This window comes from Flavobacterium chryseum, from assembly GCF_004362015.1.
GTDB lineage: Bacteria > Bacteroidota > Bacteroidia > Flavobacteriales > Flavobacteriaceae > Flavobacterium.
This window is the reverse complement of the sequence record NZ_SNWW01000001.1, coordinates 483288-713973: the sequence shown is the minus strand read 5'-3', so window position 1 is coordinate 713973 and position 230686 is coordinate 483288. Positions and strand designations below refer to the sequence as shown.

Annotated in this window: 182 protein-coding genes and 1 pseudogene (1 of these 183 running past the window's edge); 82 read left to right on the top strand and 101 right to left on the bottom strand. The window is 34.2% G+C overall.

Annotated elements, in window-relative coordinates; all coding sequences use genetic code 11:
* The 6 genes from ileS to gdhA all read right to left on the bottom strand — a co-directional run.
* On the bottom strand, positions 1–895 hold the start of the coding sequence (ileS, locus tag EV143_RS02920; protein ID WP_133506488.1) for an isoleucine--tRNA ligase. It extends 2507 nt beyond the left edge of the window; the window shows 895 of its 3402 coding nt (coding positions 1–895); it begins with the start codon at positions 893–895; its stop codon lies off the left edge, out of view.
* 201 nt (positions 896–1096) lie between these two features.
* Entirely contained in the window at positions 1097–3016 is a 1920-nt protein-coding gene (locus EV143_RS02915) for a hypothetical protein (RefSeq protein WP_133506487.1), read from the bottom strand.
* Positions 3017–3070: 54 nt separating this feature from the next.
* A complete protein-coding gene (locus EV143_RS02910) occupies positions 3071–4963 on the bottom strand; it encodes an outer membrane protein assembly factor BamB family protein (RefSeq protein ID WP_133506486.1) in 1893 nt (630 codons plus the stop codon).
* An 84-nt stretch (positions 4964–5047) separates the two neighbouring features.
* On the bottom strand, positions 5048–5761 hold the full coding sequence (gene recO / locus EV143_RS02905) for a DNA repair protein RecO (RefSeq protein WP_133506485.1): 714 nt from the start codon (positions 5759–5761) through the stop codon (positions 5048–5050).
* Between the two features lie 105 nt (positions 5762–5866).
* Positions 5867–8149: a type IX secretion system anionic LPS delivery protein PorZ gene (gene porZ, locus EV143_RS02900; protein ID WP_133506484.1), complete on the bottom strand. Its 2283-nt coding sequence runs from the start codon at positions 8147–8149 to the stop codon at positions 5867–5869.
* A 128-nt stretch (positions 8150–8277) separates the two neighbouring features.
* A complete protein-coding gene (gene gdhA / locus EV143_RS02895; protein ID WP_133506483.1) occupies positions 8278–9621 on the bottom strand; it encodes an NADP-specific glutamate dehydrogenase in 1344 nt (447 codons plus the stop codon).
* Positions 9622–9966: 345 nt separating this feature from the next.
* On the opposite strand from gdhA, the gene EV143_RS02890 reads away from it, so the two are divergent.
* The gene (locus tag EV143_RS02890) at positions 9967–10758 is read left to right on the top strand and encodes a THC0290_0291 family protein (RefSeq protein WP_133506482.1); all 792 of its coding nucleotides are present in this window, start codon (positions 9967–9969) and stop codon (positions 10756–10758) included.
* A gap of 77 nt (positions 10759–10835) precedes the next feature.
* Here the strand turns inward: EV143_RS02890 and EV143_RS02885 are convergent, their stop codons facing one another.
* Entirely contained in the window at positions 10836–11978 is a 1143-nt protein-coding gene (locus EV143_RS02885) for a cystathionine gamma-synthase (RefSeq protein ID WP_133506481.1), read from the bottom strand.
* Between the two features lie 104 nt (positions 11979–12082).
* Here EV143_RS02885 and EV143_RS02880 point away from each other — a divergent pair, with 104 nt between their 5' ends.
* The gene (locus EV143_RS02880) at positions 12083–12826 is read left to right on the top strand and encodes a DUF3298 and DUF4163 domain-containing protein (RefSeq protein ID WP_133506480.1); all 744 of its coding nucleotides are present in this window, start codon (positions 12083–12085) and stop codon (positions 12824–12826) included.
* A 109-nt stretch (positions 12827–12935) separates the two neighbouring features.
* Here EV143_RS02880 and EV143_RS02875 read toward each other — a convergent pair whose 3' ends face one another.
* The 3 genes from EV143_RS02875 to EV143_RS02865 all read right to left on the bottom strand — a co-directional run bounded on the left by EV143_RS02875 (position 12936) and on the right by EV143_RS02865 (position 15928).
* On the bottom strand, positions 12936–14072 hold the full coding sequence (locus EV143_RS02875; RefSeq protein ID WP_133506479.1) for an ATP-binding protein: 1137 nt from the start codon (positions 14070–14072) through the stop codon (positions 12936–12938).
* 124 nt (positions 14073–14196) lie between these two features.
* The gene (locus tag EV143_RS02870) at positions 14197–14949 is read right to left on the bottom strand and encodes an SDR family NAD(P)-dependent oxidoreductase (protein ID WP_133506478.1); all 753 of its coding nucleotides are present in this window, start codon (positions 14947–14949) and stop codon (positions 14197–14199) included.
* A gap of 106 nt (positions 14950–15055) precedes the next feature.
* On the bottom strand, positions 15056–15928 hold the full coding sequence (locus EV143_RS02865) for an aldo/keto reductase (protein WP_133506477.1): 873 nt from the start codon (positions 15926–15928) through the stop codon (positions 15056–15058).
* 223 nt (positions 15929–16151) lie between these two features.
* Here EV143_RS02865 and EV143_RS02860 point away from each other — a divergent pair, with 223 nt between their 5' ends.
* The 8 genes from EV143_RS02860 (at position 16152) to EV143_RS02825 (ending at position 25666) form a co-directional block, all read left to right on the top strand.
* Complete coding sequence (locus EV143_RS02860) at positions 16152–17156, top strand: AAA family ATPase (RefSeq protein ID WP_056248441.1); 1005 nt, start codon at positions 16152–16154, stop codon at positions 17154–17156.
* Positions 17157–17261: 105 nt separating this feature from the next.
* Positions 17262–18125, top strand: a complete 864-nt coding sequence (locus EV143_RS02855) for a DUF58 domain-containing protein (protein WP_133506476.1) — start codon at positions 17262–17264, stop codon at positions 18123–18125.
* A gap of 149 nt (positions 18126–18274) precedes the next feature.
* A complete protein-coding gene (locus EV143_RS02850) occupies positions 18275–19909 on the top strand; it encodes a hypothetical protein (protein ID WP_133506475.1) in 1635 nt (544 codons plus the stop codon).
* Positions 19909–20910, top strand: a complete 1002-nt coding sequence (locus EV143_RS02845; RefSeq protein ID WP_133506474.1) for a vWA domain-containing protein — start codon at positions 19909–19911, stop codon at positions 20908–20910. Before EV143_RS02850 ends, EV143_RS02845 begins: the two co-directional genes overlap by 1 nt.
* Before the next feature lie 146 nt (positions 20911–21056).
* The gene (locus tag EV143_RS02840) at positions 21057–22091 is read left to right on the top strand and encodes a vWA domain-containing protein (RefSeq protein ID WP_133506473.1); all 1035 of its coding nucleotides are present in this window, start codon (positions 21057–21059) and stop codon (positions 22089–22091) included.
* 67 nt (positions 22092–22158) lie between these two features.
* The gene (locus EV143_RS02835; protein WP_133506472.1) at positions 22159–22923 is read left to right on the top strand and encodes a tetratricopeptide repeat protein; all 765 of its coding nucleotides are present in this window, start codon (positions 22159–22161) and stop codon (positions 22921–22923) included.
* A gap of 132 nt (positions 22924–23055) precedes the next feature.
* Positions 23056–24810 carry a BatD family protein gene (locus tag EV143_RS02830; protein ID WP_133506471.1) on the top strand — a complete coding sequence of 585 codons (1755 nt, stop codon included), beginning with the start codon at positions 23056–23058 and terminating at the stop codon, positions 24808–24810.
* Between the two features lie 109 nt (positions 24811–24919).
* Positions 24920–25666 carry a tetratricopeptide repeat protein gene (locus EV143_RS02825; protein ID WP_133506470.1) on the top strand — a complete coding sequence of 249 codons (747 nt, stop codon included), beginning with the start codon at positions 24920–24922 and terminating at the stop codon, positions 25664–25666.
* A gap of 112 nt (positions 25667–25778) precedes the next feature.
* On the opposite strand, the gene EV143_RS02820 is transcribed toward EV143_RS02825, so the two are convergent.
* Entirely contained in the window at positions 25779–26348 is a 570-nt protein-coding gene (locus EV143_RS02820) for a 5-formyltetrahydrofolate cyclo-ligase (protein WP_133506469.1), read from the bottom strand.
* Positions 26335–27315 carry a succinylglutamate desuccinylase/aspartoacylase family protein gene (locus EV143_RS02815; RefSeq protein WP_133506468.1) on the bottom strand — a complete coding sequence of 327 codons (981 nt, stop codon included), beginning with the start codon at positions 27313–27315 and terminating at the stop codon, positions 26335–26337. The genes EV143_RS02820 and EV143_RS02815 overlap by 14 nt, the downstream gene beginning before the upstream one ends.
* 136 nt (positions 27316–27451) lie before the next feature.
* Between EV143_RS02815 and uvrC the strand changes: the two genes are divergently transcribed.
* The 13 genes from uvrC (at position 27452) to EV143_RS02755 (ending at position 44304) form a co-directional block, all read left to right on the top strand.
* A complete protein-coding gene (uvrC, locus tag EV143_RS02810) occupies positions 27452–29245 on the top strand; it encodes an excinuclease ABC subunit UvrC (protein ID WP_133506467.1) in 1794 nt (597 codons plus the stop codon).
* Positions 29246–29254: 9 nt separating this feature from the next.
* Positions 29255–31597, top strand: coding sequence for a patatin-like phospholipase family protein (locus EV143_RS02805; RefSeq protein ID WP_133506466.1), 2343 nt, complete (start codon positions 29255–29257; stop codon positions 31595–31597).
* 321 nt (positions 31598–31918) lie between these two features.
* Positions 31919–33076, top strand: a complete 1158-nt coding sequence (locus tag EV143_RS02800; RefSeq protein ID WP_133506465.1) for a homogentisate 1,2-dioxygenase — start codon at positions 31919–31921, stop codon at positions 33074–33076.
* A gap of 141 nt (positions 33077–33217) precedes the next feature.
* Positions 33218–33583 carry a four helix bundle protein gene (locus EV143_RS02795; protein ID WP_133506464.1) on the top strand — a complete coding sequence of 122 codons (366 nt, stop codon included), beginning with the start codon at positions 33218–33220 and terminating at the stop codon, positions 33581–33583.
* Positions 33584–33664: 81 nt separating this feature from the next.
* Positions 33665–34825, top strand: coding sequence for a 4-hydroxyphenylpyruvate dioxygenase (gene hppD, locus EV143_RS02790; RefSeq protein WP_133506463.1), 1161 nt, complete (start codon positions 33665–33667; stop codon positions 34823–34825).
* 297 nt (positions 34826–35122) lie between these two features.
* Positions 35123–35893, top strand: a complete 771-nt coding sequence (locus tag EV143_RS02785; protein ID WP_133506462.1) for a DUF3108 domain-containing protein — start codon at positions 35123–35125, stop codon at positions 35891–35893.
* Positions 35893–36834 (top strand): tryptophan 2,3-dioxygenase family protein, encoded by a 942-nt coding sequence (locus tag EV143_RS02780; protein ID WP_133506461.1) that lies wholly within the window; start codon positions 35893–35895, stop codon positions 36832–36834. The genes EV143_RS02785 and EV143_RS02780 overlap by 1 nt, the downstream gene beginning before the upstream one ends.
* Before the next feature lie 21 nt (positions 36835–36855).
* The gene (locus EV143_RS02775; protein ID WP_133506460.1) at positions 36856–38076 is read left to right on the top strand and encodes a M23 family metallopeptidase; all 1221 of its coding nucleotides are present in this window, start codon (positions 36856–36858) and stop codon (positions 38074–38076) included.
* Between the two features lie 70 nt (positions 38077–38146).
* On the top strand, positions 38147–38311 hold the full coding sequence (locus tag EV143_RS21410) for a hypothetical protein (protein ID WP_208111246.1): 165 nt from the start codon (positions 38147–38149) through the stop codon (positions 38309–38311).
* A 117-nt stretch (positions 38312–38428) separates the two neighbouring features.
* Positions 38429–40072 carry a glucose-6-phosphate isomerase gene (gene pgi, locus EV143_RS02770; RefSeq protein WP_133506459.1) on the top strand — a complete coding sequence of 548 codons (1644 nt, stop codon included), beginning with the start codon at positions 38429–38431 and terminating at the stop codon, positions 40070–40072.
* A gap of 312 nt (positions 40073–40384) precedes the next feature.
* On the top strand, positions 40385–43195 hold the full coding sequence (locus EV143_RS02765; RefSeq protein ID WP_133506458.1) for a TonB-dependent receptor: 2811 nt from the start codon (positions 40385–40387) through the stop codon (positions 43193–43195).
* Positions 43196–43300: 105 nt separating this feature from the next.
* Positions 43301–43723: a hypothetical protein gene (locus tag EV143_RS02760; RefSeq protein WP_133506457.1), complete on the top strand. Its 423-nt coding sequence runs from the start codon at positions 43301–43303 to the stop codon at positions 43721–43723.
* Between the two features lie 86 nt (positions 43724–43809).
* Positions 43810–44304, top strand: a complete 495-nt coding sequence (locus EV143_RS02755) for a septal ring lytic transglycosylase RlpA family protein (RefSeq protein WP_133506456.1) — start codon at positions 43810–43812, stop codon at positions 44302–44304.
* Positions 44305–44338: 34 nt separating this feature from the next.
* On the opposite strand, the gene EV143_RS02750 is transcribed toward EV143_RS02755, so the two are convergent.
* Positions 44339–44794: a DinB family protein gene (locus EV143_RS02750; protein WP_133506455.1), complete on the bottom strand. Its 456-nt coding sequence runs from the start codon at positions 44792–44794 to the stop codon at positions 44339–44341.
* A 77-nt stretch (positions 44795–44871) separates the two neighbouring features.
* On the opposite strand from EV143_RS02750, the gene EV143_RS02745 reads away from it, so the two are divergent.
* The 6 genes from EV143_RS02745 (at position 44872) to EV143_RS02720 (ending at position 48698) form a co-directional block, all read left to right on the top strand.
* Positions 44872–45222 (top strand): arsenate reductase family protein, encoded by a 351-nt coding sequence (locus EV143_RS02745; protein WP_133506454.1) that lies wholly within the window; start codon positions 44872–44874, stop codon positions 45220–45222.
* Between the two features lie 216 nt (positions 45223–45438).
* Entirely contained in the window at positions 45439–46299 is an 861-nt protein-coding gene (locus EV143_RS02740; RefSeq protein WP_133506453.1) for a YicC/YloC family endoribonuclease, read from the top strand.
* An 89-nt stretch (positions 46300–46388) separates the two neighbouring features.
* A complete protein-coding gene (gmk, locus tag EV143_RS02735) occupies positions 46389–46961 on the top strand; it encodes a guanylate kinase (RefSeq protein WP_133506452.1) in 573 nt (190 codons plus the stop codon).
* A gap of 51 nt (positions 46962–47012) precedes the next feature.
* Positions 47013–47378: a four helix bundle protein gene (locus EV143_RS02730; protein ID WP_133506451.1), complete on the top strand. Its 366-nt coding sequence runs from the start codon at positions 47013–47015 to the stop codon at positions 47376–47378.
* 33 nt (positions 47379–47411) lie between these two features.
* The gene (gene nadD, locus EV143_RS02725; RefSeq protein ID WP_133506450.1) at positions 47412–47993 is read left to right on the top strand and encodes a nicotinate (nicotinamide) nucleotide adenylyltransferase; all 582 of its coding nucleotides are present in this window, start codon (positions 47412–47414) and stop codon (positions 47991–47993) included.
* Positions 47994–48698: a hypothetical protein gene (locus EV143_RS02720; protein WP_133506449.1), complete on the top strand. Its 705-nt coding sequence runs from the start codon at positions 47994–47996 to the stop codon at positions 48696–48698.
* Between the two features lie 37 nt (positions 48699–48735).
* Here the strand turns inward: EV143_RS02720 and EV143_RS02715 are convergent, their stop codons facing one another.
* The 12 genes from EV143_RS02715 to EV143_RS02660 all read right to left on the bottom strand — a co-directional run bounded on the left by EV143_RS02715 (position 48736) and on the right by EV143_RS02660 (position 64597).
* Positions 48736–50205, bottom strand: a complete 1470-nt coding sequence (locus EV143_RS02715; RefSeq protein ID WP_133506448.1) for a nicotinate phosphoribosyltransferase — start codon at positions 50203–50205, stop codon at positions 48736–48738.
* Between the two features lie 40 nt (positions 50206–50245).
* On the bottom strand, positions 50246–51226 hold the full coding sequence (locus tag EV143_RS02710) for an RES family NAD+ phosphorylase (RefSeq protein WP_133506447.1): 981 nt from the start codon (positions 51224–51226) through the stop codon (positions 50246–50248).
* 9 nt (positions 51227–51235) lie between these two features.
* A complete protein-coding gene (locus EV143_RS02705; RefSeq protein WP_133506446.1) occupies positions 51236–51763 on the bottom strand; it encodes an NADAR family protein in 528 nt (175 codons plus the stop codon).
* A gap of 8 nt (positions 51764–51771) precedes the next feature.
* Positions 51772–52854: an adenylosuccinate synthetase gene (locus EV143_RS02700; protein WP_133506445.1), complete on the bottom strand. Its 1083-nt coding sequence runs from the start codon at positions 52852–52854 to the stop codon at positions 51772–51774.
* A 158-nt stretch (positions 52855–53012) separates the two neighbouring features.
* On the bottom strand, positions 53013–53873 hold the full coding sequence (locus EV143_RS02695) for a hypothetical protein (RefSeq protein WP_133506444.1): 861 nt from the start codon (positions 53871–53873) through the stop codon (positions 53013–53015).
* Positions 53874–53875: 2 nt separating this feature from the next.
* A complete protein-coding gene (locus EV143_RS02690; protein WP_133506443.1) occupies positions 53876–54211 on the bottom strand; it encodes a hypothetical protein in 336 nt (111 codons plus the stop codon).
* Positions 54212–54278: 67 nt separating this feature from the next.
* Complete coding sequence (locus EV143_RS02685; RefSeq protein WP_133506442.1) at positions 54279–55097, bottom strand: TIGR02452 family protein; 819 nt, start codon at positions 55095–55097, stop codon at positions 54279–54281.
* Entirely contained in the window at positions 55094–55921 is an 828-nt protein-coding gene (gene prs / locus EV143_RS02680; protein WP_133506441.1) for a ribose-phosphate diphosphokinase, read from the bottom strand. Before prs ends, EV143_RS02685 begins: the two co-directional genes overlap by 4 nt.
* 235 nt (positions 55922–56156) lie before the next feature.
* A complete protein-coding gene (locus tag EV143_RS02675) occupies positions 56157–61562 on the bottom strand; it encodes an AAA domain-containing protein (protein ID WP_133506440.1) in 5406 nt (1801 codons plus the stop codon).
* Between the two features lies 1 nt (position 61563).
* Positions 61564–62766: a M48 family metalloprotease gene (locus EV143_RS02670; protein ID WP_133506439.1), complete on the bottom strand. Its 1203-nt coding sequence runs from the start codon at positions 62764–62766 to the stop codon at positions 61564–61566.
* Positions 62767–62776: 10 nt separating this feature from the next.
* Complete coding sequence (locus EV143_RS02665) at positions 62777–63469, bottom strand: NUDIX hydrolase (RefSeq protein ID WP_133506438.1); 693 nt, start codon at positions 63467–63469, stop codon at positions 62777–62779.
* Between the two features lie 222 nt (positions 63470–63691).
* Positions 63692–64597: a LysR family transcriptional regulator gene (locus EV143_RS02660; protein WP_133506437.1), complete on the bottom strand. Its 906-nt coding sequence runs from the start codon at positions 64595–64597 to the stop codon at positions 63692–63694.
* 87 nt (positions 64598–64684) lie between these two features.
* On the opposite strand from EV143_RS02660, the gene EV143_RS02655 reads away from it, so the two are divergent.
* The 3 genes from EV143_RS02655 to EV143_RS02645 all read left to right on the top strand — a co-directional run bounded on the left by EV143_RS02655 (position 64685) and on the right by EV143_RS02645 (position 68163).
* The gene (locus EV143_RS02655) at positions 64685–65443 is read left to right on the top strand and encodes a type 1 glutamine amidotransferase domain-containing protein (RefSeq protein WP_166638102.1); all 759 of its coding nucleotides are present in this window, start codon (positions 64685–64687) and stop codon (positions 65441–65443) included.
* A 172-nt stretch (positions 65444–65615) separates the two neighbouring features.
* Positions 65616–66773, top strand: a complete 1158-nt coding sequence (locus tag EV143_RS02650; RefSeq protein WP_133506436.1) for an iron-containing alcohol dehydrogenase — start codon at positions 65616–65618, stop codon at positions 66771–66773.
* A gap of 394 nt (positions 66774–67167) precedes the next feature.
* The gene (locus tag EV143_RS02645; RefSeq protein ID WP_133506435.1) at positions 67168–68163 is read left to right on the top strand and encodes an NAD(P)H-dependent glycerol-3-phosphate dehydrogenase; all 996 of its coding nucleotides are present in this window, start codon (positions 67168–67170) and stop codon (positions 68161–68163) included.
* A 149-nt stretch (positions 68164–68312) separates the two neighbouring features.
* Here EV143_RS02645 and EV143_RS02640 read toward each other — a convergent pair whose 3' ends face one another.
* From EV143_RS02640 to EV143_RS02625, 4 genes are all read right to left on the bottom strand, one after another.
* Positions 68313–68720, bottom strand: coding sequence for a hypothetical protein (locus tag EV143_RS02640; RefSeq protein WP_133506434.1), 408 nt, complete (start codon positions 68718–68720; stop codon positions 68313–68315).
* 97 nt (positions 68721–68817) lie between these two features.
* Entirely contained in the window at positions 68818–69837 is a 1020-nt protein-coding gene (locus EV143_RS02635) for a phenylalanine--tRNA ligase subunit alpha (RefSeq protein WP_133506433.1), read from the bottom strand.
* 86 nt (positions 69838–69923) lie between these two features.
* Positions 69924–70436, bottom strand: coding sequence for a hypothetical protein (locus EV143_RS02630; RefSeq protein ID WP_243739779.1), 513 nt, complete (start codon positions 70434–70436; stop codon positions 69924–69926).
* A 32-nt stretch (positions 70437–70468) separates the two neighbouring features.
* Positions 70469–70825: a hypothetical protein gene (locus EV143_RS02625; RefSeq protein ID WP_133506431.1), complete on the bottom strand. Its 357-nt coding sequence runs from the start codon at positions 70823–70825 to the stop codon at positions 70469–70471.
* Between the two features lie 305 nt (positions 70826–71130).
* On the opposite strand from EV143_RS02625, the gene EV143_RS02620 reads away from it, so the two are divergent.
* On the top strand, positions 71131–71700 hold the full coding sequence (locus EV143_RS02620; RefSeq protein ID WP_133506430.1) for a CvpA family protein: 570 nt from the start codon (positions 71131–71133) through the stop codon (positions 71698–71700).
* Between the two features lie 143 nt (positions 71701–71843).
* On the opposite strand, the gene EV143_RS02615 is transcribed toward EV143_RS02620, so the two are convergent.
* From EV143_RS02615 to EV143_RS02550, 14 genes are all read right to left on the bottom strand, one after another.
* A complete protein-coding gene (locus EV143_RS02615; protein ID WP_133506429.1) occupies positions 71844–74252 on the bottom strand; it encodes a glycoside hydrolase family 95 protein in 2409 nt (802 codons plus the stop codon).
* 317 nt (positions 74253–74569) lie between these two features.
* A complete protein-coding gene (locus EV143_RS02610) occupies positions 74570–76519 on the bottom strand; it encodes a sialate O-acetylesterase (protein ID WP_133506428.1) in 1950 nt (649 codons plus the stop codon).
* Positions 76520–76622: 103 nt separating this feature from the next.
* Positions 76623–77861 (bottom strand): glycoside hydrolase family 5 protein, encoded by a 1239-nt coding sequence (locus EV143_RS02605; protein ID WP_133506427.1) that lies wholly within the window; start codon positions 77859–77861, stop codon positions 76623–76625.
* Positions 77862–77990: 129 nt separating this feature from the next.
* Complete coding sequence (locus tag EV143_RS02600; protein WP_133506426.1) at positions 77991–80228, bottom strand: glycoside hydrolase family 3 C-terminal domain-containing protein; 2238 nt, start codon at positions 80226–80228, stop codon at positions 77991–77993.
* A 46-nt stretch (positions 80229–80274) separates the two neighbouring features.
* Entirely contained in the window at positions 80275–81852 is a 1578-nt protein-coding gene (locus EV143_RS02595; RefSeq protein WP_133506425.1) for a GH39 family glycosyl hydrolase, read from the bottom strand.
* Positions 81853–81857: 5 nt separating this feature from the next.
* A complete protein-coding gene (locus tag EV143_RS02590; RefSeq protein ID WP_133506424.1) occupies positions 81858–84014 on the bottom strand; it encodes a glycoside hydrolase family 3 C-terminal domain-containing protein in 2157 nt (718 codons plus the stop codon).
* Positions 84015–84124: 110 nt separating this feature from the next.
* Entirely contained in the window at positions 84125–86128 is a 2004-nt protein-coding gene (locus EV143_RS02585) for a glycoside hydrolase family 97 protein (RefSeq protein ID WP_133506423.1), read from the bottom strand.
* A 302-nt stretch (positions 86129–86430) separates the two neighbouring features.
* Positions 86431–88833, bottom strand: a complete 2403-nt coding sequence (locus EV143_RS02580; protein WP_133506422.1) for a glycoside hydrolase family 31 protein — start codon at positions 88831–88833, stop codon at positions 86431–86433.
* A gap of 30 nt (positions 88834–88863) precedes the next feature.
* Positions 88864–91353 (bottom strand): glycoside hydrolase family 2 TIM barrel-domain containing protein, encoded by a 2490-nt coding sequence (locus EV143_RS02575; RefSeq protein WP_133506421.1) that lies wholly within the window; start codon positions 91351–91353, stop codon positions 88864–88866.
* Between the two features lie 87 nt (positions 91354–91440).
* Positions 91441–92298, bottom strand: coding sequence for a hypothetical protein (locus tag EV143_RS02570; protein WP_133506420.1), 858 nt, complete (start codon positions 92296–92298; stop codon positions 91441–91443).
* 17 nt (positions 92299–92315) lie between these two features.
* Positions 92316–93917 (bottom strand): RagB/SusD family nutrient uptake outer membrane protein, encoded by a 1602-nt coding sequence (locus tag EV143_RS02565; RefSeq protein WP_133506419.1) that lies wholly within the window; start codon positions 93915–93917, stop codon positions 92316–92318.
* 12 nt (positions 93918–93929) lie between these two features.
* The gene (locus EV143_RS02560; protein ID WP_133506418.1) at positions 93930–97043 is read right to left on the bottom strand and encodes a SusC/RagA family TonB-linked outer membrane protein; all 3114 of its coding nucleotides are present in this window, start codon (positions 97041–97043) and stop codon (positions 93930–93932) included.
* Between the two features lie 47 nt (positions 97044–97090).
* Entirely contained in the window at positions 97091–98410 is a 1320-nt protein-coding gene (xylA, locus tag EV143_RS02555) for a xylose isomerase (RefSeq protein ID WP_133506417.1), read from the bottom strand.
* 2 nt (positions 98411–98412) lie between these two features.
* Positions 98413–99906: a xylulokinase gene (locus EV143_RS02550; protein ID WP_133506416.1), complete on the bottom strand. Its 1494-nt coding sequence runs from the start codon at positions 99904–99906 to the stop codon at positions 98413–98415.
* 392 nt (positions 99907–100298) lie between these two features.
* Here EV143_RS02550 and EV143_RS02545 point away from each other — a divergent pair, with 392 nt between their 5' ends.
* From EV143_RS02545 to EV143_RS02530, 4 genes are all read left to right on the top strand, one after another.
* Positions 100299–101015, top strand: coding sequence for an NUDIX hydrolase (locus EV143_RS02545; RefSeq protein ID WP_133506415.1), 717 nt, complete (start codon positions 100299–100301; stop codon positions 101013–101015).
* Positions 101015–101749: an NUDIX hydrolase gene (locus EV143_RS02540; RefSeq protein WP_133506414.1), complete on the top strand. Its 735-nt coding sequence runs from the start codon at positions 101015–101017 to the stop codon at positions 101747–101749. The genes EV143_RS02545 and EV143_RS02540 overlap by 1 nt, the downstream gene beginning before the upstream one ends.
* 162 nt (positions 101750–101911) lie before the next feature.
* The gene (gene lepA / locus EV143_RS02535; protein WP_133506413.1) at positions 101912–103708 is read left to right on the top strand and encodes a translation elongation factor 4; all 1797 of its coding nucleotides are present in this window, start codon (positions 101912–101914) and stop codon (positions 103706–103708) included.
* Between the two features lie 265 nt (positions 103709–103973).
* Entirely contained in the window at positions 103974–104930 is a 957-nt protein-coding gene (locus EV143_RS02530) for a helix-turn-helix transcriptional regulator (RefSeq protein WP_133506412.1), read from the top strand.
* Between the two features lie 57 nt (positions 104931–104987).
* On the opposite strand, the gene EV143_RS02525 is transcribed toward EV143_RS02530, so the two are convergent.
* Both EV143_RS02525 and EV143_RS02520 read right to left on the bottom strand, forming a co-directional pair.
* Positions 104988–105467, bottom strand: coding sequence for a DinB family protein (locus EV143_RS02525; protein WP_133506411.1), 480 nt, complete (start codon positions 105465–105467; stop codon positions 104988–104990).
* A gap of 196 nt (positions 105468–105663) precedes the next feature.
* Positions 105664–106596 carry a 1-phosphofructokinase family hexose kinase gene (locus EV143_RS02520; RefSeq protein WP_133506410.1) on the bottom strand — a complete coding sequence of 311 codons (933 nt, stop codon included), beginning with the start codon at positions 106594–106596 and terminating at the stop codon, positions 105664–105666.
* Between the two features lie 151 nt (positions 106597–106747).
* Here EV143_RS02520 and thiL point away from each other — a divergent pair, with 151 nt between their 5' ends.
* Complete coding sequence (gene thiL / locus EV143_RS02515; RefSeq protein WP_133506409.1) at positions 106748–107794, top strand: thiamine-phosphate kinase; 1047 nt, start codon at positions 106748–106750, stop codon at positions 107792–107794.
* An 87-nt stretch (positions 107795–107881) separates the two neighbouring features.
* On the opposite strand, the gene EV143_RS02510 is transcribed toward thiL, so the two are convergent.
* The 5 genes from EV143_RS02510 to EV143_RS02490 all read right to left on the bottom strand — a co-directional run bounded on the left by EV143_RS02510 (position 107882) and on the right by EV143_RS02490 (position 113769).
* On the bottom strand, positions 107882–108580 hold the full coding sequence (locus EV143_RS02510; RefSeq protein WP_133506408.1) for a response regulator: 699 nt from the start codon (positions 108578–108580) through the stop codon (positions 107882–107884).
* Positions 108570–110627 (bottom strand): ATP-binding protein, encoded by a 2058-nt coding sequence (locus tag EV143_RS02505; protein ID WP_133506407.1) that lies wholly within the window; start codon positions 110625–110627, stop codon positions 108570–108572. The genes EV143_RS02510 and EV143_RS02505 overlap by 11 nt, the downstream gene beginning before the upstream one ends.
* A gap of 96 nt (positions 110628–110723) precedes the next feature.
* Positions 110724–110999, bottom strand: coding sequence for a hypothetical protein (locus EV143_RS02500; protein ID WP_133506406.1), 276 nt, complete (start codon positions 110997–110999; stop codon positions 110724–110726).
* 178 nt (positions 111000–111177) lie between these two features.
* A complete protein-coding gene (locus EV143_RS02495) occupies positions 111178–111972 on the bottom strand; it encodes a LytR/AlgR family response regulator transcription factor (protein WP_133506405.1) in 795 nt (264 codons plus the stop codon).
* Positions 111973–112230: 258 nt separating this feature from the next.
* Positions 112231–113769, bottom strand: coding sequence for a glycine--tRNA ligase (locus EV143_RS02490; RefSeq protein ID WP_133506404.1), 1539 nt, complete (start codon positions 113767–113769; stop codon positions 112231–112233).
* 161 nt (positions 113770–113930) lie between these two features.
* On the opposite strand from EV143_RS02490, the gene EV143_RS02485 reads away from it, so the two are divergent.
* Positions 113931–114551 (top strand): ComF family protein, encoded by a 621-nt coding sequence (locus tag EV143_RS02485; RefSeq protein ID WP_133506650.1) that lies wholly within the window; start codon positions 113931–113933, stop codon positions 114549–114551.
* 92 nt (positions 114552–114643) lie between these two features.
* Here EV143_RS02485 and EV143_RS02480 read toward each other — a convergent pair whose 3' ends face one another.
* Positions 114644–117334 carry a zinc-dependent metalloprotease gene (locus EV143_RS02480; RefSeq protein WP_133506403.1) on the bottom strand — a complete coding sequence of 897 codons (2691 nt, stop codon included), beginning with the start codon at positions 117332–117334 and terminating at the stop codon, positions 114644–114646.
* A 195-nt stretch (positions 117335–117529) separates the two neighbouring features.
* Between EV143_RS02480 and EV143_RS02475 the strand changes: the two genes are divergently transcribed.
* The 4 genes from EV143_RS02475 (at position 117530) to EV143_RS02460 (ending at position 121403) form a co-directional block, all read left to right on the top strand.
* A complete protein-coding gene (locus tag EV143_RS02475) occupies positions 117530–118459 on the top strand; it encodes a bifunctional riboflavin kinase/FAD synthetase (protein WP_133506402.1) in 930 nt (309 codons plus the stop codon).
* 297 nt (positions 118460–118756) lie between these two features.
* Positions 118757–119194: a hypothetical protein gene (locus EV143_RS02470; RefSeq protein ID WP_133506401.1), complete on the top strand. Its 438-nt coding sequence runs from the start codon at positions 118757–118759 to the stop codon at positions 119192–119194.
* A 173-nt stretch (positions 119195–119367) separates the two neighbouring features.
* Positions 119368–120456: a biotin synthase BioB gene (gene bioB / locus EV143_RS02465; protein WP_133506400.1), complete on the top strand. Its 1089-nt coding sequence runs from the start codon at positions 119368–119370 to the stop codon at positions 120454–120456.
* An 80-nt stretch (positions 120457–120536) separates the two neighbouring features.
* Positions 120537–121403 (top strand): cupin-like domain-containing protein, encoded by an 867-nt coding sequence (locus EV143_RS02460; RefSeq protein ID WP_133506399.1) that lies wholly within the window; start codon positions 120537–120539, stop codon positions 121401–121403.
* 39 nt (positions 121404–121442) lie between these two features.
* Here the strand turns inward: EV143_RS02460 and EV143_RS02455 are convergent, their stop codons facing one another.
* From EV143_RS02455 to EV143_RS02445, 3 genes are all read right to left on the bottom strand, one after another.
* Positions 121443–125291 (bottom strand): T9SS sorting signal type C domain-containing protein, encoded by a 3849-nt coding sequence (locus tag EV143_RS02455; protein ID WP_133506398.1) that lies wholly within the window; start codon positions 125289–125291, stop codon positions 121443–121445.
* Positions 125292–125475: 184 nt separating this feature from the next.
* Entirely contained in the window at positions 125476–131394 is a 5919-nt protein-coding gene (locus EV143_RS02450) for a T9SS sorting signal type C domain-containing protein (RefSeq protein ID WP_133506397.1), read from the bottom strand.
* A gap of 495 nt (positions 131395–131889) precedes the next feature.
* Positions 131890–135498, bottom strand: a complete 3609-nt coding sequence (locus EV143_RS02445) for a hypothetical protein (protein WP_133506396.1) — start codon at positions 135496–135498, stop codon at positions 131890–131892.
* A 282-nt stretch (positions 135499–135780) separates the two neighbouring features.
* Between EV143_RS02445 and EV143_RS02440 the strand changes: the two genes are divergently transcribed.
* Both EV143_RS02440 and EV143_RS02435 read left to right on the top strand, forming a co-directional pair.
* Positions 135781–136245: a regulatory protein RecX gene (locus tag EV143_RS02440; RefSeq protein WP_133506395.1), complete on the top strand. Its 465-nt coding sequence runs from the start codon at positions 135781–135783 to the stop codon at positions 136243–136245.
* Positions 136246–136814: 569 nt separating this feature from the next.
* Complete coding sequence (locus EV143_RS02435; protein ID WP_166638101.1) at positions 136815–140369, top strand: DUF7507 domain-containing protein; 3555 nt, start codon at positions 136815–136817, stop codon at positions 140367–140369.
* A gap of 80 nt (positions 140370–140449) precedes the next feature.
* On the opposite strand, the gene EV143_RS02430 is transcribed toward EV143_RS02435, so the two are convergent.
* From EV143_RS02430 to EV143_RS02355, 16 genes are all read right to left on the bottom strand, one after another.
* Positions 140450–141619: a beta-ketoacyl synthase N-terminal-like domain-containing protein gene (locus EV143_RS02430; protein ID WP_133506393.1), complete on the bottom strand. Its 1170-nt coding sequence runs from the start codon at positions 141617–141619 to the stop codon at positions 140450–140452.
* A 63-nt stretch (positions 141620–141682) separates the two neighbouring features.
* Positions 141683–142954 carry an adenosylmethionine--8-amino-7-oxononanoate transaminase gene (gene bioA / locus EV143_RS02425; RefSeq protein WP_133506392.1) on the bottom strand — a complete coding sequence of 424 codons (1272 nt, stop codon included), beginning with the start codon at positions 142952–142954 and terminating at the stop codon, positions 141683–141685.
* 27 nt (positions 142955–142981) lie between these two features.
* Positions 142982–143614 carry a dethiobiotin synthase gene (gene bioD, locus EV143_RS02420; RefSeq protein WP_133506391.1) on the bottom strand — a complete coding sequence of 211 codons (633 nt, stop codon included), beginning with the start codon at positions 143612–143614 and terminating at the stop codon, positions 142982–142984.
* Between the two features lie 91 nt (positions 143615–143705).
* A complete protein-coding gene (locus EV143_RS02415) occupies positions 143706–144842 on the bottom strand; it encodes an aminotransferase class I/II-fold pyridoxal phosphate-dependent enzyme (RefSeq protein ID WP_133506390.1) in 1137 nt (378 codons plus the stop codon).
* A 78-nt stretch (positions 144843–144920) separates the two neighbouring features.
* Positions 144921–145559 (bottom strand): NAD(P)-dependent oxidoreductase, encoded by a 639-nt coding sequence (locus EV143_RS02410; protein ID WP_133506389.1) that lies wholly within the window; start codon positions 145557–145559, stop codon positions 144921–144923.
* 207 nt (positions 145560–145766) lie between these two features.
* Positions 145767–146048 (bottom strand): F0F1 ATP synthase subunit epsilon, encoded by a 282-nt coding sequence (locus tag EV143_RS02405; RefSeq protein ID WP_133506388.1) that lies wholly within the window; start codon positions 146046–146048, stop codon positions 145767–145769.
* Between the two features lie 72 nt (positions 146049–146120).
* A complete protein-coding gene (atpD, locus tag EV143_RS02400; protein ID WP_133506387.1) occupies positions 146121–147632 on the bottom strand; it encodes a F0F1 ATP synthase subunit beta in 1512 nt (503 codons plus the stop codon).
* A 232-nt stretch (positions 147633–147864) separates the two neighbouring features.
* Positions 147865–149409 carry an SGNH/GDSL hydrolase family protein gene (locus tag EV143_RS02395; RefSeq protein WP_133506386.1) on the bottom strand — a complete coding sequence of 515 codons (1545 nt, stop codon included), beginning with the start codon at positions 149407–149409 and terminating at the stop codon, positions 147865–147867.
* Positions 149410–149484: 75 nt separating this feature from the next.
* Positions 149485–152295, bottom strand: a complete 2811-nt coding sequence (locus EV143_RS02390; protein WP_133506385.1) for a TonB-dependent receptor — start codon at positions 152293–152295, stop codon at positions 149485–149487.
* Between the two features lie 295 nt (positions 152296–152590).
* Positions 152591–153058 carry a tail fiber protein gene (locus tag EV143_RS02385; protein WP_133506384.1) on the bottom strand — a complete coding sequence of 156 codons (468 nt, stop codon included), beginning with the start codon at positions 153056–153058 and terminating at the stop codon, positions 152591–152593.
* Positions 153009–153461 carry a hypothetical protein gene (locus EV143_RS02380; protein WP_133506383.1) on the bottom strand — a complete coding sequence of 151 codons (453 nt, stop codon included), beginning with the start codon at positions 153459–153461 and terminating at the stop codon, positions 153009–153011. The genes EV143_RS02385 and EV143_RS02380 overlap by 50 nt, the downstream gene beginning before the upstream one ends.
* Positions 153462–153517: 56 nt before the next feature.
* Positions 153518–155980 (bottom strand): FG-GAP-like repeat-containing protein, encoded by a 2463-nt coding sequence (locus tag EV143_RS02375; RefSeq protein WP_133506382.1) that lies wholly within the window; start codon positions 155978–155980, stop codon positions 153518–153520.
* A 5-nt stretch (positions 155981–155985) separates the two neighbouring features.
* On the bottom strand, positions 155986–156432 hold the full coding sequence (locus tag EV143_RS02370) for a T9SS type A sorting domain-containing protein (protein WP_133506381.1): 447 nt from the start codon (positions 156430–156432) through the stop codon (positions 155986–155988).
* Between the two features lie 141 nt (positions 156433–156573).
* Complete coding sequence (glmS, locus tag EV143_RS02365; protein WP_133506380.1) at positions 156574–158424, bottom strand: glutamine--fructose-6-phosphate transaminase (isomerizing); 1851 nt, start codon at positions 158422–158424, stop codon at positions 156574–156576.
* Positions 158425–158433: 9 nt separating this feature from the next.
* Positions 158434–160050 (bottom strand): DUF4270 domain-containing protein, encoded by a 1617-nt coding sequence (locus EV143_RS02360; RefSeq protein ID WP_133506379.1) that lies wholly within the window; start codon positions 160048–160050, stop codon positions 158434–158436.
* 22 nt (positions 160051–160072) lie between these two features.
* A complete protein-coding gene (locus tag EV143_RS02355) occupies positions 160073–160879 on the bottom strand; it encodes a glycogen/starch synthase (RefSeq protein ID WP_133506378.1) in 807 nt (268 codons plus the stop codon).
* 78 nt (positions 160880–160957) lie between these two features.
* On the opposite strand from EV143_RS02355, the gene panC reads away from it, so the two are divergent.
* The 6 genes from panC (at position 160958) to EV143_RS02325 (ending at position 167805) form a co-directional block, all read left to right on the top strand.
* Entirely contained in the window at positions 160958–161836 is an 879-nt protein-coding gene (gene panC / locus EV143_RS02350) for a pantoate--beta-alanine ligase (protein ID WP_133506377.1), read from the top strand.
* 14 nt (positions 161837–161850) lie between these two features.
* On the top strand, positions 161851–162201 hold the full coding sequence (gene panD / locus EV143_RS02345) for an aspartate 1-decarboxylase (RefSeq protein WP_017495920.1): 351 nt from the start codon (positions 161851–161853) through the stop codon (positions 162199–162201).
* Positions 162202–162399: 198 nt separating this feature from the next.
* Complete coding sequence (locus tag EV143_RS02340; RefSeq protein ID WP_133506376.1) at positions 162400–163554, top strand: alpha/beta hydrolase; 1155 nt, start codon at positions 162400–162402, stop codon at positions 163552–163554.
* Positions 163554–164915 carry a DNA repair protein RadA gene (gene radA, locus EV143_RS02335; protein WP_133506375.1) on the top strand — a complete coding sequence of 454 codons (1362 nt, stop codon included), beginning with the start codon at positions 163554–163556 and terminating at the stop codon, positions 164913–164915. Before EV143_RS02340 ends, radA begins: the two co-directional genes overlap by 1 nt.
* 19 nt (positions 164916–164934) lie before the next feature.
* Positions 164935–166899 (top strand): transglycosylase domain-containing protein, encoded by a 1965-nt coding sequence (locus EV143_RS02330; protein WP_133506374.1) that lies wholly within the window; start codon positions 164935–164937, stop codon positions 166897–166899.
* A gap of 36 nt (positions 166900–166935) precedes the next feature.
* Positions 166936–167805, top strand: a complete 870-nt coding sequence (locus EV143_RS02325; protein ID WP_133506373.1) for a hypothetical protein — start codon at positions 166936–166938, stop codon at positions 167803–167805.
* An 85-nt stretch (positions 167806–167890) separates the two neighbouring features.
* Here the strand turns inward: EV143_RS02325 and EV143_RS02320 are convergent, their stop codons facing one another.
* From EV143_RS02320 to EV143_RS02300, 5 genes are all read right to left on the bottom strand, one after another.
* On the bottom strand, positions 167891–168928 hold the full coding sequence (locus tag EV143_RS02320; protein ID WP_133506372.1) for an NADP(H)-dependent aldo-keto reductase: 1038 nt from the start codon (positions 168926–168928) through the stop codon (positions 167891–167893).
* A 180-nt stretch (positions 168929–169108) separates the two neighbouring features.
* Positions 169109–169387 carry a type II toxin-antitoxin system RelE/ParE family toxin gene (locus EV143_RS21990; protein ID WP_410503697.1) on the bottom strand — a complete coding sequence of 93 codons (279 nt, stop codon included), beginning with the start codon at positions 169385–169387 and terminating at the stop codon, positions 169109–169111.
* 12 nt (positions 169388–169399) lie between these two features.
* On the bottom strand, positions 169400–169651 hold the full coding sequence (locus tag EV143_RS02310) for a hypothetical protein (RefSeq protein ID WP_133506371.1): 252 nt from the start codon (positions 169649–169651) through the stop codon (positions 169400–169402).
* Positions 169652–169757: 106 nt separating this feature from the next.
* A complete protein-coding gene (locus EV143_RS02305; protein ID WP_133506370.1) occupies positions 169758–170702 on the bottom strand; it encodes an OmpA family protein in 945 nt (314 codons plus the stop codon).
* Between the two features lie 156 nt (positions 170703–170858).
* Complete coding sequence (locus EV143_RS02300; protein ID WP_133506369.1) at positions 170859–171620, bottom strand: exodeoxyribonuclease III; 762 nt, start codon at positions 171618–171620, stop codon at positions 170859–170861.
* A 118-nt stretch (positions 171621–171738) separates the two neighbouring features.
* On the opposite strand from EV143_RS02300, the gene EV143_RS02295 reads away from it, so the two are divergent.
* On the top strand, positions 171739–173547 hold the full coding sequence (locus EV143_RS02295) for a GNAT family N-acyltransferase (protein ID WP_133506368.1): 1809 nt from the start codon (positions 171739–171741) through the stop codon (positions 173545–173547).
* Between the two features lie 132 nt (positions 173548–173679).
* On the opposite strand, the gene EV143_RS02290 is transcribed toward EV143_RS02295, so the two are convergent.
* The 3 genes from EV143_RS02290 to EV143_RS02280 all read right to left on the bottom strand — a co-directional run bounded on the left by EV143_RS02290 (position 173680) and on the right by EV143_RS02280 (position 175510).
* On the bottom strand, positions 173680–173955 hold the full coding sequence (locus tag EV143_RS02290; protein ID WP_133506367.1) for a TM2 domain-containing protein: 276 nt from the start codon (positions 173953–173955) through the stop codon (positions 173680–173682).
* A gap of 14 nt (positions 173956–173969) precedes the next feature.
* Entirely contained in the window at positions 173970–174395 is a 426-nt protein-coding gene (locus EV143_RS02285; RefSeq protein ID WP_133506366.1) for a DUF805 domain-containing protein, read from the bottom strand.
* Positions 174396–174562: 167 nt separating this feature from the next.
* The gene (locus tag EV143_RS02280) at positions 174563–175510 is read right to left on the bottom strand and encodes a 2-hydroxyacid dehydrogenase (RefSeq protein WP_133506365.1); all 948 of its coding nucleotides are present in this window, start codon (positions 175508–175510) and stop codon (positions 174563–174565) included.
* Between the two features lie 106 nt (positions 175511–175616).
* Between EV143_RS02280 and EV143_RS02275 the strand changes: the two genes are divergently transcribed.
* From EV143_RS02275 to EV143_RS02265, 4 genes are read left to right on the top strand one after another with little or no spacing between them, the layout of a single operon-like run.
* A complete protein-coding gene (locus EV143_RS02275; RefSeq protein ID WP_243739777.1) occupies positions 175617–176153 on the top strand; it encodes an aspartate/glutamate racemase family protein in 537 nt (178 codons plus the stop codon).
* Positions 176154–176170: 17 nt separating this feature from the next.
* Positions 176171–176308: a hypothetical protein gene (locus tag EV143_RS21710; protein ID WP_243739776.1), complete on the top strand. Its 138-nt coding sequence runs from the start codon at positions 176171–176173 to the stop codon at positions 176306–176308.
* Between the two features lie 14 nt (positions 176309–176322).
* Positions 176323–177474 (top strand): Na+/H+ antiporter NhaA, encoded by a 1152-nt coding sequence (gene nhaA, locus EV143_RS02270; protein ID WP_133506364.1) that lies wholly within the window; start codon positions 176323–176325, stop codon positions 177472–177474.
* Positions 177471–178013: a hypothetical protein gene (locus tag EV143_RS02265; RefSeq protein WP_133506363.1), complete on the top strand. Its 543-nt coding sequence runs from the start codon at positions 177471–177473 to the stop codon at positions 178011–178013. Before nhaA ends, EV143_RS02265 begins: the two co-directional genes overlap by 4 nt.
* A gap of 342 nt (positions 178014–178355) precedes the next feature.
* On the opposite strand, the gene proC is transcribed toward EV143_RS02265, so the two are convergent.
* The 8 genes from proC to serS form a co-directional block, all read right to left on the bottom strand.
* Positions 178356–179132 carry a pyrroline-5-carboxylate reductase gene (proC, locus tag EV143_RS02260; protein ID WP_133506362.1) on the bottom strand — a complete coding sequence of 259 codons (777 nt, stop codon included), beginning with the start codon at positions 179130–179132 and terminating at the stop codon, positions 178356–178358.
* Positions 179133–179234: 102 nt separating this feature from the next.
* A complete protein-coding gene (gene mgtE, locus EV143_RS02255; RefSeq protein WP_133506361.1) occupies positions 179235–180584 on the bottom strand; it encodes a magnesium transporter in 1350 nt (449 codons plus the stop codon).
* The gene (gene rsmA / locus EV143_RS02250) at positions 180568–181353 is read right to left on the bottom strand and encodes a 16S rRNA (adenine(1518)-N(6)/adenine(1519)-N(6))-dimethyltransferase RsmA (RefSeq protein WP_133506360.1); all 786 of its coding nucleotides are present in this window, start codon (positions 181351–181353) and stop codon (positions 180568–180570) included. The genes mgtE and rsmA overlap by 17 nt, the downstream gene beginning before the upstream one ends.
* 276 nt (positions 181354–181629) lie before the next feature.
* Positions 181630–181950 (bottom strand): hypothetical protein, encoded by a 321-nt coding sequence (locus tag EV143_RS02245; protein WP_133506359.1) that lies wholly within the window; start codon positions 181948–181950, stop codon positions 181630–181632.
* A 27-nt stretch (positions 181951–181977) separates the two neighbouring features.
* On the bottom strand, positions 181978–182289 hold the full coding sequence (locus EV143_RS02240; RefSeq protein WP_133506358.1) for a DUF4286 family protein: 312 nt from the start codon (positions 182287–182289) through the stop codon (positions 181978–181980).
* Between the two features lie 95 nt (positions 182290–182384).
* Positions 182385–184166, bottom strand: coding sequence for a tetratricopeptide repeat protein (locus EV143_RS02235; protein WP_133506357.1), 1782 nt, complete (start codon positions 184164–184166; stop codon positions 182385–182387).
* An 82-nt stretch (positions 184167–184248) separates the two neighbouring features.
* Positions 184249–185070 carry a prolipoprotein diacylglyceryl transferase gene (gene lgt / locus EV143_RS02230; RefSeq protein WP_133506356.1) on the bottom strand — a complete coding sequence of 274 codons (822 nt, stop codon included), beginning with the start codon at positions 185068–185070 and terminating at the stop codon, positions 184249–184251.
* Positions 185071–185163: 93 nt separating this feature from the next.
* Complete coding sequence (serS, locus tag EV143_RS02225; protein ID WP_133506355.1) at positions 185164–186435, bottom strand: serine--tRNA ligase; 1272 nt, start codon at positions 186433–186435, stop codon at positions 185164–185166.
* A gap of 283 nt (positions 186436–186718) precedes the next feature.
* Here serS and EV143_RS02220 point away from each other — a divergent pair, with 283 nt between their 5' ends.
* A complete protein-coding gene (locus EV143_RS02220; RefSeq protein WP_133506354.1) occupies positions 186719–187273 on the top strand; it encodes a cysteine hydrolase family protein in 555 nt (184 codons plus the stop codon).
* On the opposite strand, the gene EV143_RS02215 is transcribed toward EV143_RS02220, so the two are convergent.
* From EV143_RS02215 to EV143_RS21405, 4 genes are all read right to left on the bottom strand, one after another.
* Complete coding sequence (locus tag EV143_RS02215) at positions 187270–188823, bottom strand: patatin-like phospholipase family protein (protein WP_166638100.1); 1554 nt, start codon at positions 188821–188823, stop codon at positions 187270–187272. The two genes, EV143_RS02220 and EV143_RS02215, sit on opposite strands and share 4 nt — an antisense overlap.
* A gap of 27 nt (positions 188824–188850) precedes the next feature.
* Positions 188851–189417 (bottom strand): hypothetical protein, encoded by a 567-nt coding sequence (locus EV143_RS02210; RefSeq protein WP_133506352.1) that lies wholly within the window; start codon positions 189415–189417, stop codon positions 188851–188853.
* 211 nt (positions 189418–189628) lie between these two features.
* The gene (locus EV143_RS02205; protein WP_133506351.1) at positions 189629–190171 is read right to left on the bottom strand and encodes a DMP19 family protein; all 543 of its coding nucleotides are present in this window, start codon (positions 190169–190171) and stop codon (positions 189629–189631) included.
* A gap of 68 nt (positions 190172–190239) precedes the next feature.
* Entirely contained in the window at positions 190240–190410 is a 171-nt protein-coding gene (locus tag EV143_RS21405; protein WP_166638099.1) for a hypothetical protein, read from the bottom strand.
* Between the two features lie 308 nt (positions 190411–190718).
* Between EV143_RS21405 and EV143_RS02200 the strand changes: the two genes are divergently transcribed.
* Positions 190719–191621 (top strand): PhzF family phenazine biosynthesis protein, encoded by a 903-nt coding sequence (locus EV143_RS02200; protein ID WP_133506350.1) that lies wholly within the window; start codon positions 190719–190721, stop codon positions 191619–191621.
* Between the two features lie 52 nt (positions 191622–191673).
* On the opposite strand, the gene EV143_RS02195 is transcribed toward EV143_RS02200, so the two are convergent.
* The gene (locus tag EV143_RS02195; RefSeq protein ID WP_115844953.1) at positions 191674–191901 is read right to left on the bottom strand and encodes a CDGSH iron-sulfur domain-containing protein; all 228 of its coding nucleotides are present in this window, start codon (positions 191899–191901) and stop codon (positions 191674–191676) included.
* A 404-nt stretch (positions 191902–192305) separates the two neighbouring features.
* Between EV143_RS02195 and metG the strand changes: the two genes are divergently transcribed.
* From metG to EV143_RS02150, 8 genes and pseudogenes are all read left to right on the top strand, one after another.
* Positions 192306–194363 carry a methionine--tRNA ligase gene (metG, locus tag EV143_RS02190; RefSeq protein WP_133506349.1) on the top strand — a complete coding sequence of 686 codons (2058 nt, stop codon included), beginning with the start codon at positions 192306–192308 and terminating at the stop codon, positions 194361–194363.
* 81 nt (positions 194364–194444) lie between these two features.
* Positions 194445–195333, top strand: a pseudogene (locus EV143_RS02185) (DMT family transporter).
* Positions 195334–195538: 205 nt separating this feature from the next.
* On the top strand, positions 195539–196246 hold the full coding sequence (locus EV143_RS02180) for an HAD family hydrolase (protein WP_133506348.1): 708 nt from the start codon (positions 195539–195541) through the stop codon (positions 196244–196246).
* Entirely contained in the window at positions 196246–196875 is a 630-nt protein-coding gene (locus tag EV143_RS02175) for a chloramphenicol acetyltransferase (protein ID WP_133506347.1), read from the top strand. The genes EV143_RS02180 and EV143_RS02175 overlap by 1 nt, the downstream gene beginning before the upstream one ends.
* 106 nt (positions 196876–196981) lie before the next feature.
* Positions 196982–198124 carry an OmpA family protein gene (locus EV143_RS02170; protein ID WP_133506346.1) on the top strand — a complete coding sequence of 381 codons (1143 nt, stop codon included), beginning with the start codon at positions 196982–196984 and terminating at the stop codon, positions 198122–198124.
* Between the two features lie 168 nt (positions 198125–198292).
* Positions 198293–199744 carry a hypothetical protein gene (locus EV143_RS02165; RefSeq protein ID WP_133506345.1) on the top strand — a complete coding sequence of 484 codons (1452 nt, stop codon included), beginning with the start codon at positions 198293–198295 and terminating at the stop codon, positions 199742–199744.
* 92 nt (positions 199745–199836) lie between these two features.
* Complete coding sequence (locus tag EV143_RS02160; RefSeq protein ID WP_133506344.1) at positions 199837–200355, top strand: ferritin; 519 nt, start codon at positions 199837–199839, stop codon at positions 200353–200355.
* A gap of 356 nt (positions 200356–200711) precedes the next feature.
* Positions 200712–201404, top strand: a complete 693-nt coding sequence (locus EV143_RS02150; protein WP_133506342.1) for a DUF2461 domain-containing protein — start codon at positions 200712–200714, stop codon at positions 201402–201404.
* Positions 201405–201483: 79 nt separating this feature from the next.
* On the opposite strand, the gene EV143_RS02145 is transcribed toward EV143_RS02150, so the two are convergent.
* Complete coding sequence (locus EV143_RS02145) at positions 201484–201786, bottom strand: single-stranded DNA-binding protein (RefSeq protein WP_243739783.1); 303 nt, start codon at positions 201784–201786, stop codon at positions 201484–201486.
* A 206-nt stretch (positions 201787–201992) separates the two neighbouring features.
* Between EV143_RS02145 and EV143_RS02140 the strand changes: the two genes are divergently transcribed.
* From EV143_RS02140 to EV143_RS02130, 3 genes are read left to right on the top strand one after another with little or no spacing between them, the layout of a single operon-like run.
* The gene (locus EV143_RS02140; protein ID WP_133506341.1) at positions 201993–203522 is read left to right on the top strand and encodes a carbon-nitrogen hydrolase family protein; all 1530 of its coding nucleotides are present in this window, start codon (positions 201993–201995) and stop codon (positions 203520–203522) included.
* The gene (locus EV143_RS02135; protein ID WP_133506340.1) at positions 203519–203866 is read left to right on the top strand and encodes a hypothetical protein; all 348 of its coding nucleotides are present in this window, start codon (positions 203519–203521) and stop codon (positions 203864–203866) included. Before EV143_RS02140 ends, EV143_RS02135 begins: the two co-directional genes overlap by 4 nt.
* 10 nt (positions 203867–203876) lie before the next feature.
* Positions 203877–206267 carry a M28 family peptidase gene (locus tag EV143_RS02130; protein ID WP_133506339.1) on the top strand — a complete coding sequence of 797 codons (2391 nt, stop codon included), beginning with the start codon at positions 203877–203879 and terminating at the stop codon, positions 206265–206267.
* A gap of 54 nt (positions 206268–206321) precedes the next feature.
* Here EV143_RS02130 and EV143_RS02125 read toward each other — a convergent pair whose 3' ends face one another.
* Positions 206322–206717, bottom strand: a complete 396-nt coding sequence (locus tag EV143_RS02125) for a rhodanese-like domain-containing protein (protein WP_133506338.1) — start codon at positions 206715–206717, stop codon at positions 206322–206324.
* Between the two features lie 146 nt (positions 206718–206863).
* Between EV143_RS02125 and EV143_RS02120 the strand changes: the two genes are divergently transcribed.
* The 10 genes from EV143_RS02120 (at position 206864) to EV143_RS02075 (ending at position 216343) form a co-directional block, all read left to right on the top strand.
* Positions 206864–207766 carry a LysR family transcriptional regulator gene (locus tag EV143_RS02120; protein WP_133506337.1) on the top strand — a complete coding sequence of 301 codons (903 nt, stop codon included), beginning with the start codon at positions 206864–206866 and terminating at the stop codon, positions 207764–207766.
* Positions 207751–208200 (top strand): GNAT family N-acetyltransferase, encoded by a 450-nt coding sequence (locus EV143_RS02115; RefSeq protein ID WP_133506336.1) that lies wholly within the window; start codon positions 207751–207753, stop codon positions 208198–208200. The genes EV143_RS02120 and EV143_RS02115 overlap by 16 nt, the downstream gene beginning before the upstream one ends.
* 181 nt (positions 208201–208381) lie before the next feature.
* Complete coding sequence (locus EV143_RS02110; RefSeq protein WP_133506335.1) at positions 208382–209206, top strand: SDR family oxidoreductase; 825 nt, start codon at positions 208382–208384, stop codon at positions 209204–209206.
* 177 nt (positions 209207–209383) lie between these two features.
* Positions 209384–209860 (top strand): methylated-DNA--[protein]-cysteine S-methyltransferase, encoded by a 477-nt coding sequence (locus EV143_RS02105; protein WP_133506334.1) that lies wholly within the window; start codon positions 209384–209386, stop codon positions 209858–209860.
* Positions 209861–210053: 193 nt separating this feature from the next.
* Positions 210054–210767 carry a 3'-5' exonuclease gene (locus EV143_RS02100; RefSeq protein WP_133506333.1) on the top strand — a complete coding sequence of 238 codons (714 nt, stop codon included), beginning with the start codon at positions 210054–210056 and terminating at the stop codon, positions 210765–210767.
* A gap of 6 nt (positions 210768–210773) precedes the next feature.
* Positions 210774–211223: a hypothetical protein gene (locus EV143_RS02095; protein ID WP_133506332.1), complete on the top strand. Its 450-nt coding sequence runs from the start codon at positions 210774–210776 to the stop codon at positions 211221–211223.
* A 10-nt stretch (positions 211224–211233) separates the two neighbouring features.
* Positions 211234–212307, top strand: coding sequence for a winged helix DNA-binding domain-containing protein (locus EV143_RS02090; protein WP_133506331.1), 1074 nt, complete (start codon positions 211234–211236; stop codon positions 212305–212307).
* Positions 212308–212418: 111 nt separating this feature from the next.
* Complete coding sequence (locus EV143_RS02085) at positions 212419–213858, top strand: nucleoside recognition domain-containing protein (protein WP_133506330.1); 1440 nt, start codon at positions 212419–212421, stop codon at positions 213856–213858.
* Positions 213859–213934: 76 nt separating this feature from the next.
* Entirely contained in the window at positions 213935–214669 is a 735-nt protein-coding gene (locus EV143_RS02080) for a hypothetical protein (RefSeq protein WP_133506329.1), read from the top strand.
* A gap of 69 nt (positions 214670–214738) precedes the next feature.
* Positions 214739–216343 (top strand): fumarate hydratase, encoded by a 1605-nt coding sequence (locus EV143_RS02075; RefSeq protein ID WP_133506328.1) that lies wholly within the window; start codon positions 214739–214741, stop codon positions 216341–216343.
* Between the two features lie 120 nt (positions 216344–216463).
* Here the strand turns inward: EV143_RS02075 and EV143_RS02070 are convergent, their stop codons facing one another.
* Positions 216464–216964 carry a PAS domain-containing protein gene (locus EV143_RS02070; RefSeq protein WP_133506327.1) on the bottom strand — a complete coding sequence of 167 codons (501 nt, stop codon included), beginning with the start codon at positions 216962–216964 and terminating at the stop codon, positions 216464–216466.
* A 93-nt stretch (positions 216965–217057) separates the two neighbouring features.
* Positions 217058–218140 (bottom strand): DNA polymerase IV, encoded by a 1083-nt coding sequence (gene dinB / locus EV143_RS02065; RefSeq protein WP_133506326.1) that lies wholly within the window; start codon positions 218138–218140, stop codon positions 217058–217060.
* 269 nt (positions 218141–218409) lie between these two features.
* On the opposite strand from dinB, the gene EV143_RS02060 reads away from it, so the two are divergent.
* Positions 218410–219144 carry a metallophosphoesterase family protein gene (locus EV143_RS02060; protein ID WP_133506325.1) on the top strand — a complete coding sequence of 245 codons (735 nt, stop codon included), beginning with the start codon at positions 218410–218412 and terminating at the stop codon, positions 219142–219144.
* Between the two features lie 48 nt (positions 219145–219192).
* A complete protein-coding gene (locus EV143_RS02055) occupies positions 219193–219720 on the top strand; it encodes a DUF6646 family protein (protein ID WP_133506324.1) in 528 nt (175 codons plus the stop codon).
* Positions 219721–219997: 277 nt separating this feature from the next.
* On the opposite strand, the gene EV143_RS02050 is transcribed toward EV143_RS02055, so the two are convergent.
* The 6 genes from EV143_RS02050 to EV143_RS02025 all read right to left on the bottom strand — a co-directional run bounded on the left by EV143_RS02050 (position 219998) and on the right by EV143_RS02025 (position 228797).
* The gene (locus tag EV143_RS02050) at positions 219998–222778 is read right to left on the bottom strand and encodes a M4 family metallopeptidase (protein WP_133506323.1); all 2781 of its coding nucleotides are present in this window, start codon (positions 222776–222778) and stop codon (positions 219998–220000) included.
* 350 nt (positions 222779–223128) lie between these two features.
* Positions 223129–223785 (bottom strand): 3-oxoacid CoA-transferase subunit B, encoded by a 657-nt coding sequence (locus EV143_RS02045; RefSeq protein ID WP_133506322.1) that lies wholly within the window; start codon positions 223783–223785, stop codon positions 223129–223131.
* An 11-nt stretch (positions 223786–223796) separates the two neighbouring features.
* Entirely contained in the window at positions 223797–224510 is a 714-nt protein-coding gene (locus EV143_RS02040; RefSeq protein ID WP_133506321.1) for a CoA transferase subunit A, read from the bottom strand.
* Positions 224511–224679: 169 nt separating this feature from the next.
* Positions 224680–226986 (bottom strand): penicillin-binding protein 1A, encoded by a 2307-nt coding sequence (locus EV143_RS02035; protein ID WP_133506320.1) that lies wholly within the window; start codon positions 226984–226986, stop codon positions 224680–224682.
* Between the two features lie 10 nt (positions 226987–226996).
* Positions 226997–227476, bottom strand: coding sequence for a gliding motility lipoprotein GldH (locus EV143_RS02030; RefSeq protein ID WP_133506319.1), 480 nt, complete (start codon positions 227474–227476; stop codon positions 226997–226999).
* The gene (locus tag EV143_RS02025; protein ID WP_133506318.1) at positions 227460–228797 is read right to left on the bottom strand and encodes a PSP1 domain-containing protein; all 1338 of its coding nucleotides are present in this window, start codon (positions 228795–228797) and stop codon (positions 227460–227462) included. Before EV143_RS02025 ends, EV143_RS02030 begins: the two co-directional genes overlap by 17 nt.
* Positions 228798–229423: 626 nt before the next feature.
* On the opposite strand from EV143_RS02025, the gene EV143_RS02020 reads away from it, so the two are divergent.
* Positions 229424–230686: immunoglobulin domain-containing protein (locus EV143_RS02020; RefSeq protein WP_166638098.1), on the top strand; the 1263-nt coding region annotated here is incomplete at its 3' end.

Sequence of the window (230686 nt, the reverse complement as noted above, 5' to 3'; positions counted from 1 at the left end):
TGTCGAAATCAGCATCGTCTTCGCTTGCAAAAAATCCTTTTCCGAATTGTTTTCCAACTAAATTTTTAGCCAAAATAACATTTACGGGCTCAAAAGTATATTGATTGAAGGTCTTTACTAAAACGTAATCGATTTTTGGACCAACTGTTAACGCGGTATTCGACGGTAATGTCCAAGGCGTTGTCGTCCATGCCAAAATGTGAATATCTCCAAAACCTTGTAAAAAGCCTGGCAAAGTTTCCGGTAAAGTTTTGAATTGCGCTACAATCGTAGTATCTGTAACATCTCTGTAAGCTCCGGGCTGATTTACTTCGTGAGAAGACAATCCTGTTCCGGCTTTTGGAGAATAAGGCTGAATTGTATATCCTTTGTACAATAAACCTTTATCATAGATTTGTTTTAAAAGCCACCAAACCGATTCCATATATTTGGGTTTGTAAGTAACATACGGATCTTCCATGTCTACCCAATATCCCATTTTTTCGGTCAAATCATTCCATACGTCGGTATAACGCATTACGGTTTTTTTACACGCTTCGTTATATTCTTCGATAGAAATTGTTTTGCCAATATCTTCTTTTGTAATTCCAAGTTCTTTCTCGGTACCTAATTCTACAGGCAATCCGTGCGTATCCCAACCGGCTTTTCTTTTTACCTGAAAACCTTTTTGAGTTTTATATCTGCAAAAAATATCTTTAATCGCACGTGCCATCACGTGGTGAATTCCAGGCAATCCGTTTGCTGAAGGCGGACCTTCAAAAAACACGTAAGGCTCAGCACCTTCGCGAGTAGTTACACTCTTTTCAAATATATTTTCTTTCTTCCAAAAATCAAGTACTTCTGACGCTACTGTTGGCAAGTCAAGTCCTTTGTATTCAGTAAATTTTGTGCTCATTTTATCCTTTTCTTAATCGAGGTGCGAAAGTAAGGAATTTTGAATTATTGTTCACCACTTTCTCGAAATTTCACAAACTTTTGTTGAGATAATAGATACAAAAACAAAAGAATCGATTAGTTTCAGGAATTATTCTCAAAACTTTGAGCAAATAAACCAAAACTAATCGATTCTAAATATCGTTTAATACAATGATAACGATTATTTAAACCCTCCGAAATAAACTTCTTTCATAAAAATTCTATTTCCGAAAACAGGATTTATTTCAATTTTTTCTCTTTGTTCCTGATAAAGCGTTTCGCCATTGAAATCTTCAATTTCATAATTAACTTTATATGGAATTTTTCCTGAATTTAATGCTGCTACCGGACGATAATCTCCAAAAAGTTTTCTTTCGAAGAAACTTTTATTTCCATTATCAAATTCAGTCTTTTCGGTTGAAACGATGTTGAAATTTTCTTTATCAATAAAAACGTGATAATCTGTTTTAGGAATTGTTCTGTTACCGGTACTTAATGTTTTCTCGAAATAATTTAAGTGATAGCACATTCTTCCTTCGTACATTTCATCTTGTAAAACTTCAAAATTATTCCACAAATCCAGTCTTAAATCTGTTAAGAAATTTATTAGATCGACATTTTTAGACAAGTTAGCAAAGTCATACGCTGGTAATTTTGCCCATTTTGCATTTAAACCGCTTTCGCGATCGTCATGGCTCCATGCTTCGGCTCCATTAACGATTTCATAATAGCTTTCGGGCATTTTTTTTCTAAGAAGATAATTGGAGTTTGTTGCCCATTTTTCTTCTGTTTGAGGTATATTATTTCCTTCAATTTTAAGTTTTGAAAACAAATGCGCTTTTTCGACTTTTTTTAGTGCTTCGCTTCCTCCTAAATTCGCCACTACTTTAGCCAGTAAATTAGCATTTAGCTGATAAGGTATAGAATCCAGCATATTAAATCTTTGCAATTTAGCTTTCTCTACCTGTGCTTCACGGTTCGCCTTTTCGATTTCCCATTCTGCATCCTGCTGTTGGATTTTCTCAAAAAAGGCTAATCTTTTTTCTTCTTTTTCTTCAGCAATCTGAACGCCTAATTTTTTAAGATCAGCAAAACGGGTTGTGTGGCTTCTTATTTTTTTATCGACAAAATAACCATTATTTACTTTTTTAACAATCGAAGATCCTCTGGAATCCTGCTTATCATTCTCAATAAGTAAATTAGCGTACGTTAATGCTTTTTCTTTATTTTCAAGTAAAAAATAAGTTTCAGCTAAATTGTTCGTAACGATAAATCGAATATTTTCGTTGGCAGGCGAAGGCGGATATTTAACCAACAAACTTTCGAGATATTGCAAATGTGGTGTCAGCGCTTTTTCATCTAAACCTTTTTCAAGCGTTACTTTCTCCATCTGAGCTGTAATTTCGTTCTCGAATGCCAACATCTGATTGTATTCTGAATGTCCTTTAGAAGTTACAAATTCAAACTTAATTTTGGATTCATCTACGTAATAAGCTAATTTATAATTTAGAAAATTCTGAATTCTGTCGACAGAATGATAAATCAAGTTTTCCATTCCTAATTCTTCTGCAGTATAATCACCGTCTTTTTCAGCTTGTGCACTTCTTTTATTACTTAATTCAACAGCAATTTTCACTTTGCCTTTTTCATATATACCTCCAACTATGTGTGATTCAATACTATTAAAATCCTGAGTAAATAAAATTTTATCACCACACTTAGCATCCACTTTTATTCTTACATCATAATTAGAATAAACCTGAAATTCCCAGTTATTTCTTTTTTTATCAAACGTACTATCTACTTTCGTTGCATTAAACTTAGGCAATGCAACGGTTAAGTAAATTTTTAGTTTACCATTTGCAGGATCTTTTATAAAACCATCTATATGAAAATATTTTTTCTTTAAAATAATTTCCTCTTGTATTAACTCTTTATCCATTTGATAAAAAGTAGTTTGCGTTAAAGCATTATCAAGAACAGGAAATTCTGAATATTTAATTACGGGTATATAAAATTTCTTCTTTTTTGAGCTTATTTTTTCTTGTGCCTGAATTGAAGTAATTACAAGCAAGACAATAAAGAGTAATGTTTTTTTCATAGGCAAAAAAAAAGCCATCAGAATCAAATCCTGATGGCTTATCTGTATTAATTATTATTTTTTATTGAAGATTTGAATAGATTTATCCGAAACATAAAAAATGTTTTGTGTTGCAGGATCTATTTCATAAAGTGGTTTGTTGTTGTTGAAAATGATTTTATCAACCTCAACTCCGTCAGCTTTATTTACTTTAACTAATATTTTTTCTCCTGTATCTGCTTTTGCAAAAATATAAGAGTACTCTCTGTTTTGTTTCATTGCATTGAAACGAGAGTTGAATTTAGCTGCCACCATACCTAATGCAGCTGAAGCCGCTGCCATATTCTGAGCATCTCTCATTTTTGCTTTATTTTCTTGCTTAAGAACAGTAGATCTCATGTTTCCTTCAGAATCACGATACGTCATTGTTAACTCTGAACCTTGTATAGCACTATTTACAGAACCAACTCCTAAACCTATGCTTCCTGCAATTGCAGCAGTTTTAAGCAAACGTCTTGTACCTTCACCTGGTTGTGAGTATACATGGTGGTATTTTATTGTTCCATCCATATTAACTCCCATTACTTCAACTGGTCCTGAAAGAACAACTCCCCAAGGAAATAATTCGATACTGTTTAATTCTTTTTCTTTTTTGATGTTTACTTTAGCAAACGGCTCTGGTTTATCGTTGATGCTTGGGTCAAATTTGTATAATTTTTCATCATTGTAAACTAAATAAGAATTTGTTGCTTCGTCATACGTTGGTAAAACCGGACGATCTTTATCAAAATTGATGTTACGTTTCCAAAGTTTAACTCCGGATTTATAATCAACCATGTTTCCGTAAGTACCCGTAAGATACATTACTTTTTCACCTACTTTTCCTAAATAATAAATAGGATCTTCTTTATCGTCAGAGATTTCAATGAATTTTTTCCAAAGTTTTTCTCCGTCTTTATTGATTAGCATCATTTCATTTTCAGCCACATACAAGAAATCCTGCTCGATCGGAATTACTCTTTTCAAACCATCTCCACGGGCATCTTTTTTCCATACTTTTTCTCCTGTTTTTAAATCGAAGAAATTAAAACCACTGTTGTGAGCAACCAATAATTTTGTTCCCCAATCTTCTAAATAAACAACTTGTTTCGTTTTGATCGATTCTTTCCAGATACTTTTTCCGTCATCTGTACTCAAAACATTTAAATATTGTTTGTTAGAAAACAAACCTGCAGCGTTAACTACAACAATATTTTTATCGTTTTGCGTTTCATAAAACTTTGTATATTCTTCTGCTGCTTTCCAGTTTAATTTTCCGGACTCTTTATCAAAAGAATATAAATTACCGTATAGTAAGTAATAAACAGTGTTTCCGTTGATTTTTGCTTTATTAGTATTAGCAGATAATTTTAAAGAAAAACTAATCATAGCTTTTGCTTTGTCAACAGTTGTAGTCCATTTAAGTTCTCCTGTTGTCATATCTAATAAGGCGATTGCCATATCACCGTCTTTTTTCAAAGTAAGAAGATATTCATTTGTTTCAGGAATAAAATCTGATTGAAATACAAAGAAAGATTCTTTAGAAGAATTGTAAACTATTTTACCAGTATCAGTATTGATAATTAAATACTTTGAATTGATATAAGCTTCAACATAAGGACTTCCTGAAACGGTAGTTAAATCTCTTTTGTCTTTAAACATATTTCCAAAATCCGGGTCTGTTAATATGTCTTTAGAAGTAATAGCACCAAAATCCTCTTTAGTTAGGGTCCAGACTATTTTTTTTGTTTCAGGATCTAAACCTTTTACGGTTCCACCTTCTTTAAAAACAACAATGCCTGTTATTTCGTTTTGAACAATATCCTGTACAGTGTTCTCTGTAGTTATTATTTCATCATATTTCCTTTGTGCATTCGCCGAAAAGCTAATTAGGAAAAGTAAAATAATCGAAAAAGTAATTTTTTTCATAGTCCGTTTTTATAAATTAATAATTAAACAGGGCCGATTTTGATCCTATTAATCGTGTGCGAATATATATAATTTATAGTTTGATTATGAGAAAACTTCTTTTAAAACTTCTAAAGATTTTGGCTTTTTGAAACCATCCAAGTGAAAACTATAATAATCAATCAATATTTTTAGTAATACTTGTCTTTCAATCACATGAAAAACTTTCTGATCGGTATCAAATTTTAAATCAATGAGCTTTTTAAACAAATTTGTTTCATGCTCTGTCAAAGCGGTTAATCCGTGAAAAAGTGTAAAAACACCATCATTCATTTCAAAATAAGGCAAATCAATTTCAGAAACATCGGGATAAAAACCTAAATATTTTGTTGTTTCTAAAAGTAAAATCAAATGAAAATTGGAAATCTCATCATGATGATCAAACCAAGTCAGCGCAGTTTCTAAAAACTCAAACAGTGATTCGTTTTTTTCTTCTTCCTGAATAGAGTAATGCAACATTTCTGACAAAAACATTACGATTGTGCTTTTGACAATATCTGTATGAATAGTTGTAAACGGAACTGCCGTTTTTATTTCCTTGAAGTTTTCTAAAGTGCCTTTGTTTTTGTGAACGGCTTCAATTTCTAAAATAGAAAAGGGTTGAAAGTAAGCGATTTTCTGACTGGTTTTTTTGCTCGAAAAAGCATCGCGCACGAAATAAGATTTCAGTCCGTTTGAAAGTGTAAAACATTTTACAATCAGGCTTTTTTCCTGAAACTTCAATGCCGAAATAACGATTGCTTTGGTTTTGACTAACACTTTTAGATTATTTGATTAATTGGGACTTCTTAGATTTCTTAGATGTTAGACTTCTTAGATATTTAGACATTAAGATTTTGGACTTTCGACTTTCAGACTTTACGACTAACGTATAATCATTACTTTTTTGACTTTAGTTTCGCCGCCGTCTTGTGCAGAAATAAAAATCATATAAACGCCCGATGAAACTTTGTATCTGCCAAAAGCTGTTGTGTCCCATTCTATTGTACCTCCTGAAGAAATCGTTTCGTAAACTAAATTACCTTCAATATCGGTAATCTTTACGTTAGCTTTATCCAGTAATCCGGCTATTTTAACAGTTCCGGAAAATTCAGGACGTACGGGATTTGGATACACGTACACGCTATTTAAATCTTCATTGGCACCAGTTGCAATTCCTTTAAAAGAAATTAACCCTTTATCTGTAGCAAAGAAAACTTCTCCTGTTGAACTATTGATTTTTATATCGTTTATGACATTACTTGGCAAGGGTGAATTGTTTATTGTAAAATGATATTTTGTTTCCTGACCGTTTGGCGACACCATAAAAACTCCGGAATCTACAGTACCAATCCATTTATTATTGGCACCGTCTACTACTATCGAAGTAATAAACTGTTCGTATAATAATTCCTGAGCTAAATTATCATCGATAATTATAATGGGATTTGCTTTTAATTGACTTTCTGTTTGAAAACCACTTACATTCGACAAAACTCTCAACCCTTTTGTTGTTCCTATCCAAAGCTGATTTTTAGTATCGATTGCCAAAGCTCTGACATCGTACGTAGGAAGATTTCCAAGATCAGCGCCAAAGTTTATTTTTTTGAACGTATTGGAAGTTTCGTTATAAGCAATGACTCCATCTCGATTGCTAGCCATCCATTTAACATTGTTTTTATCGATAACGAGACTTGCAAAATCAGTATTCTGATCATTAGTAAGGCTTGGACTCAGCGAATAACTTCCCCATTGCCCGTTGCTTTTTAAAACTTTTAATCCGTTTTTTACACGACAATTTGTTATCCAGAGGTTTCCTGCTTTATCAAAAGCGCTTGCATTAATACGAATATCTATAATATTGTAGTTGTCTGCCTTTAAAGTTTCTAAACTGCTGTTTGTATTATTATACAAAATAGACGGAACATCATTTTCTAATTTCAATAATCCCGAAAAAAACGAACTGGCATAAACCTGATTTTCATTATTTGGATTGACAAGAATTCGAGTTATCGATTTTGCTTCAAAAACATCTTCGTAGGGAATATCTAACCAACCAGAAGAATTGTATTTACTAACACCATAATTATCTAAAGGATATGGATTATAAGTAATATCATAATCTCCATAAACGGTCCAAAGTGAATTTTGAGTAACATCTATTGAAAAAATATTATTTCTCGCAGGACCTTTTGGCGTACTATTCTCAAAAAATGATCCGCTTGAAAGAGAGCCCGAAAATAATCCTTTATCTTTTGTTCCGATATAAATTAAATCACCAACAACTGTAGCGCAAGTAAAAGTTACATTATTACTGAAAACTTCAGAATTAGTAATTTGTCTATTCAAAACCAGCTTGTTACTATAAACAAAAACTGAATTGGGTGTTGTGATGAATAAGTTATTATTTTTTGCTCTCATATCTATTGAAGGCTGCGGAAGTTGCAAAAAACCAACAAATGTATTCGAATTAAATCGATGAATATAGCCAACAGAATTTATAGCAATAAGTTCTGTATCTAAAGTTTCGACGCTTGACCAATCTCCGGAATTTACAACTGACCACTGACTAAAATCAATTAAATTTGGACTTGTACTATTGGCTCTTCTAATGCCGCTTGAAGTGGCCGCATAAATAAATCCGTTAAAATAAGCGGTTTGTTTTACACTAATTTCGGCTCCGTTATCGCCAATAAAGTAAGTGTCGCCAAATTGAGAAGTCGTTAAATTAAACTGTACAATTCCGAAATCGCAGGAAACATAAACCAATCCGTTATGCTCCATAAAATGATTTACTTTTTTGAGATTTGCCGGTAATTGTTTATTGATGATATCTACTTTTTTAACAATACTTCCATCCGTTTCATTAACGACGATAATCATTCCGTTTTCGTAACCCACTATTGTTTTTTTGAAGCTTTCACTATGATACAAAGCTGATATGGTTTGCCCTGAAAGACCATCGACTGTAGTGGTAGTTTTGAGACTATTTGTCGCTGTATTTTTTGAAAACATAGCATTTTCTGAAGCTGCAAAAACAGTTGTTGAAGCTTCTGCAACATCTTTTATTTCGTTAAACGAAAAATAACCTTGCCAGGACAATTTACTTTGTGCAAAACTTAATTGCACGAAAAGCAAAAGCAAAATATACAGAAACTTTTTCTTCATATTATATGTAATTCAGATAGACAAATATACTACAAACGAAAGTATTTGAATTTTGTTCTTTTGTAAATAAAAAATGCCTTCTATTTATCTTACGACAAATGAAGGCATCTTTAAATTATATTAAAATATTATACTACACCTTGCGCAAGCATAGCATCAGCAACTTTAACAAATCCGGCAATGTTAGCTCCTTTTACGTAGTTTACATAACCATCTTCTCCGGCACCGTATTTTTTACATTGGTTGTGAATTCCAACCATGATATCTTTTAATCTCAAATCTACTTCTTCACTTGTCCAGTTTAGACGAATAGAGTTTTGTGTCATTTCAAGTCCAGATGCAGCAACTCCACCAGCATTTGCAGCTTTTCCTGGTGCAAATAAAACTTTATTATCTAAAAATAATTTAATAGCATCTAATGTCGAAGGCATGTTAGCAGCTTCTGTTACACATAAAACACCATTATCAATTAATTTTTTAGCATCTTCTCCAGTTAATTCATTTTGAGTAGCGCACGGAATAGCAATATCAACTTTTACTTCCCAAGGGCTTTTTCCTTTATGAAAAACAGCATTTGGATATTTATGAGTATAAACTTCGGCTCTGTTATCACCAGTTGCTCTCATTTCTACCATATGCTCGATTTTTTCTCCAGAAATTCCTTCTTCATCATAAATATAACCATCAGGGCCAGAAATAGTAACTACTTTCCCTCCTAATTCATTTATTTTTAAAGCAACGCCCCAAGCCACGTTTCCAAATCCTGAAATTGCTACTCTTTTACCTTTAATCTCATGTCCGATAGTACGTAACATTTGATCTGTAAAATAAACAACTCCGTATCCTGTAGCTTCTGGTCTGATAAGTGAACCTCCGTATGCAAGTCCTTTACCGGTTAAAACACCAGTAAATTCATTTCTGATTCTTTTGTATTGACCGAATAAATACCCAATTTCTCTTGCACCAACACCAATATCTCCGGCAGGTACATCTAAATCAGGACCAATATGACGGCATAATTCAGTCATAAATGATTGACAAAAACGCATGATTTCTCCATCAGATTTTCCTTCAGGATCAAAATCAGAACCTCCTTTTCCACCTCCCATAGGAAGTGTTGTTAAACTATTTTTAAAAACTTGTTCGAATGCAAGAAATTTTAAAACAGATAAATTTACTGTATGGTGAAATCTAATTCCTCCTTTATAAGGACCAATTGCTGAGTTCATCTGAATTCTAAATCCTCTGTTAACAATTATTTCTCCTTTATCATCTACCCATGGAACTCTGAATATTATTGAGCGCTCTGGCTCTGCTATTCTAAGAAGTAGGTTTTTTCCGTCGTATTTTTTTCGCTCTGCGATAAATGGAATTACCGTTTCTGCAAATTCTCTAACGGCTTGAAGAAATTCCGGCTCGTTTGGATTTTTCGACTCTACAAGAGCCATAAACTCATTTATTTTATGTTCCATTTTTAAATAAATTATTCAAGTAAATTATCTTAATTTTTGCTCATTCGTATAAGGAAATACGTTTAAGAAAACGTTTTCGCTTTGAAATATATTCATATATTTTAACACACAAAGATATAACAAAATGCTAATCGAATGTTATTTTTTTTACAATCTGAATGATGAATTATATTTTTTTCAAACAATACTAAATATACCATTTTACACGTTCTACTTTACATCAAAACATCATAATTAAAGTTAACAAATTAAGTATTTTGCTAGTTATTTTCTAATACGTTAATATTATATTTTGAATCGTACATGTTTTTTATATATTTGCCATGATTTTCTAAGCCCCAAACTATGCTTAAACCTATAATACTCACATTATTCGCCACTTTTGGTATTTCTACAATGTCACTGGCTCAAGGCGATTTGGCACACGAAGTAGGAATAATTTTCGGTCCTGTTGCACTTCAATCAGATTATGGCGAAAGACATAATTTGGACACCAATCTTGGAAACACAGGTTTTGGTGTAGGAATTGTTCACTTTTTAAATTTTTCTGCAAATAACAATAGAGAAAGTTTCTTTACAGAGCACTTTAAAGTTAGAACAGAATTATCATTTAGTAAAGTCAATCTTCAAAATTTTGGAGAATGGGTTGAAAAAACACCGCCTACATTGGCTGTTTTGCAACTTAGAGCAATGAAAGGAAGTTCTACTGTAATAAATATTGGATCTCAATTAGAGTTTTCTTTCATGAAAATACATGATTTCGAAAATACTACTGGCGCATTCAGCCCTTATGTAAGTTTAGGACTTGCAGGAAGTTTTTATTCTACAAAGGTTAGTTCATCACTAGGACAATTAGGAGATCCTGCTGTAACTTATCCAAAATATTTAACTCCTTCTGACGGACGTCAGTTTGGGTTTTCTAATGAAAATGGAGTTGCTTTATCTATTCTTACAGGATTAGGAATACATTACAAATTATCTGAGATGAGCGATTTGATGGTCGAAGGACGTTTTCAGGCCTTTACTTCTGATTGGATTGATGGTATAAATGCAAATAAAGATATTTACACAGAAAACAAATCAAACGATTGGCAATTCTGGTTCAACGTTGGATATGTTTATTATTTAGAATTTTAAATAGATCTAAAATAAAAAAAATCCCAAATTCCAATTTTATCATTTTGGAGTTTGGGATTTTTTATTTGGAATTATTTTTATGCCAAAGCCTGTTCTATATCGGCTATTAAATCTTCGGCATCTTCGATACCAACGCTTAATCGAACAAGATCATCGGTAATACCAACTTCTGCTCTTTTGTCTGCAGGAATAGAAGCGTGCGTCATTAAAGCCGGATGATTTGCCAGTGATTCAACACCTCCTAATGATTCTGCCAAAGTAAAAACTTTCAATTTTTCTAAAAACGCAATCGAATCTTCTTTTTTGCCCGAAGCAAAAGTAAAAGAAACCATTCCTCCAAAAGCCTTCATTTGCTTTTTAGCAATTTCATGAAACGGATGACTTGGTAATCCAGGATAATAAACTGTTTTTATTTTTGGATGTTTTGTTAAATACTCTACCACTTTTTCTCCGTTTTCACAATGTCTCTGCACTCTTAACGAAAGCGTTTTGATTCCTCTTAAAACCAAAAAGCTATCCATTGGTCCAAGTGTTGCTCCAGTTGCAAATTGTTGAAAGTGCAATTGTTCTCCTAAAGCTTCGTCTTTTACAATTAAAGCTCCTGCAATAACATCAGAATGTCCTCCTAAATATTTTGTAGCCGAGTGCATCACAATATCAGCTCCTAAATCCAGAGGTTTTTGCAAATAAGGTGTTGCAAAAGTATTATCTACAGCAAGCCAGATTTTCTTCTCTTTCGTTATTTTTGAAATTTCCTCAATATCAGCCAATTTCATTAAAGGATTGGTTGGTGTTTCAACCCAAATCAGTTTTGTGTTTTCGTTGATTAATGCTTTCAATTTTGCAATATCAGTCATATCAACAAAATGAAATTTAATTCCTGAATCTTTATAAACTCTGGAAAACATTCTATAAGTTCCACCATATAAATCATCCATGGCAATAACTTCGTCTCCAGCTTTAAACGATCTTAAAATGCAATCTGTTGCTGCCAATCCAGATGAAAAAGCCAATCCGCGAGTACCATTTTCGATACTGGCCAAAGCATTTTCTAATGCTGTACGTGTTGGGTTTGAAGCTCTGCTGTATTCATAATCTCCCAAAGGTTGTCCCGGACTTGTTTGAATATAAGTTGAAGTTTGATAAACCGGAGGCATTACTGCTCCCGTACTTGGATCATGATGCTGACCACCGTGTATCACTTTAGTATTGAATTTCATATAGTTACGTTTTTAAAACTCTTATTTAGAGTACAAATTTACCGTTTAATTTATTTTAATCCTGAAACAACTTCTTACCTTTGTATATAATTAACACTTTAGATATGAAACATTATCGTTTTTTAGTCCTTTTGTTTGTAATATTTACAAGTTGTAGCAAAGAGCTTTCATTTGAAAATGAAACGTTTAACAAAAAATCAAGCATTCCCTGCAAAAAAGAGTGCCCGCAAATTACGATCGAAATTCCTGTTGCAAAAAATATTCCTGTTGTTTCAGATAGTATCAACAAAAAAATATTTTCTGTCATAGAAGAAATTGTTTATTTTGGAGAAAATCCATTAAAAGTAAAAGATTACGATGCGTTAACAACTTCTTTTATTGCCTCTTATGAAGAAATGCATAAAAAATTTCCAACTGAAACCTATGGTTGGGAAGGCAAAATTAAAGGGAATCTGGAATTTGAATCTGACCAAATCATCAATATAAAAATCGATCATTACACTTTTACCGGCGGAGCTCACGGTTATCAGGGTTTCCGCTCTTTATTATTCAATCCAAAAACCGGAAAAACTATTTTTAATGATCAATTATTTAAAAGCGAAAAAGAATTTAAGGCTTTCGCCGAAAAAGAATTTCGTTCAAAATATAAAATTCCACAAAAATCAAATATTAACGCAACTGGATTAATGTTCGAAAATGATAAATTCCAATTGCCACAAAACATCTTTTTTACCAAAGACGGCTTGCTTTTATATTACAACTCATATGAAGCAGCGTCGTATGCCGATGGTCCAAAAGAATTACTTTTTCCGTATGCCAAAGTCAGTAAGTATTTATTGTATAAATGATTTTATTTGAATTTAGATAAAAGCCTTTGTTCCTTTAAGTTAGACGCACTGCTGTGCGCCTCTACAAAAAACCTTTGTACCTTTGAACCTTAGCACCTTAGTACCTTCCTCAAAAATCGTATTTCATTTTTCGCAAAATTCGTAAAGCTTCCTTAAAAGACATATACACTTGCGGAAAAGGTTTTAAAAGTGCTTTTGAGTCAATAAGTTTTTGTTTGGCTTCATCAAAACCATTGAGGTGACAAATCATAAAAGTCGAAGGAAGATTTTCTAAATCAATTGCTTCCCGATCAGATAAGGCCAATCCTTTTTGCAGTTTTTGAAGCAATGCAATATTCGAATTGTAAATATGATACAGCATTCGCTTATTGAATTCTGGCGGCTGAAAAAGCATTTTACGATCAATTTTGTAATAACCATTATCAAAAAAGTGAATTTTTTGCTCTTCGAGAGGATAATAACTTGTTTTGTCATTTAACCCAAGCGGAACATATTCTGTAATCGTAAAACTATCTTCATCAAAAACAATAGTTACAACATCCTGAGCAGAATAAAAAAGTTTAATTTGTTCGTTGATTAACTCAATATCAACACGAGATAAAAAAGTAGTTTCCCGGGATTTTTTAGGAACTCCTGCCCAGCAAATCACGAATAATTCTTTAAAAACATAATATTTAGGCGACATGTCTTTGTGCCTGAAATTCATAAAATCGATCACGCCGTCAAGCGTATACTGAATACTGTTTCTGGAACTATTTTCGATTCCAATAACAGTTTCAATATTTTGATAATTTTTCTCGATTTCACCTTCAACGGGAACAGAATTACTGCCACGCCTTATAAAAACGCTATTAGCAAGAATGGTGTGAATGCCTTTTTTAAAATAAGAGGTTTTATTTTTGGGTTTAATCGTAACTAATCCAATTACTTTATCTTTTGGAAGATTAGGAAACGGCACATTTTCGTATTGAATTTTAGGCGGATTTTCTAAAAAAGCATTAACGAGATTCTGAATTCTGCTATCATCAAAAAAATCATCTCCCACTATTTCATTATCCTGATCTTCTACCCCAACAACGATATAAGAATTATTGGTTGGATTTGAATTCGATAACGCACAAATATGTTTCAAAAACTTTCCTTTTCCTTCGCGCGTATGCAAATTCAACTGTCTTTTTTTATCATAAAAACTGCTCTCGTCATTATGAGCAAGAAGATTTTTTATTAAAAGACGTTTGTTGATCATTTATTTTAGACTTCTTAGATTATTAGACTTCTTAGACTGTTGGATTTTAGATTTTAGACTTCTTAGATTGTTTAGAATATATAAACTTTAATCTAAGAAGTCTAAGTTAGTCTAAAAATCTACGCTAGTCTCTTTTAACTATTGTCGATGAGGCTTGTGCCGTACTCATTACAACCAAATCAGCAATATTTACATGATACGGTCTTGAAACCACAAAATGAATAATATCTGCAATATCTTCTGCCTGGAGCGGATCGAATCCTTTATATACATTTGACGCTCTGTCAACATCTCCTTTAAAACGTACTTCACTAAATTCTGTTGCAACCATTCCGGGATGAATTCCTGCAACTCTAATTCCGAATGGATTTAGGTCAATTCGCATTCCTGCTGTAATTGCATCAACTGCATGTTTTGAACCACAATATACATTCCCGTTTGGATAAACTTCTTTGGCAGCCGTTGATCCAATATTAATAATATGACCCGATTTTCTTTCGGTCATTTTCGGAATTACAGCTTTAGAAACATATAAAAGTCCTTTTACGTTTATGTCAATCATAGCGTCCCAATCGTCTAAATCTCCTGTTTGAATCGGATCTAAACCATGCGCATTTCCAGCGTTATTAATTAAAACGTCGATTTCTGAAAATTCTGCTGGTAATGCATTAATGTTTTGTAAAACAGCATTTTTATCGCGAACGTCAAAAGACAATGAATGTACTTCTGTAAAAATCGAAAGTTCTTTTTCAAGTTCGGCTAAACGGTCTTTGCGTCTTCCGCAAAGGATAATTTTAAAGTTATTTTTGGCCAATATTTGTGCGGTTGCTTTTCCTATTCCGCTTGTGGCTCCAGTTATTAATACTGTTTTTTTCATTCTTTTTTTGTTTTTTTAACACAGATTGAAATGATTTTTCTTATCTGTGAAAATCATTTTAATCTGTGGCAAATATTTTTAATTTTAAAAATCCTGACTACCATTTTTAAGCAACATCGTCGCCCATACTTTCTGTCCAGATTGCAAACCAGTCTTCTTTATCCAATTTTAGTTCAACTGCTTTTATCAACGATTGAATTCTGGCAATATTTACTGTTCCCGCAATTGGAATAATTCCGGCTGGATGTTTTAAAATCCAGGCAAGTAAAAGTGTATCAGAACCAAAACTGTATTTTTGAACTAGATCTGCAAGCAATTTTTTCAAACGGCGTGTTTTCTTGGTATCTTCTCTAAAAACAGTTCCAAGCGGATTCCATGACAATGGTCGAATTCCGTGCGTTTGCATATAATCAAGACTTCCGTCAATCATTGGTTCATAATGTGTTGCCGAAAATTGTACCTGATTAAAACTTACTTCTGTTTTCTGACGAATTAATTCTGTTTGTGAATTGGTAAAATTTGAAAGTCCAAAATCTATAATTTTTCCTTCTGATTTTAATTTCTCAACAGCTTCAGCAATTTCATCAGCCTGCATTAACGGACTTGGTCTGTGTAACAAAAAAACATCAACATAATCTGTTTTTAATTTCTTTAGCGATTCTTCAGCAGACCAAATAATATAATCTTTAGAATATTCGTAATGTTTAATTTTGTTATTACGGTTTTCAGTAACCAGCTGAATTCCGCATTTGGTAATTAATTGTATTTTTTCGCGTGAAATTTTACTGTTGTGAAATGCTTTTCCAAAATCTGCTTCGGTAGTATAATCTCCGTAAATATCAGCGTGATCAAAAGTGGTAATTTTGTTTTCGATACAGAGTTGTATCATGTTTTCCATTTCCTTAGTTGTAAGGTTTTTATCCCAAACTCCCCAATTCATAGTGCCCGAAATTATGGGCGATAATGTTGTTTTGCTCATAGTTTTAATGCTTTATTTCTAGTAATAAATATGCTTTTATAAAACATATTTACCAAAGTTCTTAAAAATATAAAAATAGATTCACAATTCGTCCTTAAAATTAGGTCATTGGTCGAAGTTTTAACCATTCTTTAACATCTTACTTCTCAAAAAATATTCAATTTGCACTCTCAAAAGTTAGGCATAGAAATCAACGGTTCAAAAAGGTTTTAAAAATATTTATATGGAAGAAAATACAACGACTTTAGACATTAGAGCGATAAATGAAAAAATTGAAAGAGAAAGTGCTTTTATAGACCTTCTTACAATGGAAATGAACAAAGTTATTGTTGGCCAGAAACACATGGTCGAGCGTTTATTAATCGGGCTTTTAGGACAGGGGCATATTTTACTTGAAGGTGTTCCCGGATTAGCTAAGACTTTAGCGATAAACACACTTTCACAAGCTGTGCAAGGTTCTTTCAGCCGTATTCAGTTTACTCCTGATTTATTACCTGCCGATGTTGTTGGAACAATGATTTACAACATTAAAGCAAACGAATTTTCGATTAAAAAAGGACCAATTTTTGCCAACTTCGTACTTGCAGATGAGATTAACCGTGCTCCGGCAAAGGTTCAGTCAGCTTTGCTGGAAGCTATGCAGGAAAAACAAGTTACTATTGGCGATACGACTTTCAAACTAGATCGCCCGTTTTTAGTACTTGCCACTCAAAACCCTGTTGAGCAAGAAGGAACGTACCAACTTCCTGAAGCGCAAGTCGATCGTTTTATGTTGAAAACCGTAATTGATTATCCAAAAATTGATGAAGAGCGTTTTGTAATTCGTCAAAACTTAAAAGGAACTTACGAAAAAGTAAATGCGGTAGTTTCTGTTGAGCAAATTTTACGTGCGCAAGAAGCGGTTCGTGAAGTTTATATGGATGAAAAAATTGAAAAATATATCTTAGATATCATCTTTGCTACTCGTTACCCTGAAAAGTACAAATTAGCCGACCTAAAACCTCTTATTAGTTTTGGAGCATCTCCACGTGGAAGTATCAATTTAGCCAATGCGGCGAAATGTTACGCTTTCATCAAACGTCGTGGTTATGTAATTCCAGAAGATGTTCGTGCCGTTGTACATGATGTTTTACGTCACAGAGTTGGGATAACATACGAGGCTGAAGCTGAAAACATTACTTCTGTAGACATTATCAACAAAATCGTAAACGAGATTGAAGTACCTTAAAATTTTAGATTGCAGATTGCAGATTTTAGATTAAAAACTGCAACCTAAAAGTGTTTGTTAACTCGGAATCTAAAATTTAAAATCTAAAATCTACAATCCGAAAAAATGGATACAAAAGAGCTTTTAAAAAAAGTACGGAAAATAGAAATCAAAACCAAAAGACTGAGTAATCATATCTTTTCGGGAGAATACCACTCTTCATTTAAAGGACGCGGGATGACTTTTAGCGAGGTTCGCCAATACCAATATGGCGATGATATTCGTAACATTGACTGGAATGTAACCGCACGCTACAATGAAGCCCACGTAAAAGTTTTTGAAGAAGAGCGCGAATTAACCATGATGTTAATGGTTGATATTTCGGGATCGGAAGGTTTTGGTTCAAAAAGTCAATTCAAAAAAGACATCGTAACCGAAATTGCGGCAACGATGGCTTTTTCGGCTACACAAAACAATGACAAGATTGGTTTAATATTATTTTCTGATAATGTCGAATTGTATATTCCACCAAAAAAAGGTCGTTCACACGTTTTAAGAATCATTCGTGAATTAATTGAATTCGAACCAAAAAGTCATAAAACCGACATTGCGCAAGCCTTAAAGTTTTTATCCGGAACGCAGAAAAAGAAAGCTATTGTTTTTGTTATTTCTGATTTCATGTCTGAAGATTATGAGCAAACATTGAAAATTGCTTCTAAAAAACATGATATTACAGGTGTTCGTGTGTATGACATACGCGAAGAAAAAATTCCAAATTTAGGAATGGTAAGCATGCTTGACGCTGAAACCGGAAAAACGCAATTGGTAGATACAGGTTCAAAAACGGTGAGAATGAATTACGAAAAACATTATCACGAAAGAGTCAATTATTTCAAAGATATTTTTAGTAAATCTGGCGCCGGCGTTGTCAATACAAGAGTTGATGAAAATTACGTCACCAAGTTGTTAGGCTATTTTAAATCCCGCTAAGAATTTTAGACTTCTTAGATTGTTAGAATATTAGATTTTAAACAAGATTGAAGAATAAAAACATCAAATAAAAAATCCGCTTAAATCCGTGTCATCCGCGTGCCACTTTAAGCATTCGTTTTAGACTAAAATCTGAAATCAAAAATCAAATGAAATTAAAGTTTTACATCTTTTTATTTTTACTTTCCTCGGCTATTTTTGCTCAGCAAAAACAAGTTGAGACAAGCATTGATACAACAAAAAATAAAATTGGAGCTGAGTTTAAGTTAACGCTTAAAACGGTTGTGAGTTCAAAATCGAAAGTTGTTTTTCCTAAACTAAAAAACATTGGACCTTTAGAAGTAATTCAGTCTTATCCAATTGACACGGTTAAGAAAAATGACACTTACGAACTGATCAAAAAATATGGTTTGACTCAATTTGATACCGGAAAATTCACAATTCCAAGTATTAAGATTTTAATTGATAAACAGCCTTTTTTAAGCGATTCTATTCGTGTAGAAGTTGCCAATGTAAAAGTCGATACTTTACAGCAAAAAATGTATGACATCAAAGACATTACCGCTGTAGATAACGGAATTGGCGATTGGTGGATTTATGTTTTAATTGTAGTTATTATTCTTGGAATTGGCGCTTTTGTATATTGGTACGTAAAAAAACGTCAACATAAAAAAATTGAAGAAGAAGTTTATAAAACGCCTATCGAGAAAGCTACAAGTTTATTGAACAACTTAGAACAAAAAGAACTTGTTCAAAAAGGTGAAATTAAAGAATACTATAGTGAACTGACTGATATTGCACGTAATTATATTGAAGAAGCCATTCATATTCCTGCAATGGAAAGTACAACTTCTGAATTGATTCAGGCAATCAGAACAGCTTCTACTAAAAAGAAAATGACGTTAACGCCGGAAACCGTTGAGAACTTAGAACGCGTTTTACGTCAGGCGGATTTAGTGAAATTTGCAAAATCGAAACCGCTTGACTTTGAAATTACAGAAGACAGAAATAAAATTCAGAAAGTAATTTTAACGCTTGATAACGCCATTCCAACAGAAGTTCCGGAGGAAATCGAAGATCAGTTATTGAACGAAGCGCAAAGACAAAAGCAAATCAAAATTCAATTACAGAAAAAACGCAACAAACGTATTGCAATTGCAGTTGGAACCGTTGTTTTTTTACTGTCAGCAACTACTGCTTTTTTCATTGCAACCAAAGGTTTTACTTATGTAAAAGATAATCTTATCGGTCACCCTACTAAAGAATTATTAGAAGGAGAATGGGTAAAAAGTGAATACGGAAATCCGGGCGTTCTTATTGAAACTCCAAAGGTTTTAAAACGTATGGATACCCAAAAAGTATTACCAAAAGAGGCAATGGCTTTGATTAAAGAAATGCAGCTTTTCGCATACGGAAGCATGATTGACAATTTTTATATTACGGTTGCAACCAGTAAATTTAAAAATCCTGTTGATCTTGATTTGGCAAAAACTCTAGAAGGAAGTTTGAAAATAATTGAAGCTCAGGGTGGGCAAAACATTATTGTAAAGCAGGAAGATTTTCAAACAAATGAAGGTGTTCAGGGATTAAAAGGGTACGGAACAATGACCATTATTAATCCTGAAACTAAAACAAGTGCAAAAGCGTATTATGAAATTTTGCTTTTTAAACAAGATCAGGGATTACAACAAATTATGATTTTACACCAAGAAGGAGATACTTACGCAAATGATATTTCGGAACGAATTTTAAATTCTGTTGAACTTAGAAAAGGAGCTAACTAATGGGAAAGATAACTTTTTTAAATCCGGAATTCTTTTGGCTGTTTCTATTAATTCCCATTGCAATTGCATGGTTTTTCTGGAAACGTAACCAACAATCGGCTACTTTGAAAATGAGTTCAACTCAGGGTTTTAAAAATAGCGAATCGTTGTTAACAAGACTAAAACCTTGTTTATATGTTTTCAGGATTATTGCTTTAAGTTCATTGATTATTGCTTTGGCAAGACCAAGAACAGTTGATATTAGCAATCAGACTAAAACGACAAAAGGAATTGATATTGTAATGGCAATTGACGTTTCAGGAAGTATGCTTGCCAAAGATTTAAAGCCAAACCGTATGGAAGCTTTAAAAAGAGTAGCAGGAGATTTCGTTGAAGAAAGACCAAATGACAGAATTGGATTGGTTCTTTATGCATCAGAAGCGTATACAAAAACTCCGGTTACAAGTGATAAAGCTATTATTCTTGAAGCTATTAAAGAGATCAAATACGATACGGCTTTGCAAGACGGAACCGGAATTGGAATGGGATTGGCAACTGCCGTTAATAGGCTTAAAGACAGTAAAGCAAAAAGCAGGGTTATTATTTTATTAACAGATGGTGTAAACAATGCCGGTTTTATTGAACCTGAAACAGCTGCCGATATCGCAAAACAATACGGAATAAAAGTATATACTATTGGACTTGGAAGCAACGGAATGGCAGAATCGCCATATGCTTACGCACCAAACGGTGGATTTTTATTTAAAATGCAAAAAGTTGAAATCGATGAGAAATTAATGAAAAGCATTGCGCGTAAAACCGATGGAACTTATTTTAGAGCCACAAGCAATGACAGGTTAGCCGAAATTTATAAATCGATTAATAAATTAGAAACCACTGAAATTCAAGAATTAAAGTTCTATGATTACGATGAAAAATACAGAGGATTTGTTTTATTGGCAGCCTTTTTATTATTGTTAGAATTTGGTTTAAGAAACACCGTTTACAGAAGCTTTATTTAATTTTTGCAAAATTAAAAAATTTCAATATTGAAATTCCAAATAACAAATTGGAATTTGGAATTTAAAATTAGCTTTTAGACAAAAAACATAAATTGGAATTTGGAATTTATCCCCACAACAATTGGGATTGGAATTTTAAAAATTATATGGAATTAGACGAAAAAAAATATTTATACCTTTTATTCTTACTGCCAATTGTGGTGTGTATTTTTCTTTTCAATATGTATTGGAAAAGAAAAAAGCAGCGTGAATTTGGTGATTTAGAAATGGTGAAAAAACTGAGCCCGGAACGTTCTGTTTTCAAACCTGTATTAAAATTAATCATCATGCTTTTAGCGCTTACTTTTCTGATTATTGGATTAGTGAATCCGAAGATTGGGACTAAAATGGAAACTGTAAAACGCGAAGGTATTGATATTGTTTTTGCAGTCGACGTTTCTAAAAGTATGCTTGCCGAAGATGTCGCACCAAGCCGTTTAGAAAAAAGTAAACAATTGGTTTCGCAAATCATCAATAATTTAGGAAGTGACAGAATAGGAATTGTAGCTTATGCCGGAAGTGCATTCCCGGTTTTGCCAATTACAACAGATTACAGCGTTGCCAAAATGTTCCTGCAAAGCATGACTCCGGATATGGTTTCATCTCAAGGAACTTCACTTGATGAAGCAATACGATTGTCATCAACTTATTTCGATGAAAAAAGCAAAACCAGTAAATTATTGATTTTAATTTCTGATGGAGAAGATCATTCTGAAGGAGCTTCGGTTGCGGCTGAAGAAGCCAATAAACTCGGAATGAAAATTATCACAATTGGTATCGGAACCGAAAAGGGCGGTACTATTCCATTAAAAGAAAATGGTGTTGTAAAAAATTATCAGAAAGATCAAAACGGACAAACTGTTATTACAAAACTAAATCAGGACGGCTTAAAAAGTATTGCGAAAGCAACAAAAGGCGGTTATGTTTATGGCGGAAATACCAAGGAAGTCTTAGAATACGTAAAAAACGCTTTAAACAACATTCAGAAAACAGAATTTGAAGCTACACAAATGGCCGATTTTCAATCGCAGTTTCAATGGTTCATTGGCTTTGCTTTCTTATTATTGTTTATTGATATTTTCTTGTTGGAAAGAAAAACAAACTGGATTAAAGAGTTGAATTTATTTAACGAAAAGAAATAATAAAGTTAGCCTCAGATAAACAATTAATTATTGCAATTCGTGGCAAACTAAAAACATAAAAATTAGAATGAAAAATTTACTTCTTTATATTTTACTAACGGTTTCTCTTGCGGTTTCGGCTCAGGAGAAAGACAAAACATTGCCTGAAGGTAATGAAGAATATAAGCAGAATAAATTTGTTGATGCTGAGGCTAATTATAGAATTTCGGAATCAAAATTTGCTAAACGTGGTGTTGCTTCTTATAATTTAGGAAATACGATTTACAGACAAAATCAAGTTTCAGAAGCCAAGCTTGCTTATGCAAAAGCAATAAAAAACGCAAAATCGAAACCGGACAAACATAAGGCATATCACAATTTAGGAAATGTTTTTATGAAAGAGAAAGATTATACGCAGGCTGTTGAAGCTTACAAACAAGCTTTGCGTAATGATCCTACAGATGACGAAACGCGTTATAATTATGCCTACGCGAAACAGAAACTAAAAGAAAATCCGCCGAAAAACGATAAAAACAAAGACAAGAATAAAGATAAAGACAAAGACAAGGATAAAAACAAAGATAAAGACAAGGACAAGGATAAAAATAAAGACAAGGATAAGGACAAAGATAAAAAAGACGACAAAGGCGATAAAGACAAGGACAAAAAAGACGGTAAAAAAGATGATAAATCAGATAATAAAGGAGAACCAAAACCTCAGCCTGGCGGAATTTCAAAAGATCGGGTTCAGAATTTATTAGACGCCGTAAACAACGAAGAAAAGAAAATTCAAGATAAAGTTAACGCTCAAAAAGTAAAAGGAAATCCTAGAAAAACAGAAAAAGACTGGTAGGATTTTTGGGTTAATCGTTTATTTTTTAATTTGTTTATTCGACCAAACTGTAACGATAAACAGTTAAACAAATAAACGCCTAAACAATAAAAAAACGATTAAACAGTTAAACAAACAACGATTAAACAGTAAATGAAAAGATATTTAATTTTATTACTATTCACTTTTCAAGGACTTATGGCTCAGGTTCAATTTGAAGCCAAAGTAAGCAAAAACACGCTCGGACTAAACGAAAGATTTCGTATTGACTTCATCATGAATGTTGATGGAGATAATTTTGACCAGCCTGCATTTGAAGGATTTAGAGTTGTTGCCGGACCAAGTCAGCAAGTAAGTCAGTCCTGGATAAACGGAAGAAGCTCTTTTCAAAAAATATACTCTTATATTTTACAGCCTGCTCAAAAAGGAACTGTAACAATTAAACAGGCAACCATTGAATTTAATGGTCAGGTGTATAAAACGGCTCCTGTAAAAATTACGGTTACTAATGCAGTGGCAGAAGAAAGAGACCCGAATGACCGACCACAACAAGGTTCCGGAAGCGAAATGATTAATCTTGTTGCAGAAATTTCTAAAACAAATCCATATCTAAACGAACCCATTACAGTTGTTTACAAATTATATTTTTACAATATTGGTGTGACCGGCTTTAAGGAACTGGCAAAACCAAAATACAATGATTTCTGGAATCAGAACATCGACATTAAACAATTGGCTATTGAACAAGGAACTTATCAGGGTCAAAGATGTTATTTTGTTGTTTTGAAAAAAACGATCTTATATCCTCAAAAATCAGGAAGACTTACTATTGAACCGCTTTCGTTAGATATTGGCGTACAATTGCCAACAAATCGCCGTGATATGTTTGGTCAGATGATTGTTGCAGATGACAATAAAATTGTTTCAGCGGGAGCGAAAACTATTAATGTAAGAGCACTTCCGGAAAGTAACAAACCAGAAGGTTTTAGTGGTGCCGTTGGTAAATTTAATTTTACCGTTACACCATCAAAAACGACTTTGAAAAATGGCGAAAGTCTGGACTTAATCGTGAGTGCAACAGGTTCAGGAAACATGAAATTGTTTACTTTACCTAAACCAGTTGTACCAAATGCATTAGAAATGTACGATCCGGTTCATGATGAAAAAGTTACAACTTCACTTTCTGGTGGAATGTCCGGAAAAATTACTGATAAGTATACCATAATTCCGCAATACAAAGGGAAATATGCCATTAAACCAATGCAGTTTTCTTATTTTGATTTGAGTACAGGAAGTTATAAAACAATAACTTCTCCTGAAATTATGGTAGATGTTTTAGATGGGCCAATGCAGGCTGAATCAAATGCTACAGCAAATGCATCTAAAAATGTGATCACCAAAGTAGAACAATTTAAATACATAAAACAAAAAACAACTTTAGTCTCAATGGCTAAAAACGATTTTTATGGCTCGAATTTATATTATGGTTTATTGTTTTTACCTTTTATAATTCTCCCGATTATTGTTTTGGCTAAGAAGAAAAAAGAAGCTATCGACAGTGATGTGACCGGAAACCGAATTAAAATGAATAATAAACTGGCGAAGAAATATTTATCTGAAGCCAAGAAACAGCTTAACAACAAAGAGCCATTTTATATCGCTTTGGAAAAAGCAATGCATAATTTCCTGAAGGCCAAATTGCATATTGAAACTTCAGAAATGAGCAAAGATAATATTAGAGAATTATTGCTTTCAAGAAATGCAAATCCGGAATCTGTGCAAAGTTTTATTGCCTTGACAGAAAATTGCGAATTTGCGCGTTACGCTCCGGCATCGAGCGCTTCGATTCAGCAAGATTATGACAAAGCTGTTTTGATTATTTCAGAATTAGAAAAGCAAATCGTTTAGTTTTTATAACCGCAAATTTAGTTTTACCGCAAAGTACGCTAAGAAAAGTTGATTTAGATTGCGTTGAATTTAAGTTCGCAAAGTTTAAAATCTTTTACATATTTAGAAAATGAAAAACATATTATATCTTTTTTTATTAATCTCTCAGGTTTTCTTTGCCCAAAGTGGCTTTGAAAAAGGGAATGCTTTGTATCAAAAGGCGCAATATCAGCAAGCCATTGAAGAATACGAAAGTGTTATTAAAGAAGACAAACAGCAATCGGCAGAGTTGTATTTTAACTTGGCTAATTGTTATTACAAACTTAATAAAGTAGCGCCTTCTATTTATAATTATGAGAAAGCTTTGGTTTTAAAACCAAATGACGCCGAGACTTTAAACAACTTAAAGTTTGCTAAAAAACTAACTATTGATGAAATTAAAGAAGTTCCTAAAGTTGGTTTCGCAAAACTAATTCAGAGTTTTACCGGTATTTTTAATTACAATACGTGGGCTAAGATTTCTGTTGGAATTGCTTTTGCTTTTTTACTAAGTTTTATTGGTTATTATTTTTCTCAGCTTACACTTTCAAAAAGAATTTACTTCATTGGAATGTTTGTTCTTTTAATTGCTTTGTCTTTAAGCATTGCAGCCGGAATGTCAGAGAAAGACCATTATGATAATGATCGCCCGGCGATTGTCTTTGCAGAAATAAGTGAAGTTCGAAGTGAACCACAAAAAGCCGGTTCAGCCATTTTCTTACTACATGAAGGTGCAAAAGTATATGTTACTGAAAGTTTAGCAAACTGGAAAAAAATCGAATTAACCGACGGAACTGAAGGCTGGATCGATGCAGCAACAATTAAAGAAGTAAAATAACGTTTTAAAATAGCAAATAAAAAAATCCCAAATTCCAATTGTCAAACTGGGGTTTGGGATTTTTTATTTTTGGAGTTTACCAAATATTACACGTAAGTGTGGTATAAATAAATTAAAAAGTGTAGATTTTTAAGGGCGTCACGCAATAATCTAATTTTATATCTAATTCGAAGACATCATCGATTTTATTTTCAGCTTCAAAAAAAGAAAGCCCAATTTTGATGATTTCGGGTTTGCATTCTGCTAAAAATTTATCATAAAAACCTTTTCCGTATCCTACTCGATTTCCAGAATCATCAAAAGCTAAAAGCGGAACAAAAGCCACCTCAATAGTTTCTGATGGAACTTGTAAACCATTTACGGGTTCAGGAATGTTATATTCGTTTTTTTTGATTTTAGTATTATCCGTCAATAAAAAATGTGTCATTTTTCGGGTGTCAAAATCGCTTTTTGAAATGACGATTTCTTTATCTTTTCCGGAAAGCAAATGCAAAATATATTCGGTGTTAACTTCTTTTTGTTCTTCTATAGGAAGAAAAACATGAAAATAGGTTTTATCCCAAATAGGCAATTTGATTACATTATTGGCTATTTCCAAACTCTTTTCTTCGATATTATCAAGCGAAAGTTCTTTTCGAAGATTTTTATATTGTAATCGTAATTCTTTTTTATTCGATGGCATCTTCAGGATTATTTTTAGACATATGATAAATGGCATCGCCTTCATAAACAATTGGCGAATGATTGGCATTGATGACAAATCCGTCGTGAGGCGCTTTTACTTTTTGTTCGAATTTACCAAACGGATCTGTAATAATGGCCAAAATAGTTCCTTTGGTTACAAAACGGCTAATCATATTATAATCGTGCAATAAACCGGAACATTTTGCGCGCAGCCAAACAGAGTTTTTGATATAAATTGTAGGATCTTCTGCTTCTTCAACAATTTGATTTGGATCGAGCATATTTAAATAATGCAGCAAACGCTTCACTCCCATCACACCTTCATTTGCAATTACATTATTTATGTCTAATGATTTTCCGCCTTCAAAAAGCAGCATTTTTACATTTGCTTTTTCGGATGTATTTCTGAAAGAACCGCTGATATTTTTAGAATATAATGTAAATGGTGCATTAAAAACATCTGCCAAAAGTTTTAACTCAGGATTATTTTCGGTGATTCTAATTTGCGGAGCATTAAAACGACTGGCTCCTCCGGCATGAAAATCGACTGCATAATCTAAAATTGGTAAAATTTCTGCCACGATATGAAACGCAAAACGACTCGCTAAAGAGCCTTTTTTACTTCCCGGAAAAACTCTGTTTAAATCCCGGCCGTCCGGAAACTCACGAGATTTATTTACAAAACCATAAATATTGATAATTGGAATACAAATAATGGTTCCGCGAACTGGGCGGTTTATTTTTTTACTAATAAGCTGACGTACAATCTCTACTCCGTTTATTTCATCTCCGTGAATTCCTGCTGAGAACAAAACCACAGGTCCGTCAAGCTTGGAACGCCGCACAATAACCGGAATATTAAGTTTTGTTGTCGTGTGAAGTCGGGCAATTTCAACGTTTATCGTTCTATTTTCTCCTGGCAAAACTGATTCGCCAAAAATAATCATGGGCTTGTTATTTTTCATAAGAATTATAAAATCTAAATATAGAAATTATTCTTTTGATTTCGTAAATTTGAAACTAAATCAACGTTAAGTATACCAAAGAAAATCGGAATGATTTTTGACAACGCTTTTCAGACATCTTCAGAAACAAAACAGAATGCAAAAACCGTCTTTAGAACTTCAAATTCAAACCTTACCGGATAATCCCGGCGTGTATCAATATTACGATAAAGACGATAAAATATTGTATGTTGGAAAAGCAAAAAACTTAAAAAAAAGAGTCTCTTCCTACTTCAATAAAATTCATGATACAAGAAAAACAAATGTTCTGGTTCGGAAAATCGTAACCATAAAACATATTGTTGTTCCTACTGAAACGGATGCTCTTTTACTGGAAAACAATTTAATCAAAACCTTGCAGCCGCGTTATAATGTGTTGCTACGCGATGATAAAAGTTATCCTTGGATTTGCATCAAAAAAGAACCTTTTTCGAGAATATTCTTAACCCGACGAATGATCAAAGACGGTTCTGAATATTACGGTCCGTATACTAATTTCAAAATGGTGTATACTATTTTGGATTTAATTAAAGAATTGTACCCTTTACGAACTTGCAATTATGATTTGAGTGAATCAAATATCAGAGCAGGAAAATTTAAGGTTTGCCTGGAATATCATATTGGCAATTGCAAAGGCCCTTGCGAAGGTTTAGAATCTTTTGAAGATTATCAGAGACAGGTTGATGCTATTCGCGAAATTCTGAAAGGAAATTTTAAAGAAAGCATGAAAGATTTTAAGCGTTTGATGAATCAATATGCGCAGGATTTGCAATTTGAAGAAGCGCAAAAAATCAAAGAAAAAATAGGCATACTCGAGAATTATCAATCGCGATCAACAATTGTAAATCCGAAAATCACGAACATCGATGTCTTTTCGATTGTTTCTGATGAAAGTGCGGCTTATGTCAACTTTCTACAGATATCACACGGATCGATAATTCGTTCGCACACTTTAGAAATCAAGAAAAAGCTTGACGAAACTGACGAGGAATTGCTAGAATTAGCGATTATTGAACTTCGTGAACGTTTTCATTTATTATCAAAAGAAATTATTATTCCGTTTGAAGTTGATTTGGGCGAAAATATAAAAGTAACAATTCCGCAACTTGGCGATAAAAAACAAATCCTGGATTTATCGATTCGAAATGCGAAATTTTACAGAATTGAGCAACTAAAACAATTGCAAATTGTAGATCCGGACCGACATGTAAACCGAATCATGGCGCAAATGCAAAAAGATTTACGTTTGCCCGTTGAGCCGCGACATATAGAATGTTTTGATAACTCGAATATTCAGGGAACAAATCCTGTTGCCGCTTGTGTGGTTTTTAAAGATGGAAAAGCAAGCAAAAGAGATTATCGCCATTTTAATGTAAAAACGGTAGAAGGTCCTGACGATTTTGCCTCGATGACCGAAATTGTATATCGCCGCTACAAAAGATTACTGGATGAAAATGAGCCATTGCCGCAATTAATTATTATTGACGGTGGAAAAGGACAATTATCTGCGGCTTTAAAAAGTATTGATGCTTTAGAATTGCGTGGGAAAATTGCGATTATCGGAATTGCAAAACGTCTTGAAGAATTGTTTTATCCCGGAGATTCGATACCATTATACCTTGATAAAAAATCTGAAACTTTAAAAGTTATTCAGCAATTACGAAACGAAGCACACCGATTTGGTATTACTTTTCACAGGGACAAACGTAGCAAAGCAGCGCTTAATTCGTCTGTAGAAAGTATACCTGGCATTGGCGAAAAAACCATGCTTATATTAATACAACATTTTAAAAGTGTTAAAAGATTAAAATTGGCTACAGAAAAAGAAATATCTGATGTTGTGGGAGTATCAAAAGCCAAAAAAATTGTCGACTTTTACAAAACCAATTAGCAAATTTTTATGCGCCTATTTCAGTCTTCCATTCCGAATAAGCGATTTTTCTCTGTTTCTAATAAAGAAGCTTCCATAGTTTCTGCTTTTTTTCAGGAAAAAAAATCCTTATCGCAGCTTTCTAATGCTATCTCAAGTGTGCAGATGTTACTTTTTGCACTTGTATTTTTTAACGTACATCTCACATTTTCGCAAGAAATAAAAAAAGACAGTGTTAAAAGACCAAAAATTGGTTTGGTTTTAAGTGGCGGAGGGGCGAAAGGATTTGCCCATATTGGTGTACTTAAAGTTTTGGAAGAAGCCGGAATTAAAATCGATTATATTGGCGGAACAAGTATGGGATCTATCATTGGAGGACTTTATGCTTCTGGCTATAATGCATCTCAAATAGATTCTATTTTTAAACAAACCAATTTTGATGATCTTATAAATGATTATATTCCGCGTTCGTCTAAAAACTTTTACGGCAAAAAAAATGATGAATTATATGCCATTGTTTTGCCATTTAGTAATTTCAGAGTAGGTATTCCCGAAGCACTTTCAAAAGGAATGTACAATTATAATTTATTGAGCAGCCTAACCCGTAATGTTCGACATGTTCGGGACTTTAATAAATTACCAACGCCATTTTTATGCATTGGTACTAACATTGAAACCGGCGAGGAAGTTTTGTTAAACAAAGGAAATCTCGTTCAGGCTATGATGGCAAGTGCCGCTTTTCCTTCCCTGTTTACTCCTGTTGAAATAGACGGAAAATTATTGGTCGATGGTGGCGTTGTTAATAATTATCCCATAAAAGAAGTTCGCGATCTTGGCGCCGATATTATTATTGGAGTTGACGTTCAGGATGATTTGATGAAACGAAAAAACCTGAAAAATGCAACCAGAATATTAGTTCAGATTACCAATCTCCAGTCGATTGATAAAATGAAAAGCAAAGTAAAAGATACTGATGTTTACATAAAGCCGGACATTCGTGATTATGGCGTTATTTCGTTTGACAAAGGCGAAGAAATAATACGAAAAGGTGAAGAAGCCGCTTTTGCTGTTTATGAAAAATTAAAAACGCTGTCAAACGAAACTACTTTTTATAAAAAGCCAAAACTAAAAATAAGCAATGATACCATCACTATCAAAAAAATAAACAGTGATCCACTAAACAATTACACAAGAGAATATATTCGTGGAAAACTCCGTTTTAAACCGGGAAGTACAATTACCTACAACGATCTTAAAGCAGGTATGAATAATCTGGATGCAACTCAAAACTTTAGTGCTATTTCCTATCGTTTAGAGCCAAATGGGAACGATGATGATTTGGATTTGGTTCTGAGAGAAAATCCTACACATACTTATTTAAAACTTGGTCTGCACTATGACGGACTTTACAAAAGTGCTATTTTATTAAATCTTACTCATAAAAAAACATTCTTAAAAAATGATGTTACCTCATTAGATATTATTCTGGGGGATAATTTTAGGTATGATTTGAATTATTACGTAGAAAATGGTTTTAATATCAGTTTTGGATTTCGTTCGAGATTAAATCAGTTCAACCGAAACGTTACAAATAGTTTTAGAAGTTTAATTTCAGAAACTCCAACCGGAAATTTGATTAATGTTGACTTTTTAGACTTGACAAATCAAGCTTATTTTCAAACCATTTTTGTGCAAAAATTTTTAATGGGCGGTGGATTGGAATATAAATACCTTAAAATAAATTCGCCAACACTTTCTAACAGTGACAACATTATTGAAAAAAGCAGCTATTTTAGTGTTTTTGGCTATTTAAAATACGACTCTTTCGACAAGAAAACTTTTCCTCATTCTGGTTTATATTTCTCTACAGATGTGCAGACCTACTTAGCATCATCTGATTATACTAAGAAATTCAAACCCTTTTCGACAGCCAAAGCCGAAATTGCCTTTGCAAACACCTTGTTCAGAAAAGCTACTATGAAAATTGAGGCCGATGCCGGATTTAATATTGGCAGCGACAGTGTTCCGTTTTTTGATTATATATTTGGCGGTTATGGCTACAGTAAAATCAACAATTTCAATTATTTTTATGGATATGATTTTTTAAGTATTTCCGGAAACAGCTATATTAAAACAGCCATAACTCTTGATTACGAAATATTCAAAAAAAATCACATCAACCTTTCGGCTAATTATGCCAACTTAGGCGATGATATTTTTACAACTGTAGACTGGATCTCAATGCCCAAATATACTGGTTATGCAATGGGCTACGGATTAGAAACTATTATTGGCCCAATCGAAGTTAAGCATTCATGGTCTCCTGAAATGTCAAAAAGTTATACTTGGTTTAGCATCGGGTTTTTATTTTAGCCCACAATTATATTCAGAAATTATTTCATAAAACGAAATGGTTTTTCACAGCTTATTGGCATTATAAAAAACTTTAACCTATTTTTAATGGTTATAAAAAATATAATTTGTAATTTAAATAAATAAAAATTACGATATTTGTTGTAATGAAAACAAAATGGACAGGTTTATTAGAGTATCTTCAATTCCTCATTAAGAGAAATCCTGAATAAAACCAACGAATTGAAACTCATTATGCAGCTATATTTTTAGCTGATTATTTGTGCGTTCAATTCAAATTTTTCGAATTATCTAATTTACAAATTATCTAATTGAAAAGGCATGCCATTATATCATAAAATTGGAGATTTTCCTCAAAAAAGACACACTCAATTCGAAAAACCTACGGGAGGTTTTTACTATGAACAATTGTTTGGAACCGAAGGTTTTCACGGACATTCTTCATTATCTTATCATGTTCACAGACCAACGCAGGTAAAAGAAATTCTAAAATCATATTCGGTTGAACCAAAAATTGCAATCGGAAAAAATATAAAATCTTTGCTTTTTAAAGGTTTTGAATTAAAACCTGAAAACGACTTTTTAGACAGCCGCAAAGCGATGCTGGTTAATAAAGATTGTATTATAGGATTAGCGGCTCCAAAAGAATCGCTTCGAAATTATTTCTACAAAAATGCCGATGCCGATGAAATGCTTTTCATTCATAAAGGAAAAGGAAAACTGAGAACCATGTTAGGAAATATTCCTTTTGAATATGGTGATTATTTAATTATTCCAAGAGGCATTATTTATCAAATAGAATTTGAGACAGAAGAAAACCGACTTTTTTATGTAGAATCTTTTGCTCCATTTTATACTCCAAAACGTTATAAAAACCAGTCTGGTCAACATTTAGAGCATTCCCCTTTTTGTGAACGCGATTTTATTTTGCCAAACGAACTGGAAACGCACGACGAAAAAGGCGATTTTTTGATTAAAATTAAAAAAGAAGGCATGATTCACGAAGTGGTTTATGCTACACATCCTTTTGATGTTGTGGGTTGGGACGGATATAATTTCCCTTACGGATTTTCTATTCATAACTTCGAACCTATTACAGGTCGTGTTCACCAACCGCCGCCAGTTCACCAAACTTTTGAAACAGCAACTTTTGTTGTTTGTTCGTTTTGTCCAAGACTTTACGATTATCACCCAAAAGCAATTCCAGCACCCTACAATCACAGCAATATAGATTCTGACGAAGTTTTATATTATGTTGACGGCGATTTCATGAGCCGAAACAATATAGAACAAGGTCATATTACATTACACCCAAAAGGAATTCCGCATGGTCCTGCGCCGGGTGCAATGGAGCGCAGCATTGGTCACACAGAAACCCACGAATTGGCTGTTATGGTCGATACTTTCAGACCATTAATGGTTACTGAAGAAGCAATGGGTCTCGACGATGGCCAGTATTATAACTCCTGGTGTGAATAATTAGTTAATGCAGAATGAATCAATTTTTATATACGCCATTTTTTAATATTTTAAACGCCAATATATTGTAGTTTATAGGTTTTAAATCTTGAACTACAAAGACTATCTTGAAACATTCTATAATTTTCTAATAAGCCGACAATGAATTTACAAGCCAAATACACAGACAGTAATCTGCTAAGTAAAACTTTCGATTTCGCAGTAAACATTATTAATTATACAAGTGAGCTGCAAAAACAAAATAAGTTTTTAATTGGAAATCAATTATTAAAATGCGGAACAGCGATTGGAGCAAATATCAAAGAATCTGAGAATACTGAAAGTGAAGCAGTTTTTATCGATAAATTCGAAACCGCTGTTAAAGAAGCAACTGAAACAAAACATTGGCTGTCCTTTTGTGATACCCGCAAGGATTATCCCAATTGCAAAGACTTACTAAACGAATTGGCTGAAATAACACATATCTTAAACAAAACAATAGAACAACAAGATGAGAAAATAAGATAATTATAATGTGTTCAGAAAATAATTTCATTTTTAGGCACATTTTCTAATTTTCTAATTTATACCTATTTCAATTAAAACATCATGAGCAAAGAAATCAAATCAGTAGAATACGGATTAGAAAAAATCTTCGAAGGAGCACAAGATTTCCTTCCGTTATTAGGAACAGATTATGTAGAATTCTACGTAGGAAACGCAAAACAATCAGCACATTATTATAAAACTGCTTTTGGATATCAGTCATTAGCATACGCAGGATTAGAAACCGGAGTAAAAGACAAAGCATCTTATGTTTTAAAACAAGATAAAATCAGAATTGTTTTAACTACGCCATTAAATGGAGATTCTCCTATAAATGATCACTTAAAAAAACACGGCGATGGTGTAAAAGTTGCAGCACTTTGGGTTGAAGATGCCAGAAGCGCTTATGAAGAAACTATGAAACGCGGCGCACGTTCTTTTATGGAACCAACGGTTGAATCTGACGAATTTGGAGAAGTAGTTCGTTCAGGAATTTATACTTACGGAGAAACAGTCCATATTTTTGTAGAAAGAAAAAATTACAACGGTATTTTCTTACCAGGTTATAAAGAATGGAAATCAGATTATAACCCTACTCCAACGGGATTAAAATATATTGATCATATGGTTGGAAATGTGGGTTGGAATGAAATGAATACCTGGGTAAAATTTTACGAAGACGTTATGGGATTTGTAAATTTCTTATCTTTTGATGACAAACAAATCAATACTGAATATTCAGCTTTGATGAGTAAAGTAATGTCTAACGGAAACGGAAGAATTAAATTCCCAATCAATGAACCTGCTGAAGGAAAGAAAAAATCTCAAATCGAAGAATATTTAGACTTTTATGGCGGACCTGGAATTCAGCATATCGCCATTGCGACTGATGATATTATTAAAACAGTATCAGAACTAAAAGCAAGAGGTGTTGAATTTTTATCAGCTCCACCACATACTTATTACCAGGCAATTCCGGAAAGATTAGGAGTTCATATGGATATGATGAAAGAAGATATTAATGAAATTGAAAAATTAGCCATCATGGTCGATGCCGATGAAGACGGTTATTTACTACAAATATTTACTAAGCCGGTTCAGGACAGACCAACTTTATTTTTTGAAATTATTCAAAGAATGGGCGCAAAAGGATTTGGTGCAGGTAACTTTAAAGCCCTTTTTGAATCAATTGAGAGAGAGCAAGAATTGAGAGGTACATTATAAACAAGCATTATTTTTGCATTAAATCGAAGAATTCTCGGTAAAACGATGGTTTTTATGCAAATATTATGTTAAACTTGCCTTTTGCTATTTATTTTTTGAACTTTCTATCTATCTTTGCACTCGCAAATCGGAAGGGGTGGTTTCCTTCTAATTGATATAAATTTCATAATTTATAGTTTTTTGGTTAGTTAATAGCATAAAAACTCAGTCATTTCTTGACTGAGTTTTTTTGTTTTGGTACATTTGGAATAGAATTTGCATTTAATTATCTTTATAATGAAATGTAAAAATTGTACTATGAAAAAATTAGTTCTCATCATATTAATTCTGACCACACTGGCCTTCGATTCTCAAAAAGAAGACGCTTACGGAGTGGGAGAATATTTTAAATTTAGAATTCACTACGGAATTGTAAATGCGGGTTACGCTACACTCGAAGTTAAAGACGCCACAATTAGTAATAAAAAAGTATTTCATGCCATTGGTAAAGGTTACACAACAGGTATGTCTAAATTTTTCTTTAAAGTTGAAGACATATATGAAAGTTACTTTGACAAGCAAAACGGAGATCCCTATCGTTATATCCGAAAAATTGACGAAGGCGGTTATACAAAAGATCAGGAAGGAATTTTTAACCCAGCCGAAAACAGAGTTTTAGTCAAAGACTACAAACGTAAAACAGAAAAAACAATTGTACTTACAAATAATGTACAGGATATTGTTTCTTCATTTTATTACTTGAGAAATCATCCTAATATTGACAAATTAAAATCAGGAGAATCGATTACAATCGACATGTTTTTTGATGAAGAAATCACAAAATTTAAGTTAAAATATATAGGTCTTCAGGATATTACAACTAAATTTGGAACCGTTTCTACAATGGTGTTTAAACCATTGGTACAAACAGGAAGAGTTTTTAAAGAAAAAGAAAGCTTAACAATCTGGATAACAGATGACGACAATAAAGTTCCGGTTCGAATAAAAGCAGATCTTGCTGTAGGATCTCTAAAAGCGGATCTTGAAGAATATAAAGGATTAAAAAATCCATTTAAAGTAAAAAAATAATGAATTCCACAGATCATTCTGAATCAATTTTAAAAGAAATTGACCTTAAATTTCAAGCTATAAATCAGAAAACAGATGTACAACTTGAAGGTTTACTTTGGTCAAAACCAATTACGTATTGGGATTATATTCAAACCGATGCGCTTTTAAATCTGCAAATTCAGCGCACCACACTTCCTGACGAAATGGTTTTTATTATGTATCATCAGGTAAATGAATTGATTTTTAAAATGATTTTGTGGGAAATTGATCAGATTGCCGAAACACAAAATATTCAGGTTGCTTTTTTCAGCGAAAGATTATCGAGAATTACCCGTTATTTTGATATGCTTACCAATTCGTTCAGCATTATGGAAAACGGAATGGAAATCGATCAATACATGAAATTCAGAAATACGCTGACTCCTGCAAGTGGTTTTCAGAGTGCTCAATATCGATTAATAGAATTTGCTTCGACAGATGTTATCAACTTAACGGACCGCAGATATAAAGACAATTTTGATGAAAATACAGATCTAGAAACAAGTTTCGAACATTTGTATTGGCAAGCGGCAGGAAAAGATTACCAAACAGGACAAAAATCCTATTTACTTCAGGAATTCGAAAACAAATATAAAGATCAGTTTTTACGTCAGATGTCAACTTTTAAAACAAAAAACATTTGGCAAAAATTCACCCAATTACCTATTGAAGATCAGCAAAATACTGACTTGATTCAGGCAATGCGTCATTACGACAAAACGGTAAATATTACTTGGGTAATGCAACATTTAAATACGGCAAGAAAATATATACTGGAAAGTGGAAAAGGTAACGGTGAAGCGACCGGCGGAAGCGACTGGCAAAAATATATGCACCCAAAATACCAAAGACGCATCTTTTTTCCTAAATTGTGGACCGAAGAAGAATTGTCGAATTGGGGAAATGAAGCCACTGTTTAATTTCTCAAAAATTTTAAAAGTTTGAAAAAAGCATTCCTAATTATAATAGTATTATTTTCTATATTTTCATGTAATAAAACTGCTGAAAAAGTAGAGACCAAAATTAGCAAACCAAAAATCAAAAAAGTTGAATTCGGTTTTAATTACGGCGACTTTAATGTCGTTCAGGATACTATAAGAAAAGGAGATTCTTTTGGATCTATCATACAAGACCAAAACATTGGTGATAAAAAAGTCTTCGATATTGTCGAACAGGTAAAAGATTCTTTTGATGTTAGAACCATTCGTTACAACAAACCCTATACAATTCTTCGCTCTAAAAATAAAACCAACAATTTAGAAGTTTTCATCTATCAGCCTGATGCGTTGACGTATTATGTGGTTGATTTTAGAGACAGCATTACAAAAGCTTACAAAAAAATCAAGCCTGTTACTTTTAAACGTAAAATAATAGGTGGTGTTTTAAAAACTTCATTATCTGAAACTTTAGGAGATGAAGAGGTAGAAACGGCACTTGCCAGCAGAATTACCAAAGTTTTTTCATGGTCGATTGACTTTTTTAAATTAAAAAAAGGAGATCGCTACGGATTAATTTTTACTGAACGTTTTATAAACGGAAAAGTTTATGATGGCGTTGAAGATCTTGAAGCTGCATTTTTTGAATATAAAGGAAAAATTATTTACGCTTTCCCATTTGAAAAAGATACACTTTCAGGAAAAATAGAATATTATGACGGCGAGGGAAAAACATTGAAAAACTTCTTCTTAAAAACACCTATTAAATTCAGCAGAATCACCTCAAGATTTACGATGAACAGATTTCATCCTGTACAACATACTTGGAAAGCGCACAAAGGAACAGATTATGCTGCTCCAACTGGAACTCCAATTTCTACAACAGCTTCTGGAGTTGTTGAAGCAACCGGATATACAGCAGGAAACGGAAACTTTGTAAAAGTAAAACACAACGGAACTTACTCTACTCAATATTTGCACATGTCGAGAATTTTGGTTCGCCGCGGACAACGTGTTACTCAAGGACAAACAATTGGTTTGGTTGGAAGTACCGGACTTGCCTCTGGCCCTCACGTTTGTTATCGTTTCTGGAAAAATGGCATTCAGGTTGATGCGCTTCGACTAAATCTTCCAACGGGAGAATCTTTAACCGGAAATGACAAAACCCGTTTCATGAAACAAATGGAACCTTTGAAAAGAGAATTGGATAGTATTGGGAATTTGTAGACTTGCTACATTCTTAAACAGCAAATTTTTTGACAAATTTTTTCCTCAACTCTGACGGATTCATTCTTTTATGTTTTCTGAAAACCTTATCAAAAACGACTTCATTTCCAAACTGGGAAGAAACAATTCAACGAGATTTTATACTTATATAGATATTGAACTAAAATATGTAGTAACCAATACAACACAAGGCGGTAAATCAGTTACTGCAGAAGTTGTCTGGAAAAAATTATGATGAAAATTCATAAAACGTTTTCGCAACTAATTGTTATATAATTAGGAACCGTTGAGCTTTTAAAAGTTATTTCAGTATTTTTGTGTTTCAATAAACAAACTTTCAATAAAACTAAAAATGGCTTTAAACACAACAAACCCAACCGGGACTGAGGCGTGGAAAAATCTGCAAAATCACTATAACGCAATTCTAAACACAACGATACAAGAATTGTTTCAACAGGATAATGCTCGTGTTGAAAAATTCAATTTACAATGGAATGATTTTTTGGTAGATTATTCTAAAAACAATATCAGTCAGGAAACAGTTTCACTTTTATTAGAATTGGCGAATTCTATTGGATTAAAAAATGCAATCGCTGATTATTTTGGTGGAGCAATAATTAACCAAACAGAAAATCGCGCTGTTTTACATACAGCTTTACGTGCGCCGGAATCAGCCGTTATAAAAGTTGATGGAGAAAATGTAATTCCTGAAGTTTACGAAGTAAAAAATAAAATTAAAAACTTTACAAACGAAGTGGTTTCGGGAGCTAGAAAAGGTTTTACCGGAAAAGCTTTTACTGATATCGTAAATATTGGAATTGGAGGCTCTGACCTTGGCCCTGTTATGGCTGTTGAAGCTTTGCAGTTTTACAAGAATCATTTAAATGTTCATTTTGTTTCGAATGTCGATGGCGATCACGTAAACGAAGTCATTAAAAAATTAAATCCTGAAACTACGTTGTTCTTAATTGTTTCTAAAACATTCACTACTCAGGAAACTTTAACGAATTCTGAAACTATAAAAGAATGGTTTTTAAAATCTGCAACTCAGGAAGATATTGCAAAACATTTTGTAGCGGTTTCTACTAATATTCAAAAAGTAACCGAATTCGGAATTAATCCGGACAATGTTTTCCCGATGTGGGATTGGGTTGGAGGAAGATTTTCTTTATGGAGTGCTGTTGGTTTAAGTATTAGCTTAGCAATTGGTTTTGATAATTATAATGAATTATTGAGCGGAGCCAACGAAATGGACGAGCATTTTAAAACGGCTGATTTTGATAAAAACATTCCTGTAACATTAGCTTTATTAAGCATTTGGTATAATAATTTCTTTGGGGCTGAAAGTGAAGCTTTAATTCCGTACACACAATATTTACAAAAACTAGCGCCATACTTGCAACAAGCCACTATGGAAAGTAACGGAAAAAGTGTTGGCCGTGACGGAAAACCAGTAAACTACCAAACGGGAACTATTATTTGGGGAGAGCCGGGAACAAATTCACAACACGCATTTTTCCAATTGATTCACCAAGGAACAAAATTAATTCCGACTGATTTCATTGGATTTGTAAAACCTTTATATGGAAATGACGATCATCACGATAAACTGATGTCGAACTTTTTTGCACAAACCGAAGCTTTAATGAATGGAAAAACTTCAGCACAGGTTCAGGCAGAATTTGACAAACAAGGTCTTGCTTCAGAAAAAGCATCGTACTTATTGCCATTTAAAGTTTTTACCGGAAACAAACCAACAAATACAATTCTGATTAAGAAATTAACACCTAAATCTTTAGGCTCATTAATTGCTTTATATGAGCATAAAATTTTTGTTCAGGGAGTTATCTGGAACATTTTTAGTTTTGATCAATGGGGAGTAGAATTAGGAAAACAATTAGCGAATTCTATTTTAGAAGAGATAAATACTAAAACTGTTAAGAATCATGATAGTTCAACTTCGTTTTTGTTGAATCATTTTTTAAGGAATAAGTAACTTAATAAATACATAATAAACTGAAACGCCTTGATTTAACAGAAATTTAGGCGTTTTTTCATATAAATAAGTATTTCAATTGGACTAATTTATCTTTTTTGACAGTTAAAAGCTACACAACTATTACGATCATTATGATTTTAACAAAAATTAGAGACTTAAATTCAAAAGAATGTTATTTATCACAAGAGAAAAAGATTAAATCATTTTAATGTGCAACGGATTAAGCAAAACCGTTTTTTCTTAACACTTTGATAACATTATAAGATTTAAATGTTATAATTTTGCCAAAAACAAAAACTAAATAAACAAATGAAGACAATGAAAAATTGGTTACTTACGGGACTATTGTTCATGATAGTTTCAACCGCATTTTCTCAAGGTAAAATTACAGGTACTATTACTGATGGTTCCGCTTCTTTACCTGGTGCTAACGCAGCAGTAAAAGGCTCATCAGACGCTGGTTCAAGTGATTTCGATGGTAAATTCACTATTACAACTTCAGCGACATCTGGACAAATAGTTGTTTCTTATCTAGGATACGAATCAAAAACAATTTCATTTACAGTTACAAATGGCTCAACTACTAATTTAGGCGAAATCGTTTTGACATCTAATTCAAATGAATTGAGCGAAATTGTCGTTAAAAGTAGCACAGTAGATATTGCAAAAGACAGAAAAACGCCTGTTGCAGTTTCAACGATTAAAGCAGCTGAAATTCAACAGAAGTTAGGTTCTCAAGAATTCCCGGAAATTCTTAAAAACACGCCTTCTGTATATACTACAAAATCAGGTGGTGGATTTGGAGATTCAAGAATCAACATTCGTGGTTTTGACCAAAAAAATATCGCCGTTATGATTAACGGTATGCCAGTTAACGACATGGAAGGTGGAACAGTTTACTGGAGTAACTGGGCTGGTCTTTCAGATGTTACATCTGCAATGCAGGTTCAAAGAGGTTTAGGATCTTCTAAATTAGCAATCGCTTCTGTTGGGGGAACTATTAACATCTTAACAAAAGCTTCTGATTTAAAAGAAGGCGGATCAGTTGCAACTTCATTTGGTAATGATAACTACATTAAATCACAAGTTTCTTATAATACAGGAAAATTGAGCAATGGTTTGTCTGCATCGGTTTTATATAGCCATACGCAAGGTGATGGTTACATCGATGGAACACAATTTAACGGAGATAATTACTATATTGGTCTGGGTTATGCTACTAAAGATGACAAGCACCAATTTCAATTTACATTTACTGGTGCTCCTCAATGGCATGATCAAAGATCGACTTTCATTACCCTTGCTACGTACCAAAAATACGGAACACTTACTGACCCAAATACAAAATACAACTCTGATTGGGGTCATTTAAACGGAAGTGATTTCAACATGAAAAGAAACTACTACCACAAACCGGTAGCTTCTCTTAACTGGGATTACAAAATCAATGAAACTTCAAAATTATCTACTATTCTTTACGCTTCATTCGGACGTGGAGGAGGAGCAACTGGAGCAGGAGCAATTCAAGGAAGCAACTATGTTAGTGCAAATTTAAGAACTGCAGATGGATTAGTTGATTATGACAGAATCGTAGCTTACAACTCTGGACAACCTATCAAATTTACTGGTTCTGCTACTACAATAACTCGTACACCAATTGCTAATGGCGAATACCAAAATAGCGCTGCAACAACTGGAACTGGTGCTGGTATATCTCAAATTTCATCAATTAACTCTCATAACTGGTATGGTGGAATTGTGAATTTTGACAAAAAATTAGGACAACATTTCACTTTAGACTTAGGTGTAGATGTTAGAGGATACAAAGGTATTCACTACCAAAACATCAACAACCTTTTAGGTGGAGATAGCTACAACGCCAATTATCTTGCAACTGGAGCTTCAAGTAATGATATTAACAATCCAACCAGAACTTTATATCAAACTTATTCTACATACCCTTCTTGGAATCCTTTCAAAAGTGTAGACAGTGAACAAAAAATTAACTTCTACAATGATGGTGTAGTAAACTGGTATGGAGGATTTACTCAATTAGAGTACTCTAATGACAGATTAACTGTTTTTGTTCAAGGAGCGGTTTCTAACCAAGGTTTCAAAAGAGTTGACCATTTCAAATATTTAGCTTCAAACCCTTTATCTGAAACAGGTTTCGAAAACATTCTTGGAGGAAACGTAAAAGGTGGTGCTAACTTCAACATTAACGAACACCACAATGTATTCTTTAATACAGGATATTATTCAAAACAACCATTCTTTAACGCAGTATATCCAAACAATGCTTCTTTAGTAAATGGTAATTTAACAAACGAGAAAATCTTCGGTTTAGAAGCTGGTTATGGTTTCCGTTCAGCAATTTTCAATGCAACTGTTAACTTATACCGTACTTCTTGGAAAGACAGATACCAAAGACAGACTGACGGAGATGCAACAAACCCTGGAGGTTATTATGACTTCTCTGGAATTACTGAAATTCACTCAGGAGTTGAATTTGAGGCAACTGCAAAAGTTACGGAAAAACTTAAAATTAATGCAATGTTTTCTGTTGGAGACTGGAAATATGACGGAACAAGCACAAGTAACCGTTATGATGCATCGAACAACCCAATTGGAGGTGGTACAACTTCAACTCTATACTTAGACAAAGTAAAAGTAGGTGATGCTGCTCAAACAACTGCTTCATTAGGTGCTGCATATGAAATATTAACTCGTTTTAGTATTGATGCAAATTATAACTACAATGATAAACTATATTCTTCGATTACTCCAGGATCTTTTACTTCAGAAAACAATAAAGGTTCATTAGAATTACCTTCTTATGGTTTATTTGATGCAGGTCTTTCATACAAAGTATTAGTTGGTAGAACTAAAAGTAATTCTGTTAACTTCAGATTAAATGTAAACAACGTTTTTGACAAAGTTTATATTGCTGAAGGTAAAACAAACATTTTTGCTGATGATATCAGAACAGCTGCAACTCCAACAACTCCAGCTGTGACTTACGCTCAGGCAGGAGCTCTTTACCAAGGTATTGCAACTGCTAACCAGGTATACTTCGGATTTGGAAGAACTTGGAACTTTAGTTTACGTTTTGATTTCTAATATTTAGAATCTAAATAAATACCATAAACGGCATTGACTTTTAAGTTCAATGCCGTTTTTTTATACCCTTTTTTGCTATATTTGTTTTAAACAAAAACACAATTTATGTACAATTTTCTACAAAAATTTCATTCTGGCTGGGCCTATTTAGCTTTATTGGTTTTATTAATAGCAGTTGTAAATGCAATAATTGGATTTACTTCTAAAAAAGAATTTACTGGTAAAGATCGCAAAATTGCTCTTTTTGCTTTAATCGGAACACATACTCAATTATTGATTGGTTTAATCCTATATTTTGTATCTCCGTTAGGAAAAGCGGCTTTCGGGCAAATGTCTAACGCAGAACTTAGATTAACTTCATTAGAGCATCCACTTATTAATATTATTGCAATCATCCTGATTACTATTGGATGGTCTAAACATAAAAAACTAATTAACAGCGAAGCTAAATTTAGAACATTTGCTATTTTTTACGGTTTAGGATTATTACTTATATTAAGTAGAATCCCATGGAATCTCTGGTTTTAAAACCAGCAACTAAAGCCCTAAACAGGGCTTTTTTTATCTCGGCATATTATTTGTACAAACTCCCCAAGTCTGAAAAAAAATAACCCATGAGAATTAAAAAAAACATTACGCTCTCTCTATTTGCAATTACATTTTTAAGTTGTTTGACTCCGATCACAAGTCAAAACAAACAGGCAGTAGAAACCCCAAAAATCATTCAGGACACAATAAAAATTGGCAAATTATCAGTACCACCTACACTAACTGATTCTATATTTACTGACAATGGTTTAAAATTAAAAGCTTACAAAAAAAATGCACATGCATCTTATTACGCTGACAAATTTACAGGAAGAAAAACAGCAAACGGAAGCAGATTCGACAATAACAAATATACCGCTGCACACAAAAAACTGCCGTTTGGTACAAGAATAAAAGTTACCAATGAAGCAAACGGCAAATTTGTAATTGTAAAAATTACAGATCGTGGTCCTTTTGTAAAAACACGTGAGTTAGACCTCTCCAAAAGAGCTTTTATGGAAATAACCAAAAGTAAAGGTTCAGGCGCCATGAAAGTGACAATAGAAAGAATAATAGAATAAAAAAGTCCCGCTTATTTAGCGGGACTTTTTTACTTTAAACAAATTTTCTAATGCTCATAATGACACCGGTGTGAATTCCTTCATGGTAATTATTAAACTCCAGTGCGCCATTTATATCTCTAAGCGTATTTCCTAAGCTGGTCGTATATTCATGATAACTGACAAATAAGCTATCAGTATAATCTTGTTGTACCTGATGCAAAGTCGTAGAAAGTAATGCTTTAATTTCATCTACTTCTTCTTGTGAAACATCTCCTTCCGGCTTTGCTCCTTTTGAGTATTTCAATATAAATTCTTTAGAAACCATTGTTGGCAATCCTGATAATTTATAAACCAAAGCCTGATGAACAGCAACACAATGTGCAGCATTCCAGATAATGTTATTATTAAAACCCTGAGGAATTTTATTTAGTTGTTCTAATGAATAATTATCTAAAACATTTAAAAGAACTTGTCTAATGGTTTTCTGTGTTTCAAAAACTGAACTCATATTAGTATTTTTTTTATAAAATTAAGCAATTTTGTATTTCAAATGGATTTTCTTTGTAGTCAATTAAATCAAAAATCATGAACAAAATATATTACTTAGCTTCTTGCGATACTTGCCGAAAAATAATTAAGAGTTTACCAAAAGACAATAATTTGGTTTTTCATGATATTAAGCAAAATCCTATTACGGAAGCTGAACTTGAAGAGATGTATAAGCTCGCCGGAAGTTATGAGGCTTTATTTAGTAAAAAAGCACAATTATATAAATCGATGGATTTGAAAAACAAGTCTTTGACTGAAGCTGATTATAAAAAGCTCATTTTAGAACATTACACTTTTATAAGTCGTCCGGTTTTTATTATTGATGAAAAAATTTATATTGGTAATACGCAACCTGTCACATTGCAGGTTATTAAGGCTTTATCTTAAAAAGTTAGCCCCGAATTTCACCAATAAACACGAATTAAAAGTTGATGCAAATTCAACTTTACAAATTTAGATTTCAATTTAAACATTTCAACATTAGTGGAAATTCGTGAAATTCGTGGCAAAAAACTTCTAAACGTCTTTGCATTTCACAGATTAGTATTTTACAACCCAACACTGCAAACTTTTAATTATCTTTGCGCCTTTATACTCAATTATATGATACAATCGATGACAGGATTTGGCAAAGCTTCTTTGCAATTGCCTACAAAAAAAATTACCGTCGAAGTAAAATCCTTAAATAGTAAAGGTTTAGATTTAAACGTAAGAATGCCATCACTTTACCGCGAAATGGAATTAGGTTTAAGAACTCAAATCTCTACAAAACTTGAAAGAGGAAAAATTGATTTTGCGATTTACATCGAAAGTACCGCAGAACAAACTTCGACTAAAGTAAATGTTCCTGTTGTAAAAAATTATATTGCTCAATTGAGAGAAGTATATCCTGCTGCAGATGAAACGGAATTGATGAAAATGGCAATTCGTATGCCGGATACTCTAAAAACCGAACGTGAAGAAATAGATGAAAACGACTGGGACCAAATTCAGGTTATCATTGAAGAAGCGCTTCAAAATATCTTAAATTTTAGAAAAGACGAAGGAGAATCTCTTGAAAAAGAATTTAATCTTCGAATTGGAAATATCCGTCAATATATGACTGACGCTTTGGCTCTTGATCCGGAACGCGTTCAGGCGATAAAAGATCGTTTGCAAACTGCGATTTCTGAATTGAAAGTAAATGTGGATGAAAATCGTTTCGAACAGGAATTGATTTATTATTTAGAAAAACTGGATATTACCGAGGAAAAAGTTCGTTTAACCAATCATTTAGATTATTTCTTAGAAACCATAAAAGGTACTGAAGCTAATGGTCGAAAACTTGGTTTTATCACTCAGGAAATGGGTCGTGAAATCAATACAATGGGTTCAAAATCAAATCATGCACAAATGCAGAAATTGGTTGTGATGATGAAAGATGAATTGGAGAAGATCAAGGAACAGGTTTTGAATGTGTTGTAAAGCATTAAGCTTTAAGCTGTAGGCCAGAGGCAGAAAAACGAAACGAACATAAGCTTAAAGCATATTGCTTAAAGCCAAAAGCATACATAATGAACAAAGGAAAATTAATTGTTTTCTCAGCACCTTCGGGATCAGGAAAAACAACTATAGTAAGACATTTACTTGGGAAAGAAGATTTAAACTTAGAATTTTCGATCTCAGCGGCTTCACGCGACCCACGCGGAGGAGAAGAACACGGAAAAGATTATTATTTTATTTCGTTAGAAGAATTCAAAAAACACATTAAAGCCGAAGATTTCCTGGAATGGGAAGAAGTTTATCGCGATAATTTTTACGGTACTTTAAAAGCTGAAATCGAGCGTATTTGGGCTCTAGGAAAAAATGTGATTTTTGACATTGATGTTGCCGGCGGATTGCGTATTAAACATAAATTTCCGGAACAGACTTTAGCTGTTTTTGTAAAGCCTCCAAGCGTTGATGAACTAAAACGCCGCTTAAAAGAACGCTCTACCGAAACTGACGATAAAATTAATATGCGAATTGCAAAAGCTTCTGTTGAATTGGCCACTGCTCCTCAATTTGATACAATCATTAAAAATTACGATTTAGATACAGCAAAAGAAGAAGCTTATCAGTTGGTGAAGGATTTTGTTTCTAAATAGTCTTTTAGTAGTTAGTCCTTAGTCTGAGAATAAGTCAAATTATAAAATTACATGAGCGGTATTAAATCTTACAAAGAATTATTCATTTGGCAAAAAGGAATAAAAATAGTTGTTCTGGTTTATAAACTTACAAAGAGCTTTCCTAAAGAAGAAATATATGCTTTAACAAGTCAATTAAAAAGGGCTAGCGTATCAATTCCTTCCAATATTGCAGAAGGGTTTGGACGCCAAACCGATAAATCATTTAATCATTTTTTGAATATTTCACGAGGTTCATTAAATGAGATAGAAACACAATTAATAATTGCAAAAGAATTAGAATTTATTTCCGACAATAATCTATTTAATGAGATTATGTCTTTAGTTGAAGAAGAAAGCAAAATGATAAATGCTTTTTCCAAAAATCTAAAAGACTAAGAACTAAAAGACTAAGAACTAAGTACTATAAAAATGAAAATAGGTCTTTATTTCGGAACGTATAATCCCATTCATGTTGGTCATATGATAATTGCCAATCACATGGCTGAATTTGCTGATTTAGATCAGGTTTGGATGGTGGTTACGCCTCATAATCCGTTAAAAAAGAAAGCTACTTTGCTTGATGATCATCAACGTTTGCAAATGGTTTTTTTGGCGACTGAGGATTATCCAAAAATTAAACCTTCGGATATTGAGTTTAAATTACCTCAACCCAATTATACGGTAAATACTTTGGTTCATTTGCAGGAGAAATATCCAACTCATGATTTTTCTTTAATTATGGGAGAAGACAATTTAAAAACGCTGCATAAATGGAAAAACTACGAAGTAATTCTGGATCATTACGATATTTATGTTTATCCCAGAATTTCTGAAGAAGCCGAAAATCTGGATTTAAAATCACATCCAAAAGTTCATATTATTGATGCGCCAATTGTAGAAATTTCTTCTACTTTTATTCGGAACAGCATTAAAGAAGGAAAAAATATTCAGCCGCTTTTACCTCCAAAAGTTTGGGAATATATTGATCATAATAATTTTTATAAGAAGTAAATGTCTTTTACTGCTTCGATTTTTATTCCGCAAAAGCCGAAAGGTTTTAATTTAACCCGATCAGAAAAACTTTGCTGGTATTCTCTTGGAGCATTAGTAATATATTCATTACCAATGTTATTCATTGAGAAATATTTTGATTATAGATTTCCTCAATGGGCTTATTATCCAGCACTTCTCATCTTTCTATTAAATTTTAGCAGTTATTTTATAAGAATAACGGAATTTGAAAATCTTAACGGATATTTTGACGGAACAATTTCATTCGAAGAAGATTTCTTAATACTAAATGAAACTGAATACAAATATTCAGAATTAGAAAATTTGGTCATTTACGGAAATTCTTTTTCTGGAGAAAAAACAAAAAATTACAGATATGGACCAATGTATGCAAATGGTGTCGAAAATTTAATCTCATTTAATCACAATGAATTCAAAGTTGAACAATACTTTCAATTAAATTCAGAACGTCATCTTGATAAATTACAGGAAACTTTAATTCACATTATAACGACAGAGAAAATTCCTTATAATAGAGAATACTTAAATTTTATTAATGAAGAACATCGATCATTTATACTTTTTGAATTATTCATCGGAAAATTAATAAAAGAAAAAAGAATCGAATATCAAGATGGGATTCAATTAATCGGGCTTAATTCAAAACAAGCTGAAGAGTTTAAAATAAAAAATTGCCTTAAATAAAAAAGCCTGAATTATAAAATTCAGGCTTTTTTTAAGTTTATAGCGAAACGCCTATCTGGCTTTTAACTCGGGATCGGATATCACTTAGCGATTGATCATTTAAAAGTTTTCCGTCTCTGAAAACTTCTTTCAATTCCCCTTGTTTTTCTTCTTCCCAGGAAACATTATCTGTTAAATGATATACACCGTCGACTAAATCAATTTTCATTAATCCTTTTGCTGATTTTTTTGTTCCGTCATCTGTAATTGGATCTTTGAAGATTGCTCTTCCTTCTCCGTCAACTTCACCGTAAGTTGCTTTCATGGCAAAACCAAAAGTATCTCTGGTATTGTATTGATACGTAAAAGAACCGATTCCTAAAACCACATTGGTTGAAGCAAAACCTTTTTCTTTTAATTTCTCGCAAATTTGAGTTGCTCTTGCCACTGTAATACTATCGCCGTAAATGGCTCCAATTTGAGGCACAAGCTCTTTATATCCTTTTGCATTAACTGATCCTCCAAAAACATCCCAAAGCAGTTCAATAACCCCTTTCTTTTCCTGTTCTGTTTTTCCGTTGGGATTTCCGCAGATAATATCAACCGGATCGCCACTATCAGGACGAATTACGACCTTACCTTCTCTGCCCACAATTTCTTCTTTTAAACGTGGTAAATAATCGGTTAAAACTTTCCATAAATCCCAGGTATCAGAAACGATAGAAACAATTCCTTTTGGATACACATCTGTAATTAATCTTTTGAAGGTTTCGTATTCGCCTTCGGTAGTTCCCATACACATTACAGAATGCTCTGTTGCGGCCACTGAACCTGCGATTAATTCTTTATCAGAATTGGCATTGTAATAATCTTCAAAGAAATCTATTGCCGGAATTGTATCAGATCCTGTAAAACTCAATAAGTGTCCTGCTGCTGAAGTTACAGCTGCTTCGATTCCGCCCATTCCTCTCATAGAGAAATCATGCGCTTGCCAATCTACAAATTCTGGTACAGAGGAAGTTTCATCAGCATATTTGTCTAATACTTTTCTATATTCTCTGGCAAGAGTAGCAGAGTTACAAGGCAACCAAACTACTGCAGAAAGTAATGTTTCGAAATAATTCGTCAGCCAGAAAAATTCCGGAATCGTATTGTACATCGTAAACATTGGCACTCTCAAAGGTACGCTTGCTCCTTCTGGCAAGGCTTTAAAAACCATCGGAATATATCCTAAATCGTGAAGATCTTCGATATGTTTTGTTCCGACTTGGTTTTCGCCTAAATAATTATTGATTCTGCGTGCATATTTTTTAACCACTTCGTCTTTTGGCTGTTTGAAAAAATCAGCATCAAAATCATGAATGATATATTTTTTAATGAAATATTGCAATCCAAAAAACACAACCTCATCAAGACCTTCAATTCTTGATTTTCTTGGTGTCCAGTTAGAATATACTAATGTAGTTTTGTCCGGGTATTGTCTTCTGTGGTCAACTTTGTAACCGTCGGTTAATAGTAATGGGTTCATACGTTTTTTGTTAAATAATATAAATTTTAATGATAAGTAGTTATATATCACGAATTAAATCAAAGTCTCTTATTCGTTGTATTGTCAATTGTTGCTTTATAATTTCAGGATTATCAATGGGAGTAAGAGATATATTTTCTGGGTAAAATAAAACATAATTTGTAGCTAAAGAATGTTTTATAGAATCATATCTAATACCATTATATCCATTTTGTTTAGCGCAATCCATTATAAATCGTGTTACAAAATAATCGGGTTTCCAATTCCCTTTATTCATTTTATTTTTCACTAAAGCATCAGATAGATGCAGAGAAAGTAATAATGCATTGGTAGATGTTGAAATTTCATTAGGATCAAATCTTAAATCTAATATATTACTAATTTCATCAACAATTTCAAATTGTTGTATCCAAACTAGTCCATCTGTAGCAACCTCAGAAGCCGCTCCTTCTTTTTGATCACATAAATATAAATAACTTTGTCCATTATGATTAAATCTTCCTTCAGATGCCTCACCAACTGGCGCATTCTTTAATTCTTCCGAAGTTAATATTTTAGAAGACTCTGCCAATCTTCCTCTAAAAAATATAGTTTTTCTTTCTACAGATATTGTTGGAAGATTATTATTTGAAAATTCTAAAAATATTTTTTTTCCCATTGGATTTTTTAGTGCCAAAAGTGGAAATTCTCTAATAAAAGAATCAAATTCAAATATGACATCTTTATATTTTTTTAAATTCTCATCAATATATTTTTCTACATCTAATTGATGTTTATATTTTACACTAACTTTTGATGCTAGTTCTAGCTCGCAACCGCAATTTGGACATTTAAATTCAGAACTTAAAGCTTCTCTTCTATTAATTTCAATTTCAGAATCTTGCAATAAATCATATATATCAGTTGGATCTCCCCATAACCAAATTGGCTTACCTCCATCCCAAGATTCACAATCTGCACAACTACTTAACTTTGATTGAATTTGATTAATTATCTTTTCTTCTTTTTTTGTAATGTTCATATCTATAACTTATCTCAATTCATCCCTAACTTCCATCAAAGCAAAACCCAAAAGATTCAATCCTTTCCATTTCTCCGGATTCAAAGCATCTTTATGATCGCTCGCCATACCAATTCCCCAAATTGGGTCAACCGGACTTGCTTCAACCAAAACTCTGTCTTTTGTATTTAATAAAAATGTTTTAAGATCTTTATTCTGACTGAATTTATGATAATTTCCCTGTTTCACGATTTCATATCGATTCGCTAGCCAAAGTTTATCATCATAATTTTTAACTTCTCTTCCAAATTTTTTGACTTCGGCAGGAGAATTGGCTTTAATGATTTTTTCTAAAACTTCATGATCGTTAAACAATTCGGCTTTTTTGGCCATCATCCAGTGTTCTGTGGTTTTGTAAATGACTTTATCGACTTCAAAAGAACTTAACCACCATTGGCTAAAACAAGTTTTGGTTATCGTTCCGTCTTTACTTGGCTGATGTCCCCAGAAAAATAAAAACTTACTTTCTGTGGGTATATTTTCTATATTGTATTTCATTTTTTCCTTTATTGAAACAAAGAAGTTATGTTTTTAAAATCTTTAGAATCGGGTGAAAATGATCCGTAGATTTCTGTAAAGTCTGTTGTTAACTTTTCGAATTCGTAATCAATTTCAATCTGATCCATACAGGTTACAACCAGATTTCTTTTCGCATTCGGACTATAAGCTGCATCTAATTTTAAACTATAATTTAAAAGATCGTAATCTAAATCGCCTGTTCTAAATTCTCTTTGAAAATCGTTGTAAACACAGGTTTCTTCTTCGTTGTTTTTTAATTTTAATTCCTTTTCATTGCTCATCCAGCCACTTCCGTGTCGGGTTGAATAACTTCTGGTCACATAATACATTTCAATGTCTTCAATTTGCAACTTTTGACAGATTTCAAATGCATTTTTTGAGGTTGTATTCGCGTACGTTACATTCGGGAAGATGCCGTGATCCATATCTAGTAAAATCCCTTGGCTTCCTTCAAAAATCAGATTCGAATACTCTTCTAAAAAGCTGTAATCAATGATATTCCACTCCATTTTATCGATAACTTTGAGATAATGATTTACTTCTTCATCGATTTCACTTTCATTTAGAAAACCATAATAATAAGCGATCTTTTCTAACTTTTCTAAAAGCATTTGGCGAGGCGCAATCAAATCTATTGCATATAGTTTGTACGGACCTTCATTACGTTTCATTGTGGCTCCAACTCCTTTGCCGCAAGTTCCGTGATCTAAATTTTTAACGTTGTTTCTGTTTTGCCAAACATCAAAAGGCGTTGTGATTTTTGCCAAAGGATGAATATGAAGTTCTGTATTTCCTCCTTGTTCTTCCAATTCTATTTTTTCATTATATAAAAAAACCGGATGAATCGTGCAATGTTCGCTGTAATAAGAAGGCAAACCGCGAAGCGCACCACTTGCAAAACTAGAGTGAACGTGTTTTTTATCGCCAATCATTACGGTATGCGCTGCTTGTTGTCCTCCTGAAAACCGAATAACTATAGATTCAGGATTTTGTTTCGACAGAAAATCTGTTGTAATTCCTTTTCCTTCATCACCAAATCCTAAACCTATAACTATTTGAGCTGTTTTCATTTATTTTAATATTATTTAAACACATAGAAACATAGCTCTACAGAACCTAAAAAGGCGTTTCACTTATAATAAATCATAGTACTATGTGAAATCTTTAATTTTTAATTTTTAATTCTCAATTTTTAATTAAAAAAAAAATGTTCCTATGTGTAAAACATTTATAGCATTTCAATAGTATCTAATCCGTCAAGCGGAATTGTTCCTAATCCTGATCCTGAACTTTTACGTTTATCGCAAATGATTTTTATGATTAGATTCGGAATTTCTTTATGATCCTGGATAGACAAACAATTTTGTCCAAGTAATTCTTTCCACTCCACATCTGCTCTTATCGCTTGATCTGAATGCAGCAAACTGATGTGATAAACATCGTAGCGTTTTTGGGCTTCTGCCAATAATTCAGTATGCGTATAAGTATGTTGTCCAGAACCCATAATTTCTTTTACTGCTGATGCCGGAAGCGTTTTTAAACCCGGTTCATCCCCAACGGTAAACAACAATCCTTTTTGCCCTCTTTTTTCAAAAGCATCGGTTTTGGTATGAAAAGCTGCAAAATACCAGGCTAATAAATAACTTTCTCCTGCATTTCCTCCGCCTCCGCCTTCAATGTACGTTCTGGTTAACCACATATCCAGTTCTTCATCGCCAGATTCAAATTGTCCAACCTGAAGCGGAAATCTGTCGCATTCGTGATCTCCAATTCCTAAAAACAAAAGTGCCGGATCCGGAACGCCGCCCTGAATAATTCCGCCCATTAATTTCGGGAGCCCTTCTTTGATTAATTCGTGCGGAACGTGTCCCATACTTCCTGTAACGTCTAATCCTAAAATAATTGGAACTGTGTTAGGATGAACTTCAGAATCTCTGGCTTCTCTAAAAGTAATGCCGTTCGGGTTCATAGATTCATGTGCTAATCCTATTTGATTTTGCACGAAAATCTCACTTGCAGATTTAAATCCGTAACCTGCTTTTTTTGCTCTGCTGTCGCGAGCGCCTAAATCATATCTTGTACCTCCCATAACTAAAATGTTTTACCAAATAAATATTCGAATCTCTTTTTTGTTACTTCAAACTGAATGTTCAGGTTTCTGATGGTCAGCGAAAGCTCCATATCTTTTTTTACAAAAGCTTCTGGTTGAAAATCGGCAAATGTTAAACTGTTTTTATCCAGCGGACTAATATCGATAAGGCCTTCCTGCTCTCTTTCCAGCCTTTTTATTTTTAATTCTATATCTTCTACTCTGCGTCTGTAAATTAGTTCAGAATCTTCACCAATTGTTTTGGCTCTGTCTTCTCTAATCTGATCATTGTTTCTTTTTAAAGACTCAATGAATCTTGGTTTTAAATCATCACTCATTGCTTTTTGGTTTATTGTTAATAGTTTGTTGTTTCAAGTAACTTAAAACTTATTTAGACCAATTGATCTAATTAAACGCATCTTCGAAATACTTAAAACTTGATTTTTTTTCGGAATTACTAAATATTGCAAAGACTATTTTTTTAAAAGCACCTGCATATTTTTCTGCAATAATTTCTTTGAATAAATACGCTACATCTTTGGGTTCGTTTCTAAAAACACCGCAACCCCAAGCTCCCAAAATAATGGTGTCACTCTTTTGCTTTAGAGCAATTGCCAAAACTTTATCCATTCTGTTTTTTAAAACCTCTTCTGTTTCAGCAATTTCTTCTTGCCTATTATGCTGCAGCATCGCGCCTTTATTTGGTGCTGGTGCTGTAATTACGTCTGCAACTAATGGCTTTTCAAAATAATTTCCATTATCATCGTTCCAAAACAAAACATTCGGACTATAGATCATGTAATCTGAATATAAAAACGAAGACTGATTTCTGTTAAAATCATACATCGCTTTGTCTTTGATTTGCGTTTCATAAAGGTTTGAAGATCTGGCCAAACTTTCTTCCTGAGCTGAAGCACCTCCTAAAAACCCACCGCCTGGATTTTTTGCCGAAGCGAAATTCAAGACGCAAATTTTACCGTTTTTCTCCTGATCAATTGCTTCAATAGCAGAACAGTTTTTCGTAATAATTTCTGTTTCAAACTTATTTTCAATTGGATTTTTCAAGATTGTGTCCCAATCATCTGGTGCAATTGTAAACGTGTTTTCTATAGATTCTTTGAGTTCTTTTTCTATAACAATCTTTTTTCCTTTATATTCATAAAAGCCATTCTTTACGATTTCTAAGGTTTTATTTGCTATTTCTACTCTATAATTTTTATTCATAATTCTAATTTTACAACCTCAACTTTTTCATTGTCGAAATCTTTTACTGAATTCGTTGTAAATATTTTGTCAAAACAATCTAAAACTTCAAATCCTTTATTGAAAATTCCGTGGCTTACGGCTAAGTATAATTTACCGGCATTTTTCTTTTTTAATTCTTCTGCTAAGCCAACGAAAGTTCCGCCGCCATCGCAAATATCATCGACAATTAAACAATCAATTCCGTTTAAATCATCTTCATATACTTTAAAACCAGATAATTTTCCAGTTTTCACATCACGGCTTTTGCTGCATTCTACAACAGGAACTCCACCTAAAAATTCAGAAACTTTGTAGATTTTTTTCAAAGCGCCACCGTCAGGAGAAATCAATTTTACGTTTTCACCAATTACTTTTAAAACTTCCTTGATAAAAGTATGATTCGGAATCACTTCGCAATTGTTTACCAATGCCGGAGTAACTTCTGAGTGCGCATCAAAAACAGAAACTTTATTGAATTGAAGCGTATTCATAATATCTGCATATACTTTTACAGATAAAGATTCTCCTTTTATCATCACACGATCTTGTCTTGCTGCCGGGAAATACGGAATAAACAAATCGATTACCTTAACGTCCATTCTGCGCAAAGCATCTACCGTTATACACAACAATCCTAAATCGTTGAATGAGTTTAATCGGTGTGTGATGGTTACTTTCTGATTGTGATCAAAATCGGGATTGATTTTAATGTGAGGTTCTCCTCCAGAAAATGTAAAACTTTGAAATTTGATTTCTTCCTGATTGGTTATCGGAGTGAATTTTTGGTCTAGGTTAAGTATCATAGTTTTTTAGTTTGCGTTAATTATACGCAAATATAGATTAATATTTTTATTAAACAATTTATTTTGTGTAAAATTTACGCAAACTTGTGTTTTTATTTTTTAACCACAGATTTTCAACGATTAAAATGATTTTTTTCTACCATTAAGAGATTAAGAAAAATTAAGCCATACTGTTTAATGAACCTTAATCTCTTAATGGTAAAATCTATGTTTCTATGTGTTTAATTACGAAATGCTACTCTTTAAAATAATCTTTGGCAACCTTCTGAGCGATTAGTTTTCGTTTCTCTTTTAAGGCTTGTTCATCGCTATCAAAGGCTTTTACCATTTTTTGTCCTTTCGTGCCTACTCTGCCGTATTGAACGGTTATATTTTTTCCTTCTGAACTTATTTCCCAGAATTTATTACTTCCGTTTGATGTGTTTAGGTATCTTTCGAAATTAATATTGCCGTTAGATTCTCCTTCAATAGTATTATTTAGATTTTCATCTTCGATTTCAATGTGGTTTTCCTCCATTTCTACATCATCAAAAAATGATTCGTTCTTCAAAGCTGCGGCAATCATTTTTAAAACTCTTGGTTTGTTTTCAATCCAGTCTTTCGAATAAATTTGGCAAACTGTCCAACCATTGGCTTTTAGAATTTCCGGTCTTAAAAGATATTGCTCTAGAATATCATCATTCGCATAATGCAAATCATCATCGATCATAATTCCTAAAACAAACTCTTCATCTTCTGCTACTTTTTTGATTCCTAAATGGCATTTAAATTTACTTTGCCCAATATTTTTGGTAGCGAAATAGCCCATTTTCTCCACTTCTACCTGAACCTGATCGGCGATTAAACTTGATGTTTCAATTTTATTTTTGCTGTTTATTGAATTCAAAACATTATTGGCCGCTTCTAATTGTCCCAAACTAATGAGTTCTGCATATTGAAGGTATTTTCTAAAGTAATTGGCGCCTTCGTTGTATTCATTTTTAATGTCGGTATATTTTATAGAACTCACGACACACATACTTTTCTTGGCTCTCGAGAAAATTACATTCAAACGTTTTTCCCCTCCACGTTTGTTAATTGGTCCAAAATTCATCAACATTTTCCCTTGCGGATTATATCCGTAACACGTACTCATAATTATAATGTCGCGTTCGTCTCCTTGCACGTTTTCGAGATTCTTTACAAAAAGCCCAACAAACTGGTTGTTTTCAATACGTTTGTATTCTTCTTCAATTAGGTTTTCAAAAACTTTATCGTCGATACAAAGTGCTTCTATCGCGGTTTCGATTTCGTTTTGCTGTTCCATCGAAAAAGCAACAATCCCGATACTTTGTTCTTTATTCTGAATCAAAAGTTCGCGCACTATATTGGCAATATATTGCGCTTCTAAAGTATTCGAACGGGCATTGTAAACGCCTTTTTGAATATAATGATAGGATATTGGTTTAGAGAATAAATGTTCCAGATTGTTCTTCGCTTCTTTTACATCCTGAACAATTATGGCTTCACCAACTTTGCTGTGATCTTTTAAATCCGGAATCGTCAACAATTTACTGTCATAAAATGAAGCGTTCGAGAAACCAATCAAGGCTTCGTGTTTGCTTCGGTAATGCCAGCCCAACATTATCGACGGGAATTTGCGCGCGCCCTGCGTCAGGAAACTATCGGCATCTAAAGAGAAATAATCATCATCATCTTCGGTTGCATCTTTCCATAAATCGTCCTGGTTTCCAGATGAACTTCCAAAGAAATTACTTGGCGGCATTTGCATTTCGTCGCCCACAATAATGGTTTGTTTGGCTCTGTAAATCGGCACCAAACCTTCTTCGAGTGTAATCTGACTCGCTTCGTCAAAAATTACAACATCAAAATAGTTTTCGTCAAGCGGTAAAGTGTCTGAAACGCTCAACGGACTCATTAACCAAACGGGTTTTATTTCACGGATAATTTGTCCCGAATCTGAAGAAGCTAATTCGCGAATCGATTTAAATCGGATGCTTTTGCTGAATTCATTTTCCAGAATTTTTCTTCCTTCGGTAATCGATCTTTTGCTTTCTTTTTGTTCTGCTGTCATTCCGGAAACGGACATTTCAGAGGTTAAAATCAATTCTTTAAGATTGCTTACTTGTTTTGTAATGATGTATTTTCCGTTTAGTTCTAACAAATCGGCCACCATTCTTTTTACTTTTTCAATGGAAGTATGCAGCAAATCCATATTGAACTTTTTATGCGTATAATTGATCGCATAATATTTCTCTAAGGATCGTTCTGCCAAAGTAATTTTCAGATGTTCTAGAGGGATTTTTTTCAATTTTAATAATTGAATGACCGACGGATTTACATCCTGAATTTCATCAAAAAAAGAAGCGTACAAATCAAAGTACATTTTCTTCGAGTTGATCGCTATAATTTCATTTTCGATCTCTGATAAACTTAAATTTTCATAATTTTCGATGCTGTCTACTAAAGACGAATTTACTTTTAAGAACAGATTCTTAATTTCTGCAACTTCTTTTCGTTCCGATTCATTTAAGTTTTGAGCAAAATCTAAAATCGTTGCATCAAGTTCTTTTTTAAGCGTTTCGGTATGGTATTTTAATTCGAATAAATCACCCAGATTATACTTGCTTTCAAAATCAGTTTTTAAAGTATTGAATTTTTCTTCCTGTTCAAACTGAGCAATATAATTTTCAAGAATAACAGATAAACTCGGTTTTACAGCATGTTTATTAAGATCATAAACAGCGGTAATTTCACTTTTTGTCTTTTTATAATCAGAACTTATAAAATTAAAAAAGCTGTTTTCATTTTTTCTGATGATTTCCAGAGCAGTTTTAGCATCGGTTTCAGATATTGTATTGGTCCAATACGGATATTGTTTCGCCAATTTTTCAATATCGCTTCTTAATTTCAACAACGTTTGAACATCATTTTCCAATGCTCTGAAAAGACTGCTGTTTGGCTCTAATAATTCTGATTGATTCGTATCAAAATAAATAAAGGTTGACATTGCTTTTCGAAGGAATTTCTGAATCTCAAAAAACGTATCAATTTCTCTCGGAATTGAAACAAAATCCAATCGCTCTGAAATATTTTCCAGTATTTCCTGACTGTTTTCTAAGTCTTTTCTTAAATCTGAAATATGCTGGTATTTACGAAATACATCCATCTTTAAAAAACGGAACGGATGTACAGAGAAAAACTCAGATTGGTTCGTTTCCTGATTTATCTCGAATAACTTTTCGAATAATTCGTGATGCGTGTTCCAATCCTGCAAGCCAGCTTTGTCATCGAGAATATTCAAACTGTCTAACAAGGCTTTATGCGAATTCGAAATCAAAACATCAAAAATAGATTTGATGGTAAGATCCGTTTCTTCATCGATTTTGGCATTCATAAAATCATGAAAAATCGCTACTTTATTGATTTCAGCATCAATTTTTTCTACGAGATTATTTCTGCTTTTTGCTATCGATTGAAAATTATTTTTGGATGCTGTAAAATCGTAAAATGTTTGTTTCAGGTCAAAAATAAATTCTTTTTTATCGGCTTGCGAATCGTGAATCAAACAACATAAATCGTCTAAACCCTGATTTTTAAGTCGGTAAAAAACAACATCTAATGCCGCACGCTTTTCGCAAACGAACAAAACTTTTTTGCCGTTTGCCACATAATTGGCAATTAAATTTGCAATGGTTTGCGATTTCCCTGTTCCCGGCGGACCTTGTATAATGTAACTTTCGCCAGATTCAGAATATTTTACGGCGTTGTTTTGTGTAGGATCGCTCGCTACAACATTAAACGTTTTGGTAAAACTGTTTCCGGATTCTAATTCATTCTTAAAATCTTTTTGCGCCAATGAATTGAACAAACTTTTAAAAACATTGCTTTCAACATCATTTTCGATAACCTGATTGTAATCGCGCACCAAAGACATTTTTTTATAATTAAAATTGCCTAAGATTAAATTGCAGGTATCAAATTCCCAACGGAATGGATTTACGTCGCCTTCATCAAGCTGATAAAATTCTCTTTCGATGGTTTTATTTTCATTAAAAAACTGCGGGTTTTGTTTGATGTCGCTGTTTATCAGATATTCTAAAGACGAAGCCTGCGTAAAAACATAATTCCGGAACAATTCTAAACCGTAAGGCTGAAAATTTTCGGGTTTATAAGAGTAATTCAGGCTTCGTTGATCCTGAATCGCTTCTTTCTTTTTAGAACGTTTATTAAACTGTGTCAGGATTTGTTTGGCCTGCGAATGAATCAGTTTTATTTTGGGTTTGTCAATATAATCTAAAACAATTCCTGAACTATTTTTCTCGACTTGTACGCGCAACAATTCGTAAATCGTTTCGATTTTAGTTTCAGAAAGCTGAATGGTTTCGGGCAATCGAATGTCATATAAATCTTTTAGCATATTGGCCAAAACCGGATTTATCTCGACTTCTGAATCCAGAAATTCTAATGAATAATCGTCTTTTACACCTTTTTTCTTCGTTAGCGTAACGGAAGCCAAAAGCAAAGGCGAAACTATTTTCTCTGAACTTTCTTCTTTGGTATTAAACCAATTAAGGTTGCATAAAACTAATTTTAATTGACTAAAACCGTATTCGTTAATGTCTTTATTGGCTTCTAAACGAATTTTATCGAGCGTGGGCACGATATACGTATTGTCCTGAAATTCTAAATATTTATTTAAAGAAATGGTACTGGTATTGCTGATTTTTTTAGAAATTTCAGCATTCCAGTAAAAAATAGCATTTGGATCTATATTCTCGTAATTCAGCGCCTGCGGAACCGATGAAACGGTAAGATTGAGGAATTTTAAATTCGGCTGAAAATATAAAAGTCGGTTACGTTTACTATTATCAAATAATCGGTTTCGAAGTTTTTCGTGTATAAATTGGTTTTTATTCTGAATTTTTGCGTCGATTAAACTTGATAAATCATATTCCGTTTCCGGATTATAATCTCTGTAATTCTGCAGTTTTTCGACAATTTCATTTAAATCTTTCCAACGGTTTTCGCGATTCAATTCGGTCATTCCCAAAATAATATTGGCAATTGCAGGATTTATTTTGCTGTTCAGGAAATACATTTTCTTGCGATATTCTACAAAACGTTTTACGTCTTCAATATCCGTAAAATCGAATTGCAGCGCGATACTCGCCAAAATCATTCCCAAAATAAAAATATCTGTCAACGGATCGTGATGATCAAAATCAAATTCAAAAGAGCTGTAATCTTTTACATAAGAAGGTTTTGTGGCATTTTCGGAATCAGTTTCAGAAACACTTTTATCACCATATTCTCTGTTTACGCTTTCTCCAATTTCGGTCGTATTAAAATGTTCTCCCGAAATTTCAAACGCTTTGCTTCTGCTTTTAAAAAATGCCGAAATTACTTTTGTATTATCTTTGATTTCGAAGGCATCATCGGTAATATGAAAATGCTGGTTTTCGATATAAATCGTCGAAATATCTTGCAGCGACGCCACTTTTCCCTGATTGTGAATTGAAGCAACTGTTTTCAATAAAGGCATTATGATCGCAATAATGTCGTCATTGGCAAAAACTCCTTTCTGAAAATTTTCGGTAATAAATTGATAAAAAGCGGATTCCTTTATGGGTGTAATCATCTTAATACGTGTTTTCTAAGTCTGATTCTAAAATAGTATTTAAAGTCGCGGTGCAATTTTGGGCGAATGCTTTATATGTTTTCTCCGTAAGATTTAATTCTTTTTTGAGAATCGTTTTCATCTCTTCTTCCAGACCTAATTGTTCTGAAATATCCAAAATATGACCAATAAAGGCTTCTTTCAAATCCTGATCGCATAAAGCGAAGTCGAGCATTACGTAAGCGTAATATTCTTTTAGGTTTTTCTTGCTGTTTTCGATTTTTAGTTTGAAAGCCTCATCAATAAAAGCATCGGCTTTTTTATCTGAATTAGAGAAATATTGTTTGTAAAGTGTCGTACAATATTCAGATTGTGCCCATTTAGGTTTTAGAATAATCGAAATTAATTCTTTTGTAATATCAAAAACCAACTTTTTACTGAATAAGTTTAATTGATGTAAATCTGTTTTTCCGGAAATGATTTTTTCTGTTTTTGAATAATAATTGGCATTATCTTTTTCAAAAATTTCCAATGCTTTAGCGCGGATAAAATTCTCGGGATGCGTTTCTCCGACAGAACCTTTTTCGATTCGTTCGAGAATTTCGTTGGCTTGTTTGAGATAACTTTCTGCCGAAACTTTTTCTAAACCGGTATTTAATTTGACTAAAGTTTGAATGGTGTTTTCTAAACTTCCACTCACTTTTAGAGCGCCTAAATCGCAATATAATTCGGTATAAAGTTGATACAATCTTGCGGTTTCATAATAAAACAATTCGCTGTTGCTGTCGCTCGCAATCGTATTGATGATTCTATTTGTGATTTCAAAATCGCCATTTTCTAAATTAAACAATAAAATATGCGACAATTCATGTCCGAACAAAACCAGTAATTCGTCTTCGTTAAGTAATTTTAAAATTGTTCCTGATAAAATAATGTGGGCTTCGTTTTCAAAAAAAACAACTCCCGCATTATTACCGTCCATACTTTGCGATTGATAAATCGTGATTGGTACAATGATTCCTAATCTGTCTTTTGCCGTATTTAAAATTTCATAAACTTTCGGTTCCGTGCTCGGATCTATTCGGTATGAGTTTTTTAATAAATCGGTTTTAAAGGCTTCTTGCTGTTCTGCTTTTACTTTTTCTTCAGAAAACCAAGACCAGGTTTTGTCTTGTTTTTTAAAATAATCTCTTAAATCAGAATGGAATGGAAATGGTTTAATCATGTCGAGTAGGTTAAGCAAATTTTATTTCAAAGTGAAAGCCATTTTTAATCAAGTCATTATATTTTAAACCATTAAACTTAAATAATTTTGCGGGACGGCCACTTTTTATGGGCGAGAAATGTTCGGTTTGTTCCAGAAAACCATAACTAAGTATCTTTTTTCTGAAATTTCTGCGGTCAATTTCTTTCTCTAAAATAGTGCAATACAAATTTTCAAGATCCGAAAACAGGAATTCTTCGGGAAGTAAATCGAAACCAATGGGTTCGTAAGTGAGTTTTGCTTTTAATCTTGCAATTGCTTTTTCGATAATTAAGTTATGATCGAAAGCTAAAGGTGGAATTTCATCTATCTTATACCATTGTACTTTATCAGCATCTGTATCTGCTTTTATCTCCAAATTTGAAGCATCGACTAAAGCAAAATACGCAACCGAAACAACGCGGTTTCTGGAATCTCTGTTAATATCATCGCCAAAAGTATACAGTTGCTCCATAAAGTTCAACTGAACACTTGTTTCTTCGTGCAACTCGCGAATTACGGCATCTTTTAATGATTCGTCGTGTTTTACCAAACCGCCGGGCAAGGCCCAGTATTTATCAGCAGAACCAAACTTTTGCTCAATTAAAAGCACGTATAAACTGTTGTTTTTATATCCAAAAACAATGGCATCAACAGCGATTCTAATATTTTGAAAATTTTCCATATTCAACATACATTATCAACAAATATAACTATTGAAGTTTCCCGTTGTTATACTAAAACGAAAAAGTTTGTCATGAATTTTATGTTGTTATATAAAACGAAAAAAGTTGCCACGAATTTCACGAATCTACACGAATTTTTATGCTTAACAAAAAGATAAATATTAATTCGTGTAGATTCGTGAAATTCGTGGCAAAAAAAATAAAATTCGTGGCAAAAAAAATTACAATCTATTGCCCAAAAACAACTTCAATTCTTTTGAAATAGTTTCAAAAAAGGAATTTAGATTATTATTTTTTGCCGTTAATACATATACAAATTCTTCTGGAACGTGAAAACTGTTCCAAACCAATTGCAATTTATTTTCTTTAATATATTTTCTTGCATTGCAATTCCATGTTATGGCAATTCCCGAATTTTTAGAGAGCATTTCGAGCATTTCAGATTCTGACGGAATGATATAATTAGGAACCATTGATGGTCTTTTTTTGCTAAAAGCATGCAGCCAGAATAATTTTATATACGGAATTCGGGCATCATGCGTGTACCATTTTTGGTCGTTGAGCCATTTTTCTGTTTCTGTATAATTATCTGCTTTTAGTTTCTTTCGAAATTCTTCTATATCTAAATTCATTGGTGCAACCATTATCAATTTAATTTTTCCGACGATTTCATAAATCGTATCGAACGTATCAAATCTTTTTGTGGTAATGGCAAAATCGAGTTTTTTAGCATCGACAAGCGCAAAAAGTGCATCGTCTTCGGCAAAGGTAAAATCGATTAAATCGAACTTGGAAATTAAAAGACTTCCGCAGCTATTAAACAAATCTTTTGAAACACCTACAGAAATTAGTCGGACAGAATCTTCGGCTTTTGCCCTGAATCCGCTTTCAACAGTTTCTAATCTGTCAAGTGCATCAATAATTAAATTATTGAGTAACTTAGCGTATTCCGTTGGTTCTACGCCTTTTGACTTTCGGTTAAACAATTTATAACCTACATGCGCTTCTAACATTGCTATTTGCTGACTAACCGCTGGCTGGCTCATAAACAACTCTTTCGAAGCGACTGAAAAATTTCCATTTTTATATACAGACTTAAAAGTTCTGTACCATTCCAGATTTACCATGATATAGATATATTTATAACAAACATAGTTTATTTTATTTTTACTGATATCACTTTAAACGTAAATTTGTTAAAAATTTTAAACCCCATGAAAAAAATAGCATTACTTACAATTATAGCATTCACAGCTTCTAGCATTTCTGCTTCAGCTCAAAAATCAAAAAAAGGTATGAAAAAAGTATTATTTGTTGTAACCAGTAACGATAAACTGGGCAACACCGGAGAAAAAACAGGATTTTGGTCAGAAGAATTGGCTGCACCTTATTATGAATTATTAGATCAGGGCGTTGAAATTACGATTGCTTCTCCGCTTGGAGGTCAGCCGCCAATTGATCCTAAAAGTGCGGATCCATCATCAGCAACGGAAGACACGAAACGTTTTGACGCTGATAAAGTATTACAGGAAAAATTAAAACACACTCTTAAACTTTCGACTGTTAATCAAAAAGACTACGATGCTGTTTTTTATCCAGGCGGACACGGACCACTTTGGGATTTAGTGGAAGATAAAAACTCAATTGCTTTAATCGAATCTTTTTATACGCACAAAAAACCGGTAGCTTTTGTTTGTCACGCTCCTGCAGTTTTAAAAAACGTAAAAGTGAATGGGGAATTTTTAGTGAAAGATAAAAAAGTAACCGGATTTACAAATGAAGAGGAAGAAGCTGTAGGCTTAACCAAAGTTGTTCCGTTTTTGTTAGAAGATGCTTTGACTCAAAATGGAGCCAAATTCTCTAAAATCGCAAACTGGCAGCCTTATGCTGTTGAAGACGGACTTTTAATTACAGGACAAAATCCTGCTTCGTCTAAATTAGTCGCAGGTAAATTATTGCAACAATTGAAGTAAAATAAAGGTGCTAAGGTTATGAGGTTATGAGTTGCTAAGGTTTCAAATCTTAAAAAAACTTAGAACCTTAGCAACTTAATCTCTCAGTAAATATTAATAAAAAAAGATGTTGAATTGCTAAGATTAAAAACTTAGAACCTTAGTCCCTTAGCATCTTAGAAACTTTAAAAAAATGCTAAACTTTGAATTATATAATCCGACGAATTTAATTTTCGGAAAAGGACAGATTGAAAAACTTTCGACATTGGTTCCAAAAGATGCTAAAATTCTTTTGGCTTATGGTGGCGGAAGTATTTTTAAAAACGGAATTCACGAACAGGTAATCAACAACTTAAAAGGTTTTGATATTGTTGAATTTGGCGGAATTGAGCCAAATCCGCATTTTGAAACTTTAATGAAAGCGGTTGAAATTGTTAAAGCTGAAAAAATAGATTTTATTCTGGCTGTTGGCGGTGGATCTGTTATTGATGGTGTAAAATTTATTTCGGCTGCTGTAAATTTTGACGGAAATCCGATTGATATTTTACAAAAACGATTGTTGATTAAAGAGAATGCAGTTCCTTTTGGAACGGTTTTAACTTTGCCTGGAACGGGAAGTGAAATGAATTCCGGTTCTGTCGTTACGATTAAATCGACTCAGGAAAAACTGGCTTTTGGCGGAAGCGCCTTGTTTCCAAAATTTTCTATTTGTGATCCAACGGTAATTACATCTTTACCAAAAAGACAATTGCAAAATGGCGTTGTTGATGCTTTCACGCACGTAATGGAACAATATTTAACGTATCCGCACGAAGGTTATTTACAAGACCGAATTGCTGAAGGAATTTTGCAAACTTTAATTGAAGTTGGTCCAAAAGTAGTTGAAGATCCGGCAGATTATGCGTTGGCATCCAATTTTATGTGGAGCTGTACTATGGCATTAAACGGATTGATTCAAAAAGGAGTTCCGTCTGACTGGGCAACACACATGATTGGTCACGAATTAACGGCTTTGTATGATATTGATCATGCGAGAACTTTAGCGATTATCGGTCCAAGTTTATACACCGTGATGTTCGAAACTAAAAAAGGAAAACTGGCACAATACGGAAGAAGAATCTTTAACCTAACGGGTTCAGAAGATGAAGTTGCCAAAGAAGCGATCAGTAAAACGGTTGAATTTTTCCACACCATGGGAATGGACACTAAACTTTCGCAATACACAGAAAACTATAGTAATACAGCAGATTTTATTGTAAATCGTTTCGATGAAAGAGGCTGGAAAGGTTTGGGAGAAAAACAATTAATTACTTTAGAAAAAGTAAAATCAATTGTTGAAATGAGCTACTAATTTAGAAATTTCAAATAAAAAAATTCCAAATTCCAAAACTAAATGTGTTATTGGAGTTTGGAATTTTTTTATTGTGAACCCAAAGGTTGGAATTTGGAATTTCAAAAAAATTGGAGTTTAGAAAAAAAGGCGTTCTTAAATTATTTAGGAACGCCTTTTTAAAATACTAAAACAAAACTAACTAACTCAATTTTCGCTAAACTCATTAAAATTCTAATTTATAACAAGTTAAAACGCAGCAATTGAATTATTATTGTATGAAGCAGAAAATAATTTGTCTATTTTTTAGAACTGCCTGAAAACCATTGTTTATAATGGTCGTTTTAAATTTCTTAAATCAGATTTTGTATTATTACTACATTATTAAGTACTTTTGCTTTAAATTATTAAAATAATGAGCGAAAAATTAAAGTTTGCAGTAATTGGAGGAGGAAGCTGGGCAACAGCAATTGCAAAGATGTTATGCGTGAATCTTTCAGAAATTGCTTGGTACATGCGTAATGATGCTGCGATAGAGCACATTCAAAAATACAAACACAATCCAAACTATTTAAGTTCTGTCGAATTTGACACTAATAAACTTAGATTAACTAACAATATAAACGAAGCGGTTGAATTTGCAGATTATGTAATTTTTGCTATTCCGTCTGCTTTTTTAGATGCTGAATTAAAAAATCTGACTGTTTCTTTAGCTGATAAAATTATCTTCTCTGCTATTAAAGGAATTGTTCCTGAAACAAGTTTAATTGTTGGAGAACATTTCCATATTCAATACGATATTCCATATTACAATATTGGTGTAATTACGGGTCCTTGTCACGCTGAAGAAGTGGCTTTAGAAAGACTTTCCTATTTAACCATTGCTTGTGGAGATCCTGACAAAGCTTCTATTGTTGCGAAATCACTTTCTGGAAATTACATAAAAGCTAAAATTTCAGACGATATTATTGGTACTGAATATGCTGCGATGCTTAAAAACATTTATGCTATTGCTGCCGGAATCGCGCACGGTTTAGGTTATGGCGATAATTTCCAATCGGTTATGATGAGTAACGGAATTCGTGAAATGAAGAAATTCATCAGAAAAGTACATAAAATGAAACGTAACATTAATGACTCGGCTTATTTGGGCGATTTATTGGTTACAGGATATTCCGTATTCTCCAGAAACAGAATGTTCGGAAACATGATTGGCAAAGGCTACACGGTAAAAAGTGCCATGATGGAAATGAGCATGGTTGCCGAAGGTTATTACGCAACAAAAAGTGCCTACAAACTAAATCAGGGTTACGGAGCGAAAACGCCAATTATTGATGCCGTTTACAGTATTTTATATGAAGGAAAAGATGCTAAATCTGTATTTAAGAAATTAACGGAGTCTTTGGATTAAATTTTTAAGAATATAGAACATAGAGTATAGAATAAAGATTCTTACCTATGAACATAAAAAAAGAGTCAAGACTTATTAATTTCGTCTTGACTCTTTCTTCTTTTATCTATTTTTAAAGTCTATTTTCTTTATTCTATACTCTATTTTCTCTACTTAACCATAACTCCCTCAACAAACAAAATCGGTACTTCTTCTGTCTTGTTTTCGTTGATTAGGTTTGATTTGAAAATGAATTTCTTGTCGTATAAAGTATTTCCGATGAAGAAAGTTACCATAAATTCGTTATTTAAAACCAAAAGGCTTTTCTCTATCATTTCGATTTTTACTACCGAAACAGCTGGAACTTCAACAAAAGCGTGGCGTAAAACAGATGTTTTTTTCATTTCGCCATCGATAGTTCCAAATGCTTTTGAAACCACCATAACGCTACCTAAATTAAAGTCGCTATCGTTTACAAGATAAGCGTACCACACTTTTTCCATAAAATCGTCGCTCCATTCCTGAACGGCGGCTAGAAATACGTTTTCTACTTCGGGGATTTTTATATCTTTTTTCATTGAGTCCAAAGTCATAAAGTCCAAAGTCGAAAGTCCAAAAATTGTAAAGTCAATACTATGAGACTTTCAACTTTGGACTTTCGACTTTGGACTAAAATTAAATATTTGCTTTAAATTGCTCTAAGAAACGAACATCATTTTCGTAAAACATACGAATATCACCAATCTGGTACAATAACATTGCAATACGCTCTACTCCCATTCCGAAAGCAAAACCGTTGTATTCATCAGGATTGATGTCACAATTTTTAAGAACGTTCGGGTCAACCATTCCGCAACCTCCAATTTCTAACCAGCCTGTTCCTTTTGTAATACGATAATCGGTTTCTGTTTTTAGTCCCCAATAAATATCAATTTCAGCACTTGGTTCTGTAAATGGAAAGTAAGACGGACGCAAACGGATTTTAGATTTTCCGAACATTTCTTTGGTAAAATAAAGTAATGTTTGTTTCAAATCGGCAAACGATACGTCTTTGTCAATGTATAATCCTTCAACCTGATGAAAAATACAGTGCGAACGCGATGAAATTGCTTCGTTACGAAATACACGTCCCGGAGAAATCGTACGAATTGGCGGTTTATGATTTTCCATATAACGCACCTGAACTGATGATGTATGCGTACGCAACAAAACGTCAGGATTGGTCTGAATGAAAAATGTATCCTGCATATCACGCGCCGGATGATATTCCGGTAAGTTTAATGCGGTAAAGTTATGCCAGTCATCTTCGATTTCCGGTCCTTCAGAAACGTTGAATCCAATGTTAGCAAAAATATCTATAATCTGATTTTTTACGATAGAAATAGGATGACGAGAACCAATAATTACAGGTTCTGACGATCTTGTTAAATCTCCGAAAATTCCTTTTACTTCTTCTTTACTTTCCAGTTCTTCCTGAATAACTCTTACTTTTTCTTCAGCAACGGCTTTTAAAGTATTAATTACTTGTCCAAAGTCTTTTTTCTGATCGTTCGGAATATTTTTGAACTCCGTAAAAAGTTCTTTTAACAAACCTTTACTCCCTAAATATTTAACACGGAACTGCTCTAAGGATTCTTTATTTTTATCATTAAAGGCTTTGGCTTCCTCTATATGTTGTTTTATCTTGTCTATCATTTTCCTTCAATAATTGAGGGAACAAATTTAAGAAATTTGTTCCAAGTAATGTTTAAAATTTAAAGTTTCCTTTCAAATCTAATAATCTATTTTATGAGGCTAATTTTACTTTCTATTTCTTTGACTTTTTCCAACCAAAAAATTATTCCTTGTTGATTCTTAACGATTTCTTTTTTAGAATTTGATGAAACTTTACCTAATTCTAACCAATTTTTCTGATAATCTTTGTCTTTTTCCTGCTTATTAGCTGGTTCTATTCTTGAGCGCCAAAAATCAATATTTTTAAGATATATACCTCTTAACTCATCAAAATATTCAATTAACTTTTCTTTTGAATTAGGAATATATCCTGGCCCACTACAACCACAAGAATGAAAACCAATTCCAACAGAATACAAGCTTTTAATATGCTCCCATTTTTTTAAATCATCTTTTTTTGGTGATTCAAAATCTAGTCCCATATTTGCCATTAATTCTGCACATTGCGGACACTTTGCTTCCAAAACTGATTTTTCGCCTCTTTTTATATCATTAATAAGCCTTCTCTTAAATGTCTTTCGACAGTTAAAACAAGCATAATGAGATTTATATGGCACCATTGCATATCTACACATTCTAAAATCTAAAATTACTATTCAATAAGTTTTATTTCTAAAAAATAATTTACAATTGCTTCTTTCATCAAAACAGATTGTTCACCTGCTTTTAGTGGCGGCAATTCTTCTTTTACTTTATAATGCGGCCAGCCATCTTCATCAAAATATTCGAATTCGTAAAATCCGTAAGGCTCTAACAATCGGCAAATTGCGATGTGCATTAAGTTTAATTTTTCATCTTTTTTGAATTCGCGGTGCACTTTTCCGAGTTCCTGAACTCCAATTAGGTAAATTATGGCATCTAAATCTAAATCTTCACCTTGCGAAAATTGATTTGAAAGTATATCGACGAGCTTTTCCCAACGCTCTTTTAGTTGTGTATCTCTGGACATTTTTATTTATGATTTTAGATTTTAGATTTTAGATTGCTGATTTAAAAATCTAAAATTAGCAATCTGAACTCTAAAATTAGATTTGCAAAGATACGCACTTCAAATTCAAACACCCTCAAAAAATTAAACACATAGAAACATAGATTTAACTTTGAAGAAAGTATTATTTTAAAAAAATTAGTTTTCCTCACATAGCTTAACAACAGACAACCTAAATTAAAAACCTCTGAACCTTTGTTTCTTTATTCCGCACCTTAAAAACAAATAATTCCTGTTATATTTGCGGCTCAATAAAACAAGAGAATATGAGCTTTTTAGACATGATTTTGGGAGGACTTTTGGCTTACAGTTTATACAAGGGAATTAAGAATGGTCTTTTTGTAGAAATTGCTTCTTTTGTTTCTTTGTTGTTGGGAATTTATTTAGCGATAAAATTCTCCTCCTTCATGAAAGAAATTATCATGAAACATGTTTCCTGGAATCCGAATACGATTCAGGTTACTGCTTTTTTTCTGACTTTTATTTTAGTGGTTGTTGCGGTCTATTTACTGGCTAAATTTTTAACGGGAATTGCGGATTTCGCACAATTGGGATGGCTGAATAAATTGGGCGGAGGTTTTTTTAGAATCCTGAAAACATTCTTGATTTTAAGTATAGTAATTGCTCTTTTTGAAAAAATAAATTTCAACAACCTGTTTGCCAAACAAGAAACGTTGGACAAATCTATTTTTTACAATCCGATAAAAAAAGTAGCGGCTTATGTTTATCCTACGATTGAAGGATGGTATGAAACTTTTAAAGAAAATCACAAGAAAGAGTCTGAAGAAGAAGCTTCTGAAAAGTCAAGCACTAAAGAAACTACTAAAACTGAATAATATTTGTGGCGATTAAACCCTACAGGTTTTAAAACCTGTAGGGTTTAAAGTGCGGTTTGTCAGGCTGAGCGAAGTCGAAGCCCACGTTCCAATAGGAGCGCCTTCGACTTCGCTCAGGATGACAGTAGGTTTCTAAAATAACCTTACCACTTTATTTCTAGTTTTTCTCCTTTTTTCAAAGTCACATTTTGTTTTTTATCTCCGCTAATTAAAGTTGTTTTTCCTCCAATTTTAGAAAAGATGGTAACTTTTTCCAGTTTTTTATTGTTCCAGTTCATTTCAATTTCAAATCCTCCGCGGGCGCAAATTCCTTTTACAGAACCAGTTTCCCAAGCGTCTGGTAAAGCCGGCAATAATCTGATTTCGTTTTCGTCAGACTGAACCAGCATTTCGGCAACGGCTGCAGCTCCACCAAAATTTCCATCGATTTGAAATGGCGGATGCGCGTCGAATAAATTCGGATATGTTCCTCCTCCTCTTCTTGGCGTTTCTGTTTTTTTTCCGTCCGGATCAACGTAACGAAGTAATTCTCGGAACATTTTATAGGCACGATTTCCGTCCCAAAGTCTTGCCCAAAGATTAATTCTCCAGCCTTTTGACCAGCCTGTGGTTTCGTCACCTTTTATTTCTAAAGTTTTCTTAGAAGCTTCGGCTAAATCCGGCGTTTTCTCTGGCGTAATATGATCCCCGGGAAAAAGTCCGAATAATTGCGATTGATGGCGGTGTTTCGGGTCCTCGTCATTCCAGTCAAAATACCATTCCTGTAAATTTCCTTTTTTACCAATTTGGTAAGGATGAAATTTAGAAAGCGCTGTTTCCAATTTTGCTCTAAAATCAGCATCAATATTTAATGCTTTTGAAGCTTTTATCGTTTTGTCAAAACATTCTCTAATCATTGCCAAATCTGAGGTTCCGCCATACATTGTTGCTCCTATAAATCCGTCTGGTGCGATGTATTTATTTTCAGGAGAAGTTGATGGCGATGTAATTAAATTTCCGTTTTTATCTAAAACCATCCATCCTAAAAAGAATTGAGATGCGCCTTTCATAATTGGATAACCTTCAGATTTTAAGTAATTTTTATCTAGTGTAGAAATGTAATGTTCCCAAATGTGTGTACTCAGCCAAGCGCCAGATAAAGGCCAGCAAGCCCAACTTGGATCTTCTTTTCCAAATTGCCCAACTGGATTCGTCATGGCCCAAATATCGGAATTGTGTGCCGCAGCCCAACCTTGGTTTACGCCATAAAAAGTCTTAGCAGTCACTTTTCCTGTAACCGAAAGGTTTTTTATGAAACTTAATAATGGCAAATGCATTTCTGAAAGATTGGTGTTTTCGGCCAGCCAGTAATTTTCTTCCAGATTGATGTTCATGGTATAATTACTGCTCCAGGGCGGATTTAAATGCGGATTCCAAATTCCTTGTAAATTCGCCGGAACACCCAAAGTTCTTGAACTGCTTATTAATAAATATCGCCCGTAATTAAAATAGAGGATTTCCAAATTTTTATCTTCTTTTCCGTCAGCATATCGCAATAAACGCTCGTCTGTTGCAACGTCTGGAGCCGTTGTTTTTCCTAAATCTAAAGTTACTCTGTTGTAATATTTCTGATAATCGGCAATGTGAGCCTCTTTTAATTTATCGAATGGTTTTGCAAAAGCTTTATTCAGATTTTGCAATGCAATTGACACGTCATCCAAGCCTTCGGTTGCCGGGTTTTTGTCAAATCCATTAAAACTTGTAGCAACAGATACATAAACATAAGCTTCGGTTGCATTTTTTAACGTTAAAGCAGCTCTGGAACTTGTAACTTGTCCGTCTGTTTTATTGATTTGGATTAAAGTTGTAAATCTTGTTCCTCTTTCTTTTACTTGTAGGTATTTTGGTAAAACTGCATATCCTGTGTTTTCATGAATTGGTGCAACACCAGTCATAACCAGAATATTATTTCTTACTTCAGTATTTGACTTTAGTAAACTCCTTAAATTAATGTCAAAATTCAAACCACCTTTTATACTGCTTGTCAATTTGATTACCATAATCTGGTCTGGTGCCGAAACAAAATATTCACGGGTAAATTTTACACCGTTCATTTCATAACTCACCTTTGAGATTGCGTTCGAAATATCCAGTTCTCTATGGTAATGGACGGCTTTTCCTTTCTCAGAATTATTGATTTCCAACGTTCCTAAAGGAGAAAATGATTCTGAGTTTTTACCTTCAATTTTTTTGTTTAATTCGTCGGCTAGTTTGTAGTTTTCGTTTTTAAGTGCTTCGCGAATTGCCGGAATGTTTTTGTACGCTTCCGGATTCATGTTGGCATTTACAGGTTCGCCAGACCAAAGTGTGGCATCGTTCAAATAAATTTTATCTGAATTCGCTCCGCCAAAAACGGTTGCTCCCATTTTTCCGTTTCCTAAAACCAGACTTTCTTCAAAAAATTCTGCCGGTTGATTGTACCATAAAACATGACTGGATTGTGCTGACATGTTTAAGCAGGAAAAGGTGAAGATTAAAATGGCAACTATTTTTTTGATGACGTTTGATTTCATGAATTATTCTTTTTTATGATATCCTAACAGGTTTTAAAAACCTGTTAGGTATTATTATTTTTAAGTAATATCGACATCTTAAATTTTATACCTAACAGGTTTTGGAAACCTGTTAGGATATTGAAACCCAATTTGCACGCGTGAGGGATAGAAGCTGGCTACCGAAGTAGCGCGTATAGCCCGACCGTATTTGCGAAAGGCGCTCATCAGCGGTTTGTTTCATAGCGCCTTTTGTAAATGCGGTCACGCCCTGATTATCATTTTCATGAACAAATTAAATTTTTCACAATTTACTTTTTACTTTTCACAAACGAAGATTATTTACTCACTTTGTAAATTTCATTTGTCGTAATCATTTCCCAATTATCAGTTCTAAATGGAGATGCTGGGAATTTTTCTTTGTTGAAAAGATTAATTTCAGTATCATCATCTGCCCAACCGTAATGAACGGCTACGGGATTTTTTACATTTTCGCTTGAAACTATGATTTTGTTGTTTTTGATTATCGCTTTCGCGGAATGAAAAACTTTGTCGGCGCCTGCAATTTCGAATCCTTTTACGTTTTCTGAATTATCTGAAGTTGATAATCCTGAACCGATATTATCGAAAGTCAGAATGATTTCGTTTCCTATTATTTCCTGAGATTTAAAAGTTGGTCCGCTATAGATTTGTTTTTTGCCATACACATTGTTTAATGCAATTGCTGCTAAACGTAATCCGACATCTTGTTTGTTGGTTGGATGAATGTCTTTTGCATTACCAATATCGGTGGTTACAACCATTCCGGTATTTTTTAATTTCAACGTTTCTAATTGCGCTTCACGAAGTTCTGCCCAACGGCTTCCGACTTTACTATTGCCTTTGAATTCATCAAAAGTTGATAATTGAACGAAGTAGAAAGGAAAATCGCCTTGCTTAAATTTTGTTCTCCAATCTGTAATCATTAATGGAAATGCTTTTTTGTATTGTTTTGCTCGCCAGACATTAGCTTCGCCCTGATACCATAAAACGCCCTGAAACGCATACGGAACTAACGGATTTACCATTGCGTTGTACAACAATGATGGGTAACTGTTTGGTGAAACGGCTATTTTGACCTGAACGACATTAAATTTCCAAAGTCCGTCGAGTGGTAAAGTTGAATTTTTGAATTGAATTTTTAGATCGGCCGGATCTCCATAAATTCCTCCGCCGCCTGAATAATCTGCAATTCGAACTGAGATTACATTTTTACCTTCTTTTAAAACTCCGGCTGGAATTTTATAAACTCGTAGTGCTTCCCAAATTTTATTGGTTCCAACTTCAACGCCATTTACATACGTTATATCTTCGTCGTCTACTTTTGAAAGATGTAAAGTGGCTTCGCTTTTAGCTTGTTCGGCAGTTACAGTAATTGTTTTTCGCATCCAGACTACGCCATCAATATTGCCGATTTGTTGGTTTTCCCATAAAGATGGAACTTTTATTTCCGGCCAGTTTTTATCATCAAAATTGAAATCTTTAAATTGGTTTTCATTTTCCATGGAAACATCAAAACCCTGAATTTTTTTGATGTTGTCTAAAACTGATTTTTTATAGACTTCAAAAACCGCATCCATATCAACCTGAGGAACATCGGCAATCATAGCTTTAAAGTCATCGCTTTTTTCGAAAGCTTCGCGGCTTGTCCAGGTTTCTACATTGGTTCCGCCCCAGGAAGTATTAATGATTCCGATTGGAATTTTTAACTGGGCATATAATTTTTTAGCAAAAAAGAAACCCGCTGCTGTAAAATCGCGAATATTTTCTTTGTTGGCAACAGCCCATTTTCCGGCTTTTAAATCTTCTTTTGGCGTTCCGCTTAAATCTTGTGCAACTCCAAAGTGACGAATCATTGGATAATTTGAATCGGCCATTTCTTTTTCAGCATTCATGACTTTATACATCTGAAATTCCATATTCGATTGTCCACTGCAAATCCAGACTTCGCCAACCAAAACATCTTTGATAATGATTTTATTTTTTCCTGTAATCGATAATTCAAAAGGTCCGCCTGCTTTTTCTGCAGACAGTTTTATCATCCATTTTCCGTTTTTATCGGCTTGAATGGTTTTGGTTTGTTTGTTAAAATGAACTTCTACTTTTTCATTTGCATCTGCCCAACCCCAAACCGGAATTTCTTTGTTGCGCTGCAACACCATTCCGTCAGAAAATATTAAAGGTAATCTTACATTAGCATTTGTTATTATGCTGAATATCAAAAAAATAAAAATTATATTTTTCTTCATTGTGTTGTTTTTAAACCACATAAGTGATATAAGAAAATTTAAGTTTTGGATGTGGTCTTTGCTTATGTTTTCTTATATCACTTATAGGGTGAATATTATATTTTTATTGTAGACCTTCTTTCAAAGCGGTTAAAGCCTGTGTATCAAAGACGGTATTATTGCTTCTGTTAAAGATTCCGAAACCTTTATCATTTAGACTTCCTTCATCCCAATAAAAAGGTAATAATCCGTTTGCTTTGTCGGTTTTTACCACTGTTTTTAAATAATAAGCTCTTGAAGCCAGATGTAAAGTTAAAGCATCGCCGGTTAAAGTGGTTCTTCTGATTGCTCCAAACTCTCCTAACAGCACCGGAATTCCTTTATCGACAAATTGGGTTTTCATTAATTTGAAGTTTTTCTCTAAATCGGCTTCTTCTCCATAACTTGCATTACGATCAAGTTCTGTTGTCGAATGATAATTGGCACCCCAATAGTAGAACATTTTTCCCCAAGATTCATCTTTGGTTAAACCGCCAAAATTCCAGGGTGCGTAATAATGTACTTCTACCATCATTCGGTTTGTTACTTTATCAGTTGGTAAAGTCAACATTAACTTGTTTGTTTTTTCGATATCTGTTGTTGGTCCCTGAACTACTAAAGTACGGTATGCATTTTTACCTCCTGTTGAACGAACGGCATCGATAAAAGTTTGGTGATAGGAAGTTAAAATGGCCATTTGAGCTGCATCTTCAACTGCTGGTTCGTTGGCACTTGCAAAAAGTAAATGCTCGTCAAATCCGCGTAATTGCGTTGCGATTTGTTCCCAAAAAGCTTTTTGTTTAGCGTTGTTTTCTACTTTTTTGGCTTCGGTAATATTATTTTCGAGCCAGCCGCCGTCCCAGTGAATGTTTACGACTACGTACATATCATTGTCAACGCAATATTGCACGACTTCTTTTACTCTGTTCAGCCAATCTGCTTTTATTTTGGCTGTAGCCGAATTTTCAAGATACTGATTCCATGAACACGGAATTCTGATCGCATTAAATCCATTTGCTTTAACGGCATCAATTAAGGCTTTCGTTACTTTTGGATTTCCCCAGGCCGTTTCGCCGCCTGTTGCTTCTAAAGTATTTCCGATATTCCAGCCTAATTTTATTTTTGCTGCTAATTGTACTGCTGTGCTTGACATTCCGCTTGCATCAGCCGGAATTGGGTTTGTGTTGTAACTTGGATATAAACCGGCAACAACAACTTTTTGTTCTTGTTTTTCTTCTTCTTTATCTGAACTGCAAGCCGAAATACTTAGAAAAGAAAAGCATAAAATAGTACTAAACAGGTAATGTTTTATTTTATCATTCATTTGATTTGATTTTTACAATTAATTATGTGGTTCTTATTACTTAAAAACATTAAATGCATGCTGAATATTTCATCTGATTAGTTAGAATTTTAACTAATAAAAGCCACACAATTAATGTAAAATCTATTCTTACTTGATCGTTACGGCAATTTCTTTTTTGATATCTCTTGAAGAATTACCTACTTTCAAAGTATATTTTCCTGGCTCAACTGTCCATTTTTTAGCAGCAACATCGTAATACGCTAATTCTTTTACCGGAACCTGAATCGTCACCGTTTCTGAACTTCCAGCTTTTACCAGTACTTTTTTGAATCCTTTTAGTTCTTTCGCGGCACGTGTAACTTTTGAGTCTGACTTCGAAGTATATAATTGTACAACTTCTTTTCCATCTACTTTTCCGGTGTTTTTAACTTCAACAGAAACTTCAATTGTTTCATTTGCTGCATAAGAAGTTTTATCTGCTTTTGCATTTTCGAAAGCGAAAGTGGTGTATGATAATCCGTATCCGAAAGGAAATAACGGTTCGATATTTTTAGTGTCAAACCAACGGTATCCTACCAAAATTCCTTCAGCATAATTTACTGTTTTTCCTCCAGGGAAACTGTTTGTAGCATGCGCAGGAGAATCGTTAATTTGTTTCGGCATTGTCCAGGGTAATTTTCCTGACGGATTTACTTTTCCTAATAGTACATCGGCCAAAGCATTTCCTCCTTCAGAACCATTAAACCATGTCCATACTACTGCTGAACTTTTTTTGCTGATATTTTCAATTTCAAAAGGTGCTCCGGCAACAAAAACAACAATTGTTCTTGGGTTAACGGCTAATACTTTCTGAATTAATTCTTCTTGCCCAAATGGTAATTTTAAGTTTCTACGATCTGAAGCTTCTGTTTCGTAATCACGGTTTGAACCTGCAAATATGATCGCAACATCAGATTTTTTAGCAGCTTCTACCGCTTCTAATACTTTTGCCGGATCTAACTGATCGATTGTTACAGGACCATTTGATGTTATATTTCCTAAATTTCCTTTGTTTTTTTCATCATAACGCTCTAAATATCCTTCAGCATAATTGATTTTTATTGATGACGGCAATCTGTTTTTCAATCCTTCAAGCGGTGTAACTTCTCTTTTTGTTTTTACTCCAGCACCAAATCCGCCAAGCGCATTTTTCTTCGTTGCATTGTTACCAATTACAGCTATCGATTTAACTCCGTCTAATTTTAATGGTAATGCATTGTTATCATTTTTCAATAAAACGATATCTTCTGCTGCAATTTTATAAGCGTCCTGGTAATGTGCTTCTGTTGCAATGCTTCCTTTTACACGGTCTTTTCCGCCCATTGCTTTTACCTGAAACAAAGTGCGTAAAATTCTTTTTACGTGTTTGTCTAATTCTGCTTCTGAAATTTCTTTGTTCTTAGCTGCAGCGATTAATTTATCGGCAAGAAAAAATTCATTGAATGGTTTTGGAGTTCCCATTTCAATATCCAATCCGCTTTGTAAAGATTTTACTGTCGAGTGAACGGCAGCCCAATCTGAAACTACAACGCCTTTAAATCCCCATTCGTCACGAAGGATTTTGTTCAGCATATAATCGTTCTCGCATAAATATTCTCCTCTAAATTTATTGTAAGCTCCCATGACACTGTAAGCATGTGCTTCTTTTATCGAAGCTTCGAATGCCGGAAGATAGATTTCACGAAGTGTACGTTCGTCCATTCGCACATCAATAAAATCACGATTTGTTTCCTGATTATTTGCTGCAAAGTGCTTTACACAAGCCATAACATCGTTATCCTGTAAACCAACAATTAACGGCACTGCAATTTTTTTGTTCAAAAACGGGTCTTCAGACATATATTCATATGTTCTTCCTCCAAGTGGCGTTCTAACAATATTTATGGCTGGTGAAAGCAACATATCTTTATCTCTGGCACGTAATTCCTGCCCAACACTGTTTCCAAAAGTATACGCCATTTCCGTATTCCACGTTGCAGCTAAACCTCCACCGGCTGGGTAATAGGTTGCGAAATCATCTTTTAATCCTGCCGGAGCCCAGTTGTCGCGCGAAATTTCTTCACGAACTCCAAGTGGTCCGTCGGCCATTTTTAGTTCCGGAATACCCAAACGTTTTACACCTCCACTGGTAAACATACTGTTACCGTGCAGCATTCCGATTTTTTCTTCTAATGTCATTTGAGCAACCAACTTGTCGATTTCTGCATCAAACTCAGATCCGATTTCTTTTCCCTGGTGCTCTTCTGTTTGTGCCGAATCAGAATCTGCTGTTTTTACATCGTTTTTACAAGAAGCAAATGCTAAAAACGCAAATACTGCTGACAGGCATATAATTTTATTTTTCATGCTTAATAAATTTATTTTAGTTTTTTGAATAGTTTTATTTAAAGAATTATTGCTTTACAAAATTGAACAATACAACGTCATTTTCATTGATCTTATAGTCTTTGCTAAAAGTTCCGTTGGCATTAATCGTTACTTTTTCTGATGCGATCAAAGCGCCATTGTTTTTTTCTTTTATCTTTTTAACCTGCTCACGTGTTAGTTGACTTGGTTTGCCCAAAGCAAGATAATCGGCGTAAGCGTCATTTACTTTATAACCTACTTTATAGATTTCTAAGGTGTATTTTCCTTTTTGTAAACCGTCGACTTGAATTTTTAAATTTCCTTTTGGTTTAGATGGTAAATCTTTTATATAATACGATTGATTATTAACTGAATCTCCGGGATGCGTATTGGTGAAATCCCAAAACAATAACTGAACATCTCCTTTTGCATTTTTAGTTGCCCATGAAGAAGTGTCTTCGTTTTGAAGTTCTATTTCGCCTAATTTATTCAGAAAAGCATACGAGAAATAAGCCGGTTTTTTAATTCCCTGCGTATTCAATAATCCGAAACCTCCGTGAAAAGGTGTAAATCTTGGGCCCGGTTCTTCGAAAATATCGGTAAAAACCCAATACGACATTGAGTTCGCTGCATTACCAACTTGTTTTAGTTTTTGAAGAATATAAGCAGCCGAATGGTAACTGTCGTGAACCGGATCTGCCGGCGTATAGGACGAGCTCCATTCTGTATAATGTAATTCTAATTTTGGCTTAGCCGAATTTGTAATTTGTTGGCGTGAGTTGATGACATCGCCACTTACACTTGAATCATCCTTATTTAAAACCGTTCCTGTAGTTCCAAATTCATCGAGAAATCCTTGTTTTACGCCGTAAGTATGTGTTGAAATAAAATCTAACGGAACATTGTTTTTAACACAAAAATCTATTGTTTCCGGAACCCACGCTGCTCCGGCAGATGCCGGACCTCCTACTTTATAAGCTGGATTTACACTTTTTATGCCGCGTGCTGCATATTCGTAAAGTTTGAAATATTCGGCCTGAGTTCCTGTCCAGAAACCTGGCGTTAAATTAGGTTCGTTCCAAACTTCAAAATACCATGTTTTTACTTCTTCGTCTCCGTAACGTTCTTTAAAATGTTGTGTTAGGTTTCGAATTAAATCTTCCCATTTTTTATAATCTTTTGGAGGCGTAACATTTCCTTTCCACCAAAAAATAGTCTGATTTCCGCTTGCCAATGCATTGGGCATAAAACCTAATTCTACAAAAGGTTTCATTTTGATACTTATTAGAAAATCATATAAGGCATCAATATATTGGTAATTGTATTCCGGATTTCCTTTTGAATCTTCTCTGTAAACCGCCATATCATCAGACAATAAACCGTGCATTCTGATGTATTTAAAATCGCATTCGTTTTTGGTCATTACCAATTGCTGCTGCCAGTCGGCGCGTAAACCTTCGTTTGCTCTTCCTGCACCAATGCATTCTTTGAACATGGTGTTCAGTTTTCCTGCAGTTTTGTTGTAATCGACTTTAATGGTTCTGTCTGAATTATTATTTTGTCCGATCAATTTGACATTGATTAGAGAAAGCAAAATAAATAGTATCGTTAGATTTTTTTTCATTGTAATTATTTCACTGTTATTTTTTTGTTCAGAAGAATGTTATCCGAAGCGCTTCCTATCTGAATTTCAATTATATTATTTTCTAATTCAAATTGTTGTTTTGCTGTATTCCAATATTCTAAACCTTTTGCTTTTAAAGCCAAAGAAACATTTTTCGTTTCTCCCGCTTTGAAGAAAACTCTTTGAAATGCTTTCAATTCTTTTTCAGGACGTTCTATTTTTGAATTTAATTGTTTTACGTATAACTGAATGACTTCGTCTCCGTCTTTATTCCCAGTATTGGTAACTGAAACGGTAACTTTTACTTCGCCATTTTTGCCAATAGTTTCTGAGTTTGTTTCAATTGAATTGTATTTGAAAGTCGTATAACTTAATCCGTGTCCAAAAGCATATAAAGGTTTTCCTTTGAAATACATATAGGTTCTGCCATTTCGAATGTTATAATCTAATAAATACGGCAAATCTGTAATATCCTTGACCCATGTTTGCGTTAAACGTCCGGCGGGATTATAATCTCCAAATAAAACATCGGCTAGAGCAGTTCCGGTTTCCTGACTGTTTTGGGTCATGTGCACAATTGCCGGCACGTGTTCTTGTGTCCAGTTTATAGCGTAGGGAAAACTGCTAATTAAAGCTACAACTGTTTTAGGATTGGCCTGATAAACGACTTTTATTAAATCTTCCTGTTCTAAAGTCAGCGATTGCCGATCGACAGCTTCTTTTCCTTCACTCGGAACGGGACAATTTGCCCAACCTGCATTACAAACCGGATGATTTCCCACAATTACAATTACAGCATCTGCTTTTTTAGCAATTTTCGCTGCATTGCCGTCTATGTTATTTTTGGCATAAAGGATTTCTACATTGTTGCCTAACTTATTTTTAATTCCCTGCAAAGGTGTAATAACATACGGTGGCGTTCCACTGTACCAGTCTAAAAGCACTTCGTCAGCGCGAAGTCCGATTACGGCAATTGTTTTTAGTTTTTCTTTTTGTAAAGGCAATAATCCAGTATCATTTTTAAGCAATACAATAGATTTTTGAGTTGCTTCTAAAGCGATTTTTTTATGTGCTTCGGTTTTCCACGGATCAATCGTATCTTTTCCCGTTCCGATTTTCGCATACGGATTATCTTCTGAAACATCCAACATTCCCAGTTGAATCATTACCCGATAATCGCCACGAATAACGGCATCAATATCTTTTTCCTTTAAATAGCCGTGCGAAAGTGCTCCATAAATTGCTTCTGTATATTCATCCAAAAACTGATTGATTCCTGCTTTTATCGCTGCAGCAGCTCCAAGATATTTATCTGCGTAATATTTATGATCTGAAAGCAACAATTTGAATGCGCCGCCATCGGTACAAATAATTCCGTTTTGGCCCCATTCTTTTTGTGTAATGTTTTTCAGCATCGGATGTACCATTGCCGGAATTCCGTTTACTTTATTGTAGGCTGCCATGTAGGCGCGCGATCCTCCTTCTACAACGCCCATTTGAAAAGGCAAAGCATAATATTCTCTCCAAAGTCTTTCATCAAAATCAGATGAAGTATAGGTTCTGCCGTCTTCATTACTGTTGGCCAGAAAGTGTTTCATTAACGAAGCCGTTTGCCAATATTTCGAATTATTTCCCTGCAGTCCTTTTACGAAAGCAACGGTCATTGTTCCGTTAAAAAAAGCATCTTCTCCGTAACTTTCTTCGGTACGACCCCAACGCGAATCTCTTGCAATATCTGCATTTGGAGCCCTAACGACTAAGCCTCCACGATTGTATTTTTGAAAAGCATAACGTGTTTCATAACCTTCAACCTGTGCTACTTTCTGCAATAGATCAACATCCCAGGTTTCTCCCAAACCGTAAGCCTGAGGAAAAGTAGTGGTTGTTAATGGTGGTTTATTTTTTCCGCCCCATTCTCCCGGTCCGCCAAGTGCCAAACCGTGCAATCCTTCTACATGACCTGTTCCTGTAACACCTAATCTTTTTATCGACGGATTTGTGCTTAAGGCCTGAACCTTTTCATCAAGCGTCATTAACGACAACAAATTATCAATACGCTTTTCAGTATCTAATTTAGGATCCTGAAAAGGATATTGCTTTTGCTGTGACATTACCAAATTGATGGACAAAAGAAAGACGATATGCAGAATGAGGTTTTTCATTTAAAAAATTTGTGGTTATTTAACCCGAAGGTTTATAATTTTTAAATCTAATCGTTCCGTTAAATAAACCCGACAGGTTTTAATAACCTGTCGGGTTTGACAATCTATATCTATAATTTTTTAAATCTAATTGCTGTTCCGCCAGCACCGCCTAAATGTAATTTTAATGAATCTGAAGCTTTAACTGTTTTCTTAGAAATTGCAATTGCAGACGGATTGTGTGTTTCATCAGTTCCTTCTGCATCAGCATAAATCTGAGCTTCATAAGTTGCATTTGGATCTAAGAATGACAATGAAACATTTACGTCTCTTGCGTTTTCGTTTGTAATTGTTCCTAAATACCAGTCTGCGCTGTTTCTGTCTTTACGAACGGTTGTGATATATTGTCCAATTGCTCCTTCTAATACTTTAGTATCTTCCCAATCTGTTGGAACATCTTTTAAGAATTGCAAAGCTGGTTTTCCTTCGTAGTTTTCAGGAAGATCTGCCATCATCTGGATTGGTGCATAAATCGTAACGTACAACGCCAATTGTTGCGCTGCTGTTCCGTGCACTCTTTTTCCTGGGAAACCTTGTTTTACCTCAACATCAAAAATTCCGGGTGTAAAATCCATTGGTCCAGAAAGCAATCTTGTAAACGGAATAATCGTTAAGTGATTTGGCGGATTTCCTTCGCTCCAGGCGTTGTATTCTTGTCCACGTGCTGCTTCTCTTGAAACCATGTTTGGGAAAGTTCTGCGCTCTCCCGTATCTTTTATTGATTCGTGATATAATACGGCTAAGTCGTATTGCGCTGCTTTTTCAAGAATATATCTGAAATAATTTACTCCAAATTGTCCGAAGTGATTTTCTTTCATATTCAATTTAGAACCTACGTGACCAATTTTAACCGAATGCATTCCCAGTTTTTTGTATAAGGCAAAACCTTCGTCTACTTCTTTTAAGTAATTAATTAAGTTTGAACCTGTTTCATGATAACCAATAAGTGCTACGCCTTTTTTGTTTCCGTACTCCACTACTTTTTCAAAATCGAAATTGTCTGCGCTTTTTGTGAAACTGAACATGTGCATGTGGTTTTCATACCAAGCCGGTGTCCAGCCTTTGTTCCACCCTTCGATCAACAAATGATGAAATCCTTCTTTTGCCGTAAAATCAATATATTCTTCGGCATGTTTGGTTGTTGCGCCTTGTTTGTCGCTTTCCCAAAAAGTATATTTCCCAATATGCATTCCCCACCAGATTCCGAAATATTTGTACGGTTTGAAATAACTTGTATTTTTTAATTTGTTTGGATCATTCAGATTCAAAATCAAATAAGACGTAATTAATTCTGATGGATTTTCTCCAATTTGAATCGTTCTCCATGAAGAAGTAAAGGTATCTTTTACACGCACTTTTACACCATCTGACCACGGCACTAAATCTGATTTTAGTTGTGTTCCTATTGTGTTTACTAAAGTCATACTTGCAAAATCTTTCAAATTGGCTTCATGAAAACTCAATGCTAATCCGCTTTTGCTTTCGATTGTTAGTGGTGTCAAAACGGTATCTAAAGTGCTAACCTGAGCATCTTTAAAAAGATATTCGTCACGGTTTTCTCTGTTGGCCGGAATCCACCATGCTTTTCCATCTTCTTTTAGGTTAAAAGTCGTTTTTTCATCCATAATGAAAATACTGTCTTTTACATTTTGTTTTGGATAGACATATCTAAAAGCAACTCCATCATCAAACGCACGAAATTGGATTTCAAGCTTACGTTTGTTTTTTCCTTTTTGCTGTAATTGAACCGATAATTGGTTGTAGTGATTTCTGATGTTTTTCTTTTCTCCCCAAACTTGTTCCCAGGTTTCATCAAAAGTCGAATTTTTTACGCTTTTGATTTCGAAATCAGTGCTTAAACTTTCATTTCCTTTTAATAAAAATCCCATGTCTGATGGTGTAATCACTTCGGTTTTTCCGTGTGAAACAGCATATTTTGGTGCATTTTTTACTAACTCGAATTTGATTTTATTTTGCCCGTTTGGCGAAGCCAATTCGTAAGCATTTTTATTTTTCTGGCTGTAACCAATCGTAATTGAAAGTAAAACAGCGGAGAGTATTATGTTATTTTTCATGATATTTTTTTTGAATCATCTTAAATAAATCGGATGACGCGCTCAACCTCATCCGATTTAAAACTAAACTAAAACTAAACTAATTTTTATTTATTGGGTTCAATATTTTAAACACATAGAGACATAGATTTTGTAGACTTAAAATAGGCGTTTCACTTGCATTAACTCACATAGCTATGTGTAAAAGCGTGCTTTTTTGATTACTCTTTATAAGTTCACTACATCCTATGTTTCTATGTGTTTATTTTTTTTCTCGCAGATTTTGCAGATTCAGCAAATTTTTAATTTTTAATTCTCAATTTTTAATTCTTTTCCCACTCTGTTTTGAAAGTGGTTTTTCCGTTTAATGGGTTTGTAGTTACATCAAAATTGTTTCCGTTTTTGGTAACTTTAATTTCTTGTACTGCTGTATCATTTGGCAAAAATACTTTGGCTGTCGCCGAAGTTGTATTGTCGCTTGCATATACTTTTAGCGTTAATTTACTCCAGTCCATATCTTTTGTAGATTGTGCCAAAGCGATGTGAGGTAATGCAGTTCCGTCTTTTACTAACACTACAATTGGCACTTCGCCCGCTTTGATTTTATGCCATCCAGATTGGTACACTTTTTTAGTTTGGTAATCGATCCAGGTTCCTTCCGGAAGGTAAACATCTCTTTCTGTTACTTCTTCAAAAAGTGGTGCAACTAAAATACTTGATCCAAATAAATATTCATTATCTACTAACCAGGCTCCCGGATCATTTGGATATTCTACAAATAATGCACGCATCATTGGTAATCCTTTTTGAGAACTTTCTTTGGCCTGAGCGTAGATATATGGCATTAATTCGTAACGCATATTATCTGCTTTTCTAAATCCTTCTAAGAAATCTTTGCTGTACAACCAAGGTTCACGCGGAGGCTCTCCGTGGCTTCTTACATGTGACGTGAACATTCCGAATGGTGCCCATCTTCTGTATAAATTCTCCGGTGATTTTGTTGCAAATCCTCCTACGTCATGACTCCAGAAACTGAATCCGCTTAATCCTAATGAAAGGCCGCCACGTAATTCTGCCGACATTGCACCGTTTGTCGTTTCGGCATCTCCACCCCAATGTAAAGGGTAACGTTGTGAACCTGCCCAAGTACTTCTGGCCCAGATTAAAGTGTATCCTTTTTCTTTCTGTGTAATTTCAGCAACTGCTTTATTGTATCGTAACGGGTATAAATTGTGTTCGTAAAAACCGGTTCTTCCTGAATGGTAAATTCCGTCTGGCGGTGCTGCTTCTCCAAAATCAACTTTGAAAACCGCTACGCCCTGATCGAATAAATGTTTCAGTTTTGCCTGATACCATGTTACGGTTTCCGGATTTGAGAAATCAAGAACGGCATCTTCGTACGGAAGGTTTCCTTTGCGGTCTCTTACGGCTAAGTTTTTATCCATGATTTCATTAAACAACGTATTCTTTGGTGAGAAATAAGGCAATTGCCATAAACAAACCTGAAAACCATCTTTCTTTAAATCGGTCATCATTTTTTGTGCATCGGGGAAACGGGCTTTTGCAAACTCGTAATTGTTTCTCCAGTCTACATCAAACCAACCTGTATCAAAGTGAATAACATCTGTTGGAATTTTATATTTACGTAAATCTCTTGCTACGTCGCGTCCTTCTTTTTCAGAGAAATACGTAATACGGCTCATCCAGAAACCAAATGACCAAAGTGGCGGCATTGCAGCTTTTCCGGTTAAATTTGTGTATTGGTCTAAAACGTCTTTTGGTTCTCCAATAAAGAAAAACAAATCGGCTTCGTCGTCTCCAATGTACATTTCGTTGGCACTTGAATAATATCTTCCAAAGTCAACTGTAATTGGTGTAGAATGGTGCATAAAAACTCCGTAACCGCGGCTGCTCATGTAAAACGGAATTGGTTTGTACATGGTTTCATTCTGAATTCCGTTGGCATCATCTGCCCATAACACTACTTTTTGTCCGCGTTTGTTGAATTGTGTGAAAGATTCTCCACAACCAAATATTTTTTCGTCTGGTTCTAAGCTAAAAGCGGCTCCCATACTTTTTGAATAATCGCTGTTTCTGCGAACGTACGAGAATGGAAGTGTTGGTGTATAGGTATTTTTAAAATCGGTATCGTGAAGTGTACTGGTCAGTAGTTTTCCTTTTTCATCGTAGATTTTTACGTGCCAAGGTTTTACCAGAATTTCTACAACTCCGTGCTTGCTTGTGTATTTGTGACCACCTTCAATTTTAGAATATTTCCATAATTCAGGGTGATTTGGCGCAACGCCGTCAACTAGCATTAAAGATTCTTTTTGGGGATGAAACTGTGGCCCTGAAGTGGTTTTGATTCGGATTGTTCTATCAGAAATAAACTGAATCTCAAATGGCAACAATGGCGAAGCTTCGTATTCTGTCGTCGGGAATTCGTTTGCAGGAACAGAGTCCGGCTTCATCATCATATTGTTGAAAGCCTGACGTGTTTTATAATTATATCTCAAATATTTTATTGTCCCTTTTCCTGTAGCAGGATCAAAAGCTGCAAGTTCATCGGCAAAATAAAACGTGTTCAGGTAATTCTGAAAATCTTTGCTGATATCTATCGGAGCATTAAGCACATCTGCGTTCTGAATTTGTGCTGCTGCTTTTGGCGAAAGCAACAATCCAAAACCCATGAATAGAGATAAGGAGGCTATCTGTATTTTTTTCATTGTGTGGTTTTTAAGTTTGTTTATTTGTGGTTATTCTGCTGTAATTACAATTGTGGCTTGTTTTAATCCGTTTGCTTTTGCGGTCAATTCGAGTCTTCCGGTTTTATCGCCGGACTGAACAATGACTAAACATTTTCCGCTAAGGGCTGTATGTTTTAAACCTTTGTATGATTCATGACTTACCGGATCTCCGCTGCAAACGCCTACGATTTTTCCATTTCCTTTTAAAGAGAAGTTGATTTCGTTATTGGCATTTGGCGCTAAAGTTCCTTTGTCGTCTAAAATATCAACAGTTACAAATGATAAATCATTTTCATCTGCTTTGATTGTACTTCTGTCTGCTGTTAGTTTTAATTGTGATGGATTTCCGGCTGTTTTAATTTCGGTTTCGAGCACTGTTTTTCCGTTTTTACGGGAAACAGCTTTTAGTGTTCCTGGCTGAAAAGGAACTTTCCACATTACGTGCAAGTCGTCTCCTTTTTTACTGCGAACTCCAACTGATTTTCCGTTAAGGAAAAGTTCAACCTCATCTGCATTATTGTAATAGGCCCAAACATCTACGGTTTGTCCGGCTTTCCAGTTCCAGTGTGGAAAAAGATGCAGCACAGTTTTATCCGTCCATTCACTTTGATACATATAATAAACGTCTTTGGGGAAACCGGCCAAATCTACAATTCCGAAATACGAACTTACTGACGGCCATTCATAAGGAGTTGGTTCTCCGATATAATCGAAACCTGTCCAGATGTACATTCCTGAAAGAAAATCATGTTTTTTAATCACTTTCCAAGTGGCTTCGTGTGTAGAACCCCAAGGTGCCTGAACCTGATCGTAAGCTGAAACGGTATTGCCCGGATTTCCTTCTGTAAATTTAAGATCCCATCTTACAGGCCATTTTTTTATGGAGTCTGAAGTAGCATCATAATAACCACGCGTTTCTAAAGCCGAGGTTGTTTCGGTTGCGATGAAAGGTATCCCGGAGAAATTCTTTTTATGATATTCATACGTTTGATGTGCATAATTGTAGCCAATAATATCTAATACACCAGAAGCTGCGATTTTATTGTATTGAACTGCTGCTTTATCAAACTGTAAATTAATACCATCCAGATTCATGTTTACCGGCGGATTCATCGCTGCTGTAATCGGACGCGTTTTATCGTACTGACGTGTAATTGCAGCTAATTCTTTTGCAATCGCAACGCCATTTTCGTTCCATTGTTCGGGAATTTCATTTCCAATACTCCACATAAAAATACTTGGGTGATTGCGGTCGCGAAGCAATTGATCGATTAGATCTTTTTTGTGCCACTTGTCCCAATCATTTCCGTAGTCGTATTTGGTTTTGGTTTGTTTCCACATGTCGAATGCTTCATCCATGACAATGAAACCCATTTTATCACAAAGATCTAAAAGTTCCGGAGCGGGCGGATTGTGTGTGGTTCTGATTCCGTTTACGCCCATTTCTTTCAGAATTTCTAACTGACGTTCGATCGCACGCGTGTTAATCGCAGCACCTAACGCACCTAAATCGTGGTGTAAACAAACTCCTTTTATTTTTACTTGTTTTCCGTTTAAGATGAAACCTTTGTCAGTATCAAATTTAAAATCTCTGATTCCAAAACTGGTTTTGTATTGATCTACAATTTTATCATCTACTGAAATTTCGGTAACTGAAATATACAGTTCCGGTTTTTCTACAGACCATAAAATTGGAGTTTCAACCTGAGCAGCTTGTTTTATGGTTTGATTGGCATTGGCACTGATCGTTATATCTTGCGTAACAGATGTTACTTTTATATCTTCTTTAAAAATAGTTGTTGTTACTGTTGCTTTTTTTGAAACTGAGTTTTGATTTTGAATGGTAGTTTCAAAATTAACTGAAGCTTTTTCGGCAGTAACTTTTGGGGTTGTAATGTAAGTTCCCCATTGTGCAACGTGCAATTTGTCGGTAGTTTGAATCCAGACATTTCTAAAAATTCCTGAACCTGAATACCAACGTGAGTTTGGTTGTTTTGAATTGTCAACCTTTACAATTATTTCGTTGTTTTTGTCTCCGTAATTTAGATAGGGAGAAATCTCGTATTGAAAACCTATATATCCGTTCGGACGTTTTCCTAAATAATGTCCGTTTACCCAAACTTCACTGTTTTTGTAAACACCATCAAAGGCAATTGTTATTGTTTTATTTATATCTTCAGAAGCTATTTTGAATGTTTTTTTATACCATCCTAAACCTCCGTTAAGCGATCCTCCACCATATCCTGCAGGGCTTTTTTCATCAAATTTTCCTTCGATACTCCAATCATGCGGAACATTTAAGGTTCTCCATTTTGTTGAAGTTCCAATAGTATCTTTATCTATTAAACTATCATTTAGGTGAAAGCTCCAATTTGAATTAAAAGAAACTTTTCGGTTCACAAAAGCATCATCTTTTTTGCTGCAAGAGCCAAAAAGTATAATTCCGATTATCAGTACTAATGACAATTTGTTACTTAAATTATTTCTTTTCTCTTTCATACGGGAATTATTTTAATTGAAAAAATATAAATATACCGACAAGTGACTTTTACAATCACCTGTCGGTAGTTTAGTATGTTAAACGAATTACGGTTTTGGTTTGTAGTGGAAAACGATTTGTGCTTTTCCTTCACCAGTTCTGCTTTGATCACGCAGAACAGACAAACGTAACGAAGTTGGTGTAAGTTCAATTACTTTTAAGCTACTCCAGTTGCTTACATCCGGATAATAATCTCCTCCGTAAAGCAATTCTGCACCATTTAAAAATGACATTTTATTATTTGCCATATCAAATGCGAATAATCCCGCTTTGGTAGTTTGAGCAGCAGTCGTTTGAGCAGTCTGTTTTACAGTAACATTATATCCTCCTGAAAGGTCAAAACGCATTTCTCCCCAGTCTTTGTTAGGCATAACCCATGAATTGCTTGCATAATCAGGATACCAGTTCCAGTTATCTCCACTTGCAGCAGGAAAATCTAAACCAGCCCAGCCTATTGGACTATCAAAATCTAAAACCCAAGTTTTACCGGCAGATCCATTTGTTAACATTGCCCACTTAGGATCACTAAAATAAGTTTCATCATTTGCTGCAACCGTAACAGATACAGGAGCTGTTGCATCTACAGAACCTCCTCTTGTATAAGCGGTGTAATAAATATTATAGGTTCCTCCAAAAGGAAATACTACTTTATCATCGTTTTTATTAGAATGTCCTAATTCATTTCCTTTGCTATCAACGTATTTCCAATATGGAATTACATTTGGGTCCTGATTCTTTAGAATTACTTCATGATCATTTGCAGGATTTTGAGTAACTGAAAATTTTGTGTTCGCTGGCGTTAAGGTAATGGCGTCTAAACTTTCGCGATCTTCAACAGGTTCACATGAAAATAATAATGAACCTATGGTTACTGCAGCTATTAATATATATAGTATACGTTTCATAATCATTTGTTTTTTAATTAATTCCAACCTGGATTTTGTTTAATAGTACCGTTTGAAAGTACTACTTGCGATTGCGGTAACGGAAACCAACCTAAAGTTTCTGATCTAAAAGTTACATCAAACTGATTTGTACCGGTAACAGTATTGTCAATTGCTCCTTTAGCGACATCCATACCTTGTCTGATTAAATCAAAATAGCGTTGTCCTTCAAGAGCTAGTTCTAAACGACGCTCATTCATGATAGCTCCTTTATCAAGAGTTGTCGCTCTATGTGTAGTGTCTTTAAAAGCTCTGTCACGAACTTTGTTAAAATCATCAATAGCTAAAGCTGAATTAGTAGATAGATTTAATTCTGCAGCCATAAGCAATACATCTGCAAAACGAATTACTGCATAATCCTGATAGTTATCAATTTGGAAATTTCCTCCGTTTGCTTCTACAATTGCAGTTCCTGCATCGTTAGTAATCGGGCAATATTTTTTCCAAGAATATCCAGTGTATTGACGTTGGTCTCTTGCTTGCGGATCAAAATTTAAAGGTGCTCCTTTATACTGTTCTGTATTGTAACTGATAATTGTTGCATCTCTACGCGTATCGCCAGCAGCATAAGCATCATATAATTTAGCATTTACCGTTGCGCCTCCCCAACCGGTTGCATATGGTCCGATACTTCCGCCACGTGGTGCAATATTTACCTGAAAACGGTTTCCTTCATTTAAATTCCAGTCTCCTTTTCCTGAACCGTTGAAACGAACAGCCCAAACCATTTCTGTATTATCTTCTCCTGCAAAGTTTGCGAAAGAAGCTGCTAACCAAAGATTAGCAAAATCAGCAACCAATCCGTGTCCGCTATTGCTTACCACATCATTGATATAAGTTGTAGCTTGTGCTTTTGTAACGACACCAGCTAAATCAGCTTTTTTATAATAATCTGTGTAGAACAAAAATGTTCTTGCCAAATAAGCTTCGGCAGCCCATTTTGTAATACGTCCGTAATTAGCGTTTCCTTTTTGTGAATAGTTTTCAGGTCCTAAATTATCAGCAGCAAATTTTAAATCACTTGCAATTAAAGCATAAGTAACTTCTGCCGATTGTCTTGGCAATAAAAACTCACTTGTAGTTACAGTATGGTCTAAAGGAATAATATCTCCGAACATTTTTGCAGCTGTAAAGTGAAAGTGCGCTCTTAAAAAACGTGCTTCTGCTTCGTATCTTGTTTTTAATGCTGTATTAGCTCCCCAGTTTACTTTGTCCAGGTTTTCTAATAAGATATTTGCTCTGTAAATTCCCAGGTAAGCATATTTCCAAACATCAGAGTTCATGTCTTTATTACTCACATATAAAAAGCGATCCCATTCAATATCTGTTTGAGCATCAGCAGTTCCATATCCTCCAAAACAATTATCAGAAGCTTGTTCACTAATTAATAAAGGTCCGCCATAAGCTTCGCGCTGCAATACGTCATAAACAGCAACTAATCCTTCATAAGCATCATCCAGAGTTTTATAAAAGTTAGATTCATCCTTGTTTGTAGAAGATTCTGTATCCAGAAAATCATCTGAACAAGCTCCTAATACAAATAGGCTTGAAAGGGCTAATAGTTTTATATATTTTTTCATCGTTTTCATAATTTAAAAGTTAACATTAAGACCCATCATATACGTTCTTGGCTGTGGATAATATCCAACATCAATTCCTCTTGCCCATGGCTGAGTCAAATTCCCGCTACTATCTCTGTTACTGTTTCCAAATCCAATTTCAGGATCCATCCCTTGGTATTTGGTAAATGTAAACAGGTTATTAGCAGCAACATACACTCTAAATTTACTAAAGAAGTTTAACTTGTTTGTTAATTTTGTAAAATCACATCCAATAGTTGCACTTTTAATTCTGTAGAAATCTGCATTCTGAACATATAAATCAGAGAATTTTGTATAGTTCCCGTTTGTATCTGCTCCGTAAGTAACTCTTGGAATCTTGTTAGAACTTCCTTCTGTTGTCCATCTGTTTAAAACTTCTGTAGTGTTATTAGTGTAAGGACGCGTTGGGTCGTGAACACCAAAAACGTTTTGGTTTCCTGCTACTCCGTATGTATAAACAGAAAGATCGAATGCTTTGTACGAAAGATCAAAGTTTAAACCGTAAGTAAAATCAGGATTTGGATTTCCGATTTTAGTTTTGTCGTTTGCATCTATTTTTCCGTCATTGTTTAAATCTACGAAACGAACATCTCCAGGTTGTGCATTTGGTTGTACACCTGCCGCAACTTCACTGGCATTTTGGAAAATTCCTGCCGTTTTTAATCCGTAGAAATAACCAATTGGCTGACCAACCTCAACACGGTTCATCTCATCTGTTCCCTGAAACAATAAGTTTGTTTCTCCGTGAATAATTCCTTCGCTGTTGGCAACTCTTAATACTTTATTTTCATTGTGAGAAACATTTCCGTTTACAGAAAAATTCCAGTCTTTTCCAATTTTAGTACGATACGCCAAAGCAAGTTCAATACCTTTATTTTGAATATCACCTCCGTTAATATACGGCGCTGTTGCTCCTGCATAAACAGGAATTGAAGATAGTACTAACCAGTCTTTTGTTTTTTTATCGTAATAATCGAACGTTAAAGTAAAATTAGTAAATAATGTAGCGTCAAAACCTAAATCGGTTTGTTCTGAAGTTTCCCATTTTAAGCGAGGATTAGAAAGTTGATCAGGGCTTGCTCCTGTTTGCAATGTTTCAGTTCCTGTTCCAAAATGATAACTTTTGTTGTAAGTACTAATGGTTGACAAATAAGAAAAAGCAGGAATCTGATCATTTCCGTTTTGTCCCCAACTGGCTCTAATTTTAAGATTGTTTACTACTTTATTTTGCGGGAAGAAGCTTTCTTTATCAACATTCCAACCTGCAGAAACTGAAGGGAAATTTCCGTATCTGCTTGAACGTGCAAAGTTTGATGAACCGTCTCTTCTTATTGTTGCTGTAAATAAATATTTGTTATTGAAGTCATACAATAAACGTCCGAAATACGATTGAATCGCATAATCTGCACGGTTTCCCTTTACTGTATTTGATGTTTGATCTGTAGCATTGCTTAAATAAGCGTGATCGAAATCATCAAAAGTTAAGTTTTTCCCTGTACCTTCCATAAAATCTGAAGTATTCTTTTTAGCAGAAGTACCTACTAAAACATCAAAATTATGTACTCCGGCAAGAGTAGCTTTGTATTGTAATGTGTTTTCAAAAATCCATCCTAATGATTTGGTTGCATTTTGAGTAACACTTGATACAGTATTATTATCTGTTGTTGAAAGAGAATAAACCGGTCTGAAAGAACGGTAGTTACTATCAGTCATATCAACACCAAAACTCGTTCTGTATGTAAAGTTTTTTAAGAATTTTAGTTCTGCGAAAATATTCCCTACGTAACGGTTTGATTTTGTTTCATTAAAGTTATTGTAATATAATGACCCAACCGGGTTACTAACATCCGGAGCCACTACAGAATGTGCAAAGTTTCCGTCTGCATCATAAACAACATCAATTGGAGCTGCGTTTAAGAAGCTTCTGATTGCATTGCTATAAATTCCCTGATCTGCAACTCCAGAACTTTTGATATTGGCGAAAGAGAAATTCTCTCCAATTTTCAAATGGTTTTCGATCACTTCAGAAGTTGAGTTTACATTAAATGTAATACGATCGTATTGCGATTGACTTGTTGCTCCTCCAATCATACCTTCTTGTCCGTAATAAGACAATCCTGTAGCAATTGTAGATTTTTTATCTCCACCGCTAATCGTAAGCGAGTGATTTTGTTTTATTGCACCGTCTTTAAACAAATCATCCTGCCAGTCATGATTTGGCATCGCTGCAACCTGCGCCGGTGTATATAAAGGTGTTAAACCAGAATTTACACGAGCTTCGTTCATAATAGTAGTATATTCCTGTGTGTTTAATAAATCCAGTTTTTTAGCTACTTGCTGAAAACCTGTATAAGAGTTAAACGATACATTCATTTTACCATCTTTTCCTTTTTTGGTTGTTACCAAAATAACTCCGTTTGCTGCTCTTGCACCATAAATAGATCCTGCAGAAGCATCTTTAAGAACGTCGATTCTTTCTATAGAAGAAGGATCAAGATATCCAATTCCGTTGTCGACAACTACACCATCAACTACATAAAGCGGTGTGCTGTTTCCTGCCGTTCCTACTCCACGAATGTTTACTGCCATTCCAGCTCCCGGTTGTCCCGAAGTTGAAGTAACATTTACTCCCGAAGCCTGACCTTGCAAAGCATTTACAACATCAAGACTGGCCACATTTTGAATGTCTTTTCCAGAGACTAATGATGTTGCTGCCGTGTTTACCTTTTTCTTTTGTGTACCGTAACCGATAACCACAATTTCCTTAAGTTCAGCAGTTTCAGCCTGCATGGTTACATTTATTTTTCTATTTGCTCCAACATTAATTTTTTGCGTTTTATATCCCATAAAACTAAATACCAGTACGTCTCCGGTTTTAGCTTCAATTTTATATAGTCCGTCAAAATCAGTTGCAGTACTAATTTTTGTTCCTTCCACCAAAACTGTCGCACCCGGAACTCCCATATTATCATCTGCTGATGTTATATTTCCGCTCACAAATTTTGATTGATCCTGAGCAAAACCTGATTGCATTGTAAAAACGCTTAGCAGCAGCGCCATACAAAACGGAAGCAGTGTTGTTTTTATACAATAATTGCTTTTCATAATAATTAAGATTGGTTAAATTTATAGTTAGTTACCTTATAATTAATTTAGTATGCATTCGAAATAATTTGTTCGAATAATTCCTGTCTACCACTCAAGGGTTGAGGTTCTCCGCTTGCACGGGCAATTTTGCTAAGATCTTCAAGAGATAATTCTCCTTTTTCAAACCTGGCTCCGTTACCACCGTCAAACGAACTGTAACGCTGTGTGCGTAATTTTCTGTAATCTGTATTTTGTAGTATCTGATCTGCGCAGATTAATCCTCTTGCAAAAACATCCATTCCTGAAATGTGTGCAATGAATTTATCTTCTAAATCGATTGAATTTCTTCTCACTTTTGCATCAAAGTTTACTCCACCACCTTGGATTCCACCACCTTCAAGAATAACCAACATAGCCTGAGTAACTTCCTGAAGATTTATCGGGAACTGATCTGTATCCCAACCGTTTTGGTAATCTCCACGGTTTGCATCAATACTTCCTAACATTCCGGCATCAACTGCAACTTGCAATTCATGTTCAAAAGAATGTCCGGCAAGTGTTGCGTGGTTTACTTCAAGATTTAATTTGAAATCATTTTGAAGTCCGTATTTATTGATAAAACCTAATGAAGTCGCCGCATCATAATCATATTGATGTTTCGTTGGCTCCATTGGTTTTGGTTCGATTAAGAAGTTTCCTTTAAAACCTTCCTTACGAGCATAATCTTTACAAGTATTCAAGAATCTTCCCAAATGGTCTAATTCTCTTTTCATGTCTGTGTTCAACAAACTCATATATCCTTCACGTCCTCCCCAGAAAACATAATTTTCACCTCCAAGTGCAATAGTAGCATCAATAGCAATTTTTGCCTGAGCTCCGGCGTAAGCCAAAACATCAAAGTTGGGGTTTGTAGCAGCACCGTTCATGTAACGAGGATTACTGAATAAGTTTGAAGTTCCCCATAACAATTTAATTCCAGATTCTTGTTGTTTTTGTTTTGCATATTCAACCATTGTTTGAATACGAGTTTCAAATTCTGCCAAAGTTGGCGCATCATCCACTACATCAACATCATGAAAACAATAATATGGCAAACCTAATTTGGTCATGAATTCAAAAGCCGCATCCATTTTGTCTTTAGCTCTTAAAATTACATTCTCATTTTTATCCCATGAAAAAGTTTCAGTCGAAGCTCCAAACGGATCTCCACCTGTGTTACATAACGTATGCCAGTAAGCCATTGAAAAACGCAAATGCTCTTTTAATGTTTTTCCCGCAACGACACGATTTTCATCGTACCATTTAAACGCTAACGGATTATCACTTTCTCTTCCTTCGAACTTAATTGTATCGATGTTTTTAAAATATTGATTAGTTGTGCTCATTGTTATAGTTCTATTTTAATGTGATTTTTCCATTCTTGATATAAATCCTGATACTGATTGGTTAGGATTTTATTTGGTTCAATTCGATCTAAACATTGCAATCCCTGAAAAGCTTCGTCCAGCGAATTGTAATATCCAAAACCGTAAGCAGCGCCTCTTGCAGCGCCTTCGGCTCCTGAAGTATTGTATAATTCTAAAGTAGTTTGTGTTGTATTGGTGAAAATTTCTCTAAAAACCGGACTCAAAAAAAGGTTCGAATTTCCTGCTCTTACTACGGTCCCTGAAACTCCAACTTCTTTCATAACATCAAAACCGTAGTTCATAGCGAAAACAATTCCTTCGCAGGCCGCGCGAACCAAATGTGACGGCTGGTGAATATTGAAGTTTAAATTCTGAATTCCTGAAGTCGCATTTTTATTATTGAAGATACGCTCAACGCCATTTCCGAAAGGATAAAAACGAAGTCCGTTGCTTCCTGCCTCTACTTTTGCAGCTTCAGCATTTAGTTTTTCGTACGCAATTAATTCATTTCTGCCAACCGACATAATTTTGCGTAACCATTGGTATAAAATTCCTGAACCGTTGATGCACAACATAACTCCGTTGCGTTTTTCGGTTTCAGTATCATTAACGTGTAAAAAAGTATTGATTCTGTTTTGTTTGTCGTAAGCATCCTGATCGCTTACGGCGTATACAACGGCTGAGGTTCCGGCTGTTGTAGCAATTTCTCCGGGTTTCAAAACATTCAATGACAATGCATTGTTGGGTTGATCGCCTGCTCTGTAAGTAATTTTCGCATCCGGATTTAATCCTAATTCCTGAGCAATTTGAGCATGAATTGTAGCCTGAATTCCAAAATTAGAAACAATTTCAGGAACAATTTCTGATGGTAATCCCATTTGAGAAAGAATTTCTGTGGCTAATTCCCCTTTTGAGAAATTCCACAAAGCTGCTTCTGATAATCCTGAAGTACTAATTTGAGCTACTTTTGATAATTTGGCTGCAATAAAATCGCCCGGAAGCATCATGTATTTTGCTTTTGAAAAAACTTCCGGCTGATTGTCTTTTACCCATTTTAGTTTTGAAGCCGTAAAATTTCCCGGGCTTCCTAAAATTTGTTTTTGACAATTTTCAGCTCCAATCTGATCGTAAATTGCATCTCCAATAACCGCGGCACGACTGTCGCACCAAATAATCGAAGAACGAACCGGATTTAGATTTTCATCGGTTATAACCAAACCGTGCATTTGATATGCAATTCCGATTCCGGCAATTTTCTTTAAATCAATATTAGATTTTGAACCTAATTGTTTGATTCCGTCTTTAACAAATTGCCACCAGGATTCCGGATCCTGTTCTGCCCAGCCAAATTCCTGTGCAATAATTGGCATTTCAAAATCTGGAACGCTAACCGCACCAATTGTCGTTCCTTTTTCGGGATCGAAAACTGATAATTTTATCGAAGAGCTTCCTAAATCAATTCCTAAAAAAAGCATTTGTGATATTTTTTAAATTAATTCCAAAACAGTCCTTTTCAAAACTTATAGTCAAATTGAACTTATCTTATGGTTATTTTGACTACAAGTGTAAAACATTTTTTCTATATTAACAAAATATTAGGTGTTTTTTTTGGCTATTCAGATAAATCGATATGCATTTTTACAGATACAACAAAATAAGCGCAGAAAGTGAAATAAAAATTATTGAAAAAATAGCGAATTAGCGATTTGACAATCAGACATTTAAGAATAAAATTTTAAAAAGCAAAAAAATAGCAATTGAATAAGACACTGATTATCAGAAAATTGTTACGTTAAAAAAAATATAAAGCTTTTATGAATCCAATTATTCATTTTATTTATTTAATTTGTCGAAATTTTAATAGGATATGGTTAAAGATGTAGATGAAGATTCAGTTTTAAAGAGCGAGCAAACTGCAATGAATGCGATCACGATTGACTGTGTAATATTTGGTTTTGATAAAGGAAGCTTAGAAGTTCTTTTGGTACAACACGGAGAAGGAATCAGTAAAGGAAAATGGGGTCTTCCGGGAGGTTGGATCTATAAAAAAGAAAGTACTGATAATGCCGCTCATCGTTTATTGAATGAACTTACAGGTCTTGATAATATTTACCTTGAACAGCTAAAAGCCTTTGGAGACCCGGACCGTTTCCCGCTTCGACGCGTTATTACGATTGGTTATTATGCCTTGGTAAAACGTGAAGATTATAATATTAAAGCAGGTTTTACAGCATCTGATGCCAAATGGTATAAAATAAATAACATTCCGAATTTAATTTACGATCATAACGAAATCCTGAATTATAGTTTAAAACATCTTCGCAACAGAGTTCGTCAGGCGCCGCTTGGATTTAATTTATTGCCCGAAAAATTCACCTTATTGCAATTGATGCATTTATATGAAGAAATTTTAGGCATCGAAATGGACAAATCTAATTTCAGACGAAAAATTCTTCACATGAAGTTATTGGTTGCTTTAGACGAAAAACAACAGGATGTTTCGCACAGAGCTGCAAAATTGTACAAGTTTGATCCTGATATTTACAAAAAACTGACGGAAAAGGGATTTAACTTCGAATTTTAATGACTTCTTTATCTTCTGAAAATAATCCGGAAACTACAACTATAATAACCAGAGGTTCAAAATCGCTTATAGACGGCATATCGATTGACTGCGTTATATTTTCTTTTGATAAAAAAAACCTTGAAGTGCTTTTAGTGCAACATGCTGAAGGAGCAAGTATTGGAAAATGGGGACTTCTGGGTGGAAATTTATATCTGGAAGAAAGCGTAGACAATGCTGCACTGCGAATACTGTATGAACTCACCAGTCTTGACAACATTTATCTGGAACAGCTTAAAGCGTTTACAGATCCAGATCGTGTAAAAAGCGAAAGAGTTATTACCGTAGGTTACTACACTTTACTCAACAGAGAAGATTATAATATTCAGGCCAGCAATTCGGTAATTGAAGCGAAATGGTATAAAATTAAAGACATACCAGATCTAATTTTTGACCATACTGAGATATTAAATTTCAGTTTGATGCATTTGCGTAACAGAGTCCGTCAGGCTCCAATTGGTTTTAACCTTTTGCCTGAAAAATTTACGTTGTTACAATTGATGCATCTTTATGAAGAAATCCTGGGAATTGAATTGGACAAATCGAATTTCCGCAGAAAAATTCTGCACATGAAGTTACTGGTTGGACTCGATGAAAAACAACAGGACGTTTCGCATCGCGCCGCTAAATTGTACAAATTTGATCCTGAAATCTACAAAAAACTGACTGAAAAAGGATTTAATTTTGAGTTTTAAAGGTTTTTTAAATCTCAGAGTCTAACTATCGTAGTTCAACATTCCAGAATCCAAAACTTTGCGCTATCTTTGCCCATTAATAACATGCTCTAAAGCAATTGCTCAAGAGCAAATTTATACCCAAAATTTACTAAAACTCGTATAGAGAATTGATATCATAAAATGAAGAAGATACGTAACTTTTGCATTATTGCACACATTGACCACGGTAAAAGTACATTGGCAGATCGATTATTGGGAGCTACACAAACCGTTACAGCCCGTGAAGAAAAAGCACAATTGCTTGACAACATGGACCTGGAGCGTGAGCGTGGAATTACCATAAAAAGTCACGCCATTCAAATGGAATATACTTATAAAGGAGAAGAATATATTTTAAATTTAATTGACACTCCCGGTCACGTTGACTTTTCATACGAAGTTTCTCGTTCTATTGCTGCTTGCGAAGGTGCTCTTTTAATTGTAGATGCTGCACAGAGTATTCAGGCACAAACGATATCTAATTTATACTTGGCTTTAGAAAATGACCTGGAAATTATTCCGGTTTTGAATAAAGTCGATTTACCAAGTGCTAATCCTGAAGAAGTTAGTGATGATATTATCGATTTATTAGGTTGTAAATTAGAAGATATTATTCATGCTTCGGGAAAAACAGGTTTTGGTGTTGAAAATATTTTGGCTGCTATTATCGAAAAAATTCCGCCGCCGTCAGGAAATGTTGATGAGCCATTACAAGCTTTGATTTTCGATTCACATTACAATCCGTTTCGTGGAATTGAAGTTATTTTCCGTGTTAAAAACGGCGAAATCAGAAAAGGTCAGAAAATTAAATTCATGGCTACCGGCAATGAATATTTTGCTGATGAAGTAGGAACTTTAAAATTGAATCAGGTTCCGAAAAATGTGATTTCTACAGGAGATGTTGGTTATTTAATTTCTGGAATTAAAGAAGCGAAAGATGTAAAAGTTGGAGATACTCTAACCGATGCTAAAACGCCTACAACCAATATGATTACTGGTTTTGAGGATGTAAAACCAATGGTATTTGCCGGAATTTATCCTGTTGATACAGAAGATTATGAAGATTTGCGTTCTTCTATGGAGAAATTGCAATTGAATGATGCTTCGTTAGTTTTTACACCTGAAAGCTCTGCAGCGTTAGGTTTTGGTTTCCGTTGCGGATTCTTAGGAATGCTTCACATGGAAATTATTCAGGAACGTTTAGAGCGTGAGTTCGATATGACTGTAATTACTACAGTTCCTAACGTTTCGTATTTGGCTTATACCAAAAAAGAACCGGAAGTTCCTTTTGTTGTAAATAATCCTTCTGACTTACCTGAACCTTCTCGTTTAGACCGAGTTGAAGAACCTTATATTAAAGCTACAATCATTACAAAATCTGATTTTGTTGGAAACGTAATGAGTCTTTGTATCGAAAAACGTGGTCAAATTACGAATCAAACGTATTTGACAACAGAACGTGTTGAATTGAATTTTGATATGCCTCTTGCTGAAATTGTATTCGATTTTTACGATCGTTTAAAAACAGTTTCTAAAGGTTATGCTTCTTTTGATTACTCTCCGATAGGAATGAGAACTTCAAAATTAGTAAAACTGGATGTTCTTTTGAATGCTCAGACGGTTGATGCACTTTCTGCATTGATTCACGAAGACAACGCATATAACATCGGTAAAAAAATGACCGAGAAATTGCGTGAATTAATCCCAAGACAACAATTTGATATTCCGATTCAAGCTGCAATTGGAGCAAAAATTATTGCTCGTGAAACCATTAAAGCACTTCGTAAAGACGTTACCGCAAAATGTTACGGTGGAGATATTTCGCGTAAGCGTAAACTTCTTGAAAAACAGAAAAAAGGTAAAAAACGTATGAGACAAGTTGGAAACGTTGAGATTCCGCAAGAAGCTTTTATGGCTGTTTTGAAATTGAACGATTAAGTTTTTTAGAAAAAAGAATATAGAAAATAGAATATAGATTAAACCCGATAGCGAAAGTTGTTGGGTTTTTTGTTTTTATTTATTAGATGTGACTTTCTTAGACGCACTGCTATGCGCCTCTACAGATGCAAATTTTTAATAATTATTAATTGATAAATCTGTCCTAATTTGGAACAAATTTCTTATTTATTTAAACTCTGAACCTTTGTATCTTTGAACATTTGAACCTTTCAAAAAAAAAACCTTTGCACCTTATAAAAGAAAAATGGACGAAACCCCAAAACGATTTGACCGAATTGTCGCCATTCTGATTCAATTACAATCTAAAAAAATTGTAAAAGCACAGGAATTGGCTGATCGTTTTGAAGTTAGTTTGAGAACTATTTACAGAGATATTCGAACTCTTGAAGCAGCCGGAGTTCCTATTTATAGCGAAGCCGGAGTTGGTTATGCTTTGATGGAAGGGTACAGACTTCCTCCTGTTATGTTTACGCGAGAAGAAATAAGCAGTTTTATTGCTGCTGAAAAACTGATGCAGAAATTTACAGATCCAGCTTTAGGAACGCATTACGCATCTGCGATGTACAAATTGAAATCGGTTTTGAGAAGTACCGATAAAGACTGGCTTTCGAATATTGAATCGAGAGTTTTCATGCAAACTGCAGAACCTTTGTTTAATACTAATTCGCCAAATACGCTGGCAGTTCTTTTTGAAAGCATTGCTGAGAAGAAGCAAATTTTATTATCCTATAAAACCTTTGATAAAGAAGAAACAACACAAAGAAATATTGAACCTGTTGGTGTTTTTCACGATCATAATAATTGGTATTTTTTAGGTTATTGCCATTTGCGAAGTGATTATCGTCAGTTTAGGACAGATAGAATTCTCGGAATCAAAAAAACAGATTGTGATTTTACTATCGAACATGATTCATTAGAAACTTATTTAAATAAAAACGAAACAATTCCCACCACAAAAGTTCGGCTTTTAATTGACAAAAGGATTGTTCGTTATCTTGAATTCGAAAGAAAACATCATGGTTATGTATCTGAAAAAGAAACAGACGGGCAAATAGAAATGACATTTATGTGCCGTGATATCCAAAATGGTTTTCCGCGTTGGTTCTTAATGTTTGGCGATTACGCTACAATTCTGGAACCAGAAAGTCTCAAGATTCGAACGCTTGAATTACTAGAAGTGAATAGAAAAAGGCTTTTATAAAAAAAACTCCTAAAATGAATTTCATCTTTAGGAGTTTTTTATTTAGACAAACAGCAATTATCTTTCCCAGAAAAACGGAGGCTCAATTCCTAAAGCTCTAAGATATACATATCCTTGTCCGCGATGATGTATTTCATTATCAATAAAATATAGAATATTCTGAATAACCGGAAATTCATACTGACCAAAAAGATTAAATGTTTCATTAAAATCTTCAATCGATAATTTTTCCCAATATTGATTAATTTCGTCAGTTGCTTCATCCCATTTTGCAAGATATTGAGCTTTAAAAATTAACTTTTCTGATTCTTCGGCAAATCCTTTAACTTCTTTATTTACAATTCCCTTCAAACCCGGAACAGCAATAGCCAAAAGCTCATCTGTTAATTTAGAGAAAGTTCGCATTCCTCCTATCGAGAATTCAAAAAAGTCTTTTTCAGGAAACGATTCTATCACACGACGCGTAAGAGCGCGATGTCCTTGCCAGTGTTTCAACAAATCTTCCGGAGTAATTACTTGAGCTGCTAATGTTTTCATGATTTTAAAGTTTTAATTTGTTTAATACTTCAAAATTATTGAGGGTTGGTGACAACAGTTTGTCAGCAGGAAAAAAATATTTATTTTTTTCTTCACATCAGCGAAACTAACGTATAATTCAAAACGAAATGATTGTGGTTACTGGACGTTAGACGCGCTGCTGTGCGCCTCTACAGAAAATCTGTGTCAATATTATTTATTTGTTCTTCAACCATTCAAATAAACGATTGGCATCTTCAAACTTAAACAATTGCGTTCCTTCGTTCATTGTAGCAGCAGATCCGCAGGCAACTCCCCAACGAATGACTTCTTTAAGATCTTTATTTTGAGACAATGCCCAAACCATTCCGCCAACCATACTGTCGCCCGCTCCAACTGTACTTTTTTTAGCAACATGTGGTGCCGGAACAAATTCATGGGTATCTTTAGTGACCAAAACTGCTCCTTGAGGGCCGAGTGAAACTACTATAATTTCTGCTCCGCCTTTGGCAATAATTTTCTTGGCAGCTTCATTTACTTCTTCCATTTCCAGACGCTCAACTCCAACTAACTTTGCCAATTCGCCCACATTTGGTTTTATAAGATAAGCACCTGTTTCTAAAACTTTCTTCAAAGCTTCTCCGGAAGTATCGACAATTAATTTTGAGTTTGAAGCTTTGGCAATCTCGGCTACTTTTTGGTAAAAATCGTCATCTAAGCCTTCGTTTAAACTTCCGCTGGCGACTAAAAATTTTGGTTTTAATTTCGAAATCGTCTCTAATACTTGTTGACTTTCGGAATTGGATAAAGCACCGCCCGAAAATCCAAAACGATATTGTGAGTTTGTGTTATCATCGACAGCAATAAAATTTTCTCTGGTTGGCGTTTTGGTTTCAATTACATCTGATTCTATTTTTTCTTCTTTTAGCAAATCTTTTAGCATTTCGCCAATTGGTCCGCCAGAAGCAAAAACTGCTAATGAACTTCCGCCTAAGCGAGAAATTGCTTTAGAAACGTTTATTCCGCCACCGCCCGCATCAAATTGTGGGTCTTTGCATCTTATTTTTTGTTCTGCAATTAAACCTGAAAAGTGAGTACTTTTATCTACAGAAGGATTTACGGTTAAGGTAACTATATCAAATGATTTCATTTTTTTGCTTTTTATTTATCTTAAAGATCCGAAAAAATATCGATTTTAAAAGATCTTGAAACATCAAAATGAACGGAATGCTATTTAAATTAGACAAAACCTTTACAACTTTGTACCTTTGCAGCTTACAAACTTTGGAACTTAAAAAGAAATGATCGAAGATAAAAATCCGCAACGTACCAGTATAGCGCAATTAGGTGAATTTGGCTTAATTGAACATTTAACCAAAAATTTTGATGTTACTCAGGAATCTACTTTAAAAAGTATTGGCGATGATGCCGCAGTTCTTGATTTTAAAGATAAAAAAGTAGTCGTGTCTACCGATTTACTAATTGAAGGCGTGCATTTTGATTTGGCTTATATGCCCTTAAAACATTTAGGTTATAAAGCGGTTGTCGTAAATGTATCTGACATTTGTGCGATGAATGCCAAACCAACGCAAATAACGGTTTCTGTTGCCGTTTCTAACCGTTTTCCACTAGAAGCATTAGATGAGTTATTTGAAGGCATTACACTTGCTTCAAAAGAATATAAAGTGGATGTTGTTGGCGGAGACACCACCTCATCTCAAAAAGGATTAATTATTAGCATTACTGCAATTGGTGAAGCTGATGAAAATGAGATTGTGTACAGAAACGGAGCCAAACAAACTGATTTATTAGTTGTTACCGGAGATATTGGCGCTGCTTATATGGGATTACAGGTTTTAGAACGCGAAAAACAGGTTTTTCAGGTAAATCCAAACAGTCAGCCGGATTTAGATCTTTACACGTATTTAATTGAAAGACAATTAAAACCAGAAGCCAGAAAAGATGTTCGTACTTTATTGCACGCTCTTGAAATTAAACCAACTTCGATGATTGATATTTCAGACGGGCTTTCATCTGAAATCATTCATTTATGCAAGCAATCTAAAGTGGGTTGTAATTTGTATGAAGATAAACTTCCGCTAGATCCGCAATTTATTTCGACTTGCGAAGAATTTAATATCGACAGTACAACAGTTGCTATTAATGGCGGAGAAGATTATGAATTGTTATTTACTATCGACATTAATGATTTTGATAAAATAAAAGGAAATCCTAACTTTTCTGTTATTGGTCATATGGCCGAAGAAAACGAAGGAATTCATTTGGTAACTCGTGCCAATACAAAAATTCCCTTAAAGGCTCGCGGCTGGGATGCTTTGAGCGAATAAACTTTTAAATTCCAAATAAAAAAAAATCCAAATTCCAACGATATGAGTATCAATTGGAATTTGGATTTTTTTATTTGGATTTTTATTTTAAAAAAGTCCCTTGCTTTTAGCTTCTTTTACCAACTCTTCATCAGAACCAATTTTTATTTTGAGCAGCTCTTTTAAGTTGCTCCTTCTTTTTTCTATTGCATTTAACGATATCGGAATATATTGAGGCATTTCGATTACCGGAGTTCCTTTTGATAAATGAAACAAAATTTGTTTATCAAACTCATCAATTTCTATTGAGTTATGGGGCGACTGATCCAGCATTTTTTGAACGGATTGACTGTAATATTTATCGTTTTTCATTACTTTATCAAAAGCAAAAAGCAATTCATCAAAAGTCAGATCGTTTTTAATAATTAAACCACTCGGCTTAATCGTTCTTATAATCGTTTTGATTTTTAATAACTCCGTATACATCGTTAACAAAATGACGTTGCAATTGGGCGTTTTTTTCAAAATTAACTTTGCCAGGTCTTCTCCTGAAAAAATTTCTTTTTCTTCGTAAGCCGGCATACTAATATCTAAAAAAGCAACATCAAAATCTGGTGTTGCTTCATTTTCGAGTAAATCATAAGCCGATCTGCAATCGTGAGCCTGCGCAATTACAAAATCATATTTTTTAGGGTTGTAGCGTGTTATGGCATTTTTGTATCCTTCTATAATAAAAGGATGATCATCAACTATCAAAATGTTGCGTTTGATTAATTGAGAAACTGGGGCGTCTTGGTCAATTGTCATTGTGTTGCAGGTTAATTTTTTGATCTATCGGAACTTTTACGATTAATAAAGTTCCTTCTCCCTTACCGGATTTTATTGTTACGGAACCTTTGCATTCTGCGGCTCTATATTCGATATTATGAAGCCCGATTCCGTTTTTAGTTCTTTTGGTATTAAAACCAATGCCGTCATCAAAAATAGATAAAACTAAATAATTTATCTCGCTTTTAAATTCTACTATAATAGTATTTGCCTCTGCATATTTATTACAATTTTGAAGCGCTTCCTGAATAATTCTGTATAAATTAATCTTAACGGCGTTGCTTACTAAATCCCATTTTATATGAGAATCGAATTTGGTTATTAAGTTAGACTCGTAAATGTTTTGTTGATTTTCAAACAATTTGTTTAAAATCACAATAAAATTATTAATTAATTCTGACTTTTCTCTATTTAAATCATGCGAAATTTCGCGAATATCTTCTTCGATATGTTTTAATTCTGTTAGATATTTTTTTCTTTTCGGAGCCGCTTCGCTTTCTTCTATTTTATCCAGACTATCCAGACTTATCCGCACACCAAACATTCTGCCTAAAACGCCGTCGTGCAATTCCTGCGCAACTTTTTTCTTTTCTTTAATTCGGGTTGCTTCAATTTCATTTTGCTGAGAAATCATTAAATTATAGATGTCCTCATTAGCAATTTGCTGCTGTTGCTTAAATAGTAGTTCCCGGTTTCTGGCCTGTTGTGTTTTGTAAACGTAGAAAAACAACCCTACTAAAGTACAAATACTAAAAACATAAACTAAGGTTTTATTTTTTTCCTGTAAGTTCGAATTTTGGTCTTTTATTTCGTTGGTTTCGTATTCTATACGGGAGAATTTCTCTCCCATATTTCGTTCTGCTTTCAACATCTTATCATTAAGACGGATATATTCTCTTGTGTAGGCAGAAGAATTTTTAGGATCAACAGTCTGAATTTGTTTAAGCGCTTCTAATATATCTCTTATTTTTTTTAAACTGCGGGATGCAATTAATGCCTGTTTAGAATACTGAATTGCTTTAAAAGTATCCTTTTTAAAAGAATAATATTCAGACAAATGTATTTTACTTAATACAACACCTGATTTTAAACCAAGACTGTCCCTAATTTTCAAAGCCCTGTAAAATTGTCCCGGAAGCCCGTGCATTTCTTTCAGCTTTAATTTAGAATATGCCAGATTATCTAATACAATTGTATATAATATAGTATTCTCTTTATATAAATTTTTCTCCTTAAGACCTCTCTCAAAATATGTTTTTGCTTTGCTGTAATTGCGCATTCTTAAATTAACAAAACCAATATTATTTAATGAAGTTGCTTTTAACTGAAAATCTGTCGGAATAGATTTATCTTCAAGAATATTTAACGCATTATAATGAAATTCTAATGCTTTATCAAATTCTTCGCGGTCGTTATATAAAATACCTAACAGATTATAACAATCATAAAGCTGGTCATTAACGTTTTTTCGCTGTTTTAAAATTCTGAGTGCTTTAAAAATACTTATTTCACTTTCAAAATAATCGCCCTCGTTATACTGAAGAGTTCCCTTACTTAAAAAAGTTTTTGCCAGATTATATTGATCATTGATTTTCAGATAAACTTTTTCTGCTTTAAAATAGTTCATAAAGGCACTGTCTGCAACAGATTTAGCCGTGTAGTAATCTCCTAAATAGCTATATGCTTTTGCCATATTAAGAGAATCTTTGGAATTCTTTGATCTCTCTAAAATTAGTTTTGTAGTTTCAAGATAGGATTTCCAATCAGCCATGTTATAATATCGATTGGCCACTTTAAAGAGATTTACCTTGTTGAGGGAGTCATTTTTTTGGTTTATTATAATTGCAAATGCTTTCTTATTGTAATCTTGTTTGTATTTAAAGGGGAGGTGAATGTCGTTTGCTAATGATAAGTAAGTGGCAAGGCTATCTTCTGATAAATCTGCTCTTTTTATAACTTCGTCTTTCTTGGTGCAACCAATAAAAACAACGCACAGAAGGATCAATATAAAGTAATTATTTTTCAATAGCGCTTTTTGAATTTCTTCAAAAATACTAAAAGTATAGACGCAAAAAAAGGCTGTCAAAAAATTGACAGCCTTATCTTATGTATTTTATTTTTTTTAGTCAAATTTCACGTTCATTCTTGTAGATTGACTTTCGGTAGTAAAACTTCCAGATTGCTTATAATTAAGATCAAATTGTTTTTGGTTTTCAGTAAAATCAGCTTTACGTCTACCCATTCCAGTACCTTCTATAGGTGGTACAATATTTAATTCTTCATTAGATATAATTCTCAATCCTTCATTAGATGTATTATTTAAAGTTTGTGGCGTAGTAAATGAAGTTGTTACTACTACTAAAGATAATAATCCGATTGTTAAAGCTGCTTTTTTCATGTTGTGAGATGTTTAAGTTTTTGATTTTTATTTGGGGCGTTATGATTAAGCTTTGATGCAAAATCATGGGACAAAGCTAGCTTTGTAATCAAAAAAATTAACACGAAAAAATTAGTTTGTGGTAGAACATGCCCAATTGATAGTAGATGGCTATCAAATTAGCGTAAATACTTAGTTTTTAGAGTTCTAAGTAATTTCCTGCAGAAAAATCAGAAATAATCGAGTCTACATTTGATTTGTAGGTTTTAGAAAAAGGGATTTTCTTTGAAGAATTTTTGATGTAACAAACTGAGTGTCCGTTATGAATTCTTGAAATATAATTTTTATTGATGATATAACTATTGTGAATTCTTACAAACGGATGCATTAAAACAAATTCAAAGTGTTTTAATGTTTTGAATGCAGTTATCATTTCACCGGAACTCAAATAAATATCGGTCGAATTATTATCTGCCTGAAAATAACAAATGTCAGCTGCGTTTATATAACGGTAGTCTCCATAAGATTTAATGCATAATATAAGTGGTTTATCTGCAATTTGAACCGTTTGCAAAGGCGGAACTAATGCACTTATCTCATTTTTTAGTTCCGTCATGGTATATTTATCCAATCTTAACAGAATCTTCAACAGATCGACTTGAAGAATGGGTTTTAAAACAAAATCAAAAACACCATACTGAATGGCATCAAAAGCTAACTCTTTTTTAGAAGTTGTAATTATAATTTTAGGTATAACCAGTAGATACCGATATAATTCACTGATAAAAGAAAGCGATAAATTACTGGCTAAATCTTCGGGAGCAATTTCCAGAAAAATAATTGAGGGTTTATGTTCAAAAACTAAATTTAATGCTTCTTCGTAATGCATAGCTGAACCTACAAAAGCCAATTCTGAAAAACCATCTGCAATTGTTTTGGTTTTCAAAATGCTTTCGCTATCGTCATCTATAATAATATACGAGTACTTTTTCAATTAGATTTATTAGTTTTTTATGGATCTCCTTCTACTACTCTTTTGAATTTTCAATTAATTAAAATAATCTGCTCTATGGCCGCAATTAAAATTACGCATTTCAATTCATTTAAAAATTTCATTGTTAAGACGTTATGAACAAACATTTGCACATTCTAAGAAATACAAATTTTACCAATAAATCCTTTGCGATTATAATGAAAAAATCCCAAACTCCTAATTGGAATTTGGGATTTTTATATTGATATTTCAGAAAAATTACATTTTCATCAACCAATTCTTCATCGAAACTTCGTTTTCGATAATAGCTTTCAATTCAGAGATTTTTACACGATCTTGTTTCATGGAGTCTCTATGACGAATGGTTACTGTTTCATCTTCGATAGTTTGATGATCTACCGTAATACAAAACGGAGTTCCAAGTGCATCTTGTCTTCTGTAACGACGACCTACAGCATCTTTTTCATCATAAGCCACATTGAAATCCCATTTTAAATCGTCGATGATTTTTTTAGAAATTTCAGGCAAACCGTCTTTTTTAACCAATGGTAAAACGGCCGCTTTTGTTGGCGCTAAAACTGAAGGCAATTGTAAAACTGTTCTTGTTGAACCGTCTTCTAAAACTTCTTCTTTCAATGAAGTTGCAAAAACAGCCAGGAACATACGATCTAAACCAACTGAAGTTTCTACTACGTATGGCACGTAGTTTTCATTTAGTTCAGCATCGAAATATTGTAATTTTCTTCCTGAGAATTTTTCGTGCGCTTTTAAGTCAAAATCAGTACGCGAATGAATTCCTTCTAATTCTTTGAATCCAAAAGGAAAATTAAATTCGATATCAGCTGCAGCATTTGCGTAATGTGCTAATTTTTCATGATCATGAAAACGGTAATTTTCTTTTCCTAATCCTAAAGATAAATGCCAGTTTAAACGTGTTTCTTTCCAGTGGTGGTACCATTTCATTTCTTCTCCCGGACGAACGAAAAATTGCATTTCCATTTGTTCGAATTCACGCATACGGAAAATAAATTGTCTTGCAACGATTTCATTTCTAAATGCTTTACCGGTTTGCGCAATTCCAAAAGGAATTTTCATACGACCAGATTTCTGAACATTCAAAAAGTTAACAAAAATACCCTGAGCTGTTTCCGGACGTAAGTATAAATCCATTGCAGAATCTGCAGAAGCACCAAGTTTAGTTCCGAACATTAAGTTGAATTGCTTTACATCTGTCCAGTTTCTTGAACCAGTTTCAGGATCAGCAATTTCTAATTCTTCAATTAAAGCTTTTACATCCTGAAGATCTTCGCTCATACCTTTTGCAAGTCTTTCCAGAATTTCTCTTTCTTTTGCTAAATATTCAACTACACGAGCATTTGTCGTGATAAATTCCTGTTCGTTGAATGCATCTCCAAAACGAGCTTTCGCTTTTTCGATTTCTTTTTTAGCTTTTAGATTTAGCTTTTCAGCATAATCTTCCACTAAAACGTCAGCTCTATATCTTTTTTTAGAATCTTTATTATCAATTAACGGATCATTAAAAGCATCAACATGGCCTGAAGCTTTCCAGGTTGTTGGATGCATCAATATCGCAGCATCAAGGCCGACAATATTTTCATTCATCTGAACCATTGATTTCCACCAATATTCACGGATATTCTTTTTTAATTCGACACCATTTTGTGCATAATCATATACTGCACTTAGTCCATCGTATACTTCGCTTGACGGAAAAATAAATCCGTACTCTTTTGCGTGCGAAACCACATTCTTAAATAAATCTTCTTGTTTTGCCATAGTGATGCAAAAATATAAAAAGTACGTTTAAAAAAAAGAAAAATTATAAAGTTTGAAGCATTGATTTCGTTATTTTTGTAACTAAATTCTTTCTATTTGTGTTTAATTATATTATTGACCTGTTTTTTCCTAAAGTTTGTGCCGGTTGTCGCACGGTTTTAATGAGTAACGAAACTGTTTTGTGTACTAATTGTCGTCATGAAATGCCTCTTACCCAATATCATTTAGATCCTAAAAATGAAGCTGTCAAGAAGTTTTATGGTAAAGTTGAAATCGAATATGTTTCGGCATTTTTGTATTTCAATAAAAAAGGAATTGTTCAGGAACTCATTCACAATCTCAAATACAAAGGTTTGGAAGAGATTGGTACCGTTTTAGGAAACTGGTATGTAGAAGATTTAAAAGAATTGAAATTGCAAACTCCTTTCGATATGATAATCCCTGTTCCGCTTCATAAAAGAAAATTTAGAGAACGAGGTTATAATCAGGTTGCTACTTTTGGAAAAGCTTTGTCTGAAGGTTTAAAAATTGAATATAATGATTCGATTTTGTACCGCAAGAAGTATTCTAAAACACAATCTAAAAAGAATCTTTTGGGAAGATCTGAAAACATCGAAAATATTTTTGATGTACTATCAACAGAAGAAAATCAAAACAAACATTTTTTAATTGTCGACGACGTACTTACTACCGGCGCAACGCTTGAGGCTTGTTCAAGAGCTTTACTAAAAATTCCCGGAACGAAGATTAGTATTGTTTGTATGGCGATGGCGAACTCATAGAGGTAAATTCCAAATTCCAAAATTCCAAATTCCAAAATGGGCATTGAAAAATTCAACGGCAAATTGGAATTTGGAATTTTTTTATTTGAAATTTAATATACGATTATCTTTTTAACGGTTCTTTTACTTCCATCTACAACCGTTACAAAATAAATTCCGGCAGACAGATCTTCTAATTTAATAGTCTGGTTGAAATTGCTTGCGCTTGCAAATGTTTTATTATATACCTTTTTGCCTAAAGCATCATGTATAAAAACGTTGACTCCTGCTTTTGATTCACTTGAAAATTGAATTGTAATATCGCCCCTTGTTGGATTTGGATACATAACAAACTCAATATTTTCTTCGTCAGGAACTCCCAAAGTAAATGTTTGATTACAAATATTTATTGAGGCAGAATTTACAGTTCCAAAACTTCCGGAAACTGCATCACGAACTTTTAAAACCCAGTTTCCTTGCGGATTTTCTCCATTAAAAGCACTTAAAAAATCAGTTGGAATAACAATTTGAGATGTCGTTTTAGAACAATCTAAATTTACTCCTGAATCATCAAACTGAAAATCTAAAGTAGCATTTGTACTTGCGCAGCCTTTATTAAACAAACGCACAACGGTTCCTGTTGGACTTTCGATTTGAATTTCAAGATCAGAAAATCTCGCATGCGTTACATTCATACTAACATTTACATCCGACACTGTTCCTGTTGATGCCGGTACACTTACGGCTTTTGAAGTATAAGTTGTTGTTGAAAAAGGAATACTAAAGTTTCCGAAATTATACGTATCACAAACAGTTGATGGCGTATATCCAATGGCAAATGACTTACTATTTAAAGCGTAATATATGTTTGCTACAGGTTCAACCAGAATTCTGCAATTTGTAGCCGAAACAACACTTGTTGGAATCGTAACCGTTTCAGAACCATCATTTGGAGTATTGGCTGCCAAAACTACAGGAAAAGTCAAACCTCCATCTGTAGATAATTTTATATTTACAGCTGTAGAACCTTGCAGCGTATTGGTACTATTTACACTCCAGGTTATCGCTTGATTTGTTCCTTGCTGCAAACCTAAATCAGTTGTGTTTTGAGAAGTAACTGCAAATGGTCCGGCAAATGACGCAACGGTTATAATTGCTTCATCAGTATTGGTTTGCGGTGGTACCAGCGCTGCGTTATCTCTTCCTGTTAAGGTAAAATGCAACGTTCTTGCAATAGACGAAACAGATTCCCAAGTCGTTGTTAATCTATTTTGAAGAACTGAATTATAACTTGGCATATATCTAACCGGAGAAGTTGTTGGAGTAAACGATCTAAATAAAGGTCCGTCCGGCTTTGTTGCATAAGCAAGGCTGGTATCTCCAGAAGTTGATGTTGCGCTATCGTTTTGTTCCCATGTATACGTAATTGTATTGCCGTCAGTATTTGAACCTGTTCCGGTTAAAATAAAGGGTGTACTAATTGGGATTGTATAATCGGCCCCTGCATTAATTGTTGGTGAATTATTAGTTAAAGCTGTACTAGCCGGACAACTTTTTGTGGCAAGATTATTTTGAATTTGGGAAATACTGACATATGCAAAATAATCATCAGAGTTACTCTGAACATCATAATCTGTTATTCCCGCATATCCCATTATAGTTGATCCGCTTCCTGGTTCAACATTTACGCCTGTTCTTTCTCCGGCATCAAAAGAAAAAGTATGATTAGCGCCTAATTGGTGCCCTAATTCGTGAACCACAAAATCAATATCAAAGGTGTCTCCCTGTGGTTTACCGTCTGATGGCGAAGTATAAGCACTTCCTTTTCCTATAGCATTTGATGGCGTTGGGCTATCACAAACGCAACCAATACAACCAGCATTTCCTCCTCCGCCCGAAGCTCCAAACAAATGACCAATATCATAATTCCCTTCTCCAATTACAGTTGTTAATGTGCTTTGAACTTCTTTACTCCAAAAATCATTGCCATCTGTATCTACCGAAGTTCCTTTACTTGCATTTGAATAAGGGTCTGTTGTAGCGTTAGTATATACTACAGCATCATTATTAGCGATTAAAACCAATCCAACAGCAAGATCGTTATTTAAAATGCCATTTACTCTTGACATCGTTGCATTCATTCCTGCCAATGCACCAGCTTTTGTACCACCAAAATAAGCGGTATACTCTCCTGTACATGACAAAGCCAGTCTTAAGGTTTTGAAAACTTTATTATTAGCAGCAGTTTTTGCTGTTTTGTTGGTCAAACTTTTATTTGTCGCCTGATCTTTTAAACTACAAACTAATTTAGAAGTAGGTTTGAAATTGTTTTGAGAAGTAAACAAAACATATTCTGATGTATCATCCGGATTTTGCTCGATAAATTCTGAAGGTTTATCGGCACGAAGTACCATTGTTTGCGTACCAATTGGCGAAACACTAAAATGTATTTTTGCTGATTTATCATCTAAACCTTTTCCTTGGTAAGATCTAATTTCAGGGTATTTTGCCTGCAATTCAGGTTCAAAATTAGAAGATTCCCAAACTGTAAATCTTTCTAAAATCCCATTTGAATTGGGAATAGTAATTTCAGTACTACTACTTTTTGAAGTTTTATTAGTGGTTGATGAAAGTTTTGCTTTCAAAAAATCAGCATTTAATTTATAGTATAGTTTATCCGAATTAGATGAACTTACACTTTTATTTAAAACTGAACCGGAACTTTTTTGCCATAGATCGTCATTTTGAGCATGAACTTCGATACAACAAAAAATAAATAACAAAAATAGTAGCTGTTTACTCATACTCAAAGGTTTTAGAAAAATCAAAATTAAGAGAATTAAATCAAAATCTTACATATATACGACAATTAATGATTTTTTATCGACGAGTCAGGCATTTATGTCAAAAAGTGAACCTGTAGCGTTAAAAAATCAATTCACGTTAGTGTAGAATTTAAAATAGATAGTATAAATTTGCACCATCCTAAACAATTTGCTTTGAAGCTTTTTCATTCTATAAACGATTTTCGATCAACCAAGAAAACTATTTTAACACTTGGCACCTTTGATGGTGTGCATATTGGTCATAAAAAAATTCTGGAACGAATTACTCAAAATACTGAAAACGGAAAATACGAGAGTTTAGTACTTACCTTTTTTCCGCATCCAAGAATGGTTTTGCAGGAAAAATCAGAAATAAAACTTTTGAATACTATTCCTGAAAAATCAAAACTGTTAGAAGAAACCGGAATAGAAAACCTTGTTATTCATCCGTTTAACGAAAGCTTTTCAAGACTAACTGCCGAAGAATTTGTGCATTCTATTTTAGTGGATCAATTTCATATTCAAAAAATAATTATTGGTCATGATCATCGTTTTGGAAGAAACAGAACGGCCAACATCGATGATTTAATTGCTTTTGGAAAAGAATATGGTTTTGAAGTGGAACAAATCTCTGCTCAGGAAATTCAGGATGTTTCGGTAAGCTCAACCAAAATCAGAAAAGCTTTAGACGAAGGAAATATTGCTTTGGCAAATGATTATCTGGGTTATGCTTATTTTTTAAGCGGCGAAGTTGTAAAAGGAAAACAATTAGGAAGAACGATTGGTTTCCCTACAGCCAACATTCATATTGAAGAAGACTATAAAAAAATTCCGAAAAATGGTGTTTACATCGTTAAAACTATTATCAATCAAAAAGAAGTATTCGGAATGATGAATATCGGTTTTAATCCAACTGTAAACGGTGAAAAACAAACTATAGAAGTCCATCTTTTTGATTTTGATGCAGATATTTATGGTCAAAAGATTGAAATTTCTTTATTAGAATATATTCGTGACGAACAAAAGTTTGGTTCTGTTGATTTATTGAAAGAACAATTAAATCAAGATAGAAATACTGCTCTTGATTTTGTTAGCCAGCTTTAAAGATTTATTTTTTAATTTATTGGATAGATTAAGATGTAGTCCCGCTGGGACAAAAATGCACACGAACTTGCCAACCTACCAATATACAATCTCTACGAGATATACTTCGTTAGAAGTTAAATATTGGTAACAAACAAATATCTTAACTTACAAGAATGTCCCGTAGAGACTGCATCCAGTTTACTACTAAACATACTTTTCGTTATTTTTAAATCATCGTACTTCTTTTTTTAGTAAATTTGATATAAAACACTGTTTGTCAACTACATACTATTAACTTCTTTAAAAATAACCATTATGAAATTACCTAAAGAAATTACCAACGGTTTTTTGATATTCCTCGGAATTGGCATTTATTTTTTATTGATGAATTTGTTAGGACTTGCTGATTTGTTCTATTTACGTACGCTGAATGTCTTTTTTATATTTTATGGCGTAAACAGAACTATGCAAATGAACCTTCGCGAAGGCGAAACTAATTTTGTATCTAATGCCGTTTCTGCAATGACTACTTCTGTCGTTGGGGTATCTATGAGTGTTTTCGGATTATTAGTTTATAGTTATGCCCGAGGCGGAGATGCCTATGTAAAAACATTATCGGAGGCATTTATGTTTGGAGGAAATCCATCTGTACCAACTTATTGCATTTGTTTATTGTTTGAAGGACTTGCCTCTTCTGTAATCGTGACTTTAATGATGATGTTATATTGGAACAATAAATATGCAGCCGATTAATATTTCAAAATAAATCAACAATTTAAGCACTCTAAAATCATAAAAATTTATAATTATATGATTTTAGAGTGTTTCTTTTTTGAAAATAACTGCCAATTGTTCATTTACAGAATTCATCATTGGTTGATTAGAACAATTTCGTTACTTTTGAAGCTTCAAAAACAATGTACCTAATGAGCATTACAAAACACAACTGGACAAAAGACGAAATAATCGCCATATATAACAAACCTATGATGGACCTTCTTTATGAAGCGGCCTCAATTCATAGACAAAAACACGATCCGAACGTAGTTCAGGTATCGACTTTACTATCTATCAAAACCGGAGGGTGTCCTGAGGATTGTGGTTATTGTCCACAAGCAGCACGATATAACACAGGTGTAGAAGGAAACGACTTAATGAGCGTTAGCCAGGTAAAAGCACAAGCTTTGCGCGCCAAATCAAGCGGATCATCTCGTGTTTGCATGGGAGCTGCCTGGAGAAACGTAAAAGACGGTGAAGAATTTGATCAGGTTTTAGAAATGGTTCGTACCATTAATAAACTAGATATGGAGGTTTGCTGTACTTTGGGTATGATTACCGAAAATCAGGCACAACGTTTGGCAGAAGCTGGTTTATACGCTTACAATCACAATTTAGATACTTCTGAAGAATATTATAAAGATGTAATTTCTACACGTGGTTTCGAAGACCGTTTACAAACGATCGAAAATGTTCGTAAAACGAATGTTACGGTTTGTAGTGGGGGAATTATCGGAATGGGAGAAAGTATTGAAGACAGAGCAGGAATGCTTGTTGCCCTTTCTACTTTAAATCCACAACCTGAATCTGTGCCTATTAACGCTTTAGTTGCTGTTGAAGGAACTCCGATGGAAGAAGAAAAACCAGTTGAAATCTGGGAAATGATTCGTATGGTAGCTACTACAAGAATCGTAATGCCGGATACGCAGGTACGTTTATCTGCAGGAAGAACAAATATGAGCCGTGAAGGACAGGCAATGTGCTTTTTTGCAGGTGCCAATTCTATTTTTGCTGGAGATAAATTGCTTACTACACCAAATCCGGATGTTCATGAAGACATGAAAATGTTTGATCTTTTAGGATTAATTCCTCAAAAACCATTCGTTAAAGTTTCACAGCCACAAACTGTAGAAGCTGCTGACTCTCAATTTGCACCGCTAGGCGAAAAACCAAAATGGTCAAGACCAGGACACACAATTGAAAGAAATCTTGAAGCTTCGATTAAGTCAAAGAATTAATTAAAAGAGTTAATACATCTCAATAAACATTTTTAAATTGCTTATAACTAGAGTTATAAGCAATTTTTTTATTTATAGAAATGAAATTAAACGAAATAAAAAGGGTAAAAAAAATCAGCAAATCAGATTTTATTTCCCAGTACGTAAAAAACCAAATTCCAGTTGTGATTGAAGAACTTACTGAAGACTGGCCGGCATATGAGAAATGGAAATTATCTTATATGAAGGAGATCGCGGGCAATGTTACTGTTCCTTTATACGATGACAGGCACGTAAATCATGAAGATGGCTTTAATGAAGCGCATATGAAAATGAAAATGAGCGAGTACATCAATCTTTTAGAATCTAAACCTACAAATTACCGTATTTTCCTTTTTAATTTAATGAAACAAGTGCCAGCATTACGAAATGACTTTTTATGGCCTGATATCGGTTTAAAATTAGTGAAACAATTACCGATGCTGTTTTTTGGAGGAGAGAATTCAAAAGTGTTTATGCATTTTGATATTGATTATTCTAATATTTTGCATTTCCATTTTCATGGAGAAAAACAATGCATGATTTTTGCACCTGATCAATCTAAGTTTATGTACAAAATACCGCATGCCTTAATTTCAAGAGAAGATATTGATTTTGATAATCCTGATTACGAAAAATGGCCTGCTTTAAAGAATGTTGAAGGATATATTACGAATTTAAAACATGGTGAAGTTTTATATATGCCCGAAGGATATTGGCATTATATGAAGTATCTGACGCCCGGATTTTCAATGAGCTTGCGAGCTTTTCCACGAAATATTACTAATTTATCCAAAGCAGCTTATAATATATTTATCATGAGGCATTTTGATGTTTTAATGCGAAAACTCAAAGGCCAGAGATGGATTGACTACAAAAACGAAAAAGCGATTCAGAATACGCATGAAAATTTAGCAAAAAGCGCTTAAGAATATTAAAAAGCAGTTGTGAAGACAACTGCTTTTTAATTATAATATAATTTTATTTACCTGAACGTTTCCGTCATGTAAGATTGTTTTGACCATTAAAATCTGATTGGAAGCTGATGCTAAATTTATTTCAAATTCTGTAGCTTCTACTTTCTTTTTATTGTAAATCATTTTTCCTAATGTATCAAAAATTACAACTTCATTAATCGGTGTTTGTATTGAATTTATTTTGATTGTCTTATCTTTTACTGCAACCAATACACTATTTCCTGAATTTTCAAATTCATTAACTTTCAGCGTTTCATAATTATACCTAAGTGTAAAGCGATTATTAAAGTTTCCGCTTAGTGTACTGAATTTATAATCACTAACTGTTAAGTCGTGAAATGTCTTGGTCGTTTTATCTTCAAGATAAACAGCCTGATTACTTAGTTTGCCATCTGCATGATCTATTGCGATTGTAAAATTCCCTGCAACTGAAACACGATATCCTAAAGGAATTATGTCTGTATCTGAAAATGGCAATTCCCGACCTTGAATTACCAGATTCTTATTGGAATTTGTACTATAAAAATCAACGAACTGATTTGCATCCAGAGATTCTGAATCATAATTTTCATCAAAATCATTTGTTGCTCCATTTATATATCCTAAAAGAATTTGTTTAAAAATACCTTCTTCATTTTTAAGATTTATCCAAATACGATCTTTTTCAACAGAACTTTTAATTTCTTTAGTTGGTTTGAAAAAAGTAGCGTTTTGGCCTGAAATTCGCATGCTATCATCAAAATCTACATTCTGTAACCCTTTATTATTAACGAAAAATGCCTGACCTGAAGCAATTTTTCCATCAGGAATATTAGCATTTATACCTGCAGATAAAGCACCGCGTGTACCAACTCCACCAAGCAAATTATAAACCGCATAATCATCTGATGTATATTTATTATTCGCAAATGGTGTATTGTGTGTCCAAAAATATAGTGTTCCCTTAATATTCGATGCGTTTTTGGCTAAAAAAACATCTGCATCAATTGCTGAAGGATACGGATTTCCAACCAAATTAAATCCATCCGTTTTCTGAAAGCTTAAACTTACTTTCCCATTAAATGGAATTCCTTTAAATGTAGCTTCAAATTTTTCAGGAACTGATGCTGAAAAATACTGCGGGCCTCGAATAATATATCCTCTGCCGATAACCATTTTATCTGATGGATTTTCCTGTTTCCAACTATTTGAAGTAATGCTAAAGGAAAAGAATTTATCTAAAGATGTATAAGGTGAAATATCAATCAACTTTTGATTTTCAACTGGTGATGACCAATACGTATAATCAAATTTTAATATTGGAGATGATTTTCTTTTTACATGAACAATTCCGGTATTAAGTGTTTCATCATCTTGCTGATATAAACTTGCAGTATCTTCTAAAACCAAAGTTCCTAATCCTGAGTAATCAAATTCAATTCCTAAAGTATTTCCATTTAAAAGTGTAACCGTTTTACCTTCATCAATAGAACAACTACAAACATTTGCCGATGTTAAAACTGAATAATCATTTTTGAAAAACACTTGCTTTCCGCCTGATGGAAAACCATTGGACCATGTCGTACCATTCCAAGTTGTTGAATCTAAACAAAGTTTTAAACGTGCAATTCTATGTTTTGAAATTCCCGAAACTGAATTAAAATCTCCACCAATTAGTAATCTGTAATCAGATGTAAAACTCATTGAATAAAGCTTGTTATTTAGACGTGCTTCGAAAGAATAATCATAATCTCCCGATTTCAGTAACCGAATTAATCTTAGAGAAATATGGTTTTTATAGGTTCCTGAAAAAGTTCCTCCGACCAAAATACGATCATCCGGTTGTACTAAAATGCTGCGAACATCTCCTTTACTAAAACCTGTACCGGAATCAAAAGATGTATCTAAACTTCCATTGCTATTTAATCGTACAATTCGTTTTTGAGATGATCCGTTATAATTTAAAAATGCTCCTCCAACAATGATTTTTCCATCTGATTGCAATGCTATTGCGTACACATTTTTATCAAAACCACTTCCGACATTGAAACCTGAATCGATACTTCCATCAGGATTTAAACGGATTAATCGTGCAAAAGGATGTCCGTCAAAATTAGTAAACTGTCCTCCCACCAGAATTTTTCCATCAGGTTGAATGAGGACGGTCTCAATAATACCATCTACACTTCTCCCAACATTAAAACTTGTATCTCTAGTTCCATCAGGTAATAATCTTGCAATACGCATTACAGAAGAATCTTTATTATAACTAGTAAAACTCCCTGCCACAATTATTTTCTGATCAGACTGGATTGCCATTGTGTATACGTAAGCAGTAAATCCATAACCAATATTGAAAGTACTATCGACTAAACCGTCTGGTAAAATCCTAATTAAACGATTGGAATTTGTTTCATTGTAATTTGTAAAATTACCTCCCAGAATAATTTTTCCATCCGCTTGCAGTACTGCTGTTTTTATGTAATTATTAGCTCCGATTTGAGCAGGATTAAAACTTGTATCCAGCGAACCATCTTCTGAAAGTCTTGCAATTCTGGATGCAAATTCACCATTAAACTTTTTAAAATTACCAAAGACCATTGTCTTTTTATTTTCTAATGGCATTACTTTATAAACAGAATTATCAAAACCAATTCCAGCCGATAAATAAGCCGTATCATATTCTCCCTCCGTATTAATTTTTGCCAGCCTTCCTTGGTTTAATCCATCAAAAACCGAAAATGAACCTCCAATATACCAAGATCCTTCTGAATCATCTTCCAGAGCCAAAACGGATGCCGATGCTGGTCCTGAACCAAAGTCAATATCATCTTTTAAAATTCCATTCTGATTCAAAAGAAAAACTCTGTTAACATCAACTCCATTGTAATCACCTGTAAAGGAGCCTCCTACCATAATATTGCCTGAAGAACTTAGTTTAATAGTCTGAACGGCTCCTGAATTAATTCCTGATCCAGACAAAAAACTGTTGTCATTGCTTCCATCTTCATTAATTCTAATAATTCTGTTGGCCACATTTCCATTATAAGTTGTGAATTTTCCGCCAAGAATAATTTTGCCATCAGGTTGTACAGCGATGGCACTTACGTCATCGTCGAAGCCTGTTCCAATATTAAAACTCGAATCTACTCTTCCGTCTGAATATAATCGAACCAGTTTGTTGCTTGCGGTTCCATTAAACGAAGTAAAATTACCGGACAATAAAATTTTTCCGTCGGGTAGGATTACAATATTTGTAATGTTAGAAGTTGAACCTGTTCCCGTATTAAAAGAAGTGTCTAAATCACCATTAGGCAAGATTCGGGCGATTCTATTTGCGGTTGTACCATTATATTTTGTAAAACTACCGGCTATTATAATTTTACCATCGGCTTGCGCTTTTATGGCATAAATAATTCCAGTTGTCCCTCCAATTGACGTATTAAATGAAGCATCATTTGATCCATCTGTATTTAATCTAATAAGTCTTCCAGCATTAATTCCGTTATAAGTTGTAAAACTCCCTCCAACAATAATTTTTCCATCTGATTGTATGTATGAAGAATAAACTTTGCCATTAAATCCAGTTCCAGTATTAAAAGCTAGATCAATATTTCCATCTGGATTTAAACGAGTTAAATACGGCGAAGAAATTCCATTAAGATTTAAATAATCACCACCAACAATCAGGTTTTGGTCTGTTTGCAAAGACAAGGTTCGAACCGTATTATCGAACCCATCTCCGTTTAGTCCGTCATCAAGTATATTAAAAGTTACATCAACTTTACCTTGTTGTGCAGAAAGTTGCAGACTTATAATGGGTAAAAAGAAAACCAGCGAAAGAAGTATTTTTTTAATCAAAATTAAGTAGTGTTGCGAGAATTATTTATATGTAAGAATTTGGCTAAAATTATGATTTGCTTTGAAACCATGCAATACCCACTTTCCGTGATATTTTTAATAAAATATCGCGTTCTCTCAAACATCTAAAAACAAAAAAAGACGCACTATTTGTGCGTCTTTTAGTAGTGATCTATTTAACTTCTTAATTAAAAATAATTTTCTTGGCAGCTGTAAAGTTGTTATCCAGGGTAACTTTCACAAGCAGTACCTGATTTGCCACTTGCAGGTTCTGAATCTGCAATTCAGTGTTTCCTACTTTCTTTTTGTTGTAAAGCAGTTTTCCAGATACATCATAAATGCTAACTTCCTTAATATTTTCTTTTGAGGACAGTACTTTGATGGTTTTATCCTTCACCGAAACCAGAAGGCCGTTTTCGATGTTTTCGAAGTCTCCTGTTCCAAGTGTTTTGTTGGTGTAACGCAATACCAAACGATCTGCAAAGGTTCCTTTAACCGTTGTGAATTTATAATCACTTTGGGTTAAATTATGAATGGTTCCGGTTGTTTTGTCTTCCAGGTAAATCACCTGATTTTTCATGTTCCCGTCTGCCTGATCAATCGAAATGGTAAACTCCCCTGCAATAGTCGTTCTATATCCCAACGGAACCAGATCCGTATCTGTAAAAGGCAACGCGCGCGCCTGAATTACATAATTGTTATTGTTGGCCACACTGTAGAAATCAATATAGGTATTGGCATCAAAACTTACTCCGTCGTATCGGGGTTCATATTCATTTGTAGCCCCTTGTACATACCCTACCAGCATTTGCTTGAAGGCTCCCTCGGTATTGGTCATGTTTAGCCAGATACGGTGTTTTTCCACTGCAGCTGTTTTCGAAGCCGATTTAAAGAACTGTGTATTGTCAGCTGCTCCAAGACGCATTCCATTGTTAAATGCTATTGTTCCGCCAGTAGCGGCACTTGCAAAAAAGGATTGTCCCGCACCTATATATCCTGATGGTTTGCTATTATTGTTGGAAGGGTTTGAGCTAGGGGCCTGTAGGCCTGTTCCAACACCACCTGTCAGATTATAACTTGCATAATCCGTTGAGCTGTATTTATACGCACCTGAAAGAACCACCGGCGTGTTATGGGTCCAGAAATAAAGAGTTCCTTCAAGGAAATTGTTTTCTGTTATAAAGGTATTGGCATCCAGGGCAGACGGATACGGGTTTCCGATTAAATAGTATTTACCAGCTGCCAGTGTTTCACCATTGATTATTCCATTGTTTGGAATACCTTTGAAAGAAGCTTCGTAATCAGCCTTTACTGTATTGGAAAAGGTTTGCGGACCACGGATAATGTAACCCTTACCAACGGTCATGATCGTGTTTTTATTGGTAATGACCCAATTATTACCGTTAAATCCCATAAACTTATCCCCTAAGGTATAAGGAGAAACATCAATAAGTTTTTGCGGTGTTACCGGTGTTGACCAGTATATATAATCAGCCTGACGAATTTGGGCTGCGATACGCTTATAGGTAATTGTTCCTGAATTCACAGCATTATTATTTACCTGAACAAGGCTCGAGTGGTTCTCGAATGTTAATGTTGATCCTGAAGAAACGTTAAGTCCGTTTATGATATACAAAGTACGGTCTGAAGGCACCACGATGTTAATTCCTGTATTGATGGTCAAAGAACAGGCTGTTAGATCAGAAGATACCGCAAAAGTACCTGCGATAATAGCTGCTTTTGTAGCATTAGGAGGCAGGTTTGACCATGCTGTACCGTTCCATGTTGTGGAAGACTGATCTGTTATGGTTACATCAGATGATACTACAGAGGTACAAGTGCCATTGCTTACGGTAAATCTGTAAGTTCCCGCTGCAAGACCGGTAACGGTATATGTGGTTCCTGAACCGTTTATTGTATTTGAAGCAAAACCCGTTTGGTTTATTGTCCAGGCTCCGGAAGGCAGGTTGCTTAAAGCTACGCTTCCAGTAGTAGTACAGCTAACACTGGTTGTAGTGCCCGCCGATGGAGCTGATGGTAAAGGGTTAACAGTTAATAAAACTGCATTAGAAATTGTGTAGCAAGTATTACTGGTTACTGTACAACGAATATAGAAATTAGAATAAGTAACCGGTACATTTGTTAAAGATAAACTTGCAGTATTATCTCCTGAAACACCAGCCTGACCGTTTGTTGCTGTCCAAGGTCCTGAAAGGCTTGCACTATATTCCCACTGATAAGTAGGCGATGTAGCAGAAGTTACGATACTAAAACTTCCACCTTGCCCCTCACAAACTGCTAGAGGTTGTGGCTGTGATGTAATAACTGGTAAAGGGCTTGTTATAATTGTTCCAGTAGTTGTTACATTTCCGCAACCACCTGTTAAAGTAACAGTATATGGAAACGAACCTGAAATTGATGTTGTTCCGTTTATCGTAACAACATTTGCTGCCCAAGTTCCACTAACTCCAGTTGGTAAACCTGAAAATGTTGCACCTGTAGCGCCTGTTGTTGTAAACGTGATATTGCTTAAAGCTGTATTAATACATGCAGTTTGATTATTTGTTCCTGCTCCCGAACTTAATGTTATGGTATTTGCAGGTGTAATAGTTATCGTTCCAGTGGCTATTACATTTCCGCAACCTCCTGTTAAAGTAACGGTATATGGAAACGAACCTGAAATTGACGATGTTCCGTTTATCGTAACAACATTTGCTGTCCAAGCTCCATTAACTCCGGTTGGTAACCCTGAGAATGTTGCTCCCGTTGCTCCCGTTGTAGTATAGGTGATATTCGCTATAGCTGAATTAACACAAACAGTTTGATTGGTTGTTGACGCAAGTGAAGTTAATGTCACCGTATTTGCTGGTGTTACAGCAATTGAACCGTTCGCGGTCACTACTCCACATCCTCCTGTTAGGGTAACTGTATAATTGTATGGACCTGCTGTAGCTGAAGGTGATCCGCTAATGGTAACGACATTTGATGCCCAAGATCCGGTAACTCCGGTTGGTAATCCTGAAAATGTTGCTGCCGTTGCACCTGTTGTAGTATAGGTGATATTCGCTATAGCTGAATTAACACAAACAGTTTGATTGGTTGTTGACGCAAGTGAAGTTAATGTCACCGTATTTGCTGGTGTTACAGCAATTGAACCGGTAGCGGTCACTACTCCACATCCTCCTGTTAGGGTAACTGTATAATTGTATGGACCTGTTGTAACTGAAGGTGATCCGCTAATGGTAATGACGTTTGACGCCCAAGATCCGGTAACTCCATTTGGCAATCCTGAGAATGTTGCTCCCGTTGCACCTGTTGTGCTGTAGGTGATATTCGCTATAGCTGAATTAACACAAACAGTTTGATTGGTTGTTGACGCAAGTGAAGTTAATGTCACCGTATTTGCTGGTGTCACAGCAATTGAACCGGTAGCGGTCACTACTCCACATCCTCCTGTTAGGGTAACTGTATAATTGTATGGACCTGCTGTAGCTGAAGGCGATCCGCTTATTGTAATGACGTTTGACGCCCAAGATCCGGTAACTCCATTTGGCAATCCTGAGAATGTTGCTCCCGTTGCACCCGTTGTAGTATAGGTGATATTAGCTATAGCTGAATTAACACAAACAGTTTGATTGGTTGTTGATGCAAGTGAAGTTCGTGTTACTGTATTATTTGGATTAACTGTAATTACAACTGTAAACGGAACTCCTGCACAACCTGAAGTAGTGGGAGTAACGGTATAGGTCGCTGTTTGTGCTGTAGCTGTTGGATTTGCTAATGTTCCTGAGATACTAGATGGTGTTCCAGTACTGGCAGCTCCTCCAGTTAATCCTCCTGTCACTACTGGAATTGGCCAACTGTAAGTTGTTCCTGTTGGAATTGTACCATTAGTTCCATTAGTAGGTGTAACAGTAAAAGCAACACCACTACAAGTTGATGTAGATATCGGAGTAACTACTGCAGAAATCATATTGATTAAAATTCCTGTTGACGGTGTGGTATTAGTTCCACAGGTAACTAATGCGCGATAATAAGTAGGAGCAGTTTGGCTAGTGGTATAAATAGATTTATTAGCACTAACATCAAGATATTTTATTACTAAATTATCTATACTGTGCTGATCTTTATTTCCACCTGTTCTTGCTGAAAATTTAAATTTCCAGGTTGATTTATTAGTTGCTGTATAACCAGGTAACAGTAAATTGCTAATAATGGAAGTCCCTGCTAAACTAAGAGACAAATACCCATTATTATCAACAGTTAAAGTTATATTTCTATAATTTGCATTTCTAAGAGCTACAGCTCCAATGGCAGTTGCAAAAATTGCATTTCCTCCGTAATTAATTCGGATTCGACCACCTACGGCTACCTGATCATTATCGTAAGTGTCTAATTTTAAAATAAGACCATTTCCTTCTCCATTTTCACCTCCGCCATTATTATTTATAAATCCGTCTCCATAACTCAAACTCAGACCATCTGCACCATCAGCAGGACCTAACCAAATTTTATAATCAAAACTTGTAGTAAAAGCATTAACATTACTACCTAAGCTTTTATTAATGAAATAGGCACTCTGGTGTCCGGTTTCAGCGACATCAGTTAAGGTTAAAACTCCTCCCTCTATTTTAGCATCAAGGCCTGAAACACTTTCAATTCCAACTGTTGTATTTGCTGCTTGCGGAGTAGAAAAATCTGAAGAAAAAAAAGCGGGTTGAGATGGTGTAGCGTTTACCCAATCTGTTCCATTAGTAGAAGTTTGCCATTGGTAAGTTGGTGCTCCTAAAGTTTCATTAGCCAATGATAAAGTAAAAGGGGTAGTAGAGCAAACTGGGTTTGCAGTTGAATTAGTACCTCCAGGTGCTGGTGTGGCGGTACAAGTAGCACCAATTTTAATGGTATAATCTTCAACCTGTCCTGCATTATTCGCATCAGAGGCAGCACACGGAGTTGTGTTATAACTTCCTAAATGACCAATAACTCGCATAGTTGTATTTCCTAATAATGCTGTGGCAGGAATTTTAACAAAGACTGAAGCAACTACATTTTGTGCAGGGGAATCTCTAAAAGTTCCTACAACATAATATTCATCAGAATCTAAAAAATCACCATCCTGATTCCAGTCAAAAAAAGCTGTGTAATAATAATTTACATTTCCACCTGTATTCCCTTTTACATTTAAGGAATAACTTTGATCTCTGTAAACAGTAGTTGGAGTTAAACCTGTAAAGTTTTCATATGAAGTTGTGCCATTACTATTGTTATCTAAAGAATTAAATTTAATATTCGTAATCTGCGTTACAGTTCCAAAATTACTAAATGAGCATACTACAGGGGTCCATGTAAATGTTAATCCACTCGTAGGTAATTTTCCTGTTCCTGTATTAGCAGTGGCAGCATTATTTCCTCCAGCTGATGAAGCAGTCCAGTTATTAGTAATTAATCTATTGTTAAAATCTGCACTTGAAGGACCTCTTAATCCAATTTGAGTAGTTAAGTCAGATGTGTAATTTACTGAGCAACTTCCATAGACAACTTGAATTAAGTTGGTCGATTCATTTAATCTTATCTGGAAATTAAATGATTCTCCACTATTATTCCTAGCCTCATATCTTCTAATATTTGTCCATTGGACAACAAAAACCCTGTTAGGTGCAGTTCCAGTTGTTGTATAAACTACATTTGAACCATTGCTTACTAAATCTCTTCCTAAAGCACTAATTGCACCAGCATATGTTGTCCCTGTTGATATAGGATTAAATTCATTAGTTGCTGAAATAGTTGTTCCAAACGTTAGAAATCCATTAGAATTGATAGAGCAAGTTGTATAATTTACATTATTATAAGTAAATGTAAAATTAAATGGGATTGAGTTCGTACTTACATTGTCATCCCATCCACTTGCATGAACTGTTGTGCCTGCAATAGCAGTATAAGTTCCTGCAGTTTGTGAAAAAGTATAGTTTGCAACCTGACTTTTTACATTCAAAACAACAAAAAACATTACCAAACAAAGTAATTTTGCATTCTGAGTATAGCTCTTTTGAGAAAGAGAATTAAAAAATAAAGAATGCACTAATAAAAGTAATTTTCTAATCATATAGTTGTGGTATTTGTGTTCTTAATCTTCGAAAATCTGCTTATTTGAAACTAAAAAATTCAAAATGTTGATGTTTAAACATTTACGATTTTTAGGTAAGATGGTTTTACAATTTTAAATAAAAATTGAATTTTAACATTTTGAAAGCTTTTTTTTACAAAAGAAATTTTCGAAATACCACTACAAAACCTAGCCAAACTCTAAAAAAGGGCTAACTATTTAATCCTCAGAACTTTTTAAAATAAATTATTCCTTTTAAGATTATTCTAGTCCAAATAAAGCTTAAAAAATAGCATCTTACAAATGTTTTAAAATAAAAATTAACTTTTGAATCAAAAAGTAAAAATAATCGTTCAAACGAGTTTTTTAGTGTTAAAGAAAAATCTTTCAAAGTTAAAAGCTTACTTTTTCAAATTCATCTTTTTCAATTTTTTGCAAAAAAAAAGCCCACTTGAATATTTTTCAAGTGGACTTTTTTAGTTAAAATATTGGTTTCTAATAAACTATTTTATAAGTTTTAGTTGCATTTGTTTCTAAAACTACTTTGACTAATACAGCCTGATCAGCTATTTTTAGATTATCGATTTTCAAAATAGTATCTGAAATATTGACTTTTTTATAAAGTAATTTCCCTGAGAAATCATAAATATAAATAGTGCTTATTCTATCAACATTGGAACTAACTGTAATTGCTTTGTTTTTTACAGCTACCAGAACATTTTTATCTTCATTTTCGAACTCGCCAGTTCCCAATGATTTATTTGCGTAGCGTAATACAAAACGATCAGTAAAAGTTCCTGTTGAAGTATTAAAAGTATAATTGCCCGCTCGCAAATCATGAATAGTATTTGTAATTTTATCTTCGAGATAAATAGCATGATTACTTAAATCGCCATCTACATGGTCTATTGCAATTGAGAAATCTCCAGAAATTGTACTTCGATAACCTAGCGGAACAGCATCTACATCACTAAAAGGTAATGCACGACCCTGAATGACATAGTTATTACCATTACCAACACTGTAAAAGTCTAAATAGGGGTTTGCATCAAAACTTTTTCCGTCGTACTTATTTTCGTATTCGTTGCTTGCGCCTTCAATATAACCAATTAACATTTGTTTAAAAGCTCCACCTTCATTAGTCATATTTAACCAAACGCGATGTCTTTCTGCTGCTGGTTCAAATGTCGCTGCCGATTTAAAAAACTGAATATTATTTGCTCCCCCAAATCGCATAGTGTTATTAAACTGTATTGTACCTGGATTAATACTACTTGCAAAAAAGGATTGTCCTGCAGCAATATAGCCAGATGGCGCAGCATTATTATTTCCGGCATTTCCACTAGCCGCAGGCACACCAACACCACCAGTCAAGTTGTAACTCGCATAATCATCAGAATTGTAACGATATGCCCCTGACAAAACAACAGGAGTATTGTGAGTCCAGAAATAAAGTGTTCCGTCTAAAAATGGATTCTCGATTAAAAATGTATTTGCATTTAGTGCTGATGGATAAGGATTTCCAATTAAGTAAAATTTTCCGGCAACAACTGTTTCACCAGATAGATTACCATTGTTGGGAACACCGACAAATGAAGCCGTATAATCTGCCTTTACTGTATTTGAATAACTGTTTGGACCACTGATAATGTAGCCCTTACCAACGGTCATGATCGTGTTTTTATTGGTAATAATCCAATTATCAACGTTAAATTCCATAAACTTATCCCCTAAGGTATAAGGAGAAACATCAATAAGTTTTTGCGGATTTACTGGGGTTGACCAGTATACATAATCGGCCTGGCGAATTTGCGGACTAGTACGTTTATAAACAATGTTTCCAGAATTCACAGCATTTGTAAGTTGCAATAAACTCGAATGGTTTTCAAAAGTTACAATTCCACCATTATTTGATAAAGATTTTGTTAATGTTAAAGTATCCAAAAACTGAATTGTAACGTTTACCCCCGAATTTACAGTGCAGCTACAACCATTAATATTTCCTGCACCTCCACCAGTTGAAATATAATTTCCTGCAAATATAAGATTCTGATCTAGCGTTGGTGTTCCGTTAGACCACGAAGTCGTGTACGTATTGGTAACCAATCCTGGCACTACAGCATTTGCTGAAACTAATGAAACACAGGTTCCATTATTTACGGTGAAAGTATAAGTGTTAGGAGCAAGTCCAGAAATAGTAGCTGTTGTTCCTGAATATGGCTCTACAATTGCGCCAGGAAAAAGGGTTAATGTACCAGCAACCGGCAATCCGCTTAAAGCAATACTTCCAGTTGCAACAATACAAGTAGGAGGAGTAATTGTTCCTATTATGGGAGCTGATGGTAGAGCATTTATGACTACATTAAAATTCAATCCCGGACTCGAACTACAAGCATTTGCATTTTTTACGGTTATTGTTCCGGTATAAGTTCCGGCTGCAGTTCCCGCAGGTATTGCAATTGAAATTGGACTTGCAGTTAATGTGGCATCAGTAACGGTTACAAAACTATTTGTTGGTGAAGCATTCCAAACGATGCTATATGTTGTCGGCGAGTTTGTTGTTCCGTTGTAAGTAAGTGTTGTGTTTTGAGCACTTGTACTTGCACAAACCGGAGCAACAGTTCCAAGAGTTATAGTTGGTAACGGATTTACCACAACGTTAAAAGGTACACCAGAACTAGAAGTACAGTTATTTGCATTTTTTACGGTTATAGTTCCAATGTATGTTCCCGCAGCAGTTCCCGCTGGAACAGCAATTGAAATTGGACTTGCATTCAATGTAGCATCTGTAACAGCTGCAAAACTATTTGTTGGTGAAGCATTCCAAACAATACTATATGTTGTCGGCGAGTTTGTTGTTCCGCTATAAGTAAGTGTAGTATTTTGAGCACTTGCACTTGCACAAACGGGAGAAACAGCTCCAAGAGTTATAGTTGGTAACGGATTTACGACAACGTTAAAAGGTACACCAGAACTAGAAGTACAGTTATTTGCATTTTTTACGGTTATTGTTCCGGTATAAGTTCCGGCTGCAGTTCCCGCAGGTATTGCAATTGAAATTGGACTTGCATTTAATGCAGTATCTGTAACAGTTGCAAAACTATTTGTTGGTGAAGCATTCCAAACAATGCTATATGTTGTCGGCGAGTTTGCTGTTCCGCTATAAGTAAGTGAAGTATTTTGAGCACTTGCACTTGCACAAACGAGAGAAACAGCTCCAAGAGTTATAGTTGGTAACGGATTTACGACAACATTAAAATTCAGTCCAGGACTCGAAGTACAGTTATTTGCATTTTTTACTGTTATGGTTCCGGTGTAAGTCCCTGCTGCAGTTCCTGCAGGTATTGCAATTGAAATTGGGCTTGCATTTAATGTTGCATTAGTAACAGCTGCAAAACTATTTGTTGGTGAAGCATTCCAGACAATGCTGTATGTTGTTGGCGTATTGGTTGCACCGCTATAAGCTAAAGTTGTATTTTGCGCACCAGCACTTGTACAAACTGGAGCAACCGTTCCAAGAGTAATAGCAGGTAAAGGATTTACCGTAACTGTTGTAAAATTAGAATCGGAGGAAACGCAAGTTCCACTTTGAACTACAGCTCTAAATTGAGTTGTTTGAGTAAGAGCTCCCGAAGTGTAAGTTGTAGCTGTATTAACAATATCTGTCCATGTTGAGAATGGACTTACTGAAGATTGCCATTTTACAACTGTTCCTGTATGCCCTGATAGCGTTAATAAAGCACTTGGAAAACCGCTACAAATTGTTGTACCACCATTAACTGTACCACCAATTGTTGCGGGCGAAATAGTTATATTACTAGCGACATTGTTTGTACTAATGTTAGAAAAACAAGCGCCAGATGTTAATTTTGTAACAGTTATAGAGCCTGTTCCAGCCGTTGTTAAACCTGAAGCAGTAAAAGTTCCAGTACCAGCCGTCCCAACAGTCATTGTTGCAATAAGTCCTGTTGCATTTGGATTACTATGATTGTATGTAACCGTATAATTACCAACCGGTAACAAAGCAGCAGTTGAATTTAGTGGTGGTTGTGCCCATAAAGACACATAAATAAAAGATAATAGTAAAGATAGTTTTAGCTTCATAAATGTGGTATTTAGGATTAAAGAATAATTTATTAAGCTATCTTTAAGTAAAAAAACACTGATTTATTCAGCAAATGAGATGTCTCTTTTTCTTAAAAACGTCTTGTATCTAAGTTACTGAAATAAAGGTTTTTATGATAATAAAAGTGATATTTACCTACAAATTATCGATTTGTAAATTTTTTAACTTAATTTTCCCAAAAATTTACTCATTTAGTTGTAAATTCTTACTTTTAGATATTAATCAATAACATTTCTTTCTATCCTTTTGGAGTTAAAATCATGACAATCAAAGAAGCAATACAAAAACTAGAACACTTTTGCGCCTATCAGGAGCGTTGTCATGCAGAGGTAGTTTCGAAATTATATGATCTCAAAATGACTTCTGATGAGATGGATTCGATTATTGTTCATTTAATTCAAGAGAATTTTTTAAATGAAACTCGTTTTGCATGCAGTTTCGCGAGAGGAAAACACAGGATTAAGCATTGGGGTAAAATCAGAATTACAAACGAATTAAAATTTAGGCAAATTTCTTCAACTAATATTACTTTAGCTCTTAAAGAAATTTCTGCAGAAGAATATGCAAATACCTTCGAAAAACTTTCGGAAAGATGTTGGAATGGCATTCAAGAAAAAAATAATCTAAAGAAGAGAAAAAAATTCTGCGATTATATGCTTCGTCGTGGTTATGAAAGTAATTTGGTTTATGATAAGGTGAAAGAACTTGAACAAAATTTCAGTTAATTTCAGCTGAAAAATCTTGTCAGGAAAATCACTTTATGTCAATCTCAAAAACTGATAAAAATCCTATATTTTCATCAATTTTACAAAATATCAGAAGATAATTATTTTGATGATAATTTACTATATCAGACGTTTTTCTAATAATTATTTCAAAAATCAACTGCTTTTTACTCCAATTTTAACGATTTTTCTTATTTTTAGCTTTAGCTATTTATAGGAAATAACACAAATTGTTTCTTTTCCTGATGTATTTCATCGACTATTTTAACATTTCATCGATTAAATAGCCATTATCAAAAACCCTATATTATTGTAACACGTACATGTGTTTATCTTTGCTTGGTCAAATTCTTATGTCATCTAACAAGTTGATAGAAAACATTTAACATGACTAAAACTTTACTTTTTTGCATTTCATTTTAACTGATTTATTTTTCCAAAAGAGAAAAGTTCAAAAATTATTAAAAGCAAATAGAAATATATAATATATGCCCCAAAAAACTTTTTTATCAGTACGTTCTTTATTTTTAAAAAATTTAGGAATACTTATTTTTTTGCTTCCATTTAAAATGTTAAGCCAAAATACGATTACAAGAATCCATACCGACTGGAAAGGATACTGGACATCAAATAGTACAACAGGAGTTGGAAACCGACCAGATACTGCCAATAATTTACTGGCTTTTGCCTGGAATGGTACAACTTATTCTACAGGTGTAAATGATAATGTTCTAACCACCAATGCCGTAACTTTTAATCCACAAAAATTTAGAGCATTAAAAATTCAAACTTTAGGGCTAGATACTAGCATGTATTATCTGCAGGGATCAATGATCGATGGATCAGCTTCTACTGCTAAGTTAGTTCCGGCATTAGCAGGATCTACCTCTACAGGAGCAGAACTTTCTTCCAGACTTACTGATGGTACTAGCGGTTTGACGCTGGGAACAGGAATCGCAAATATTAAAACGGGTATCTCTGAATTTAAAATTGGTACAAACAATTTGAATATTCCTGGTATTGGTGACGGGATTCCTGATATTATTGTAACTCAGGTAGCAGAACCAGGTGGTCAATATGATACTTTTAAATTTGTAAATGCTGCAGGAGCTACAGTAGGAACAGAAATATCAATTAAATTCGATGCAATAACAGCTATAGGAACATATAGTCTTGATTTGTTTAGAGCTGATAATGGAACAGTGGCTTTTACGCCAGCTGCAACAAGAGACATAAGAATGCTGGGAATAGAAACAAGTTCATTTGGTATAAATGCAACAAATGCTTCACAAGTAGATCGTTTTGTAGTTACTTTTTCTGGTAGTTCAGATTGTGCTTTTATAGCATTCAACACAAATTCATTAAAAATTGCTGAATTAGGATTGGTTAAAAAAGCTTCGCTGGCTACATGTGGTAAAGTGGGCAATACCATCAATTATACTTTTGAAGTTACAAATACTGGAGAAGTACCTATAACTGATATTAAAATTACAGACCCAATGCCAGGACTGGTAATTTCAGGTAATCCAATTGCCAGTTTAGCGGCTGGAGCAAAAGCTACATTAACAGGAACTTACACTATTACTGCTGCAGATGTAGCAGCTGGTAAAGTAGTTAATTCAGCAAAAGTTACAGGAACTGATCCTTCACTCAATATTATTGAAGATATATCCGGGCAAACCAATACAGATAATATAGCAACTACTCTTTTATTACCTGCTCCAACCTTTACGGCACAACCGGGAGCATCAACTTGTATTGGCACAAGTGTTACTTATTCAACGGAAACAGGAATGACAAACTATGTTTGGGGATTGCAAGGTACAGCCGGAACAAATTACACAATTGTTTCTGGCGGTGGCACTGGAGATAGTTCGGTTACCTTAAAATATTTAACAGCAGGAAGCAAAACAGTATCGGTTAATTATACAAATACTAACGGTTGTACTGTGGCTACAGCAACTTCTTCATCAGCAGTTACTGTTAATGCATTACCAACACCAACTTTTACCGCACAGCCAACAGCACCAATTTGTATTGGTACAACTGTTACTTATACTACACAAGCCGGAATGTCAAATTATGTTTGGGTATTTCCTGGACTTGCAGGTACAAATTACGTAATTGATAATAAAGGAACCAACGTAGATAATACGGTGACTTTACATTACTTAACTGCAGGTACTAAAATAGTAACGGTCAATTACAGCAATTCGAACGGTTGTACAGCAGCGTCAGCAATTTCTTCATTCACGACTACTGTTAACCCATTACCATCAGCTCCAAGTTTAGTTGCTTCAAATATTAGCTGTACTACTACTGGAAGCGTAGCTTTAAGCAATCTGCCTTCCGGAGCCTGGACAATAAACCAAACGGGTTTTGCTTCAAATACAATAAACGGTTCAGGAACAACATATACCGTTAGCGGACTTGCAGCGGGGACTTACAGATTTACCGTAAGCAATGGTACCTGTACCTCTGTAGTATCATCTGATGTAACCATAACAGATCAGTCTTCCACAACCTGGAACGGTACAGCCTGGTCCAACCTGCCTCCTAATGCTACAAAAGCAGCTATTATCGCAGGTACTTTTGCGGTATCTTCTGATCTAACAGCCTGTTCTTTGACCATCAATACAGGAATTAACATCGTGGTGCCTTCAGACCGTACTTTGTATATCATAAACGGACTTAACGTTTCTTCAGGCTCAACATTAACATTCGAGAACCACTCGAGCCTTGTTCAGGTAAACAATAATGCTGTGAATTCAGGAACAATTACCTATAAGCGTATCGCAGCCCAAATTCGTCAGGCTGATTATATATACTGGTCAACACCGGTAACACCGCAAAAACTTATTGATGTTTCTCCTTATACCTTAGGGGATAAGTTTATGGGATTTAACGGTAATAATTGGGTCATTACCAATAAAAACACGATCATGACCATTGGTAAGGGTTACATTATCCGTGGTCCGCAAACCTTTTCCAATACAGTAAAGGCTGATTATGAAGCTTCTTTCAAAGGTGTTCCAAACAATGGAATAATCAATGGTGAAACACTGGCAGCTGGTAAATACTATTTAATCGGAAACCCGTATCCTTCTGCATTGGATGCCGATACCTTTATAACAGAAAACAATTTCCTTGAAGGAACACTTTATTTCTGGACCCATAACACGCCGGTGGTTCTTTCAGGTGCGTATAAATACAGCTCAACGGATTATGCAAGTTATAATCTGACCGGTGGTGTTGGAACAGGCCTACAGGCTCCTAGTTCAAACCCTTCCAACAACAATAGTAAACCATCAGGATATATAGGTGCGGGACAATCCTTTTTTGCAAGTGCCGCTACTGGCGGAACAATCGCATTTAACAATGGAATGCGTCTTGGAGCAGCTGACAATACACAGTTCTTTAAATCGGCTTCAAAAACAGCTGCAGTGGAAAAACACCGTGTCTGGTTAAACATGACCAATACCGAGGGAGCCTTCAAGCAAATGCTGGTAGGGTATGTACAAGGGGCTACAAATGAATATGAACCCCGATACGACGGAGTAAGTTTTGATGCCAATACCTATATTGATTTCTACAGTGTGGCCAACAATAACAATTATGTGATTCAGGCGCGCGCGTTGCCTTTTACAGATACGGATCTGGTTCCCCTGGGATATAGAACAACTATTGCAGGAGAGTTTACCATTTCGATTGATCAGGCAGACGGGAACATGAAAAATCAGGTGATTTACCTGGAAGACAAAACAACCGGCACCATTCATAATTTAACCCAAAGTGATTATAAATTCACCACGGTTAAAGGAACATTTGCAGATCGTTTTGTATTGCGCTACACCAACAAAACACTTGGAACAGGAGATTTTGAAAACATCGAAAACGGCCTTCTGGTTTCGGTGAAGGATAAAACCATCAAGGTACTCTCTTCAAAAGAAAACATTAAGGAAATTAGCATTTATGATGTATCTGGAAAACTGCTTTACAACAAAAAGAAAGTAGGAACTACCGAATTGCAGATTCAGAACCTGCAGGCAGCAAATCAGGTACTGCTTGTGAAAGTTACTCTTGAAAACAACTTTACAGCTGCCAAAAAAATTATTTTTAATTAAGAAAATAAGATTTTATATAAATGAAAAATCCATTCCGTTTCGGAATGGATTTTTTTTTATAACTGCTATTTTATAAAGCGCTACGCCTTTTCAATCAAAATGCTAACTGCATTACCGCCAAAACCAACAGCGTTAATTAAAACTTTCCTAATTGGTTTTGTTTGGTTTTGTTTGTCTGAAAAAGGGACATCAATAAAAGTATCATTCTTCATCATCAAAAGAGCCAACTCAAGACTCAATATTCCAGATGCGCCAAAAGTATGCCCAATTTTCCATTTGTTGGTGGTTAAAAGAGGCAATTTAGATCCAAACACTTTTTCTATAGCTCGCAATTCTGTTAGATCCCCTTTTATAGTTCCTGGTGCATGCATTACGATTGCGTCAATATCTTCTAAATTTTCATCTTTTAAAGCCATTTTCATTGATTTCTGAAAACAGTCCGCTTCTGCAGAGATCGAAATATTATGTTCTAAAATTTCTGTTGCATAACCAACTCCGGTCACATAAGCAATTGCATTTTCTTTTTCACCAGCTTCTAAACAACAAACCGCAGCGCCTTCACCTAAAATCATAGTGTTTTGCGTTTTCTCAAAATCAAAAGCCAGATTTGGCCATGATTCCTTTGTTTGATCTATACGTGAATATATCTTTAAAGCACGCATTTGTGCAATTGTAAAATCGGTCAAAGGTGCTTCACTTCCTCCTACCAAAAACTTATCGGCCATTCCTGACTTCAACCAGGCAACTCCATTTAAAAGTGCATGAAGTGCAGTAGAACATGTGATAGAATGCGAAATTTCCGGACCTACACTTTGCAAATCATGTGCAATCCAAGATGAAATATTTCCTAAAGTTGTTGTTGGCGAAGCTAAAGTTTGTGCTTTTCCTGTATCAATGTATTCTTTATAATGCTTTTCGAATAAATCGGTTGCTCCTCTCGAAGATCCAATATTGATTCCGAAAACATTATCTGATTTCCAGCCTGCTTGTTGAACTGCTTTTCTGGAAGCTGCCAAAGCAAACAAAACCGAATCATCTAAAAACTTATATTTAATATCAGATTCCCGAACTTCAGCAACAATTTGTTTTGATTCAGCATCAAGCGAAGCTACAGAAGTTTCTTGTTGATCTAAAAATTGTCTGGAAAAACAATGTTGGTTATCAAGATATTTTTTCCAAACTGCATCAGGATTATTTCCTAAAGGAGAAATGGAAGAGAAAGCTGTTATAGAGATTTTTTGTGTATTCAAAATGTTTTATTTAACCGCAAAATTAACGAAGGTTTCGCAAAGGTCGCAAAGTGTTATAATTATTTAAACCATATCTATGGCTTCTTCAATAATAGAATATACTTTTTGAAGTTGTTCGTTGGTCATAATGTACGGAGGCAGAATGTAAACAATATTACCGACAGGTCTCAAAACAACTCCTTTTTCGATAAAGAAATTATAGAGTTTGTTACGCATTGATCCGTAATAACTTTCCTCAGAATCTGATTTGATTTCAACTGCAAAGATAACGCCTAATGTTCTGGCTGTAATTACTTTTGGATGATTTTCAATTTTCTTCTGAAAGTTTAAATGACTTGTATTTATTCTTTCAATATTATCCTGCATTTCCTGAGTCTGCAATAAATCGATACTTGCCAAAGCAGCCGCACAACCGGTTGGATTCGCCGTAAAAGTATGTCCGTGAAATAATGCTTTATTGATATCATCATCATAAAAAGCATCAAAAACTTCCTGAGTAAAAGTCGTAATCGCCATTGGGATTGTTCCTCCGGTTAATGCTTTCGACAAACAAATCATGTCAGGATCTTCTGCAACATAATCCATTGCGAAAGTTTTTCCTGTTTTACCAAAACCAGTCATTACTTCATCGGCAATAGTCAAGACTTTGTTTGCTGCACAAATCTGAATCAGTTTTGCTAAAGCTTCCGGTTCATACATAACCATTCCGGCCGCTCCTTGTACCAAAGGCTCAAAAATAAATCCGGCACAATTATGATTTTGAATTACATTTTTCAATGTATCAAAACTAACTTGCTCCTGCCCTTTTACCGGAACCGGAATTCTAACAACATCTATAAACATTCCCTGAAAAGCCTGTGTGTAAAATGAAATTCCGCTTGCTGCCATTGCTGCAAAAGTGTCTCCATGAAACGCATTTTCGAAAGCAATTATAGTGGTTCGTTTTTCATTTTTATTGAAAAAATATTGCAAAGCTACTTTTATCGCCACTTCAACCGCTGTTGAACCATTGTCAGAAAAGAAGATTTTCTGTTGATTTTTAGGCAGAATTTCAATTAACTTTTCCGCCACCTTTATCGCTGGTTCATGCGTAAAACCTCCAAACAAAACATGTTCTAAAGTGGTCAGCTGTTTATAAATAGCATCAGCAATAAATTTATTACTGTGCCCAAAAGGGTTTACCCACCAAGATGCAATTGCATCGATATATTCTTTTCCATTTTCATCCCAAAGCAATGCGCCTTCGCCTCTTGAAATAGCTATAGGAGTTTGTGCTGTTTTATGTTGCGTATACGGATGCCATAAGTACTGGCTGTCTTTTTCTGTTAAAGTCATCTGATATAATATTGTAGATTTCTGAATTTAGATTTTAGATTTCTCTATCGATAACAAATTATGTCGAAATAAATCAGCGTATTCTTTAATTACGTTTTGATCAAAATATGGTTCTTCATCAATTCTTCCAATGCACTTAATGTTCGTTTTATTGAGAATTAAATCTTCTGTTGATTTGTTTTCGCTTCCGCTGAAAATAATTCCTGCAACTTCAAAATCTCGATTTCGAATTGCTTCAATAGTCAATAAAGTATGATTGATACTTCCGAGATAATGTCTGGAAACAACAATAATTTTATAATCGGGCTGAATTAAATCAATAATGGAATCATTATCATTTAACGGAACAAATATTCCGCCTGCGCCTTCAATCACCAGATGATTTTCTGTTTTTGGCTCTTCAATTTGTTTTAAGTCGATAGTAATTCCATCAATTTCCGCTGCTAAATGTGGACTTGCTGGTGTGTTCAATTTATAACTATTCTCGAAAATTTTAGATTTACTATTCGAGATTTTAGATTTGATTTTATGACTGTCTGAATTGTCTAAATCTCCTGCTTGAACAGGTTTCCAATAATCTGCTTCTAAAGCTTCAACAACAATTGCCGAAGTTATGGTTTTACCAACATCGGTAGAAATACCGGTTATAAATAGTTTCATAAGCTTTGATTTCACAGACATACACAAAGCAAAAAAAAGATTACAAAGTCTGTGTAGCTTTGTGTTTCTTTGTGTATCTCTGTGTTAATAATTAAAACACAAAGTTACCTAATAACTCCAAAACCTGATTAATTTCTTCTTCTGAATTATAACTGTGAATACAAAATCGTAAACGTTCCTGTCCTTCCGGAACTGTTGGCGAAAGTATCGGTTTTACATCAAAACCTTTATCCTGAAGTTGTTGCGCTAATTGTTTTGCATTTTCATTACCTGGAATAATGGCTGATTGTATCGATGATTTGCTTCGGACAAACATTGGCTTTAATCCTAATAAATTTTTCTGCTGATTAAAAAATACAATATTTTTCCTCAATTTTTCGATAGTTTCTTTTTCGATTTCTAACTGCTGATATGCCGTTAAAATTGTTGAAACGGAATGTGGAGACAATCCTGTAGTATAAATAAAGCTTCGGGCAAAGTTTACTAAATATTCTTTCAATTCTAAGCTGCCTAAAATTGCAGCGCCATGACAACCCAAACCTTTTCCGAAAGTCATAATTCGTGCAAAAATTCTATTGTGCAATTGTAGATATTGTGTCAAACCTTCCCCTTTTTCTCCAAAAACACCTAAAGTATGTGCTTCATCAACGACCAGATAGCAATTGTATTTTTCAGAAAGCTGAACTAATTCTTCCAGATTCGGACTATCGCCATCCATAGAGAAAACTGTTTCAGTAACAATATAAATATTTGTGTCAGGAAATTTCAGAATCAACCGTTCTAAATCCTCAAAATCATTATGATTGAATTTATACGATTTAGCATTCGACATTACAATTCCGTCCCGAATTGAAGCATGACTTAATTCATCGTACAAAATAACATCGTTTCGTTGCGGTACAGCGCTAAAAAAGCCAACGTTGGCATCGTAACCCGAATTAAAAATTAAAGCAGATTCAGCCTCATGAAATTGCGCTATAAAAGTTTCTGTGATTTGATACAAAGAATGATTGCCTGAAATTAATCGGGAACCTGTTGCGCCATTTTGAATAATCTCATTTTCAATTAAATAATGATGTGCTAATTTAAAAACCGTTTCCGATTTCGAAAAGCCTATATAATCATTTGAAGAAAAATCGACAAGATTATTAAAACTTGGCAATTGTCTTAACGAATTATTCTGTTTTCTATTCTCGAGCTTTTGAATCAGGTTTTCTGGTAATTTCATAAAAGCAAAGTTATGAAATTGAAGTTAATATTATAGAAACAGCGGGTTTGTTATCGCCCGCTGTTTTTAATCTAATTTTTAAATCGCACTTATAAAAGGCGATTGTCTGCTAAATTTTGATTCGGTCATTTCCTGAATCATAAAATTTGCAATATCATATGCACTGATTTTATCTCCTAAACAATCTTCAAGATTTACTGCTAATTCAGAATTTGTATCTTTAAACTCAATAAAGGGAACACGGACTTGTGTCCAATTCACATTACTTTCTTCCAGTAAATTATATGCTTTTTGTCGGTCTTCCTGAATAATCGGGAAATTGGTTTTCATCCATTCCGTAGCCATTTGGGTTTTGGTACTTTTTTTATCAAATGGTGTATCAATGTTTAATCCAGCCAATAAAACATAGCGGTGGATTCCATATTCATTCATTACCTGCAAAATGTTCTTTGTCGCTAAACTTGCCACAAGCGGTTCGTCTTTGCGTTGTCCAACAGTAGTAATTACGGCATCACAATCCTGAAATGCTACTTTTATAGATTCGATATCAAGTGCATCGCCTTTGACAATTTCGATTTGCGAACTTTGAATGCAGAAATTCTCTGGATTTCTTAGCAAAAGTTTTATGCTAAATCCTTCTTTTAATAACTGGTTTACAAGATAATTTCCAGTTCTTCCGCCACCGCCTAAAACAGCGACTTTATTTATAATTTTCATATATTCTTTATAAAATTTGACATAAATGTTTTGCGCTTTATCAGGAAGATAAAGCGAAATAATAAAAGCTTACTGAGCTTTTATGATACCATCAATATTTTATAAAGAGATTCTAATACTTCAAAAGTAAAGAATAATCTTTAAAGTATGAAAATAAAAAAAGCCAGACATAACTGTCTGGCTTTTTAAACTTATTTTAGAATTGTCTTAGTCAACTAAAACAATAATTTTATTGTCTTTCATCTCGATAGTACCTGACTCAATTTCTAGTGTATAAGTCTGGTCGTTTACTTTCGTGAATTTACTCGCTACATCTTTAGAAAAATTAAAACTTGACGCTGCAATTTTAATAGTTCCTTTTTCTAGAATAGAAACAATAGGAGCATGGTGATTCAATATTTGAAAGCTTCCATCAACTCCAGGCAATGTAACTGAAGTTACTTCTCCTGAAAATAATTTTGCTTCTGGTGATACTATTTCTAAAATCATTTTTTTTGAGTTATGTTATAAGTTATGAGTTATAAGTGAGTAGAAACTTATAACTCATAATTCATAATTATATTAAGCTTCAGCCAACATTTTTTCTCCAGCTTCGATAGCATCCTGGATAGAACCTTTCAAGTTGAAAGCTGATTCCGGAAGGTGATCTAATTTACCGTCAATAATCATGTTGAATCCTTTGATAGTATCTTTAATATCAACCAAAACTCCAGGAATACCTGTAAATTGCTCCGCTACGTGGAAAGGTTGAGATAAGAAACGTTGTACACGACGTGCTCTGGATACTGATAATTTATCTTCTTCTGATAATTCTTCCATACCTAAGATCGCAATAATATCTTGCAATTGTTTGTATTTCTGAAGAATCTCTTTTACTCTTTGTGCACAATCATAATGCTCATTTCCTAAGATTTGAGGAGTCAAAATTCTTGAAGTAGAATCTAACGGGTCAACCGCTGGATAAATACCTAACTCTGCAATTTTACGAGACAATACCGTTGTTGCATCTAAGTGAGCAAACGTTGTTGCCGGCGCCGGGTCAGTTAAATCATCCGCAGGAACGTAAACCGCTTGCACAGATGTAATAGATCCTTTGTTTGTAGATGTAATACGCTCTTGCATAGCTCCCATCTCTGTTGCCAAAGTTGGTTGGTATCCTACTGCAGAAGGCATACGACCTAAAAGTGCTGATACTTCAGAACCTGCTTGTGTAAAACGGAAGATGTTATCAACGAAAAACAATACGTCTTTACCTTGATCTGTTCCGGCTCCATCACGGAAATACTCAGCGATAGATAATCCTGAAAGTGCTACACGAGCACGAGCTCCAGGAGGCTCATTCATTTGTCCGAAAACGAAAGTAGCTTTAGACTCTCTCATTCCTGGCATATCTACTTTAGATAAATCCCATCCTCCATTTTCCATAGAGTGCATGAAATCATCACCGTATTTAATAATTCCTGACTCTAACATCTCACGAAGCAAGTCATTTCCTTCACGTGTTCTCTCACCTACTCCTGCGAATACTGAAAGTCCACCGTGACCTTTTGCAATATTGTTGATCAACTCCTGAATCAATACTGTTTTACCAACACCAGCACCACCAAACAATCCAATTTTACCCCCTTTTGCATAAGGCTCAATTAAATCGATTACTTTAATACCTGTGAATAAAACTTCAGATGAAGTTGATAGATCTTCAAATTTAGGAGCTTGTCTGTGAATAGACAAACCGTTTTCTCCTGTTTTTGGCAAGTTTCCTAAACCATCAATTGCATCTCCAATTACATTGAATAATCTTCCATATACATCTGGACCGATTGGCATTTGGATTGGGTTCCCCGTTCCAACTACTTCATATCCTCTTGATAAACCATCTGTTGAGTCCATAGAAATGGTACGAACAGTGTTTTCTCCAATGTGAGATTGTACTTCAAGAACTAATAACGTTCCGTCTTTTTTTGTGATTTCTAATGAATCATAAATTTTTGGAAGTTCAACATCTTTACCGTTGAAAACAACGTCAACTACTGGTCCAATGATTTGAGCAACTTTTCCTATTACTTTTGACATTACTTATGTGTTTATTAAATAGCTATTTAGGTTTATCGAAAATACCTCTTTTTTCAGAGCGCAAAGATAATTTTTTAAAATATAAAATCAATATTTTTTTTATAAAAAATACTACGATTTTGTTCGATTCATAAAAGAACTGTCTTAAATATCTAAAACAGCAATTTTTTTATATAATTAAAAAAGCCACTACACTTTGAAGATGAGTGGCTTTTTGATAAAAATTTTAGTTTTATGGAAGTGTCATGGGATATTGAATTTGATAAGTGGCCAAATCAACGTGACGCAGCGTCGAACCGTATTTTGCATTTATGGCATCTATAAAAATATTAGCAATTAAGCCATATCCTCTTGGACTAGGGTGAACTCCATCTAGAGAAAAGGCACCACCGACAGCAAACGAAGATGTCATGGTAAAGTTGCCAAATTTAACACCAACAGTAGACAATTGTGTCATTATAGCTCTTGTATCAACAAATGCCAGACCTTTTTCTTTTGCTAAGGCTTCAATCGTGATATTATACGCATCTGTAGCTTTTTTAATTTCTGCTGCTTCTGTTGGAATAATAACATGCTTGTCCTGTAACGGATATGATATTCCAAACGCATTTAATGGCGCTGGCGGAGCAGAACCTATTCCGGAATCAGCAGCTGTAGGAGCGGCACCAATTGCAGATTGTGTCGTTAAAAGAATCAAGTCTGTTGCTTTAGCTTGTCTTGCCTGTCCGAAAACAGCACCGTAAAAAGCCGCTGTTTGTGCTCCTACTGAAGGAGTGAATGCCGCAGTTAATTGAGCAGACAGATTAGTCAGGCTTTCATCTTTTATCAACAAAGGATTTGAAGAAGTCTCAGACAATAAATTTATTCTATCACCAGCTCCTAGAGCTGTTAACACTTTATTTAACGGACCATATAATTGGGTATTAAGAAGATCTAGTTTACTTCCTAACAATTGAGGCGTAAGAGGATTGTAAGGAACAGTTGTAAAATGAGGCAAAGTTGTAATGTATGGTAAATTTGCCACTACTCCTTTTGCGCCGTTTGTTGTTAACGCTGTCAATAAAGAAGAATATACACTTGCAAACACCGTTGGATCAGTAATATCATTTCCTCCATAAGTTGCAGGATTCATATTACCGGTCTGATCTTTTCCAGTTCCTCCAGAAGTGGCGTAACTCAAAACATCATTCCCTCCAATAAACAAAGAGAAAAACGTAGGTGACTGCGCTAACGCATCTGCTAAAACTGTTGCGGATGGAGTACTTGCAAATCTCGCAAAATAAGGATTAGCCGCGCCTGACGCCACACCAGCAACATTACCATAATTGGCTGCAACTAAATGAAAACTTTTTGCCCCCGGAACTCCCATATTGTTAAACGGACCTGTAAGATGCGTTGTAACTTCTGTAGTTGGCGGGCCAGCTACAGGAACTGCAGTTCTTTGTGGTGTAAAATACAAACGAGTTCCCGCTATTATAGTACCACCTAGCAATAATCCTCCTTTATTATCATTCATATAGGGTATTGCAAAAGTACCACCTCCTGCTGCCGCAAACTGTTGCGCTAATATATTAGGATATCCGTTTTCCTGTCCTTTTTTGAAAAGTGCATTATCGCTATATCCTGCAGCAAAAGAATCACCAAGTGCCACATATTTTGTAAAAACTGCCGAACCAGGTGTTACAGGAACTTCTGCTGGCGTTGCATTATCTTCATCATTATTACATGCCATAAAGGTTAAAGAAACCAAGAACAGCCATTTTATATTTTTTTTCATGTTATTAACTTTTAAATTATTTAGTACTTCCTTATTAAAGAAGTAAATCCTTCACATTCAAATAATCTCTTTCATTTAAGGATTAATGATCCATGAAGCAAACCACATCTTACCAATTGCTCCCGCACCAATTACCTGAAGATAATCTTCTCCAAAAAGGTTTGTTGCTCCAACTTTAATAACCGATTTCAGTTTTGGAATACCATAATTAACCTGAGCATCAAGAACTGTGTTTTCCGGAATCATACCATCTCCAAAAGAAGATTGCCATAAATATTCTGTATTCCATCTTACGTTTACGTTAAATCCTAAATTTTTAGTTAGCTTAGAATTACCAAGAGACGCTTTAATTCTGTGTTTTGGAGTATTAAATCCTGCCACAAAACTTGGATCATCTGATTGGTCAAAATTAAACTGTGCATAATTATAGTTTACTCCAAGTTCAAAATCTTTATATACTTTTTTAGACAAACCAACTCCAAAACCTAATGATGTAATTTGAGCAGTAGTATTGGTATAAACCTGATAAACTCTTCTGTCACCAAAAGCTAATGCTTGATAACTTTTTAATACTTCAGGATCTGTAGTACCTGTTCCTACTGTTCCATAATAAGGAGAAATCACTCTAGACGTATTCATAAAATCATTGTAGATATTGTAGTATCCATTAATGTCTATTGATAAATCGTTTTGAACAACTGTACGATATCCAGCTTCAAATGCCTGTACTTGTTCTGGTTTTACTAATTGTACATTTGCTACTTTAAGATCTGCTATACTTCCAGATGCTCCAAAAGCCTGAACAGAAGCAAGTGTGTATGCATTTTCATATGCTTTACGACCAGACATTGGAAGTGTTGCTGGCTGCCCGCCGATAGTCTGACCTGAAGGACTAACACTTACAGTTTCCTGAAAACGATCTAAATTGTCAGCTGCTGAACCAATTAATGCAAATGGCCCTAAATCTAAACCAATGTATTGATCTTGTGTAGTCGGGTTACGAAAACCTGTTTGATAAGAAACCCTGAAGTTATGTCTTTTAGAAGCTCCTGCAGAATACACAAATGAAATTCTTGGTGAAAGATTTCCATCAAAATTCTGACTTTTATCGTAACGTATAGATCCGGTAAATTTCAATCTGTCATCCATCCATTTTTTTTGCAATTGTGCATAAGCACCATATTCTTTATACTCAATTGGACCATCATAATCTGTAAAGATTGTTCCTTCAGAATCCATTATATATTTTCTCCATGAACCTCCCACCTGAATTTCAGCAAATTTGATCAGGTCTCTGAAATTATAATTCACATCAGAATGATATAATTTTGAGTGATCTATAAATTTAGCTCCTTGTGTTAAATCCGGATTAGACACCACTGTTGCAAGAGCGCTTTTAAATTGAGCAGAACCCGGTTCGAATCTTGCTGATCGTGGAGCACCAGGATTAAGCGGATCAATATTTGGCACTAATGGCAAGTTTGGTGAAACATTATAATCTGCAAAATTTCTGGCATATACAGCAGCATCATTTGCATTAAGACCAAGCAATGCAGAAGATAACTGAAAAGCTGTTCCGTAATCTGTAAACCAGTTTTTATCTGATTTGGCCATTCTGTTAACATTCCATCCGGCAAATCTCATATCATAAGAATCTCCTGCATCCTCGCTTGTAAAATAAACTCTGGCAAAAAAGTTTTTACCTTTTACTTCCAATTTACCTTGCTGCATAAGAAAATCTTTCAACGCGTATCTGTTTGCACCCTGATAGATAGTACTTCCTGTACCAATTTTATATTGTAATATAATTTCTGTATCATCTGCCCAAGGTTTAAAATGTAAACCAAAATCAGCTTTCATACTTTTAACTTTATTATCCGTTAAATCTTGTTCCCGATATCCTGTTCTGCTTACTTGTCCAACATTTGGAATAGAAGTAGTAACCTCGTCACCATAAATATTTAATCCGTCATAATTTTGATTCATTTCATGTCCTATAGAACCGCCAGTCATACTTCTTTTATCAGCAGCGATCCATTCTGACGCTTCCATATAAGTGAAGTTTGCTTTCATTGCAAAGTGTTTAGTAAACGCTTTTGCTGCTCTTATTCCAAAATCATTATAATCATTTGTTCCTGCCGCATCCTGACTTGTTTGTCCATATTTGTAATAAACACTAATGCCTTCGTTTGCAAACGGACTCTTACTATTCATAAACATAATACCATTAAAAGCATTCGCACCATAAAGTGCAGAAGATGCTCCTGGCAAAAGCTCAACATTTGCTACGTCAATATCCGAAATACCAATTAAGTTTCCTAAAACAAAGTTTAAGGCAGGAGATGAATTATCCATACCGTCTACCAATTGCATAAAACGAGTATTAGCAATTGTGGCAAAACCTCTTGTATTTATAGATTTAAAAGAAATACTGCTTGTATTAAAGTTTACTTCTTTTAAATTTTCTAAACCATCATAAAAAGTTGCTGCGGTTGTATTTTTAATTTCCTGAATTCCCATTCTTTCAATTGTAACAGGAGATTCAATAACCCTTTCCGGAGTTCTAGAAGCAGAAACTACGATTTCATCTAATTTAGTTTCTTCATCTTTTAAAACTACATCAACTATTTGACTTAGTGATGTAACATTAATTGTTTTAGATTCAAATCCTACTGCAGAAATTTTAATTGTAAAAGGTGGTTTAGCAGAAGTATTAAGTTTAAATGTACCATCAAAATCAGTAGAAGTTCCTGTTGAACTTCCTACTACATTAATATTGGCACCGGGAATAGATTGTTTGTTACTATCGGTAACAGAACCGGTAACTGTATTCTGCGCGAAGGAAATTCCGCAGAAAAACAACATAATTAGCAAATACACTCTCATTTGGTCTTTTTTTGGTTAGTTTATGTAGCCAAAATACAAATAATTTTAGTATTAATAAAAAAATGTTAAAAAAAATTAATATAACACATCTTTTTGCCACAATTTTAACTTTTCCATATTCTGTTTTGTTAAATTAACAGCAACAACAATGCTTACCAAAACTGAAATAGTATGCATACATATAAAAATTAAGAAAAAAATTGAGGATTTAATAAAAATACATCGTTGTAGAAAAATATTTGGCAAATAAAAAAAGCGAGACTTAAATCTCGCTTTTTTAACATAAGCTGTTTTATTACTTTAGTGAAGCTCTTTCTACTTTTTCTAATCGGCTTTTCAAATCTATAATTTGTTTGTTCTGTTCGATCATGTAGAGTGTGATTTCTTCCATCTTTTTAAGTAAGCTTAAATTCATTTCTGCCAACATTAAACCGTCTTTTTCGATTTCTGTAGCCGATGGAATTTCAGGCAAGTGATTATTTTGTTTAATATAATTTTCAATTTCCTGCAGTGATTTTAGTTTATAATTGTTAGCAAAAACATAATCAGGAACCAATCCTGCATTAATTGTTACTTTTACTTCCTGAGCATGAATGTTTCCGGCTACTGTAAGTTTTGAAGTTGGGTTTGTTGTGCCGATGCCTACATTACCATTTGTTAAGATAGACATTTTTACATTGTAATTAGTTATTAAATGCAATGAATGATTACTTTCAGTACCCACAAATCCACCCCCACCATACCCATCCTTCATTGTGCGCAAAAATACCAACTTTATATAAGGTATTTTCCGAAGTTGCTAAAATTTTAGAATGATGAATTCCAGCGACATCTAACACTCTGCCCCAGCCTTGATCATTCGATGGATTACTTACTCCAATCCCAAGATTACCTGATATATAATTTGTCCCAATTCCACCAATTTTTAAATTTCCTGAAGTTTCAACATCGCTTTTAGAGTCTAAAAGATACCGCCAGCTTTCCCAGGTATGCTGATCATAAAAAGCAGACCTATAAAGTATTCTTGAACCATTCCACGTACTGTCGAAATAGAGTTGGGAAATTAAGTGCCCCTCTTGACCACTTATTTCTAGTAGTGACCCAAAATCAGAGGGAGCATTTAAACTATGATCTCCATTGTAATTATCCCATAACTTAATAGACATCGGATCGACTCCTACTCTTGGGGGGCTATTAAAATCTTTTTGTTCTTTTGCCCACTTTAAACTTTTAGATCAATCGTAATATCAAAATCAGGATAATTCGCGATTTCTTTACTTGGCTTATAAATAGTAGTATTTTGATACGTATTCGCAAACTTCGAATCTAACGGAATATAAGTAATGGCTTCCTGTACGCCGTTGCCTGTTGTAATATTTGTTAATAAATTACCCTTTTTGTAATCGTAGCCTGAATTGAAAAAATGAATGTTATTTTGATTAAAAAAAGCGATTTCGAGTGTCGAATTGACTTTATTTGCAGCGCTATTTGAACTGCTCAAAGACTGAGGTAAAAATACCGGAAGGGCATAAATGTTAATGTCACTTTTTGTTCCTGTTGAACTAATTGTTGCTTTAGAAGTAAAATCACTATTTATATTTGGATAGCATAATACACTTATGTACCCTCCATTTTTATCTCCGTAATTTAAGGAGCTTATTAAATCTGCCTTGCCATCATTATTATAGTCTGTGGCAAAATAATTATATGTATAATTTGATTCATTTTTATTAAAAACCGATACATAAGTTTTCTCTTCTTTTATCAAGGTAGTTCCTGTCGAAGTATATTTATACCATTCTGATGAACCGTATTTCTTTGGAATCATAAAATCAGATTTCCCATCTCCATTATAATCGCCAATTAAAATAGGCATATTAGTTGTTAAATAAGGATACTCACTTGGTGCAATTAAAGTATAATCAATAGCATTTGTATTATACAAAATGACAAGTTTGTTTTCTCTGTTTAACGAATAAATAGTTAAAATGCCCGAGTCGAATACAAACAAATCAGATTTACCATCACCATTAAAATCAGCAACCTCTACTCTCGCAGATCTTGACAAGGGAGCAGTTAACTGCCCTGGTAATGTTAAATAGTTTGTAAAATTATCTCTTTTTAAATCTATAAAATAGGTTTGTGTACCTGAAACAATATTTTCATTAAGAGATTGGTCAAAAATCAAAATATCGGTTAACCCGTCTCCATTAAAATCGCCTGACACTATTTTTTTTGTAACAAAATTTTTTGGAATAGTAATAACCCGGTCATAATGCTTCTTTATATGAGAACTTCCAAGTAAATTTATCATACCATAAGCTGAAAAAGTATATTCGGAGCCTATTTTTTTTGCAACCACCCAGCCTTGCGGCAAAATTTTATTATCAGAACTTAAAAAAGTAGCTGCAAAGATGTCCTCAAAAGCACCTACCTTATGTTCTAATCCCATATTAGGATTATTTCCCGATTGAATATCAGCATATAACCAATATTTTGCTTTAGCATCGGCTCCAAGTGTTGGGTAAACCAGGCAATCCATTTTACCATCGCCATCAAAATCCCCAGAAATAGCCCCAACATTTAATGAATTTATATTTCCTATATTTAATTTAGTCTCAATGTTTATATATTTTATTTCCTCAGAAGTCATGTCATAATCAAAAAGAGTTGGATTATAACTCTTTGTTCCATCTCCACTTGTTTCTGTTATTTTATTTATACGATCTACTGCTAAATACGAAAAACTGTAATTTCTAAAACCTATTCCGTTTGTAGTCGTTTTTATTTCTTTAAGCCTTTTACCTCTTATAACATTTTGCCCTCCAACATAACTATTTGCAGGAACAGCCCTGTCTTCATAAATAAATTTTACATCATTAGGAGAAACATTACTACCTAAAGCTCCATATTTGACACTATCAATATATAAAGTATTATTTAACAATATATAACTATAATTAATTCTAACCCCTTGGGCATTTTCATAATATAAAATTGACCATTCCATAATTGATCTGGAATTTGTTGAATTGCCATAATATGCTTTAGATCCCTCCGGGTATTCTACTAAAAAATAAGCTGGACCATAATTTGCGCCAAAAGGTGAAACTCCATAAGAAGTAATCCTAATATTCGAAAAATATTCAGTTTCATAAACTGTTTTGTCCGAGCCATAAACTCCCGATGTTCCGCTTTTTACTATTAGTCTTTGCCCATCTAGTGCAAACCGGTCTAATACATTAAAATCTACCGGATCTATTACTCCATCATGAAATTTAGCAGCTGGTATTCTGGTTATGGAGGAAATTCCTGAAATATCCCAACCACGTGCAGCTGTACCACTTAGCCCGTTTTGGCTATTGTAAGTTATATTAATTTGAGGCTCAACATTATTTACACCTTTGGGTACCGCAATAGGAATTGTATAATTTGCATTTCCATTTAATGAAACCGATAATTCGCCTTGTGTAATACCTACTTCTGCAGAAGTGCCTGTTGGAGCATTTGTAGCACCCATTACCGCAGATAAAAGTGTTTTATTGGTTATAGTGTTAATTGGATCATTACTAGGAATTCTTTTTATAATGGTTGTTTCACTAACAATTTCTCCTTCGGTAGAAGTCTGCGCCGAAACCAAAAAACCAAACAATAAAAAAATCAGGGTAAAGTAAATATTCTTCATGTCGCTTATTGTTTGATGATTTTAATCGATTTCTCTCCTCCCTCTTTGTAAGACATCAAAACGATATAGATTCCTGAAGGATAATTTTGAAAAGGTATCGTAAGATTATTATCCTGAAGATTTTGCTGATAAGTTCTTAAAATCTGACCTGTTACTGAATATAAGTGTATTGAAGTGACGTAATTCTCATTTATCAATTGCCATTGCAAATACAGTTCTTCACGTACCGGATTCGGGTAATAGGAGATGAAGTCTTTTTCTGAAAACTGTAATAAATCATCTTGCGTAATAGCCTCGATTTCTTTTACCTCTTTGACTGCTTTTGAGACGCAGTTAATACAAAGAATTCGGCTGATTTGATTTCCTGCTACATCATAACTAAAGCTTAGTTTGGCTTGTGCATTTGCTGTGAAGCAAAATAAAAGGAAAAGGATCGGAATATATTTTTTCATAAGGCGTGCATTTAATACATTTCTTACAAATATATAATCATAAACTAATACTTACAAATATTTTGTTAACAAAAAATAAAAATATCATAAAAAAAGCGAGACCTAAATCTCGCTTTTTTAACATTAATATATTTTAAGTATTTATTCTACTGTAACAGACTTTGCTAAGTTACGCGGTTGGTCTACGTTACAACCTCTCATGACAGCAATATAATATGAAAGTAATTGCAATGGTATGGTTGTAATTAATGGAGATAAAGCATCTGAAGTTTCTGGAATCTCAATTACATAATCTGCTAATTCACGAACTTGTGTGTCGCCTTTAGTAACTACCGCGATAATTTTACCGCTTCTTGATTTTATTTCCTGAATGTTACTTACAATCTTATCATAGTGACCTTGTTTTGGTGCAATTACAATAACTGGCATGTGCTCATCAATTAAAGCGATTGGACCGTGTTTCATTTCTGCTGCAGGATAACCTTCGGCATGAATATATGAGATCTCTTTCAGTTTTAATGCACCTTCAAGAGCAACCGGGAAATTATAACCACGTCCCAGATACAAACAATTTGGAGCATCTTTAAAAATTGCTGCAATTTCTTTAGCTCTGTCGTTTGTTTGTAATGCCTCTGCTACTTTTTCAGGAATTATTTCTAATTCTTGCAAGTAAGTATGATAATCTGTGTTTGATAACGTTCCTTTAGCTTTACCTAATCGCAACGCGATCATAGTTAAAACTGTAATTTGAGTTGTAAAAGCTTTTGTTGAAGCAACCCCGATTTCAGGCCCTGCGTGCGTATAAGCTCCAGCATGACTTTCTCTAGAAATAGAAGAACCCACTACATTACAAACCCCAAAAACGAAAGCTCCGTTTTCTTTGGCCAATTTTATAGCAGCCATTGTATCTGCCGTTTCTCCAGATTGAGAAATAGCGATTACAACATCGTCTTTATTAATAATTGGGTTTCTGTATCTAAATTCAGAAGCATATTCCACTTCAACGGGAATACGGGTAAATTCTTCAAAAATATATTCTGCTACTAAACCTGCGTGCCATGAAGTACCACAAGCCACGATCAAAATACGTTTTGCGTTTAAGAATTTCTCTAAATTATCCTCAACACCAGCCATCTGAACAATTCCTTCATTAGCATGAAGCCTACCTCTGTAAGTATCTTTAATTACACTTGGCTGTTCGTAGATCTCTTTTAACATGAAATGATCATAACCACCTTTTTCAATTTGCTCCAAATTCATTTGAAGTTCCTGAATGTAAGGATCAACTAAAGTGTCATCTTTTATTTTTCTAACTTTAAGAGGCTTGTGCAATCTTATGTTTGCCATTTCACCATCTTCCAAGTAAATAGCATTTGAAGTATATTCGATAAATGGCGAAGCATCAGAAGCAATAAAAAACTCTCCTTCTCCAACACCAATAGCCAACGGACTACCTAATCTTGCCGCAACAATTTCATTCGGGTTTTTTTTATCAAAAACCGCGATTGCATATGCTCCAACAACTTGATTTAAAGCAATCTGAACTGCTTTTCCAAGTTTTATGTTTTCATTTTTCTGAACTTCTTCTATTAAGTTAACTAAAACTTCAGTATCAGTATCAGATTTAAAAGTGTAACCTCTTTTTATTAATTCTTCTTTTAATGGAGCATAATTCTCAATAATACCATTGTGAATTATTACCAATTCACCCGAATTAGAAAGATGCGGATGAGAGTTTACATCATTTGGAACTCCGTGAGTAGCCCAACGAGTGTGGCCAATTCCTATAGTTCCGTTCGTAGTAAAATTATCTTTTGCTTTGGCCTCAAGATCTGAAACCTTACCTTTTGTTTTACAAAGCTTTATTCCTGCTTCAGTATCATATAGCATAACACCGGCACTGTCATATCCTCTGTACTCAAGTCGCTTTAATCCCTTTATAATAATAGGGTAAGCTTCTCTATGTCCGATATATCCAACAATTCCACACATATATATTTATTAATTTGGTTTCGTGTAGTAAATTTCAAGCTGAAGCCTTTTAGCATAATTAGCATCTCCTGAAGGAATATTGTTTCCAAACAATACTGTTCCTAATGGATTCAAAACTGTCGCTCTAGGCGCTTCTGAAATAACGCTGTTTTTTAATTTTAATTTGTTTGATGCAACAACATTTATATCATCAACAACAACCAAGCCTAATCTTACATTTTTTGCAGTAGCATCTTTTATAAGATTTCGGATATGACTCGTTAATCTAATTTTATAAGTAGTTCCTCTTTTTGTAGTTGCATCGACATTTATTATACCTCCGTAAATAACTTTTATCATTCTCGGATCAGATGTAATGCTTGAACTTCCATCAGCAGCATAATCTATAATAGGAGCATTATTATCTAAATCATATAGATAAACTCTTTTTGGCTCTTTTGCTTGCAAATTATCCGCGCCTTTTACAGCCATTTTTTCAGCATCAATATGAAAAACCAAATTAGCTTCATTCACCTTCCAGTTATTATCTCTAATTGCTTGTAATTTAGAAGCAAAATCTTTAAGTTCTAAAACCGCTAAAGATCCTTGTCCTCCTTTTAAATAAAGTCTATCGTCTCCAGTTGAAATAGGATGCTGTATTGCATTAAGATAAGTTGGTTCCTTAACATCATTAAGCAAGCTAGCTGTGCTTCCAGTTAGATTTATTACTAAAGTCCTATCATCTTTTACAGTTTCTGCATCGGTTGTAATATCGGTTTTAGCCTTATACTTAATTGTAATTTTACCTTGGGCAAAATTAAGCAAAGCCATATTGCTTGGGCTACTACCTGATTTTTCTACCTTAAAGTATAACCCTCTAAAATACTCCTGAAAAACATCTGCAGTCGCGAGTTTTGTTGCAGAGGCACTTAAGATTTTAGTTTGAAAAAATGCTTTATCTAAATTCAAACGCATTTCAGGAGCTACTCTAGTAATAATATCTTTGCCATCAGTACCTTTTGTTACATCAGTAATTTCACTAGAATTAAAAAAGAATTCATCATTTTCTAATACGCCTCCGTTATTCAATCTATTTCCAACTTTTTTTGTGTCAAAATTAACATCATCAGAATTAGTAGCCTGATCTGTATAATATAATTGAGCCACCTGTGTTCCATTTTCAAAAGAAGAAGCGCGCATCTGAATACCTGACTCGTAAACACTTAGTTTAAATTTTCCTTCCGGTGCTCCATAAATAGAATCTAATGCGTAAGTAGTTAAGCCGTCAGTACTTACACTTGTTGCATGACTAAAATACGGAACGCTAAGCAAGACACTTTCTATAACAGGTTCATCACCAATAGATGGTGCGTAACTGGCAAGTGCAACTTGTGTAGCAAAATTTCCAGTAGTCGTTCCTAAAACTGGATTATCATAAATTCCCAGAGCATTAACTATTAAGGAATTTGACTGAATAGGAGTTATTTCCTGGTTGTATGCAACAACATCATATTTTTCTGGTTCTAACCCGAAATGATCATCCCCGATCAAATTATCACCGATGGCGTTAAAATCTTTATCGCAAGAATATAAAAGAACAACTGTAGCAGCTAATAGAATTTTCTTAATAAAAGAAGTATTGTACATGTTTAATAATAAAGTTAAAATTTTAAAGACCCATCGTTTTATAGAAATTTGTATACGCCTCTGCGAATGCATCTTTCGTGGCGAAAGGTAAAAAAGGTTTTCCTGAAGATTCTATAAATTTTGTTAAACTTGGCGATACGTTTTCAGATGCAATAATTACAGCATCAGAATGTAAGATACTGGCTTTAAGAACATTTTCATAATTTGGGATTTCCAAATCAGCAATTGCTTCATGAGGAACTCCATCAAATTTTACCTTGTTTATCATTTCTAAATCTAAATTTTCATCAAAAGATTGACCATATACTGAGGTTACAATTTTAGTTTCAGAAAATAAAGCTTCATTTTTATAGTAATGCTTCATGTAAATTGGCAGCATTGCAGCCAGCCAACCGTGCACGTGAATTATATCCGGAACCCAGTTTAATTTCTTTACTGTTTCTACAACGCCTTTAGCAAAAAATATAGCACGCTCGTCATTATCGGGATACAATGCTCCTTCTTCGTCAGCAAAAGTTGCTTTACGTTTAAAATATTCATCATTATCAATAAAATAGACCTGGATTCTTTCTTTGGGAATTGAAGCTACCTTGATAATCAATGGCATATCTAAATCATTCACTACCAAATTCATTCCTGAAAGTCTTATTACTTCGTGTAACTGATGTCTTCTTTCGTTGATATTTCCATATCTTGGCATGAAAATTCTTATCTGACCGCCTTGATCATTAATCATTTTCGGAACGTCATAAGACATTAAAGAAACCTCATTTTCAGCCAAATAAGGCACGACTTCAGATGATACATATAATATCCTCTTATCTTTCATAATAGTATTTTACTTAATTTTTGGTAATAAAAACGTTGCAAAATTACAAAAATTTATGCAGTTTATAACTAATATATTATGTTTGCACTAAATTTTAATAATACCAACATGCATATTTTCTACGGTAAAGTAGCTTTGATAGCTTATTTAAAAACTATCAAAACCACAAATTCGACCATCGGGTTTGTACCAACAATGGGCGCTTTACACCAAGGGCATCTGGCTTTAATGCAACGATCTCTTAGAGAAAACGACGATACTGTAGTTAGTATTTTCGTAAATCCAACTCAATTTAACAATCCTGAAGATTTAGCTAAATATCCTAGAACCTTGGAGGAAGATGTTAAAAAAATGCGTATTTTAAACGATAAAATCATATTATACGCTCCATCTGTAGAAGATATTTACGAAGGAAACACTGTTTCACAGGATTTTGATTTTGACGGACTAGAAAATCAAATGGAAGGAAAATTCAGACCCGGACACTTTAATGGTGTTGGCACGATCGTAAAAAGGCTATTTGAAATCGTAACTCCAACAAATGCTTATTTTGGAGAAAAAGATTTTCAGCAATTGCAGATTGTTAAAAAAATGGTCGAAAAAAATCATTTGCCTGTAAACGTGGTTGGCTGTCCTATTTTTAGAGAAGACAACCAACTAGCTATGAGTTCTAGAAATGAGCGTCTGACTGTCGAAGAACGCAAAGAAGCTTCGATTATTTATAAAACTTTAACCGAAGCAAAAGAAATATTCAAAACAAAAAGCCCTCAGGAAACTATTGAATTTGTAGAAAATTCTTTCAAAGACAATGAAAGATTTGACCTCGAATATTTTGTTATTGCTGACGAATCTACATTATTACCTATCGATCATAAAAGTAAAGACAAAAATTATCGTGCATTTATAGCGGTATTTGTTAATTCTATAAGACTGATTGATACCATTTCATTAAATTAATTTACCTTTGCAACATGCAAATTCAAGTTATAAAATCAAAAATTCATCGAGTTAAGGTAACTGGTGCCGATTTAAATTATATTGGCAGTATTACTATTGATGAAACTCTACTGGAAGCTTCAAACATTATTGAAGGCGAAAAAGTAGCTATTGTAAACATTAATAATGGCGAGCGTTTTGAAACTTATGCTATTAAAGGAGAAAAAAATTCAGGTGAAATTACACTGAATGGTCCTGCAGCGAGAAAGGTTCAAAAAGACGATATTATTATTATCATTTCATATGCAACCCTGGAATTTGAAGAAGCAAAAACCTTCAAACCGTGGATCATTTTCCCAAATGAAAACGATAATTCGCTAACCTAAGTTTTTCTTTTACACTTTACCTTCTTTTTATTTGACAAAATTATTTGTCAGAGAATATTTCTTTTGCCTCAACTCCAAATAAAATTTCAGAACAAAGCTTCGTTGCTATTTTTAAATTTCCAAAATAATAAAAAAGCAAATAAAGTGTTATATTGCTACACTATTTCGATACTTTTAATCACTGAAATACCACAAATCATGAAGAAAGTTTACCTACTATTTGCTTTAATCTCTATTTCTGCCTTTGCACAGAAAAAATTTGACAATATTAAATCTGAAAAACTCGGAGAAGAAAGAAGAATAACTATCGGGCTTCCTGAGTCTTATGAAGCTAATCCTGAAAAAAAATACCCTGTTTTATATTTACTAGATGGAGATTATTTATTTGATCCTTTTTCCGGAGCTTTAAGTTATGGTTCGTATTGGGGAGATTTGCCGGAGGTGATTATTATTGGAATTCATCAAAATAAAAATGACGAACGTGAAGACGATTCAACAATTGATCAAAATACCGGGCTTCCATTTGAAAAAGGAGCAGATTTTTTCGAATTCGTTGGTGCAGAATTGGTTCCCTATATCGAAAAAAAATATCGTACATCGCCTTTCAGAATTATTGCCGGTCATGATATAACAGCAAGTTTTATTAATTTTTATTTATATAAAGAACAGCCTCTTTTTAACGCTTACATATCTTTTAGTCCAGAACTTGCGCCTAAAATGGAAGTTCGAATCCCTGAAAAATTTGCTAAAGTAACGGAGCCTTTATTCTACTATTTATCTGCAGGAGACGGAGACAATAAAAAAATAAAAGAGCCAATTGAAAAGTTAGACAGCAACATAAAACTTGCTAATAATCCGTTGGTAAATTATAAATATGATTTATTTAAAGGCACAACACATTATACTCAGGTTTTACACGCAATTCCAAGCGCTTTATATCAAATTTTTGAAGTTTACAGACCTATAAATTCTGCTGAATACAACGAAAAAATTGCTGTTTTGGAAACTGGTTACGCTGATTATCTGGAAAACAAATACAACGTAATGTCGAAAGTTTTGGGAGTTCAGATTCCGGTTAGGATGAGTGATTTCAAAATAATTGAAACACTTATTCTGAAAAAGAATGCTTATGATGAATTAGGCAAAATGGCCGAAATTGGTAACGTAAATTATCCAAAAGCGATGTTAGGAGAATATGAATTAGGTTTGATGTACGAAAAAATGGGTGACCCGAAAAGAGCCTCAAAAAAATATCAAAATGCTTCGCAAATGGAACCTATCGGCGATTTGAACAAAGATGTCATGTATGAAAAAATCGACGAAATGAATACACTTGCCAAAAAAACTAAATAATGTCTAAAGTTAAAACTTCTTTTTTTTGCCAAAATTGCGGAACTCAATATGCCAAATGGCAAGGGCAATGCAATGCCTGCAAAGAATGGAATACTATTGCCGAAGAAATCATTCAGAAGCAGGAAAAAGTGGCATGGAAAAGTGAGCCAACTTCTACAAACAAAGCGCCACGCCCTTTAAAAATTAATGAAATCGATTCGACTCAGGAAATCCGAATGGACACAACTGATGGCGAATTGAATCGTGTTTTAGGCGGAGGTTTAGTTCCCGGATCTTTAACTCTTTTAGGCGGTGAACCGGGAATTGGAAAAAGTACCCTGTTGCTTCAAATTTCATTAAAATTACCATACAAAACTCTTTATGTTTCTGGAGAAGAAAGCCAGAAACAAATAAAAATGCGTGCCGAGAGAATAACGCCAAATAGCGATAACTGCTATATTTTGACGGAAACTAAAACGCAAAACATATTCAAACAAATTGAAGCTATTGAACCTGAAATCGTCATTATCGACTCGATTCAGACTTTACACACCGATTATATTGAATCTACAGCCGGAAGCATTTCTCAAATTAGAGAAACAACTGCAGAATTAATCAAATTTGCGAAAGAAACCAATATTCCGGTTATTTTGATCGGGCATATTACGAAAGATGGAAATATCGCCGGACCAAAAATTTTGGAACATATGGTGGATACCGTTTTACAATTTGAAGGCGACCGAAATCACGTTTACAGAATTCTGCGTTCATTAAAAAACCGTTTTGGTTCTACAGCCGAATTAGGAATTTATGAAATGTTGGGAAGCGGTTTACGGGAAGTTAGCAATCCGTCTGAAATATTAATTTCACACAAAGACGAAGAAATGTCGGGGACAGCGATTGCCACAACCATGGAAGGTATGCGCCCGCTGATGATCGAAATACAATCGCTCGTGAGCACAGCAGTTTACGGAACGCCACAACGCAGTACCACTGGCTACAACGCCAAAAGGCTAAACATGATTTTGGCTGTTTTAGAAAAAAGAGCCGGATTTCGTTTAGGAGCAAAAGACGTTTTCCTGAATGTAACTGGAGGAATTTCTGTTGATGATCCTGCGATTGACTTAGCCGTTGTGGCCGCTATTTTATCCTCAAACGAAGATATTCCTGTTGGAAAAGGTTTTTGCTTTGCGGGTGAAGTCGGGCTTTCGGGCGAAATTCGACCTGTAAATCGTGTAGATCAACGTATTCAGGAAGCCGAGAAACTAGGTTTTGATACTATATTTGTATCTAAATACAACAAAATTGCCGTAAAAAACACAGGAATCAAAATTGAACTCGTGGCTAAGATTGAAGATGTAGCCAGTATTCTTTTTGGTTAATTTTCTATAAACCTACTTTATGAAATCCCCAAAACAAAAAATATTCAAAGCACTCATAATACTTGCCCTGGTATTAGGAGTGCTTTTTTTAGGTTTTTACTTTTTTCGCGATTCGCTTTTAAAACAAGCTATTGCAAAAGTAACCCTTAAAATGAATACCGAATACAACAGTGATTTTTCTATAAAATCTGCCACTTTTGATGGTTTATCAGGTATTAAATTGACCGATGTTATTTTAGTTACTAAAAATTTAGACACACTTTGTCACATTCAAAAAATTGAAACCAGTATTAGTTTATCAAGTTTACTTATTGGCGATGTTCAGGTTGGAACGCTAAAAATCGATAACGGCTATATTCAATTAGTCAAAAAAGGAAAAATTCGAAATTTTGATGCTTTCTTAAAAAGAGACAAAAGCGATTCTGATAAAAATGAAAAACGAAAATATGCCACTTTTGCCTATCGCATCATTTCAAAATTACTGAATTTGGTTCCAACTGATATGAAGTTGGAAAACCTCAATTTCAAAATTGATGATAATGGCAAAAAAGCTTCTATTGCAATTAATAAATTGGTTTTAAACAACAAACAGCTTGAAACCAATCTTCATGTTCAAAGCAAAGATTTTGATCAAAAATGGAATATCAAAGGTTTTGCGGATCCAAGAAATAAAAAAGCTGACATCCGGTTTTTTAATCTTGATACCGGAGCCATCCGTGTTCCGTATCTTGACGAACGCTACAACTTAAAAGCAAGCTTTGATTCTATTCGACTGAATGTAGAAAACATCGACAAAGACGGAAGCGAATTGCATATCGACGGTTTTACTTCTATCTCTAATTTAAAAATCAATCACCCAAAAATTGCGAGCAAAGATGTAATTATCAAAAATGCCCGTTTTGATTATCGTTTTTTGCTTGGCGACGATTTTATTTCGATAGACAGCACTTCTACAATGCAATTGAACAAAATAAAAGTAAAACCGTATATCTCTTACAACACCGAAAAAGATACCGTTTATACTTTGAAAGTAAATATTCCGAAAATGAAAGCGCAGGATTTTATTGTTTCATTACCTGATGGATTGTTTACACATTTTCAGGGAATGGAAGCGACGGGAAATTTCGATTATAAACTCGATTTCAAATTCAACAAAAACAAACCAAATACACTTGTTTTTGATAGTAAACTGAATAAAGAAGATTTAAAAATCACGAAATACGGAGAAGCCGACTTAAATAAATTAAACGGAGAATTTGTATACCGTGCTATAATTCAGAACGTTTTGCAACGCCCGGTTTTGGTTGGAAATGCAAATCCGAATTATACGCCTTTAGATCAAATTTCGCCTTATTTACGAAAATCTGTATTGACGACAGAAGATCCTTCTTTCTTTTCGCACCGCGGATTCATCAATGAAGCTTTTAAACAATCGATTCTAAAGAATATCAGAACCAAAAAATTCTCTCGCGGCGCCAGTACAATCAGCATGCAGTTGATTAAAAATGTCTTTTTAACCAGAGAAAAAACACTTTCGCGTAAGCTGGAAGAAATTTTGCTGGTTTATATTCTTGAAAACAATAGAGTTGTAAGCAAAGAAAGAATGCTTGAGGTTTATTTTAACATTATAGAATGGGGACCAAATGTATACGGAATTGGCGAGGCAAGTCATTTTTATTTCCAAAAAAGTCCTTCAGCTTTAAATGTTGATGAATGTTTGTTTTTGGCAACCATTATTCCAAAGCCAAGAAAATTCATGTATCAATTTAATGATGAAGGAAATTTGAAAGATTACGCAGTGAAAAATCAAAAATTCTTAAGAAACTTAATGTTTCGCAGAGGACTTTTAATTCCTGAAGATACAATTGGTCAGTTTCCTGTTTACATTTCAGGAAATGCCCGTTCATTAATTAGAATAAAAGCTCCTGATTCAACTGCCGTTAAAAATGATTCTTTATCTCTGGAAGAAGAGTTTGATCTGTAAATTTTGCCTATTTAATATAACTCAAAACATAAAAAAATGAAAAAAATTTTATTACTTATTGTTCTTTATTCGTCAGCTTCATATTGTCAAGAAAACAAGCATCCTTTAGAATCTATAATCGACATTTCCATAAGGCTTGCTGATAGAGATTCGACGTTTTATAAATTTGAAAATGGTAAATTAATATCCCGACAGGAAATCGGAAGGAAGCCTACTTTCTATTTCTACAATCAAAATGGATTACTGGAAAAAGAATCTATTACATATGATGGCGGAGAAACACAAGAAGTTTTTTACACCTATAATAGCGATGGATATATCACAGAAATAGTAAAGTCAGGAAAAAAAGATGCATCACAAGAATTGATTCCATGGCATAAAAACGTAATTTCTTATACTTTTATAAACAATAATAATTTTGTAGTAACTAGCGTTTCAGATTATACACCGAAGCCAACTGGAGAGAATTTACGTGTTTATGAAATAAAGGATGGTGTTCTAAAAACTTCCAGCAAACAAGGTAAATTTTATAGCGAAAATCAGTTTAAAATAGAAAAAGGAAATATTGTTACTCATGAAAGGACAAAACCTTCTAAAGAAAATTATGTCACTGCATTTAAATTTGACGATAAAGAAAATGTCTTTAAAATGCTTTTCAAAAATATGTTTGGTAGTAAGTATTTTATGAATCAGATGCTGGCACAAAATAATATTTATGATCATTATGACGATTACATCAGTGAAAATAACTGTCTTTCGTTACGAAATGTAAAAACAACAAAAAATGTTTCCATTTCTGAAAAAACCTCTACAATAAAATACAACAAAGAAAATTTACCCGTAGAGATAAAATTAGATAGTGATCCCGGTTTTGGAAATCTATTTATAATTAAATATAAAAATTAGAAACAAATGTTATCAAAAAGCCATCTCAAAAAATAGAGATGGCTTTTAACTTTTATGAGGAACTCGCTATATTGCAAAAAATAAATTACGGCGCAGGATCCGGAATAATGGCCTGAACTTTATCAATTTCGACTAAAATTTCTTTTGAAAGCACAACATCAATTGTATCAATATTTTCTTTTAATTGTTCCAATGTTGTCGCGCCAATAATCGCGCTGGTTACAAAAGGCTGATGTAATACAAAACCTAATGCTAATTGTGTCAATGTTAGTCCGTGTTTATGGGCAATTTCCTGATAGAGACGTGTTGCCTGCGTACATTGTTCGCTCGCGTAACGTGTATATTGAGGAAAAAGTTTAATTCTGGCGTTTGGATGTTCTTCTCCGGTTAAAAATTTACCGGTTAATGTTCCAAATCCTAACGGAGAATACGCCAATAAACCAACATTTTCATGTACAGAAACTTCTGCAGAACCCACTTCAAAAAGGCGATTCAATAAATTATACGGATTTTGGATCGTTTTAATTCTTGGCAGGTTTTGATATTTACTTTCTTCCAGAAAACGCATCATTCCCCACGCATTTTCGTTTGAAACACCAATATGTTTGATTTTTCCTTCTTTAATGAATCCATCAAAAGTTTCAAGCACTTCTCTAAAATTATCTTCCCACGCATCGTCCTGCACTTTAAAGGCACGCTGACCAAAATAATTGGTTTTTCGTTCCGGCCAATGCATCTGATAAATATCAATATAATCTGTTTGAAGACGTTTTAAGCTATTTTCTAAAGCATATTTAATACTTGCAGGCGAAAAATCTATTTTTTCGCGCATATAGCCAAAATTTGCGTTTGGTCCGGCAATTTTAGAAGCTAAAACTACTTTCTCACGATTTCCTGATTTTTTAAACCAGGTTCCGATGATTTTTTCCGTGCTACCGTAAGTTGCTTCACTCGCCGGAACCGAATACATTTCGGCTGTATCAAAAAAGTTTATACCTCTTTCGAGTGCATAATCCATTTGAGCGTGGCCTCCGGCTTCTGTATTTTGTTGTCCGAAAGTCATTGTTCCGAGACATATTTTACTAACTTTTATATCGGTATTGGGAATTTTAGTGTATTTCATTTTTCTTTTTAAGGTTCAAAGTTGCAGAGGCTCAAAGGTACAAAGGGAATAAGTATTGGGATATTATACAAAAGTTAAAAAAGTTACAAAGTTGTTTTGAAGGTTCAAAGTTTTTCACTGGCACTAAGTTTTTAGGTTAATGAATAAGAAAGGCCCAAAGTAAAAACTTTGGACCTTTTTTTATTTTAAACTTTTGATAGGATTTTGGAACGAATTAAAAATCCTAATTACAAAAATTGAATTTTCTTGAACTTGATATAAAATCTTATAATTTCTTATTATAATTCTTCGGCAATCAAATCTATATTCATCAAATTGAAATTGCTCTGCAAAAACAATGTTATCTGTACTGCTAAATAATTCATCTCGGATTTTAATTGCTGTTTCTTTGGAAGTGCTTTTCTTTAATGAAATATAAATTTCTTTTAAATCTTCTTTTGCATTAAGTGTCCAAAAAATATCAAATATATACTACTCATTATCCCAATCCTTCATTTCTTTCGATAGATCTTCTTTTGAAATTATTCGATTGTATTTAACATCATTTAAACCTTCTTCAACTTTATTATGATATTCAGATAATGTCAAAGGATTTCCTTCAACATCATAAGAGACTACTTCATTTAGATAATTATCAAAAACTGAAGAAACAATTCTTAATACTCTTTCGTCTGCTAAATCTAATTGATGTCGAATTTTGTCTTTTAATTCTGGAAGTCCCATAATTATAGCTTTTTTAGAATTTCAAAGTTACAAAAATATAGATTCAAAAAAGGCCCAAAGTAAAAACTTTGAGCCTTTGTTACTTTGAACCTTTGTTCCTAAAAACTTAATTTATACTATTAAGCATTTCAGCGATTTCATCTAATCTTGGAGTTAGGATGATTTCGATTCTACGGTTTTTGGCTTTTCCTTCTGCAGTGGCATTACTTGCCAAAGGAGAAAATTCGCTGCGACCTGCAGCAGTTAATTTTTGTTTGTTGATTTTAGTGTTTTCGCTTAAGATTCCAACAATTGCAGTTGCTCTTTTAGTAGATAAATCCCAGTTGTTTGCGATAGGTCCTGAACCTGCGTACGGATCATCATCTGTATGTCCTTCGATAAGAACCGAAAGATCCGGATTGTCTCCTAAAACTTTTCCTAATTCTACAACAGCTCTTCTACCTTCCGTACCAACTGCCCAGCTTCCTGAATTGAAAAGCAGTTTGTTTTCCATAGAAACATATACTTTTCCGTTTTTTTGTTCAACTGTCAAACCTTTTCCTTCAAAACCATTTAAAGCTTTAGATAAAGTTTCTTTTAGTTTTTTCATTGCCGCTTCTTTGGCAGCAATCATCGCTTCAAGTTCATTTAAGCGGCTTGCGGTTTTATCTAAACGTGCTTGTTCTTCGGCTAACTTTTTAGATTTTGCTTCTAATTGCGCTAACAATTCACGGTTTTTAGCCATATTGCTTTCTAATGCATCGTTGCTGTTTTTCTCTAATGCATTGTATGAATCCTGCAATACTTTGTATTTTCTTTGTTCAGCAGCAAGATCAGCTTTTTGTTTGGCAAGATCATCTTTGGTACTAGCCAAATCTTTGGTTAGCTTGTCACGATCTAACTCCAATTCATTTTTAGATTTTTGCAAATCAGCATTTTGATCCGCGATAGAACGGTTTTCTTTTTTAAGATCTGAATATTTAGATTCAAGATCATTGTAAATTTTCTTGGACACACATGAAGTCATAGACAAAGCTAAGACCAGTAATCCGATGGAAGTTTTTTTAATCATTTTAATTTTTGGTTTTAATTTGGGGCTTAATTAATAATTTAAAATATCTTTTTTAATGTGAGTTCTTTCTAAAATTCTGAAATAAATTCCAAAACAACTCCCAACCACGATCCCTCATAAAATCGCCATTCACACTCAACAAGAACAGTACCAAACTTATTCTATCTCTACTAGAACCGGACAATGATCTGAATGTACAGCATCTGGTAAAATTACGGCACGTTTTAATCTGTGCTGCAAAGAATCGCTGACTAAATTATAATCAATACGCCATCCTTTGTTATTTCCTCTTGCTCCGGCGCGGTAACTCCACCATGAATAGTGATGTGCATCTTTATTAAAATAACGGAAACTATCTACAAAACCAGATTTCATGAAACCATCAAGCCAGGCGCGCTCCTGCGGTAAAAATCCTGAAACGGTTTTGTTGCGAACCGGATCATGAATGTCTATTGCTTCGTGGCAAATGTTGTAATCGCCGCAAATTATCAAATTTGGAATTGTTAGTTTCAGCTCGTTAATATAATTTTGAAAATCATCCATAAACATAAATTTATGGTCTAATCTTTCGATATTGGTTCCAGAAGGAAGATATAAACTCATTACAGAACAATCATCAAAATCGGCACGAAGGTTACGACCTTCAAAATCCATGTGGTGAATTCCGGTTCCGAAAACTACATTATTGGGTTTTATTTTAGATAAGATAGCAACGCCGCTATATCCTTTTTTTGTGGCAGGATAATAATATTGATAAGGATAACCGGCATCTGTAATAGCATCAACGGGAATTTGCTCTTGTGTAGCTTTGATTTCCTGAAGGCAAATAACATCAGGATTGGCTTGTCGCAGCCATTCGATAAATCCTTTTGAAATTGCGGCTCTGATTCCGTTTACGTTATAAGAAATAATTTTCATTCAAGTTTTTTTTAGGAATCCAAATGTAATAAAAAAGTGGAAAGTTTGTGTTTGAATCAACGAAAAGTAGAGTTTTTTGTTATCTTTGTTCGCTGCTCTAATAAATTAAAAATAGTACATGGGTTTAGTTACCGCGAAAGAAGTTGCAAAGGCAATAAATGTTGAGAAGTACGGAGTTCTTGGTACTTTTTCTGGCTGGATTCTTATGAAGGTTCTTAAGATCTCTACCCTTAATAAAATCTACGACCATAATAAACATTTAGAGGATGTTCCGTTTTTAAATGGAATTTTGGATGAGATGGAAATTAAATTCGAAATTCCCGAAGAAGATTTAAAACGATTACCAAAAGAAGGAGCTTACATTACGATTTCAAATCATCCGCTTGGAGGAATTGATGGTATTTTGCTTTTGAAACTGATGCTTGAAAGAGAACCAAATTTCAAAATTATCGCCAACTTTTTATTACATCGTATTGTACCATTAAAAAAATACATTATGCCGGTTAATCCTTTTGAAAATCATAAGGATGCTAAATCGAGCGTAGTTGGAATCAAGGAAACTTTGCGCCATTTAAGTGACGGAAAACCGTTGGGGATTTTTCCTGCGGGAGAAGTTTCGACTTATAAAGACGGAAAACTTGTTGTTGACAAACCTTGGGAAGAAGGTGCTTTAAAGTTAATTCGAAAAGCAAAAGTTCCTGTAGTTCCGATTTATTTTCATGCTAAAAACAGCAGACTATTTTATTGGCTTTCTAAGATTGACGACACTTTGCGTACTGCAAAATTACCATCAGAATTGCTAACCCAAAAAGATCGTGTAATTAAAGTTCGTATTGGTAAACCAATTTCTGTAAACGAACAAAACGAAATAGAATCTTTTGAAGAATACTCAGAATTCTTAAGAAAGAAAACGTATATGCTTGCCAATCCTTTTGAAAAAGACACCAAATTGATTGACACAACAAGTCTTAAAATACCAAAAGCACCTAAAAAAATTGTAACGCCGGCAAACGAATCTAAAATGCTTGACGAAGTAAATGCGTTGAGAGGAAGTGATTGTCGTTTACTGCAAAGTAAAAATTACGAAGTGTTTTTTGCAACAGCGAAATCTATTCCGAATATTTTACATGAAATTGGTCGTTTACGTGAAATTACTTTCCGTGAAGTTGGTGAAGGAACTAATGAATCTATCGATTTAGATAAATTTGACCAATATTATCACCATATGTTTTTGTGGGATGATGAAACCAAAAGAATTGCAGGTGCATATCGTATGGGATTGGGTTCTGAAATTTATCCAAAATTTGGCATTGAAGGTTTCTACTTAAACGATCTTTTTAGATTTGAGCCTGAATTGCACGATATGATGCATAAATCTATCGAAATGGGACGTGCTTTTATCGTAAAAGAATATCAGCAAAAACCAATGCCTTTATTCTTGTTATGGAAAGGTATTATTCATACAACATTACGTTATCCTGAACACAAATATTTATTGGGTGGCGTAAGTATCAGCAATCAATTCTCTGATTTTTCTAAATCATTGATGATTGAGTTTATGAAATCGAATTATTACGATCCTTATATCGCACAATATATACATCCGAAAAAAGCTTACAAAGTAAAACTGAAAGATGCTGATAAGGACTTTATCTTCGATGAAGCTGAATCTGACTTAAATAAATTTGACAAAATTATTGATGAATTAGAACCAGGAAATTTACGTTTGCCGGTTTTAATTAAAAAATACATCAAACAAAATGCTCGTGTTGTTGCGTTTAACGTCGATCCTTTATTCAACAATGCTATAGATGGATTAATGTATATTAGAATAGCAGATATCCCTGAAAGCACGATGAAACCGGTTATTGAAGAATTTCAAATAGAACTGGAACGTAAATTATCTGAAAAAGGAGATTTACTGTAATCAGCATAAAATTTAAAAATCCCATTCGCCTAGGCGAATGGGATTTTTTGTTACAATTTTTATTTATAAACTAGTGAAATTTTCAAATATAAAACCCATTTCATAATTTTTGAAATGGGTTTTATATTATATTTAGAACCAAGGTTTCTGACCTACCTGATACGTCTGGTAAAATTCTTCATCAGTTTTAGTAAGGTAAATAATTCCTTCAATAAGACCTATAAGCCCACCAATTCCGCACATACAACCTAAAACAAGCTGAATAACGCCTTCTTTGGTATAACCCAGATAAAATTTGTGTATTCCTAATGTTCCCAGTAAGATTGCAAAAATTCCACTAACAATTTTTTTATTTTCTTGTCTAACACTTGGTGGATTATTCCACGCTTCCGGTTTTGTATTTTCCATTACTAATAATTTAATTATTGTACTTCAACGTTTCCAATTTCGTTGATTTCTTCGATTTCATTTTTAGGATCAGGACCATATTGGTTTGTTCCTCTGTCACCTTCGGTGAATAATAAAACAAGTAACCAAATACCTCCAACTAAAGGAACAAAAGCAATAAAATAAAACCATCCGCTTTTGTTAACATCGTGCAATCTTCTAACAACTGCACCCAGAGTAGGAACAAGCGTTGCTAATGTATAAAGACCAAAAAGAGCATATCCAATAATTCCACCAGTCATCGCGTCTCCAAAAACTCCTCCAATTATAGCTCCAAGAACTATTAATAAGATAGAAATTATTCCGTTAGCAAGTGCAAAATACCAATATTCGCTTCTTCTTGCACGTCCTTTAAAATTTGCATAGTTTTCAAAAACCACTTTTTTGTACCATTCAATCATAATTAATAAATTAGTTAGTTAATACCTACTCTTTTTGGATTTTCGGTTTCTCCTTTTTTAAAATTTTGTTAAAATTCGAAAACAATATTAAAAAAAAATAATTTTAAAAACTAATTCTACAGATTACATTTACAGAAAATGCTTGTTATTAAAAATCTAATGCCATATTACATAGAATAAACCTTTTTTATCTTGTCTACAATTACTTGCGCCAAACGTTCATGACTTTCAAAAGTCCAGCCTGCAATATGTGGCGTTAGCAAAACATTGTTTGCTCCTAATAAGTACTGAAAGGCTTCTGGCGTGTTGTTATCCTGAAAAAGGGTTTCAAAAGATAATTTCTCATACTCCAAAACATCCAAACCTGCACCCAAAACCTTTTTAGACTTCATTGCATCAACTAAATCTGCTGTGACGATGTTTTTGCCGCGAGAAGTATTTATAATCCAAAATGGCTTAGAAAATGCATTTATAAAATTCGCATCAACCATTTTATCCGTTCCAGGTGTCCACGGAAGATGCAGACTTAAAACATCTGCTTTTTGCTGCAATTCTTTTAGCGAAACTTGTTTTGCATTTTCATCTCCTACATTTTCTAAAATATCATAACACAAGACTTCAACTTCAAAACCACGAAGTTTTTTAGCAAAAGCTTTTCCCATATTTCCGTAACCAATAATCCCTACGGTTTTGCCATCAAGTTCATGTCCACGGTTGCTTTCGCGATTCCATTGACCAGCTTTTATCTCAGCGTCGGCCTGATTCAAATTATTAAATAAGGATAAAATTACGCCAAGCGAATGTTCTGCAACAGCGTTGCGATTACCTTCGGGAGCGGCAATTAAATGAATTCCTTTTGCCTCAGCATATTCACAATCAATACTTTCTAAACCCGCACCAACTCTGGCAATAAACTGAAGATTGGTTGCTTTATCTAAAAACGTTTTATCAATTTTAAAACGGCTTCGAATTACGATTCCGTTATAATCCTGAATTTTAGCTTCGATTTCTTCTTTTGATGATTTAAAATCTGCGTGATTTTCAAAACCGGCTTCTTCTAATTGTGCCCAAAGAATACGATGATTACTGTCGATATGTAGAATTTTGATACTCATAAATTAAAACTTTCATTAAGAAAACAAAGTAACAAAAAAATAGCTGTTTATTATTTTATCAAAATCAATTCAATAAGAAATGCGTAAATTCGCATAAAAGGCTATTATGAAAACAATTGGTTTAATTGGCGGGATGTCCTGGGAAAGTTCTGCTTTGTATTATCAAATAATAAACCGCGGCATTCAGGAAAAATTAGGAGGCGTTCATTCTGCTAAATCGTTGTTGTTTTCTGTTGACTTTAATGAAATTGCTATTTTGCAAAAAGAAGAAAAATGGGATAAACTGGGAGAATTAATTGTTGAAGCTGCTCAAAAACTCGAGAAAGCCGGGGCAGATTTTATTGTTTTGTGCACCAATACAATGCATAAATTATCTGATGAAATAGAAAAAAATGTTTCGATACCATTTCTTCATATTGTTGACACCGCTGCAGCAGAAATTGTAAACAGCAACATTAAAAAAATTGGTTTATTAGGAACATCATTTACTATGGAGCAAGGTTTTTTTAAAGATCGTTTGCTTAATAAACATCAAATAGAAACCATAATTCCGAATGAAAAACAAAGAGCTGCTATCCATCAAATTATATATGGAGAATTAGTAAAAGGGATAATCAGCAATGATTCAAGAAATATCTTTTAGAAATAATAACCGATTTAATGGATAAAGACGCTGAAGGAATTATTTTAGGCTGCACAGAAATTGAATTATTAGTTACGAATGAATTTACGGATACTAAATTGTTTAAGACGGCTGAAATTCATGCCAAAAGAGCTGTCGAATTTTCGCTCGAATAAATATCAAAATCAAAATGAAATTAACCAAAACTTTTACGGCCTTTTTTGAAAACGAAAAATCAGGTGGACTGTTGCTGCTTTTTGTGACCATTCTTTCGCTTTACCTCGCCAACTCTCCATTTCATATTGAATACATTTCACTTTGGGAAAAAGATTTGGGCGGACATTCGGTTACGCATTGGATTAATGATGGTTTAATGACTATTTTCTTTTTGCTGATTGGTCTGGAATTAGAACGCGAAATTTATCACGGAGAATTATCGAGTATTAAAAATGCTTCGTTGCCAATCATGGCCGCTTTTGGCGGAATGTTAGTTCCGGCTGCCCTATTTTTAGCCTTAAATTTTGGAACGACAACTCAAAATGGTGCCGGAATTCCAATGGCGACAGATATTGCTTTTGCAATTGGAATTTTATCTCTTTTAGGAAGTAAAGTTCCTGCATCGCTAAAAGTATTTTTAACGGCATTGGCTGTTATTGATGATTTGGGCGCTATCATTGTAATTGCAGTATTCTACACTACTTCAATATCTTTTGTAAATCTCGCCATTGCTTTAGGAATCTGGGTATTTTTGTTTGGCTTAAACCGATTAAAAGTTTATAATCTGATTCCGTATTTGATTGGCGGTGTTGCTATGTGGTATTTTATGTTGAATTCAGGAGTTCATGCTACTATTACGGGCGTTATTTTAGCCTTTGTTATTCCGTTTGGCGATGGCGGAGAAAAATCTACTTCATACAAATTGCAGCACTTTTTACATAAACCCGTTGCCTTTTTTATATTGCCTCTTTTTGCTATAGCAAATACTTGTATTGCTATTGAAACAGATTGGCATCAGGGTTTAAATCATCCAAATGCGTTGGGAATTATTTTAGGATTGGTAATAGGGAAACCTTTGGGGATTTTGCTTTTCTCTTTTATAGGAGTAAGTGCCGGTTATTGTGCCTTACCAAAAAAACTAAAATGGACTCATATTCTGGGTGCCGGAATGTTGGGCGGAATTGGTTTTACGATGTCTATATTCATTACCATTTTAGCTTTTAAAGATCCTGAAGTTATTCTTTTCTCTAAAATTGCTATTCTTATTGCTTCTGCCCTTTCCGGAGTTTTCGGTTTTGTTTATTTGAAATATATTTTGTCTAAGAAAAAAACCTCAACACCATGAAATCAGTAATTAACTTCAGTTATATTTTCATCGCCATAATACTATTAAGCTGTAATAATAAAGCCGAAACTGTTGTTGAAAATAATAAGCCTGTAATTGCAGACACGATTCAAACAAAAAAAATTCAAGAATCAATCGAAGGTATTTATGAAACGAAAGATGATCCGGATAATACTAGTGAATGTGCTATTTCAGTCGAAATAACAAAAGCAAAAAATAGCTACCTTTATTTTCTTCAAACAAAACTGCGAAAACTTAAAGGCAAAGCAACTTTTACAGCAAATGAATCAGGAGAAAAATATCTGGTTTTGGAAGGGATAAGATGGGATGAATACGAAGGCGATATTAGCAACGAAGAAGAAACCGATTCCATTTCTGATTCTAACACAGCATCAAAAGAACTGGAAATCCCCGTTGGAATTGGTGCGGGTTATGTTAAAGACACGCTCACCATTCAGAATTATGGAAATGCTATGAATTCTTATACTAAGATTTCTGAATGTGGAAGGAAGTATATTCAGTTGATTAAGAAAAAGTAAATCTCCAAAAAAAGACAAATTCCAAATTCCAATTAACAATAATATCGTCATTCCGAACGAGGAATGACAAAAACGGCTGTTATAACTTCAAAAATGGATTAAAATCCATCCCTACAATATAATTTGTTCCTACGGAACGCTTTATAAAATTCCAGAGGAATGATTTATTTTGTAACTAGGGATTTCAATCCCTTGAAACGCAAAGTAACCCCCAATATAATCATTTCGACCGAAGGGAGACATCACACAAAATAGCATCAATCTCAAAAACAAGAAATCCCAAACTCCAACTTTATAAGTATTGAAATTTGGGATTTTTATATTGGAATTTTCTTTTAAGATTTATCCCTTAATTTGTTTCAAAGAAGTTTTAATCCCTTTAATCAAAGAAGAACTGAAACCATTGTGTTCCATTTCGTTTAAACCAACAATTGTACAGCCCTGAGGCGTCGTTACACGGTCGATTAATTGTTCCGGATGTACTTTCTCCTCAAGCAGCATTTTTGCCGCTCCTTTTACCGTTTGTGCTGCAATTGCCAAAGCAGTTTGAGAATCAAAACCAATTTCGATTCCGGCTTGCATAGAAGCCCGAATGTATCTTAAAGCATAAGCCGTCCCGCATGCACCTAAAACCGTTGCTGCATCCATTAATTTTTCGTCAATAATTGGAGCAGTTCCTAAATCCTGAAATAAATCGACAATCGGCATCGCTTCTTCACGATCTGTTTCCGGAAAAGAAATACAAGTTGCAGATTCACCAAATTGTGCAGCAATATTTGGCATAATCCTGATTACCGGAAATTCGTTATTTGTTTTTGTCTGAAGCATATCCAACGAAACTCCGCTAACTGCAGAAGCAATTGTTTTACCTTTTATAACTGGTAAAATTTCAGCCAAAACCGTATCTACCTGATAGGGTTTTATTGTTAGAATAACCACATCAGCTTCCTGAATATTATGTTTATTATCTAATGAAACCGTGATTCCGTATTCTGTTAAATATTGAATAGCAGCGATGTTTCTTCTTGTTACTGTGACCTGATTGTTTTTAGAGAATTTAGCAATTCCTAAGGCTATAGAAACCCCAAGATTTCCTCCTCCTATGATGTGTACTTTCATTGCTTGTTTTTTTGGCTGGTTAATAGCATATTTTTCAGCCACAAATTACACAGATTTTAGAGATCTTAAATCACTCTAATCTATTAATTTGTTGCAAAAAACTTAAAATCCAAGAATCAGTTTGGCTACTCCAAAATAGAGCATAATTCCAAAAACGTCATTGGTTGTCGTAATAAACGGACCGGTTGCAATAGCAGGATCTATTTTATTTTTATTTAAAAAAAGCGGCACTAAAGTTCCTAATGTTGCAGCAAATAAAATTACGACAATCATCGAAATTGAAATAGCTATTCCTACCAAATATTGTTGATACATGATCGAGTGATATGCCAATAAAAGCAATGAAATAATACTTCCTGAAATCATCGAAACGGTAATTTCTTTAGTAAAATAACCTCGGCTAAATTCCTTTAATGTTCCGTTTGCTAATCCCTGCACCACAATTGCCGATGCCTGAACACCAATATTTCCTGCTGTTGCAGAAAGTAAAGGAACGAAAATGATTAATGTTGAATATTTTTGAAATGTAGCTTCGTTTCCTTTTAAGACAAATGACGCTACAATTTCAATTACCATTCCGATTAGCAACCAAGGCAAACGTGCTTTTGTCAATTCAAGAACGCTGTCATTAGATTCTACGTCTTGCGTAATACCCGCCGCTAACTGGTAATCTTTATCAGCCTCGTCTTTGATTACGTCTACGATATCATCAATGGTAATTCTTCCCACTAATCGACCTAATTCATCAACTACAGGAATTGCCTCTAAATCGTATTTTTGCATGATACGGGCAACCTCAACATCTTCGGTATCTACGTTTACGAAATTTAGTTTTCGAATATAAATATCTCCAATTTGTGTTTTGGTCGATGTTGTCAATAAGTCTTTAAGTGACAATCTGCCTTTAAGGCGGTTTTCATCATCAACAACATAAATTGAATGTACGCGCGAAACGTTTTCTGCCTGAATACGCATTTCTTTTACGCAAGTCAGAACATTCCAATTTTCATTGACTTTCACCAACTCCTTCCCCATTAAACCTCCGGCAGAATTTTCGTCGTAACGCAACAAGTCAACAATGTCTTTTGCGTGTTCAACGTCGACCATTTCCGAGATTACTTCGGCTTTAATTTGCTGCGAAAGTTCGGCGATAATATCCGCGGCGTCATTGGTTTCAAGCTCATCAAGCTCTTCTGCAATTTCTTTAGGCGAAAGTCGGCTTAAGATGTTTTCACGCAAATCATCTTCTAATTCCAGAAGAATCTCGGCGGTTTTATCACTATCTAAAACCTTAAAAATATAGGTTGCTTCGTCGAAATCCAGTTCATCCAGGATTTCGGCAATATCAGCATGGTGCAGATCGTTAAGTAAAACTTCAAGTTCTTTGTCGTTTTTATTAACAATATGCTCTTCTAATTGCTGTATTAATTCTTTACTAACTTTGAACTCCATCGGCTTCTATTTTTTGAGTCAGTTCAATAAATTCTTCTACACTAAGTTGCTCGGGACGTTTATCAAAGATAGTGTCTAATCGCAAATTATCAGTTAAATTTAATGTTTTCAAACTGTTACGTAATGTTTTTCGTCTTTGCTGAAAAGCAGTTTTCACTACCGTAAAAAACAACTTTTCACCACACGGAAGACTATAATCTTCCTTTCGGGTCATTTTCATCACACCCGACTTGACCTTGGGCGGAGGAATAAAAACATTTTCGTCAACAGTAAACAAGTACTCTGTAATATAGAAAGCCTGTGCTAATACAGATAAGATTCCGTAAGCCTTAGAGCCTTTTTTCTCGCAAATTCGTTCTGCTACTTCTTTTTGAAACATTCCTGAAAACTCTGGAATCTGGTCTCTGAACTCTAAAGTCCTGAAAACGATCTGAGTCGAAATGTTGTACGGAAAGTTTCCAATTATAGCAAATTGTTTGTCTTTGTAAACTTCATTGATATTATATTTCAAAAAATCCTGAGAGATAATCTGATCTTTTAATTTTGGATAATTTTCACCCAAATACACCACAGATTCTGTGTCAATCTCAATTACATGTGTATTTACAGGTTTATCAAGCAAATACTTAGTCAACACACCCATTCCCGGTCCTATTTCTAAAACCTCATTGTATCCTTTTAAGCTCAGAGTATCTGCAATTGCTTTTGCAATACTTTCGTCTTTCAGGAAGTGTTGTCCTAAATGTTTTTTAGCTTTTACTTTTTCCATTTTTTGTTTTTGTTTTGCCTTAAAAGGCTCGAAACTTTTCTTTTTGCCACTAAGGCGCTAAGGCAGAAAGTTTATTTTTTATCATTTTTGTCAATTACAATCAAAAAATTGTCCTTGTTTTTATCAACTTTATTCTTCACCGGAAATTAGCTAATTCTTTCGCTTAAGCGCAAAAAACTGTAAAATCTTTCGGTTTTTGACAACTTTAGAAAATCTTCCTGTTGTTGTTTATTACTTTCCTCTTTTGTTTGAAATCGAATTTCCATAATCTCAGATTTATATAAAAGGTACTTTATTATTTTTGGTAACTGTTTCAATAGTATTCTTACTCCAAATTAACAATCCTCTTTTTCCAATTTTCAATAATCTGTCTTCCTCAACATTATTGGAAACTGCCCACTCAATCCAATTTTTTACTGAAAAACTCCAATAAATCCATCCTAAAATTACGCCAATGATCATTGCAATTTTAAAATGCAAATCAAAAAACATAATTAATCCAAATCCAATTACGAGAATTATAAAGATCACAGGTAAATTAACCGTTAGTTGTCCTCTTAAAGAAATATCGTAATCAGATAGTTTTTTATCGCTCATATTTATTTTTAACTGAACACTAAAAAATTAATGTTCCGAAATAACTTCTAATTCGGTTTTGAAAGAAAGCATTTTGTCTGCAAATAATCCCAAAGCTTCTCTATGGAATTCTGGTTCATCTTCGATGTAAAACTTATCTAATGTTTCTTTGCTATCGGTAACATACTGAACTGAATAGGTAATTCCGCCCATTTCTTCTTCGATTAAAACCCTAACGATTCTTGCCGATGAGAATTTTTGTGTTGCCAGAATTTCCGGTATGTGTTTTTCCTGCATCCATTTTAACCATTGGTCGTGAACGCTTTCGTGTATATTAGTGGTAACGTTGTAAATAATCATTTCTTTTTAGATTGTTAGACTTCTTATATTTTTAGAGTGTTAGATTTTCAGAAAAGTATAAAGATCTAAGTTGTCTAAAAATCTAAGAATCTATTTTATAAATTCTTATCTCCTCTTAACTCGCGGTATTTTTTTCTGGCATCAACAAAGTAAATACTGTCCTGATGATTAAAAATTACCTTTTCATATAAAGGCTTTGCCTTTTCAATATCTTTTAATTCGTCATTGTAAATTTCTGCCGAAAAGAACAATGCTTCATCTACATAAATTCCGTCGCTATGATTGTCAATGATTTGCTGGTACTGGCTTAACGCTGAAGTGAAATCTTTCTGACTTTCATAAATTTTACCTAAACGCAACATTGTAACAGCTTCAATTTCCTGCCCTTTAAAGCTTTTCAGAATGTTTTGAAATTGAGCAATTGCTTCTGGCTTTTTATTCTGATAAATTAAAAAATCGCCTTTTGCAAATTGCTTTAATGCTGTTTGTGTCGAATCGGCAACGGTATTATCATTTATCAGTAAAAAATATTCAAGAGCATCATTGGCGATCAATTGCGTGCTGGCCGACTTTAATTCTTTAAATTGTTTTAAAGCCCATTCAAAATCGGTTTTAAAATAACTTGTTTTCGCGGCTTTCAAACTTGCTTCATGCGACATTACATCATTCTTTAAATCCAATTGAATTTGCGAATAATAAATCAGCGCCTGATTGAACTTTTCTTCTAAAAGCAAAATATCTGCCAATTCCATTTTGGCATCTGCCTGCTGATAATCATTTAAATTGAGCGTTAAAGCTTTCTTTAAAATTGTTTTGGCTTCTTCGGTCTTTTTTAAATTAAAAGCCAGAAAATGCGCCTGAATTATTTGCAAAGATAAGGTATTAGGACTTATTTCATAGGTTGTCAGCAATTGTTGCAATTCTGTATCTATTGCAGGATAATCTTTTTCCTGTGCTTTCCCGATTTTAATTTCCATCAAATTGGCATTTGTCTGAATTAATAAATCTAAATCTTTGGTATTTAGAAGAATAAAGTTCAGAATTTCTGATGCCGTTTCGGTGTCATCCTCATTCAGTGCAAACTGACTTAAATTGACAATGCTCATTAAAGATTCTGGTTCGCGTTTGTAAATTGCTTTTTCCTGAATAAAAGCTTTGCCAAATTCTTTTTGCTGCACGTAAAACCAACTCAAATAATGATTCCAGAATACGTCCTGATCTTTTTGCGTTTTCAGTATTAATGCTTTTCGCATTGCGTCTTTAAAAGCAGTATTATCTGTTTCACCCTGCATAAAGCGGGCTAATTGCGTCTGAATTAAATTTGAATTCTGCGGATTTTGAAAGGATTCTGTCAATAAAAGATCAATCATCAAATCAGTCTTTCCTAACTGACCGTACAACATCCCTATTTGGAAATTAAAGTTGAAGTTAGGTTGAACCTGCATTGCCGTTTGATATGCTTTTAAAGCATATTCCAACAAAACCTTTTTCTCGAATGAACTTGCGATTCCGTAAACATCATTTGGATTCGTTTTGATTTTTTCGAGAGCTTGTTCGTAATAATTTTTAGCTTTGGATTCGTTTTTCTGCAATTGAAAATTATATCCTAATTCAACTAAAAAAACACCTTGCTTATATCGGCTATAGCGTTCCTGAATTAATTTTTGAGCCACGTCAAATTGCTGCATTTGCTGATACGATTCAACGGTTCTTAAAAAATATTGAGTGTTGGATGGCGAACTGTTTAAAAGCTGTTCGTAAGCTATTTTAGCTTTTTCGAAATCACCTTTATCATAATAATATTGAGCGAGTTGCTCATTTTGTGCCAACGCAAAAGTAGACCACAACAAAACGATATAGATAAAGATGTTTTTCATATGCAGCTTTTTTTTAGTTTTCAGTTTATAGTCTTGGTTCACGGTTCAGTTCAAACTGAAAACTGCTATTGCAAACTTTAAACTATTTAATTTCAACATTAGACTTACAAACAATCAAAGTTAAGCCAATTAAAATAAAGGGAATGCTTAAAATCTGACCCATATTAATCAGCATGTTATTTTCGAAGCTTTCTTGGTTTTCTTTGAAAAATTCAATTAAAAATCTGGCCAAAAACAAAAGCGTTAAAAAACTTCCAAAAATTAAGCCATTAGCTTGTTTTATTCTTTCAGATTTATACATCCAAAATAAAATTCCGAATATCAATAAATACGAAAAAGCTTCATACAATTGCGTTGGGTGTCTCGGAATCAAATCATCTCTTTGAAAAACAACACCCCAATTTCCGTTTGTTGGCTTTCCGTAAATTTCAGAATTCATAAAATTTCCCAATCTTATAAAAGCTGCCGCTACAGGAACTCCAAGAGCCATTTTGTCTAACAGCCACAAAAAATTTACTTTAAATTTTCTGCAATATAAAATGATCGCAATTAGCACACCAATTGTTCCGCCATGACTTGCTAAACCTTGAAATCCAACAAATTTATAAACGCCTGCTACTTTTTGAATCGGCAAAAGTATTTCTATTGGATGTTTTAAAAAATAATCTGGTTCATAAAAAAAACAATGTCCAAGTCTGGCTCCCAAAATAGTCCCGACGATTACATAAACAAGTAAACTATCCAGATTTTCTACAGAAAGATTTTCTTTCTCGTAAATTTTTCTAACAATAAAATAGCCAAGTAAAAGCCCGCAAGCAAAGAAAGCGCCATAGTATTTTAACGGAAAACTGTCTGTTATCATTACGATTACAGGATCTACGTTCCAATTTAAAATTCCGTTCATCTCTTACTATTTTTATTAAAAATCGTGGTTAAAAATCGAGAAAACCTAACAGGTTTTTAAAACCTGTTAGGTTCGTTTTAACAACTATAAAATTTAGTTTATAATATCAAATCCGCAGTAAGGGCGTAAAACTTCTGGAATTACGATTCCTTCCGGCGTTTGGTAATTTTCTAAAATTCCTGCCAAAACTCTTGGCAAGGCCAATGAACTTCCGTTAAGTGTGTGTGCTAATTGGTTTTTTCCGTCTTTGTCTTTGAAACGCAATTTCAAACGATTTGCCTGAAAAGTTTCGAAGTTAGAAACTGAACTAATTTCTAACCAACGATCCTGCGCTGTAGAAAAGACTTCAAAATCATACGTCAAAGCCGATGTGAAACCCATATCTCCTCCGCATAAGCGTAAAACTCTGTAAGGCAATTTTAATTCCTTTAAAATCTCTTTTACGTGTTCTACCATTCCGTCAAGCGCTTCGTATGACTTATCAGGATGTTCGATACGAACTATTTCTACTTTATCAAATTGGTGCAAACGGTTTAATCCACGAACATGCGCTCCGTAAGAACCTGCTTCACGACGGAAACATGGCGTATAAGCGGTATGTAAAACCGGCAATTCGCTTTCGCTTAAAAGCACATCGCGGAATAAATTCGTAACGGGAACCTCAGCGGTTGGAATCAAATATAAATCATCAATTGTTGAGTGATACATTTGCCCTTCTTTGTCTGGTAATTGTCCTGTTCCGTAACCTGAAGCTTCGTTTACCAAATGCGGCACCTGAACTTCAGTATATCCTGCAGCCGTATTTTTATCTAAAAAATAATTGATTAAAGCGCGTTGCAAGCGAGCTCCTTTTCCTTTATAAACGGGAAAACCTGCGCCTGTAATTTTTACACCCAATTCAAAATCGATGATATCGTATTTTTTTACCAATTCCCAGTGAGGTTGTGCGCCTTCATGCAAAACCGGAATATCACCTTCCTGAAAAACATTCAAATTGTCATCTGGAGTTTTTCCTTCAGGAACAATATCAGCCGGAAGATTTGGTAATGTGTATAGTTTATTGGTCAGTTCGGCTGCCAAAACATCTGCCTTTTCTGCTAATTCTTTACTTTTTTCTTTTAGTGAAACTGTTTTTTCTTTTAAGATTGCAGCTTTCGATTTCTCTCCGGCTTTCATCAGTTCCCCTATATCTTTGGACAATTTATTAGATTCAGATAAAGTATTGTCTAATTCTACTTGCGCAGCGCGACGGTTTTCATCTAATTGCACCACTTCTTCAACAACGCTTTTAGCATCGATATTTCGTTTTGCTAAAGCCTTGATTACTTTCTCCTGATTCTCTCTAATAAATGCGATTTGTAACATAGCTTGATTTTTATAACTATTGTATTTTTTTATAATGGAAGCAAATTTAAGCAAATGTTTGCTAAGATTAAGACAAAGTTTAGTCTAAAAGTTATTCCGGGTTTATTCCGCAAAGATTGGAAAGATTGCACAGAGATGCACAAAGTTATTTTTAAATCGAGCTTTTTGAAACTTAGTGAAATCTTTGGGTGCCCTTGTGGAATTTATTCTTAAAAGACTTGAATTAATTGAAGAAGTGATTTTATTGTTTTAAATTTATTTATAGAAATTCAAAACACGCAAAATGACTCAAAATACAGCTTTACTTGTAATGGACATGCAACCGGCAATATTAGCCAACCTTCCGGATTCTGATGCTCTTGTAAAAAATGTAGCCAAAGCCATAACCGTTGCAAGAAGTAAAAACATTCTGATTATTTATGCAACGCTTGGTTTCAAAAACGGAGCTTCGGAAATCAGCACAAACAACAAAACTTTTGCATCAACAAGAGAACATATAAATGCCATTAATTTTGAGGAATTTACAAAAATTTATCCTGCTTTAACTCCACAGGAAAATGATATACATGTTATAAAGCGTCGCATAAGTGCCTTTACGGGAAGTGCATTAGATGTTGTTTTAAGATCGAAAGACATTAAACATCTTGTACTTACGGGTTATGCTACAAGTGGAATTGTTTTATCAACTTTGACAGAAGCCGCTGACAAAGATTTTAAAATCACTGTTTTGTCTGACGGATGTGCAGATCGTGACGAAGAAGTGCATCGTGTTCTTACAACAAAAGTTTTTCTTCGTTCTGCAGATGTACTTACCATCGAAGAATGGAATAATTCTTAAAACTGTTTATGTTCTACCAATAATTCCTTCAATTCATTGGTTTTTAAAAATGAAGCCAGACGTCCGGACAATAATAACATTTCTCTTTCTTCGGGGTTTATTCTAAGTCTGGTTTCAACGTGAGAGGTAAATTCATATAAAACTAATATTTGTGAAGCACTGAATTCATTGAATTTATCTCTATTTAGCGATGATAAAATGATTTCGCCATTTTTATCTTTTTTAAAGCTCAGTTCTCCGAATTTATCTATAAGTTCAATCTTAAATTTGTTATAGATTTTTAACCAGCTTTCATAATCATCATCTGAGTTTTTTAATTCTGCGACTGCAATTTCGTACGCTCCGTTTTTTTTCATTTTAAGCAAATAATCGCGCAATGTTGTAAAACCAATAACCTGATAATTAGAAGTTGGGATTTTATATCGATCCAGTAAATTTTCGACATCTCTTTCAAAAGTCATATATCGGGTTTGAACGGTGTACAAAGACGCGGTTTCTAACAATGTAATTAGTTTAATTTTTTCGTCGTTTATGTATGGTTCTTTTTTTCCTTGTCCCAAACAATCGATAAAAAGCGCTTTTTTATTTTTATTATCCACTTTTGAATCATTAGACAACAATTCAATTAAGGTTTTATAGCCTGTATTGTCTGAAGCGCCTCCATCTATAATGCACAATATTTTACTTTGATTTTTAACTCCGAATTTTACTTTAGGAAGTACACCAGGAAAAGCAGAACTTGCTGTAATGGCATAGGTAAGCGGAAAATTATAACCGTCATTTATTTTATTTTCATTTAATGGAATAATAGCTTTATTGGGCGCTAAAGATGAATTTAAATTTAAACCTTTTATAATGTGCGGCATAAACGGAATACGTTCACCGTTATTGTAAGCGGTTCCGTTGGCGACCATAATAGGCAGATAAGGTTGGCTTTTACTTTCTTTCGGAACAAAAAAATCTGACAGAAGCATTTGGGTTTTAAATTTATCAGGATTTTCAGGATTCAAAATATCATATTGCAAAACTTCAGAATCGAGTCGTTGCGTCATTGATATTTTATCTCCTTTTTCATTCCGGCTATTATTGAGAAGTGATAAAATATTAGCCGATTTATCGACGTAATCTTTGTAAGCGTCAGCTTTAGAAAAGTAAAACTCGTTGAAGGTACAGTTATCATAATAAAGCTTGTTTTTCAGGATTGTCAGATAATATCCTGCCGAATAACAACCTCCGGAAACGGTGGAAAAATAATCGATTTCACTTAAAAAATTGCGTTGTAAATTATTTTCCTGAATTTCTTCAAGCCCCAAAAGAACACCCATACTAAAAAACTGCGCTCGTGAACCGCCGCCCGAAATTCCGATTCCCAATGCAATGTTTGGATTTTGATATTTCGAATCACGCTCCTGAACCGATTTATATTCGCTTAAGGATACTGAGGGAATGGAGTTATAATTGATTTCTGAAAACAGATTGATTTTATTCTGAGAAAATCCGTTTAAGAAGACAAAAAACAAGCATAACACTTGAAGCTTTTTAATTTTCATTTTTAGACATTTAATTAGTGTCATTATTTATTCAACATTGAATAATCTTAAAATATACGAGAGTTCGTAAACGATAAAAACTATCACCAAAAAAGAATGAAAAGTTTTATTGTTGATTTTTATCGCTGCTAAACACAATATAATATGACTTATAATCCTAACGTAATATTCGGTTTGATTGTATAAAAAATAATCGCCACCTTTAATGGCAGTGTCAATTAAATCAGCGCCAAAGCTTATGGCCAAAACAGCAAAAAACCATTTTTTTCGGGAATAAAAATAATCTTCATAGCCTGAATAATCTACTAAATCATCCGGATAAAGGATGGCGCACAACAAATAGAAAATGAGAATATAACAAATTATGAAAAAATAATCGGCAAAGTACCATTCCTGAATTAATTTCAGATTAAACTCCCACCACCAAAAATGTATAATCAGCAAAAAAACATAAAACACCCAAAGCGAGTGTACAAAATAGATTTTTTTCCGCCCCGGATGCTGAATAAAAATTACAGATCCTCTGATGAGATGCGTTAAACTCAAACCCAGAATGATTCCGATAATTGATTTAATATGAGTAAACTCTTCCATAAATAACAGCTTTATTTATCAGAACTAAAATTAACTCAATTAATTCAAAAAGAAGTCTTTGCGAATATAATTATTTCACAAAGATGCTCAAAGATGACACAGAAATTCACCTTAGCTTTGCGTGACTTCGACTTCGCTCAGTCAGACAATGCGTATGTAAAAACTTAGCGAATCTTTGCGTAAAACTTAGCGTGCTTTGCGGTAAAATAACCTAGGCTCGCTTAATTTCATGTCCCACATATTCTTCTAAAGTTGCAAACATATCGTCTACCGAAAGCACTTCAAAGTCAGGGTGGTTTTTTAGGAAATTGGCATTTAGCGTAATTAAGTTTTCTTCAATTTCGTAAAATGTATCGTTGTTAAGCAAATCGCGAGTTGGGTTTACGCCTTCTAATTTTCCACTTAAAAACTTATTCAGCTTTACGCTGCTCATTAATTTTACTTTTTTGCTTTGTTGTTGAAACAATTCTACATGTTTTTCGGCACCAATTAAAGCTAAGCCTTCTTCGATTAATTCGTTTAGTTCTTTGTTCCAGCCGGATTTGTGAACGAATTGTGCAAAATTTCCTTCGGTATATTGCGACCAGTAATAATCAAGATAATAACTCATCAAAGCATCTTCATGAATAAATTCGTCATCGACACCTTCCTCGCGCATTAAATTGATTACCGAAATATTTGAGTGAATGACATCCTGAAGATTTTCACTATTCATTGCCGTTTCTGAAACTAATATTCTACCAAATTCCTCCATTTTGTTTTGTATTGAGATTGTTTTGCAAAGTTGAGGGAAATTAAAAGAGAAAAAAAATACAATTTGATTTAAATAGCATCAGATTCGTCACTATTCTTTTTTTCATTCATTTTTGCAACCAAAGCTTTCAAGCGTAAGGCACGTTCCTTTTTTTCTTCCTGAAGTTTGGCCTTTTTCCGATTTAGCAATTTGGTATGCAAAGCCTTGTTTTTGGTGTTTTTTTCGGGTCCTTTTGCCATGGTTGCTCTTCTTTAATTTACGTTTACAAATATAATAAACTGAGCGTAAGCAGAAACTGCAAATTTACGCAATCAGGAATAACTTAACACATAATCGCTTAATGGTGATTTATACCCTACTTAATTCAGTTTTTTTAATATTAATTATTGGTTTGTAATTTGGTAATCAAAAAGTAAACAAAGTTCAGTTTTTCTTGCTTCTTTTTGTAGTACTTTTATGGTTTATAAGAGCAATAGCAAACTTATTATAAATGATTATCAAAAGTGATAAAACTTATTTTCACCAATAGCCTTTAAAAAAACCAACAATGGAACAAAGAACAGCATTAGAATACTACGTTTTAGATGTATTTTCAAACGAAAGCTATAAAGGAAATCCGCTTTCTGTGGTTTTTACCGATGGAAATCTAAAACTAGAAACCTATCAGGACATTTCTAAAGAATTTGGCTATTCTGAAACCTCTTTTGTTTATTATTCCACAAGAGATAAAGCACTAATGGTTCGTTCGTTTACCCCAACCGGAATCGAAATCGACGGCGCAGGACATAATTTATTAGGCGCAGTATGTGGTGCTCTACTAAAAGGAATTCCAATTTTTGACGAACAAAATGAAAGTGAGCCTTTTGTCATCATGAAACATTCAGCAATTCCGTTAACTGTAAGTTTTGACCCCGTTACTTTTTATCCTGTTGTTCAAATGCATCAAAAATCGGCAATCATTAAACAAGAAATTCCAACTTATAGAATTGCAGTAGCTCTCGGTTTAAAAATTGAAGATTTAGATGTGAATGCTTTTGTTCCAACAATAGTTAAAACAGAAGTTGCACACACAATGGTTCCCATAAAAAACAGTCAATTACTCAATAGCTGTGTTCCAGATAACCAACTTTTAATCGAAATCTCAAAAGAATATAATTTTGAAGGTTTTTATTGTTTCACTATTGCTGATGAAAACCAAGAACATATAGTCGAAACAAGATTTTTTAACCCTATAATCGGAATATATGAAGATCCCGCGACAGGAACGGCTGCAGGTCCATTAATTGGATTTTTAACACAAAAGAAATTCACTAAATCAGATAAAGAATATAAAATTCTTCAGGGAGTAAAGTTAAAACAGCCTTCACTGATTGAAGTTATGAATCGTGAAGAAGATATTTTAGTAGGCGGTTCTTCTATTATAACAATGAAAGGAGAACTTTATATATAAACAAAAAGCTGCATCTCGAAAAATGCAGCTTTTTTGTGTTTTAAAACGATTCCTAATTCGTTTTCATTGGCGGTAAATCAAACGCGATAGAATCATGTTCGAAATTATTTCTGTGTCCACCATCACAAAAAGGTTTGTTTGCAGATAATCCACAACGGCAAAGACCCAATGCAGATCTTCCTTGTAGCCCGTAAACTGTTCCTTCAGCATCCATGATTTCGAAATCGCCTTCTATTTTTATAGATCCGTTTTTATTGATGATTAATTTTGTTTTGCTCATAAAATTGTCTTTGTTTTTTCAGGACAAAGATTGCAAAATATATTCTGAAGATTTTAGTTAAGATGCTAGTTTAAACTGGTTCTATTTAGTTTTACCACAGAGATTTGCTAAGGTTTTTATTTTTTGAATAACAAAGAGGAAGATTAGCAAAGTTTTCTCATTTTATGTCATTTCGAGGAACGAGAAATCTCCGCAAGTAACTCGCCAAAGATTGGCGACTTTAGGAATGGAGTTTCTTGCGGAGATTTCTCGTTCCTCGAAATGACAAACTGTAAGATTATCGTTGACTTTAAATTAAACTTTGCGTCTCTGCACGTAGTGAGATTAAAAAATCTCTGTGAATCTCTGCGTAATAACAAAATCTCAATTCTATTGCTTATTTTTGCACTCAATAAAATTGAGTTATGATACAAAATCCAAAGAGATATACTATTACGGCAGCTTTACCTTATACCAACGGACCTATTCACATTGGCCATTTGGCGGGGGTTTACGTGCCTGCAGATATTTATTCGAGATATTTACGTTTACAGGGAAAAGACGTTGCGTTTATTTGCGGAAGCGATGAGCACGGCGTTGCAATTTCGATGAAAGCCAAAAAAGAAGGAATTACACCACAAGAAGTTATTGATAAATACGACGGAATTATTCGAAAATCATTCGCTGATTTCGGAATTTCGTTTGATAATTATTCTCGAACTTCGGCTAAAATTCATCATGATACGGCTCAGGAATTCTTTAAAAAACTATATGATAACGGTGATTTTATTGAAGAAGTTACGGAACAATTATATGATGCAAAAGCTGACCAGTTTTTGGCTGATCGTTTTGTTGTGGGAACTTGCCCAAGATGTGGCAATGAAGGAGCTTACGGAGATCAATGTGAAAATTGCGGATCGACTCTAAATGCTACGGATTTGATTAATCCAAAATCGACAATTACTGGAGAAACTCCAATTTTAAAAGCAACAAAACACTGGTTTTTACCTTTAGACCGATATACAGATTTCTTAACAGAATGGATTTTAGTTGGACATAAAAGCGACTGGAAACCGAATGTTTACGGACAAGTTAAATCATGGGTTGATGGCGGACTTGAACCTCGTGCGGTAACACGTGATCTGGATTGGGGAATTGATGTTCCGGTTGAAGGTGCCGAAGGAAAAAAATTATATGTTTGGTTTGATGCTCCTATCGGGTATATCTCATCTACAAAAGAATGGGCTTTGCGCGAAGGAAAAGACTGGGAACCGTATTGGAAAGACGAAGACACCAAATTGGTTCATTTTATTGGAAAAGACAATATTGTTTTTCACTGTATCATTTTCCCTGCGATGTTAAAAGCCGAAGGAAGCTATATTTTACCTGATAACGTTCCTGCAAATGAGTTTTTAAATTTGGAAGGAAACAAACTTTCGACTTCAAAAAACTGGGCAGTTTGGCTGCACGAATATTTAGAAGAATTTCCGGAGAAACAAGACGTTTTGCGTTATGCATTGACGGCTAATGCACCTGAAACTCAAGATAACGACTTTACATGGAAGAGTTTTCAATCTAGAAATAACAATGAATTAGTTGCTGTTTTTGGGAATTTCATTAACCGTGTTATCGTTTTAACGAACAAATATTACGATGGTTTTATTCCGAAACCGAATGAATTATCAGAAGTTGACGAAAATACTTTAGCCGAATTAAAAGCATATCCAGCCGTGATTTCAAGTTCGGTTGAACGTTATAGATTCCGTGAAGCTTTAGGCGAATTGATGAATGTTGCCCGTTTAGGAAACAAATATCTTGCTGACGAAGAGCCTTGGAAAGTAATGAAAGACAATCCGGAGCGCGTAAAAACTCAAATGTATGTGGCATTGCAAATTGCTGCTGCTTTGAGCGTTTTGGCTGAACCATTTTTACCTTTTACTGCGGCTAAATTGTCAGGAATATTGAAAAATGAAGGTAAGTTGAAATGGAATGATGTTGCTGAGAATTCAGAATTAATTCCCGACGGACACCAAATTGGCGAAGCAGAATTGCTTTTCGCAAAAATAGAAGACGAAGAAATACAAAAACAAATAGATAAATTGGAAGCTACAAAAACCGCTAATATCGCTGAAAACAAAAAAGCAGAACCTCAAAAAGATTTAATTCAATATGAGGATTTCGCCAAAATGGATTTACGCGTAGGAACCATCATTGAAGCTGAAAAAATGCCAAAAGCCAACAAACTTTTGGTGCTTAAAATTGATACCGGAATTGATGTTCGCACAATAGTTTCAGGAATTGCAGAAAGCTTTTCGCCAGAAGAAATCATTGGTAAACGCGTTACAGTATTGGCAAACTTAGCTCCAAGAGCCTTACGCGGCGTTGAAAGCCAGGGAATGATTTTAATGACAACAAATGCAGAAGGAAAATTGGTTTTTGTAAACCCGGATACTGATGCGCCAAATGGCGAGACGATAAACTAAGTTTTTATAAGATTATAAAATGGCGTGAATCGATTAAATATTTTAATTGATTCACGCTTTTTGTTTTAAATACATATCCAAATGAAACTCACCAAACCAAGATTAGCCTTAATCTGCGGGATACTTTGTATTTCGATTTTTCCGATATTGGTTAAATTGAAACTAGCACCAGGATTAATCTCGGCTTTTTATCGAATGTTTTTTGCTGTGACTTTGCTGTTGCCTTATGTGCTTTTGAGTAAAAATTTTAAGCTTCCAACATTTAAAATTTGCATTACTAGCAGCACTTTGCGGTATTTTATTTGCTTCAGATGTTGCCGTTTGGAATATCGCCATTCAGGATTCAAGCGCGACTCAGGCTTCGTTGCTTACAAATTTATCTCCGCTTTGGGTTGGAATTGGTTCTTTTGTGTTTTTGAAATCAAAACCGGCAACTAATTTTTGGATCGGAACGGTTGTGTCCTTATTCGGAATGGTGACTTTGGTTGGTTTTAGCTTTTTTATGGAGTTGAATTTCAATCAGGCCTTTCTGTTTGCGGTTTTATCCGGAATATTATATTCTATTTATCTTTTGGTGAGCAAAAATGTACTTTCACAAGTTGATGTTTTATCGTTTATGACCATTAGTTTATTGGCGTCAAGTATTTATTTAGGAATACTTTGTTATGCTTTAAACGAACCTTTTACAGGATTTTCAAATACGGGTTGGTTTGTACTTTTACTTCAGGCGGTAATTTGTCAATTGTGTGCCTGGCTTTCAATTAGCTACGCCACACAGCACATGCGCGCGACCAGAGTTTCATTAAGTTTGTTGAGTCAGGCTGTAATTACTTCAATATTAGCTTGGTTGTTTTTAGAAGAACAAATAACTTTACAAATGGTTTTCGGCGGAATCATTTTGCTTTTCGGAATTAGAATAACTTTTTACGATAAAACGATTTCTTTTAAAAAGCTGTCTGCTAATAATTAAGAACTGGAACGCGATGACACAGATTTAAACGGATTAATGCACATTTTTTTATTTTCTTGCGAAGAAGATTCACGCAGATTTGGCAGATTGAGCAGATATTTTTAAATCTTTGAAATCATTATAATCTGTGGCAAAAAAATTTGTGCCAATTCGTGCAATTCGTGGCAAAAAACCTGAACAAAAAAACACTTGAAACAAAAACATTATGTTACATAAAAGCAAAATACCAAATTTAAAAGTAATCGCATTTGATGCTGATGATACACTGTTTGTAAACGAACCTTACTTTCAGGAAACGGAACATAAATTTTGCGCCTTGATGGAAGATTATCTTTCACAGCAGGGAATTTCGCAGGAATTATTTAAAATTGAAATTGCAAATTTGCCTCTGTATGGATACGGAATTAAAGGCTACATTCTTTCGATGATTGAAGCTGCGATGAACATTTCAAACAATACAATTCCCGTTGAAGTGATTCAGAAAATTATTCAATACGGAAAAGAATTACTAGAAAAACCAATCGAACTTCTTGACGGAATCGAAGAAACTTTACAGGCTTTGCAAGGTAATTATAAATTGGTTGTGGCTACAAAAGGCGACTTAAAAGACCAGCACAGCAAATTGCACCGTTCCGGTTTGGGACATTATTTTCATCATATCGAAGTGATGTCAGACAAACAGGAAATTGATTACGAGAAATTATTAGGCCGTTTAGACATTCAGGCTCATGAATTTTTAATGATTGGGAATTCATTAAAATCTGATGTATTACCTGTTTTAGGAATTGGCGGTTACGCTGTACACATTCCGTTTCACACCACTTGGGAGCATGAAAAAATCAGCCATAAAGTAGAGCATGAACATTTTAGTTCATTCGAAAAAATTACCGAAGTCGTTCATAACTTACTATAATGAAAACACTTTTAGATTTAGAAAACTGGAATAGAAAAGAACATTTTAAGCATTTCAGACAAATGGAAGAGCCTTTTTTTGGCGCGACCGTTCAAATTGATTGTACAAAAGCGTATCAAACTGCAAAAAGTTTAAAAGCTTCTTTTTTCATCTATTATTTACATAAGACTTTGGTTGCTGTAAATTCTATTGAAAATTTTAAGTACAGAATTTCAGAAGACAAAATTTACATTAACGATCGTGTGGATGCTTCTGCAACAATTGGGCGCGAAGATGGGACTTTCGGATTTTCATTAATCGAATACAACCCTGATTTTAAAGTTTTCGAACAAAATGCTTTAGCAGAAATCGAAAGAATTCAAAATACCACCGGACTTTTCACAAGATCATTTGATGATGATAATGTGATACATTTCTCTGCAATTCCGTGGTTGAATTTTACTTCGCTTTCGCACGCCAGAAGTTATACTTATCCGGATAGCTGCCCTAAAATTTCTTTCGGCAAGATGATAACTTCAGAAACCGGACAAAGAACCATCGCAATGTCAGTTCACGTACATCATGGTTTAATGGACGGATTACATATGGGTAAATTTGTAGATTTTTTTCAGGATTTAATGAACGATTAGCCGCTAATTTACTTTTGCCCTATTCTGTGGCAATAATAACTTTTAGTGGGTGACTATTCTTACAAATAATTGTTGGTTTGGGGAAAATTTTAAAACTCAAATAACAATGAAAAAAATTCTAATTGTTTTGGCTTGCGCGCTAGGTTTAACCCATGCACAAGCACAAACAGAAACAGAAAAAAAAGCTTCGGATTACAATAAATGGTCTGTCGAATTAAGTGGTGGGGTTAACAAACCTCAAAGACCTTTCTCAGCAAGTAATTATTACACCTCTTTTCCTAGTCCATTTGTAGTTGATTTAGGTGCAAGGTATATGTTTAACAACAAGTTTGGTTTAAAAGCTGATGTTGGATACAACCATTTTATAGATGGCGGTAATTCAGCAAATTTTGACTCAAAATATTACAGAGCTGATTTACAAGCTGTAGCGAACTTAGGAAGAATCATGAACTTTGAAACCTGGACTAAAACAATTGGTTTATTAGCGCATACAGGTTTTGGTTTATCAAGATTAGAGAACAGTGATAATCACATTAAAGACAAAATGGGTAATTTTATTGCTGGAGTTACCGGACAAATAAGATTGACTGACAGAATTGCTTTAACTGGTGATTTTACTACAATTCTTAATTCTAACCAAAATGCTACATTTGACGGCGTTCCTGTTGAGTATGAAAGTGGATTTTCAGGAGTTCTTTTTAACGGAACAATTGGTTTAAATGTTTATTTAGGGAAAAACACAAAACATGCTGACTGGGTTGTACTATCACAAGATAGCGCAGATCTTTCTGGATTAGAAAGCAAAATTGCTGATCTTGAAGCACAAATTAAAAAAATTCCGGAAAAACAAGTAATTGTAGAAAAACAAATTAACAATACTCAAGCCGTAAGCGACAAGGATATTGTTAAAGAAATGATTAATGATAAATACTATAGTGTTTATTTTGATTTTAATAAAGCTACTCCAATAGAAAATTCTACAGCTGCGATTGATGCTGTTTTAACTTACTTAAGAAAAAACCCTTCTGCTAATCTTGATATTATTGGTTATGCAGATCAGGTTGGAAGTTCTGAGTACAATGAGAAATTATCTAAAGCAAGAGCAAACAATGTTAAAACCATTTTTGAAAAAGCCGGAATTGCATCTTCAAGATTAAACGTTGTACCTGCAGGAGCTGACACATCTATTCAAAAAGATTCAGAAGAAGCTAGAAGAATAGCCAGAAGAGTTACTTTTAAAATAAGATAATTAGTATTCAATAATAGAATAATCAGGCCCCGAAGAAAATTTCTTCGGGGCTTTTTTTATGCCTTTTATTAAGAAATCAAATGTTTGAATTGCGGTATAAAAACTTCCAAGGCTCTTACTTACATTTTATTTAATTAAATTTGGAATAATATTTGCGCCTAAAAAGTCATGAAAAATTTACTCCTCTTTTTTCTTATATTCTCAAAATCAATATTGTTTGGTCAGACAATACTAAACTCTTTTCCGTTAAACCTAAATAACCCATTAGAAAACGGTCAAATTTTAAATGTTGAAGATGTAAAAACGCATGATGTATATGCTTTTGCCACAGACGATAAAAACATTACTATCTTAAAGTATAATAAATCGCTTTTCCTGACAAATCAATTTACTGACTCGATACGAATTGCTGAAAATAGAACTTTAATGGGACACAGTCTTAGTGAAGATGGAAATCCGACACTTTACTGGGGTTCAGATAATTTAAAAAACATAAAAATCATCAAATATTATCTGGACACTAAGAACTCTAAAACATTAAATTTTGATTTTCCTCAAAACGATGATTACATTATAAGCACATTTCAAAAAAACAATAGCTTTTATGTTCTTGCAAAAGAAAAAAGAGAACAGCATCTTCTTCTTTATGAATTCAAAAATGGAAATTGTGAAATAAAAATGTTCGATTTTTCAGGCTTCAACTTTCAAAATGAAAAGGGTCAAAACTTTACATTGAGTACACTTATTAAATATTATCCCATTCATAAAATGGAGTCAAATGATTTTAATCCTTTAGACAAAACCACCAGCATCAACAAGATGTATGTATTGGAAGACCGTATTATTCTGACATTGGATTATAGCGCAAAAAAAACACAGGTTTTTGATCTTAATATGGAAACTCTTGTTGTTACGGAGAAAAACTTTAATCAGCCTGTTTCTAAAAAAGCTTCTCAAAATTCGAATTCCTTTTACAGCGAAAATCAATTGTTTCAGGTAAAGGCCAACAAAGACGAATTCTTATTTGATTTAAAAGATTTTGATTCCGGAAAAACATTAAAAAGTATTTCTTTTTCAAAAAACGACACAATACGATTTAAAAATTCTCCTTTCTTTCTTCAAACAAGCAATAATAAACCTCAGGAATTAAAAACCACTTCCAAATTTCTGAGTCATTTATCAGACTTAAGTGTGGGCGTTTCTGTTTTAAAAAACAAGAAAAATAATTTTATCACGTTTGGTGGATATGTAGAATATGTAGCCTTTAGTATCGATTATGGGCAAAATGATTTCTTTAATGATGGCAACGGGCAATCACAATATACGCGAACCAAAACTGTTTCTTTTGATGCTGTTTTGAATCCTGATCTTGAATTTGTAAACCAGCAATCAGAACCTTTAGCTATCGATAACATTTTCTATTTCCTGAGTATTACTAAAAATGTGTCGCTTGAAAACATTCTTAAGCTAAAAGATTATTCTATTTTAGGTTATTATGATTTGGTTTCTAAACAATTTATCATGCGTAAATTTACAGATGGTTTTATAAGAGAAGGCAACGGAAATCCGATTATGAATAAAGCACAATTCTCGAAACCTTTTCGTTTTGAAAAGTCTTAAGTTTATTGAGAATTAATCCAAATGCCTAAGTTTCACATTTTGAAAAAAACGGATTGGATTATTTTTTTTAACTTTACAAAAAAGACACACTTATGTTATCGAAAAATATTGAAGCAGCTTTAAACAAACAAATTCGCATAGAGGCAGAATCTTCGCAAACCTACCTTTCTATGGCTTGTTGGGCTGAAGTACACGGATTAGAAGGAATAGCTCAATTCATGTATACACAATCAGACGAAGAGCGTGCACATATGCTTAAACTTGTTAAGTATATAAACGAACGCGGAGGTCACGCTCAAATTACAGATCTAAAAGCGCCTAAAACATCCTATTCTACTTTTAAAGAAATGTTTGAAGCCCTTTACAGCCATGAAATTTTTGTTTCAGAGTCTATTAATGAATTGGTTCACATCACTTTTGAAGAAAAGGATTATGCAACTCACAATTTCTTACAATGGTATGTGGCAGAACAAATCGAAGAAGAAGCAACCGCTAAATCTATTCTGGATAAAATCAACTTAATTGGAGATGACAAAGGCGGGCTTTACTTGTTTGATCGTGATATTCAGCAATTAACAGTTACAAGCTCAATCGCAATCAATCCAAAATAAAAAAGTTAAAGTTTATTTAGAATACTTAAAGATAACTTTATTCTTTTATATTTGCCTCTGTTTTATAATTCAGAGGAAAATTGAGCAAGCAAGAGAAAGACAAGGACAAGAAAAAGGATAAAAAGAAAAAGAAGAACAAAGCTATCCTTGATAAAATTAAGAAGATCGAAAACTGCAAGTCATCTTGCTGTGAGAAATTCAAAAAGAGCGAAAAGAAACGTTGCTCCCGTTGTCCTATGTTCGACTTAATAAAAAAAACTGCTTAAATAAATATACACAAACCCACCAAGAAATCTGGTGGGTTTTTAGTTTAAATTACAGCCGTCTTCTGATTTTAAAAAGACCAAATTTTAATTATGGAAAACAATATTACTATACCCAAATCCAGTCTTGATTTTTTACTACAACTCAAAGAAAACAATAACAAACCCTGGTTTGATGCAAATAAGCCAAGATACTTAACCGAATTAAATCATATTGAAACTTTTGCAGGTGCATTGCTTCAGGAACTATCCAAAACGGATGTCTTAGAAACTACTTCAGGCAAAAAGAGCGTTTACCGAATTTATCGTGACATTCGTTTTTCTAAAGACAAAACTCCTTTTAAAACTTTTTGGGGAGGAAGCTTTACCAGAGCAACAAAAGAAAGACGTGGCGGCTACTATTTTCATCTGGAAAAAGGAAACAGCTTTTTCGGCGGAGGTTTTTGGGGACCAAACGCTGCAGATTTAAAACGCATAAGAAGCGAATTTGATCAGGATCCTGAACCATTTCAAAAAATATTGAATTCGAAATCTTTTGTAAATACTTTCGGCACTTTACAAGGCGAACAGCTTAAAACATCACCAAAAGGTTTTGATGCAAACCACAAAGCCATTGATTTACTTCGCTACAAACAGTTTTTGATCATTAAACGTTTTACCGATGATGAAGTTTTAAGTCCACTTTTTTTAGAACAGGCTTTGGAAACATGCAAAAACATGAGACCTTTTTTTGATTATATGAGCGAAGTACTTACAACGGATATAAATGGCGCTTCTGTTTTATAATTGTTTTAAGCAAAGTTAAATCCGAGAGGTTTTATCCCGAGGCTTCGGGATAAAACCTCTCGGATTTAAATATCACAAACTATTTACTCAAAAGTAAAATTTCATTTACAACAACTTCTGTTACATATCTTTTTTCACCGTTTTTGTCATCGTAACTTCTGTGTGTTAACTTTCCTTCAATGGCAACTTCTTTTCCTTTTGCCACAAATTTCTCGATAATTTCAGCTGTTTTTCCCCAGGCAGTAACTCGGTGCCATTCCGTTTGTTGTACTTTTTCGCCTTTGTCATTTTTATAACTGTCGTTTGTTGCAATCGTTAAATGTGCGAGTTTTTTTCCGTTTTCTAATGTTTTAATTTCCGGATCGTTTCCAACGTTACCAATTAATTATACTCTGTTTTTCATTGCATTCATGGCGTATAGTATTTTAATGTTTATATAACTGAATTCGTTTATCAAATTCAACGGTGCAAAGATGTGGGACATCACTAAAATTAATCGGTTACGAAGTATTTACTTTCGGTTGTAACTATTTGTAACCGTTTGTAAATGGAAATTTTTTTTGTATATTTAACAGAAATCTTAATTAAATGCAAACAAAAATCAATAAAGTCGAATTGCGAAATCTAGAATTTGACGACTATCAACAATTGAAAAACTCAATGGTTGAGTCTTATCCTGAAATGGCCAATTCTTACTGGAGATCTAACGATATTAAAAAACTACTTTCTATATTTCCTGAAGGTCAATTAGTTATATTAGTCGATGGCATCGTTGTAGGATCTGCACTGTCATTAATTCTTGATGAAAAACTAGTAGACAAAAGACATAATTACAGACAAATCATCGGCGATTATACTTTTTCAACCCACAATCCAGATGGGGAAATTTTGTACGGTATAGACGTTTTTATCCACCCGCACTATCGCGGTTTGCGTTTAGGCCGACGTTTATATGATGCCCGAAAAGAACTTTGTGAACAATTAAACTTAAAAGCCATTGTTTTTGCAGGAAGAATTCCGAATTATTCTCAACATTCAAAAAAGATGACGCCAAGAGTGTATATCGACAAAGTAAAACATAAAGAATTGCACGATCCCGTACTTTCGTTTCAGTTAAGCAATGATTTTCACGTTCTGCGAATCATCAAAAATTATCTTGAAGGCGATGAGGAATCTAAAGAATTTGCCGTTTTATTAGAATGGAATAATGTTTATTATGATGAAAGTCCAAAACTTATCAATCTTGAAAAAAGCGTTATTCGTCTGGGATTAATTCAATGGCAAATGCGTCAATTGAATAATGTAGAAGAGTTTTTCGAGCAATCAGAGTTTTTTATTGATGTTGTTTCCGGTTATGGAGCTGATTTTGCTCTGTTTCCTGAACTTTTCATTGCGCCTTTAATGGCCGATTATAATCATTTATCTGAAGCTGAAGCGATTCGTGAACTTGCCCGCTATTCTGACCCAATCAGAAAACGCTTTCAGGAATTAGCTATTTCGTATAATATCAATATTATTACCGGAAGTATGCCTTATATAGACAACGGTAATTTGTATAATGTTGGATTTTTGTGTAAAAGGGATGGAACTTCAGAAATGTATACCAAAATTCACGTAACACCAAATGAAGTACAGCATTGGGGAATGAAAGGCGGTTCTGAATTTAAAACCTTTGATACTGATTGTGGTAAAATCGGAATCCTGATTTGTTATGATGTTGAGTTTCCGGAGCTTTCAAGAATTCTGGCCAACGAAGGAATGAATATCTTATTTGTTCCGTTTTTAACAGATACTCAAAATGCGTATACCCGTGTAAAACACTGTTCGCAGGCACGTGCGATAGAAAACGAATGTTATGTTGCCATTGCAGGCTGCGTTGGAAATTTACCAAAAGTGAATAATATGGATATTCAGTATGCGCAGGCTTCTGTGTTTACGCCTTCAGATTTTGCTTTTCCGAGCAATGGTATAAAAGCCGAAGCAACTCCAAATACAGAAATGACGCTGATTGTCGATGTCGATTTGAATTTACTAAAACAGCTGCACGAACATGGAAGTGTTCGAATTTTAAAAGACAGAAGAACTGATTTATATGAAATTAAAAAGCTCAATACATGAAAACATGTCTCGAATGCGCTGAAAAAATTGTAGGTCGAGAAGATAAAAAGTTTTGTTCAGACAGCTGTCGCAATGCCTATAACAACAAGATAAATAAGGACAGTACTAATTTCATGCGAAATGTAAACAACAAATTACGAAAAAATTACCGTATTTTGTCTGAATTAAACACAGAGGGAAAGTCAAAGGCAACGAGGGATAAAATGGTAAATAAGGGTTTTGATTTTGATTTTTTTACCAATATTTTGCAGACCAAAACAGGAAATACCTACTATTTCTTGTACGACCAGGGATATCGCTCGCTGGACAATGATTATTTTATGCTCGTAAAAAAAGAAATTTAGTAAATATCATATGAAAAAAAATCCTACTTCCATTCTTGCGTTTTTATGCATTTTGGCAATTTTGGGCATTATATATGCCACAATGATGCCTCAATGGGTTTCAAAAAACGAAGAAGCCCTGGCGGAATTCTCAACTGAAAGAGCCCTCAATCAAGTTGCGATCATTTCCCAGAAACCCCATTATGTTGGCTCAACCAATCATGAGTTAGTAGCCAATTATCTGAAACTTGAACTGAACCGGATTGGTTTAGAAACTTCGATTCAGGAAGGTTTTACACTAAACGACAAAGGCCTTTTAGTAAAATCTAAAAATATTCTGGCCCGAATAAAAGGAACCAACAATTCAAAAGCACTATTACTGCTTTCGCATTACGATAGCGCCCCGCATTCTTTTTCTAAAGGCGCCAGCGACGACGCATCCGGAGTTGCTACTATTCTGGAAGGCATTCGTGCTTTTTTATATGCTAAAGAATCTCACAAAAACGACATTATAATTCTTTTCTCAGATGCTGAAGAATTAGGATTAAACGGAGCAGCCCTTTTCGTGAATCAGCATCCGTGGGCAAAAGACGTAGGTTTGGTTTTAAATTTTGAAGCCAGAGGTTCTTCAGGTCCTAGTTATATGTTGATGGAAACCAATAAAGGAAATGAAGCTCTTGTAAAAGAATTCTCTAATGCAAAAGCAAAATATCCGGTTTCGAATTCGCTGATGTACAGTATTTACAAAATGTTACCTAATGATACTGATTTAACCGTGTTTAGAGAACAAGGCAACATTCAGGGATTCAATTTCGCTTTTATCGACGGTCATTACAATTATCACACGCAGCAAGACGATATTCAGCATTTAAACAAAACTACACTCACCCATCAAGGCGCTTATTTGATGCCTTTATTAAAATATTTTTCTAATATTGATCTAAACTCTACTCAAACTACTCAGGACAACGTTTACTTTAGCGTTCCTTTCGGATTTATTAATTATCCTTTTGCGTGGGTTTTTCCAATGACTGTTATTGCTTTAGGATTGTTAATTCTTTTTATTTTTATTGGAAAAGCAAAACGTGTTATCACTTTTAGAGAAATATTCAGAGGATTTGTTCCGCTTTTAGGATCTTTACTTATTGCCGGATTAGTTACATTTTTAGGATGGAAAATTCTTTTAGAAGCTTATCCGCAATACAATGATTTACTCAACGGATTTACGTATAATGGCCATGCTTATATTGGTGCTTTTGTTACGTTAAGTATTGCAATTTGTTTTGCTTTTTACCATCATTTTTCTGAAGGAAAAATTACAATGAATCATTTTGTAGCGCCTTTGCTACTTTGGATTGTTATTAATGCCTTTTTAGCGAATAGTTTAACTGGCGCCGGTTTCTTAATTATTCCGGTTTATTTCGGAATTCTATTGTTCGGAATCTTCGTCATTACGCAACATTATAGTTTAGGCTTAAATCTGCTATTCAGTATTCCTGCATTGGCAATTGTTGCGCCTTTTATAGTAATGTTTCCTGTTGGATTAGGTTTAAAAATACTTTACGGAAGTGCGGTCCTTACTGTTTTACTTTTTGGATTATTGCTCCCGTTATTTGGTTCGTTTATTAGAAAAAGCGCATGGACCATTTTCTTCTTTATTATTTCGATTGGCTTTTTTGTATATGCCGGTTATCATTCTGGTTATCAGCGTGGAGAAGCAAAATCAAACAGTTTATTATACGTTTATAATGCAGATAACGATTCGGCAGTCTGGACTACTTATGACACTAACTTAGATGACTGGACGAAAACTTATCTCGGAAACACTAATCAAAAAGCCGTTGGCTTAAATAGTCTTCCTATTGCCAGCAAGTACAATTCAACTTTTACCTATAGCGCCATTGCGCCTAAAGTTGCGGTGCCAAAACCGACAATTGAATTCATAAAAGACAGTGTTATTGGAAATAACAGATATCTAAAAATAAGAATTACGCCAAACCGAAAAGTAAACCGTTACGATATTTTTGCAAATCCAAAAATGACGTTTTACAACTTCAAAGCAAATGGTGTTTCGACTTCAGGAGCAAAAGGAAATCGTTTAGAACGAGACGACATAAAAATATTATGTTATTATGTTGTGGGCAATGAACCGTTGGTTTTAGACTTTTACATCAACAAATCTTCTGTTTTTGATATGGATTTGATTGAAAGTTCATTCGATTTAATGACCAATCCCCTATTCCAGATTAAACCAAGAAGCGACTGGATGATGCCAACACCTTTTGTTTTGAACGATGCCGTTTTAATTCAGCAAAAAATAAAAAGATATACTGCGCCTTTGGCTCCTATTGAAACTGCACCAATAAAAGATAGCGTTGTCGTTGCAAAAGACACTTTAATACCAGTTGTTAAACCAGAATAAACAACTACACCAATATCAAAAAGGGCAAACTAATTAAAGTTTGCCCTTTTCTATTTAACATGCACATTCAATATTCAACCCGGACTTCGTTGCTTTTGTCCCTTCGGTTGCATAGCCGTCAAATTTCCACCATTCTATTCCGCCAATTAATTCTTTTACTTTAAAACCAAGTTTTGCCATATTCAAAGCTCCTTTTGTAGAAGCGTTACAGCCAATTCCGTCGCAGTATGTTACATACAAGAATTCCTTATCCAAATGTTGGGTACTTTCAGCCGTCATTTCGCGATGCGGAATATTAATCGCTGTCGGAATATGTTCTGCTTCAAAACCAAAAGCTTTTCTGGCATCCAAAGCAATAACTTTTTCACCACTATTTAAGGCGTCAAACAAATCTGAAGGATCCATTTCAAATACCAGTTTGTTTTCATAATGTTTAATTTGAGCTTCCATAATTACCGTTTTTAGTTATTTGTTTTTTCAAAAGTAGTCCAACCCTACTTCCCATAAAAACGAAAAGAATTCATTACTTTCATTACTTTTTTTCATACAAAAGCCAGCCTAAAATTTTGTTCCTTTGTATACTAATTCTCTAAAAAATGGAAATACGTCATTTAAAGTTGATAAAAGCAATTGTCGAAGAAGGAAGCATTACTAAAGCGATCGACAAACTTTATTTGACGCAATCGGCTTTGAGCCATCAGCTTAAAGAAGCCGAATATCAATTGGGAACGCCTATTTTTTTGAGAATGAACAAAAAACTGGTTTTAACAAAAGCCGGTGAAAAAATCTACACGCTTGCCAACGAAATTCTGGAAAAGCTTTCTCAAACTGAAACGCAGATCAAACAAATGGTATTTGGCGAATACGGCGAAATCAGGATAAGTACAGAATGCTTCTCGAGTTATCACTGGTTGCCATCGGTCATGAAACAATTTCATTTACTATATCCGAATGTCGAATTGAAAATCGTAACCGAAGCCACTCATATTCCGTTACAAAAATTATTAGAAAATGTAATTGATATTGCAATCATAAGCGATCAGATCAATGACAATAATATTAAATACATGGAACTTTTTCAGGATGAAGTTGTCATGGCGGTTTCTGAAAATCATGCTTGGGCGAATAAAAAATATGTAGTTGCCGAAGATTTCATTGGCGAGCATCTGCTAATTCATTCCCTTCCGATGGAAACCGTTACGATTCATCAGTTTGTTTTGGCTCCAGCGAAAGTAACTCCCAAAAAAATTACCGCGCTGCCACTTACTGAAGCTTCATTGGAAATGGTAAAAGCTGATATGGGCGTAATGTCGATGGCGAAATGGGCTTTGATGCCACATTTAAAAAACAATCCCATAAAAGCTATTAAAATTGGTAAAAACGGCTTAAAAAGAAAGCATTTCATCGCAATTCGCGACAATCAGGAATATCCGGCTTACTTTTATCATTTTATTACCTTTTTACAAACCGAAATTAACCTGCAATGGAATATTCAATAAGAAGTTGTGAGATCTCGGATTTACCAAAACTCGTAATTCTCTGTCAAAAACATGCCGAATACGAAAAAGCCCATTTTTCTCCTGAAGGAAAAGAAGAAAGTTTACAAAAAGCGCTTTTTGATTCACAGCCAAAATTATATTCTTTAGTTGTTGCAACGAAAGAAACTATCGTTGGTTATGTTTCTTATACTTTTGATTATTCAACTTGGGATGCCGCAACTTTCATTTACATGGATTGTTTGTTTTTGGAAAATCAAGCGAGAAGTTTCGGAATTGGTGAAGTTTTAATCGAAAAACTAAAAGAAATTGCAATTGAAAAGAATTGCATCAACATACAATGGCAAACGCCACAATTCAACGAAAGAGCTATAAAATTCTACCATAGGATTGGAGCACAGGGAAAAGATAAGGTTAGGTTTACGCTAAATTTGTAAAATAATTTAATTTGCAATCTCAATATTTATCTGGAGAAACGTTTTCTTGTTTCACGCAGATTCTGCAGATTATTTTTTGCAAATATTAATCTGCAGAATCTGCGCAAATCCGCAAAATCTGCGTGAAACAAAAAAACCTCTGTACCTTTGTAACTCTGAATCTTTGAACCTCTAAAAAGAAATGACAAAAATAAGCATATTGGGCTGTGGATGGTTGGGATTGCCATTGGCTAAAAAACTAATTGAAGAAAAACATTCGGTAAACGGATCGACGACTTCTGAAAACAAACTTTCGATTTTAGAAGCAGCCGGAATTAATCCATTTTTGGTGACACTTGAAAGTGAAAGTGTTTCAGAAAGTATAACTAAATTTCTAGATAAAAGTGAAATCTTAATTATTGATATTCCACCCAAATTGCGAGGAAATAATGCTGATTCCGGCGATTCTTCCAGAAAGATTTTTGTGGAGAAAATTGAAACTTTAATTCCTTTTATAGAAAAATCAACTGTTACAAAAGTGCTTTTTGTGAGCTCTACTTCTGTTTATGGAGATGAAAACGGAAATATCACAGAAGAAACAATTGCGAATCCGGAAACCGAAAGTGGTAAACAATTGCTTGCAGCGGAAGCTATTCTTCAAAAAAATCAAAACTTCAAAACTACGAATCTACGTTTCGGCGGATTAATTGGTCAAGATCGTCATCCGGTAAAATTTCTCGCCGGAAAAGAAAACCTTGAGAATCCAGATGCTCCGGTAAATTTAATTCACCAAGACGATTGCATCCAAATCATTCTGGAAATCATAAATCAATCAAAATGGAATGAAGTTTTTAATGCCGTTGCGCCTTTTCATCCCACAAGAGAGAAATATTATACTCAAAAAGCAAAAGAGCAAAGTTTGATTTTACCGAAGTTTACTGCTGAAAAATCAAACATCAAAAAGATAGTTTCAAGTGAAAAGATTGAAAACAGTTTAAATTACCAATTTAAGCTGGACAATTATTAAAGTTGGATGTCAGGCTGAGCGAAGTCGAAGCCCGATTCAATTGGAACGCCTTCGACTTCGCTCAGGATGACAATCGTTTAAACCAAACAAACTTAAATTTCCTTACATCACTTACATGGTAGAAACAAAAACTTTGCGAACTTTGCGATAAACCTTAGCGCCTTTGCGGTAAAAAATATGGAAACAGTCTACATCAATTCACCTTTAGGAGTCACAAAAATCATTGGCGATGAAGATGGTATTGCTGTAATTTCAGTTTCAGATGTTGGCACTAATGAAGTTTCAAATAAAATTCCAAAAGTTTTACAAGAAGCCGTTTTGCAACTACAGGAATACTTTGAAGGAAAAAGAACCGATTTTGAATTGAAATTAAATCCGCAAGGAACTGAATTTCAACAAAAAGTATGGAAATCACTATTGGAAATTCCATACGGAAAAACGGTAAGTTATATGGATCAAACCAAAAAATTGGGTGATGTAAAAGCAATTCGTGCCGTCGCATCAGCCAATGGTAAAAATCCGCTTTGGATTGTTGTTCCTTGTCATCGCGTTATTGGCACAAATGGATCTTTAACCGGATACGCTGGAGGTTTATCGCGCAAAAAATGGTTAATTGAGCATGAAAACCCAAGTACACAACAAAGTTTGTTTTAGGTTTTGCCACGAATTACACGAATTTTCACGAATTCGTTTTTGTTAAATTTGAAAATTATTATACTTACTAAATATAAACCTGAAACGCACACACACTAAATAATAAAACATTTCCTACATTAGTATGAAATTTGTGTACATTTAGCTCCACAAAGAATTAGTGAAAATTCGTGTAATTCGTGGCAAAAAAAATATGATTGAAAAAATAAACCTCAACAACATTTTATTTCTCGATATAGAAACCGTTCCTGAAGAAGAAAACTTTAATTCGCTTGATGCAGAAATGCAATCGCTTTGGGATCTTAAAACGCAATATCAGCGAAAAGACGATTTTACTCCTGAAGAATTCTATGATCGTGCCGGAATTTGGGCTGAGTTTGGAAAGATCATTTGTATTTCGGTTGGGTATTTTACGATTAAAGGCGATATTCGAAATTTTAGAGTAACTTCTTTTTTCGGAGAGGAAAAGAAGATTCTGCATGACTTCAATAATTTATTGAATAATCATTTCAATCAACCGCAACATCTTTTATGTGGACATAATGCGAAAGAATTCGATATTCCGTTTTTGGCACGACGAATGATCATTAACCAAATTAAGATTCCGGACAAACTGAATTTATTTGGTAAAAAACCATGGGAAATTCCACACTTGGACACTTTAGAATTATGGAAGTTTGGAGATTTTAAACATTTTACGTCGCTAAAACTACTAACTAAGATTCTCGGCATTCCATCGCCAAAAGGCGATATTGATGGAAGTCAGGTTGCTCAAGTATTTTATGTTGAAAAAGATATTGACAGAATTGTAACCTATTGCGAAAAAGATACCATTGCAGTCGCTCAGGTTTTCCTGCGTTTACGCCGCGAAGATTTATTAATTGATGATGAAATTATTCATGTATAACGTCCTATGAAAACCAAAATATTTTTTTATAGTCTTTTTTTAATTGGGTTTATTTCCATTTTTCTTCCATTCGATACAGATTTTACTATTCACTGCGATTTCATAAATACTTCTGTATCTCAACAAGAAAATACAATACCACTTATTGGCTTTTTTAAAAATATTTCTTTTTATAATTTAAATTTTTCAAAAATATTACAAATAATAGCTGCTGTTTTAATAACAGGGCCATTCATTTTTTCAGCGCTTTTGTTTTTTTATAAAAAATACAGAATTCTAGTAATTCTAAATCGAATTCCTTTTACAATTTTTATTGTTTTAGGTTTGACTCGTAAGTTCGAAAATTTACAAATAGGCTATTATCTTCTTGTATTTCAACAAGTTTCCTTGTTTATTTTACTAATTTTGATGAAAGTCAAAAATCGTCAAAATCAGACTAAACTATCTCAAGTTTAATTTTTTTCTCATGACGCATCAAGAAATCTCACATTATCGGCTTGTTTCTCAAAAGCTAGACAAAACAACCGTAAGTTCACCGCAAGAAATCGTGCATCATTTGGGCGCGATGCAGGCTCAGGATTACGCAATGGCAAAATGGGCAATTGGTTCTCGTTGCAACGCTACTGAAATAGAAATTGAAGAAGCAATTAATTCCGCACAAATCATTCGAACTCACATTTTACGACCAACCTGGCATTTTGTTTCTTCTGAAGATATTTATTGGATGTTGGATCTTTCCGGACCGCAAGTTCAGCGTATGACAATTTCTTCTGCTAAACAGTACGGTTATGATATTAAAAAACTAGATCAAACGAATTCAAAAATTGAAAAACTACTTGCAGGAAACAATCATCTGACACGAGAAGAAATTATGCAGGAACTGGACATTAAAAAAAGTTCTAACCAGGATTTTTTGGGTGCAGCAATTATGATGCATGCAGAACTCGAAGGTTTGGTTTGTAACGGAAAAATGAAAGGCAAACAAATTACATATTCGTTACTTGAAGAACGTGTAAAAAAACCAAAAACTAAATTATCCAAAGAAGAAGCTTTAGCAAAATTAGCCCAACGCTATTTTGAAAGTCACGGCCCTGCAACTTTACTTGATTTTTCTTGGTGGTCCGGTTTTTCCCCTACAATATGTCAATCGGCTATTAATGCAATAAAGTTGCAATTGAATTCTGTTGTAATTAATGATAAAGATTGTTATTTTGTAAATCAAATAATTAGCAATATTCACTTAAACGAAAGCTTGCATTTTATTCCAGCTTTTGATGAAATTTTAATCTCTTATAAAACTCGCGAAGCTTCTATTTTAGTAGAACATCAATCGAGAGCTTTTACAAATAATGGTATCTTTAAACCGATCATTTTAGAAAATGGAAAGGTAATTGGAACGTGGAAAAGAACCATTAAAAAGGATCACGCAAAAATAGAAACGGAGTTTTTTAACGAAACTGAAAATAGTAAAAAAGCAATTCTTTTTGAAGGTCTTAAAGCTTTCGAAAATTACCTGGGAACAAAAATCATTATCGACTAAATCGAGTTTTAACTAAAATATTATATTTCTAAAAAGTACCTCGTGTTCATTGATAAAAATCTTTATGCATTTTATTGGTAAATAATTACATTTACAAAAAAAAACAGCATTATGGTATTAAGTAGATTTTGGTTAACGATATTTATTTCTTCAATTCTCTTTATTGTAGTCAGTTTGTTTACTGCCAATACTTACACTATCGATTCTGTTATAAATGGAAAGAAAGATGATCCTGTTTTAATTTCCGAAAAATATATCGATGAACTTCCTGTTTTCATCAAGGACAGTATTCAAAAAGCACCGGATCAAAGTATGATTATCAATCGTGATACTCTTAATTCTGATACTACCTATGTCTATAAAAACAAAACTGTAAAAATTTTCAGCGGTCTTCAAAAGTCGGATGGATTATTACCAACTTGTAAAAGTACTTTGCTTGATTTAATTCTGCCGCTTATTGCTTATTTGGCTTTTTTCTGTGGATTAATGGAACTTTTAATCATTTCCGGAGCATCCGGAAAATTAGCTAAAGCATTGAGTCCGGTATTTGTAAAGGTTTTTCCAAGTATTCCGGAAAACCATCCTTCGATCTCTTACATGACTTTAAACTTTGCTGCTAATTTTCTTGGATTAGATTCTGCCGCAACTCCATTTGGTCTTAAAGCCATGGAAAGTTTACAGGAAATTAATCCGGATAAAGACAAAGCCAGCGATGCACAAATTATGTTTATGTGTCTTCACGCTTCTGGTTTAACTTTAATTGCGACTTCAATTATTGGTTATCGCGCCGCAGCAAATGCAACTAATCCGGCAGATGTTATGTTGCCGTGTATCATTACCTCTTTTATTGGTACGATTGCGGCTTTTTTAATTGTGGGAATTAAGCAAAAAATCAACTTTAAAAGTGCTTCACTTCTTATCGTCTTAATGGGATTAATCGCCGCCATTGTTGGGCTGTTGATGTATGTTAATCATTTAGACATAATTGGAAAAAACTATTTTACGTCTAACCTTTCCGGATTAATATTGATTGGAATTATTGCCTTTACTTTGATTTTTGCCTTTAAAAATGAAAAGAAATTTATTGAGGCTAACACTACTCCTTTTGACACCTTTGTTGTAGGTGCAAACAATGGAGTTAAAACTGGTGTTACTATTTTTCCTTATGTATTGGGAATGTTAGTCGCTATTTCTCTATTCAGAAACAGCGGTTTATTCGAAATTATCAGTGACGGAATTGCTTTTGTTTTTTCGAATATGGGTGTAAGTAAGGAAATAACGAACGCATTACCTGTAGCTATGCTGCGTCCTTTTAGTTCTGCCGGATCTCGCGGATTTTTAATTGATTCGATGAATACTTTTGGGGCAGATTCGTTAACAGCAAGATTGAGCAGCATTTTTCAATGCAGCGCCGAAAGTACTTTTTATGTAATTGCGGTTTATTTTGGTTCTGTCAATATCAAAAACACGCGTTATGCTTTAGGCACAATGCTGTTGGTGGATCTTATTTGTGTTATTACGGCGATTTTTGTGGCGACTTGGTTTTTTTAAACGATTGCATATATGTTTAAACGAAATTAAAATTCCGTTTTTAATCACACATAAATCAAAATAACATAGAAATACCATGAAAATACAAGCCTTTATCTTTTTATGCCTTTTAATAAGCTGCCAAAAACCAAAACCGGTTTCTCAAATTCAAGCAGAAGCAATTTCAGAAAATAAACCGGAAGCTATTGTCAATAAAGAAAACTTCTTAAAAACAGACACGATTTCAATTTCTGATGACGCAGAAACATCGAAGGATAATTACATTTTGGCGCATCTTTTAGATCAAAAGGCAGATAAAGACAGTATTGTAACTGCAAAATACCGACTTGATTTTTATCTGAATAAAACCAAAATTGGAGATTCGAAAATCATTATTAAAGGAGTTGATAAAGGATCAGAATGGGGAGCGAAGTACGGATTAGCTTCCGTTGAATCGCCTAAAAATTCACCTTTCATTCAAATTAGTTTCGGATATCCGGCGTGTGGGTATACGTCAAGCAATTATCTTTATTACTTAAAAAACAACGACTTACAATTGGTTCATCAATGGGATGTCATATCAGACAGTGGTTGGGGAACTTGGGTCAAATTTGAGGATGCGACTTCAAAAACTAATCCCGAATCTTTTTATTGCAAAACAGTTTCTTTTGAACCTGAAAATGACAATGACGAAATGGGAACGGTGACTTATTCTGATTCAACTGTTTTTCACTTAAGCGGAAATCATTGGAAAAAGCAATTACTTTCAGCAAAAGACAAAGTTTACTTTCAGAAAAAGATTTCATTTAATGAGTTTCACGATCTGGATTAAGCCTTAAAACAGTTCTAATTCAAATTCTTTCTTAGGTAAATAATTTTTAACTTTGCCAAAAACAAAGAAATGATTGATTTTATATACCAGGATCCTTATCCTATTTTAAAGGATGATACGCAGTACCGCAAAATTACTTCTGATTTTGTGAAAGTGGAACAATTTGGAGAACGTGAAGTTTTAACTGTTGATCCAAAAGGTTTAGAGTTATTGGCTGAAGAAGCTTTAACTGATGTTTCGTTCATGTTGAGAACATCTCATTTACAAAAATTAAGAAAGATTCTTGACGATCCGGAGGCTACAGACAATGATCGTTTTGTGGCTTACAATTTACTTCAAAATGCTTCGGTCGCAGCCGAAGGTCAATTACCAAGCTGTCAGGACACCGGAACAGCAATTGTAATGGCAAAAAAAGGAGAAAACATCTTTACCGGTGTTGATGATGCTGAATGGTTGAGCAGAGGGATTTTCAATACGTACCAAAAACGTAATTTACGTTATTCGCAAATTGTTCCGATTTCGATGTTCGAGGAAAAAAATTCAGGTTCAAATCTTCCGGCGCAAATTGATATTTATTCTAAAAAAGGTGCTTCTTATGAATTTTTATTCATGGCAAAAGGCGGTGGATCTGCCAACAAAACCTATTTATACCAACAAACGAAATCATTGTTGAATGAAAAATCCATGGATGCTTTCATTCGAACCAAAATAAAAGATTTAGGAACTTCGGCTTGCCCGCCTTATCACTTGGCTTTGGTAATTGGCGGAACTTCTGCGGAAGCGAACCTAAGTGCGGTTAAAAAAGCATCTGCAGGATATTATGATCATTTACCAACTTCAGGAAATATGTCTGGTCAGGCTTTTCGTGATTTGGAATGGGAAGAAAAAGTTCAGAAGATATGTCAGGAAAGTGCTATTGGCGCTCAGTTTGGCGGAAAATATTTCACGCATGATGTTCGTGTTATTCGTTTGCCACGCCACGCGGCTTCTTGCCCGGTTGGATTGGGAGTTTCTTGTTCTGCTGATAGAAATATCAAAGGAAAAATTACCAGAGACGGAATTTACGTTGAACAACTAGAAGTTAATCCAAAACAATTTTTACCGGAAACCGCTCCGCATCTAGAAGCACCTGTTGAAATTGATTTGAATATGCCAATGGCTGATATTTTAGCGAAGCTGACTCAATATCCGATTAAAACGCGTTTAAAACTAAACGGAACTGTAATTGTTGCCCGCGATATCGCGCATGCAAAAATCATGGAGTTACTGGAATCTGGGCAACCTATGCCGGAATATTTCAAAAACCATCCGGTTTATTACGCTGGTCCGGCAAAAACTCCGGAAGGAATGGCTTCAGGAAGTTTTGGACCAACAACGGCAGGACGTATGGATGTTTATGTGGATGAATTCCAGAAACATGGCGGAAGTATGATTATGCTGGCTAAAGGAAACCGCACCAAACAAGTTACTGATGCTTGTAACAAATATGGCGGATTCTACTTAGGTTCTATTGGAGGTCCGGCGGCAATTTTAGCGCAAGACAATATCCTGAAAGTTGAAGTTGTTGACTTTGAAGAATTAGGAATGGAAGCGGTTCGTAAAATTACCGTTAAAGATTTCCCTGCCTTTATTATTACTGATGATAAAGGAAATGATTTCTTTGAGAATTTATAGTTTTTTGCCACAAAGACACTAAGACACAAAGATTTTTTAATAAAAAAACCGCCTTATTGGGCGGTTTTACTTTTTTTATTTATTGAAACTTTTTCTTAGTGACTTCGTAGCATACAAACATCAAGCGCTTTTATCTTCTCTTTCAAAGGCTATAAAATGCGACAATTGTCCTTTTAAGTTAAAAACCGGAACGCCTTTAATTTTGCATTTATAGGTTTTACCGTTTTTTTTATAGTTTTGAATTGTCTTTTCAAAAGGAACTTGCAATTTTATGGCTTCTCGTATTTCGTTTAGAACAGTTTCGCAAGTTGTAGGTCCCTGAAACATTTTTGGTGTTTTTCCAAGAACTTCACTTTCATTATATCCTGTCATTTTTTTGATTCCGTTTGAGGCAAAAACAATTCTTAAATTCAAATCTGTAATTACTACAACATCATCTTTAAGATGCTCTCTAATCTCCAAATCCTCATCATTCCATGAAAAGTGATTCGAAATATCATTTACCTTTTTCAAATCGGCAAAATTAGCTTTCAATTCATTTATATATTCATAGTGAAAATCCCAGGATAAAATGGGAACAGAATTCCGGTTTACTACCTCATCAGCATTTGTCTTTTTCATGGTAATTAATTAAATGTTATATCCTTATTCAAAGATAGAACGAAAATCGCAAACAAACTTACGGAAATCCTCATTTAACGGTATTGAATTAAATTAAAAGGCAAATTTCAATTGAACTACAACCGCTTTTTTCTCTTCAGTATTCAAATTATTTAAAGAAATTCCGAGCAATCTGACAGAATCTTTCATGCGTTCCTGATACAATAATTCTTCAACGGTTTCGAGAATCAGGCTTTTATCTGAAATAAAATAAGGCAATGTCTTACTTCTTGTTTGTTGTGTGAAGTCGCTGTATTTAATTTTAAGTGTAACCGTTTTTCCGGAAATATTATGCTTTTTTAATCGTTTTTCTAAGGAAGTTGCAATTCTTTCGAGTTGCTCCAACATAAAAATCTCCGATGATAAATTCACATCAAAAGTATGCTCTGCCGCTACTGATTTGGTTATGCGGTGCGATTTTACTTCGCTGTTATGAATACCCCGAACGACTTTATAATAAAAACCGCCGGACTTGCCGAAATGTTTTTCGAGAAACTCTAATGATTTGCTTTTGAGGTCAGTTCCTGTAAAAATCCCCAATTGATACATTTTCTCCGTTGTTACTTTTCCAACTCCGTAAAACTTTCTGATCGGTAATTCTTCCAAAAAAGATAAAATCTCATCAGGATTTACCGTTTTTTGTCCGTTAGGTTTATTGATGTCGCTGGCAATTTTGGCAACAAATTTATTGACTGAGATTCCAGCTGAAGCGGTAAGGCCAACTTCATTTAAAATTCTTAACCTGATTTCCTGAGCCAATAAACTCGCACTTGGATTTCCTTTTTTATTTTGCGTAACATCAAGGTAAGCTTCATCCAGCGAAAGCGGCTCCACCAAATCTGTATATTCATAAAAAATACTGTGAATTTTACTGGATATTTCTTTATACCGGTCAAAACGCGGGCGAACGAATATAATTTCAGGACAATACTTTTTTGCCAAAACGCCACTTATTGCACTTCGAACACCAAATTTTCGGGCTTCGTAACTTGCTGCCGAAACTACTCCTCTATTTTCTGAACCTCCAACAGCAACGGGTTTCCCACGCAGCTCCGGATTATCCATCTGCTCTACCGAGGCATAAAAAGCATCCATATCAATATGGATAATTTTTCGATATGTAGGCGTTTCAGACATGTTACAAATTTAAAGAGGAAAGCATGAATATGGCCTGAAAATAATCATAAAAAAGTCGAAATTAGTGAAGAGAATTATAGTGACTATTTTTGCCACGAATTGCACAAATTTTCACAAATTAAAAAAGCATAATTTATTCTTCAAGTATTTAGAGAGAATAATTTAGTGTAAATTTGTGGAATTAGTGGCTAACTTCTAAAGATTATCAACTTAATTGTTTCATACAAATGATTTTCTTTATTTTTGCATACTATCCGAAATAGAATAAAATGCGAACATTTGTTATAGGCGACATACACGGAGGATTACTCGCACTTGAACAAGTGATGAAAAAAGCCAATGTTACAGAACAAGATACTCTTATATTTTTGGGCGATTATGTTGATGGCTGGAGTCATTCGGCACAAGTAATCGATTATTTAATTGATCTTAAAAGCAAACAAAACTGCATTTGCATTAGAGGTAATCACGATCAGCTGGCATTAGACTGGCTTGAAAACAGACACGAAGATTTTGATGAAGAAATGTGGTACAAACATGGCGGACAAGCTACTGTTGAAGGCTACTCTAAACTTTCTGACGAAAAAAAGAAAACCCATATTGCCTTTTTAGAAAATTTGCAGGATTATTATCTTGACGATCAAAACCGACTATTTGTTCATGCTGGTTTCACTAATGTGAATGGTGTTGTTTGGGAGTATTTTCCTAAATTATTTTACTGGGACAGAACACTTTGGGAATCTGCACTTGCATTAAATCCTGATCTGAAAGTTGATGATTTGTACTATCCAAAACGTTTTACTTTATACAAAGAAATTTATATTGGCCACACGCCTGTAACGAGAATTGGTCAAACAGTTCCGATAAACAAAGCTTGTGTCTGGAATGTTGATACGGGAGCTGCTTTTAAAGGCCCTTTAACGATTATGAACATAGATACAAAAGAATTCTGGCAAAGTGATCCGTTAAATGAATTGTATTTTAATGAAAAAGGTAGGAATTAAAGTGTAAAAAACTACATTTGCAATCCAAATAATTAATATTTAAGTTTTATGAAAAAAGTTATTACATTTTTGTTTTTAGTATCATTCGGATTAACTCAGGCTCAAGAAGCTTTTACAGGAAAAGGAGATATAAAAGTTAATGTAGGTGCTAATCTTCAAAATGGTGGTTCAGGAATTCAAGGTTCTGTTGACTTTGGCTTAGGAGAAAATTTCTCTTTCGGTTTTGTTACAACTTACCTTTTAGGAGTAGATAATTATAATGGTATTTATGGTAACAATCCAACACCATATAATGATTTAAAACCGGAATTTCAAGATCGTTTTGATGCTAAAGCCAGAATTAATGCTAATTTAAGCAGCGTTATTGGTATTAAACAATTAGATGTTTATCCAGGTTTAAGTTTAGGATTACACAATTTTGGTGGTCACGTAGGTGGTCGTTATTTCTTTACTGACGGATTTGGTGTTTTCACAGAAGTTGGATTCCCAATCGCAAAATACGGTAGCGATAATGACGTATTCGATCATCTAAACAATCAGGCTACTTTTAGTTTAGGAGCTTCTTTCAATTTGTAAAAAGAAGTTTTATACTAGTAACATAAAAAAAGCATTCATCTCTCGGTGAATGCTTTTTTGTTTTTAAGATTATCTGGAAAATTCATGTGTTGAACGAAGTTTTCAGCAAAGGATAAGAGTTAGAAGTTTTTTGTTTCACGCAGATGCTGCAGATTGAGCAGATTTTTATCATTTAAGGCCTTAAAAACTTTGAGCGCTTACAAGATTATACTTTGTACAGCGTTCATAAAAAAGCCCCGCAGATTGCGAGGCTCTTCACTTATACTAATTCGAGATTTTATTTTTTCGCAAATTTCTTAACGATTTTTTTGTCACCGTTTATTAATTCGATGATGTAAATTCCTGTATTCAATTTGCTTACATCGATCGCATTTTCAGAAAGTTTTCCTGAACTTAATTGCTGACCTAATGTATTTATAATTTTATAAGTGTATCCATTACTTTCTGCAAGCGATACATTTAATTCACTTTCAACTGGATTTGGATATAATGCAAAACGAGAAGTTTCGGTAGTTTCTGTTAATCCCGCAGCGATTTCCTCTGTTACAATTGCTCCAGATGCTGTTATGTTTACAGTATAATCTTCAACTTGCCCGTAAGAGAAAGCCTCACAAGATGTTGGAATTCCATTGTATTTTAATGAAACTCTCATTCTTTTTGTTCCAAGAGTTGCTGTTGCAGGAATTGTGATTGTTCCTGTAACCGGAGTTGTTTTGGAAGCCGCTTTTGTCCAAACTGTTTCACCAGAATCTGAAAAATCACCATCCTGATTGTAATCGATAAACACTGCATAACCTTCGTTATAAATTGTAGATGTCCAGGAAGGCGTAATTGTAATGGTGTAAGCAGTTCCTCTTGATGCATTTGTAGAGACAGCGGTGTAGTTTTCGTAACCTGTTGCTCCGGTCGAAGTATTACTGATTGTACCAAATACTACTTTTCCAATTCTTTCGTCAGCAGCACTATTTCCCTGAGATGTACAATACGTTACACTAGTTGCAGTTGTTGTAACATTTACTGTACTGCTCGAAGCAGAAACATTTCCTGCGGCATCTTTAGCTTTTACACTAAAAGTATAAGCCGTTAAGGGAGTTAATCCTGTTACTGTGTAAGAAGTTGTTGCAGATGATCCTTTCAACGTTGTTCCCTGATAAATATCATAACCTGTTACTGCAACATTATCTGTAGAAGCTGTCCATGTTAAATTGGTTGTTGTTCCGGTTGTTCCGGCTGCAGCTAAGTTTGTTGGAGCTGATGGAGCCACTGTATCTGTAGAACCTGAATATGCAGCACCAATACCTACAGCATAAAATGCATTTGTTGTTGCGATAACTTCAGCAGAACCTGCGCCATATAAATCGATCGCTGATTGAATTCCTGATGTTCTTGCATTTGCATAGGTTGAATTTGATGATAAGTAGAAATCTTCTAAACGGAAAGCAATTTTTGCCGCTTTGTCAATTCCTATACCAGTTACGTTATAAGCGTTTCCGATATCATTTGTTCCTGTTTTACCAACAGTTAAGATATAAAACCAGTGATTCAATACACCAGAATTAGTATGCACTCCACATTGGTCATTATTATTTGTTGGTGTACAGTTTACGTTTACCCAATATGTTCCGCCGTAAGTATCCGGCTGTCCTTCAGAATTTGGATCACTCATAGAGCGCAAAGCAGCATGTCCGCTTCTTCTTTCAATATCTTCACCAACCAACCATGTTGATTTTGTTGGCGCAGCACGATATTCGATACAAGCTCCCCAAATATCAGAGAAACCTTCATTCATCGCACCCGATTCTTTTTGATACGCTAAGTTTGCCGTATAAGTACAAACTGCGTGGCCAATTTCATGTCCGGCAACATCCATTGCTGTTAAAACATCAAATCCTCCGGTTCCTGTTCCATCACCGTATGTCATTACGCTTCCGTTCCAGAAGGCGTTGTTGTTGTTTGGATATCCGGCAGCAACTAAGTTATAATGCACATAACTTTTGATTTTTGCACCTGCATTATCAAAACTATTTCTACCATGTACGGCTGACCAATAATCGTAAGTCATTTCAGCACCCCAATGTGCATCAAGTGCGCCATTGTCTTTGTTGGTGTTATTAAATTCTGCTGCTGTCCAGTTATTATCTGCATCCGTAAAATTTGTTGTTGGATATGTAGCTGTTCTTGCAGAATTATACGTTTGAATTCCTAAACCGCGAGATGTATCTGATAAAATATAAGATGATCCGCTTAAAGTGGTTTGTATCGTTTGCGTTCCGCTATAGCGAGTTGCCGCATTTGCTGCAACAATTGCCATTTTTGAAGCCGATGTTTCTTTATTATTCGTCAAAGAAGAAGATTTCTTGGCATGAACATTATCATTTAAATGCTTTATGGTTGCATTATAAAACAATGCTTTTCCGGTTTGGGCATCAATATAAAGATCACCGCGGCTTAAAGGTTTTGTAGCATAAATATCAAATTTATACGCTAAGTGTACTTTATCTGTTGTTCTTTTTTCACCTTGTTCCTCCATATCAGGTAATAAAACAAGTTCTCCTTTTGGTTTTTCATATCCCATTTCGATAGCGTCTTGTGGTTTTTCCCAAAGATATTCGTTGGCATGAATATGACTAAGTGCTTTATTAAAAGCTTCTTGTGCAGAAAGTGATGGAGTAGTTTTTACATTTTCGATGTCGTAATATTCACCATTCATCGAAACTAATTTTCCATCTTTTGAGTGTAATGTGTAGTTCGCAAATTCTACTTTGATTCCCTGTTCGTACAATTGAAATCTTTCATGCGTGTAACCTTGTTTATCCGATTCTGTTCTGACTTTTGCAAAAGTCTGAGTGTCTTTTAAACCAAGTTGTTCTTTAAAAACTTTTTGTGAATCAGAACCTTTATAGGTTGATTTTTCATTAAATGTAATTAAACTTGGTTGTCCGTTTTCTGATACGCTTTTTTGGCTTACCTGTTTATCTGTCGCAACCTGTGCAAATGAAGTAAACGAGAATGTAAATATTGCGGCGGTCGCAATAATTTTTGGTAATTTTTTTTTCATAATAAAAGGGGTTTAAAGTTTGGTTAAATGGATTACAAACGAAATATTTAACGTAAGTAAATACTTAATTTACGATAAAAGTATTTTAATTTTGTTAGATAGTCGATGAAATTTGCCGTTAATCGATAAAATGCAACACTTTTTATCTAAAATTCACTTTTATTTAACAAACTGTAAGAATTCGATAATATAATGTGCGAAATTTATTATATCATTCATTTCTAATTCACTATTAAACAGCTTATAAACAACATTTATCAAAACAAAAGCTCCAATCTTTAAATTTATCCTACAAAAAAAGGCTAACCTTTTACAGCTAGCCTTTTAGGATAATCGAAAAATAAATTATTTTAAATATCCATTTCCGGAATTTCGCCTTCAATAATTAAATCTGCTTCGGTTGAAGCAATAATATGCTCCACAGAAACACCTGGCGCTCGTTCTAAGAGCTTAAAACCCTTTTCTGTCACTTCTAGAACTGCTAGCTCTGTTACAACCTTTTTAACGCAGCCAACGCCAGTTAATGGTAAAGTACACTTTTTAAGAATTTTAGATTCTCCGGCTTTGTTCACATGCATCATCGCAACAATGATATTTTCGGCTGAAGCAACCAAATCCATTGCACCTCCCATTCCTTTTACCATTTTACCCGGAATTTTCCAGTTGGCAATATCTCCATTTTCTGAAACTTCCATCGCACCCAGAATCGTTAAGTCTACTTTTTGGCTTCGAATCATCCCGAAACTAAAAGCAGAGTCAAAAAAACTGGCTCCGGGAAGTGTTGTAATGGTTTGTTTTCCTGCATTGATGATGTCAGCGTCTTCTTCTCCGGCGAAAGGAAAAGGTCCCATGCCCAGAACTCCATTTTCGCTCTGAAACTCCACTGCAATATCTTCTCTTACATAATTTGCAACCAAAGTCGGAATTCCGATGCCCAGATTTACGAAATACCGGTCTTTTACTTCTTTTGCAATTCGTTTTGCAATATCTTCTTTACTTAGTCCCATATATTAGTCTATCAATTAGATAATTGTTCTTTTTGTCTTACGGTTCGCTGCTCAATTCTCTTCTCAAATTTTTCTCCCTGAAAGATGCGTTGCACCATAATTCCCGGAATATGGATTTGATTCGGATCTAAAGTTCCAACAGGAACTAATTCTTCAACCTCAGCAATCGTGATTTTTCCGGCACCAGCCATACAAGCATTGAAGTTTCTTGCCGTACCTTTAAAAATTAGATTTCCGGCTTCATCGCCTTTCCAAGCTTTTACAATAGCGAAATCAGCTTTGAAAGCTTCTTCCATAATGTGCATTTTTCCATTGAATTCACGCACTTCTTTTCCTTCTGCAACTTCGGTTCCGTAACCTGCAGGCGTAAAAAATGCTGGAATTCCGGCTTGAGCTGCACGACAGCGTTCTGCTAAAGTTCCTTGTGGCGTAAGTTCAACATCCAATTCTCCCGAAAGCATTTGGCGTTCGAATTCAGCGTTTTCGCCCACATAAGATGAAATCATTTTTTTGATCTGCTTCTTTTGCAAAAGCAATCCCAAACCAAAATCATCAACTCCGGCGTTGTTCGAAATACAAGTCAAATCTGAAATTGATGTATTTACCAAAGCTGCGATTGTGTTTTCAGGAATTCCACATAAACCAAAACCACCAAACATAATGGTCATTCCGCTTTCAATTCCTTCAATAGCTTCCTTAACGTTATTTACTTTTTTTGTTATCATAACAAAGTGTCTTTATTACTGTATATTTTTGATAAAAATAAGATTTTTAGATTAAATTATAACGATTTCGTAAAAAATAAAATCAGGTTGAAATAAAAATATCCTTTTATATCTTTCTAAAATGAGAAGACATAAAAGGATATTTTTTTATGATTAGAGGCAAACTAAATTATAGTTCGAACTCGTCAGTATTTTGTTCTGTTGCAGTAGTATCTTTTACAACCGCTGGTCTGGTGTAACAATCTACTTTTATAGAAAGATTTGCCGGACGCTCAAACTCAGCTTTAGAAACCTGAAGTCCGGGATCTGCATAACAAAGTTTCATGAAGTAAGCCCAAACTGGTAATGCAGCCGTAGCTCCTTGTCCGTAAGTCAAACTTTTAAAACGTGCTGAACGATCTTCACAACCAACCCAAACACCTGTTACTAAGTTAGGAACCATTCCCATAAACCAACCGTCTGATTGATTTTGTGTTGTTCCTGTTTTACCCGCAATTGGATTTTTGAACATGTATGGATATCCTGTCCAACGATTGTCTCCACTTCCACCGCCTTGCGTACGTAAACGTGCACCAGAACCGGTTTCTGTAACACCCTGAAGTAATTTGATTACTGCAAAGGCAATATCTTTATTTAAAACGTCGTGCGATTCCGGAATTGGTTCGTAGATAACTTCTCCGCTTTTATTTTCAATACGACTTAAAAATTGTGGTTTTACATACACTCCCTGATTGGCAAATGTACTGTAAGCAGCAACCATATCTTCAACGGTAATATCTACAGCACCTAATGCAATAGATGGCTGAACCGGAATTTCTGTTTTAACTCCTAATTTTTTTGTTAGTTCAACAACAGCCTCAGGACCCGTTCTGTCAATTAATTTTGCAGAAACGGTATTAATCGAATTCGCCAAACCTTGTTTCAACGTTACCATTCCTCGGTATCTATTGTCTGAGTTTCTTGGTTCCCAGTCTTCCGTTACGTGATGACGTCCTTTGTGAATCATAAACGGTCCGTCAAGAATAGAATCGCAAGGAGACATATTTAATTGTTCGATCGCCGTAGCATAAACGAAAGGTTTAAAAGTAGATCCTACTTGTCTTGCTCCCTGTCCTACGTGATCGTATTGAAAATATTTATAATTGATTCCACCAACCCACGCTTTAATGTTTCCAGTTTGTGGCTCCATCGCCATTAAACCAGATTGTAAAAAGTGTTTGTAATAACGAATAGAATCTAATGGAGTCATCGTTGTATCACGCTCACCTTTCCAGGTAAAGATGCGCATTTGCGTTTTTACTTTGAATGAAGCAATGATATCATCTTCGCTTTTATCCATATCCTTCATGATTTGCCAACGGGTAGAATTTTTCATGGCTTGCATCATAATTCTATCTGTTTCAGCTTTTGTGATATTCACGAAAGGTGCATTTTTATTGTTTTTTTGCTCGATGAAAAATTGCTGCTGCAGGTTTTTCATGTGTGCAGAAACTGCTTCTTCAGCATATTGCTGCATTCTTGAGTCGATAGTTGTATAAATTTTCAAACCATCTTTGTAGATATCATAATCAGAACCATCTGGTTTCTTGTTTTCAGCCATCCATTTTTTCATGTAATCACGAAGATATTCTCTGAAATATGTTGCTGTACCTTCACGGTGGCTTTCTAATTTAAATCTTAAAGCTATTGGTAATGCCTGATACTTCTCTTTTTCAGCCTCTGTGATCATCTTGGCTTTTACCATTTGACCCAGTACCACATCACGGCGGTTTTTTACACCAGTAGGGTTTCGCAACGGATTATACAGAGAGGAATTATTAAACATACCAACTAATATAGCCGATTCGTCTATAGTCAAATCTTTAGGTTCTTTAGAAAAATAAGTCTGTGCAGCCGAACTTACTCCAACCGAATAATTTCCAAAATCGTAAACGTTGCAATACATTGCTAAAATTTCATTTTTGGTATATTGTCTTTCCAGACGAATGGCAATAATCCATTCTTTTATCTTTTGGACTATTCTAAAAGGTAAAAAGCTAGAGCCTCCACGATGAAATAACTGTTTTGCTAACTGCTGTGTTAGGGTACTGGCTCCTCCATTGGTTCCCAAGGAAAAAGCAGCACGTAAAGTTCCACGCCCATCAATTCCTGAATGCTCATAAAAACGTGCATCTTCAGTTGCAACCAAAGCATCTACAAGGTTTTTTGGTAAATCTGAATATTTAAGTTGTGATCTGTTGGTTTTGAAATATTTACCAATTACAACTCCGTCAGATGAAATAATCTCTGTTGCCAGGTTAGAATCCGGATTTTCTAAATCTTCAAAGGATGGCATTGAGCCGAATAAACCCCATGAGGCAAATAAAAAGAAAGCTAAAATACCTAATAAAGCATAGGCAAAAATTCTCCAGAATTTCTTTTTATAGTAGTTAACATCTTTAATACTATTAGGTTGATTGTTTTTTTTGGTGGCCATAACTATTTTTCTAATCTTTTTGTTCAATTCTAAAACCTACATCTGTAATACCTTCTAAAGCCTCAACTCCGGGAATTTTTCCTGATTCACGAACGGCTTGTTTAATGTGAACTTTGTAATTTCCTCTAAACCTTACATCTGCTTTGTAAAACAATTTACTTTCTTTAATATCAGTAAAACCATTTCCTAGTAAAGTTCCATCCTTAGCGGCCATTTCGTATTCTAAAGTATCTACTTTAGTAAAACCATTTGGCATTTCAATAGCAACAATTAAAAACAAATTATTGAATGGATAATTGTTATTATCTCTCAAATTTAGAAATAAATTGTATTTTTTGGTAGAATCTAAAACTGGCAGATCAAAAGTTACAACGCTGTCTTTATGCCACGCACTTCCAACAGATTTGTACTGATCGAATACTCTTTTTTTATCGCAAGAAAAAAGAAGTATTGCTGCCAACAGAAGAATTCCGCTATTTTTTATTCTCATTTTTAGTAATAATTATAGGTTTTCTAGGTTCAGCCGGTTTATTATCATTCGGTTTTGGCTTATTCGACTGATTTTGTTTGTTATTGTTATTTGGCTTGTTCTGTTTATTCGGATTTGCTCCAGCCGGTTTATTATTATTGTTTCCTTGCTGTTGAGGTTTAGCAGGCGTTGCAACAATTGCCGCTTCTGCATTCGGTTTGCGTTTGCGATTTGGCTTTTTCTTTCTTTTTGGCTGATCGAAACGGGTTAGACTTTCCTGACCCATTGCGTTATTAAAGTCTTTTTCAGGCTCTAAATCTATTTCAATAGCAAAATCTTCTAATGATGAAACTTTATTTTTTAGTTTGTTCTCAGCAATAATTTCTTTTACCTGATCAATTTTCAAAACATGCCAGTTTGCAAAATTATTCGTGTAAGCAAACCACATTAATCCTTTAAAAATATCTTGTTTTTGGCAAATTGCATCTCCTTTTTCGGTCACTAATTTAGTGTCGTAATCCGGAAAATCTTTTAATGCGTCCATGTAAGTGTCAAGCTCATAGTTCAAACAACACTTAAGCTTTCCACATTGTCCGGCTAATTTTTGCGGATTTAATGAAAGTTGCTGGTAACGGGCAGCAGAAGTATTTACACTTCTAAAATCTGTTAACCAGGTTGAGCAGCAAAGTTCTCTTCCGCAAGAACCAATTCCGCCCAAACGAGCCGCTTCCTGACGGAAACCAACTTGTTTCATTTCGACTCTTGTACTGAATTCTTTTGCGAAATCTTTAATCAAAAGTCTAAAATCGACTCTGTCATTTGCCGTGTAGTAAAATGTAGCTTTTGATCCGTCTCCCTGAAATTCGATATCAGATATTTTCATTTCCAGTTTATGCTGAATTGCTAATTCGCGGGCGCGAACTTTCATTGGTTCTTCACGATCACGCGCTACAGACCAAATATCAATGTCTTTTTGAGAAGCTTTTCTGTAAATTTTTGGAATTTCGTTACTTTCATGGTTTACACCTTTTTTCTTCATTTGAATTTTTACCAATTCTCCTGTCAAAGTAACAATCCCAATATCATGTCCTGGCGAAGCAACAGTTGCTACAATATCACCAATACTTAAAGTTAATTTTTCTGAATTTCTAAAAAATTCTTTGCGTCCGTTTTTAAAACGAACCTCAACACAATCAAAAATCGCCTCTCCATTAGACGGGCTCATGTTCGCAAGCCAGTCAAAAACCGTTAATTTATTGCAGCTATCGGTGCCGCAAGTCCCATTATTTTTACAACCTTTTGGTGCACCACCATCTGAGGTTGAACAACTTGTACATGCCATAATTATATATGTAGTGTTGCAAAAAGCAACTTAAGTTCATAAACGTTTGATCGGTAAAGATAGTATTTTTTTTAGTTTGCTTTTTATGGATTAAAACTAAAGGGTTGTTAAAAGTAAAAACCTACTCTGTTTAACACAAAACAGACTCTTTTAATTTTTTTAGTCTGATTTTCCTAGGTTTCTTAATTGTAATAATCTTAACAGGACATGACTTTAAGGCCAATTCACAAAACTCGACAATGAACACGATTTCGAGATTCTAAAATAAAAAAAACGATTTGCCATCTTCATTTGATATTTGAAATTTCCGACGCAATAATACAGATTAATTATTTGTTTATCAAATGTATAAAAATCTATAAGTATCTAAAAATATTGCAAAAGCAACTTGGTTTGTCACTTCCTTATATTTTAATTGATTCGATTTTTTTATTCTCGTACAGGAATAAATTTTGTCTTATTCTACTATTTAAATGTTTTTTCACGGTGGCTTTACCTGTTTTTTAACATGTACTTTGCAAAATTTATTTTAGCAAGCATTACTTACCTCAGTACCTTTTAGTAATAAGTCTATTCTATATTTCATACGAAGAGACAATCTAACTTTGATTTAACAATCTTATTTTATGCTACACATAGTTGGATCAGTCTCGTCTTGTTTTTCTCAGGAAGCAACATCTTTCACCATAAATTCTCAGCCTGTAAGTTGTGATGGAGAATTTCAATCTATATTAAAAGATGATTTTGGTTCTGGAACTGCTGAATATGGACCACAGCCTGCTGCATCTAATTTTACTACTACATATAGTTATACTGCATCAGGTGCTGTAAGTCCAGACCGATATGGCTTATTGAAGAATGCATTTTTAGGCAATATTTGTTGGTCAAGCGATGGAGATCATACTACCGGAAAAAGTGGTGATGGATACATGTTAGTCTTTGATGCAAATTCTGTTTTGGGAAGCGTTTTCTATGAAAAAAATTACTCAGGTCTCTGTGAGGGCAATGTTTGCAATTTTTCTATTTATGCTACAAATCTAACACCGACCAGTTATCCTGTCTTTTCTGTTAAACCAATGGTTAAAATTGATTTGATTAATCCTTTGAATGGACAAATTTTAAAATCAATGGTTTCTAGTCAATTACAGTTAAGTGAAAGTAATGCGCTTTTATGGAATGAATTATCCTTAACATTTACAATTCCGGCAGGACTAAGTGCAGTAAAATTAAGGGTTAGTAATGCTCAAACCGACACTAATGGTAGTGGTAATGACATTGCATTTGATGATGTTTCATTTAGTATTTGTGTTCCTTCCTTAACCTTTTCTCTGGCCAATGAAAAAATTTGCGCCGGAGAAAGTAATACAATCAAAGCCAGTATCAACAATCCGGCTGTACCTTACCATTATCAATGGCAGCAATCTAACGGAACAACCTGGACTGATATTGCCGGGGAGATTTCAGCAGAATATAAAACTCCTTTATTAAATAAAAATACAAAATACAGAATTCGTTATGCTCAGATTGGCACAGATATCACTAATAACAATAATTTAAATTGTTCCGGAAATAAGGAAATTGAACTGCAGGTTACCCCGCGTGCAAAGGCTGCAGATATAGAATTACAATCAAATTTTCCAATTTGTGAAGGATCTCAAATAACGTTAACACCATCATCACATGCAGGAACAAATTTTTATTGGTATGATGGTTCAGGAAGCAGTGCAACTCTTTTAAGCAGTAATTCAACTTATGAAACGGGAATACTTACATCTTCTAAAACCTTTTATGTAGCTGTAAGTGGAGATAATTATTGTGAAAACAAACCCGAAGACAGAAAAGCTGTAACTGTTACAGTAACGCCTAAACCAGCAGACATTGTAACGACT

Bases quoted from the DNA above. Each gene is read 5' to 3' on its own strand.
- EV143_RS02915 (WP_133506487.1), bottom strand. From the start codon at position 3,016: ATGAAAAAAACATTACTCTTTATTGTCTTGCTTGTAATTACTTCAATT.
- EV143_RS02910 (WP_133506486.1), bottom strand. From the start codon at position 4,963: ATGAAAAAAATTACTTTTTCGATTATTTTACTTTTCCTAATTAGCTTT.
- porZ (WP_133506484.1), bottom strand. From the start codon at position 8,149: ATGAAGAAAAAGTTTCTGTATATTTTGCTTTTGCTTTTCGTGCAATTA.
- gdhA (WP_133506483.1), bottom strand. From the start codon at position 9,621: ATGGAACATAAAATAAATGAGTTTATGGCTCTTGTAGAGTCGAAAAAT.
- EV143_RS02890 (WP_133506482.1), top strand. From the start codon at position 9,967: ATGCTTAAACCTATAATACTCACATTATTCGCCACTTTTGGTATTTCT.
- EV143_RS02885 (WP_133506481.1), bottom strand. From the start codon at position 11,978: ATGAAATTCAATACTAAAGTGATACACGGTGGTCAGCATCATGATCCA.
- EV143_RS02880 (WP_133506480.1), top strand. From the start codon at position 12,083: ATGAAACATTATCGTTTTTTAGTCCTTTTGTTTGTAATATTTACAAGT.
- EV143_RS02875 (WP_133506479.1), bottom strand. From the start codon at position 14,072: ATGATCAACAAACGTCTTTTAATAAAAAATCTTCTTGCTCATAATGAC.
- EV143_RS02870 (WP_133506478.1), bottom strand. From the start codon at position 14,949: ATGAAAAAAACAGTATTAATAACTGGAGCCACAAGCGGAATAGGAAAA.
- EV143_RS02865 (WP_133506477.1), bottom strand. From the start codon at position 15,928: ATGAGCAAAACAACATTATCGCCCATAATTTCGGGCACTATGAATTGG.
- EV143_RS02860 (WP_056248441.1), top strand. From the start codon at position 16,152: ATGGAAGAAAATACAACGACTTTAGACATTAGAGCGATAAATGAAAAA.
- EV143_RS02855 (WP_133506476.1), top strand. From the start codon at position 17,262: ATGGATACAAAAGAGCTTTTAAAAAAAGTACGGAAAATAGAAATCAAA.
- EV143_RS02850 (WP_133506475.1), top strand. From the start codon at position 18,275: ATGAAATTAAAGTTTTACATCTTTTTATTTTTACTTTCCTCGGCTATT.
- EV143_RS02845 (WP_133506474.1), top strand. From the start codon at position 19,909: ATGGGAAAGATAACTTTTTTAAATCCGGAATTCTTTTGGCTGTTTCTA.
- EV143_RS02840 (WP_133506473.1), top strand. From the start codon at position 21,057: ATGGAATTAGACGAAAAAAAATATTTATACCTTTTATTCTTACTGCCA.
- EV143_RS02835 (WP_133506472.1), top strand. From the start codon at position 22,159: ATGAAAAATTTACTTCTTTATATTTTACTAACGGTTTCTCTTGCGGTT.
- EV143_RS02830 (WP_133506471.1), top strand. From the start codon at position 23,056: ATGAAAAGATATTTAATTTTATTACTATTCACTTTTCAAGGACTTATG.
- EV143_RS02825 (WP_133506470.1), top strand. From the start codon at position 24,920: ATGAAAAACATATTATATCTTTTTTTATTAATCTCTCAGGTTTTCTTT.
- EV143_RS02820 (WP_133506469.1), bottom strand. From the start codon at position 26,348: ATGCCATCGAATAAAAAAGAATTACGATTACAATATAAAAATCTTCGA.
- EV143_RS02815 (WP_133506468.1), bottom strand. From the start codon at position 27,315: ATGAAAAATAACAAGCCCATGATTATTTTTGGCGAATCAGTTTTGCCA.
- uvrC (WP_133506467.1), top strand. From the start codon at position 27,452: ATGCAAAAACCGTCTTTAGAACTTCAAATTCAAACCTTACCGGATAAT.
- EV143_RS02805 (WP_133506466.1), top strand. From the start codon at position 29,255: ATGCGCCTATTTCAGTCTTCCATTCCGAATAAGCGATTTTTCTCTGTT.
- EV143_RS02800 (WP_133506465.1), top strand. From the start codon at position 31,919: ATGCCATTATATCATAAAATTGGAGATTTTCCTCAAAAAAGACACACT.
- EV143_RS02795 (WP_133506464.1), top strand. From the start codon at position 33,218: ATGAATTTACAAGCCAAATACACAGACAGTAATCTGCTAAGTAAAACT.
- hppD (WP_133506463.1), top strand. From the start codon at position 33,665: ATGAGCAAAGAAATCAAATCAGTAGAATACGGATTAGAAAAAATCTTC.
- EV143_RS02785 (WP_133506462.1), top strand. From the start codon at position 35,123: ATGAAAAAATTAGTTCTCATCATATTAATTCTGACCACACTGGCCTTC.
- EV143_RS02780 (WP_133506461.1), top strand. From the start codon at position 35,893: ATGAATTCCACAGATCATTCTGAATCAATTTTAAAAGAAATTGACCTT.
- EV143_RS21410 (WP_208111246.1), top strand. From the start codon at position 38,147: ATGTTTTCTGAAAACCTTATCAAAAACGACTTCATTTCCAAACTGGGA.
- pgi (WP_133506459.1), top strand. From the start codon at position 38,429: ATGGCTTTAAACACAACAAACCCAACCGGGACTGAGGCGTGGAAAAAT.
- EV143_RS02765 (WP_133506458.1), top strand. From the start codon at position 40,385: ATGAAGACAATGAAAAATTGGTTACTTACGGGACTATTGTTCATGATA.
- EV143_RS02760 (WP_133506457.1), top strand. From the start codon at position 43,301: ATGTACAATTTTCTACAAAAATTTCATTCTGGCTGGGCCTATTTAGCT.
- EV143_RS02755 (WP_133506456.1), top strand. From the start codon at position 43,810: ATGAGAATTAAAAAAAACATTACGCTCTCTCTATTTGCAATTACATTT.
- EV143_RS02750 (WP_133506455.1), bottom strand. From the start codon at position 44,794: ATGAGTTCAGTTTTTGAAACACAGAAAACCATTAGACAAGTTCTTTTA.
- EV143_RS02745 (WP_133506454.1), top strand. From the start codon at position 44,872: ATGAACAAAATATATTACTTAGCTTCTTGCGATACTTGCCGAAAAATA.
- EV143_RS02740 (WP_133506453.1), top strand. From the start codon at position 45,439: ATGATACAATCGATGACAGGATTTGGCAAAGCTTCTTTGCAATTGCCT.
- gmk (WP_133506452.1), top strand. From the start codon at position 46,389: ATGAACAAAGGAAAATTAATTGTTTTCTCAGCACCTTCGGGATCAGGA.
- EV143_RS02730 (WP_133506451.1), top strand. From the start codon at position 47,013: ATGAGCGGTATTAAATCTTACAAAGAATTATTCATTTGGCAAAAAGGA.
- nadD (WP_133506450.1), top strand. From the start codon at position 47,412: ATGAAAATAGGTCTTTATTTCGGAACGTATAATCCCATTCATGTTGGT.
- EV143_RS02720 (WP_133506449.1), top strand. From the start codon at position 47,994: ATGTCTTTTACTGCTTCGATTTTTATTCCGCAAAAGCCGAAAGGTTTT.
- EV143_RS02715 (WP_133506448.1), bottom strand. From the start codon at position 50,205: ATGAACCCATTACTATTAACCGACGGTTACAAAGTTGACCACAGAAGA.
- EV143_RS02710 (WP_133506447.1), bottom strand. From the start codon at position 51,226: ATGAACATTACAAAAAAAGAAGAAAAGATAATTAATCAAATTCAATCA.
- EV143_RS02705 (WP_133506446.1), bottom strand. From the start codon at position 51,763: ATGAAATACAATATAGAAAATATACCCACAGAAAGTAAGTTTTTATTT.
- EV143_RS02700 (WP_133506445.1), bottom strand. From the start codon at position 52,854: ATGAAAACAGCTCAAATAGTTATAGGTTTAGGATTTGGTGATGAAGGA.
- EV143_RS02695 (WP_133506444.1), bottom strand. From the start codon at position 53,873: ATGGGAGGTACAAGATATGATTTAGGCGCTCGCGACAGCAGAGCAAAA.
- EV143_RS02690 (WP_133506443.1), bottom strand. From the start codon at position 54,211: ATGAGTGATGATTTAAAACCAAGATTCATTGAGTCTTTAAAAAGAAAC.
- EV143_RS02685 (WP_133506442.1), bottom strand. From the start codon at position 55,097: ATGAATAAAAATTATAGAGTAGAAATAGCAAATAAAACCTTAGAAATC.
- prs (WP_133506441.1), bottom strand. From the start codon at position 55,921: ATGATACTTAACCTAGACCAAAAATTCACTCCGATAACCAATCAGGAA.
- EV143_RS02675 (WP_133506440.1), bottom strand. From the start codon at position 61,562: ATGATTACACCCATAAAGGAATCCGCTTTTTATCAATTTATTACCGAA.
- EV143_RS02670 (WP_133506439.1), bottom strand. From the start codon at position 62,766: ATGATTAAACCATTTCCATTCCATTCTGATTTAAGAGATTATTTTAAA.
- EV143_RS02665 (WP_133506438.1), bottom strand. From the start codon at position 63,469: ATGGAAAATTTTCAAAATATTAGAATCGCTGTTGATGCCATTGTTTTT.
- EV143_RS02660 (WP_133506437.1), bottom strand. From the start codon at position 64,597: ATGGTAAATCTGGAATGGTACAGAACTTTTAAGTCTGTATATAAAAAT.
- EV143_RS02655 (WP_166638102.1), top strand. From the start codon at position 64,685: ATGAAAAAAATAGCATTACTTACAATTATAGCATTCACAGCTTCTAGC.
- EV143_RS02650 (WP_133506436.1), top strand. From the start codon at position 65,616: ATGCTAAACTTTGAATTATATAATCCGACGAATTTAATTTTCGGAAAA.
- EV143_RS02645 (WP_133506435.1), top strand. From the start codon at position 67,168: ATGAGCGAAAAATTAAAGTTTGCAGTAATTGGAGGAGGAAGCTGGGCA.
- EV143_RS02640 (WP_133506434.1), bottom strand. From the start codon at position 68,720: ATGAAAAAAGATATAAAAATCCCCGAAGTAGAAAACGTATTTCTAGCC.
- EV143_RS02635 (WP_133506433.1), bottom strand. From the start codon at position 69,837: ATGATAGACAAGATAAAACAACATATAGAGGAAGCCAAAGCCTTTAAT.
- EV143_RS02630 (WP_243739779.1), bottom strand. From the start codon at position 70,436: ATGGTGCCATATAAATCTCATTATGCTTGTTTTAACTGTCGAAAGACA.
- EV143_RS02625 (WP_133506431.1), bottom strand. From the start codon at position 70,825: ATGTCCAGAGATACACAACTAAAAGAGCGTTGGGAAAAGCTCGTCGAT.
- EV143_RS02620 (WP_133506430.1), top strand. From the start codon at position 71,131: ATGAGCTTTTTAGACATGATTTTGGGAGGACTTTTGGCTTACAGTTTA.
- EV143_RS02615 (WP_133506429.1), bottom strand. From the start codon at position 74,252: ATGAAATCAAACGTCATCAAAAAAATAGTTGCCATTTTAATCTTCACC.
- EV143_RS02610 (WP_133506428.1), bottom strand. From the start codon at position 76,519: ATGAAGAAAAATATAATTTTTATTTTTTTGATATTCAGCATAATAACA.
- EV143_RS02605 (WP_133506427.1), bottom strand. From the start codon at position 77,861: ATGAATGATAAAATAAAACATTACCTGTTTAGTACTATTTTATGCTTT.
- EV143_RS02600 (WP_133506426.1), bottom strand. From the start codon at position 80,228: ATGAAAAATAAAATTATATGCCTGTCAGCAGTATTTGCGTTTTTAGCA.
- EV143_RS02595 (WP_133506425.1), bottom strand. From the start codon at position 81,852: ATGAAAAAAAATCTAACGATACTATTTATTTTGCTTTCTCTAATCAAT.
- EV143_RS02590 (WP_133506424.1), bottom strand. From the start codon at position 84,014: ATGAAAAACCTCATTCTGCATATCGTCTTTCTTTTGTCCATCAATTTG.
- EV143_RS02585 (WP_133506423.1), bottom strand. From the start codon at position 86,128: ATGAAAAATAACATAATACTCTCCGCTGTTTTACTTTCAATTACGATT.
- EV143_RS02580 (WP_133506422.1), bottom strand. From the start codon at position 88,833: ATGAAAAAAATACAGATAGCCTCCTTATCTCTATTCATGGGTTTTGGA.
- EV143_RS02575 (WP_133506421.1), bottom strand. From the start codon at position 91,353: ATGAAAGAGAAAAGAAATAATTTAAGTAACAAATTGTCATTAGTACTG.
- EV143_RS02570 (WP_133506420.1), bottom strand. From the start codon at position 92,298: ATGAAACGTATACTATATATATTAATAGCTGCAGTAACCATAGGTTCA.
- EV143_RS02565 (WP_133506419.1), bottom strand. From the start codon at position 93,917: ATGAAAAAATATATAAAACTATTAGCCCTTTCAAGCCTATTTGTATTA.
- EV143_RS02560 (WP_133506418.1), bottom strand. From the start codon at position 97,043: ATGAAAAGCAATTATTGTATAAAAACAACACTGCTTCCGTTTTGTATG.
- xylA (WP_133506417.1), bottom strand. From the start codon at position 98,410: ATGAGCACAACTAATCAATATTTTAAAAACATCGATACAATTAAGTTC.
- EV143_RS02550 (WP_133506416.1), bottom strand. From the start codon at position 99,906: ATGCTTTTTTTAGGAATTGATTTAGGAAGCTCTTCGATAAAATTATCA.
- EV143_RS02545 (WP_133506415.1), top strand. From the start codon at position 100,299: ATGGTTAAAGATGTAGATGAAGATTCAGTTTTAAAGAGCGAGCAAACT.
- EV143_RS02540 (WP_133506414.1), top strand. From the start codon at position 101,015: ATGACTTCTTTATCTTCTGAAAATAATCCGGAAACTACAACTATAATA.
- lepA (WP_133506413.1), top strand. From the start codon at position 101,912: ATGAAGAAGATACGTAACTTTTGCATTATTGCACACATTGACCACGGT.
- EV143_RS02530 (WP_133506412.1), top strand. From the start codon at position 103,974: ATGGACGAAACCCCAAAACGATTTGACCGAATTGTCGCCATTCTGATT.
- EV143_RS02525 (WP_133506411.1), bottom strand. From the start codon at position 105,467: ATGAAAACATTAGCAGCTCAAGTAATTACTCCGGAAGATTTGTTGAAA.
- EV143_RS02520 (WP_133506410.1), bottom strand. From the start codon at position 106,596: ATGAAATCATTTGATATAGTTACCTTAACCGTAAATCCTTCTGTAGAT.
- thiL (WP_133506409.1), top strand. From the start codon at position 106,748: ATGATCGAAGATAAAAATCCGCAACGTACCAGTATAGCGCAATTAGGT.
- EV143_RS02510 (WP_133506408.1), bottom strand. From the start codon at position 108,580: ATGACAATTGACCAAGACGCCCCAGTTTCTCAATTAATCAAACGCAAC.
- EV143_RS02500 (WP_133506406.1), bottom strand. From the start codon at position 110,999: ATGAAAAAAGCAGCTTTAACAATCGGATTATTATCTTTAGTAGTAGTA.
- EV143_RS02490 (WP_133506404.1), bottom strand. From the start codon at position 113,769: ATGGCAAAACAAGAAGATTTATTTAAGAATGTGGTTTCGCACGCAAAA.
- EV143_RS02485 (WP_133506650.1), top strand. From the start codon at position 113,931: ATGAGTAACGAAACTGTTTTGTGTACTAATTGTCGTCATGAAATGCCT.
- EV143_RS02480 (WP_133506403.1), bottom strand. From the start codon at position 117,334: ATGAGTAAACAGCTACTATTTTTGTTATTTATTTTTTGTTGTATCGAA.
- EV143_RS02470 (WP_133506401.1), top strand. From the start codon at position 118,757: ATGAAATTACCTAAAGAAATTACCAACGGTTTTTTGATATTCCTCGGA.
- bioB (WP_133506400.1), top strand. From the start codon at position 119,368: ATGAGCATTACAAAACACAACTGGACAAAAGACGAAATAATCGCCATA.
- EV143_RS02460 (WP_133506399.1), top strand. From the start codon at position 120,537: ATGAAATTAAACGAAATAAAAAGGGTAAAAAAAATCAGCAAATCAGAT.
- EV143_RS02450 (WP_133506397.1), bottom strand. From the start codon at position 131,394: ATGATTAGAAAATTACTTTTATTAGTGCATTCTTTATTTTTTAATTCT.
- EV143_RS02445 (WP_133506396.1), bottom strand. From the start codon at position 135,498: ATGAAGCTAAAACTATCTTTACTATTATCTTTTATTTATGTGTCTTTA.
- EV143_RS02440 (WP_133506395.1), top strand. From the start codon at position 135,781: ATGACAATCAAAGAAGCAATACAAAAACTAGAACACTTTTGCGCCTAT.
- EV143_RS02435 (WP_166638101.1), top strand. From the start codon at position 136,815: ATGTTAAGCCAAAATACGATTACAAGAATCCATACCGACTGGAAAGGA.
- bioA (WP_133506392.1), bottom strand. From the start codon at position 142,954: ATGACTTTAACAGAAAAAGACAGCCAGTACTTATGGCATCCGTATACG.
- bioD (WP_133506391.1), bottom strand. From the start codon at position 143,614: ATGAAACTATTTATAACCGGTATTTCTACCGATGTTGGTAAAACCATA.
- EV143_RS02415 (WP_133506390.1), bottom strand. From the start codon at position 144,842: ATGAAATTACCAGAAAACCTGATTCAAAAGCTCGAGAATAGAAAACAG.
- EV143_RS02410 (WP_133506389.1), bottom strand. From the start codon at position 145,559: ATGAAAATTATAAATAAAGTCGCTGTTTTAGGCGGTGGCGGAAGAACT.
- EV143_RS02405 (WP_133506388.1), bottom strand. From the start codon at position 146,048: ATGATTTTAGAAATAGTATCACCAGAAGCAAAATTATTTTCAGGAGAA.
- atpD (WP_133506387.1), bottom strand. From the start codon at position 147,632: ATGTCAAAAGTAATAGGAAAAGTTGCTCAAATCATTGGACCAGTAGTT.
- EV143_RS02395 (WP_133506386.1), bottom strand. From the start codon at position 149,409: ATGAAAAAAAATATAAAATGGCTGTTCTTGGTTTCTTTAACCTTTATG.
- EV143_RS02390 (WP_133506385.1), bottom strand. From the start codon at position 152,295: ATGAGAGTGTATTTGCTAATTATGTTGTTTTTCTGCGGAATTTCCTTC.
- EV143_RS02380 (WP_133506383.1), bottom strand. From the start codon at position 153,461: ATGTCTATTAAGTTATGGGATAATTACAATGGAGATCATAGTTTAAAT.
- EV143_RS02375 (WP_133506382.1), bottom strand. From the start codon at position 155,980: ATGAAGAATATTTACTTTACCCTGATTTTTTTATTGTTTGGTTTTTTG.
- EV143_RS02370 (WP_133506381.1), bottom strand. From the start codon at position 156,432: ATGAAAAAATATATTCCGATCCTTTTCCTTTTATTTTGCTTCACAGCA.
- glmS (WP_133506380.1), bottom strand. From the start codon at position 158,424: ATGTGTGGAATTGTTGGATATATCGGACATAGAGAAGCTTACCCTATT.
- EV143_RS02360 (WP_133506379.1), bottom strand. From the start codon at position 160,050: ATGTACAATACTTCTTTTATTAAGAAAATTCTATTAGCTGCTACAGTT.
- EV143_RS02355 (WP_133506378.1), bottom strand. From the start codon at position 160,879: ATGAAAGATAAGAGGATATTATATGTATCATCTGAAGTCGTGCCTTAT.
- panC (WP_133506377.1), top strand. From the start codon at position 160,958: ATGTTTGCACTAAATTTTAATAATACCAACATGCATATTTTCTACGGT.
- panD (WP_017495920.1), top strand. From the start codon at position 161,851: ATGCAAATTCAAGTTATAAAATCAAAAATTCATCGAGTTAAGGTAACT.
- EV143_RS02340 (WP_133506376.1), top strand. From the start codon at position 162,400: ATGAAGAAAGTTTACCTACTATTTGCTTTAATCTCTATTTCTGCCTTT.
- radA (WP_133506375.1), top strand. From the start codon at position 163,554: ATGTCTAAAGTTAAAACTTCTTTTTTTTGCCAAAATTGCGGAACTCAA.
- EV143_RS02330 (WP_133506374.1), top strand. From the start codon at position 164,935: ATGAAATCCCCAAAACAAAAAATATTCAAAGCACTCATAATACTTGCC.
- EV143_RS02325 (WP_133506373.1), top strand. From the start codon at position 166,936: ATGAAAAAAATTTTATTACTTATTGTTCTTTATTCGTCAGCTTCATAT.
- EV143_RS02320 (WP_133506372.1), bottom strand. From the start codon at position 168,928: ATGAAATACACTAAAATTCCCAATACCGATATAAAAGTTAGTAAAATA.
- EV143_RS02310 (WP_133506371.1), bottom strand. From the start codon at position 169,651: ATGGGACTTCCAGAATTAAAAGACAAAATTCGACATCAATTAGATTTA.
- EV143_RS02305 (WP_133506370.1), bottom strand. From the start codon at position 170,702: ATGATTAAAAAAACTTCCATCGGATTACTGGTCTTAGCTTTGTCTATG.
- EV143_RS02300 (WP_133506369.1), bottom strand. From the start codon at position 171,620: ATGAAAATTATTTCTTATAACGTAAACGGAATCAGAGCCGCAATTTCA.
- EV143_RS02295 (WP_133506368.1), top strand. From the start codon at position 171,739: ATGGGTTTAGTTACCGCGAAAGAAGTTGCAAAGGCAATAAATGTTGAG.
- EV143_RS02290 (WP_133506367.1), bottom strand. From the start codon at position 173,955: ATGGAAAATACAAAACCGGAAGCGTGGAATAATCCACCAAGTGTTAGA.
- EV143_RS02285 (WP_133506366.1), bottom strand. From the start codon at position 174,395: ATGATTGAATGGTACAAAAAAGTGGTTTTTGAAAACTATGCAAATTTT.
- EV143_RS02280 (WP_133506365.1), bottom strand. From the start codon at position 175,510: ATGAGTATCAAAATTCTACATATCGACAGTAATCATCGTATTCTTTGG.
- EV143_RS02275 (WP_243739777.1), top strand. From the start codon at position 175,617: ATGAAAACAATTGGTTTAATTGGCGGGATGTCCTGGGAAAGTTCTGCT.
- EV143_RS21710 (WP_243739776.1), top strand. From the start codon at position 176,171: ATGGATAAAGACGCTGAAGGAATTATTTTAGGCTGCACAGAAATTGAA.
- nhaA (WP_133506364.1), top strand. From the start codon at position 176,323: ATGAAATTAACCAAAACTTTTACGGCCTTTTTTGAAAACGAAAAATCA.
- EV143_RS02265 (WP_133506363.1), top strand. From the start codon at position 177,471: ATGAAATCAGTAATTAACTTCAGTTATATTTTCATCGCCATAATACTA.
- proC (WP_133506362.1), bottom strand. From the start codon at position 179,132: ATGAAAGTACACATCATAGGAGGAGGAAATCTTGGGGTTTCTATAGCC.
- mgtE (WP_133506361.1), bottom strand. From the start codon at position 180,584: ATGGAGTTCAAAGTTAGTAAAGAATTAATACAGCAATTAGAAGAGCAT.
- rsmA (WP_133506360.1), bottom strand. From the start codon at position 181,353: ATGGAAAAAGTAAAAGCTAAAAAACATTTAGGACAACACTTCCTGAAA.
- EV143_RS02245 (WP_133506359.1), bottom strand. From the start codon at position 181,950: ATGAGCGATAAAAAACTATCTGATTACGATATTTCTTTAAGAGGACAA.
- EV143_RS02240 (WP_133506358.1), bottom strand. From the start codon at position 182,289: ATGATTATTTACAACGTTACCACTAATATACACGAAAGCGTTCACGAC.
- EV143_RS02235 (WP_133506357.1), bottom strand. From the start codon at position 184,166: ATGAAAAACATCTTTATCTATATCGTTTTGTTGTGGTCTACTTTTGCG.
- lgt (WP_133506356.1), bottom strand. From the start codon at position 185,070: ATGAACGGAATTTTAAATTGGAACGTAGATCCTGTAATCGTAATGATA.
- serS (WP_133506355.1), bottom strand. From the start codon at position 186,435: ATGTTACAAATCGCATTTATTAGAGAGAATCAGGAGAAAGTAATCAAG.
- EV143_RS02220 (WP_133506354.1), top strand. From the start codon at position 186,719: ATGACTCAAAATACAGCTTTACTTGTAATGGACATGCAACCGGCAATA.
- EV143_RS02215 (WP_166638100.1), bottom strand. From the start codon at position 188,823: ATGAAAATTAAAAAGCTTCAAGTGTTATGCTTGTTTTTTGTCTTCTTA.
- EV143_RS02210 (WP_133506352.1), bottom strand. From the start codon at position 189,417: ATGGAAGAGTTTACTCATATTAAATCAATTATCGGAATCATTCTGGGT.
- EV143_RS02205 (WP_133506351.1), bottom strand. From the start codon at position 190,171: ATGGAGGAATTTGGTAGAATATTAGTTTCAGAAACGGCAATGAATAGT.
- EV143_RS21405 (WP_166638099.1), bottom strand. From the start codon at position 190,410: ATGGCAAAAGGACCCGAAAAAAACACCAAAAACAAGGCTTTGCATACC.
- EV143_RS02200 (WP_133506350.1), top strand. From the start codon at position 190,719: ATGGAACAAAGAACAGCATTAGAATACTACGTTTTAGATGTATTTTCA.
- EV143_RS02195 (WP_115844953.1), bottom strand. From the start codon at position 191,901: ATGAGCAAAACAAAATTAATCATCAATAAAAACGGATCTATAAAAATA.
- metG (WP_133506349.1), top strand. From the start codon at position 192,306: ATGATACAAAATCCAAAGAGATATACTATTACGGCAGCTTTACCTTAT.
- EV143_RS02180 (WP_133506348.1), top strand. From the start codon at position 195,539: ATGTTACATAAAAGCAAAATACCAAATTTAAAAGTAATCGCATTTGAT.
- EV143_RS02175 (WP_133506347.1), top strand. From the start codon at position 196,246: ATGAAAACACTTTTAGATTTAGAAAACTGGAATAGAAAAGAACATTTT.
- EV143_RS02170 (WP_133506346.1), top strand. From the start codon at position 196,982: ATGAAAAAAATTCTAATTGTTTTGGCTTGCGCGCTAGGTTTAACCCAT.
- EV143_RS02165 (WP_133506345.1), top strand. From the start codon at position 198,293: ATGAAAAATTTACTCCTCTTTTTTCTTATATTCTCAAAATCAATATTG.
- EV143_RS02160 (WP_133506344.1), top strand. From the start codon at position 199,837: ATGTTATCGAAAAATATTGAAGCAGCTTTAAACAAACAAATTCGCATA.
- EV143_RS02150 (WP_133506342.1), top strand. From the start codon at position 200,712: ATGGAAAACAATATTACTATACCCAAATCCAGTCTTGATTTTTTACTA.
- EV143_RS02140 (WP_133506341.1), top strand. From the start codon at position 201,993: ATGCAAACAAAAATCAATAAAGTCGAATTGCGAAATCTAGAATTTGAC.
- EV143_RS02135 (WP_133506340.1), top strand. From the start codon at position 203,519: ATGAAAACATGTCTCGAATGCGCTGAAAAAATTGTAGGTCGAGAAGAT.
- EV143_RS02130 (WP_133506339.1), top strand. From the start codon at position 203,877: ATGAAAAAAAATCCTACTTCCATTCTTGCGTTTTTATGCATTTTGGCA.
- EV143_RS02125 (WP_133506338.1), bottom strand. From the start codon at position 206,717: ATGGAAGCTCAAATTAAACATTATGAAAACAAACTGGTATTTGAAATG.
- EV143_RS02120 (WP_133506337.1), top strand. From the start codon at position 206,864: ATGGAAATACGTCATTTAAAGTTGATAAAAGCAATTGTCGAAGAAGGA.
- EV143_RS02115 (WP_133506336.1), top strand. From the start codon at position 207,751: ATGGAATATTCAATAAGAAGTTGTGAGATCTCGGATTTACCAAAACTC.
- EV143_RS02110 (WP_133506335.1), top strand. From the start codon at position 208,382: ATGACAAAAATAAGCATATTGGGCTGTGGATGGTTGGGATTGCCATTG.
- EV143_RS02105 (WP_133506334.1), top strand. From the start codon at position 209,384: ATGGAAACAGTCTACATCAATTCACCTTTAGGAGTCACAAAAATCATT.
- EV143_RS02100 (WP_133506333.1), top strand. From the start codon at position 210,054: ATGATTGAAAAAATAAACCTCAACAACATTTTATTTCTCGATATAGAA.
- EV143_RS02095 (WP_133506332.1), top strand. From the start codon at position 210,774: ATGAAAACCAAAATATTTTTTTATAGTCTTTTTTTAATTGGGTTTATT.
- EV143_RS02090 (WP_133506331.1), top strand. From the start codon at position 211,234: ATGACGCATCAAGAAATCTCACATTATCGGCTTGTTTCTCAAAAGCTA.
- EV143_RS02085 (WP_133506330.1), top strand. From the start codon at position 212,419: ATGGTATTAAGTAGATTTTGGTTAACGATATTTATTTCTTCAATTCTC.
- EV143_RS02080 (WP_133506329.1), top strand. From the start codon at position 213,935: ATGAAAATACAAGCCTTTATCTTTTTATGCCTTTTAATAAGCTGCCAA.
- EV143_RS02075 (WP_133506328.1), top strand. From the start codon at position 214,739: ATGATTGATTTTATATACCAGGATCCTTATCCTATTTTAAAGGATGAT.
- EV143_RS02070 (WP_133506327.1), bottom strand. From the start codon at position 216,964: ATGAAAAAGACAAATGCTGATGAGGTAGTAAACCGGAATTCTGTTCCC.
- dinB (WP_133506326.1), bottom strand. From the start codon at position 218,140: ATGTCTGAAACGCCTACATATCGAAAAATTATCCATATTGATATGGAT.
- EV143_RS02060 (WP_133506325.1), top strand. From the start codon at position 218,410: ATGCGAACATTTGTTATAGGCGACATACACGGAGGATTACTCGCACTT.
- EV143_RS02055 (WP_133506324.1), top strand. From the start codon at position 219,193: ATGAAAAAAGTTATTACATTTTTGTTTTTAGTATCATTCGGATTAACT.
- EV143_RS02050 (WP_133506323.1), bottom strand. From the start codon at position 222,778: ATGAAAAAAAAATTACCAAAAATTATTGCGACCGCCGCAATATTTACA.
- EV143_RS02045 (WP_133506322.1), bottom strand. From the start codon at position 223,785: ATGGGACTAAGTAAAGAAGATATTGCAAAACGAATTGCAAAAGAAGTA.
- EV143_RS02040 (WP_133506321.1), bottom strand. From the start codon at position 224,510: ATGATAACAAAAAAAGTAAATAACGTTAAGGAAGCTATTGAAGGAATT.
- EV143_RS02035 (WP_133506320.1), bottom strand. From the start codon at position 226,986: ATGGCCACCAAAAAAAACAATCAACCTAATAGTATTAAAGATGTTAAC.
- EV143_RS02030 (WP_133506319.1), bottom strand. From the start codon at position 227,476: ATGAGAATAAAAAATAGCGGAATTCTTCTGTTGGCAGCAATACTTCTT.
- EV143_RS02025 (WP_133506318.1), bottom strand. From the start codon at position 228,797: ATGGCATGTACAAGTTGTTCAACCTCAGATGGTGGTGCACCAAAAGGT.